This window comes from Micromonospora profundi (genome assembly GCF_011927785.1).
In the GTDB taxonomy this organism is placed as follows: domain Bacteria; phylum Actinomycetota; class Actinomycetes; order Mycobacteriales; family Micromonosporaceae; genus Micromonospora; species Micromonospora profundi.
The window spans coordinates 4766368-4994014 of sequence record NZ_JAATJK010000001.1 but is presented as its reverse complement, the minus strand read 5'-3'; the positions used below and the strand labels follow the sequence as shown (position 1 = coordinate 4994014).

214 protein-coding genes, 4 tRNA genes and 1 other RNA gene (2 of these 219 running past the window's edge) are annotated in these 227647 nt (G+C 70.5%); 136 read left to right on the top strand and 83 right to left on the bottom strand.

What is annotated here, in order from left to right:
* Both adh and F4558_RS21925 read right to left on the bottom strand, forming a co-directional pair.
* Positions 1-669, bottom strand: the 5' portion of a protein-coding gene (gene adh / locus F4558_RS21930; RefSeq protein WP_167945845.1) for an aldehyde dehydrogenase. The gene continues 837 nt to the left of window position 1, outside the view; 669 of the gene's 1506 nt are visible here — the first part of the coding sequence; the start codon lies at positions 667-669; its stop codon lies beyond the left edge, outside the window.
* A 48-nt stretch (positions 670-717) separates the two neighbouring features.
* Positions 718-2019: a GAF domain-containing protein gene (locus F4558_RS21925; RefSeq protein WP_167945843.1), complete on the bottom strand. Its 1302-nt coding sequence runs from the start codon at positions 2017-2019 to the stop codon at positions 718-720.
* Positions 2020-2253: 234 nt separating this feature from the next.
* Here F4558_RS21925 and F4558_RS21920 point away from each other — a divergent pair, with 234 nt between their 5' ends.
* The 6 genes from F4558_RS21920 (at position 2254) to F4558_RS21895 (ending at position 7624) form a co-directional block, all read left to right on the top strand.
* Positions 2254-2919, top strand: coding sequence for a response regulator transcription factor (locus tag F4558_RS21920; RefSeq protein ID WP_167945841.1), 666 nt, complete (start codon positions 2254-2256; stop codon positions 2917-2919).
* A complete protein-coding gene (locus F4558_RS21915; protein ID WP_167945839.1) occupies positions 2916-3980 on the top strand; it encodes a sensor histidine kinase in 1065 nt (354 codons plus the stop codon). Before F4558_RS21920 ends, F4558_RS21915 begins: the two co-directional genes overlap by 4 nt.
* Positions 3981-4080: 100 nt before the next feature.
* On the top strand, positions 4081-5106 hold the full coding sequence (locus F4558_RS21910; RefSeq protein WP_053657338.1) for a threonine ammonia-lyase: 1026 nt from the start codon (positions 4081-4083) through the stop codon (positions 5104-5106).
* Positions 5103-6230, top strand: a complete 1128-nt coding sequence (locus tag F4558_RS21905; RefSeq protein ID WP_053657336.1) for a D-alanine--D-alanine ligase family protein — start codon at positions 5103-5105, stop codon at positions 6228-6230. The genes F4558_RS21910 and F4558_RS21905 overlap by 4 nt, the downstream gene beginning before the upstream one ends.
* Positions 6227-6892 carry a M15 family metallopeptidase gene (locus F4558_RS21900; RefSeq protein ID WP_167945837.1) on the top strand — a complete coding sequence of 222 codons (666 nt, stop codon included), beginning with the start codon at positions 6227-6229 and terminating at the stop codon, positions 6890-6892. Before F4558_RS21905 ends, F4558_RS21900 begins: the two co-directional genes overlap by 4 nt.
* A gap of 57 nt (positions 6893-6949) precedes the next feature.
* Positions 6950-7624 carry an RlpA-like double-psi beta-barrel domain-containing protein gene (locus F4558_RS21895; RefSeq protein WP_167945835.1) on the top strand — a complete coding sequence of 225 codons (675 nt, stop codon included), beginning with the start codon at positions 6950-6952 and terminating at the stop codon, positions 7622-7624.
* 60 nt (positions 7625-7684) lie between these two features.
* Here F4558_RS21895 and gabT read toward each other — a convergent pair whose 3' ends face one another.
* The 3 genes from gabT to F4558_RS21880 all read right to left on the bottom strand — a co-directional run bounded on the left by gabT (position 7685) and on the right by F4558_RS21880 (position 11782).
* On the bottom strand, positions 7685-8956 hold the full coding sequence (gabT, locus tag F4558_RS21890; protein ID WP_167945833.1) for a 4-aminobutyrate--2-oxoglutarate transaminase: 1272 nt from the start codon (positions 8954-8956) through the stop codon (positions 7685-7687).
* Positions 8956-10392: a gamma-aminobutyraldehyde dehydrogenase gene (locus tag F4558_RS21885; RefSeq protein WP_053657329.1), complete on the bottom strand. Its 1437-nt coding sequence runs from the start codon at positions 10390-10392 to the stop codon at positions 8956-8958. The genes gabT and F4558_RS21885 overlap by 1 nt, the downstream gene beginning before the upstream one ends.
* 148 nt (positions 10393-10540) lie before the next feature.
* Entirely contained in the window at positions 10541-11782 is a 1242-nt protein-coding gene (locus F4558_RS21880) for an SUKH-3 domain-containing protein (RefSeq protein ID WP_167945831.1), read from the bottom strand.
* Between the two features lie 79 nt (positions 11783-11861).
* Here F4558_RS21880 and F4558_RS21875 point away from each other — a divergent pair, with 79 nt between their 5' ends.
* The 12 genes from F4558_RS21875 (at position 11862) to ahcY (ending at position 26247) form a co-directional block, all read left to right on the top strand.
* A complete protein-coding gene (locus tag F4558_RS21875) occupies positions 11862-12284 on the top strand; it encodes a YbaB/EbfC family nucleoid-associated protein (protein WP_053657324.1) in 423 nt (140 codons plus the stop codon).
* Positions 12281-12613 (top strand): hypothetical protein, encoded by a 333-nt coding sequence (locus tag F4558_RS21870; RefSeq protein WP_053657322.1) that lies wholly within the window; start codon positions 12281-12283, stop codon positions 12611-12613. Before F4558_RS21875 ends, F4558_RS21870 begins: the two co-directional genes overlap by 4 nt.
* Before the next feature lie 16 nt (positions 12614-12629).
* Positions 12630-16958, top strand: a complete 4329-nt coding sequence (locus F4558_RS21865) for a toxin glutamine deamidase domain-containing protein (RefSeq protein WP_167945829.1) — start codon at positions 12630-12632, stop codon at positions 16956-16958.
* Entirely contained in the window at positions 16958-17398 is a 441-nt protein-coding gene (locus tag F4558_RS21860) for a hypothetical protein (RefSeq protein ID WP_167945828.1), read from the top strand. Before F4558_RS21865 ends, F4558_RS21860 begins: the two co-directional genes overlap by 1 nt.
* An 84-nt stretch (positions 17399-17482) precedes the next feature.
* A complete protein-coding gene (locus tag F4558_RS21855) occupies positions 17483-17842 on the top strand; it encodes a hypothetical protein (RefSeq protein ID WP_167945826.1) in 360 nt (119 codons plus the stop codon).
* A gap of 345 nt (positions 17843-18187) precedes the next feature.
* Positions 18188-19318 (top strand): hypothetical protein, encoded by a 1131-nt coding sequence (locus F4558_RS21850; RefSeq protein WP_245241350.1) that lies wholly within the window; start codon positions 18188-18190, stop codon positions 19316-19318.
* Positions 19319-19387: 69 nt separating this feature from the next.
* Complete coding sequence (locus F4558_RS21845; RefSeq protein WP_167945824.1) at positions 19388-20773, top strand: phosphomannomutase/phosphoglucomutase; 1386 nt, start codon at positions 19388-19390, stop codon at positions 20771-20773.
* A gap of 60 nt (positions 20774-20833) precedes the next feature.
* Positions 20834-21019: a Trm112 family protein gene (locus tag F4558_RS21840; RefSeq protein WP_053657311.1), complete on the top strand. Its 186-nt coding sequence runs from the start codon at positions 20834-20836 to the stop codon at positions 21017-21019.
* Positions 21016-22215 carry an SIS domain-containing protein gene (locus tag F4558_RS21835; RefSeq protein WP_053657309.1) on the top strand — a complete coding sequence of 400 codons (1200 nt, stop codon included), beginning with the start codon at positions 21016-21018 and terminating at the stop codon, positions 22213-22215. The genes F4558_RS21840 and F4558_RS21835 overlap by 4 nt, the downstream gene beginning before the upstream one ends.
* Positions 22216-22264: 49 nt before the next feature.
* Complete coding sequence (locus tag F4558_RS21830; RefSeq protein ID WP_167945823.1) at positions 22265-23272, top strand: cation diffusion facilitator family transporter; 1008 nt, start codon at positions 22265-22267, stop codon at positions 23270-23272.
* A 3-nt stretch (positions 23273-23275) separates the two neighbouring features.
* Complete coding sequence (manA, locus tag F4558_RS21825; RefSeq protein WP_167945821.1) at positions 23276-24439, top strand: mannose-6-phosphate isomerase, class I; 1164 nt, start codon at positions 23276-23278, stop codon at positions 24437-24439.
* A gap of 308 nt (positions 24440-24747) precedes the next feature.
* Positions 24748-26247: an adenosylhomocysteinase gene (gene ahcY / locus F4558_RS21820; protein ID WP_053657303.1), complete on the top strand. Its 1500-nt coding sequence runs from the start codon at positions 24748-24750 to the stop codon at positions 26245-26247.
* Between the two features lie 62 nt (positions 26248-26309).
* Here ahcY and F4558_RS21815 read toward each other — a convergent pair whose 3' ends face one another.
* Positions 26310-26468, bottom strand: coding sequence for a hypothetical protein (locus F4558_RS21815; RefSeq protein WP_167945819.1), 159 nt, complete (start codon positions 26466-26468; stop codon positions 26310-26312).
* A gap of 284 nt (positions 26469-26752) precedes the next feature.
* On the opposite strand from F4558_RS21815, the gene mtrA reads away from it, so the two are divergent.
* From mtrA to hpf, 5 genes are all read left to right on the top strand, one after another.
* Positions 26753-27442: an MtrAB system response regulator MtrA gene (mtrA, locus tag F4558_RS21810; RefSeq protein ID WP_007455837.1), complete on the top strand. Its 690-nt coding sequence runs from the start codon at positions 26753-26755 to the stop codon at positions 27440-27442.
* A 12-nt stretch (positions 27443-27454) separates the two neighbouring features.
* Positions 27455-29206: an MtrAB system histidine kinase MtrB gene (gene mtrB, locus F4558_RS21805; RefSeq protein WP_053657301.1), complete on the top strand. Its 1752-nt coding sequence runs from the start codon at positions 27455-27457 to the stop codon at positions 29204-29206.
* Positions 29207-29244: 38 nt separating this feature from the next.
* Positions 29245-31023 (top strand): LpqB family beta-propeller domain-containing protein, encoded by a 1779-nt coding sequence (locus tag F4558_RS21800; RefSeq protein ID WP_053657367.1) that lies wholly within the window; start codon positions 29245-29247, stop codon positions 31021-31023.
* A gap of 4 nt (positions 31024-31027) precedes the next feature.
* Positions 31028-31732 (top strand): ComF family protein, encoded by a 705-nt coding sequence (locus tag F4558_RS21795; RefSeq protein ID WP_167945817.1) that lies wholly within the window; start codon positions 31028-31030, stop codon positions 31730-31732.
* Positions 31733-31979: 247 nt separating this feature from the next.
* The gene (gene hpf / locus F4558_RS21790; RefSeq protein ID WP_167945815.1) at positions 31980-32624 is read left to right on the top strand and encodes a ribosome hibernation-promoting factor, HPF/YfiA family; all 645 of its coding nucleotides are present in this window, start codon (positions 31980-31982) and stop codon (positions 32622-32624) included.
* Positions 32625-32683: 59 nt separating this feature from the next.
* Here the strand turns inward: hpf and F4558_RS21785 are convergent, their stop codons facing one another.
* Together F4558_RS21785 and F4558_RS21780 are read right to left on the bottom strand one after the other, a co-directional pair.
* A complete protein-coding gene (locus F4558_RS21785; protein ID WP_167945813.1) occupies positions 32684-33796 on the bottom strand; it encodes a GNAT family N-acetyltransferase in 1113 nt (370 codons plus the stop codon).
* Positions 33793-34947, bottom strand: coding sequence for a GNAT family N-acetyltransferase (locus F4558_RS21780; RefSeq protein ID WP_167945811.1), 1155 nt, complete (start codon positions 34945-34947; stop codon positions 33793-33795). The genes F4558_RS21785 and F4558_RS21780 overlap by 4 nt, the downstream gene beginning before the upstream one ends.
* Before the next feature lie 168 nt (positions 34948-35115).
* Between F4558_RS21780 and secA the strand changes: the two genes are divergently transcribed.
* Positions 35116-38043, top strand: a complete 2928-nt coding sequence (secA, locus tag F4558_RS21775; RefSeq protein WP_053657291.1) for a preprotein translocase subunit SecA — start codon at positions 35116-35118, stop codon at positions 38041-38043.
* A 326-nt stretch (positions 38044-38369) separates the two neighbouring features.
* On the opposite strand, the gene F4558_RS21770 is transcribed toward secA, so the two are convergent.
* Together F4558_RS21770 and F4558_RS21765 are read right to left on the bottom strand one after the other, a co-directional pair.
* Complete coding sequence (locus F4558_RS21770; protein ID WP_167945809.1) at positions 38370-38945, bottom strand: Rv3235 family protein; 576 nt, start codon at positions 38943-38945, stop codon at positions 38370-38372.
* A 100-nt stretch (positions 38946-39045) separates the two neighbouring features.
* Positions 39046-39273, bottom strand: a complete 228-nt coding sequence (locus F4558_RS21765; protein WP_053657286.1) for a helix-turn-helix transcriptional regulator — start codon at positions 39271-39273, stop codon at positions 39046-39048.
* 217 nt (positions 39274-39490) lie between these two features.
* On the opposite strand from F4558_RS21765, the gene F4558_RS21760 reads away from it, so the two are divergent.
* The gene (locus F4558_RS21760; protein ID WP_167945807.1) at positions 39491-40000 is read left to right on the top strand and encodes a DUF6912 family protein; all 510 of its coding nucleotides are present in this window, start codon (positions 39491-39493) and stop codon (positions 39998-40000) included.
* A 103-nt stretch (positions 40001-40103) separates the two neighbouring features.
* Here F4558_RS21760 and F4558_RS21755 read toward each other — a convergent pair whose 3' ends face one another.
* A complete protein-coding gene (locus tag F4558_RS21755; protein ID WP_167945805.1) occupies positions 40104-41210 on the bottom strand; it encodes a hypothetical protein in 1107 nt (368 codons plus the stop codon).
* Positions 41211-41565: 355 nt separating this feature from the next.
* On the opposite strand from F4558_RS21755, the gene pruA reads away from it, so the two are divergent.
* The 10 genes from pruA (at position 41566) to F4558_RS21705 (ending at position 50721) form a co-directional block, all read left to right on the top strand.
* Entirely contained in the window at positions 41566-43194 is a 1629-nt protein-coding gene (pruA, locus tag F4558_RS21750; protein ID WP_167945803.1) for an L-glutamate gamma-semialdehyde dehydrogenase, read from the top strand.
* Between the two features lie 175 nt (positions 43195-43369).
* Positions 43370-43885 carry a PadR family transcriptional regulator gene (locus F4558_RS21745; RefSeq protein WP_053657280.1) on the top strand — a complete coding sequence of 172 codons (516 nt, stop codon included), beginning with the start codon at positions 43370-43372 and terminating at the stop codon, positions 43883-43885.
* A 64-nt stretch (positions 43886-43949) separates the two neighbouring features.
* Entirely contained in the window at positions 43950-45071 is a 1122-nt protein-coding gene (gene prfB, locus F4558_RS21740; RefSeq protein ID WP_053657278.1) for a peptide chain release factor 2, read from the top strand.
* A 118-nt stretch (positions 45072-45189) separates the two neighbouring features.
* Positions 45190-45870, top strand: a complete 681-nt coding sequence (gene ftsE, locus F4558_RS21735; RefSeq protein ID WP_007455859.1) for a cell division ATP-binding protein FtsE — start codon at positions 45190-45192, stop codon at positions 45868-45870.
* A gap of 67 nt (positions 45871-45937) precedes the next feature.
* Entirely contained in the window at positions 45938-46813 is an 876-nt protein-coding gene (gene ftsX / locus F4558_RS21730; protein ID WP_053657276.1) for a permease-like cell division protein FtsX, read from the top strand.
* A gap of 148 nt (positions 46814-46961) precedes the next feature.
* Complete coding sequence (gene smpB / locus F4558_RS21725; RefSeq protein ID WP_167945801.1) at positions 46962-47441, top strand: SsrA-binding protein SmpB; 480 nt, start codon at positions 46962-46964, stop codon at positions 47439-47441.
* A 104-nt stretch (positions 47442-47545) separates the two neighbouring features.
* Positions 47546-47920: a transfer-messenger RNA gene (gene ssrA / locus F4558_RS21720) on the top strand.
* 439 nt (positions 47921-48359) lie between these two features.
* Positions 48360-49052, top strand: coding sequence for a hypothetical protein (locus tag F4558_RS21715; protein WP_167945799.1), 693 nt, complete (start codon positions 48360-48362; stop codon positions 49050-49052).
* 151 nt (positions 49053-49203) lie between these two features.
* Positions 49204-49737 (top strand): hypothetical protein, encoded by a 534-nt coding sequence (locus F4558_RS21710; RefSeq protein WP_231640100.1) that lies wholly within the window; start codon positions 49204-49206, stop codon positions 49735-49737.
* Between the two features lie 36 nt (positions 49738-49773).
* A complete protein-coding gene (locus F4558_RS21705) occupies positions 49774-50721 on the top strand; it encodes a hypothetical protein (protein ID WP_167945797.1) in 948 nt (315 codons plus the stop codon).
* A 12-nt stretch (positions 50722-50733) separates the two neighbouring features.
* Here the strand turns inward: F4558_RS21705 and mdlC are convergent, their stop codons facing one another.
* Entirely contained in the window at positions 50734-52329 is a 1596-nt protein-coding gene (mdlC, locus tag F4558_RS21700; RefSeq protein ID WP_053657354.1) for a benzoylformate decarboxylase, read from the bottom strand.
* 270 nt (positions 52330-52599) lie between these two features.
* Between mdlC and F4558_RS21695 the strand changes: the two genes are divergently transcribed.
* Positions 52600-53190 (top strand): YqgE/AlgH family protein, encoded by a 591-nt coding sequence (locus F4558_RS21695; RefSeq protein WP_053657262.1) that lies wholly within the window; start codon positions 52600-52602, stop codon positions 53188-53190.
* Between the two features lie 87 nt (positions 53191-53277).
* Positions 53278-53350: transfer RNA gene (locus F4558_RS21690), tRNA-Ala, on the top strand.
* Between the two features lie 106 nt (positions 53351-53456).
* Here the strand turns inward: F4558_RS21690 and F4558_RS21685 are convergent.
* Positions 53457-53816, bottom strand: coding sequence for a winged helix-turn-helix transcriptional regulator (locus F4558_RS21685; protein ID WP_053657260.1), 360 nt, complete (start codon positions 53814-53816; stop codon positions 53457-53459).
* 92 nt (positions 53817-53908) lie between these two features.
* Here F4558_RS21685 and F4558_RS21680 point away from each other — a divergent pair, with 92 nt between their 5' ends.
* The 3 genes from F4558_RS21680 (at position 53909) to F4558_RS21670 (ending at position 56718) form a co-directional block, all read left to right on the top strand.
* Positions 53909-54808, top strand: a complete 900-nt coding sequence (locus F4558_RS21680) for an LLM class flavin-dependent oxidoreductase (protein WP_167945795.1) — start codon at positions 53909-53911, stop codon at positions 54806-54808.
* Positions 54805-56115 (top strand): FAD-binding oxidoreductase, encoded by a 1311-nt coding sequence (locus F4558_RS21675; protein ID WP_167945793.1) that lies wholly within the window; start codon positions 54805-54807, stop codon positions 56113-56115. Before F4558_RS21680 ends, F4558_RS21675 begins: the two co-directional genes overlap by 4 nt.
* 87 nt (positions 56116-56202) lie before the next feature.
* Entirely contained in the window at positions 56203-56718 is a 516-nt protein-coding gene (locus tag F4558_RS21670) for a quercetin 2,3-dioxygenase (protein WP_053657254.1), read from the top strand.
* 88 nt (positions 56719-56806) lie between these two features.
* On the opposite strand, the gene F4558_RS21665 is transcribed toward F4558_RS21670, so the two are convergent.
* Complete coding sequence (locus tag F4558_RS21665; RefSeq protein ID WP_053657252.1) at positions 56807-56929, bottom strand: ribosomal protein bL36; 123 nt, start codon at positions 56927-56929, stop codon at positions 56807-56809.
* Positions 56930-57066: 137 nt separating this feature from the next.
* Here F4558_RS21665 and F4558_RS21660 point away from each other — a divergent pair, with 137 nt between their 5' ends.
* A complete protein-coding gene (locus F4558_RS21660) occupies positions 57067-57966 on the top strand; it encodes a lytic polysaccharide monooxygenase auxiliary activity family 9 protein (RefSeq protein ID WP_167945791.1) in 900 nt (299 codons plus the stop codon).
* Between the two features lie 28 nt (positions 57967-57994).
* Here the strand turns inward: F4558_RS21660 and mgrA are convergent, their stop codons facing one another.
* Complete coding sequence (gene mgrA / locus F4558_RS21655) at positions 57995-58990, bottom strand: L-glyceraldehyde 3-phosphate reductase (protein ID WP_312877381.1); 996 nt, start codon at positions 58988-58990, stop codon at positions 57995-57997.
* Between the two features lie 70 nt (positions 58991-59060).
* Here mgrA and F4558_RS21650 point away from each other — a divergent pair, with 70 nt between their 5' ends.
* The 5 genes from F4558_RS21650 (at position 59061) to F4558_RS21630 (ending at position 64740) form a co-directional block, all read left to right on the top strand.
* Complete coding sequence (locus tag F4558_RS21650; protein WP_167945787.1) at positions 59061-60041, top strand: aldo/keto reductase; 981 nt, start codon at positions 59061-59063, stop codon at positions 60039-60041.
* Between the two features lie 5 nt (positions 60042-60046).
* Complete coding sequence (locus F4558_RS21645) at positions 60047-60544, top strand: hemerythrin domain-containing protein (protein ID WP_053657350.1); 498 nt, start codon at positions 60047-60049, stop codon at positions 60542-60544.
* Between the two features lie 84 nt (positions 60545-60628).
* Entirely contained in the window at positions 60629-62134 is a 1506-nt protein-coding gene (locus tag F4558_RS21640) for a magnesium chelatase ATPase subunit I (RefSeq protein WP_053657246.1), read from the top strand.
* A 2-nt stretch (positions 62135-62136) separates the two neighbouring features.
* A complete protein-coding gene (locus F4558_RS21635) occupies positions 62137-64089 on the top strand; it encodes a vWA domain-containing protein (RefSeq protein ID WP_167945785.1) in 1953 nt (650 codons plus the stop codon).
* Positions 64090-64272: 183 nt separating this feature from the next.
* Entirely contained in the window at positions 64273-64740 is a 468-nt protein-coding gene (locus F4558_RS21630; RefSeq protein ID WP_167947593.1) for a hypothetical protein, read from the top strand.
* Here F4558_RS21630 and F4558_RS21625 read toward each other — a convergent pair.
* The gene (locus F4558_RS21625; protein ID WP_167945783.1) at positions 64714-65820 is read right to left on the bottom strand and encodes a GlxA family transcriptional regulator; all 1107 of its coding nucleotides are present in this window, start codon (positions 65818-65820) and stop codon (positions 64714-64716) included. The genes F4558_RS21630 and F4558_RS21625 overlap by 27 nt on opposite strands.
* 1 nt (position 65821) lies before the next feature.
* Between F4558_RS21625 and F4558_RS21620 the strand changes: the two genes are divergently transcribed.
* Complete coding sequence (locus F4558_RS21620; protein ID WP_209273354.1) at positions 65822-67177, top strand: MFS transporter; 1356 nt, start codon at positions 65822-65824, stop codon at positions 67175-67177.
* Positions 67178-67187: 10 nt separating this feature from the next.
* Here the strand turns inward: F4558_RS21620 and F4558_RS21615 are convergent, their stop codons facing one another.
* From F4558_RS21615 to F4558_RS21605, 3 genes are read right to left on the bottom strand one after another with little or no spacing between them, the layout of a single operon-like run.
* The gene (locus F4558_RS21615; RefSeq protein ID WP_167945781.1) at positions 67188-67889 is read right to left on the bottom strand and encodes an RICIN domain-containing protein; all 702 of its coding nucleotides are present in this window, start codon (positions 67887-67889) and stop codon (positions 67188-67190) included.
* 45 nt (positions 67890-67934) lie between these two features.
* Entirely contained in the window at positions 67935-68219 is a 285-nt protein-coding gene (locus F4558_RS21610) for a DUF427 domain-containing protein (protein ID WP_053655229.1), read from the bottom strand.
* A 39-nt stretch (positions 68220-68258) separates the two neighbouring features.
* Positions 68259-68729: an aminoacyl-tRNA deacylase gene (locus F4558_RS21605; protein ID WP_209273353.1), complete on the bottom strand. Its 471-nt coding sequence runs from the start codon at positions 68727-68729 to the stop codon at positions 68259-68261.
* A 94-nt stretch (positions 68730-68823) separates the two neighbouring features.
* Here F4558_RS21605 and F4558_RS21600 point away from each other — a divergent pair, with 94 nt between their 5' ends.
* From F4558_RS21600 to F4558_RS21555, 10 genes are all read left to right on the top strand, one after another.
* Entirely contained in the window at positions 68824-70221 is a 1398-nt protein-coding gene (locus F4558_RS21600) for an FAD-binding oxidoreductase (RefSeq protein ID WP_167945777.1), read from the top strand.
* A complete protein-coding gene (locus tag F4558_RS21595) occupies positions 70218-71561 on the top strand; it encodes a class I SAM-dependent methyltransferase (RefSeq protein ID WP_053655223.1) in 1344 nt (447 codons plus the stop codon). The genes F4558_RS21600 and F4558_RS21595 overlap by 4 nt, the downstream gene beginning before the upstream one ends.
* Positions 71562-71662: 101 nt before the next feature.
* Positions 71663-72220, top strand: a complete 558-nt coding sequence (locus F4558_RS21590) for a winged helix-turn-helix domain-containing protein (RefSeq protein ID WP_053655221.1) — start codon at positions 71663-71665, stop codon at positions 72218-72220.
* A complete protein-coding gene (locus F4558_RS21585) occupies positions 72213-73076 on the top strand; it encodes an SRPBCC family protein (protein ID WP_053655219.1) in 864 nt (287 codons plus the stop codon). Before F4558_RS21590 ends, F4558_RS21585 begins: the two co-directional genes overlap by 8 nt.
* Positions 73077-73239: 163 nt before the next feature.
* Positions 73240-73473, top strand: a complete 234-nt coding sequence (locus F4558_RS21580) for a zinc-ribbon domain-containing protein (RefSeq protein ID WP_053655217.1) — start codon at positions 73240-73242, stop codon at positions 73471-73473.
* Positions 73466-73657 carry a hypothetical protein gene (locus F4558_RS21575; protein ID WP_157552446.1) on the top strand — a complete coding sequence of 64 codons (192 nt, stop codon included), beginning with the start codon at positions 73466-73468 and terminating at the stop codon, positions 73655-73657. The genes F4558_RS21580 and F4558_RS21575 overlap by 8 nt, the downstream gene beginning before the upstream one ends.
* Positions 73658-73808: 151 nt before the next feature.
* The gene (locus tag F4558_RS21570; protein ID WP_197281514.1) at positions 73809-76064 is read left to right on the top strand and encodes a putative bifunctional diguanylate cyclase/phosphodiesterase; all 2256 of its coding nucleotides are present in this window, start codon (positions 73809-73811) and stop codon (positions 76062-76064) included.
* A gap of 50 nt (positions 76065-76114) precedes the next feature.
* Positions 76115-76873 (top strand): MerR family transcriptional regulator, encoded by a 759-nt coding sequence (locus tag F4558_RS21565; RefSeq protein ID WP_053655215.1) that lies wholly within the window; start codon positions 76115-76117, stop codon positions 76871-76873.
* A 93-nt stretch (positions 76874-76966) separates the two neighbouring features.
* Positions 76967-77785: a hypothetical protein gene (locus F4558_RS21560; protein WP_053655213.1), complete on the top strand. Its 819-nt coding sequence runs from the start codon at positions 76967-76969 to the stop codon at positions 77783-77785.
* A 108-nt stretch (positions 77786-77893) separates the two neighbouring features.
* Entirely contained in the window at positions 77894-78178 is a 285-nt protein-coding gene (locus F4558_RS21555; RefSeq protein ID WP_053655211.1) for a putative quinol monooxygenase, read from the top strand.
* 90 nt (positions 78179-78268) lie between these two features.
* On the opposite strand, the gene F4558_RS21550 is transcribed toward F4558_RS21555, so the two are convergent.
* On the bottom strand, positions 78269-79822 hold the full coding sequence (locus F4558_RS21550) for a gluconokinase (RefSeq protein ID WP_053655209.1): 1554 nt from the start codon (positions 79820-79822) through the stop codon (positions 78269-78271).
* A 152-nt stretch (positions 79823-79974) separates the two neighbouring features.
* Between F4558_RS21550 and F4558_RS21545 the strand changes: the two genes are divergently transcribed.
* The 5 genes from F4558_RS21545 (at position 79975) to F4558_RS21525 (ending at position 84220) form a co-directional block, all read left to right on the top strand.
* Positions 79975-81132 (top strand): DUF3761 domain-containing protein, encoded by a 1158-nt coding sequence (locus F4558_RS21545; protein WP_053655207.1) that lies wholly within the window; start codon positions 79975-79977, stop codon positions 81130-81132.
* A gap of 45 nt (positions 81133-81177) precedes the next feature.
* Positions 81178-81711 carry a WapI family immunity protein gene (locus F4558_RS21540; protein WP_167945775.1) on the top strand — a complete coding sequence of 178 codons (534 nt, stop codon included), beginning with the start codon at positions 81178-81180 and terminating at the stop codon, positions 81709-81711.
* 48 nt (positions 81712-81759) lie between these two features.
* Entirely contained in the window at positions 81760-83034 is a 1275-nt protein-coding gene (locus F4558_RS21535; protein ID WP_167945773.1) for an RNA polymerase sigma factor, read from the top strand.
* Positions 83035-83144: 110 nt separating this feature from the next.
* On the top strand, positions 83145-83819 hold the full coding sequence (locus F4558_RS21530; RefSeq protein ID WP_053655201.1) for a DUF998 domain-containing protein: 675 nt from the start codon (positions 83145-83147) through the stop codon (positions 83817-83819).
* Between the two features lie 32 nt (positions 83820-83851).
* The gene (locus tag F4558_RS21525) at positions 83852-84220 is read left to right on the top strand and encodes a YciI family protein (protein ID WP_053655200.1); all 369 of its coding nucleotides are present in this window, start codon (positions 83852-83854) and stop codon (positions 84218-84220) included.
* A gap of 73 nt (positions 84221-84293) precedes the next feature.
* Here the strand turns inward: F4558_RS21525 and F4558_RS21520 are convergent, their stop codons facing one another.
* Together F4558_RS21520 and F4558_RS21515 are read right to left on the bottom strand one after the other, a co-directional pair.
* Positions 84294-84986 (bottom strand): hypothetical protein, encoded by a 693-nt coding sequence (locus F4558_RS21520; RefSeq protein ID WP_167945772.1) that lies wholly within the window; start codon positions 84984-84986, stop codon positions 84294-84296.
* Positions 84987-85001: 15 nt separating this feature from the next.
* Positions 85002-87362 carry a fibronectin type III domain-containing protein gene (locus F4558_RS21515; RefSeq protein WP_167945770.1) on the bottom strand — a complete coding sequence of 787 codons (2361 nt, stop codon included), beginning with the start codon at positions 87360-87362 and terminating at the stop codon, positions 85002-85004.
* A 215-nt stretch (positions 87363-87577) separates the two neighbouring features.
* On the opposite strand from F4558_RS21515, the gene F4558_RS21510 reads away from it, so the two are divergent.
* Complete coding sequence (locus F4558_RS21510) at positions 87578-88792, top strand: hypothetical protein (RefSeq protein WP_167945768.1); 1215 nt, start codon at positions 87578-87580, stop codon at positions 88790-88792.
* A gap of 18 nt (positions 88793-88810) precedes the next feature.
* Here the strand turns inward: F4558_RS21510 and F4558_RS21505 are convergent, their stop codons facing one another.
* Positions 88811-89239, bottom strand: coding sequence for a VOC family protein (locus tag F4558_RS21505; RefSeq protein WP_053655181.1), 429 nt, complete (start codon positions 89237-89239; stop codon positions 88811-88813).
* Between the two features lie 210 nt (positions 89240-89449).
* Here F4558_RS21505 and F4558_RS21500 point away from each other — a divergent pair, with 210 nt between their 5' ends.
* Positions 89450-89713: a type II toxin-antitoxin system RelE/ParE family toxin gene (locus F4558_RS21500; protein ID WP_167947591.1), complete on the top strand. Its 264-nt coding sequence runs from the start codon at positions 89450-89452 to the stop codon at positions 89711-89713.
* Positions 89710-90009, top strand: a complete 300-nt coding sequence (locus F4558_RS21495; RefSeq protein ID WP_053655179.1) for a helix-turn-helix domain-containing protein — start codon at positions 89710-89712, stop codon at positions 90007-90009. Before F4558_RS21500 ends, F4558_RS21495 begins: the two co-directional genes overlap by 4 nt.
* 167 nt (positions 90010-90176) lie before the next feature.
* Here the strand turns inward: F4558_RS21495 and F4558_RS21490 are convergent, their stop codons facing one another.
* The 6 genes from F4558_RS21490 to F4558_RS21465 form a co-directional block, all read right to left on the bottom strand.
* Complete coding sequence (locus F4558_RS21490; protein WP_167945766.1) at positions 90177-93116, bottom strand: M20/M25/M40 family metallo-hydrolase; 2940 nt, start codon at positions 93114-93116, stop codon at positions 90177-90179.
* 134 nt (positions 93117-93250) lie between these two features.
* The gene (locus F4558_RS21485) at positions 93251-96334 is read right to left on the bottom strand and encodes a DUF3427 domain-containing protein (protein ID WP_167945764.1); all 3084 of its coding nucleotides are present in this window, start codon (positions 96332-96334) and stop codon (positions 93251-93253) included.
* A 105-nt stretch (positions 96335-96439) separates the two neighbouring features.
* Entirely contained in the window at positions 96440-96976 is a 537-nt protein-coding gene (locus F4558_RS21480; RefSeq protein WP_167945762.1) for a GNAT family N-acetyltransferase, read from the bottom strand.
* Between the two features lie 15 nt (positions 96977-96991).
* Positions 96992-97963: an aminoglycoside phosphotransferase family protein gene (locus F4558_RS21475; RefSeq protein ID WP_245241349.1), complete on the bottom strand. Its 972-nt coding sequence runs from the start codon at positions 97961-97963 to the stop codon at positions 96992-96994.
* Complete coding sequence (locus tag F4558_RS21470) at positions 97960-99423, bottom strand: helix-turn-helix domain-containing protein (RefSeq protein ID WP_167945760.1); 1464 nt, start codon at positions 99421-99423, stop codon at positions 97960-97962. The genes F4558_RS21475 and F4558_RS21470 overlap by 4 nt, the downstream gene beginning before the upstream one ends.
* A gap of 120 nt (positions 99424-99543) precedes the next feature.
* Complete coding sequence (locus tag F4558_RS21465) at positions 99544-100062, bottom strand: flavoprotein (protein ID WP_167945758.1); 519 nt, start codon at positions 100060-100062, stop codon at positions 99544-99546.
* 219 nt (positions 100063-100281) lie between these two features.
* Here F4558_RS21465 and F4558_RS21460 point away from each other — a divergent pair, with 219 nt between their 5' ends.
* The 5 genes from F4558_RS21460 to F4558_RS21440 all read left to right on the top strand — a co-directional run bounded on the left by F4558_RS21460 (position 100282) and on the right by F4558_RS21440 (position 102594).
* Complete coding sequence (locus F4558_RS21460; RefSeq protein ID WP_167945756.1) at positions 100282-100515, top strand: hypothetical protein; 234 nt, start codon at positions 100282-100284, stop codon at positions 100513-100515.
* Positions 100512-100802 carry a globin family protein gene (locus tag F4558_RS21455; RefSeq protein ID WP_167945754.1) on the top strand — a complete coding sequence of 97 codons (291 nt, stop codon included), beginning with the start codon at positions 100512-100514 and terminating at the stop codon, positions 100800-100802. The genes F4558_RS21460 and F4558_RS21455 overlap by 4 nt, the downstream gene beginning before the upstream one ends.
* Positions 100799-101863 carry an FAD-binding oxidoreductase gene (locus F4558_RS32235; RefSeq protein ID WP_167945752.1) on the top strand — a complete coding sequence of 355 codons (1065 nt, stop codon included), beginning with the start codon at positions 100799-100801 and terminating at the stop codon, positions 101861-101863. The genes F4558_RS21455 and F4558_RS32235 overlap by 4 nt, the downstream gene beginning before the upstream one ends.
* Entirely contained in the window at positions 101860-102129 is a 270-nt protein-coding gene (locus F4558_RS21445) for a DivIVA domain-containing protein (protein WP_167945750.1), read from the top strand. The genes F4558_RS32235 and F4558_RS21445 overlap by 4 nt, the downstream gene beginning before the upstream one ends.
* A 78-nt stretch (positions 102130-102207) precedes the next feature.
* The gene (locus F4558_RS21440; RefSeq protein ID WP_167945748.1) at positions 102208-102594 is read left to right on the top strand and encodes a GIY-YIG nuclease family protein; all 387 of its coding nucleotides are present in this window, start codon (positions 102208-102210) and stop codon (positions 102592-102594) included.
* Positions 102595-102657: 63 nt separating this feature from the next.
* Here the strand turns inward: F4558_RS21440 and F4558_RS21435 are convergent, their stop codons facing one another.
* Together F4558_RS21435 and F4558_RS21430 are read right to left on the bottom strand one after the other, a co-directional pair.
* On the bottom strand, positions 102658-103539 hold the full coding sequence (locus F4558_RS21435) for a cellulose binding domain-containing protein (RefSeq protein ID WP_167945746.1): 882 nt from the start codon (positions 103537-103539) through the stop codon (positions 102658-102660).
* Positions 103540-103770: 231 nt separating this feature from the next.
* The gene (locus tag F4558_RS21430; RefSeq protein WP_167945744.1) at positions 103771-104604 is read right to left on the bottom strand and encodes a YwqG family protein; all 834 of its coding nucleotides are present in this window, start codon (positions 104602-104604) and stop codon (positions 103771-103773) included.
* Positions 104605-104744: 140 nt separating this feature from the next.
* On the opposite strand from F4558_RS21430, the gene F4558_RS21425 reads away from it, so the two are divergent.
* Entirely contained in the window at positions 104745-105380 is a 636-nt protein-coding gene (locus F4558_RS21425; protein WP_167945742.1) for an 8-oxoguanine DNA glycosylase OGG fold protein, read from the top strand.
* Positions 105381-105385: 5 nt separating this feature from the next.
* On the opposite strand, the gene F4558_RS21420 is transcribed toward F4558_RS21425, so the two are convergent.
* Complete coding sequence (locus F4558_RS21420) at positions 105386-105754, bottom strand: DUF4180 domain-containing protein (RefSeq protein ID WP_053655169.1); 369 nt, start codon at positions 105752-105754, stop codon at positions 105386-105388.
* Complete coding sequence (locus F4558_RS21415) at positions 105747-106196, bottom strand: helix-turn-helix domain-containing protein (protein ID WP_197281513.1); 450 nt, start codon at positions 106194-106196, stop codon at positions 105747-105749. The genes F4558_RS21420 and F4558_RS21415 overlap by 8 nt, the downstream gene beginning before the upstream one ends.
* 127 nt (positions 106197-106323) lie before the next feature.
* Between F4558_RS21415 and F4558_RS21410 the strand changes: the two genes are divergently transcribed.
* Positions 106324-109605 (top strand): ATP-binding protein, encoded by a 3282-nt coding sequence (locus F4558_RS21410; RefSeq protein ID WP_167945740.1) that lies wholly within the window; start codon positions 106324-106326, stop codon positions 109603-109605.
* A 67-nt stretch (positions 109606-109672) separates the two neighbouring features.
* Here the strand turns inward: F4558_RS21410 and F4558_RS21405 are convergent, their stop codons facing one another.
* Positions 109673-110626 (bottom strand): alpha/beta hydrolase, encoded by a 954-nt coding sequence (locus tag F4558_RS21405; protein ID WP_053655165.1) that lies wholly within the window; start codon positions 110624-110626, stop codon positions 109673-109675.
* Positions 110627-110660: 34 nt separating this feature from the next.
* Positions 110661-110966, bottom strand: coding sequence for a putative quinol monooxygenase (locus F4558_RS21400; protein ID WP_053655164.1), 306 nt, complete (start codon positions 110964-110966; stop codon positions 110661-110663).
* A gap of 148 nt (positions 110967-111114) precedes the next feature.
* Between F4558_RS21400 and F4558_RS21395 the strand changes: the two genes are divergently transcribed.
* Positions 111115-112020 (top strand): AraC family transcriptional regulator, encoded by a 906-nt coding sequence (locus F4558_RS21395; protein ID WP_053655162.1) that lies wholly within the window; start codon positions 111115-111117, stop codon positions 112018-112020.
* 50 nt (positions 112021-112070) lie between these two features.
* On the opposite strand, the gene F4558_RS21390 is transcribed toward F4558_RS21395, so the two are convergent.
* From F4558_RS21390 to F4558_RS21380, 3 genes are read right to left on the bottom strand one after another with little or no spacing between them, the layout of a single operon-like run.
* On the bottom strand, positions 112071-112928 hold the full coding sequence (locus F4558_RS21390) for an ABC transporter permease (protein ID WP_053655159.1): 858 nt from the start codon (positions 112926-112928) through the stop codon (positions 112071-112073).
* A complete protein-coding gene (locus F4558_RS21385) occupies positions 112925-113938 on the bottom strand; it encodes an ATP-binding cassette domain-containing protein (protein WP_167945738.1) in 1014 nt (337 codons plus the stop codon). The genes F4558_RS21390 and F4558_RS21385 overlap by 4 nt, the downstream gene beginning before the upstream one ends.
* Positions 113939-113963: 25 nt before the next feature.
* On the bottom strand, positions 113964-114518 hold the full coding sequence (locus F4558_RS21380; protein ID WP_167945736.1) for an NADPH-dependent FMN reductase: 555 nt from the start codon (positions 114516-114518) through the stop codon (positions 113964-113966).
* A gap of 133 nt (positions 114519-114651) precedes the next feature.
* Here F4558_RS21380 and F4558_RS21375 point away from each other — a divergent pair, with 133 nt between their 5' ends.
* Positions 114652-115167: a GNAT family N-acetyltransferase gene (locus F4558_RS21375; protein ID WP_167945734.1), complete on the top strand. Its 516-nt coding sequence runs from the start codon at positions 114652-114654 to the stop codon at positions 115165-115167.
* A 73-nt stretch (positions 115168-115240) separates the two neighbouring features.
* Here F4558_RS21375 and F4558_RS21370 read toward each other — a convergent pair whose 3' ends face one another.
* From F4558_RS21370 to F4558_RS21345, 6 genes are all read right to left on the bottom strand, one after another.
* Entirely contained in the window at positions 115241-116092 is an 852-nt protein-coding gene (locus F4558_RS21370) for an aldo/keto reductase (RefSeq protein ID WP_167945732.1), read from the bottom strand.
* A 97-nt stretch (positions 116093-116189) separates the two neighbouring features.
* Positions 116190-116729 (bottom strand): DUF1697 domain-containing protein, encoded by a 540-nt coding sequence (locus F4558_RS21365; RefSeq protein WP_167945730.1) that lies wholly within the window; start codon positions 116727-116729, stop codon positions 116190-116192.
* A gap of 74 nt (positions 116730-116803) precedes the next feature.
* Positions 116804-117358 carry an SOUL family heme-binding protein gene (locus tag F4558_RS21360; RefSeq protein WP_167945728.1) on the bottom strand — a complete coding sequence of 185 codons (555 nt, stop codon included), beginning with the start codon at positions 117356-117358 and terminating at the stop codon, positions 116804-116806.
* 32 nt (positions 117359-117390) lie between these two features.
* Entirely contained in the window at positions 117391-118140 is a 750-nt protein-coding gene (locus F4558_RS21355; protein WP_167945726.1) for a YqeB family protein, read from the bottom strand.
* 2 nt (positions 118141-118142) lie between these two features.
* A complete protein-coding gene (locus F4558_RS21350) occupies positions 118143-118940 on the bottom strand; it encodes an ABC transporter permease (protein ID WP_167945724.1) in 798 nt (265 codons plus the stop codon).
* On the bottom strand, positions 118937-119833 hold the full coding sequence (locus F4558_RS21345; RefSeq protein WP_167945722.1) for an ABC transporter ATP-binding protein: 897 nt from the start codon (positions 119831-119833) through the stop codon (positions 118937-118939). Before F4558_RS21345 ends, F4558_RS21350 begins: the two co-directional genes overlap by 4 nt.
* A 132-nt stretch (positions 119834-119965) precedes the next feature.
* On the opposite strand from F4558_RS21345, the gene F4558_RS21340 reads away from it, so the two are divergent.
* From F4558_RS21340 to F4558_RS21330, 3 genes are all read left to right on the top strand, one after another.
* Complete coding sequence (locus F4558_RS21340) at positions 119966-121219, top strand: sensor histidine kinase (RefSeq protein WP_167945720.1); 1254 nt, start codon at positions 119966-119968, stop codon at positions 121217-121219.
* Positions 121198-121941, top strand: a complete 744-nt coding sequence (locus F4558_RS21335) for a response regulator (RefSeq protein WP_167947587.1) — start codon at positions 121198-121200, stop codon at positions 121939-121941. The genes F4558_RS21340 and F4558_RS21335 overlap by 22 nt, the downstream gene beginning before the upstream one ends.
* Before the next feature lie 166 nt (positions 121942-122107).
* Positions 122108-122596, top strand: a complete 489-nt coding sequence (locus F4558_RS21330; RefSeq protein WP_167945718.1) for a hypothetical protein — start codon at positions 122108-122110, stop codon at positions 122594-122596.
* Positions 122597-122693: 97 nt separating this feature from the next.
* On the opposite strand, the gene F4558_RS21325 is transcribed toward F4558_RS21330, so the two are convergent.
* The gene (locus F4558_RS21325; protein WP_167945716.1) at positions 122694-123473 is read right to left on the bottom strand and encodes a D-Ala-D-Ala carboxypeptidase family metallohydrolase; all 780 of its coding nucleotides are present in this window, start codon (positions 123471-123473) and stop codon (positions 122694-122696) included.
* Positions 123474-123777: 304 nt separating this feature from the next.
* Here F4558_RS21325 and F4558_RS21320 point away from each other — a divergent pair, with 304 nt between their 5' ends.
* Both F4558_RS21320 and F4558_RS21315 read left to right on the top strand, forming a co-directional pair.
* On the top strand, positions 123778-124416 hold the full coding sequence (locus F4558_RS21320; RefSeq protein ID WP_167945714.1) for a DUF6642 family protein: 639 nt from the start codon (positions 123778-123780) through the stop codon (positions 124414-124416).
* 44 nt (positions 124417-124460) lie between these two features.
* The gene (locus F4558_RS21315; protein WP_167945712.1) at positions 124461-124925 is read left to right on the top strand and encodes a PPOX class F420-dependent oxidoreductase; all 465 of its coding nucleotides are present in this window, start codon (positions 124461-124463) and stop codon (positions 124923-124925) included.
* 125 nt (positions 124926-125050) lie between these two features.
* Here F4558_RS21315 and F4558_RS21310 read toward each other — a convergent pair whose 3' ends face one another.
* A complete protein-coding gene (locus F4558_RS21310; protein ID WP_167945710.1) occupies positions 125051-126283 on the bottom strand; it encodes a serine hydrolase domain-containing protein in 1233 nt (410 codons plus the stop codon).
* Positions 126284-126377: 94 nt separating this feature from the next.
* On the opposite strand from F4558_RS21310, the gene F4558_RS21305 reads away from it, so the two are divergent.
* The 3 genes from F4558_RS21305 to F4558_RS21295 all read left to right on the top strand — a co-directional run bounded on the left by F4558_RS21305 (position 126378) and on the right by F4558_RS21295 (position 128614).
* Positions 126378-126971, top strand: coding sequence for a pentapeptide repeat-containing protein (locus F4558_RS21305; RefSeq protein WP_053655119.1), 594 nt, complete (start codon positions 126378-126380; stop codon positions 126969-126971).
* A gap of 216 nt (positions 126972-127187) precedes the next feature.
* Positions 127188-128159 carry a hypothetical protein gene (locus F4558_RS21300; RefSeq protein ID WP_197281511.1) on the top strand — a complete coding sequence of 324 codons (972 nt, stop codon included), beginning with the start codon at positions 127188-127190 and terminating at the stop codon, positions 128157-128159.
* 125 nt (positions 128160-128284) lie between these two features.
* The gene (locus F4558_RS21295; protein WP_209273351.1) at positions 128285-128614 is read left to right on the top strand and encodes a hypothetical protein; all 330 of its coding nucleotides are present in this window, start codon (positions 128285-128287) and stop codon (positions 128612-128614) included.
* 32 nt (positions 128615-128646) lie between these two features.
* Here F4558_RS21295 and dacB read toward each other — a convergent pair whose 3' ends face one another.
* Complete coding sequence (dacB, locus tag F4558_RS21290) at positions 128647-130230, bottom strand: D-alanyl-D-alanine carboxypeptidase/D-alanyl-D-alanine endopeptidase (protein WP_167945708.1); 1584 nt, start codon at positions 130228-130230, stop codon at positions 128647-128649.
* A 51-nt stretch (positions 130231-130281) separates the two neighbouring features.
* Positions 130282-131013 carry an MIP/aquaporin family protein gene (locus tag F4558_RS21285; RefSeq protein WP_053655114.1) on the bottom strand — a complete coding sequence of 244 codons (732 nt, stop codon included), beginning with the start codon at positions 131011-131013 and terminating at the stop codon, positions 130282-130284.
* 108 nt (positions 131014-131121) lie between these two features.
* Here F4558_RS21285 and F4558_RS21280 point away from each other — a divergent pair, with 108 nt between their 5' ends.
* Both F4558_RS21280 and F4558_RS21275 read left to right on the top strand, forming a co-directional pair.
* Complete coding sequence (locus F4558_RS21280; protein WP_167945706.1) at positions 131122-132195, top strand: NAD(P)-binding domain-containing protein; 1074 nt, start codon at positions 131122-131124, stop codon at positions 132193-132195.
* 197 nt (positions 132196-132392) lie between these two features.
* Complete coding sequence (locus F4558_RS21275) at positions 132393-132674, top strand: adhesin (protein ID WP_053655111.1); 282 nt, start codon at positions 132393-132395, stop codon at positions 132672-132674.
* Between the two features lie 3 nt (positions 132675-132677).
* Here F4558_RS21275 and F4558_RS21270 read toward each other — a convergent pair whose 3' ends face one another.
* Entirely contained in the window at positions 132678-133736 is a 1059-nt protein-coding gene (locus F4558_RS21270) for a beta family protein (RefSeq protein WP_053655109.1), read from the bottom strand.
* Positions 133737-133827: 91 nt separating this feature from the next.
* Here F4558_RS21270 and F4558_RS21265 point away from each other — a divergent pair, with 91 nt between their 5' ends.
* The 4 genes from F4558_RS21265 to F4558_RS21250 all read left to right on the top strand — a co-directional run bounded on the left by F4558_RS21265 (position 133828) and on the right by F4558_RS21250 (position 138832).
* On the top strand, positions 133828-134721 hold the full coding sequence (locus F4558_RS21265) for a sulfotransferase domain-containing protein (RefSeq protein WP_053655107.1): 894 nt from the start codon (positions 133828-133830) through the stop codon (positions 134719-134721).
* A 263-nt stretch (positions 134722-134984) separates the two neighbouring features.
* Complete coding sequence (locus tag F4558_RS21260; RefSeq protein ID WP_053655106.1) at positions 134985-135374, top strand: cupin domain-containing protein; 390 nt, start codon at positions 134985-134987, stop codon at positions 135372-135374.
* A 28-nt stretch (positions 135375-135402) separates the two neighbouring features.
* A complete protein-coding gene (locus F4558_RS21255) occupies positions 135403-137199 on the top strand; it encodes a glycoside hydrolase family 15 protein (RefSeq protein ID WP_053655104.1) in 1797 nt (598 codons plus the stop codon).
* 256 nt (positions 137200-137455) lie between these two features.
* Entirely contained in the window at positions 137456-138832 is a 1377-nt protein-coding gene (locus F4558_RS21250) for a pectate lyase (protein WP_167945704.1), read from the top strand.
* 49 nt (positions 138833-138881) lie between these two features.
* On the opposite strand, the gene F4558_RS21245 is transcribed toward F4558_RS21250, so the two are convergent.
* A complete protein-coding gene (locus F4558_RS21245; protein ID WP_053655235.1) occupies positions 138882-140072 on the bottom strand; it encodes a threonine synthase in 1191 nt (396 codons plus the stop codon).
* Between the two features lie 14 nt (positions 140073-140086).
* Positions 140087-141136 (bottom strand): DNA polymerase ligase N-terminal domain-containing protein, encoded by a 1050-nt coding sequence (locus F4558_RS21240; RefSeq protein ID WP_053655100.1) that lies wholly within the window; start codon positions 141134-141136, stop codon positions 140087-140089.
* 94 nt (positions 141137-141230) lie between these two features.
* Here F4558_RS21240 and F4558_RS21235 point away from each other — a divergent pair, with 94 nt between their 5' ends.
* The 14 genes from F4558_RS21235 (at position 141231) to F4558_RS21180 (ending at position 161289) form a co-directional block, all read left to right on the top strand.
* Positions 141231-142016, top strand: a complete 786-nt coding sequence (locus F4558_RS21235; protein WP_053655098.1) for an aldo/keto reductase — start codon at positions 141231-141233, stop codon at positions 142014-142016.
* 132 nt (positions 142017-142148) lie between these two features.
* The gene (locus tag F4558_RS21230; protein ID WP_167945702.1) at positions 142149-142301 is read left to right on the top strand and encodes a hypothetical protein; all 153 of its coding nucleotides are present in this window, start codon (positions 142149-142151) and stop codon (positions 142299-142301) included.
* Positions 142301-143266 (top strand): golvesin C-terminal-like domain-containing protein, encoded by a 966-nt coding sequence (locus F4558_RS21225; protein WP_053655096.1) that lies wholly within the window; start codon positions 142301-142303, stop codon positions 143264-143266. Before F4558_RS21230 ends, F4558_RS21225 begins: the two co-directional genes overlap by 1 nt.
* A gap of 272 nt (positions 143267-143538) precedes the next feature.
* Entirely contained in the window at positions 143539-146697 is a 3159-nt protein-coding gene (locus F4558_RS21220; RefSeq protein WP_312877446.1) for a DNRLRE domain-containing protein, read from the top strand.
* 92 nt (positions 146698-146789) lie between these two features.
* Complete coding sequence (locus tag F4558_RS21215) at positions 146790-150263, top strand: LamG-like jellyroll fold domain-containing protein (RefSeq protein ID WP_197281510.1); 3474 nt, start codon at positions 146790-146792, stop codon at positions 150261-150263.
* A gap of 81 nt (positions 150264-150344) precedes the next feature.
* Positions 150345-157142, top strand: coding sequence for a polymorphic toxin-type HINT domain-containing protein (locus F4558_RS21210; protein WP_167945698.1), 6798 nt, complete (start codon positions 150345-150347; stop codon positions 157140-157142).
* A 169-nt stretch (positions 157143-157311) separates the two neighbouring features.
* A complete protein-coding gene (locus F4558_RS21205) occupies positions 157312-157545 on the top strand; it encodes an Imm32 family immunity protein (protein WP_167945696.1) in 234 nt (77 codons plus the stop codon).
* A 153-nt stretch (positions 157546-157698) separates the two neighbouring features.
* Positions 157699-157824, top strand: a complete 126-nt coding sequence (locus F4558_RS31995; protein WP_280845166.1) for a hypothetical protein — start codon at positions 157699-157701, stop codon at positions 157822-157824.
* A gap of 49 nt (positions 157825-157873) precedes the next feature.
* On the top strand, positions 157874-158161 hold the full coding sequence (locus tag F4558_RS21200) for a hypothetical protein (RefSeq protein ID WP_167945694.1): 288 nt from the start codon (positions 157874-157876) through the stop codon (positions 158159-158161).
* A gap of 346 nt (positions 158162-158507) precedes the next feature.
* A complete protein-coding gene (locus tag F4558_RS21195; RefSeq protein ID WP_167945692.1) occupies positions 158508-158999 on the top strand; it encodes a hypothetical protein in 492 nt (163 codons plus the stop codon).
* Positions 159000-159090: 91 nt separating this feature from the next.
* Positions 159091-159477: an Imm32 family immunity protein gene (locus tag F4558_RS21190; protein WP_167945690.1), complete on the top strand. Its 387-nt coding sequence runs from the start codon at positions 159091-159093 to the stop codon at positions 159475-159477.
* Between the two features lie 113 nt (positions 159478-159590).
* Complete coding sequence (locus F4558_RS21185; protein WP_167945688.1) at positions 159591-159905, top strand: Imm32 family immunity protein; 315 nt, start codon at positions 159591-159593, stop codon at positions 159903-159905.
* A 5-nt stretch (positions 159906-159910) separates the two neighbouring features.
* Positions 159911-160345, top strand: a complete 435-nt coding sequence (locus F4558_RS32375; protein WP_376767558.1) for a DUF6896 domain-containing protein — start codon at positions 159911-159913, stop codon at positions 160343-160345.
* Positions 160346-160575: 230 nt separating this feature from the next.
* Positions 160576-161289 carry a hypothetical protein gene (locus F4558_RS21180; protein ID WP_167942855.1) on the top strand — a complete coding sequence of 238 codons (714 nt, stop codon included), beginning with the start codon at positions 160576-160578 and terminating at the stop codon, positions 161287-161289.
* A 316-nt stretch (positions 161290-161605) separates the two neighbouring features.
* On the opposite strand, the gene F4558_RS21175 is transcribed toward F4558_RS21180, so the two are convergent.
* On the bottom strand, positions 161606-162070 hold the full coding sequence (locus F4558_RS21175) for a hypothetical protein (protein WP_053655597.1): 465 nt from the start codon (positions 162068-162070) through the stop codon (positions 161606-161608).
* 7 nt (positions 162071-162077) lie between these two features.
* On the bottom strand, positions 162078-162785 hold the full coding sequence (locus F4558_RS21170; RefSeq protein WP_053655596.1) for a DUF899 family protein: 708 nt from the start codon (positions 162783-162785) through the stop codon (positions 162078-162080).
* Between the two features lie 137 nt (positions 162786-162922).
* Between F4558_RS21170 and F4558_RS21165 the strand changes: the two genes are divergently transcribed.
* The gene (locus tag F4558_RS21165) at positions 162923-163843 is read left to right on the top strand and encodes an RNA polymerase subunit sigma-70 (RefSeq protein ID WP_167945686.1); all 921 of its coding nucleotides are present in this window, start codon (positions 162923-162925) and stop codon (positions 163841-163843) included.
* Between the two features lie 202 nt (positions 163844-164045).
* Here F4558_RS21165 and F4558_RS21160 read toward each other — a convergent pair whose 3' ends face one another.
* Positions 164046-165176, bottom strand: a complete 1131-nt coding sequence (locus F4558_RS21160) for a glycoside hydrolase family 12 protein (RefSeq protein WP_167945684.1) — start codon at positions 165174-165176, stop codon at positions 164046-164048.
* 302 nt (positions 165177-165478) lie between these two features.
* Between F4558_RS21160 and F4558_RS21155 the strand changes: the two genes are divergently transcribed.
* Positions 165479-166591 carry an FAD-dependent monooxygenase gene (locus F4558_RS21155; protein WP_053655593.1) on the top strand — a complete coding sequence of 371 codons (1113 nt, stop codon included), beginning with the start codon at positions 165479-165481 and terminating at the stop codon, positions 166589-166591.
* A 128-nt stretch (positions 166592-166719) separates the two neighbouring features.
* Positions 166720-168480, top strand: coding sequence for an aa3-type cytochrome oxidase subunit I (gene ctaD / locus F4558_RS21150; RefSeq protein ID WP_053655592.1), 1761 nt, complete (start codon positions 166720-166722; stop codon positions 168478-168480).
* Positions 168481-169083: 603 nt separating this feature from the next.
* Here ctaD and F4558_RS21145 read toward each other — a convergent pair.
* The 4 genes from F4558_RS21145 to F4558_RS21130 are packed head-to-tail and all read right to left on the bottom strand — an operon-like array spanning position 169084 to position 174992.
* Positions 169084-170337: an MFS transporter gene (locus tag F4558_RS21145; protein WP_167945682.1), complete on the bottom strand. Its 1254-nt coding sequence runs from the start codon at positions 170335-170337 to the stop codon at positions 169084-169086.
* Positions 170338-170377: 40 nt separating this feature from the next.
* Entirely contained in the window at positions 170378-170959 is a 582-nt protein-coding gene (locus tag F4558_RS21140) for an isochorismatase family protein (RefSeq protein WP_053655589.1), read from the bottom strand.
* A 51-nt stretch (positions 170960-171010) separates the two neighbouring features.
* Entirely contained in the window at positions 171011-172297 is a 1287-nt protein-coding gene (locus F4558_RS21135; RefSeq protein ID WP_053655588.1) for a nicotinate phosphoribosyltransferase, read from the bottom strand.
* Positions 172298-172313: 16 nt separating this feature from the next.
* Positions 172314-174992, bottom strand: a complete 2679-nt coding sequence (locus F4558_RS21130) for a LuxR C-terminal-related transcriptional regulator (protein ID WP_167945680.1) — start codon at positions 174990-174992, stop codon at positions 172314-172316.
* 198 nt (positions 174993-175190) lie between these two features.
* Here F4558_RS21130 and F4558_RS21125 point away from each other — a divergent pair, with 198 nt between their 5' ends.
* The 9 genes from F4558_RS21125 (at position 175191) to rdgB (ending at position 182048) form a co-directional block, all read left to right on the top strand.
* Complete coding sequence (locus F4558_RS21125; RefSeq protein ID WP_167945678.1) at positions 175191-176735, top strand: P-loop NTPase family protein; 1545 nt, start codon at positions 175191-175193, stop codon at positions 176733-176735.
* Positions 176736-176883: 148 nt separating this feature from the next.
* Positions 176884-177174: an ATP-dependent Clp protease adapter ClpS gene (gene clpS / locus F4558_RS21120; protein WP_053655585.1), complete on the top strand. Its 291-nt coding sequence runs from the start codon at positions 176884-176886 to the stop codon at positions 177172-177174.
* Between the two features lie 61 nt (positions 177175-177235).
* Positions 177236-177730 (top strand): DUF2017 domain-containing protein, encoded by a 495-nt coding sequence (locus tag F4558_RS21115; RefSeq protein ID WP_197281524.1) that lies wholly within the window; start codon positions 177236-177238, stop codon positions 177728-177730.
* Between the two features lie 53 nt (positions 177731-177783).
* Positions 177784-178272, top strand: coding sequence for a M67 family metallopeptidase (locus tag F4558_RS21110; RefSeq protein ID WP_053655583.1), 489 nt, complete (start codon positions 177784-177786; stop codon positions 178270-178272).
* A 69-nt stretch (positions 178273-178341) separates the two neighbouring features.
* On the top strand, positions 178342-178671 hold the full coding sequence (locus F4558_RS21105) for a MoaD/ThiS family protein (RefSeq protein ID WP_053655582.1): 330 nt from the start codon (positions 178342-178344) through the stop codon (positions 178669-178671).
* An 11-nt stretch (positions 178672-178682) separates the two neighbouring features.
* Positions 178683-179648, top strand: coding sequence for a PLP-dependent cysteine synthase family protein (locus F4558_RS21100; RefSeq protein WP_053655581.1), 966 nt, complete (start codon positions 178683-178685; stop codon positions 179646-179648).
* A gap of 193 nt (positions 179649-179841) precedes the next feature.
* A complete protein-coding gene (locus tag F4558_RS21095; RefSeq protein WP_053655580.1) occupies positions 179842-180585 on the top strand; it encodes an MBL fold metallo-hydrolase in 744 nt (247 codons plus the stop codon).
* A 67-nt stretch (positions 180586-180652) separates the two neighbouring features.
* Positions 180653-181378 (top strand): ribonuclease PH, encoded by a 726-nt coding sequence (gene rph, locus F4558_RS21090; RefSeq protein WP_053655579.1) that lies wholly within the window; start codon positions 180653-180655, stop codon positions 181376-181378.
* Positions 181379-181430: 52 nt separating this feature from the next.
* A complete protein-coding gene (gene rdgB / locus F4558_RS21085) occupies positions 181431-182048 on the top strand; it encodes an RdgB/HAM1 family non-canonical purine NTP pyrophosphatase (RefSeq protein WP_053655578.1) in 618 nt (205 codons plus the stop codon).
* Between the two features lie 106 nt (positions 182049-182154).
* Here rdgB and hutH read toward each other — a convergent pair whose 3' ends face one another.
* Genes hutH through F4558_RS21055 form a run of 6 tightly spaced genes read right to left on the bottom strand, consistent with a single transcriptional unit; the run spans position 182155 to position 190031 of the window.
* Positions 182155-183693 carry a histidine ammonia-lyase gene (hutH, locus tag F4558_RS21080; RefSeq protein ID WP_053655577.1) on the bottom strand — a complete coding sequence of 513 codons (1539 nt, stop codon included), beginning with the start codon at positions 183691-183693 and terminating at the stop codon, positions 182155-182157.
* Complete coding sequence (gene hutI / locus F4558_RS21075) at positions 183690-184874, bottom strand: imidazolonepropionase (protein WP_053655576.1); 1185 nt, start codon at positions 184872-184874, stop codon at positions 183690-183692. Before hutI ends, hutH begins: the two co-directional genes overlap by 4 nt.
* An 8-nt stretch (positions 184875-184882) precedes the next feature.
* Complete coding sequence (locus F4558_RS21070) at positions 184883-186244, bottom strand: formimidoylglutamate deiminase (RefSeq protein ID WP_167945676.1); 1362 nt, start codon at positions 186242-186244, stop codon at positions 184883-184885.
* A gap of 37 nt (positions 186245-186281) precedes the next feature.
* Positions 186282-187502 (bottom strand): allantoate amidohydrolase, encoded by a 1221-nt coding sequence (locus F4558_RS21065; RefSeq protein WP_167945674.1) that lies wholly within the window; start codon positions 187500-187502, stop codon positions 186282-186284.
* Positions 187503-187513: 11 nt separating this feature from the next.
* Positions 187514-189163, bottom strand: coding sequence for a urocanate hydratase (gene hutU, locus F4558_RS21060; protein ID WP_167945672.1), 1650 nt, complete (start codon positions 189161-189163; stop codon positions 187514-187516).
* Positions 189164-189179: 16 nt separating this feature from the next.
* Positions 189180-190031, bottom strand: a complete 852-nt coding sequence (locus F4558_RS21055) for a MurR/RpiR family transcriptional regulator (RefSeq protein ID WP_167945670.1) — start codon at positions 190029-190031, stop codon at positions 189180-189182.
* A gap of 148 nt (positions 190032-190179) precedes the next feature.
* Here F4558_RS21055 and F4558_RS21050 point away from each other — a divergent pair, with 148 nt between their 5' ends.
* The 6 genes from F4558_RS21050 to F4558_RS21025 are packed head-to-tail and all read left to right on the top strand — an operon-like array spanning position 190180 to position 198014.
* A complete protein-coding gene (locus F4558_RS21050; RefSeq protein ID WP_167945668.1) occupies positions 190180-191559 on the top strand; it encodes a hypothetical protein in 1380 nt (459 codons plus the stop codon).
* Between the two features lie 54 nt (positions 191560-191613).
* Entirely contained in the window at positions 191614-192747 is a 1134-nt protein-coding gene (locus F4558_RS21045; protein ID WP_053655570.1) for a glycosyltransferase, read from the top strand.
* Complete coding sequence (locus tag F4558_RS21040) at positions 192734-193846, top strand: glycosyltransferase (protein WP_082377451.1); 1113 nt, start codon at positions 192734-192736, stop codon at positions 193844-193846. The genes F4558_RS21045 and F4558_RS21040 overlap by 14 nt, the downstream gene beginning before the upstream one ends.
* Before the next feature lie 3 nt (positions 193847-193849).
* The gene (locus F4558_RS21035) at positions 193850-195025 is read left to right on the top strand and encodes a glycosyltransferase (RefSeq protein WP_306272628.1); all 1176 of its coding nucleotides are present in this window, start codon (positions 193850-193852) and stop codon (positions 195023-195025) included.
* Positions 195022-196758 (top strand): O-antigen ligase family protein, encoded by a 1737-nt coding sequence (locus F4558_RS21030; RefSeq protein ID WP_167945666.1) that lies wholly within the window; start codon positions 195022-195024, stop codon positions 196756-196758. The genes F4558_RS21035 and F4558_RS21030 overlap by 4 nt, the downstream gene beginning before the upstream one ends.
* 8 nt (positions 196759-196766) lie before the next feature.
* Positions 196767-198014, top strand: a complete 1248-nt coding sequence (locus F4558_RS21025) for a hypothetical protein (RefSeq protein ID WP_369814797.1) — start codon at positions 196767-196769, stop codon at positions 198012-198014.
* A gap of 7 nt (positions 198015-198021) precedes the next feature.
* Here the strand turns inward: F4558_RS21025 and F4558_RS21020 are convergent, their stop codons facing one another.
* From F4558_RS21020 to F4558_RS21010, 3 genes are all read right to left on the bottom strand, one after another.
* Positions 198022-199404, bottom strand: a complete 1383-nt coding sequence (locus F4558_RS21020; protein ID WP_053655567.1) for a glycosyl hydrolase family 28-related protein — start codon at positions 199402-199404, stop codon at positions 198022-198024.
* Between the two features lie 98 nt (positions 199405-199502).
* Entirely contained in the window at positions 199503-200996 is a 1494-nt protein-coding gene (locus F4558_RS21015; protein WP_082377450.1) for a sugar transferase, read from the bottom strand.
* A gap of 122 nt (positions 200997-201118) precedes the next feature.
* Positions 201119-202201 (bottom strand): LCP family protein, encoded by a 1083-nt coding sequence (locus F4558_RS21010; protein ID WP_082377449.1) that lies wholly within the window; start codon positions 202199-202201, stop codon positions 201119-201121.
* Between the two features lie 119 nt (positions 202202-202320).
* Here F4558_RS21010 and F4558_RS21005 point away from each other — a divergent pair, with 119 nt between their 5' ends.
* The 4 genes from F4558_RS21005 (at position 202321) to F4558_RS20990 (ending at position 205436) form a co-directional block, all read left to right on the top strand.
* Positions 202321-203154, top strand: a complete 834-nt coding sequence (locus F4558_RS21005) for a class I SAM-dependent methyltransferase (RefSeq protein ID WP_053655566.1) — start codon at positions 202321-202323, stop codon at positions 203152-203154.
* A 4-nt stretch (positions 203155-203158) separates the two neighbouring features.
* Positions 203159-203977 carry an MOSC domain-containing protein gene (locus tag F4558_RS21000; RefSeq protein WP_167945664.1) on the top strand — a complete coding sequence of 273 codons (819 nt, stop codon included), beginning with the start codon at positions 203159-203161 and terminating at the stop codon, positions 203975-203977.
* Between the two features lie 62 nt (positions 203978-204039).
* Positions 204040-204372, top strand: a complete 333-nt coding sequence (locus F4558_RS20995) for a hypothetical protein (protein WP_053655565.1) — start codon at positions 204040-204042, stop codon at positions 204370-204372.
* A 53-nt stretch (positions 204373-204425) separates the two neighbouring features.
* Complete coding sequence (locus F4558_RS20990) at positions 204426-205436, top strand: expansin EXLX1 family cellulose-binding protein (protein WP_312877380.1); 1011 nt, start codon at positions 204426-204428, stop codon at positions 205434-205436.
* 59 nt (positions 205437-205495) lie between these two features.
* Here the strand turns inward: F4558_RS20990 and F4558_RS20985 are convergent, their stop codons facing one another.
* From F4558_RS20985 to bcp, 4 genes are all read right to left on the bottom strand, one after another.
* Entirely contained in the window at positions 205496-206023 is a 528-nt protein-coding gene (locus F4558_RS20985; protein ID WP_167945662.1) for a GNAT family N-acetyltransferase, read from the bottom strand.
* 88 nt (positions 206024-206111) lie between these two features.
* Positions 206112-206197, bottom strand: a tRNA-Leu gene (locus F4558_RS20980).
* Positions 206183-207100, bottom strand: coding sequence for an HNH endonuclease signature motif containing protein (locus F4558_RS20975; RefSeq protein WP_167945660.1), 918 nt, complete (start codon positions 207098-207100; stop codon positions 206183-206185). Before F4558_RS20975 ends, F4558_RS20980 begins: the two co-directional genes overlap by 15 nt.
* A 30-nt stretch (positions 207101-207130) precedes the next feature.
* On the bottom strand, positions 207131-207607 hold the full coding sequence (bcp, locus tag F4558_RS20970; RefSeq protein WP_167945658.1) for a thioredoxin-dependent thiol peroxidase: 477 nt from the start codon (positions 207605-207607) through the stop codon (positions 207131-207133).
* 165 nt (positions 207608-207772) lie between these two features.
* On the opposite strand from bcp, the gene F4558_RS20965 reads away from it, so the two are divergent.
* The 4 genes from F4558_RS20965 to F4558_RS20950 are packed head-to-tail and all read left to right on the top strand — an operon-like array spanning position 207773 to position 210485.
* Positions 207773-208489: an energy-coupling factor ABC transporter permease gene (locus tag F4558_RS20965; protein ID WP_053655561.1), complete on the top strand. Its 717-nt coding sequence runs from the start codon at positions 207773-207775 to the stop codon at positions 208487-208489.
* On the top strand, positions 208486-208938 hold the full coding sequence (locus tag F4558_RS20960; protein WP_167945657.1) for a PDGLE domain-containing protein: 453 nt from the start codon (positions 208486-208488) through the stop codon (positions 208936-208938). Before F4558_RS20965 ends, F4558_RS20960 begins: the two co-directional genes overlap by 4 nt.
* A 15-nt stretch (positions 208939-208953) precedes the next feature.
* Positions 208954-209724 (top strand): cobalt ECF transporter T component CbiQ, encoded by a 771-nt coding sequence (gene cbiQ, locus F4558_RS20955; protein WP_053655559.1) that lies wholly within the window; start codon positions 208954-208956, stop codon positions 209722-209724.
* Entirely contained in the window at positions 209721-210485 is a 765-nt protein-coding gene (locus F4558_RS20950) for an energy-coupling factor ABC transporter ATP-binding protein (protein WP_167945655.1), read from the top strand. The genes cbiQ and F4558_RS20950 overlap by 4 nt, the downstream gene beginning before the upstream one ends.
* A gap of 167 nt (positions 210486-210652) precedes the next feature.
* Here the strand turns inward: F4558_RS20950 and F4558_RS20945 are convergent, their stop codons facing one another.
* The 4 genes from F4558_RS20945 to F4558_RS20930 are packed head-to-tail and all read right to left on the bottom strand — an operon-like array spanning position 210653 to position 213572.
* Positions 210653-211729, bottom strand: a complete 1077-nt coding sequence (locus F4558_RS20945; RefSeq protein ID WP_167945653.1) for a hypothetical protein — start codon at positions 211727-211729, stop codon at positions 210653-210655.
* Positions 211726-212442: a DsbA family protein gene (locus tag F4558_RS20940; RefSeq protein ID WP_053655556.1), complete on the bottom strand. Its 717-nt coding sequence runs from the start codon at positions 212440-212442 to the stop codon at positions 211726-211728. The genes F4558_RS20945 and F4558_RS20940 overlap by 4 nt, the downstream gene beginning before the upstream one ends.
* Positions 212435-212962, bottom strand: a complete 528-nt coding sequence (locus F4558_RS20935) for a MauE/DoxX family redox-associated membrane protein (protein WP_167945651.1) — start codon at positions 212960-212962, stop codon at positions 212435-212437. The genes F4558_RS20940 and F4558_RS20935 overlap by 8 nt, the downstream gene beginning before the upstream one ends.
* A gap of 31 nt (positions 212963-212993) precedes the next feature.
* Positions 212994-213572, bottom strand: a complete 579-nt coding sequence (locus tag F4558_RS20930) for a sigma-70 family RNA polymerase sigma factor (protein ID WP_053655554.1) — start codon at positions 213570-213572, stop codon at positions 212994-212996.
* A gap of 202 nt (positions 213573-213774) precedes the next feature.
* On the opposite strand from F4558_RS20930, the gene F4558_RS20925 reads away from it, so the two are divergent.
* From F4558_RS20925 to F4558_RS32370, 3 genes are all read left to right on the top strand, one after another.
* Positions 213775-215439: a copper resistance CopC/CopD family protein gene (locus F4558_RS20925; RefSeq protein ID WP_167945649.1), complete on the top strand. Its 1665-nt coding sequence runs from the start codon at positions 213775-213777 to the stop codon at positions 215437-215439.
* Between the two features lie 17 nt (positions 215440-215456).
* On the top strand, positions 215457-216194 hold the full coding sequence (locus F4558_RS20920; RefSeq protein WP_167945647.1) for a YcnI family copper-binding membrane protein: 738 nt from the start codon (positions 215457-215459) through the stop codon (positions 216192-216194).
* Positions 216195-216349: 155 nt separating this feature from the next.
* The gene (locus tag F4558_RS32370; RefSeq protein ID WP_369814796.1) at positions 216350-217402 is read left to right on the top strand and encodes a hypothetical protein; all 1053 of its coding nucleotides are present in this window, start codon (positions 216350-216352) and stop codon (positions 217400-217402) included.
* 32 nt (positions 217403-217434) lie between these two features.
* On the opposite strand, the gene F4558_RS20910 is transcribed toward F4558_RS32370, so the two are convergent.
* On the bottom strand, positions 217435-218703 hold the full coding sequence (locus F4558_RS20910; protein WP_053655551.1) for a glycosyltransferase family 87 protein: 1269 nt from the start codon (positions 218701-218703) through the stop codon (positions 217435-217437).
* A 67-nt stretch (positions 218704-218770) separates the two neighbouring features.
* Here F4558_RS20910 and orn point away from each other — a divergent pair, with 67 nt between their 5' ends.
* The gene (gene orn, locus F4558_RS20905; protein ID WP_082377447.1) at positions 218771-219367 is read left to right on the top strand and encodes an oligoribonuclease; all 597 of its coding nucleotides are present in this window, start codon (positions 218771-218773) and stop codon (positions 219365-219367) included.
* Between the two features lie 184 nt (positions 219368-219551).
* Positions 219552-219624, top strand: a tRNA-His gene (locus F4558_RS20900).
* A 109-nt stretch (positions 219625-219733) separates the two neighbouring features.
* Here the strand turns inward: F4558_RS20900 and F4558_RS20895 are convergent.
* Together F4558_RS20895 and F4558_RS20890 are read right to left on the bottom strand one after the other, a co-directional pair.
* Entirely contained in the window at positions 219734-221014 is a 1281-nt protein-coding gene (locus F4558_RS20895; RefSeq protein WP_053655599.1) for a L,D-transpeptidase, read from the bottom strand.
* Between the two features lie 248 nt (positions 221015-221262).
* Positions 221263-222537, bottom strand: a complete 1275-nt coding sequence (locus tag F4558_RS20890) for a L,D-transpeptidase (protein WP_053655549.1) — start codon at positions 222535-222537, stop codon at positions 221263-221265.
* 188 nt (positions 222538-222725) lie between these two features.
* Between F4558_RS20890 and F4558_RS20885 the strand changes: the two genes are divergently transcribed.
* Positions 222726-222801: transfer RNA gene (locus F4558_RS20885), tRNA-Lys, on the top strand.
* 56 nt (positions 222802-222857) lie between these two features.
* Here the strand turns inward: F4558_RS20885 and F4558_RS31310 are convergent.
* Both F4558_RS31310 and F4558_RS20875 read right to left on the bottom strand, forming a co-directional pair.
* Complete coding sequence (locus F4558_RS31310) at positions 222858-223172, bottom strand: tyrosine-type recombinase/integrase (RefSeq protein ID WP_312877379.1); 315 nt, start codon at positions 223170-223172, stop codon at positions 222858-222860.
* Positions 223173-223263: 91 nt separating this feature from the next.
* Positions 223264-224256 carry a glycoside hydrolase family 11 protein gene (locus tag F4558_RS20875; protein WP_369814793.1) on the bottom strand — a complete coding sequence of 331 codons (993 nt, stop codon included), beginning with the start codon at positions 224254-224256 and terminating at the stop codon, positions 223264-223266.
* Between the two features lie 628 nt (positions 224257-224884).
* Here F4558_RS20875 and F4558_RS20870 point away from each other — a divergent pair.
* The gene (locus F4558_RS20870) at positions 224885-225718 is read left to right on the top strand and encodes a MerR family transcriptional regulator (protein WP_167945643.1); all 834 of its coding nucleotides are present in this window, start codon (positions 224885-224887) and stop codon (positions 225716-225718) included.
* Positions 225719-225820: 102 nt separating this feature from the next.
* On the opposite strand, the gene F4558_RS20865 is transcribed toward F4558_RS20870, so the two are convergent.
* Complete coding sequence (locus F4558_RS20865; RefSeq protein WP_167945641.1) at positions 225821-226375, bottom strand: HAD domain-containing protein; 555 nt, start codon at positions 226373-226375, stop codon at positions 225821-225823.
* A 119-nt stretch (positions 226376-226494) separates the two neighbouring features.
* On the opposite strand from F4558_RS20865, the gene F4558_RS20860 reads away from it, so the two are divergent.
* A complete protein-coding gene (locus F4558_RS20860) occupies positions 226495-226929 on the top strand; it encodes a DUF2867 domain-containing protein (protein ID WP_312877445.1) in 435 nt (144 codons plus the stop codon).
* Between the two features lie 30 nt (positions 226930-226959).
* Here F4558_RS20860 and F4558_RS20855 read toward each other — a convergent pair whose 3' ends face one another.
* The gene (locus F4558_RS20855) at positions 226960-227448 is read right to left on the bottom strand and encodes a polyketide cyclase (RefSeq protein ID WP_312877378.1); all 489 of its coding nucleotides are present in this window, start codon (positions 227446-227448) and stop codon (positions 226960-226962) included.
* A gap of 10 nt (positions 227449-227458) precedes the next feature.
* A protein-coding gene (locus F4558_RS20850; protein WP_245242178.1) for a class I SAM-dependent methyltransferase crosses the window boundary here: on the bottom strand, positions 227459-227647 show its 3' end. 546 nt of this gene lie beyond the right edge of the window; 189 of the gene's 735 nt are visible here — the last part of the coding sequence; its start codon lies off the right edge, out of view; its stop codon occupies positions 227459-227461.

Sequence of the window (227647 nt, the reverse complement as noted above, 5' to 3'; positions counted from 1 at the left end):
GGCCAGCGGCTTGCCGGCCTCCACGCCGAAGCCGTTGACGATGTTGAGCACGCCCGGCGGCAGCAGGTCCGCCACCAGCGACAGCCAGTAGTGGATGGACGCGGGCGTCTGCTCGGCCGGCTTGAGCACCACGGCGTTGCCGGCGGCGAGCGCGGGCGCCAGCTTCCAGGTGGCCATGAGGATCGGGAAGTTCCACGGGATGATCTGCCCGACCACGCCTAGCGGCTCGTGGAAGTGGTAGGCCACCGTGTCGTCGTCGAGTTCGCCGAGTGACCCCTCCTGCGCGCGGATCGCCCCGGCGAAGTAGCGGAAGTGGTCGATGGCGAGCGGGATGTCGGCGGCGAGGGTCTCCCGGACCGGCTTGCCGTTCTCCCAGCTCTCGGCGATGGCGAGCGATTCCAGGTTGTCCTGCATGCGGTCGGCGATCCGGTTGAGGATCAGCGCCCGCTCGGCCACCGAGGTGCGCCCCCACGCGGCGGCGGCGCCGTGCGCGGCGTCCAGGGCCTTCTCCACGTCGGGGGCGGTGCCCCGGGCGACCTCGGTGAAGGTCTGCCCGGTGACCGGGGTGGGGTTCTCGAAGTAGTCACCACCGTGCGGCTTGACGTACTCGCCGCCGATGAAGTGGTCGTAACGGGACTGCCAGTGGGTGGGCGCGTCGTAGCGCGTCATGGTTACCTCCGCCGTCGTTGTGCGGGTGTGCCGACGGCGACGGTAGTTTCAGGAACGTTGCAGCCACGTTGCGCGCGGAAGGTCGTACTCACCGGAGAGCTGGTCGATGCGGGCCAGCGCGAGGGGCCGGCGTGGCGCGGCCGCCGGCAACGCCCGCGCCAGGGCCTGCCACGCGGCCAGGTCGTCGGCGCCGGCCGGCGTCGCGGTCCAGGCCGCGAGCAGCGCCGGGTCGGCGGCGGCCAGCACTGCCGCGCGGAGCTGACCGTCGATCAGCCGGCGCAGTCGCGTCACTCCCGGCGCGTCCGAGCTGGGCAGCAGGGGCCCGGAGTACGCGTCGAGGGCTCCCACCGGATCGCCCTGGTCCAGCAGTCGGGTGATGGTCATGAAGTCGGCGTGGATGGTGCCGCGCAACCGGTACGGGCGGGAGTCGAGCAACTCGCCGCCGAGCACCCGGCGCAACCGGGACAGCTCGGCGCGCACCGTGACCGGGTGCAGTCGGTCGTCACCGTAGAGGTCGAGGCCGAGTTGTTCGCCGGTACGCCCCTCGGGGTGGTGCAGCAGCAGCACCAGTAGTTCGCTGTGCCGGCGGCCGAGCCGGATCACCCGGCCGTCGACCCGAAGCTCCGCCTCGTCCCGGCCGAGCGCGGTCACCGTGGCGACGCCGGGCTGCGCCGGTCGGTCGACGGCGAGTTGCGCCTCGGCGGCCCGGGCTGTGGCACGGACCAACGCGAGGCTGTGCGGGTTGGCCAGGTGGTCCCCGCCGGTGATGTCGATCGCGCCGAGCAGGCGTCCGGTGGTGGGGTCGTGGATCGGCGCGGCGGCGCAGGTCCAGCGCTGCACGGGGCGGCTGAAATGCTCGGTGGCGAAGATCTGCACGCTGTGGTCGACGGCCAGCGCGGTGCCGGGCGCGTTGGTGCCGGCGTGCGTCTCGTCCCAGCGGGCGCCGGGCACGAAGTTCATGCGCTCGGCATGCCGGAGCACACCCGGATGCCCCTCGACCCAGAGCAGCCGCCCGTACGCATCGCAGACCGCCATCAGGTGCGCGCCGTCCTGGGCGGTGCCGCCGAGCAGGTCACGGAACAGCGGCAGCACACGGGCCAACGGATGGGCGGCCCGGTACGCGGCCAGGGCGTCGTCGGCCAGGTCGACAGGCGGGGTGGCCTCGGGGTCGAGCCGTGCGGAGCGTTCCCAGGAGCGGCGGACCACGTCCCGCACCCGGTGCGGTGCGGCGCCGGTGAGGAAGGCGTCGTGGGCGGTGCCGGTGAGGAAGGCTTCGTGGGCGGCGCCGACCTGCGCGATCCGTTCCGCCGGATCGACACCGAATTCCAGGGCGAGCCACGGGTCAGCCATCGGCGACCTCCTCGGGCCCCATCGTGACGCAGCTCACGCCCGATCGCCAACAGTCGAGGGCGGCGGGACGCACGACGCACACCGCGTGTGACGGGGAGGAAGGCGGCAGCCCCTGGTAGCGGCGGTTTGTCGGTCGGATGACGGCGTGGAGGATGGCTCCGGCGGGTGCTTACAGAACCCTTAACCCTGGCCTGCGACGGTATGCGGGAAGGCGAACCACGGGGGAGCGGAATCGTGCGGGTGTTGGTGGCGGACGACGAGAGGTTGCTGGCGGACACGGTGGCCGAAGGGCTACGGCGGTTCTCGATGGCCGTCGACGTCTGTTACGACGGTGACGGTGCGCTGGAGCGGATCGGCGTGAACCGGTACGACGTGGCGGTGCTGGATCGGGACATGCCCGGCCACACCGGCGACGAGGTGTGCCGCAGCATCGCCGGCACCTCCGTCGGCACCCGGGTGCTGCTGCTCACCGCGGCGGCAGGCATCCGGGACCGGGTGGAGGGTCTCGGCCTCGGCGCGGACGACTACCTCACCAAGCCGTTCGCCTTCGCCGAGTTGGTGGCCCGGGTGCAGGCCCTCGGGCGACGGTCCACCCCGGCGCTTCCGCCGGTACTCGCCCGGGATGGCGTGGTGCTGGATGTGGCCCGGCACCACGCCACCCGGGACGGCCGCTCGTTGGCGCTCAGCCCGAAGGAGTTCGCGGTGCTGCACGTGCTGCTGCGTGCCGGCGGGCAGGTGGTGAGCGCGGAGGAGCTGTTGGAGCAGGCCTGGGACGAGTTCGCCGACCCGTTCACGAACGCCGTACGGGTCACCGTCATGACGCTGCGCAAGAAGCTCGGTGACCCGCCGGTCATCCACACGGTGCCCAAGGCCGGTTATCGCCTCGGCGGGCCGGCGTGAGCTGGACTCCCCGCCGCCGGGTCCTGCTCGTGGGTCTGCTGGCGCTGCTCGCCGGGCCGGTGCTGCCGGCGGTCGGCAACCGGCTGACCGGGCTGCTCTGGAACCGCGGTCTACAGCTCTGCGGCCTGCCGCTGCCCGGTGTGTCGGAGTCCTGTGCCCAGGCGGGCCGGAGCGCGTTCGTGCTTCCCGTGGTGTCGGTGGTGGTCGTGACAGTGGCGGCCCTGTTGGCGCTCTGGTTCGGGGCGTCGTGGTGCCTGCGCCCGGTGCGTAACCTCGCCGAGCCGATCCGGCACCTCGGCCCGCAGAACATGGGCCACCGCATCCGTCCCCGGGGCAACGACGAGCTGGCCCAACTGGCGCGGGCCATCGACGAAATGATGGAACGCGTCTCCGCCGGATACGAGGGTCAGCGGCGGTTCGCCGCGAACGCCTCCCACGAGCTGCGTACCCCGCTCGCCGTGCAGCGGACCCTCATCGAGGTGGGCATGGCCCGGTCGCTCACCCCCGAGCAGTTGGAGCTGCTGACCGGCCAGCTGCTGGAGACCAACGAACGCAACGAGCGGCTCATCGAGGGTCTGCTGGCGCTCAGCGAAAGCGACCAGGGTCTGCGGGCGCGCATCCCGCAGCGGCTCGACCACCTCGTCGACGGGGTGCTCGCCGGCTATCAGGACCGGGCCCGGGAGGCCGGCGTGACAATCGAGAGTCACCTCGCGCCGAGGGTCGTCGTCGGTGAGCGGGTGCTTCTCGAACGCCTTGTCACAAACCTTGTGGAGAACGGGATCAAGTACAACCGGCGCGGTGGCTCGCTGACAGTCACTGTCGGTTCCGCTCCCGCGCTGACAGTTGTCAACACCGGCCAGCCCGTACCGGCGGAGGCTGTCGCCGGCCTCTTCGAGCCGTTCCGTCGGCTCGCCCGGGACCGGACTTCGCACGGCGGCGGCGCTGGTCTCGGCCTGGCCATCGTCCGCTCGATCACCCAGGCACACGACGGCACCATCGCCGCCCGACCCGCCGAGTACGGCGGGCTGCGGGTGGACGTCCACCTACCCGCAGGCAACTGACACCACCCACACCGTTCCGGGAGCCGAGCACCTCGGCATCCCCACCTTCGGCGTGCCCGAAAAACGACCGACGCGGTCCGGGCCGTGACAAAGGAGTTCGATGCCATCCACCGCTGGCCCCGTCCGGGCCGATGTCGAGGACGCCGCCCGCTGGCTCAGCGGCCGGGTGATCCGTACCCCGGTGCTGCGCTCCCCGGCGATCGACCTGCTGGCAGGTAGCCGAGTCCTGCTCAAGGCGGAGAATCTGCAGACCGGCGGCTCGTACAAGATGCGCGGCGCGCTGCGGGCCGTCGGCAGGCTCGCCGCCGCCGGCCACACCGGGGTGATCGCGCAGAGCACCGGCAACCACGCGATAGCTGTGGCGTTGGCGGCCCGCCAGCACGGGCTCGCGGCGACAGTGGTGCTGCCTGTCGACGCGGCGGCGACGAAGGTCGACCGGGCCGGTGCGGCGGGGGCGCGGGTCGTGTTCGCGGGCACCGGCCTCGACGAGCGGGTGGCGATGGCGTACGCGCTCCGCGACCAGACCGGCCACCCGCTCGTCGACGCGTACGACCACGCGGACGTGATCGCCGGGCAGGGCAGCGCCAGCCTGGAGCTGATCGAGCAGGCCGAACGCGCCGGCACCCCGCTCGACGCGCTTGTGGTGCCGGTCGGTGGCGGTGGCGGGGTGGCGGGTGCCTGCCTGGCCGCCGCCGGCACCGGCATCACTGTGTACGGCGTCGAGCCGGTCGGCTGTGACTCGCTGGCGCGCAGCCTGTCCGCAGGCGAGCGGATTCCGGTCCCGCCAGCCGCCACCATCGCCGACGGACTGCGGCCGTCCTGCGTGGGTGAGCTGCCGTTCGCGATCCTGCGGAACGCCCTGCGCGGTGTCGTCCGTGTCGACGACGAGCAGATCGCCGCCGCGTTCCGGCTGCTGCTGATGGAGCTGAAGGTGCTCGTCGAGCCGTCCGGGGCGGCGGGCCTGGCCGGCGCGCTCCGGCTGCGGGAAGAGCGGGCCGGCGGCGCGCTCGGGGAGCGGACGGTAGGCGTGGTGCTGACCGGCGGAAACGTGGAGGCGGAGCTGGCGGCCCGGTTGACGGCGCCCAGGCTCGCGGAGTTGACGACTGTGGAAGGAGCGGCGGCATGAGTGCCCCGATTCGGATCGGAATCCTGTTCGGTGGCCCGTCGGCGGAGCACGAGGTCTCCTGCGCCTCGGCGCTTGGTGTGGTCCGGGCGCTGGCCGGCGGCGGATACCGTACGGTCGCCATCGGCATCACCCGCAGCGGGGGATTCCGCCTGCTGCCCGACGCGCAGCTCGCCGAGTTGCGGGACCGGCCCGCCGCCGAGCGGGCCATCGACGACCGGTTGACAGTGACCGGGCCGGCTGTCGAGCTGCGGTCCGGCCCCCGCCCGGGGACCGTGCAGGTGTGCGCCGGCAACGCCCCCGGCGCGGTGCACGCGGAACTCGACGTGCTCTTCCCCGTCCTGCACGGCCCGTTCGGCGAGGACGGCGTGGTGCAGGGGCTGCTGGAGCAACTGGACGTGCCGTACGTCGGGTGCGGCATCCTCGCCTCCGCCGTAGGCATGAACAAGGTGGCGATGAAGCGGGCTCTGCGGGCCGAGGAAATCCCCGTCACCCCGTACGTCGCCTTCGACGCGCACACCTGGCGGGAGACCGCCGACCCGGAGAAGCTCGTGCTCGGGCTGCGCCGACCCCTGTTCGTCAAGCCCGCAAGCATGGGTTCGTCGATCGGCATCTCCCGGGTCGGCGAGGGCGACGACCTGGCCGCCGCTGTGGAGGAGGCGTTGCGGCACGACAAGCACGTCATCGTCGAGCAGGGGGTCACCGGCCGCGAGTTGGAGTGCGCGGTGCTCGGCGGCTGGCGGCCGGAGGCATCGGCGGTGGGCGAGGTGCGCGTGGCCGGCGGATGGTTCGACTACCAGCAGAAGTACTTCGGCGACAGCGACCCGATGATCGTCCCGGCGGTGCTGCCCGACGAGGTGACCGAGCGAATCCGCGAGTTGTCGCTGCGCGCGTTCGCCGCGATCGGCGGGTGGGGTCTGGCCCGGGTTGACTTCCTCTACGACGAGACGACCGGCGAGCTGTACGTCAACGAGCTCAACACCATGCCCGGCTTCACCGCGCACTCCATGTACCCGAAGGTGTGGGCGGCGACCGGCGTCGGCTACCGCGAGGTCGTGGAGCGGTTGGTGGCGTTGGCGCGTACCCGACATGCGGAACGCCCCGCGACCACCGGGAGTGTCCGATGATCCTGCTCTCCGACCCCCGGGTGGCGGCGGTGCCCGGCGCCGACGACGGCGAGCCCCTGGTGGACCTGCGCGAGTTTCCGGAGCTGCGGCTGGACGGGCGTGCGGCCGACGACACCGGGGCGTACGCCCACCTGCGCGCGGGTGTCGCGGACCGGTTGCTGGCCGCGCAGCGTGCCTTGCCCGCCGGGGTACGCCTGCTCGTCATCGAGGGCTACCGGCCGTATCGGGCGCAGTTGTCCATCTTCACCGGTTACCGCGACGAGCTGCGGCGACGGCATCCGGACTGGCCGGCGCAGCGGCTGTACCGGGAGACCAGCAAGTTCGTCTCGCCGGTCGAGGTGGCCCCGCACACGACTGGCGGCGCGGTGGACCTGACCCTGTGCACAGTCGACGGCGTGGAGCTGGATCTCGGTACGGCCGTCGACGCCACCCCGGAGGACAGCGCCGACGCCTGCTTCACCGACGCACCCGCCATCGGGGCCAACGCCCGCCGACATCGGCAGCTCATTGTGGACGCGCTCGGAGGTGCCGGGCTGGTGAACTACCCGACCGAGTGGTGGCACTGGTCGTACGGGGACCGTTACTGGGCGCTGATGACCGGGGCGCCGCAGACCCGGTACGGGCCGGTGGACCTTGCCGTCGCGGCGACTGCTGAACGGTAGGGCTCTCCCGTCCGTACCCGTCGGTGCAGAACACCACCGAGGACAGGAGTGACGGCGATGAGGGTGCAGCGCAAGCACGTGCTGGCGGCGACCGTGGCGGTGCTCGCCGCGGCCGGTGTGGCGGTGGGGACCGGGTTCGGGTTCGCCGGCACCGCCCCGGCACGGCAGTCCGTCTGCTCCGGGTCGGTCACGTTCTCGGCGGAGACCGGCGCGCCGGCGGCGACAAGTGACCGGTTCCCGGTGGGTACGCGGCTGCGGGTGACCAATCTGGACAACAACCGGACGGCAACGGTGACGGTGAGCGGCCCGTCAGGCAGTTGCGTTCTCCTCAACGCCGCCGCCATGGACCTGGTCCGCGAGCCGGGCAAGAACGTGATCCGCCGCAACGTCGTGGAACGGCTCGACGGCGCCGCGCCGCCAGCCGCCGCGCCGCCAGCCGACACGGTACGGCCCGGGGCGGCGTCTCCCGCCGCGTCCGGACCGGCACCCGGCTCGGTGTGCTCGGGTGCGATCACCTTCTTCGAGGAGGCTGCCGCGCCGGCGGCGACAAGTGACCGGTTCCCGGTGGGTACGCGGCTGCGGGTGACGAACCTGGACAACAACCGGGCGACCACTGTGACGGTGACCGGCCCGTCGGGCAGTTGCGTGCTGCTCAACAGCGCCGCGATGGACCAGATCCGCGAGCCGGGCAAGAACCTGGTCCGCCGGAATACGGTCGCGGTGCTGCGCTGACGCGTTAGGAAGGGCACCTTCTTATGCACCAGGCGTTAAGAAGGTGCCCTTCCTTACACCTCAGGTAAACGCTGCGTCGAGGATGTCGGCTGCCCGGACGAGGTGATCGTCGGAGATCACCAGTGGGGGCAGAAAGCGCAGCACGTTGCCGTACGTGCCGCAGGTCAGGGTGAGCAGGCCGGCGGCGTGGCAGGCGGCCGAGATCGCCGCCGTGGCGACCGGGTCGGGGGTGAGCGTGCCCGGTTGGACCAGCTCGATGGCGAGCATCGCGCCCCGCCCGCGTACCTCGGCGATGCGGGGATCCCGCTCGGCGATGGCCCGTAACCGGGGGACCAGCACCGACTCGATCCGGCGGGCGGCGCCGGCCAGGTCCAGCTCGTGCATGGTGTCGATGGTGGCCAGCGCGGCGGCGCAGGCGATCGGGTTGCCGCCGTACGTGCCGCCGAGCCCACCGACGTGCACCGCGTCCATCAGCTCGGCCCGGCCGGTCACGGCGGCCAGCGGCAGGCCACCGGCGATGCCCTTGGCCAGCGTGACGAGGTCGGGCTCGACGCCCTCGTGTTCGCAGGCGAACCAGTCGCCCGTCCGGCAGAAGCCGGTCTGGATCTCGTCGGCCACGAACACCACACCGGCGGCCGTGGCCCAGGCGCGTAGCGCCGGCAGGAAACCGGGCGCGGGCACCACGAAACCACCCTCACCTTGGATGGGCTCGATCAGCAGCGCGGCGACGTTCTCGGCCCCGACCTGCTTCTCGACCATCTCGAGGGCCCGCGCCGCCGCCTCGGTCCCGGAGAGCCCGCCGTCGCGCAGGGGGTACGACATCGGCACCCGGTAGATCTCCCCGGCGAACGGCCCGAACCGGTGCTTGTACGGCATGTTCTTCGCGGTCAACGCCATGGTCAGGTTGGTCCGGCCGTGGTACGCGTGGTCGAACACCACCACCGCCGGCCGCCCGGTGGCGTGCCGTGCGATCTTGACGGCGTTCTCCACAGCCTCGGCACCGGAGTTGAACAGCGCCGAACGTTTCTCGAAGCCGCCCGGCGTCAACGCGTTGAGCTGCTCGCACACCGTCACGTACGACTCGTACGGCGCGACCATGAAGCAGGTGTGGGTGAACCGCTCGACCTGCGCTCGGACCGCCTCGACGACCTTCGGTGCGGCGTTGCCGACGCTCGTCACAGCGATGCCGGCGGCGAAGTCGATCCACTCCCGCCCGTCGACGTCGGTGAACGTCCCGCCCGCCGCGTGGTCCACGTAGGACGGAATGACGCTGCCGACGCCCCGCGCGACGGCACTGCCGCGCCGCTTGTGCAGATCCTCGGAGGATGTCATCAGCCCTCGATGTTGTGCATGACGTGCTTGATCCGGGTGTAGTCCTCCAGGCTGTAGACCGAGAGGTCCTTGCCGTGCCCGGAGTGCTTGAAGCCGCCGTGCGGCATCTCCGAGACGAACGGGATGTGCGTGTTCACCCAGACGCAGCCGAAGTCCAGCCGTCGGGTCATCCGCATCGCCCGGCCGTGGTCCCGCGTCCACACCGACGCGGACAGGCCGTAGTCGACGCCGTTCGCCCAGCGCACCGCCTCGTCCTCGTCGGTGAAGCGCTGCACGGTGATGACCGGCCCGAACACCTCGTCCTGGATGATCTCGTCGGCCTGGCGCAACCCGGAGACGACTGTCGGCGCGTAGAAGTAGCCGCGCTCGCCCTGCTGGGACCCGCCGGTCTGGATCGCCGCGTGGTCCGGCAGCCGGTCGACGAAGCCGCTGACGCGGGCGAGCTGGTTGGCGTTGTTCAGCGGGCCGTAGAGCACGTCGGCGTCGTCCGGGGCGCCCGTCCTGGTGTTGCGGGCCTGCTCGGCGAGCGCTGCCACGAAGTCGTCGTGGATGCCCGGCCCGGCCAGCACCCGGGTCGCCGCCGTGCAGTCCTGCCCCGCGTTGAAGTAGCCGCCCATCGCGATGGCCTCGGCCGCCGCCGCCACATCGGCGTCGTCGAAGATCACCACCGGGGCCTTGCCGCCCAGCTCCAGGTGGGTGCGCTTCAGGTCGGGTGCCGCCGCGGCGGCGACCTCCATGCCCGCGCGGGTCGAGCCGGTGATCGACACCAGCTGCGGGGTCGGGTGCGACACGAGAGTACGACCGGTGTCTCGATCGCCGCAGACCACGTTGAACACCCCCGGCGGGAAGAACTCGGCGGCGATCTCGGCGAGCAGCAGCGTCGACACCGGCGTGGTGTCCGATGGCTTGAGGACCACAGTGTTGCCGGCGGCGAGCGCCGGGGCGATCTTCCAGACCGCCATCATCAGCGGGTAGTTCCAGGGCGTGACCTGGGCGCACACGCCGATCGGCTCGCGCCGCACGTACGAGGTGTGCCCCGCCAGGTACTCGCCGGCCGACCGGCCCTCCAACAGTCGGGCCGCCCCGGCGAAGAAGCGGAACTGGTCCACAGCGGGCGGCAGTTCCTCGTCGGCGGTGAGCTGGCGCGGCTTGCCGGTGTTGCGGACCTCCGCGTCGACCAGTTCGGCCGCGCGGGCCTCCACGGCGTCGGCGAGCTTGAGCATCGCCCGCTGCCGCTCGGCAGGGGTGACCTCCCGCCAGCTCTCGAAGGCGGTGGCGGCGGCGGTCATCGCCGCGTCCACGTCGGCGGCGCCGGAGACGGGCGCCTGGGCGAACACCTCACCGGTACACGGGTCGATCAGGTCGGCGTACCCGCCGTCGGCCGGTTCGACGTAGGAGCCGTTGACGAAGTTGCGCAGCTGCTGCTGGTCACTCATGGCGGTCTCTCCGAGGGGGCCGGGTGCGGTCTACGGCGGTTATCGCAATCTGCCTGCCATCTTCGCTACTGAATTCGCGGCAGACAAGGCCTGTTGCGACTGTTTCCGTCGACCCGGGGTCACCTCGTGCGGCTGGCCGCCTCGCGCGTCAGTCGGCCTGCCAGGTGCCGTCGTCGCGGACCCGGGCAGGCGCGCGGCCGAGCAGCAGTGTGGTGAACGCGGCGTCGACGGTGTCGCCGAGAAACCACTCGCCTGCCTGGTCCAGCGCGAAGACCCGGCCGCGCTCGTCGACCGCCAGGATGCTGTCCTGCTGCTCGGTGCCGAGCGGAAACAGTCGTACGCCGAGCACCCTGCCGAAGTCGGCGAGGGTGTCGGCGGTGTGCGCCATGGTGTGCGGACGGATGTCGAAGCGGGAGATCCACACCTGCTCGCCCCGGCCGCGGCGAGCGCCGACGAGGCTGGGAAACGTGGTGATCGCCTCCACGGCGGCGGGAAAGACCTCGTGTCGATGGACCTGCCCCGACACGGCGGTGATGTCCCGGACGGCGGCGGCAGCCATGATCTGGTCCCCGATGTGCGGTCGCCACCCGGCGGCGACGAGCGCGTTGGCGACCTCCGGCGGGAAACGCCCCGGATCAGGGTCCGGTGCCGCCGGTGCCAGCCAGGTTTCGATGTAACCCCGTGCCGAATCCGGCAACACGTTCGCGCGCACCAGGAAGGCGAGGCACGAATCGCAGGGCCGGTCGGCGGGGCCACCAGCCGGGTCGCCCGGTTCACGGATCCGGAAGATCTCGAACCGCGCGCCGCCGAGCAGTGCTGCCGCCTCGCCACGACCCATCGGCGCGATGCCCTCGGCGGCTCGTCGGTGGTCGTACTCGTGCAGGACGTCGGAGACCACGATCAGCTCGGCATGTGCCTCGGCGCCACGGACAAGCTCGCCGGGAGGCTGGGCGTCCAGATAGGTGCGGATCAGCGGGTGATGGTTCAGCGGTACGTCGCCCTTGACGCCCTGGGCCGTCCAGATGCGACCATCGACGGTCAGGTGCGCCACTGTGTTCGGGGCGGGGATCCGATGAATCTCCCTGGCCAGCAGGCTCGACGGGTCGACAGTGCGGGGAGCGACAGTGCCGGTGGGTTGGCTGCGGCGGTACATCTCCGCCACCACATCGCTCGGCACCCGGGGCCAGGTGGTGACAGTGCCGGTCTGCTTGTCGATGACTGTCGCCGGCAGGTCGCCGGGGATCGTACGCGCCTCGGTGGGCACGACTGACGTGATGACGTAGCCGAGGTCGAACTCGTCGACCATTGCCGTGCACTCGTGGCCGAGCCGCTGCGAGTCGCGGCGGGCCCAGGTGGCCGCGAGCTGCTCGGCCTGTTGACGGTCGATCACGCATCGAAACTACCGGACCACACGGATCGATGGCAGCCGGTATCGTCTCGCTCTACCGACGGTGACGGGAGGGGCGGCGGTGAGCGAACGCGTGGGCCGGGACGCCAATCGCGAGCTACGAGCCCGATTCGATGACGTGTACGGGCAGTACCAGCAGCTCCGCTCCAATCTGGACCATCTGGCCGCCCGACTCGCCGAGCTGCGGGTGACCAGGCGGTCCAGCGACGGGACGGTGACCGCGACCGTCGGCGCCAGGGGCGAGTTGGTCTCGCTCGACCTGACCCCGGCCATCTACCGCGACCGGGACGCCGCAGCGCTGAGCCGAAAGATCACCGAGACGGTCAGTGCCGCCACGTCCGCCGCCGCTGCCGCCACCCGTGATGTGGTCGCCGAGACCGTACCGGCCGGTTCCGGCTCGGTGGACTTCCTGCGTACCGGGGATTTCGGCGCATTGCTCGGCCGCGCCGACGCGGTCCTCGGCCGCGGTGAGGGGCCGGCATGACCGACGGGCAGCTGTGGCTCGACCCGGCCCGCGCGCGACGGGGCGGGGCCGACCTGGCCTCGTCCGGCGCTGCGGTGACCGCCCGCCGGGCGGCGGAGGGCGGCGAGATCGAAACCGCCAGCGGCGTCCAGCCGTGGGGCCGCGACGACATCGGGGCCGCGTTCGAGCGGAACTACCGAGGCATCGAGCAGACTGTGCTGCGGGCCTGGGCGGGCGTCGGGCACCGGCTCACCGAGTTGGGCTCCGACGTGGTCCGCGCGGTCGACGCGAGCATGCGGACCGACAGCGCCAGCGCCACCCGGCTCGACCGGGTCGCCGACAAGCGCTGACGGTGGGTCGATCCGGATGAGCGTGCTGCCGAGCCCGATCCCGCACCCGCTTGACTACGCACCCTGGGACGTTCCCGGCTGGATCTACGAGACGCTCGACTGGGTGATCGGCGTGCAGTGGCCGGAGGGCGACGAGCGGGCCGTCTGGGCCGTCGCCGACAGGTGGTACGCGGTCGCGTCCGTCCTCGCCGGCCCGCACACCGACGCCGCCGGAGCCGCCGCCGAGGTCCGCAGCGGGTACGGCGGTGTCGGTGCCGTCGACGCCGCCTTCCAGGCGGACTGGCGAGGGCTCGCCGAGGGCGACAATGCGCCACTGCCCGTGCTGCTCGCGGTCAGCACCGACCTCGGCCGCCTCGTCGAGGAGTGCGGCTGTGACATCGAGGGCGCCAAACTCGAAGTCTGGATCGAGCTGGGCATCCTGGTCGTCGAACTGCTCACCGTGGCGGTGGTGGCGGTGCTCACCGCCGGTGCCGCGTCGCCCGCGGCCGGAGCGGCGGTCACCGCCACCCGACTGCTGATCCAACAGATCTGCAAACGCCTGTTGGGCCAGCTGGCCAGCAAATCCCTCAAACACGGGCTCAAGGAGGCCGGCGAGCGCGCGGCCAAGGAGGTCGCCAAGGGCGGCGTACGCGGGCTCGCCAAGCGCGCCACCCGGGAAGGGCTGGAAGAGGCGGCCGAGGAGGCCGGGATCAGCCTCGCCACCCAGGCGTACCAGAACTCGACAGGCCGGGCGCACGGCCTGGACCTGGCCGACCTGAGCACATCGGCCGTCGGAGGGCTCGCCGGTGGCGCGGTAGCACCAGTGGCCGGTTTGGGCCGGCACGCCACCGGCCGCGTGGCGCGGGTCGGCGAGCACCTGGGCCGGGAGATGACCGGCGAGATGTTCGCCGAGACCGCCGCGAGCATCGCCACCGGGCAGGGCCCGATCTCGGCCGAGGACGCGGTACGGGCCGCCGCGTCCGGGGTCACCGGCTCGGTGACCGGGCAGGTCGACCACGCGTTGCAGGCGCGAGTCCAGGCGCAGTCCAATGCCCTGGCCGGCGCGTCCTTCACCGGCCCCTCCCTGCCGCCCGACTTCCCGGTCACCTCTGCGGCAGGGGTTTCCGTGCAGGCGGGGGCGAATGTTGCGGGCCCACCGGCGACTGCGGCGTCCGACCACGCGACGCCGCTGCATGCCGAGCCGTCGACGTACTCGACTGCCGACGGCGCCAGTCTGCCGCAGGCCATCTCGTCGGACCCCAGCCGACCGGCAGCGCCCACAATGGGCGTTCCGTCCGTGGTGGAGGACGGGTCAGCCCGAGCGGTGCTGCCGACCGAGGCCGTCGTGCCCGCCCAGGGCGGGCCGGTCGCTTCCGAACGGTCGGTCGCGGCCGACAACACGCTCTCCTCGACCGGCTCGGCTGGTCTGGTTGGCTCGGTTGGCTTGGATCCACAGCTTTCGTCGGTGGCCGTGGATGCGACGCTTCAGGGCAGCCCGACCGGCCAGTCGCAGGCGGCTACCCCGGGGGCGCTCGCCCCGGCCGGCAACGCTCCGACAGCATGGTCCTCGTCGGCCGGCCCGCCCGCCGCGACGGGCACCATGGTGCCGCCGTTCACACACGCTGCCGTCACCTCTCAGGCCCCTGCCGCGCCGGTAGTCCCCCCGTCGGTTGCCGCCCCGCAGCCCCTCGGCCCGGTGGCGTCGCCGTCCCCGGTCACCGGCCCGGCGGTTGGGGCGCCGAACGGTGCCTTCGCCCACGGCGCGGTTGCGGCGGGAGGCAACACGGTCATTGGCCCGGCGATCGGCCGCCAGCCTGCGCCAGCGGGTGTCCCGATCCGTAGGGCCCTCCCACCGGCCGTCCATCCGGCCCGTGGCCGGGCGTCGGTCCCCGCCGACGTGGCGGCGTTCGGCGATCCGCCGGTGCCCGCGCGGGAAAGCCACGACTGGTACGCCGCCCGGTGGACAGCCGAGGCGGAAGCCGCCGAACGACGGCGCTACCAGAGTCACTACGAGTCACAGCGGGCCGCGTTCGAGAACACCCGCCGACAGGCCGAGGCCGGCCGGCTGCGCCTCCGGGCCGCCGAACACGACCGCAGGGCCATCGAGTACGCCACCTACGCCCGACAGTTGCACCGGACCGGTCATCGGCAGTGGTCCGACGGCTGGCAGCGGGCCGCCAACGACGAGTCCCGGGCGTACGCCGAATGTCGTGACCTGGCCCAGGCGGTGCTGGCCGGCGCCCGGGCGCCCGAGGTCGTGGACCTCACCGACGGCGCGTTCCACCAGGCCAACAAGGATGTCGGCTCGCTCACCCTCGGCGCGGTGGGGACCACCGGCAGATCCGCGCTCACCGGCGATGACGTGCCTCCGCCGATCGACGACTCCCGGCCGTACGGGCAGCCCGGAGGGCTACGTCCTCCACTGGCCCTGCACCAGGTGGACGTCGAACGGCAGATGCCCCGTGAGCGGGATGGCACCGTCATCCGTACCGCCGACCCCCGCCGGGGCGACTGGTTCCGTCTGCTGAACGACGGCGGACCCCGCGCCGACGCCACACGGGGCATCAACTGCCTGGACTGCACCCTTTCGCTGTTCGAGACGTGGGTGCACGGGCGGCCCCGGGTGTCGGCGCCACGGACCTTCGACGGCTACCTCGACGGCGACATCCAACGCCCGATCCGCGGGGAAGCCGGCGGTCCGGGCCGGGTCGAAGACGTGACCGGTGGACGCTTCCAGCAGGTTCTCGCCCCGCCGCCCGGCGGGCGGTTGAACCCCGTGCAGGCGCGACAGGCCGCCGACCGGGGGTACGTCAATCTGCGTGACCAACTGCTGTTGGGCGGCCACGGCAGCTATGCGTTCCTGGTGACCGAATGGGCCACCGGTGGCTCGCACGCCTGGGTGGCGCTCAACCAGAACGGGACAATCCTCTACCTCGACCCGCAGACAGGTGCCATCCGGGACCGGCCGCTCTATCCCGACGTGATCGGCATCGACGCGCTCGTGCTGAGCGGGGACGGCCAGCCGATGCCGCTCGGCGGCCTGCCCCGGGGCCGGTTCAGCGAACGTCCCGACCTGCCGAATCACCCACCGGCGTACGACAACGGCAGCCACGGCGACCCCTACGTCAACCGCATGTACCTGCTCCTGGACGGTCCCGGCTCAGGCCCGTTCCCGGAGGCCGCCGATGCCAGTTTTGGAAGTGCCGGGGACGATCCTTCGACCGGCGGCCCGGCCCGGGCCATCGCCACGGCGGGCAGCCTCGAAGACATCTTCGCGGCCGGAGTGAGTCCGCTCGAGTTCGCCACGGAGATCGACCCACCTACGCTCCGTCGGCTGGTACCGGATCTCGACGAGGCGTCGGCCCGGGATGTGGTGCGGCTGTTCGCCGACGCCCGGGTCCGCGACATGCTCGACCGCACCCGGAGACAGCCGCCCGCGAACGAGCCGGATCTGGCCGAACACCTGACCCGACAGTTGGCACGGCATCCGGATCTGGCGCGCATCATCCTGTCCACACCCGAACTCGCGAACTCGTTGACCGCCCGCCCACTGACGCTCTATCACCTGGCCGGCCATCAGCAGGCCATCGACGTGCTCGACGACGTGCTCGACGACGTCGCCCGGCAGGAGGCGGCAGGTCAGACCGCGTCCCGCCGCGAAGTGCCACAACCAGCGCCAACACCCCTCACAGACGAGCAGCTAAGGATCAGCGCCAGCGTCGAGGTGCGTCGGGGACCGGTCGCGCAGCCAGCATTCGACGACGACCGACGCGGTGATGCCGACTATCGGAGGCGCTACCTCGACGATCTCTATTCGGCGGCAACCGAGGCGCAGGTCGATCTGAATCAGCTCGCGGTGTCCCTCGCCCATGTCGACGGTCGTCGCGTGGCAGAGCCGGGCTGGCGTTCGAAGCCCAAGGACCGGAGCAGGGCCGAAGACAAGGTGCACAGGCACCAGGGCGATGTGTCGAAGCTGCTCGACCTGGCGGCGGCGAAGGTCGAGTTCCGGTGTCTCGACGATCTCTACGCCGTGCTCGGTCGGATCCGCGACCACCCTGACATCGAGATCGTGAGGTACCAGGACCGGTTCCTGTCTCCCGAGGACAGCGGCTACCGGGATGTGCAACTCGTACTCCGTACGCCGAGCGGGCACCTCGCCGAGTTTCGTCTGCACCTGGCTGCGCTCGACGAGATAGCGGTCTGGGAGCATGCGCTCTATGAGGTCCGCCGTGATGTGGACGCGCTGGCCCGAGCCGAGGGGCGGGCGATGACGAGCCGCGAGGCAGCGATCGCAGACGGGATCCTTCGCCGTGAGCAACGGCTGTTCTGGGACGCTTTGCAATCGACCTACGAAGGAAACGATTGATGACCCAAATGCCAGGCCTGGTGCTCCCGTCCTACTACCTCTACCACCAGTCGCCGGTGAAGATCGTGGAGACGCCCGACGGCGGTGCCAGGGTGTGGCGGGTTTCTATCGACACCGGTGGCTGGCAGGAGAAGAACGACCTCTTCACCGAGATAATCTTCGATATCGGAGGGGATATCTTCCGCCGTAACGCGGAGGATTTCGTGCAGGAGGTCGAGGCTTTTCGAGCCCACTACCTCAAGGGGGAAGGCCCCATCTTCGCGCTCTACGAGACGGTGCGTTCGATCGAGAGCCTGGCGGACGCCGAGTCGCGTCGAGAGACGCCACGCGAGCAGGCGTTGATCCGGGGAATCCGGCAGCGGACGTTCGTGATGTTCGAGGAGCAGCTCCGCGCGGCAGGTGACCTCGGTGCGGACCCCTCCATAGCAGCCGCGACGTAGCCCTCACACCGTGTGCTGATCGAGGGCGGGGCGGGCGTTGCGCGCGCTCCGGCGAGGTTCTCTCGCGCTCGTTAACATTGGTACATGGCGAAGTTTGACGCGAAGGGCGGCAGGACCGACGCCTGGGCGTGGCCTGCCGGCATCATGATCGGCCTGGCGATCGGCATCCCCCTGTTCTCGTCGACGGGCGGCGTCGCCATCGGTGTCGCCTTCGGCATCGCCATCGGTACTGCCTTCGCGATCGCCTTTGGCGCCACCACGAAGAAGGCCGACAGCCGTAGCGCCACGAAGAAGGCCGACGGCCGTACCGTCGAGGGCGAGCCGCAGAAATCCGCTGGCCCGGCTGGCTTCGCCACCGATGACGGCCCAGCCGCACCTTCCGACCGGGACAAACTGGACGGCGAAGCTGCCGGTGGTACTGCTGCCGGACCTCGCCTGCCTTGATCGACTCGGTTTCCTTGAAACCGGGGTATCCGGAATCGCCGGACACCCCGATTTCCTGGAACCCGAGTGGATCAAGCCGCGCGCCGCTCACTCTGCGCGCGCCGCGAGCCCCGAGCCCCGAGCCGCGCGCCGCGAGTGCGCGCCGCGCACTCTGCGCGAGCCGCGAGGCGGGAGCCGTGCGCGCGCCCGCGCCGCGCCCTGCGCCGGGCGCGTCGGTCAGCTTTGCGCCCGGGCCCACTCGGCGGCGTCGATGTCCGCAGGGCCGGAGCCGGGCCAAACCGGCAGCGTGGCACGTCGTTGCTGCTGGTCGGTAAACCGTAACGCCGCACACATCTGGACCGCTCTATGACCAGGGGTCAGGAGGGCGCGGTAGTAGCCTGGCCGCGAACCCCACCCGGGGAGAACGGTGAGGTGATCATGTCGGTGCGTCGTCGCGCGGCACGGTTCGCGACGGTCTGTGGTCTGGTGGGCGCCCTGGTGATGCTCGGCGCGTCGCCGGCGCTGGCCGCCGACGACTCGGTCCGCGTGGGCTCGGCCAGCAGCTTCGCCGCCGGGGGGTCGGCGCAGGGGGTGAACGTCGCGGTGCGCAAGCGCTCCGAGGGGTGCGTCCTGCTGCGTACCGCTCTGGGTCTGCGCCTTGAGGGTCTTGAACCGGGTCAGGTGACCGTCCAGGTCAACGCGGGCGGGCGTTGGTTCCCGGTGTCTGTCTCCGGCGGTGGCGGCAGTGTGTCGACCGCGCAGACGTCGCCGGCGAAGCCGACCCTGTGCAAGGGCAAGGGCATCACCGTGCGGTACCGGGTGGCGTTCGCCGCCGGTGCTCCGGGCGGCCGGCTCGCTGTGACCGGTGTGGGTGTCAGCGCGGCCGGCCAGGAGTTGGGTCGGGGTTCCGACACGGCGAAGGTGGCCGGCGCGAAGGTTTCCGCGTCGCCCACGCCGTCGAAGAAGCCGTCGCCCACCCCGAGCCCCACCGAGACGACGCCCGCCGATCCGGTGACTCCGGCGGCGCTGGCCGCCGAGTCCGGTACGCCGAGCACTGTGGCGGCCGCTGCGGAGTCGTCAGGTGGCGGTTCGCTTGTGATGTTCTTCGGTATCGCGATGGTGGCGGTCGGTTTGCTGCTCATCGGGCTGCTGTTCCGTCGCTCGCGGCAGGACCGGGCGCCTGCCGACGAGCCAGTTCAGCTGCCGGGCAACCCCGGCGGTACCACCTACCGGTCCGGGGGCGGCTCGCCGCCCGCGCCGGGTCGGCCGGGCGCGGTGTACGGGCAGCAGCAGTCCGGCGGCTACGGCGTGGTGCCGTCGCCCCGGCCCGCCACCGGCGGGGTGTACGGTGCCCCGCCTGCCGCTCCGACGCCCGATGCGACGCAGCCGATGCCGGGTGCCGGGGGCACTCCGGGTGTTGGGCCGCGCCCCGGCCACACGCCTCCACCTGACGACGGGGGCGATCACACCATGTTCATGCCTCGGCTCCCCGGCTGAGCGGGGCTGAACCGACCCGCTCCGATACGCTCAGGTTTGTTGGAAACCTGCGGCCAAGGAGCGGAACTCGTGTCGGACCTGTCCCAGATCGTGAAGGCGTACGACGTCCGAGGGACGGTGCCGGACCAGTGGGACGAACGGGTCGCCGAGGCGCTCGGGGCCGCTTTCACCCAGCTGCTCAACACCACCGACGAGCCCGGTGACGCCGTGGTCGTCGGGTACGACATGCGGGCCAGTTCGCCGGGCCTGGCCGCCGCCTTCGCCGCGGGGGTCCGTGCTGAGGGTCGCTCGGTGATCGAGATCGGGTTGGCGTCCACTGATCTTCTCTACTTCGCCTCCGGTTCGCTGGATCTGCCTGGTGCGATGTTCACGGCCAGTCACAACCCGGCGCAGTACAACGGCATCAAGATGTGCCGGTCCGGTGCCCGGCCGATCGGCCAGGACAGCGGATTGGCGCAGATCCGGGAGCGGGCGCAGGCACTGCTGGATTCAGGCTCGTCCCGTCCCGCGGGCGAGTCGACCCGGCCCGCCGAGCGGCGTGACCTGCTCCCGGACTACGCGGCGTACCTGCGTAAGTTGGTCGATCTTTCCGGCATTCGGCCGTTGAAGGTGGTGGTGGACGCCGGCAACGGGATGGGCGGCTTCACAGTTCCCACTGTGTTGGGCGACGCCGCCCTGTCGGCCCTGCCGTTGGAGATCGTGCCGCTCTACTTCGAGTTGGACGGCACCTTCCCCAACCACGAGGCGAACCCGCTGGATCCGGCGAACCTGGTCGATCTCCAGCGGGCTGTGGTCGAGCACCGGGCGGACATCGGGTTGGCCTTCGACGGCGACGCCGACAGGTGTTTCGTGGTGGACGAGCGGGGTGAGCCCGTGTCGCCGTCGGCGATCACCGCCCTGGTCGCCGCCCGCGAGTTGGCCAAGCACCCGGGGTCCACGGTGATCCACGGTCTGATCACGTCCAGCGCCGTCGCGGAGATCATCCGCGAGCACGGCGGTGAGCCGGTGGTCGCCCGGGTGGGGCACTCCTTCATCAAGGCGGAGATGGCTCGGACCAATGCCGTCTTCGGTGGCGAGCACTCGGCGCACTACTACTTCCGGGACTTCTGGTTCGCCGACACCGGGATGCTCGCCGCGATGCACACCCTGGCCGCGCTCGGTGAGCAGCCGTTGCCGCTGTCCGTGCTGGCCGGGGAGTACGAGCGCTACATCGCCTCCGGCGAGATCAACTCGACGGTGGCCGACCAGGCCGCGGCGGTGGCCGAGGTCCGTGCCGCGTACCCGGAGGCGACGTCCGACGAGATGGACGGTCTGACGTTGCGTTTTCCCGACGGCGCCTGGTTCAACCTGCGCGCCTCCAACACCGAGCCGTTGCTGCGGCTCAATGTCGAGGCGCCCACCCGCGAGCGGATGGTCTCGCTCCGGGACGACGTGCTCGACCGCGTTCGCCGATAAGATCGCCTGCGCCGGTCGGCACCGCCGCCGGTGACCCCGCACTCGTGGAAGGAGCCAGCCATGGCCCTGGATCCGCAGTTGCTTGAGATCCTCGCCTGCCCGGATACGCACCACGCCCCGCTCACCTACGACGCCGAGGCGCAGACGTTGACCTGCACGGAGTGCGGCCGGATCTTCGACGTCCGCGACGACGTGCCGGTGCTGCTGCTCGACGAGGCACGTGGCGGTCCGGGACAGCCCTCATGATCGACGGTACGGCCGGGGTCAGTGGGCGTCGTGACGCCGACGAGGCCCTGCTCGACAATCCGGACGCGCTTGCCGAACACGACCCGGGCGGCATGCTGCGGCACACCGCGTCGGCGGGTGCCCAGGTTCGGGAGAGCGCGGCGTTGGCGGCCGAGGCGAACCTCGCGGTGCTTGCCGACGACGGGCGGCCACGGGCCGTTGTCGTCGCCGGTATCGGCACCGCCGGGCGGACCGGTGACGTGCTGGCGACTGTGGCCGGGCCGCGTTGCCCGGTCCCGATCATCGGGCACCGCAGCGCTGGCGTACCCGGTTGGGTGGGCGCCGCCGACGTGGTGATCGCGGTGAGCGCGTCGGGTCGCAGCCCGGAGGCGCTCGGTGCGGCCGAGGCCGCGCACCGGCGGGGCGCGCGGCTGGTCGCGGTGGGTGCCCCGGATTCGCAGTTGCAGTCGGTAGCCGAGCGGGCCCGTGCGCCGTTCATTCCGGTGCCCCGGCGTGCTCCGGCGCGGGCGAGTCTGTGGGCGTTGACAGTGCCGGTGCTGCTCGCCGCCCGATCACTCGGGCTGGTGAAGGTCAACGAGGCGGACCTGGCGGAGACCGCGGCCCGGCTCGACGCGGACGCCGACCGCTGCCGCTCGGCCGCGGAGTCGTTCGTCAACCCGGCGAAGTCGCTGGCGTTGGGCCTGGCGGGTTCGATCCCGATCGTCTGGGGTTCGTCTCCGCTGGCCACCGTGGCCGCCCGCCGCTTCGGTGACACCCTGTCGGCGAACGCCCGCTACCCGGTGGTCACCGGGGCGCTCGGCGAGGCCGGTCGGGGACGGGTCGGCCTGCTCGACGGTGTGTTCGGCGGTCTGGCCGAGGGCGAACGGGACATCTTCGCCGACCCGGCGGAGGACGACGACGGCGAGGGCACCCGGCTGCGGCTGGTGCTGCTGCGCGACGGCGGGCTCAACGCCGAGGACGACACCGACGAGCCCCTCGCAGTCGAGGAGCGACGCGCCGACGCGGTGCAGACCCTCGCGGAGCGCCGCGGTGTGCGCTGCGACGTGGTGACGGCCGAGGGCGGATCGGCGCTGGAGCGACTAGCGTCACTGATCGCCGTACCGGATTTCGCATCGATATATCTTGCTCTGGCGCACGGGCTTGACCCGATGGCGGTTCCGGCCATCACCGAGATGAAGGAGCTGTCGAACCAGTGAACGCACGTAGGGCGTCTCAGGTCGCCGCGACGCGAAGCGGAGTGGTGGCGTGAGCGCGACCGGTGGGACGAAGGCAATCGTCGCCGCTCTGCTGGCAAACGTCGGCATCGCTGTCACCAAGTTCATTGCGTTCCTGCTCTCCGGCTCGTCGTCGATGCTCGCCGAGTCGGTTCACTCGGTAGCGGACTCCGGTAACCAGGCCCTGCTGCTGCTCGGCGGTAAGCGTGCGAAGCGGGCAGCCACCCCGGAGCACCCCTTCGGGTACGGCCGGGAGCGCTACATCTACGCGTTCATCGTGTCCATCGTGCTGTTCAGCATCGGTGGCCTGTTCGCCCTCTACGAGGCGTACCACAAGTGGAGCCACGAGGGCGGAATCGAATCCTGGCACTGGCTGCCGGTGGTCGTGCTGGTGGCGGCGATCCTCATGGAGTCGTTCTCCTTCCGGACCGCCATCAAGGAGTCCAACCTCGTCCGGGGCAAGCAGTCCTGGGTGAACTTCGTCCGCCGGGCCAAGGCGCCGGAGCTGCCGGTGGTGCTGCTGGAGGACCTCGGCGCGCTTGTCGGTCTGGTGTTCGCGCTCTTCGGCGTGTCGATGACGCTGATCACCGGCAACGGTCGGTGGGATGCGGCAGGCACCGCGATGATCGGCATCCTGCTTGTGGTCATCGCCATAGTGCTCGCCATCGAGACCAAGAGTCTGCTGCTCGGTGAGGGTGCCGAACAGCAGGATCTGGTCGCCATCGAACGGGCTATCACCGCAGGCCCCGAGGTGGAGCGGATCATCCACATGAAGACGCTCTACCTCGGCCCGGAGGAGCTGATGGTGGCCGCGAAGATCGGCGTACCGTCCTGGGAGAGCGCTCCCGAGCTGGCCCGTGGCATCAACGCCGTGGAGGCGCGGATCCGCGTCGCGGTGCCGATCGCCCGGGTGATCTACCTGGAGCCGGACATCTACAGCGTGGCCGCCGCCGAGGCGGGCACCGGCGCCGCCGCGGACACCGCCGTACCGCAGTCGCAGGATGCGTCGGGCGAGGCGGCCGGGCGACCCGGGGCCTGACAGGTGGAACCGCTGTACGGACCGATCCGCGACTACGCCTGGGGTTCCCGCACGGCCATCGCGACGCTTCAGGGGCGGCCGGTGCCGAGCACCGGCCCGGAGGCGGAGCTGTGGCTGGGTGCCCACCCGGGTGCTCCGGCCAGTGTGGAGCGGGCCGGCCTGCGGGCGAGCCTGTGCGACCTGGTACGTGACGAGCCGGACAGGTGGTTGGGCCAGCGGGTGTCGGCCCGGTTCGGCACCCGGCTTCCGTTCCTGCTCAAGGTGCTCGCCGCCGACGCGCCGTTGAGCCTGCAAGCCCACCCGGACGCCGAGCAGGCCCGGGCGGGCTTCGCGGCGGACGCAGGTCGTCCCGAGGGGGAGCGCAACTACTCCGACCCGCACCACAAGCCGGAGTTGCTGGTGGCGCTCACCCCCTTCGAGGCGCTGTGCGGCTTCCGGCCGCCGGAGGAGTCCGCCGAGGCGCTCGCGGCGTTCGGCGTACCGGTGTTGGCGCCTGTGGTCGAGGCGTTGCGTGCCGGGCCGGAGGGCCTGCGCACGGCGGTGCGGACGCTGCTCGGTTGGCCGCTCGCGGAGCGTGACGGGCTGCTGCGTTCGGTGCTGGCGCCTTCGGTCGACGGCCCGGACGCGGACCTGGCCCGCCGGCTGGCGGCGGCCTATCCGGGTGACCCGGGCGTGCTCGTGGCGCTGCTGCTGCACCACGTGCGCCTGGCGCCGGGGGAGGCGATCTGGATGCCCGCCGGCAACCTGCACGCCTACCTGAGCGGCTGCGGGGTGGAGATCATGGCGGCCAGCGACAACGTGCTGCGCGGTGGCCTGACCCCGAAGCGGGTGGACGTCGATGAGCTGCTGCGCGTGCTGCGGTTCGAGGTGCTCCACGACCCGGTGCGCGGTCCCGAGCCGGTCGGCCCCGGGGTGGACTGGTGGCCGGTGCCGGTGGACGACTTCGCGCTGCACCGGGTACGGGTCGGCGCCACGGTGCCGGAGGTGACGCTGCCGCTGCCCGGTCCCCGTGTGGTGCTGTGCGGTGCGGGCTCGGTCACGGTGGACGACGGGGCAGGTGCGTTGACGCTCGTGTCCGGCCAGGCGGCGATCGGCACTGCGGCCGGCGAGGCGCTGCGGGTCAGTGGCGAGGGTGAGGCGTACGTGGCGACGTCGGGGCTGCGCTGAGCGCTACGGTTCGCCACAAGTCCGACTTTTCCGGAATAGCTTGACGCTGCCCACCCGGAGTGTGACTCTATGGGTACGCAGCGTTATCGCGACGACGGTCCGGCAACGTGCGGGGAACCAAACCGGGGGGATGCACGGGGCGGGCGGAAGTGGGCGGCAGGTCTGTCCATCACCGACCGCCCCGTGCGCTGTCCGCAGACTGTCCCCGGCGACCGCTCCCGTGCGCTGTCCGCAGACTGTCCCCGGCGACCGGTGCCGGCGCGCGTAAGGTGGGGGGTCGGCGTAGACATCGTTCGACAGGAGCATTCATGACCAGCACCCTCCCGGCGTCCGCCAGCGGCGCGCCGACCGAGGCCCGGCCGAGCACGCTCGCCGAGGGCGACTTCAAGGTGGCGGATCTGTCGCTCGCCGAGTTCGGGCGTAAGGAGATCCAGCTCGCCGAGCACGAGATGCCCGGCCTGATGGCGATCCGTCGGGAGTTCGCCGAGGCGCAGCCGCTCGCCGGCGCACGGATCACCGGCTCGCTGCACATGACCATCCAGACCGCCGTCCTGATCGAGACGCTTGTGGCGCTTGGCGCGCAGGTCCGCTGGGCGTCCTGCAACATCTTCTCCACCCAGGACCACGCCGCCGCGGCGATCGTCGTCGGCCCCGACGGCACCCCCGAGGCCCCGGCCGGCGTTCCGGTGTACGCCTGGAAGGGCGAGACGCTGCCGGAGTACTGGTGGTGCACCGAGCAGGTGCTCGCCTGGCCCGACGGGCAGGGCCCGAACATGATCCTCGACGACGGCGGCGACGCCACACTGCTCGTGCACAAGGGCGCCGAGTTCGAGAAGGCCGGTGCCGTTCCGCCGGTCGAATCCGCCGACTCCGAGGAGTACGCGGTCATCCTCGAACTGCTGCACCGTTCGCTGGGCGAGGACAACCAGCGCTGGACCCGGATCGCGTCCGGCATCAAGGGTGTCACCGAGGAGACCACCACCGGCGTGCACCGGCTCTACGAGATGCACCGCGCCGGCACGCTGCTCTTCCCGGCCATCAACGTCAACGACTCGGTCACCAAGAGCAAGTTCGACAACAAGTACGGCTGCCGGCACTCGCTCATCGACGGCATCAACCGGGCCACCGACGTACTGATCGGCGGCAAGATGGCAGTCGTCATGGGCTACGGCGACGTGGGCAAGGGCTGCGCCGAGTCGCTGCGTGGCCAGGGCGCCCGGGTCGTGGTGACCGAGGTCGACCCGATCTGCGCGTTGCAGGCCGCAATGGACGGCTACCAGGTCGCGACCCTGGACGACGTTGTCGAGCAGGCCGACATCTTCATCACCGCCACCGGCTGCTTCGACGTGATCACCAACGAGCACATGGCCCGGATGAAGCACCAGGCCATCGTCGGCAACATCGGCCACTTCGACAACGAGATCGACATGGCCGGCCTGGCCAAGCGCTCCGACGTCGAGCGGATCAACATCAAGCCGCAGGTCGACCTGTGGCGCTTCGCCGACGGGCACGCCATCATCGTGCTCTCCGAGGGACGCCTGCTCAACCTGGGCAACGCCACCGGCCACCCGAGCTTCGTCATGTCGAACTCGTTCGCCAACCAGACGATCGCCCAGATCGAGCTGTTCACCAAGACCGACGACTACCCGATCGGCGTCTACGTACTGCCCAAGCACCTGGACGAGAAGGTGGCCCGTCTGCACCTGGGCGCGCTCGGCGCCAAGCTGAGCACGCTGACCAAGGAGCAGGCCGCGTACCTGGGTGTCTCCCAGGAGGGCCCGTTCAAGCCGGACCACTACCGCTACTGATCGACACCTGAACCGGGTCGGCTGCCACAGCAGCCGGCCCGGTTCGTCGTTTCGTACCCGGGTCAGCCGGGCCGTGAGTTGCGGCGGGTGGGGCGGAACCAGGTCCACACGCACCAGGCCAGCCAGCCGAGCGACACGACGGTGGCGAGCGCCCGCTGGCGTAGCGCGCTGAGCAGCAGCACCACGGCGAGCACCGCCAGCCAGGGCAGGAAAGCCTTCACGGCGGGATCCTCCCACAGTCGGCCGGAGGTGACCGTCGTGCGGCTGCCCGACGAGGGGAAGCACCGTCCGGATCGCGACAGCGTCGACCGGGCCGACGACAGCGGTGGCGCTGGACGGTGTCGACGGGGGATCATGGTGGCGGCCGGGCCGGATTCATCCGCGTGCCGGCCCCGAATCCCGTGGCGCCGCCGCCGCGAGGTTGCGGTGTGTACGCGTCGGCGGCACCATCCGTACCGGGTGACGCCGGTCCCACCGATCTGAACGGGGATGCAATATTAATCCCATGAGAGCCCGGGTACTGGTGGTCGACGACGACCCCGCGCTCGCTGAGATGCTCGGCATCGTGCTGCGCAGCGAGGGTTTCCTGCCCTCGTTCGTGGCCGACGGAGAGCGGGCATTGGCGGCGTTTCGCGACAGTCGACCCGACATCGTCCTTCTCGACCTGATGTTGCCCGGAATGAGTGGTATCGACGTGGCGCGGTCGATCCGGGCCGAGTCGGGCGTGCCGATCGTCATGCTGACTGCCAAGAGCGACACCGTGGATGTTGTCCTCGGCTTGGAGTCCGGCGCCGACGACTACGTGGTGAAGCCGTTCAAGCCCAAGGAGCTGGTGGCCCGGATGCGGGCCCGGCTGCGCCGGGGCGAGGACGTGGCACCGGAGATGCTGACGATCGGGCCGCCCGGCAACCAGATCACCATCGACGTGCCCGCCCACACGGTCAGCCGCAACGACGAGGAGGTGAAGCTGACTCCGCTGGAGTTCGACCTGCTTGTCGCGCTCGCCCGCAAGCCGCGTCAGGTCTTCACCCGCGAGGTGCTGTTGGAGCAGGTGTGGGGCTACCGGCACGCGGCCGACACCCGGCTGGTCAACGTGCACGTCCAGCGGCTGCGGGCCAAGATCGAGCCGGACCCGGAGCGACCGGAAATCATCCTCACCGTGCGGGGCGTGGGCTACAAGGCGGGGACCGGATAGCCTGGTCACACTGTGTCGACCTCCCCGCCCCCGCAGACCACGGATTCTCCCCGGCCCCACGCTGGCCGGGTCCTGTGGCATGCGTTGAGCGGCCGGATCGGCCGGTTGGCGGGCCGGGTGCACCAGACCTGGCGCCGCTCACTCCAGGTGCGGGTGGTGACGATCACGCTCGTCGCGTCCAGCCTGCTGGTCGGCGGGTTCGCCTACCTGATCGCTGACAAGATCACCACGATCCTGCTCGACAACGCCCGCACCGACGTGCGGCAGCGGGTGAACAGTGGCGCCAGCTATGCCGCCAGGCAGGTCTCCCTCTATGGCCAGCCCCAGGAGGCGCAGCTCCAGGAGACGATCGACAACACCGTCAACTACCTGGCCGGCGGCGACCCCCAGCAGACCAGCGGGGTGGTGGTGGCGATCACCGCCGCCGACTACCCGACCATGATCCAGACCCGTACCGCGCCCGCGGCGAACGTCCAGCCGCTGATCAGCAAGGAGCTGCGGGAAGCTGTCGCCAGCGGCCAGGTGGCCAGCCAGATCCGCACCGGCCGGCTCACCGGCGAACCGACCAAATACCTGGTGTACGGCTCTCCGGTGCCCACCCGCTTCGGCCAGATCGAGCTCTACTACCTCGTACCGCTGACCCGGCAGGACACCACGGCGGCCGATGCCCGGGCCACCGTCGTCGGCACCGGCATCGCCCTCGTGGTGCTGCTCGGGCTGCTCGCCGCGCTCGTCACCCGGCTGGTGGTCAATCCGGTACGGGTCGCCGCGCGTACCGCCCAGCGGCTCTCCGCAGGCCTGCTCGACCAGCGGATGGTGGTCAACGGCGAGGACGACCTCGCCCTGCTCGCCGCCTCGTTCAACCAGATGGCGACAAACCTGCAACGGCAGATCCTGCGCCTTGAGGAGATGTCCCGGTTGCAGCGTCGGTTCACCTCGGACGTGTCGCACGAGCTGCGTACCCCGTTGACCACGGTCCGAATGGCCGCCGACCTGATCTTCGCCGAGCGCGACGAGTTCGACCCGGCGGTGGCCCGCAGCGCCGAGCTGCTCCAGGCCGAGCTGGACCGCTTCGAGGAACTGCTCACCGACCTGTTGGAGATCAGCCGGTTCGACGCGGGTTTCGCCATGCTGGACGCCGAACCCACCGATCTGGTGCCTGTGGTGCATCGGGTGGTCGATCGGCTGGCCGGGCTGGCCGAGCGGGTGGGCGTCCCCATCGAGCTTGACCTGCCGGGCACTCCGGTGATCGCCGAGGTCGACCCGCGCCGCGTCGAGCGGGTGTTGCGCAACCTGGTCGGCAATGCCGTCGAGCACGGTGAGGCCCGGCCGGTGCTGATCACCCTGGGCATCGACGACACCGCAGTGGCGATCACCGTCCGTGATCATGGGGTTGGGCTGAAGCTGGGCGAGGAGAAGTTGGTGTTCAACCGGTTCTGGCGGGCGGACCCGTCCCGGGCCCGGCAGACCGGCGGCACCGGGCTGGGCCTGTCGATCAGCCTGGAGGACGCCCGACTGCACGGTGGTTGGCTGGAGGCGTGGGGCGCACCCGGGCAGGGCGCCCAGTTCCGGCTCACGCTGCCGGCCCGTGCCGGTGACCGGCTGACGACCTCTCCGCTGCGCCTGGTGCCCGCCGACGCGGCATTGCCGTTCGGTGGTCCTCGCGACGGCGGCCCGCTGGCCATCGAGGCCGGTACGGGCGGAGTGCTGACTGTCGGCCCGGTGCCGGCAGGGGACGAGCGGCCGGCGGAGGTGCGGTCGTGAGGGTCCGGCCGTTGCTCGGCGCGTTCAGCGCGGCGCTGATGCTCAGCGCCGGGTGCGGCATCCCGACGGAGTCCGACGTGCGGGTGGACGGCAAGGCCGGCACCGCGACCGAGGCCGGGTCGGTAAACGGTCGGCGCAGCGAGCCGCCCTCGCGTACGGCAAGCGGCAGCGACAACGATGCGTTCGTGCGGAACTTCCTGGCCGCCGCCGCGGGCGAGCCGGACCGCGCCTACGAACGTGTCACGCAGTTCCTCGCCCCCGAGCACAAGTCCCGCCTCCAGGTGAAGAAGGGCAGCGAGGTCGCGCTGACGGTGGTCCGGCTGGGGGAGTCGGTCTTCACCCTCAACAGCGACTCGACGACCACCGTCAAGATCGCCGTGCAGCAGATCGGCGTACTCCGGACCAACGGCACCCTGGCGCCGCCGGTGGCGACCGAGACGGAGTACGAGTTCCGGCTGCGCAGCGCGGCGCTCGGCGGCACCGGCAGCGACGAGCGCGCCGGCCTGTACGTCCTGGATCCGCCGAACGTCCTGCTGCTCAGCGACGTGGCGCTCCAGCAGTACTACCAGGACGAGTCGATCTACTTCTGGAGTTCCGACCGCACCCGACTGGTGCCCGACCAGCGCTACCTGCCGCTGGCGGTGCCCGACGAGCGTCGGGTCAACGAGGTGGTGAAGTGGCTGGTCGGCGGCCCGTCGGAATGGCTGCGCCAGGGCGTCGTGGGGCTGCCCGACGGCACCGAGTTGATCAACAATGCCACTGGCGCGAACGACCGGTGGGAGGTCAACCTGGACATGTCCGGTGACGACCAGAACCGGGTCGACCAACTGATCACCCAGCTCGCCTGGTCGCTTGGCGACCTGCCCGGCGAGTTGGAGTTGAAGATCCGTAACAACTCGCAGCCCGTGCAGAACCTGAACGACCGCCGGATCGCCGAGCCGCTCTACCCGGTGACGGAGGGTCCGCAGCGGTTCGGCGTCTACGAGGGCGCCATCCGTCCGCTCGACTTCGTCGGCGAACTCAGCGGCCAGGTCCCGTTGGCGGGCGGGGTCAATCGCAACGTCGTCTCCGCCGGCCTCGCCCGGGCCGCCAACAACCGGATCCTCGCCGCGATGGTGGTGACCGGCGGCAAGGACCGGTACCGGCTCGCGGTGGGCGCCGGCGCCGTGCCGGTTGAGGTCGTCAACCGCAGCACCACGGAGTACGCCTCGATCAGCCGCCCGGTCTGGCTGCGCACTGTCGACTCCCGATCCGCGCAGGGCCTGGTGGTGGCCGACGGTCGCCTCTACCGCTTCGACGAGGCCGCCCGGATGTTCGAGGTGCCGCTCAACCTGCCCTCGGCCGGGGTGACCGCCGTGGCCGCCGCACTGGACGGGCAGCGGATCGCGTTGATCGCCGACGGTCGGCTCTACGTCGCTGTGGTCAACCTCGAGGGTGCCGGCAGTGGGCTGTCCATCGGCCCGCCCCGGGCGTTGACCACCTCGCTGACCGGCCTGACCGCTGTCGACTGGATCAGGGAGGACCGGCTGGTGGTGGCCGGCTCCGCGGGCCAGCCGGCGATCTACGAGATCAGCGCGGACGGCGCCGTGGAAACACCGCTGCGTACCGACGTCGGCGCCAAGGTCACCCATTTGGCGGCGTACCCCACGAACCGCAATGTGCGCGTGCCCAGCGGGGCGTACATGTACGAGGCGAACAGGGTGGCCTACCGCAGCAGCCCGTTCGAGCGGATCGAGCCCGATCGTGTGCGGGACATCGTCGCGCCGCCGGCCGGCGTCCGCCCGAGCAACCCGTCCGCCCCGTTCTTCCTCTACTGACGCCGTGCGCGGGCTCTGGGCGGACCTCGCCGACCTGGTCCTGCCCGCCGACTGCGCGGGTTGCCGGGAGCGCCACCCGGGAATGCGGCACGGGGTCTGCCCTGCATGCGTGACGGCACTGGCCGCCCTGCGCCCCCGATCGGTGCGGCCGACTCCCGCCCCGCCCGGCCTGCCGCCCTGCGCAGCCCTCGGCCCGTACGCCGGTCCGCTGCGCGAGGCACTGCTGGCGTACAAGGAACACGGCCGGCACGGGCTGGCCCGTCCGCTCGGCGCGCTGCTCGCCGAGGTGGTCGCGGCGGCGGTCGGTGGGGTCCGACCGATCGCGCTGGTGCCGGTGCCGGACACCGCGGCGGCGGCCCGGGCCCGCTACGGCGACCACCTGGACCGGTTGGCCCGGCACTGCGCGGCGCGGCTGAGCCAGGGTGGTTGGCCGGTACGGGTGCACCGGCCGCTGCGCGCGATGCCCCGGCCCGACTCGGTGACCCTGGACAGCGCGGGCCGGGCGGCGGTGGCCGAGGCGGCGTTCCGTCCCCGGCCCGGGGCAGTGCGCGGCGGTGTGCCGGGCGACGTACCCGTCGTCGTGGTGCTCGACGACATCGTCACCACAGGTGTCACCCTCGCCGCGGCGGCCCGGGTGCTGGCGACGGCCGGGTGGGCGCCCAGCGTCGCCGCGGTGCTCGCCGCGACCGAGAAGAGACACCATTTGTAACCGACAGTGTTTCCGTTTCACCTGTTGGTGTATGAGCTGCGGAAATTCCTTGGCGGTGTTGGCAACATGGGGTGACTGCCGGGCAAACAAGAGTTAGCGTTTCGTTGTCGGGGGTAGGAAGGTCGTTCCATCCCGCTCCCGGCGGTGAGAGGAGGCGTAGCCGTATTGACCGGTCGACGCCAGCGGGTCTCCCCACGGCGTGCGACCGGGAAACCGGATCGAAGACGGCCGAAACAAGGGAGGTCGCATGGACATCGTGGTCAAGGGCCGCAACGTCGAAGTGCCGGACCATTACCGGGTGCACGTAGCCGAGAAACTCGCAAAGGTCGAACGCTACGACCATAAACTTATTCGCATCGATGTCGAGTTGTTCCACGAGCGCAATCCGCGCCAGGCCGACCACTGCCAGCGGGTGGAGATCACCTGCGTGTCGCGAGGCCCGGTGATCCGGGCCGAGGCCTGCACGAACGACTTCTACAGCGCGCTCGACGCCGCCATCGCGAAGCTCGACACCCGCCTGCGCCGCGCGGCCGACCGCCGCCGCGTCCACCGGGGTCGACACGCGCCGATCTCTGTCGCCGCCGCCACCGCAGGTCTGCCGGTCGCGGACCTGGCGGCCGCTCCGCTGAGCGCGCCGGGTGACGGTGCCCGTGCCGGCACTGCCGTCGCCGAGCGGGTCGAGGAGGAACACGACGACCAGCAGCCGTGGCACATCGCCCGCGAGAAGGTCCACCCGGCTGAGCCGATGACTATCGACGACGCGCTGTTCGAGATGGAACTGGTCGGCCACGACTTCTACCTGTTCCAGGACAAGGAGTCCGGTCGCCCCAGCGTCGTCTACCGACGGCACGCCTACGACTACGGCATCATCTCCCTCGCCACCGACCAGTAACCAGCATTGATCATGGAGTTGTGGTGGGCGCGTCTTCCCCACCACAACTCCATGATCAGTCAGCGCAGTTCGTCCGGCAGGAGCGCGAAGGTCAGATCGTCCAGTCGGGTGCCGGCCAGTCCGGGCAGACGACCCCGTTGCAGTGCCTCGCGCTGGAACCCGACCCGCTCCAACACCCGGTGCGAGGCGGTGTTCTCCGGCACCGTTCCGGCGGTCAGCCGGGCCATGCCGGCCGGCCCGAACGCCCAACCGGCGAGCAGTCGCACCGCCCGCGTGGCGTACCCCCGGCCCCGCCAGTCCGGCAGCAGCGCGTAGCCGATCGACCCCTCACCACTGCCCACGTCCGAAAACGACAGCCCGCAACTGCCCGCCGGCTCCCCGGTGGCCGCGTCGGTGATCAGCAGCCGGGCGATGTCGCCGGTCAACCAGGCGCTCTCCGCCGTCGCGCAGCGCCGCTCGATCGACTCCCGCGCCGGGGGCACCGGCGGCGCCTGGTTCGCCACCACCTCCGGCCGGCTGTGCAGCCGGTACATCAGCTCCGCGTCCTCCGGCCCGAGCCGGCGCAGCGCCACCACCCGGTCGGTTAGCACGCCGCCGGGCAGGTCGGGCAGCAGGCGGGCGGTCGGGCCGGGCGGGTCCTCGGCGAGGCGTACCCATGCCAGCAGATCGTGCCGACCGCCGTCCCGGAACCGGCCGGCGGACCGACGCAGGCCCTCGTACCGGTAGCCGGCGGCCAGCGCGACCCGCTGGCTGGCCGCGTTCTCCGGATCGGTCAGCAGTTCCAGCCGGCTCGTGCCGGCGGCGAACGCGTGCTCGCTCAACGCGCGCGTGGCGGCAGTGGCCACCCCGCGTCCGCGCGCCGACGGCCGTACCCAGTAGCCGATCTCGACCTGGCCCCGGTCAGGCACCGGACAGTTCAGGCCGACCCCGCCGAGCAGCCGGTCGGTGGCCGGGTCCGCGATGGCGTACGCGGCGCCGCCGCCGGTCCAGGCCGCGGGCGCGCCCGCCTCGATCCACCAACGGGCATCGACCTCGGTGTACGGCGCCGGCAGGCTCGTGACGAACCGCTGGCTGATCGGGTCCGCGCAGCCGTCGACCACGTCCGCGACGTCGCCGGCCCGGAACTGCCGCAGCCGCACCCCGTACGCCTCGACGACCTTCTCTCCCGTCACGCCAGGTCCTCGGCGAGCAGCGCGCCCACCCAGGCGTCGACCCGTTCACCCCGGTGCGACACCCCGCCACGGGCGATCCCCTCGAACCCGAAGCCCGCCTTCTCGGCGGCCCGGCGGGAGGCGTTGTTGCCCACGTTCGCCTTCCACTCGATCCGCGCCAGACCCAGCGTGGTGAACCCCCAGGCGCTGAGCGCGAGCAGCGCCGCCGGCAGGTAACCCCGGCCACGGGCCGCCGGGGCGGTCATGAAGCCCACGTCGGCGAGCAGCGGATCAGCGGGGGAGAGGCGAAGGTCGAGCGAGCCGACGTACCTGTCGTCGGGGTCGGCGATGACGAAGCAGGCGGCGTCCCCCCGAGCCCAGGCGGCCTGGCCGAAGCCCTGATAGCCCTGCGCGTCGACGCGCTCGTACGGGTCGGGAACCGTGGTCCAGCGGATGGTCTCCGGGTCCCGGCAGGTGAGCACCACGGCGTCCAGATCCTTCTCCTCCATCGCCCGCAGCCGCAGCTCACCGGCCCCGGCCGTGGCGAAGAGGGTCGGCTGCGGTCGGCCGAACACGGCGGCCCGGCGGGCGACAAGGGTGCCGGGGCCGGCCGGGCCGGTGGATCCGGGCTCGGGCACCTCGCCGGGCAGCAGCGTGCCGATCCAGCCCTCCGAGCCGCCGCCGTCCGATGCCGGCCCGGCCAGCCGCAGCCGGCCGTCGATCCGGAACCCGGCGCGGAGCGCGACAAGCCGGGAGGCGTGGTTGCCCACCTCGGCCTGCCAGATCAGTCGGCGCAGGCCGAGCGTCCCGAACGACCAGCGGGCCACCGCCCGGGTGGCACGGACCATCACGTTCCGCCCGCGCGCCCAGGGGGCCGTCCAGTAGCCGACCTCGCCGGTGCCGTTGCCGTCGATGGAGATCAGCCCGCAGGAGCCGAGCAGTTCCCCGCTGGTCGGGTCGCAGACCGCGAACGGTGCCCCGGTGCCCTCCGCCCAGGCTCGTCCGCTGAGTTCCGTGACGAAGCTGCGCGCGTGCTCCCGTCGGTACGGCCGAGGCACAGTGGTCCAGCGCTGGATGTCGCGGTCCTGGCATGCGCGGTGCACCGCGTCGGCGTCCGCCTCCTGCCAGGGCCGCAGCAGCAACCCGTCCTCGATGATCTCCCGATGGTCCACCCGTGCATCGTGCCGGAACGTTCGCCGACGGCGTAACCGGATATCGTCCTGGCCGCACCCCGTGCGCGACTTATGTCGGGTTCGGCGGGATGGACCGCCGCCACCAGTGACCATTGCGCCCGGGGAGCGCCTACGATGGTTCGAGACCGTCTAGGGGAGCGTTGATCCGTGTCGATTCTGGAAAAGGTCCTTCGCGCAGGCGAGGGCCGTATGGTGCGCCGGCTCAAGGCCATCGCCGCCGCCGTCAACTCGATCGAGGACGACTACGTCAACCTCACCGACGAGGAACTGGCCGGCATGACCGAACAGTTCCGGGAACGGCTGGCCGACGGCGAGACCCTCGACGACCTCCTGCCGGAGGCGTTCGCGGTGGCCCGCGAGGCGTCTGCCCGCGTGCTCGGCCAGCGACCGTACGACGTCCAGGTCATGGGCGGCGCGGCGCTGCACTTCGGCAACATCGCCGAGATGAAGACCGGTGAGGGCAAGACGCTGACCTCGGTCATGGCCGTCTACCTCAACGCGCTCTCCGGCGACGGCGTGCACGTGGTCACGGTCAACGACTACCTCGCCCAGCGCGACGCCGCCTGGATGGGGCGTGTGCACGAGTTCCTGGGTCTGACCGTCGGCGTGGTGCTTCCCAACCGTCCGGCCAGCGAGCACCGGGCCGCGTACGAGTGCGACATCACGTACGGCACCAACAACGAGTTCGGCTTCGACTACCTGCGCGACAACATGGCCTGGTCGCACGACGAGCTGGTCCAGCGCGGGCACAACTTCGCGGTGGTCGACGAGGTCGACTCGATCCTCATCGACGAGGCGCGTACCCCGCTGATCATCTCCGGCCCGGCCGAGCACTCGGCCCGCTGGTACGGCGAGTTCGCCGGAGTGGTGGCCCGGCTCCAGCCCGGCACCGACGGTGAGGGCGACTACGAGGTCGACCACTCCAAGCGCACGATCGCGGTGACCGAGCGCGGTGTCGCCAAGGTGGAGGACCGCCTCGGCATCGACAACCTGTACGAGTCGGTGAACACCCCCCTGGTCGGCTACCTCAACAACGCCATCAAGGCCAAGGAGCTCTACAAGCGCGACAAGGACTACATCGTCAACGACGGTGAGGTCCTGATCGTCGACGAGTTCACCGGTCGCATCCTGCACGGCCGTCGCTACAACGAGGGCATGCACCAGGCGATCGAGGCCAAGGAGGGGGTGGAGATCAAGCAGGAGAACCAGACCCTCGCCACCATCACCCTCCAGAACTACTTCCGCCTCTACAACAAGCTTTCCGGGATGACCGGTACGGCCCAGACCGAGGCCGGCGAGTTCAACAAGGTCTACAAGGTCGGCGTGGTGAGCATCCCGACCCACCGTCCGATGGTTCGGGAGGACCGGCCGGACGTCATCTACAAGACGGAAAAGGCCAAGTTCAACGCCGTCATCGAGGACATTGCCGAGCGGCACCAGATGGGCCAGCCCGTGCTCGTCGGCACCGTCTCGGTGGAAAACTCCGAGATCCTCTCCCAGCTGCTGCGCCGCCGGGGCATCCCGCACAACGTGTTGAACGCCAAGTTCCACGCCCGGGAGGCCGAGATCGTCGCCCAGGCCGGGCGTAAGGGCGCTGTCACAGTGGCCACCAACATGGCCGGTCGTGGGACCGACATTCTGCTCGGCGGCAACCCTGAGTTCCTCGCGGCCAACGAGCTGCGCCAGCGTGGCCTCGACCCGCTGGAGAACGAGGAGGAGTACGCCAAGGCGCTGGAGGAGGTCCTTCCCACGTGGAAGCAGGCCTGCGACGCCGAGGCGGAGGAGGTCGCCGCCGCCGGTGGCCTCTACGTGCTGGGCACCGAGCGGCACGAGTCGCGACGGATCGACAACCAGCTGCGGGGTCGCGCCGGCCGGCAGGGTGACCCGGGCGAGTCCCGCTTCTACCTGTCCCTCCAGGACGAGCTGATGCGACGATTCCGAGCCGGTGCCGTCGAGGCGGTGATGGAGCGCTTCAACATCCCCGAGGACGTGCCCATCGAGTCCAAGATGGTCACCCGCCAGATCAAGAGCGCCCAGGCCCAGATCGAGGGTCAGAACGCCGAGATCCGCAAGAACGTTCTCAAGTACGACGAGGTGCTCAACAAGCAGCGCCAGGTCGTCTACGCCGAGCGCCTGCGGGTGCTCAACGGCGAAGACCTGTCCGAGCAGGTCCGCAACATGATCGACGAGACGATCGAGGCGTACGTTCGGGGCGCCACCTCCGAGGGCTACGGCGAGGACTGGGACCTCGAGCAGCTCTGGTCCAGCCTCAAGCAGCTCTACCCGGTCGGTGTGACGATCGATGAGCTGGAGGAGGAGGCCGGCGGCTCCCGAGCCGGCATGGACGCCGACTTCCTGATCGCCCGCCTCAAGGATGACGCGCACGCCGCGTACGACCGCCGTGAGGAGCAGCTCGGTGCCGAGGGGGTGCGCCAGCTCGAGCGGATGGTGCTGCTCCAGGTGATCGACCGGAAGTGGCGTGAGCACCTCTACGAGATGGACTACCTCCAGGAGGGCATCAACCTCCGGGCGTACGCCCAGCGCGACCCGGTGGTCGAATACCAGCGCGAGGGCTTCGACATGTTCGCCACCATGATGGACGGCATCAAGGAGGAGACTGTCGGTTTCCTCTACAACATGGATGTCCAGGTCGCCGAGCCGGAGACCACCGAGGAGTCCGACGAGGTCAAGCTGCTCGACAAGCCGGTGGAGATTCGGGCCAAGGGCCTCAACCGGGCGCCGCAGCGACAGGGGCTGCAATACTCCGCCCCGACCATCGACGGCGACGCCAGCCCCGGTGCGGTCGCCGTCGAGCAGGAAAGCCAGCAGGCACCTGCCCTCGGCGTGGGCCGCCCGGCGCAGGGTGCCCCGGCGGCACCGGGCCGGACAGCCCCGTCCGCCCCGCAGCGGCCGGGCTCCGGGCTGCGTGGCCCTGCGGTCCCGTCTTCCGCCGCCCGTCGGTCCGCCGCGAGCCAGGCCGAGGGAAGCAACGGTCCGTCCCGCAACGCGCCGTGCCCCTGCGGCTCGGGTCGCAAGTACAAGCGCTGCCACGGCGCCCCCAACGGCGGCAACTGACCGAGAGCAAGCCCGACGGGCCCCAGCCACCAAGGCCGGGGCCCGTCGGCGTGCGCGGCCTGGCCGCCGCCCGCGCCCGCCCCCTGCGCTGGGCCGCCGCATCCAAGATCATCAGGGTTTCCATGAAATCGGGGTGTCCTCCCTTGCTGGACAGCCCGATTTCAAGGAAGCCGAGTGGATCACGCAGCGTCAGCACAGCGCGGTGCATACCGACGCGCGTCGATCAACCCCGGCAACTCGGGCCGGCGAGCTTCGCACACCGGGGGCCCCGCTATGCCGTTCCACCGCCTCGGAGGCCTATCCGGCCGCGCACGTACGAGTCGCTGTCAGAGGACGTGGAGGGCAGTGCAGAGCCAGCGGCCCCGGCGGTGTTCCAGCCGCAGGGCGATAGCCCAGCTCTGACCGCCCGCGCCGGTGAGGACGGCGGCCCCCTCCACGGCGCCTTCCCGAGGCTCACAGACCCGCACGCGGAGCAGTCGCACTGCCGGCCGTGCTGCCCGGCGACGGCTCGACCCGGCCCGGTTGGTGGCGCGGGCCAGTTCGGTGAGCAGGTCACTTGCCTGACTGGGGTCGAGCAGTGGGCGTAGCTGCGCCGGCGACCGGTAGCCGTTGACCACCTCCAGGCAGGTGCCGACGAAGCGGTGCGCGGCCCGGGTCGCCTCGGGGGCGGTTGCCGGTGGCAGTGGGGCACCCGGATGGCTGTCGGGTCGGGTGGGTACCCGGCGCAGGGCAGTGCGGCGCTCCGCCGGCCGGACCGGATCCGGTCGGGCCGCGGCGAACAGATCGAGGGCGAGTTGGCCGTGGGTGGGCCAGTAGGCCTCGTCCGGATAGGGCGGGTCGATGGGCGGGACGGGACGCAGCCGCACCGGTGGTCGGGAGGAACCGGGTCGCCGCTCGCTCATGGCCGCTCCCTTGATCTTGCGTTTGCTTACGTTTGCCTCCGACAAGCTCGATTCTGAGCGATGAAACGGCCCCGGTCAATGGCACGTTGAAGCAAGATGACTACTCCGGGTCGCGGTCGACGAGGGGGTTACCGCGTACCCAGTCGGCGGTTTCGGCGTACTTCTGGGCGATGTACTCCTCCAGCCGGGCGCGCTCGACCCGCCACTGGCCGCGTCCGCCGATCTTGATTGCCGGCAGTTCCCCGCTGCGAACCATGTGGTAGACCTGCGAGTCCGACACGTTCAGCTCGGCGGCCACATCGGACAGCAGCAGGAACCTCGGCTCCACAAAATACTCCCGGTCTTGGTGTCGTTTGCCTCAGTTTGCCATCGACAGGCTCTGCCGCCCAGCGCTGACCGGCGGATGAGGTGTGCCATCCTCCGGCGGACACACCGCCGGGAAACTTCCACCGGCCGTGGGCGGGGTGTATGACGATCACGGCGTGCGGCATGATCTGCGCCCGTGCCGGCAGCCGCCGGTGGAGGACTGAGCAGGGAGACGACCGGTGACCGACGACCTTGTCCGGGTGTACGTGCCGGCGACCGTACCGATGTTGACCCGCCTGCGCGAGCAGGGGCTGACCGCCGCCCGGGCGCACGCCGTGACGCCGGCGCTGCGCGAGTGGTACGCGGAGGGCGACGAGGAGGAACTGGAGTACGTCGCGTTCACCCGGGCCGCCCAGGACGCGCTGCAGCTGCTCCGGGCCGACCCGGCCGCGCCCCGTCGCCGGGTGGTCGTCTCGGTCGACCTGCCCCCGAGCGCGATCGGCCGGGGCGACGGTGAGCTGGGTTCCAGCACGGTGGCGCTGGCCGACGTCGTGCCGGTGGGCGCTGTCGCGGCGCTCCACGTGGACGGCGCCGACGCCGTCGCGGATGTCGCTGCGGCGGCCGACGTGGTGGCCGAGGCCGCCGCTGGCGACCCGGACGCGCAGTTCACCGTCGACGGGGCCGAGGACCACGAGTTGGAGTGGTACGACGTGACGGAGTTGGATCTGCTGCTCCGCGCCATGGACTGAACCAGGCATCCGACGCCTGAGGCGGGCTGGGCGGGCTGTGTCCGACGGGCCAAGCGAGCTGGCCGGAGGCAGCCAGGGACCGCTTGCGCCGCACCCGTACCGGTCAGCGGGCCGGATCGACCCTTGCCGGGTCGGCGTCGACACTGTCCGCGCCGACCTCGTCCGGATCGGTCGGCTCAGCCCGGTCGGTCGGGTCCGTTCCGGCGGCAGGAGTGGCAGCGGGACCGGCGGGGGCGTCCGGCTCGTCGTCGTCGGGGGCCGGGCCGAGCGTGCGGCCGAACGCGATGAGCGCGGTAAGCGCCCCCACGAACAGCACCCAGATGCCGTTGTCCACCCGCGAGGTGCCCAGCGAGGTCTGCGCCACGGCGTCCGCCTCGCTGAGCGCGCTTGCCAGGTCCAGGAGTGACCGGCCGCCGATCCGGATGATCGCCTCGGCGAGCAGCAGGAGCAGCCCCGGCCCGGCGCCGGCGAGCAGGTACGCGGGCCAGCGCAGCGCCGCCGTGTCCGGGTCGCGGCGCAGGGCTCGCCGTCGCGCCCAGGTGAGGTAGCCGAAGGCGAGCAGCCCGGCGAGCAGCCCGGCCAGTAGCGATTCGGTGCGTGACACCCACTTGGCGGCGTCCACCAGTGACTGCTGGGTGTCGCCCGCGCCGAAGAGGTTGAACAGCGGGTCCCGGGCGCGGCTGAACGCGACCACGAAGATCAGCGTGCCCAGGGCGGCGGTCACCACAGCACCGACAGCCGGGGCCGTACGCGCGCCGGCGACCGCGCCACCGATGATCGCGGCGGCAGCGGTGGTGCCGGCGATCACGTTCGTGGTCGAGGTGTCGAAGTAGGTGAGGTTGATGGCCAGCGCGGCGGCCAGCCCGACCACCATTCCGGCGCCGATCGCGCCGACGAACCGCAGGGTGATCGAGTCGCCGTACCGGCGGGACAGCAGGTTGCCGAAGGCCAGGGCAGTGGCGGCCCCGGCCACCAGCGCGGCGGAGATCACGCCGGGCAGGGCGAACGCGGAGAGGCTGATCGCGGTGATGCCCGCCGCGGACGAGGTGATGGCCTCCCGCGTCGACCAGAGCATCGCGGCGAGCCAGCCGAGCGCCACCAGCGCGAGTGCCGCCGCGCCGGGCGCGGGCGCCAGACGGCCGTCGGGGGTGGCGTCGACCGCCGGCTGGTCCGACTCCGCGGTTGGGGCGCGGCCGGGCTGCTTGGTCATCGTCTCCCCTTCGAGGCGGCAGGTCACCGCCATTCAGGGTACGCGGGCCCAGCGCAGTGCCCGTCGACCCCGGGACGGCCCCAGCGGGTCGGACCCTCCGCAGCGCCGTCCGTCGGGCCCGGCGAAACGGGTGTACGGGTCATCGGAGCGAGCCAGGACGGTAAGGAGGGAAGGGGTGCACCGGTCCTTGACACCTGGCGGTGGTGACGGTGAGGTGACCAGGCCCGCATGGAAGAATCGGCGGGAGGTCCCGCCGCTGCCCGGCCACCCCGTGCGGCGTCCGGTGTCCGGCCGTCCGGTCGTCGCCCGTGGGTCCGTTTTCGCCACGCTGTCGAGTTCGCCAACAGGAGCCTTGATGGACGCCGTGTTCTCCGTACCCGAGCCACGCAACGAGCCGGTTCGCAACTACGAGCCGGGCAGCGGAGACCGGGAGCGGCTCCAGCGGAGGCTTACCGAGCTGGCCGCCGAGAAGATCGACCTGCCGATGACCATCGGCGGCGAGCAGCGGATGGCCGGCGGCGACCCGATCAACGTGGTGCAGCCGCACAAGCACGCCCATGTGCTGGGCGTCACCGCGCACGCCACCCACGACGACGCCCGTACCGCGATCAAGGCTGCCAAGGACGCGGCCCCGATGTGGCGGGCGCTGCCGTTCGAGGAGCGGGCCGCGATCTTCCTGCGCGCCGCCGAGCTGCTCGCCGGCCCGTGGCGCGACACGCTCAACGCCGCCACCATGCTCGGCCAGTCGAAGACCGCGATCCAGGCGGAGATCGACGCGGCCTGCGAGTTCATCGACTTCCTCCGGTTCAACGTGCACTTCGCCCGCCGCCTGATCGAGGAGCAGCCGGCCTCCTCGCCCGGGGTCTGGAACCGCTTCGACCACCGCCCGCTGGAGGGCTTCGTCTACGCGGTCACCCCGTTCAACTTCACGGCGATCGCCGGCAACCTGCCCTCGGCACCGGCCCTGCTTGGCAACACGGTGATCTGGAAGCCGGGTCCGACCCAGCAGTTCGCGGCGCACTTCACGATGCGGCTGTTCGAGGCCGCCGGCCTGCCGCCCGGCGTGATCAACATGGTGACCGGCCGCGGCGAGGAGGTCTCCGACGTCGTACTCGCCGACCCGGACCTGGCCGGCATCCACTTCACCGGCTCGACGAAGGTCTTCCAGCAGCTCTGGCGGACCGTCGGCGACAACATCGCCCGGTACCGGGGCTACCCCCGGCTCGTCGGCGAGACCGGCGGCAAGGACTTCGTGGTCGCGCACACAAGCGCCGACGTGGATGCCCTGCACACCGCGCTGATCCGGGGCGCCTACGAGTACCAGGGTCAGAAGTGCTCGGCGGCCTCCCGGGCGTACGTGCCGCGCTCGCTCTGGGAGGGCGGGCTGCGGGACCGCCTGGCCGCCACCACCGACTCGCTGACGTACGGCGACGTGGCCGACTTCGGCAACTTCGGCGGCGCGGTGATCGACGACAAGGCGTTCGCCCGGCACACCGCCGCGCTGGAGCTGATCGCCGGTGACGACTCGTGCCGGGTGCTGGCCGGCGGCACCGCCGACGACTCGGTCGGCTACTTCGTCCGGCCGACGCTCTTCGAGTGCTCCGACGCCGCCCACGAGACCTTCACCACCGAGTACTTCGGGCCGATCCTCGGCGTGCACGTGTTCGACGACGCGCGCTTCGACGAGGTGGTCGCGCAGGCCGAGTCGATCGCCCCGTACGCGCTGACCGGGTCGATCTTCGCCACCGACCGCCGGGTGATCGACGCGGTCGGCGAGCGGATGCGGTACGCGGCCGGCAACTTCTACATCAACGACAAGCCCACCGGGGCTGTCGTCGGGCAGCAGCCGTTCGGTGGCGCCCGGGCCAGCGGCACCAACGACAAGGCGGGCTCCTGGCTCAACCTGGTCCGCTGGCTGTCACCGCGGACGATCAAGGAGACGTTCGTGCCGCCGACCGACCACACGTACCCCCACATGGGGTGACCTGCGGTGACCGCCGGCGGCGTGCGCAGCGCCGCCGGCGGGGCGACCGAGCAGGCCCAATCCATCGATAGTCCTCAACGGACAGTCTGCGACCGACAGTGCACATAGGAAGACGTTCGAGTGGCAAACCGTCAAAACCTGGACGCAGGCAGCGCAAAGTGGCAGCGTAACGGGCATGGCGGAATCTGGAGTCAACCCCACGGCGGCGGCCCTGCTCGGGCTGCTCCACGAGGGTCCCATGACAGGCGGCCAGTTGATGGCCGCCGCAGAGCGCCGGTTGGCGCCGTACTGGTCGATGACCCGCAGTCAGGTCTACCGGGAGTTGCCGGTGCTGGCCGAGCGGGGTTACGTGCGCCTCGGCAAGCCGGGCCCGCGGATGAGTCAGCCGTACGCGCTCACGGCAAGCGGAAAACGGACATTCTCCCGTTGGTTGGCGGAGAACCCGGGGCGGGACACCATCCGCAACCCGGTCGCGCTCCGGATGGCCTTCGGCAACCTGCACTCCGCCAGCCAGCTCAAGAGCCTGTACGCCTCGGCCAACGAATACCACACCGAGGCCCTGGCGCAGGTGCGGGAGCAGGTCAAGAACGCCAAGCGGGACGGCGAGACGTACGACGCCAGCGCGCTGGAGTTCGCCGTCGCCTACCACCGGGCGGCGCTGTCCTGGCTGAAGTCCGCCCCCGCCGGGTGATGATCGGCAGGTTCTCGCATACGGAACGAGCTGCTCCGGCTGCGGCACAGTACGCTTATCTGTCGTGACCGCTGCCGATTACGCCGAACAGCTCAAGGAACTCGACGCGACCCTGCGAAACATCGAGGCCGTCCTCAACCTGGACCGGCTGCACGAGGAAAAGGCCCGCCTGGAGCAGGAGGCGTCCGCCCCTGACCTGTGGGACGACCAGGCCAAGGCGCAGCAGGTGACCTCGCAGCTGTCGTACGTCAACGGCGAGATCAGCAAGCTGGGCAGCCTGCGTTCCCAGCTCGACGACGCCCGCGTACTGCTGGAGCTGGCCGAGGCCGAATCCGACCCGGGCGTGCTGACCGAGGTCGAGGTGGAGATCACCGGGCTCACCAAGGCCATCCAGGAGATGGAGGTCCGCACCCTGCTCTCCGGCGAGTACGACTCGCGGGAGGCGCTGGTCGCCATCCGGGCCGGGGCCGGCGGCGTGGACGCGGCGGACTTCGCCGAGATGCTGCTGCGGATGTACCTGCGCTGGGCGGAGCGGCACGGCTACCCGACCGAGGTCTACGAAACCTCGTACGCCGAGGAGGCGGGCCTGAAGTCGGCCACCTTCGCGGTCAAGGTGCCCTACGCCTACGGCACCCTCAGCGTCGAGTCCGGCACCCACCGGCTGGTCCGGATCAGCCCGTTCGACAACCAGGGCCGCCGGCAGACCAGCTTCGCGGGCGTCGAGGTCCTGCCCGTGACCGAGCAGACCGACCACATCGACATCCCCGAAAACGAGGTACGCGTCGACGTCTACCGCTCCTCCGGGCCCGGTGGGCAGAGCGTCAACACCACCGACTCGGCGGTCCGGCTCACCCACATCCCGACCGGCATCGTGGTGACCTGCCAGAACGAGAAGTCCCAGCTTCAGAACAAGGCATCCGCGCTGCGGGTGCTCCAGGCCCGCCTGTTGGAGCGCAAGCGCCAGGAGGAGCAGGCCAAGCTGGAGGGTCTCAAGGAGAACGCCGCCGGTTCGTGGGGCGACCAGATGCGCTCGTACGTCCTGCACCCGTATCAGATGGTGAAGGATCTCCGAACCGAGCAGGAGACCGGCAATCCGAGCGCGGTCTTCGACGGCGAGCTCGACGGTTTCATCGAAGCCGGTATCCGCTGGCGCAAGCAGCGGCAGTTGACCGGCGACGGTGCGTGACGGCGCGCGGGCGGAGCGCGTCATCGATCTCCAGGTAGAGGCCTGAATCGACGACGCGCGCCGCTTCGGCGGGACGTGGGGCTTGGCTAAGTTGTTACACCGCGTAGACTCACCACCCGTGATTCAGCTTGAGCAAGTGACGAAGACGTACCCGAAGGCGTCCCGGCCTTCGCTCGACAACGTGTCCGTCTCGATCGAGAAGGGCGAGTTCGTCTTCTTCATCGGTCCATCCGGCTCCGGCAAGTCCACGATCATCAAAATGCTGCTGCACGAGGTCACCCCGAACAAGGGGCGCGTCATCGTCAACAGCAAGGACGTCACCTCGATGCGTTCCTGGAAGCGACCCCACTTCCGGCGCTCGATCGGCTGCGTCTTCCAGGACTTCCGGCTTCTGCCGAACCGCACCGCGTACGAGAACGTGGCGTTCGCCCTTGAGGTGATCGGCAAGACCAAGGCGGTTGCCCGCCGGGTCGTGCCGGAGGTGCTGGAGCTGGTCGGTCTCGGTGGCAAGGAGCACCGTTACCCGCACGAGCTCTCCGGTGGTGAGCAGCAGCGTGTCGCCGTCGCCCGGGCGTTCGTGAACCGCCCGCTGATCCTCCTGGCGGACGAGCCGACGGGAAACCTGGACCCGGACACCTCGATCGAGATCATGCGCCTTCTTGACCGGATCAACCGCACCGGCACGACCGTCGTGATGGTCACCCACGACTCCAACATCGTGAACCAGATGCGCCGCCGCGTCATCGAGATCGAGAGCGGCCGCATCGTGCGTGACCAGGCCCGCGGCGTCTACGGGTGAGCCCCCGCTCCACCCCTGCGCAGCCTGACGACGAACACTTCATGCCGGAGACCCGGAGGAAATCCCGATGCGCGTGAAATACGTCCTGTCCGAGGTGCTGGTTGGACTGTGGCGCAACGTGACCATGACCGTCGCGATGATCATCACGATGGCGGTCTCGCTGACCATGCTCGGCGCCAGCGGTCTCATGTACCGCCAGGTTGACGACATGAAGGACCTCTACTACAAGAACATCGAGGTTTCGATCTTCTTGAACCAGGAGGTGAGCGAGCAGCAGCGCACCGACCTGAACGCCCAGCTCGACGGCGACCCCCTGGTCAAGAACGTCATCTACGTCAACAAGGACGAGGCGTACAAGAAGTTCCAGGAGATGTACCAGGACGCTCCGGACCTGGTGAACGCCGTCAAGCCGGACCAGCTGCCCGAGTCGTTCCGCCTCAAGCTGAACAACCCGGAGCAGTACAAGGACATCTACGACAAGTACAAGGACACCGAGGGCGTCGACGAGATCGTCGACCAGAGTCGACTGCTCGACAAGATCTTCGACGTCCTCACCGCGATCCAGAACATCGCCCTGGCCGCCGCGATCGTGATGGCTGTCGCCGCGCTGCTCCTGGTGGCCAACACCATCCAGGTCGCCGCGTACAGCAAGCGACGTGAGGTGGCGGTCATGAAGCTGGTCGGCGCGTCCAACTGGTTCATCCAGGCGCCGTTCGTGCTGGAGGCCGTGGTGGCCGGCCTGATCGGTTCACTGCTCGGCCTGGTGGCCCTTGTCGCGGCGAAGTATCTGCTCTTCGACGGGTCGCTCAGCGCGTTGCAGGGCCTGCTCTCGCCGATCGGTTGGGGCGACATCCTGTTCGTCTTCCCGCTGATGGCCGGCGTCGGTGTCCTGGTCAGCGCCGCCACCGCATGGGTCACCCTCCGCTTCTACCTGCGGGTCTAGGCACCGTACGGGTCCTCCCGTCGTCTCCCGAGGGCCCTCCCGCGCCGGAAATAAACGGCGCGGGAGGGTCCTTGTCATTCAGGTAGCATGATCGGTTGTCCGGGCGAGGTGGCTCGCCACGGACATCGGAGGAGAGGGGGTGGCGCCGATGCCACGGGAAAAGGGGCGCAAGGTGGTCGCCTCCAACAAGAAGGCGCGTCACGACTACTCGATCCTCGACACGTACGAGGCGGGCATGGCGCTCACCGGCACGGAGGTCAAGTCGCTGCGGGCCGGCCGGGCGTCGCTTGTCGACGCGTTCGCGCAGGAGCGCAACGGCGAGTTGTACCTGCACGCGATGCACATTCCGGAGTACACCCAGGGCACCTGGACCAACCACGAGCCCCGGCGTACCCGCAAGCTGCTGCTCAACCGGGGCGAGATCGACAAGCTGCTCGGCAAGACCCGAGAGGGTGGGCTGACAATCGTCCCGTTGCAGGTCTACTTCTCCGACGGGTGGGCCAAGGTGGAGATCGCCCTGGCCAAGGGCAAGAAGTCGTACGACAAGCGGCAGGACCTCGCCAAGCGCGACGCGGACCGGGAGATCGCCCGGATTTCAGGCCGGCGCGGCAAGGGGATGGACGATTAGTTCGTCCCGTTTGTCCGGGTCGACGTGTCGGCCCGGGGCTCGGGATGAAACCCGTTGCGGCAGGCGTTAGTCTTGTCAGTGCCGCCACATCGGCGGCCTGTCGAGGGGGTGACTGGTTTCGACTTCGTACGCAGCGACAGGGGAAGCGAGCCGAGGAAGCCGACGTCGTCTCGAGAATCGGTCGTCGGAAACCAATAAGCGCCAAGAACCAACGCGCTGACTTCGCTCTCGCCGCCTGAGGCGAGTAGTGAGTCTGTCGGCCTGGGAACGCCTTCGTCCCAGTAGCCGGCATCAGCTAGAAGGCTGGCCAATCGGACCCGGTCGCGGGGTCCGTGCGGCGAGATAAATCAGCGACTGGGCCCGTCACACCAACTTGCTCGCGTGAGCGGTGGGGCCGAGTAGAGGCATAGCGAGCTGCGCTCGGAGAAGCCCTGACAAACCGGCGAAGGACCCGGGTTCGATTCCCGGCACCTCCACCACCTCGAACGATGCGCCCCGGCCCACCAGCCGGGGCGCATCGCCGTTTCTGCGCCACCCGGGGCCGAACGCTTCACCGCCACTCCCACGGCGGGCGCCAGTCCCAGGGTGGCAACGCGTGACCGCGAGTTCCCGAGTCGCAACTCGTCGCCGGCGTCGACCGTGTTCGTCGGCGAGCTGGGTCGGACCGGCGTCCCGAAGCGATGATCGACTCGGCTTCCTTGAAACCGGGGCATCCGGAGCGCTGGGGATACCGCGATTTCCTTGAAAGCGAGTCGATCACGCCCGGCCAGCCGCGCGGCAGCCCTGGCAGCGCCGGTAATGCGGCGGCGCGGGCGGCCCGGCGGCGCCGGCCCGGTGGCGTGGCCCGGGGGCGCAGCCCAGGGGTGCCGGAGGGCGGGGCGGGTGCCTGGCGCGGGAGGGTTCGCCTACGCTGCCGCTGTGACGAACCAGGAGCTGCGCCTGTCCGTTGGCGCGTCACCCGGCCAGCGCACCCTCTCGGTGGTGGTCGGCGTTTTCGTCACCGCCGTCGGTGCCGCGTTCGTGCTGCTGCCACTGATCGCCGACGGGCTGCTGCGGCGTCTGACCGGCCCGGGGGACGGGTTCGCCTCCTATGAGGAGGCACGCGATCTGCCGCCGGGGATGCTGCCGCCCTCCCTGCAGGACTCCGGCGGTGAGGACCAGCCGACTCTCGGCCCGCTGGCCGGGCTGTGTGGGCTGCCCTGTGCAGTGCTCGGGGTTTACCTGGTGCTGCGGGTGCTCCGTACGGCCGCCTGGCTGGATGGCAGCCGGCTACGGGTCCGGGGAGCGCTGCACAGCCGTACCGTCGACCTCGCCACAGCGGTCATCGACGCGCGAGGGATGTCGGAACGCGAGACAGGGGACGACATGCGGGCGCGTGGACACCGCCTGCCGGTCGTCATGGCCACCGATCGGGACAGCGGGCACCGGATCATGCTGCCGCTGCGGGGGATGGGGCTGGCCACGCTACCGCCGCCCGAACTGCTGGCACTTGCCGACGCGATCACATCGGGTCGACCCGACGAAGGGCGGGACAGCGAGGGGCGGGACAGCGAGGCGTACGCCGTCGCCGGCGACCTGCGTCGCCTGGCAGAGCACCGGCGGAGGACCTGAACGACCCCCCGGTGGCGCTCACTGAGCCGTCACGGGGTTGGAGTGAACGCTGTGACCAATGGTGCAGATGAGGCCTTCAGGGCATCTGGACAGCGCACGTGAGCGGGTTCACCATCGCGGTATGGGGTAGCAGCGCCGCGCGGGAGGTGCCATGGTCACCGGTCCGGTCCAGCAGCCGTCAGTCACCACCCGGTCAGCCACCGCCCATCCGTGGGCGACCGGGCTCACCCCCGAATCGCACAACGGCAGAGCGGCGTCCCCCGTCGGGTTGCCCGGTCAGCCGCGTTCCGCCGGGCTCGCCGGTGACGTGCACGCCCTCGCCCGGGCCGTCGCCGACGCGACGGTCGAGTCGTGCTGGCGCGAGAACGTGCTGCGCCGGCTGCGTCCGGTCGGCCAGGGTTTCGCCGAGCACGTCCGGGTCACCGAGGGCCCTGCCGGCCTCTACCGGGAGTTGCTCACCCATTCGCCTCGCCTGGACCACAGGGTTCGGCTGCTGACCCTGGAGCATGCCGCGATCGTCGCCACGATGCTCGCCGTGCAGCGGCTCGCAGAGCGGCCCGAGGCAAGCCTCGACGAGTTGCGGCACCGGGCGGGCCACCTGCTGCGGGCGTTGACCCGGCACCGACGGCGGGGCGCCGAGCTGCTCTGGCAGGCGTACCAGACGGATCTCGGGGGTGAGACCTGAGGGAACCGGGGTGCTGGCGGGTGCGTCGAACCCGGCATGCGTCGAGAGGCCGTTCTGCTCGTACTCCCGCTGCTCTTCGGGGTTGGTTGCGCCGCGACCGGCGACGAGCCCGCCGGTGGTCCCGGTGGCCGCGCGGAGGCGTTCGACACGCGGGCCACCGAGGTCGCCGAGGCGTGGCGACCGGGCCCGGACTGGCGCACCGGGTACGTCCCGTTGCAGGGGCCGACAGTGCTGCCCGGCGACCCGCGCTTCACATCGGAGACCGAGGCGGCCTTCCGTGCCGGTTGGTACCGGGCACAGGTCCCCATCCCGTCGGCCGGCGTGGGCGACGGGGAGATCCGTTTCCCGGACGGCCGCTCGGTCGTGCCGTTGGTCAGCGCGGCCGAGGCGTACCGGCAGCTCGACCAGGGTGACCCGCTGCCGTGCCCGGGTCGGCCCAAGCGGCCCGGCCTTCCCAGCCCGGGCGGCCCCACTGTGGAGCCGGGGCCGGACGGTTGGTCCACCAGTTCGTCGCCTACCGCCTGCCTCTCGCTGACAGTCACCGGCGTCACGCTCGGCGCGGTGCCGGTGCGTACCAGTCGGGGTGAGGCTCAGGTCCCGGCCTGGCTGTTCGCTGTCGACGAGTTGGCCACTCCGGTGGCCCGGCTCGCGGTCGCGCCCACGGCGGTCGCCCCGGTCCCCGAGCCCACCGCGCCGGCGGTGCCGCTGGCCGACGGGCTGGTGGCCGCCCAGGACCTGGTGGCGGTCGACGGGGTACGGCTGACCGTGCGGCTCGGTGTCGGCGCGTGCGACACCGGGACCACGCCGCTGGTGCGGGAACGACCGGACGTGGTGGTGGTCGGCGGCGCGGTCACCCGGGCCGCCGGTGAGTGCATCGACATGCTCAAGGTCGAGCCGGTAACCGTAACCCTGGCGGCCCCGCTGGGGGCGCGGCCCGTGCTCGACGTGTTCAGTGGGGCTCCACTGTCGATCGCTCCCCGCTGACCGGGCGCCACTTCAAAGGATCTTGGGTACGTCGGTGCTGATCGGCACCGGCAGCACTGTCGGACGGTCGGCACGCAGGCCGGTGGCGAGCGCCGCGCCGAGCTGGTCGGGGGTTTCCACCACAGCGGTGGCGCAGCCGTAGCCGGCCGCTATCGCCGTGACGTCCAGCCCCGGCAGGTCCAGTCCCGGCACCCCTGGGGTGTCCTTCAGCTCGGCGAACGACTTCAGGATCGCGTACTGCTTGTTGACCGGGACGATGACCACCACGGGCAGCGACAGGCGTGCGGCGGTCCACAGCGCCTGCACCGAGTAGTGGAACGAACCGTCGCCGATCACCGCCACCACCGGGCGTGCACGTCCGGTGTCCCGCTGCGCCAGCGCCACGCCGACCGCCGCCGGCAGGCCGTAGCCGAGGCCGCCGCTGGCCATCGTGAAGTACGACGCCGGACGGGTGATCCGCAGCCGGCGGCGCAGCGCGGACAGGTTCGACGGGGACTCCTGGACCAGGATGCCGTCCTCGGGCCAGTGCGTCGCCAACGCGGCGAACAGGGCGTCGGCGCTCAGCGGCGTGGTGATCTCCGGCGGCGCGGGGGCGCTCCGGGGTGCCGGGGGCGGCCGGTCGGTGCGCGGGACGAGGTCGAGCAGCGCGGTGAGGGTCAGCCCGGGGTCGCCGAGCAGGCTGTCCCCGACCGGGGCGCGGGCGGCCTCGTCCGGGTCGTCCGTGACGTGCAGCAGTCGGGTGCCGGCGGGCAGGTGATCACCGGGCACGTGCGGGTAGTAGCGGAACACCGGGGCGCCGATGACCAGCACCGTGTCGTGCCCGTCCAGTGCCTCGGCCAGGGGTTCGATCGCGAACGGCAGCACGCCACGGAAGTTCGGGTGGTCCTCCGGGAAGACGGCCCGTTCCGGTGCCGGGGCGGACCAGACCGGTGCGGCCAGCCGCTCCGCAAGCGTGACCGCCGTCGACCAACTGTCGGAGCGGTCCACCCCCGGCCCGAACACCAGCACCGGGTTGCGGCTGCCGGCCAGCACCCGGGCGAACTCGGCCAACCGGTGCGGATCCGGCCCGAACCGGGTGGCCACCGACCGCGGGACGGGCGCCGCCTCGGCCTCCTTGGCCCAGTCGTCCATCGGCAGGGAGAGGAAGACCGGCCCGGCCGGTGGCTGAACGGCCGTCGCGTACGCCCGCAGCAGCGCCGCCGGGATGTCCTGCGCGCGGACCGGCTCGTAGCTCCACTTGACGTACGGCTCGGGCAGTTCGACGGCCCGACGGCTTGTCAGCCGGGGTTCGAGCAGCAGCATCTCCCGGGTCTGCTGGCCGGCGGTGACGATCAGCGGTGTCTTGTTGTGCCAGGCGGTGACCAGGTTGCCCATGCCGTTGCCGGTGCCGGGGGCTGTGTGCAGGTTGACGTGCGCGGGCATGCCGGTGACCTGGGCGTACCCGTCGGCCATCGCGACCGCCGTGGCCTCGTGCAGGGCATGGACGTAGTGGAAGTCGGCCGGGAAGTCCCGCAGAAACGGCTCCTCGGTGGAACCGGGATTGCCGAACACGGTGGTCATGCCGAGGCTGCGGAGCACGTCGTACGTCGCGTCCCGGACCGTTGCCATCGCCACCTGCCTCCGTGTCGAATACGCGCAGGGACGATCGTGGTCGCCCTCCCGACCAGCCGAATCTATCGGGATGTGACGGACCTTTCGGGCGTTTCTCCAGCGTCGGTGATGCTGCTCCGATCACCCGCCGGTCAGACCTTATCCAGCACCCGGGACGCAGGCTAAGGTGCCAGGCATGGCGTTGACGGCGCGGCTGATCCCGACACACTGTCCGGATCCGACGGGTGGCGGATCCCGGACCGGGGTCTCGACTGACGGGTAGGTGGGATGCAGGGAGAGGGCCAGGCGATCGGCGGACGGGCAGTGGAGTCGATGACCGGGCGGCTGCTGGTCGCGACTCCGGCCCTCAAGGACCCAAACTTCGACCGTACGGTGGTGCTGCTGGTCGCCCACGAGCCGGGCGGCGCGCTCGGCGTGGTGCTGAACCGTGCCACCGAGGTTCCGGTCGCCGAGGTGTTGGGCGACTGGAGCGACCTGGCCCGCGAACCGGCAGTGCTCTTCGAAGGCGGGCCGGTGCAGCCCGACTCGGCCATCTGCCTGGCCCGGATGCGGCAACCGCTGCGCCGACTCAAGGGCTTCCACCAGGTGTCCGGGGCGGTCGGCACGATCGACCTCTCAGTCGACCCGGAGAAGCTGCGGGAGAGCGTCGGCGGCATCCGGGTCTTCGCCGGCTACTCCGGCTGGGGCAGCGGGCAGTTGGAGCAGGAGATCGCCGACGGGTCCTGGTTCCTGCTGGACGCCCTGCCCGGTGATGCCTTCGTCGACCGCCCCGACGACCTGTGGCCGATGGTGCTGCGCCGGCAGGGCGGCATGATGGCCGCCGTGGCGCACTTCCCGCCGGACGTGGCGCTCAACTGATCCCGGACGGCGGGACCCCCGCGAGATGACCATGCGGGCCGGTCTGTGTATAGTTTCCCAGTGCCCGGGCGACCGGGACGACAGCAAGGGGCCGTGGCGCAGCTGGTAGCGCACCACACTGGCAGTGTGGGGGTCAGGGGTTCGAGTCCCCTCGGCTCCACCCTTGCAAAAGCCCTGGTGGGGGAGCGAATCCCTCGCCAGGGCTTTTCTCGTTCCTGGCCTCTGTGGGCGTCGGTCAGTGCCAGGGCATCCGACCGGCCGCAGGGCTACCGTGCGCGCCGGGCGGAACGCTGGATGCTCCATTTCGTCAGCGGCTGCAGGGCTTGCACCAATGCCCTGCCGTCCGCACTGAGGTCGTACCGGATCTGCACCGGCGTGCTGGGGATCACGGTCCGCTCGATGAGCCCGTTTGCCTCGAGTTCTTTCAGACGCTGCGTCAGCAACCGGTCGGAGATGCCATCGATGGTGGCGCGGTACTCGCCGAAGCGGCGAGCACCTTGGGCGGCGGCGGCCAAGATCGAGCCTGTCCAGCGGCGCCCGACCAGCTCGAGCGCCTCCTCGAAGCTCGGGCAAGTGTCATCGTGGATCGAGCTGCGTTGCGGGCGCAGCGGCTGGGTGTTGGTCATTTCTGCGACCTCCGAGCCTCTTGGCTACTTACCAGAGGTAAGTATCTTACCGGTCGTTTGGCGGGACGTGCCGTCCGCCGCATCGTGGACCCATGACCGACTACGGACGCCCACTCTCCTTCGGGCTGAGCCTGGATCCCTCGGCCGCGTCACTGGACCAGACCCGGCGCCTCGCGCGTTTGGCCGAGGACGTCGGCCTGGACCTCCTCGCGGTGCAGGACCATCCCTACCAGCCGGGGCACCTAGACAGCTGGACTCTGATCAGCAGCCTCTCTGCCGCCACGGAGCGCATCTCCTTCTTCACCGACGTGGCGGACCTGCAACTGCGCCCGCCGACGATGCTCGCCAAGGCCGCCGCCTCGCTGAGCGTGCTCACCGACGGTCGCATCCACCTCGGCGTCGGCGGTGGCGCTTTTGCCGACGCGATCGCCTCAATGGGCGGTGTGCCCCGACGCGGCGGACAGATGGTCACTTTCACGGAGGAGTCACTCATGCTCCTGCGCGCGGCCCTGGCCGCGGACACCGTGCGACTGCAAACCCCCCATCACTCGGTGACCGGCTATCGCGCCGGCCCCCGGCCGCCCAAGCCCGTCGGACTCTGGCTCGGCGCCCAGGGGCCCAAGATGCTGGCGGTCACGGGCAGGTCGGCGGACGGGTGGGTTTCGCCGCTGAACATCTACGTGCCGCCGCAGCAAGTGCTCGCCCGCCAGCAGATCATCGATGAGGCGGCTACGGCTGCCGGACGCGCCCCGGAATCGGTTCGCCGAATCTACAACGTGATCGGTGCCATCGGGCATTTCCGGGGCGCCCAGGGGCTTGTGGGTGACGTGCGCCAATGGGTGGACACGCTCAGCGAGTGGGTGGTCGTCCTCGGCTTCGACACCTTCGTGTTCTGGCCCGTGGCCGACCACGAAAACCAGCTCTCGATCTTTGCCTCCGAGGTTGTCCCGGCGGTCCGCGATCGCGTCGAAGCCCTCAGGAGTACACGATGACCACGCGCCTTGGCACCGTCCCGGCCGGCCTGACCGGCAAAATCGTCACCGAGGGCGATCCTCGCTACAGTCTGCTCCGCTCCACGTACACCACCGTCGGCCGGCCCGCAGCAGTCGTCCTCGCCAAGTCGGCCGATGACGTCGCTGTGGCGCTGCGGCTCGCCCGCGGGCGGAATCTCCCTCTCGCGGTCCGCAGTGGCGGGCACGGCCTGTCCGGAAGCGCCACGAACGACGACGGACTCGTCATCGATCTGAGCGCGATGCGCCGCGTCAACGTCCTCGATCGCCGTACGCGCCTGGTACGGGTGGAGGCGGGCGCCCGCTGGGCGCAGGTCGCGCAGGCACTCGCCCCGCACGGACTGGCTATCAGCTCCGGCGACCACGGCAACGTCGGTGTCGGAGGCCTGGCAACGGCCGGCGGCATCGGATGGCTCGTCCGGCACTACGGACTCACCATCGACCACGTCCGCGCAGTGGAGGTGGTGCTGCCCGACGGCACCCAGGTCCGCGCCGATGCCGCCACCGAGCCCGATCTGTTGTGGGTGATGCGCGGTGCGGGAGCCGGTGCGGGGATCGCGGTGGCCTTCGAGATCGAGGCCATCGAACTGCGCGACGTCGGGTTCGCCCAGCTCGTCATGCGAGTGGACTCTGCGGGCGGCAACCTGCAGCGTTGGGGTGCCGTCATGGCGGCCGCGCCACGTGAACTGACGACGGCGGTGACACTGGCCTCCCAAGGCATCACGCCGGTCGCCTCCATCACCGCCGTCGTGGCCTCGAACAAGCCGGCCACGATCCAACGAGCCCTTCAGCCTCTCCTCGATATCAGGGGAATCACGGTCCAACAGGCTCATATCGTCCCGTACTCGAATATGGTCCCGCCCGCGCATCTGCACCCGAATACCGGCCAGATGCCCACCAACACCACCAACGGACTGTTCGCGGACATCAACCGCGACGCCGCCCGCGCCCTGGTGAAGGCGGTGACGGGCCGCGACCCGGTCCTGATCCAGATGCGCTCACTCGGCGGCGCCGCCAACGACCTTGACCCGGCCGCCACCGCCTACCCACATCGTCACCACAAAGCGCTTGTCATCGCCTCGACGTTCCCACCGTACGGCCGGAAGGCCCTTTCGACCGCTTGGGGCGCCTTCGCACCGCACGTGGACGGCGGATACGTGAACTTCGAGAGCCATCCCGATAGGAGGACATTCGCTCGCGCCTACCCAGGGCCGACCGGTGCCCGGGTCCGCGAGCTGTGGAAGCGCTACGACCCCGATGGCGTCCTGCACCGATCTGCAAAGGCCTGACGAGCTTCCTCCCTGAACCTCCAAGAAAGCCCACGCAACAGGGCGGCACCGGCCGCCCTCCCATGCAAAAAATCCAAGGAGTAGCAGATGAGTTTCCCGTTCCCCGTGCCCGACAAGAACGACCCGCGGTGGACCGCTCGCGGCGGTGTCTTCGTCCGGCGCTCCGAGGGCACCCACAGGTGGCTCGCAGGCGACACCTACACCATCAAGGTCACCGTAGACGACACCAACGGCTCTCTCGGGCTCATCGAAGCCACCGTGCCACCCGGGGCCGGACCGGTCGCACACAGCCACGGCAACGAGGACGAAGCGTTCTACGTGCTGTCGGGCCACCTGGAGTTCCTCAACGGCGATGAACTCCAGGTGGCCGAGGCCGGTGACTTCGTCTTCATCCCCCGCGGCACCCGGCACAGGTTCAAGAACGTGGGCGACACCGACGCCAGAATGCTGGTCATCTTCACCCCGGGCGGACACGAGAAGTTCTTCGTAGATAACGGAGACGAGCCCCAGCCCGGAGAACAGCCACCCCAGTGGGGCCCGGAACGCTACGCCAGGCTCGTGGACGAGTTGCTTGAGCAGAACGTCACCATTCTCCCTGAGTGAGCGTTCGGGTGTGCTCACACATGGCGACGCCCCGACCGGAAACCTCCCGGTCGGGGCGTCTGCGACTCGATGTCCGTTGCGGGGCTGATCAGCCCTGACGGCTCTTCCACTGCGGGTTCGCGCGGTTCACCACGATCACCCGACCGTGCCGGCGGACCACCACCGAACCGGGCTTCTGCTTGAGCGCGCGCAACGAGGTGCGTACCTTCATGTCTGCCTCCTCGGCCTGGGGTCTGGCCTCGATCCGTACCGTCTATCGGAACACCCTGGCCCATGCCGCGATTCCCGCGCCCCCGGCGTCGAACCTTTGCCTCCCCGCGCCCGTACCACTGGCGGGAGGTCAACGTCATGACCGTACGCCGGCTGCTCGTCACGGTGCTGGTCGCCGCCGCGACCGTGCCGCTGGCCGGCACGCCTGCCGCCGCGCACGGCGCCCCGACGGACCCGATCAGCAGGGCGGCGGCATGCGGACCGCAGGGCCGGTACGCGGCCACCAGCGCCTGCCGGGCGGCCGTCGCGGCGGGCGCGGCGGTCCGGGAGTGGGACAACGTGCGGGTGGCCGCGATCAACGGCCGGGACCGGGAGCGGATCCCGGACGGCGAGCTGTGCAGCGGCGGGCTGTCCGCCTACCGAGGGCTGGACCTGCCCCGCACCGACTGGCCGAGCACCGAGCTGACCGCCGGCGCGAAGTTCACCTTCCGGTACCGGACCACAATCGAGCACCGGGGTAGCTTCCGGCTCTACGTCACCAGGCCCGGCTATAACCCGCGAGCGCCACTGACCTGGGCGGATCTGGAGTCGCGCCCGTTTCTGACGGTGACCGACCCGCCGGTGCGGGCAGGTGCGTACCAGTTGGCGGGCCGGTTGCCGGCGGGCCGGAGCGGACGGCACCTGATCTACACGATCTGGCAGAACTCCAACACCCCGGACACCTACTACTCCTGCTCCGACGTGGTGTTCCGGGCGGCGCGCAGCGGCACGGCGAAGAGCGCGCCGGCTGTCCCGCGTACCACGGCGAGTAGGCCGGCCGCCGCCCAGTCGGCGGTGGCGGCGGCGGCCGACCCGGGCGTGCCTGTGGCGTCGGTACGCGACCTCGACGCGCGGTGGCCGGTGCTGGTCGGCGCGGCCACCGTGCTGGTCCTGGCGGTGCTGGTCGGCGTGGGCCGCCGGCGACGCGGAGCCGTCGCCCCGGTCGGGCGGCAGTGCGAGGTACGCAACCACCGTGCCGGGCGGCGCCGGATCTGGTGATCCGGCTCCGCCGCGAACCCCGCGGCGCTCAGCCCAGCAGCCGGTCGACCTCGGCCAGCTCGTCGGCGGTGAAGTCGAGATTGCCCACTGCGGCGACGTTGGTCTCCAACTGCTCGACGCTGCTCGCCCCGATGATCAGGCTGGTCATCCGCGGGTCACGCAGTGCCCAGGCCAGCGCCAACTGGGCCAGCGACTGGCCGCGCCGCTCGGCGACCTCGCCCAACCCCCGGATGGTGGCCATCTTCTCGTCGCTGAGGTCGCTCTCGTTGAGGAACACGCTGGTGCGCACCCGCGAGTCGGCGGGGATGCCACCCAGGTAGCGGTCCGTGAGCAGACCCTGGGCCAGCGGGCTGTACGCGATACAGCCGGCGCCGACCTCCTCCAGGGTGTCGAGCAGGCCGTCGGACTCGGTCCAGCGGTTGAGCATCGAGTACGACGGCTGGTTGATCAGCAGCGGCGTACCCAGCTCACGCAGGATCGCGGCGGCACGCGCGGTCTGCTCGGAGTTGTAGTTCGAGATGCCGACGTAGAGCGCCTTGCCGGAGCGGACGACAGCGTCAAGCGCGCCCATCGTCTCCTCCAGCGGAGTGTCCGGGTCGAACCGGTGCGAGTAGAAGATGTCGACGTAGTCCAGGCCCATCCGGCTCAACGACTGGTCCAGCGACGAGATCAGGTACTTGCGCGAGCCCCACTCGCCGTACGGGCCGGGCCACATGAGATAGCCGGCCTTGCTGGAGATGACCAGCTCGTCCCGGTACGGCCTCAGGTCGGTGGCGAGCATCCGACCGAAGTTCTCCTCCGCCGAACCGGCCGGCGGGCCGTAGTTGTTGGCCAGGTCGAAGTGGGTGACACCCAGGTCGAAGGCGCGCCGGACGATGTCGCGCTGCCGCTGATGCGGGCGGTCCGGACCGAAGTTGTGCCACAGCCCGAGGGAGACGACGGGCAGCCGCAGGCCACTGCGTCCGCTGCGCCGGTAGGTCATGGTGTCGTAGCGGTCATCCGCGGCGAGGTAGGTCACGATCACGAGCGTAGACCCGCCCCCGGGTACGCGAGATGAGGCGTTGGAACCCGGACAACGGGGTAGTTTCGTCACCATGCGGTTCATCCCCCTCGACACCCCCAAGCCGCTTTCCAAGATCGGGTTGGGCACCTGGCAGTTCGGCTCCCGGGAGTGGGGCTACGGCCCCGACTTCGAACAGCGGGCCGCGCAGATCGTCAGGCGCGCCATCGAACTGGGCGTGACAGTCTTCGACTCCGCCGAGGTCTACGGGTTCGGGCGCAGCGAGCGGATCCTCGGCGCGGCACTCGGTGACGACCGGCCGAAGGTCACGATCGCCACCAAGATCTTCCCGGTGCTGCCGGTGGCCGCCGTGGTGCAGCAGCGGGCCGTCGCCTCGGCCGCCCGGCTCGGCGTCAGCACCCTCGACCTCTACCAGGTGCACCAACCCAACCCGGTTGTCGCCGACCACACCACGATGCGCGGCATGCGGACGTTGCAGGACGTCGGGCTGGTCTCCGAAGTCGGCGTCAGCAACTACGGGCTGCGCCGCTGGCAGGCCGCCGAGGCCGCACTCGGCCGGCGGGTGCTCAGCAACCAGGTCCGCTACAGCATGCTGGACCGCGCACCCGAGCAGGACCTGCTGCCGTACGCCCGGCAGGCCGGCCGGGTCGTCATCGCGTACAGCCCGCTGGCCCAGGGCTTCCTGTCCGGCCGGTACGACGCCAAGAACCCGCCTACCGGCGCGATCCGGCGGGCCAACCCGTACTTCCTGCCCGAAAACCTGGAACGCGGCGGCGTTCTGATCGACACACTGCGCCAGGTCGCCGAGGCCCACGACGCCACCCCCAGCCAGATCGCCCTCGCGTACCTGCTGCGCCACCCCAACGTGCTGGCCATCCCCGGCGCGTCCGGCGTGGAGCAGATGGAACGCAACGCCGCAGCAGCCGACATCGACCTCGCCGACGACGAGTACGCGGCGCTTGTCGACGCCGCCAAACGGTTCCGCCCGGTCACCGGGCTCGCCGCGATGCCCCGGATGCTGCGTGCCCGGTTCGCCGGCCCAACGGGAAAGTGAGCACAGTGGACGACATCACCGCACTGATCCTTGACGACCACGCCTCCTTCCGGCGTGGCTTCGCCCGCCTCGACGACGCCCGCGACGAGCAGGAACTGCTCGCCATCTGGGACGCCCTCGCCCTGCACCTGGACATCCACGCCGAGGCAGAGGAGGCGATCCTCTATCCGCACCTGGTCAAGCACGGCGACGACGGGGAAGACGAGACCACCGACGCCATCGGCGACCACAACAAGATCCGGGACGCCATCGCCGAGGCCAAACTGCACCCGGTCGGCTCGAAGCCCTGGTGGGATGCCGTCGGCACGGCCCGCCGGGAGAACAGCGAGCACCTGGCCGAGGAGGAGGACGAGGCGTTGCCCGACTTCCGCAGACACGCCAGCACCGAACTGCGCGCCGAGCTGGGCCAGCGGTGGTTGACCTTCTACGGCGAGCACAAGGCCGGCCGCAATCTGTCGTTCCACGACAAGGACCCGCAGCAGTACGTCGCTGACCACCGCTGAACGTCATGGCGGCGCTACTGTCGGTTCTGCGATCCTTCTTGTCGTTTGCGGTTATTTCAGGGCCTTGAATGAACGTGAGCTAGCGTGGATCGGGTGACTGCGCCTACCCCGGTAATCCCGGTTCCACCGGCCGACCTGCCCGGCACGCTCGGCGCGCTACGGGCGGCCGGTCACCAGTACCGCACCGTCAAGCAGGAACTCCGCGACAACCTCCTCGCCCGGATGCGCTCCGGCGAGACCCGCTTTCCCGGCATCGTCGGATACGACGACACAGTGCTGCCCGAGGTCGAGCGGGCACTGCTCGCCGGCCACGACATGGTCCTGCTCGGCGAACGGGGCCAGGGCAAGACCCGACTGATCCGCGCACTGGGCGCGCTGCTCGACGAGTGGACCCCGGTGATCCCCGGCTCGGTGCTCAACGAGCACCCGATGCGTCCGCTCACCCCCGCGTCCCGCGCCCGGGTCGCCGAGGCCGGCGACGACCAGCCGGTCGGCTGGCTGCACCGCTCGATGCGGTACGGCGAGAAACTCGCCACCCCGGACACCAGCGTCGGCGACCTGATCGGCGACGTCGACCCGATCCGGATCGCCCAGGGGCGCACCCTCGGCGACCCGGAAACCATCCACTTCGGGCTGGTACCCCGTACCAACAGGGGCATCTTCGCCGTCAACGAGCTGCCCGATCTGGCCGAGCGCATCCAGGTGGCCCTGCTCAACGTGCTGGAGGAGCGGGACATCCAGGTCCGCGGCTACCAGCTGCGGCTGCCACTCGACCTGCTCCTGGTGGCCAGCGCCAACCCGGAGGACTACACCAACCGGGGCCGGATCATCACGCCTCTCAAGGACCGGTTCGGCGCGGAGATCCGTACCCACTACCCGGTCGACCTGGAGTTGGAGCTGGCACTGATCCGGCAGGAGGCCGACCTGGTCGCCGAGGTGCCGGAGCACGTGCTGGAGGTGTTGGCCCGTTTCGCCCGCGCGGTGCGGGAGTCGCCGTCGGTCGACCCCCGCTCGGGCGTCTCCGCCCGGTTCGCGATCGCCGCAGCGGAGACCGTCGCCGGTGCCGCGCTGCGCCGCGCCGGTCTGCTGGCCGCCGCCGGCAAGGTGTTAGGAGGGGCCCCCTCTACAACAGAAAGCGATAACAAGGGGCCCTTCCTTGCATCGGAGGCGGCGGTGGCGCGCGTTGGTGACGCGGTGTCGGTGACCAGCACCCTGCGCGGCAAGGTCGAGTTCGAGAGCGGCGAGGAGGGGCGGGAGATCGAGATCCTCGCCCACCTGCTGCGCACCGCGACCGCCGAGACGTTCCGGGGCCGCCTGGCCGGGCTGGACCTGTCCGGGTTCACCGCCCTCGTCGAGGAGGGCGCGGCCATCGAGACCGGTGAACTGGTCGGCTCCGCCGAGGTGCTGCGCCAGGTGGGCACCGTACCCGGGCTGGCCAAGGTCATGGACCGGCTCGGCCTGGGCGACGCGCCCACCCCGGAGGAGGCTGCCGCCGCCGTCGAGTTCGTGCTGGAAGGGCTGCACCTGACCCGCCGGCTCGGCAAGGACGTCACCGACTCGGGGCGCACCGTCTACGGCGGCCGGGACTGACGGTGGCCGGCAACCGGTTCCGGTACGGGCAGTGGCGCGGCGGACCCGACCCGCTCGCGCCCCCGTACGACGTGCAAGAGGCGGTGGACGCGGTCGGCGCCGAGGTGCTGGCCGGCGGCAGCCTGCGCGAGGCGCTGCGCAACCTGCTGCGTCGTGGCCAGCAGGGGCGTGGTGGCCTCGACGACCTGGCGGCCAGGGCGCGACGGTTGCGCCGGGAGGCGCTGCGCCGGGGCGACCTGGACGGCGCCGTGACCCGGGCTCGTGCCCTGCTCGACCAGGCGCTCGCCGCCGAGCGGGACGAGCTGCGGGGCCGCGACGACGACAACGCGCGGTTCGCCGAGGCGGTGCTCGACAACCTGCCCCGGTCCACCGCGCGGGCGGTGGAGGAACTGGCCGGCTACCAGTGGGCCAGCGAGGACGCCCGCCGGTCGTACCAGCAGATCCTCGACCAGCTCCGCGACGACGTCCTCGGTCAGCGGTTCGCGGGGCTGCGTGACGCGGTACGCGCGTCCGCCGATCCGGCCGCGCAGCAGCGGCTGGCCGAGATGATGCGCGACCTCAACGACCTGCTGGCCCGGCACGGTCGCGCGGAGGACACCACCGACGCGTTCGCCGAGTTCATGCGCCGGCACGGCGAGTTCTTCCCGGAGCGGCCGGGAACGGTCGACGAGTTGATCGACGTGCTGGCCCGCCGTTCGGCGGCCGGTGAGCGGCTGATGAACTCGCTCTCCGAGCGGCAGCGCGCCGAGCTGGCCGGTCTGATGCAGCAGTCGCTGGGGGACCGGCTGGCCGGGGAGTTGTCAGCGCTGGACGCGAACCTGCGGGCGCTGCGGCCGGATCTGCGGTGGGGGCGCGGCGAGCGGGTCCGGGGCGAGCAACCACTGGACTACGCCGACGCGGCCGGGGCGCTCGGCGAGATCGGTGAGCTGGACGACCTGCTGGACCAGCTCGACCAGGAGCACCCCGGGGCCACCCTGGACGACGTGGACGTCGACGCGGTCGCCCGTACCCTGGGCCGGGACGCCGCCGACGACGTGCGCCGGCTGCGTGAGCTGGAACGGGAGTTGCGGCGGCAGGGCTGGGTGAGCCGGGACGCGGACGGGCTCACGTTGAGCCCGAAGGCGCTGCGCCGGCTCGGCGGGACCGCACTGCGGCGGGTCTTCGCCGAGCTGACCGCCGGGCCGCGAGGCCAGCACGACCTGCGTTCGGCGGGCGCCGCCGGCGAGGTCAGTGGTGCGTCAAGACCCTGGGAGTACGGCGACGAGCAGCCAATCGACGTCGTACGCACCCTCACGCGGGCGGTCACCCGGGCCGGGCCGAGCGTGCCGGTGCAGCTCGTGGCGGACGACTTCGAGGTGCTGGAGACCGAGAAGCGGGCATCTGCGGCGGTGGTTCTGTGCGTCGACCTGTCGTACTCGATGATCTCGCAGGGTCGTTGGGGGCCGATGAAGCAGACGGCGCTGGCGCTGGCCCACCTCATGGAGACGCGCTTCCCGCAGGACGCGCTGCAGATCGTCGGCTTCGGCCGGGAGGCGATGACGCTCACCCAGCAGGAGTTGGCAGCGGTGGAGCCGGACATGCAGCAGGGCACCAACCTCCAGCACGCGCTGCGGCTGGCCGCCCGGCACCTGCGCCGGCACCCGGACGCCGAGCCGGTGGTGCTTGTGGTCACCGACGGTGAGCCGACAGCGCATCTGGATCCGGACGACGGGGAGGCGCTGTTCCACTGGCCGTCGCTGCCGGAGACGATCGAGGCGACCGTCCGGGAGGTCGACCGGCTCAGCCGCTACGGTGCCACGCTCAACCTGTTCATGCTTGGCGACGACCCGGGTCTGCGCCGCTTCGTCGACGCGGTGGCCCGCCGCAGCCGAGGCCGCATGTTCACCCCAGACACCGACGACCTGGGCGAGTACGTGGTCTCCGACTACCTCCGCTCCCGCCAATCCCGCCGCTAACCCTCCCCTCCCCCCTCCCCCCCTGCCCCCTCCCCCCTGCCCCCTCCCCCCTCCTCCAGCCCCAACCCCAGCCCTCTCCCGTCGATCATGGAGTTGTGGTGGGTGACGAATGGTGCTCGTCTGGGTGAACTGGGCACCACAACTCCATGATCGACGGGGTGGGGCGGGTGGGGTGGGGTTGTGGTGGAGAGTGGCGGGTTGCGGCGGGCCTACGACGGGGTGTTCGCCGAGATCGACGGGGCGACGTTTGGGCCCGCCCCGCAGGGGCGGCTCAGCGCCGAGCAGATCATGGCGCATCTGGTTGCCAACGACGAGCTGATGATCCAGGCCACCGAGGCTTTGCTGGCCGGATCGCCCTACGCGTACTACGACCTGGACGACATGCACCGTCCGCAGCTCGACGCGTTGGTCGCCGAGCAGGGCGGCATGCGTGGCCTGGCCGCGCTGCTGCACGACACCAGTGAACGGCTCTGTGCGCTTATCGATCAGCTCGGCCTGAACGCGGAAACCCCGGTAGCGACCTGCCTGCGGGAAGGCCCCGACCTGGACATCGACGAGCCCCTGCCCTGGTCCCGCACCCTGAACCTGCACGCAAAGGTCCACCTACCAAAACACCAGGCCCAACTACACGCGCTCCGCACCAACCCCTGACTCTCGTCGATCTTGTACTTCCTGCCCGGGCAAAGAGGGCGTAACGGGCAGATCCACGACCGAAAGTGCAAGATCGCGGAGGGAGTGAGGCGGGCGGGGGTGGAAGGTGCGGCGGTAGGTTGTCGGGCTTACTCCTATGCGCTGGTGGAGCTGCTGGCGTAGGGCGGCAGTGGTGTTGAACCCGCTGCGGTGGGCGATCTGGTCGACGGTGAGGTCGGTCGTCTCCAGCAGCAGCCGAGCGTGGTCGGTGCGCTGTTGCAGCAGCCACTGCGCCGGGCTCAGCCCGGTCTCCGACCGGAAGCGCCGGGTGAAGGTGCGCACGCTCATCCGTGCGTGCTCGGCGAGGTCACGCAGGGCGATCGGCTCGTGCAGCCGCTGCCGCACCCACTCGCGCGTATTCGCGGTGCTGGTGTCGGTGACCTTCGGCACCGGCTGCTCGATGTACTGCGCCTGACCGCCGTCGCGCCACGGCGGCATCACGCAGCGGCGGGCCACCCGGTTGGCGGCCTCGCTGCCGTGATCGAGGCGGATGACGTGCAGGCACAGGTCGATGCCGGCGGCCACTCCGGCCGAGGTGAGCACCCGGTCGTCGACGATGAACAGCACGGCCGGGTCGAGGTCCACCCGGCTGTGCAGGCGGCGGAACCGCTGCGCGTACGCCCAGTGGGTGGTGGCCCGGCGCCCGTCGAGCAGGCCGGCGGCAGCCAGCACGAACGCCCCGGTGCAGATCGACATCACCCGTGCGCCCCGGTCGTACGCCGAGCGCAGCGCCTCGGTCACCTCCGGCTGGATGCTGCCGTCGGTCAGCGCGGTGCCTGCGTGGATGCCCGGGACGATCACCGTGTCGGCGGTTTCGAGCAACTCCAGCCCGTGGTCCGGGAGCACCTGGAAGCCGGCGGTGCTGCGTACCGGCAGCCCGCCGGGAGTACACACCCGGACGTCGTAGCGGGACGTGTCGTCGGCTCCCCAGGCGGTGCTGAAGACCTGCGCCGGCGTACCCAGGTCGAGGCCGACCACCTGGTCGAGGGCGAGGACGGCGATCCGGTGCGGGCGTACGCTCATGGCCTGATTATTGCGCATGATGGCTTTCCGGCCACTCGTCGGTGATCGGCACCGCGCCCAGACTGGTGGCGTGAGAAAGAACCGCCGCCTGCATCCCGCCTGGCTGGTCGCGGCCGTCGCCTTCGTGGCGTTGGTCGGCGCGGCCGGGTTCCGGGCCACCCCGTCGGTGCTGCTGCACCCGCTGCACGCGGAGTTCGGCTGGCCGCTGGCGACCATCTCGGCTGCCGTCTCGGTAAACCTGCTGCTCTACGGGCTCACCGCGCCGTTCGCCGCCGCTCTGATGGACCGCTTCGGCATCCGCCGGGTGGTCTCGGTGGCGCTTCTGCTGGTCGCCGCCGGCAGCGGGCTCACCGTCTTCATGACGGCGAGTTGGCAGTTGCTGCTGTGCTGGGGCGTACTCGTCGGGTTGGGCACCGGGTCGATGGCGCTGGCCTTCGTGGCGACCGTCACGGGGCGCTGGTTCGTCCGCCGCCGGGGCCTCGTCACCGGTGTGCTGACCGCGGGCGGGGCGGCCGGGCAGCTGATCTTCCTGCCGCTGATCGCCGTGCTGGTACGCGACCACGGCTGGCGTACGGCAGCACTCGTCGTGGCCGGAGCCGCCCTCGCTGTCGTACCCCTGGTGGTGTGGTTGCTGCGCGAGCACCCGGCGGATCTCGACCTGCCCGCCTACGGCGCGACCGAGGTCGTGGCGGTGCCGCCGCCCAGCGGAGGCGCGGCGAGACGGGCGCTGGGTGCGCTGGCCGTCGCGGCGCGGACCCGGCCGTTCTGGCTGCTGGCCGGCGGCTTCGCGATCTGCGGCGCGACGACGAACGGCCTCGTCGGTACGCATTTCGTGCCGGCCGCGCACGACCACGGCATGGCCGAGACCACGGCGGCCGGGCTGCTCGCCCTGGTCGGGCTCTTCGACATCGTCGGGACGATCGCCTCCGGTTGGCTCACCGACCGGGTGGACAGCCGGCTGCTGCTCGGCGCCTACTACGCGCTGCGCGGTGCGTCGTTGCTGGTGCTGCCGAGCCTGTTCAGCGGCACCGCCCGGCCGAGCATGCTGGTGTTCATCATCTTCTACGGCCTGGACTGGGTGGCGACCGTGCCGCCGACTGTGGCGCTGTGCCGCGAGTACTTCGGCGACGCCGGTGCTGTCGTGTTCGGCTGGGTGTTCGCCGCGCACCAGTTCGGGGCGGCGATCGCCGCGACGGGTGCGGGGCTGGTCCGCGACCGTCTCGGCGACTACGCGATGGCCTGGTACGTGGCGGGCGCGCTGTCGATCGGCGCTGCCGGGCTGTCGTTGCTGCTGCGCCGACGGCCCGGCCGGCCGGTGCCGGAGGCCGTGCTGGCCGCCGCGACCGCTCCGAAGGCGTGGAGCTTCCGGGGCTGAGGCGGACCGCTCAGCCGAGCGTCCACTGCTGGGCGGGTCGACCGTCGCAGGTCCGCTGCCGAACGTCGTCGCCGGCCTCGGCGCCGTCGTCCTCGGGCTGCGCGCACTTGCCGCTGTGCGCCGCCACCAGCAGCACCGGGCCGGTGCCTGTGGCGCTCAGCCGCCACTGCTGGTTGGGCCCGCTGTGGCAGGGGAACTGCATCATCCGTGCGCCGTCGTCCCCACTGCCGCCCTCGACGTCGAGGCACTGCCCGTAGGCGGCATTGGTGAGCGCCACGACATCCGCGGCGGCAGGGTTGACCACCCACTGCTGCTCCGGGCCGCCGCTGCACGCGGCCAGTTGCGCCTCGGCCTTCTCGCCGTCGCCGTCGACACCGAGGCACAACCCGGAGGCGGCCCGCAGCACAGTCGGCCCGGTGGGCGGGCCGGCCGGCGTGGTGGGCGACGGCTCGGCGGAGGGCGTCGGGCTCGGCTCGGCAGCCTCGGTGGTCGGCTCCGGCACGCTTGACGGCGCGCCGACAGTCGCCGGCACCACCGGCTCCTCGTCACCGTCGAACAGGCCGGTGGCGAAGAGCACCCCCACGAGTACGCCGACCAACCCGACCGCCACCGCCAGCCGCAGCAGCGGGTCGCTCAACAGGCCGGAGTGCGGCGCCCGGCGACCGCCGTAGACGGTGCCGGCGGGCTCGGGGCGTTCCTCGGGGGCGGACATGGGGCCATCCTCACCCACGGCGGCGCGCCGGAGCCAACCCGGCGGTCAGTCGACGACCCGGACGTCCTTCCAGAACGCGACCCGGTCGCGCACCATCTCGGCGTCCGGCTTCGGGTCCGGGTAGTACCAGACCGCGTCCTGGCTGGTGCTGCCCTCGTGCTCAAGGGTGTAGTACGAGGCGGTGCCCTTCCACGGGCAGACGGTGTGCGTCGGCGACTCGCGGATCAGGTCGTCGCGCAGGGCGGAGCGGGGGAAGTAGTGGTTGCCCTCCACCAGCACGGTGTCGTCGCTCTCGGCGACGACCAGGTCGTTCCACACGGCTTTCGGCATGCCCCCAACAGTAGGCCGCCGCATCGACGACGGCAGGGGTCAGCGGGTCGGCTGTGGGTCTGTGACGTCGGCCACTGTGGCGTCGAGCATGGCGATCGCGGCATCGGCGTCGACCGCGACTGCGAGACCGCGTTCACCAGCGCCCAGCGTGATCTGCCGACCGCGCAGCCGTTCGTCGGCGATCACCGGCCACGCCGTGCTCGCGCCGAACGGGGTGATGGTGCCGCGCTCGTAGCCGGTCGCCGCCAGCGCGCCCGCCGCGTCCGGCATGGAGAGGCGGTGCACCCCCAGAAGAGCCCGCAGCTTGGGCCAGGAGATGACCCGGTCGCCGGGGGTGAGCACGAACAGGTGGTCGTCCACGCTCCGGCGCACCACGATCGTCTTCACCACGTCCGGGACGGCGACACCGCGGGCGGCGGCGGCCTCCGCCAGGCTGCCGACCGGACCGTGGCTGACCAACCGGTACGGGAGCCCGGCGGAATCCAGGGCGGCGATCGCGGGCGACGGCATGATCGCAACGGTAGCCGTCGGGCCTGTCAGCGGACGGGAAATGACCGCTGGCGACATCCCACGAATGTCGAGGGTGCGGGCGTAAGGTGATCACATGCGCGCGGAGCGTGTGGATCACCCCATTGACCATGATGAAGCGGTGGACACGTTGCGGCGGTCGTACGCCGCAGTGCCCACTGGCGAGCCTGTCCGGCTGGCCAAACGCACCTCCAATCTGTTCCGCCCCCGGTCCGCTCCCCGGACCCCGGGCCTCGACGTGAGCGGTCTCAACCGGGTGCTCTCGGTCGACGCGACCGCTCGGACGGCCGACGTGCAGGGCATGTGCACGTACGAGGATCTTGTCGACGCGACGTTGCCGCACGGGCTGATGCCGCTCGTGGTGCCGCAGTTGCGCACCATCACCCTGGGCGGTGCGGTGACCGGGCTCGGCATCGAGTCGACGTCGTTCCGCAACGGCCTTCCGCACGAGTCGGTGCGGGAGTTGGACATCCTCACCGGCTCCGGCGAGATCGTCACGGCCCGGCCCGACGGGGAGCACGCCGACCTGTTCGCGGCGTTTCCCAACTCGCTGGGCAGCCTCGGGTACGCCACCCGGCTGCGCATCGAACTGCAACCCGTCGGCAGGTACGTGGCGCTGCGCAACGTCCGGTTCACCAGGCTGGAGGCGCTCACCGACGCGATAGCCGAGGTGACCGCCACCCGGTCCTGGGCCGGTGAGCCCGTCGACGCCATGGACGGGGTGATGTTCAGCCCCGGCGAGGCGTACCTGGTGCTCGGCACGTTCACCGACTCGGCCGGCCCGCCCAGCGACTACACCGGCCAGTCGATCTACTACCGGTCGCTGCGTCGGCGCACCCGGGACGTGCTGACCGCGTACGACTATCTCTGGCGCTGGGACACCGACTGGTTCTGGTGTTCGGCGGCGTTCGGCGCGCAGCACCCGGTGCTGCGCCGGCTCTGGCCGGCGCGTTACCGACGCAGCGACGTCTACCACCGGCTGGTCCGGCTGGAGCACCGGCACCAGGTGGCGGCCCGTGTCGACAGGCTGCGCGGCCAGCCGGCCCGGGAACGGGTCGTGCAGGACGTGGAGATCCCGCTGGACCGCACCGCCGACTTCCTGCGCTGGTTCGCGGGCAGTGTGGGGATGACCCCGGTGTGGCTCTGCCCGCTGCGGTTGCGTGAGCCGGCGGGGCCGGGCTCGGCGAGGTCCTGGCCGCTGTATCCCCTCCGGCCGGGGCAGGACTACGTCAACATTGGGTTCTGGGGGAGCGTGCCGATCGCGCCGGGCGCCGCCGACGGCGACGTCAACCGCACGATCGAACGCAGGGTGTCGGAGTTGGGTGGCCACAAGTCGCTCTACTCCGACGCGTACTACGACCGGGAAGCCTTCGATCGCCTCTACGGCGGCGACACGTGGCGCGCGGTGAAGGACCGCTACGACCCGGACCAGCGGCTGACGGGACTGTACGAGAAGGCGGTAGCACGAGCATGAGCCTGACCGACCGAGATCAGGGGGCGGCGAGCGTCCCCGCCACCCCGCCGGCGGGCGGCCGGCCCACGGGTCCGACCGTTGCGGACGTCATCCGCGCGGTCACCGCCGGGCCGCTGCCGGTGCGCATCACCGGGTACGACGGCAGCGCCGTCGGCCCGTCCGATGCCGGCATCACCCTGGCGATCCGTTCCGAGCGGGGGCTGTCGTACCTGCTCACGGCCCCCGGCGACCTGGGCATGGCCAGGGCCTACGTCAGCGGCGACCTGGCGTTGCAGGGAGTGCACCCGGGTGATCCGTACGAGGCGTTGCAGGTGCTCAAGGACGAGCTGCGGTTACGTCCGCCGTCGTTGACCGACGGGCTGGCGTTGGCGCGTGGGCTGGGCTGGGAGCGGCTGATGCCGCCGCCGGCCCCGCCGCAGGAGGCGCTTCCGCGCTGGAAGCGGGTGATGAACGGGCTTGTCCACTCGCGGGTCCGCGACAGCACTGCCATCTCACACCACTACGACGTCTCGAACGCCTTCTACGAGAAGGTTCTCGGCCCGTCGATGACGTACACGTGCGCGGTTTACCGGTCTCCGGACGACACCCTGGAGCAGGCCCAGGCGACGAAGTACGACCTGGTCGCCGGCAAGCTGGGGTTGAAGAAGGGGATGCGGCTGCTGGATGTGGGCTGCGGCTGGGGTGGCATGGTCCGGCACGCGGCGCGCGAGTACGGCGTGAAGGCGCTGGGGGTGACCCTGTCGAAGGCGCAGGCGCAGTGGGCGCAGGCCGCCATCGAGCGGGAGGGGCTGACCGGGCTGGCCGAGGTGCGGCACATGGACTACCGGGACGCGCCGGCGGAGCAGTTCGACGCGGTCTCCTCGATCGGGCTTACCGAGCACATCGGGGTGCGCAACTACCCGGCGTACTTCGGTGCGCTGCGTGACCGGCTGCGGCAGGGCGGGCGGCTGCTCAACCACTGCATCACCCGCGCTGACAATCGGGCGCCGCACCGCTCGGGCGCCTTCATCGACAGGTACGTCTTCCCGGACGGCGAGTTGGCCGGCCCGGGTCGGCTGATCAGTGAGGTGCACGACGCCGGGTTTGAGGTGCATCACGAGGAGAACCTGCGCCAGCACTACGCGCTGACGCTCGCCGCCTGGTGCCGCAATCTGGTGGAGCACTGGGACTTCTGCGTCTCTGAGGTGGGCGCGGGCACGGCACGGGTGTGGGGGCTCTACATGGCCGGGTCGCGGATGGCGTTCGAGCGCAACGGCATCCAGTTGCACCAGGTGCTTGCCACCCACAACGGTCCGGACGGCGTCAACGGCTATCCGCTGCGGCCCGACTGGCTGGCCTGACCGGGGCTTGACCAATCGCCTGAAGCCGCGCCGAGGAAGTCGGCGCGGCTTCTCGCGAAGCGATTGACAAACAGATTTTGTACGTACAAACTGATTTTGTCATGAGAGATGTCCTGTACCTGGAGAAGATCGAGCAGGCCGAGGTCCTGCTCAAGCCGCAGCGCGTCGAGGTGCTGCGGCAACTGGCCGAGCCGCGCACCTGCACGGAGGTCGCGGCCCGCCTCGACCAGACGCCACAGCGCGTCTACTACCACGTCAAGCAGCTCGTCGCGGCCGGCCTGGTCGAGCTGGTCAACGAGCGCAAGGTCCGCGGCATCACCGAGGGCATCTACCAGGCCGCCGCCCGCTCCTACTGGCTCTCACCCCGGCTCGTCGGCCGGATCGGGCTGCGCCGTGCACGCGACGAGCTGAGCCTGGGCTACCTGCTCGACCTGATGGAAGAGGTCCAGGCGGACATCGCCGGCCTCGACCGCGCCGCGCCCGAGCTGCCCTCGATCGGGGTAGCGGGCGAGATCCGGGTGCCCGCGGAGCTCCGCCCGCAGTTCCTGCACGACCTGCAAACCGCACTCCAAGACCTGTTCACCCGCTACGGCGGCAGCGAAGGGGATGCCTTCAAGCTCGCCGTGGCCTGCTATCCGAAAGGCAACGACGATGAGTGAACCGCTGAAGCTGCAGGCCCGCCTCTCCGCGTCCGTCGGGCGCGTCCGCCAGGCAGTGACCGACCCGGCCGAGCTGCGACTCTGGCTGGCCGAACACGCCGAGGTCGAGCTGCCCCGGCGGTACGAATTCTGGGGCCGCTACACACCCGAAGGTGACGCCCCGCATCAACGCCTCCTGCACGCGGACGACGACACGTTGCGCTTCGGCTGGCTGCTCGACGGCGTGGAGACCACCACCGAGTTCCAGTTGACCGCCGAGGGGCCCGACAGCACAGTGCTGACGGTGACGCAGAGCCACTTCGACTTTGCCGAGGCGATGAGCGGCTCCAGCATCCGCGGCGTCCTCCAGACGTACTGGTCGCTGGCCATCGCCAACCTGGCCTCCCACCTGGAGGGTCGGCCGCTGCTGCCGCGCACCGACTTCACCTCCGCCGACCTGCGGGGCGAGCTGGTCATCGCCGCACCCGCCGACAAGGTGTGGGAGTCGCTCACCGAATCCGAGCAGGCCAGCTCCTGGTTCGGCTACCCGATCGGGATCGAGCCGTGGGTCGGCGGCCGGTACGCGATGGGCGGCTTCGAGAACGGGTACGCGGCCAAGATCGTGGACCTGGAGCCGGGTCGCAGGATGTCAGTCGACTGGGGACCGACCGGCGTCACCAGTTGGGAGCTCGCCGAATCCGGCGGCCGCACCACGCTTACCTTCGTGCAGAGCGGCTTCGACGAGGGCAACCCCCCTTACGCGGCCTGGAGTGGGTCGGTGGCCGGGCTGGCCGAGCTGCGCCGCTTCCACGAGGAGACGGCCTGGCAGCCGATCTGGCTCGACACGGAGGTGCCCGGCCTGGAGCCCGCCAACTGAGGGTTCGCCGTGATCGTGCTCGATCCGGGATGTGGGTGGCCTCGTTCGTCCCGAGGGCGCCACATCCTGGATCGAGCACGATCTTGTGCTGCCCCGGACCATGCTCTGCGATCGCCTTGCTCGATCCGGTGACTTTTCGCTGTGGAGTGGGTACTGGCGGGCAATGTTCTTCATCTTCGGTCTGCGGACCAAGGTCGACCGGTCCGGTGTCGTGCAGCAGGTCTGCCGTCACTGCGGCAACCAGGCCGCGCAGGTGATCACCCGCCGGTCGACCAAGTTCTCCCTCTTCTTCATTCCGCTCATCCCGATCCGTACCCGCTACGCGCAGCAGTGCACGTTCTGCGGGGCGCAGTACGAGATCTCCAAGTCCGACGCCGAGCGTCTCCCGGTTGGCTGACCCGTCGATGGAACGCTTCCTCTGCTGGCTGATCCGCCGGCCACCGTCCCCGGCCGGCTCCGAGGTGCACAGCGCCTCGCGCCCGCCCTGCACCCCCGGTCGGCGCAAGCGCCGCCGCGCCCGCCGTCCCCTGGCCGGCACCTCACTGCCCCGCTCACCCTGGAACCGCTCCGCCGGCCGCTGACCGCTGCATGACCTGCGTCGCCGGGGCGTCGCCTCGACCGACGGCGAGACTTTCGGGCCTGGCGGCGTACTCGGGCGGTGGTTAGGCTTTCGGGGTTTGCCGTGGACCGGTCCTCCCGAGGGTGCACGCACGACGACGAGCCGGAGCGACCGTGTCCCGACAGGACGTGCAGCAGGCTGCGAGGGCGTCCAGCCCTGCCGGTGCGTACGTCGCGGCTGCTGTCATTGTTGTGGAGGCGTGCTGGCTGATCGCCGCACTGCCCGGCGCCGCGCTGGTCAGCGACATCGGCGGGATGCTGGTGGCCGCCTGGGCGACGGCCGCGTGCGTCGGAGTGGCCCGTCGTCACCCGGCGCCGCTGCGCCGCTTCTGGATGTTGCTGGCGGCCACCATGGCGCTCGCCGCGTTGGGGCGGGCGCTCTGGACGGCGCAGCGGCTCGTCGGCGACGACCTGCCGCACACGCCACTTGTGGGTGCGATCTTCACCGCCGGCATCTTCACCGGTACGGCAGCGCTGCTCAACTCGCCCTCCGGGCCACGGACGGCGGTGGGTCGAGCACGGACGCTGCTGGACGGGGTCATCGTCGCGTTGGCCCTGGTGCCGATCAGTTGGGTGCTGGTCTTCCGGGGCGTCGCCGCCGCCGAGCTGGCCGATCCGGCGCGCACGCTGGGGTTGCTCTACCCGATCTTCGACCTGATGCAGCTGACCATCCTGGTCGCTGTCGCCGGGCCGGTCCGACCGCTGTGGCGGCCGATGGGAGTGCTCGCGGCGAGCCTCACCATCCGGGTGGTCGCCGACGCCGTTTACGTGTCGCTTGTCGCGCGCGGTGACTACGTCGCCGGTCACCCCATCGACCTGTGCTGGCCGTTGAGCTACCTGTTGATCGGCCTGGCCACCAGGAACCCGCCGCCGCTGGACTGCGACGGCACCGACGAGACCGCCGAGTCGCCGCTGCCACCGTGGTGGCGCGTGGCGTTGCCGTACCTGCCGGTCGGTGGGGCGATCGTCGCGGTGATCCTCGCGCGCAGGCCCAGCGGGCAGATCCCACAGCTGATCTTCCTGACGATGATGGCGCTGCTCGCCGCCCTCGCGGTGCGACAGGGGTTGGCCGCCAACGAGAACCTGCGGCTGGTGGTCCGGCTGCGCCGGCTGGCGTACGCCGACCAGCTCACCAGCCTGCCCAACAGGCTGCTGTTCAACCGGCGGCTGCGCCTGGCGCTGCGCGACGGTCGACCGGTGGCCGTGCTGCTGCTCGACCTGGACGGGTTCAAGCAGGTGAACGACAGATTCGGGCACGCCACCGGTGACACCCTGCTGACCGGCCTGGCGGTGCGGATGCGGGCGGCGGTCGGCGATGACGGGACCATCGCCCGGGTCGGCGGCGACGAGTTCGGCGTGCTTGTCAACGGTGACCGCCCGGTGTCGCCGGAGCGACTCGCCGAACGGCTGCTGGACGCTCTGCGGCCCTCCGACGGCGAGGAGGACGTCGGGGTGCACCCGTCGGCGAGCATCGGCATCGCCGAGTACGGGCCGCAGCACACCTCCCACACCGACCTGCTGCGCGACGCCGACATCGCCATGTACGCGGCCAAGGCGGCGGGCAAGTCCGCGTACCGGACGTGCACTCCGGCGCTGCGCGAGTCGGCCGTCTCGCGGGCCGAGTTGATCGCCGACCTGCGCCGGGCGGTGGGCGAGGGGCAGCTGCACCTGGAGTTCCAGCCCATCGTCGACCTGGCCACCGGCGCGGTCCGCAGCGCGGAGGCGCTGGTGCGCTGGCGGCACCCCCGGCTGGGGGTGCTGTCGCCGGCGAGGTTCCTGCCGCTGGCCGAGGAGACCGGGCTGATCGTGCCGATCGACCGTTGGGTGATCCACGAGGCGTGCCGGGCCGCGGCGACCTGGCGTGACCGGGCACCGGAGGCGACGGTCGCGGTGAACATCTCCGCCGCGCACCTGCACCGGCCGGATCTGATCGCCACTGTCACGGCGGCCACCAGCGCCGCAGGGCTCGCGCCACGGGCGTTGACCCTGGAGCTGACCGAGTCGGCGTTGATCGACGGCACCGATGCGGTGCTGGAGCGGCTGAGTCAGCTCCGGGACCTGGGCATCCGGATCGCCATCGACGATTTCGGCACCGGCTACTCGTCGTTGAGCTATCTGCACCGCATCCCGGCGACCGAGCTGAAGATCGACCGGTCGTTCGTGGCCCGGCTCGGGTCGGACGACCGGGCGCACGCAACGGTGGAGATGGTCACCCGGCTGGCGGGCGCGTTCGACCTGGCGGTGGTCGCCGAGGGGGTGGAGACCGAACGCCAGCACGAGGCGGTCACCGCGATCGGTTGCCCACGAGGGCAGGGCTATCTGTACGGGAGGCCGGACGCCGCCGCCACAGTGGGTCAGAATCGGGCTTGACCCTCACGTAGCGGCAGGCACGAGCCTGGTTTCCGGAAGGGAGGGAAACCATGGCGTACACGGTGGGGCAGGTGGCGCGGGTCGCCGGCGTGACGGTCCGGACGTTGCACCACTACGACGAGATCGGGCTGCTCTCGCCGAGCGGCCGGACGGCGGCTGGCTACCGCCGCTACGACGACGCGGACCTGCAACGGTTGCAGCTCGTCCTGTACTACCGCGAGCTGGGTTTCCCGCTTGAGCAGATCGCGGAGATCATCGATGAACCGGCGGCCGACCCGGCCGCGCACCTGCGGCGGCAGCACGAGCTGCTGACGGTACGGATCAAACGGTTGCAGGAGATGGTCGCGGCGATCGAGTTCGCGATGGAGGCGAGCAAGTTGAACATCCACCTGACTCCCGAGGAGCGCTTCGAGGTCTTCGGGGACTTCAAGCCGGAGGAGCACGAGGCCGAGGCCGAGCGGCGTTGGGGTGGCACCGACGCGTACCGGGAGTCGAACCGGCGTGTGGCGGGCCACAGCAAGGAGGACTGGCTGCGGATCAAGGCGGAGAGCGAGGAGTGGGGTCGGCGGATCGTCGCCGTGCTCGCCTCGGGCGCGCCAGCGGACAGCCCGGAGGCGATGGAGTTGGCCGAGGAGCACCGGCAGGTCATCAGCCGCTGGTTCTACGAGTGCTCGTACGAGGTCCACACGGGGCTGGCCGACATGTACCTTGCCGACGAGCGGTTCACCGCGCACTACGAGAACATCGCTCCCGGCCTGGCGGAGTACCTCAACGAGGCGATCCACGCCAACGCGATCAGCCGCGCGTGAGCCGGTGCGGTCCGGCTAGTCTGGCCGGACCGCACCGCGGTGAGCGTCGATCGGCGACCGGCCGGGCGGGCGCCCCGCTCGGGGGAGATGACAGTGAAGAAGCCCAAGCTGGTCGCCGCCGGCGTCGTCCTCGCCGTGGCGGTGGCCGCCGGGGTGTGGGCCCTGGTCGCCGCCGGTGACGAGCCGGACGCCGGCCGTCCGTCGGCCGGCACGTCGGCCGCTGCGACCAGCCCTTCGACCGGTGCGTCACCCGCGCCGGCCCCGACCGATCCGGTCGGTGTGCTGGCCGCCGCCGCCGCGAAGGTGGACGAGCAGCCGTACAAGCTGACGCTGGGCACCGGCGGGGCGGGCGACGGGGACGCCACGGTGCTCGTCTGGGATCCGAAGGCGCGTCGCGGCCTGGAAACCACGTCGCTGAAGGTGCCCAACGGCGAGGTCAAGATCGAACGGTTGACCACCGGCCCGGACGTCTACGTGCGGGTCAGCGCACCGGACCGGCGGATCCCGGTATGGGACGGCAAGACGTGGTGGCACGTCGGGGCGCCCGGCTCGCCGGCCGCCAACAAGGGCCTGGACAACACCCGGCTGGCCAGCACGCTTACCGCGCCGGCCAAGGCCCGTCAGACCGGCGTCCGGGAGTACGCGGGCACGCTGGACCTGCGCGACAGCGCCGCCGTGCTGGGCAGCGCGGTCGGCGGGGTACTCGGCGATCGGGCCGCCGCTGTGCCGTTCACCGCCACGGTGGACGACCAGGGCCGGCTGGTCCGCTACCGGATCGAGCTGGCCACCGAGCAGTCGAAGACCGCACAGCTCGACCTGACGTACTCGGATTTCGGGCTTCCGGTGGTGGCCGACCCGCCGGCGGCGGACCTGGTGGGGGAGAACCCGCCGGCGAACATCCCCGGCGTGTGAGGTCACCCGCCGGGGCGGCCGGGTCCTCGATAGCGTGATGACTCAGAGGTATCAAAATGACTCACAGGCATCACGCCCAGCAGCACTGCCGGCCCCGGAAGGACCCCAATGCTGATCATCGCAGGAAGCTTGCAGGTGGAGCCGGACGCGCGCGACTCCTATCTGGCCGGTTGTGCCCAGGTCATCGCCCAAGCCCGCGCCACCCCGGGTTGCCTCGACTTCCTGCTCGCGGCCGATCCGCTGGAGCCGGGGCGGATCCATGTCTACGAGCGCTGGGAATCCCCGGAGCAGCTGGAGGCGTTCCGCGACTCCGGGCCGAGCGAGGAGCAGACCGTTGCCATCCTCGACGCCGCCGTGAACCGATACCTGATCTCCGGCGTCGAGGCGCCCTGACCCGGGCGCTCACGACAGCACGGCCGCGCACACGTCACCGTCACGACAGCGCAGCCGCCCACCCGTCACCGTCGCCGGTCGCCTCGACGGCTACATCGGCGGCCCTGCGGGAGTGACGGGCTGGGCGGGTAGGCCGGGCGCCAGCCGGCGCATCGAGGTGAAGGCGGGCACGAGCGCGTCGTACAGCTCGGCGAAGAGCGGCAGCAGCGCCGCGTAGGTGGCGGCGGCGGCCGGGTCGGGGCGGATGGTCTCGTCGATCCGCACCAGGTCGGCGGCCACGTCGATGCTGGGGATCAGCCCCAGCGCCTGCATCCCGAGCAGCGCCGCGCCGAAGCTCGACCCCTCGTGGGCGGCCGGGAAGCGCACCGGTACGCCGAGCACGTCGGCGAGCATCTGCCGCCACAGGCCGCTGTGGGCGAAGCCGCCGCCGGCTCGGATCTCGCCAACCTCGTTGCCCGCGGCGCGCACCGAGCTGAGCACCAGCGCGAGCTGCTGGCAGACGCCCTCCATGGCGGCCCGTACGAGGTGTTCGCGTCGGTGCCCGTGGGTCAGCCCCACGTACGCGCCGCGGGGCAGCGCACTCCAGTGTGGAGCGCGCTCGCTGTGCAGGTACGGCAGCATGATGAGCCCACCGGAGCCGACCGGCGCTCGGGCGGCGATGGCGACGAGTTCAGCCTCTGAGTGCTCACCCAGCTCAGGTGCGAGCGCCGCGCCTGCCCATTTGAGCACGATGCCGCCGTTGTTGATCGCGCCGCCGACCGTCCAGCGAGTCTCGGTGAGCGCGTAGCAGAACACTCCGCCCAACGGGTCGACGCCGGGGCGTTCGACCATGACCCGAATCGCGCCGCTGGTGCCGATCGAGCAGGCCACCATGCCGGGGTGCACCGCGCCCAGGCCGAGGTTCGCCAGCGGCCCGTCACCGGCGCCGACCACCACCGGCGTGCGCTGCGGCAGACCGACCGCGGCGGCGGCCCACGGGGTGAGCCCGGGTAGGACGGCGGTGGTGGCGACCAGTTGCGGCAGTTGCTCCTCGGTGATGCCGGCGATGGTCAGCGCCTCGATGTCCCACTCCAGGTGGTGGATGTCCAGCAGCCCGGTGGCCGAGGCGATGGAGTGGTCGATCACGAGCGTGTCGCAGAGCCGCCCCAGCACCCATTCCTTGATGCCGCCCCAGTGGGCGACCCGTTCGAAGAGCATCGGCTCCTGCTCGGCGTACCAGAGGAGTTTGGGCAGTGGCGACATCGGATGCATCGGTGTGCCGGTGCGGCGGTGCAGCGCCAGCCCGGACGGCACCGCCCGCAACCGTTCGGCCTGCCGTGTGGCGCGCGAGTCGGCCCAGGTCACCGACGGGGTGAGGGCGTTGCCGTCCGGGTCGAGCCCGATAAGGCTGTGCATTGCGGAGCAGAAGGCCAGCCCGGCCACCGGCGTGGACAGTTCGGCCACCACCGAGCGGATCGAGCCGACGACCGCGGCGAGGATGACGTCCGGGTCCTGTTCGGCGTACCCGGGCTGCGGGTCGTTGAGGGGATAGCCGGCCGCGTGGCTGGCGAGCTGCCGCCCGTCGGTGCCGTACGCGACGGCTTTGGTACTGGTGGTGCCGATGTCGACCCCGATCACCACCCCGGGCGCTGTGCCTGGCGGCATGACCTCACCTCCTCCCGTAGCAATATCGCCCTATCGTGTGATTTGGTCCGCCGATCGGATATTTCGTCCAGTCTGGCGTGTCCGGCCGGCGTGTCGGGGCTGTTAAGCCAGTGACACCCCAGATTGGTGGTCTGCGCGGCGAAGGAGTCGGCGTGGCAAAGACTGATTCGACGGGTTCCACTTGGCGGTACCGGTGGGCGCACCGGCAGAACGTGCGGCGGGTCAGCACGTTCCGTGGCGCCGAGGCGGCGTGGCGGCGCCGCGACGACGAGTTACGGCGGCTCCGCGCACTGGCCGCCGACTTCCACGGCTCCGCCGCAGCCGGTGCCGGCCTGCCACTGGAGTTGGGCGACGGCGAGGTGGTGCTGTGGGCCCTCCCCGCCGCGCAACTGGTCGAGGTGCGCCACACGACGGTGCTGCCCGCGCCGGACCTCGCGGTCGCCCCGGCGGCCGGGCCGCTGCGCCCACGCCGCCCGGACGGTGTTCGCGTCATCGACGCCGGCATGGCTGTCATCACGAGTCGCCGGCTGGTGCTGTTGGGCGGGCGGGGCCGGCGCGACTGGGCGTACGGCCGGATGACCGGCCTGGCCCACGACCCGGCGGCGCCGGTCACGCTGATCCAGGTGTTGGACCGGCCGCGGACCTCCGGGTTGATGCTGCCCGCCGACGCGGCGGCGGACTTCCGGTTCAAGCTCACGCTGGCGTTCGCCGACGCGATCGAGCAACGTCCGGCGGTGCTCGCCCAGCTCGACGAGCTGATCGCCGAGCACGACCAGCTCAAACCGTTCCGGCCGGCAGTGGCCACGCCCGCGCAGGCGCGGCTCCTGTCGTTCGTGCCCGGTGGTCGGCGCACTGTCGCTGTGGCGGCCGGCATCGCGTTGCTGGTGCCGGCGGCGCTCATCGACTCGAACCCGTCGGATCCCGTCGGCGGCGCGGAGGTCGCGGTCGCGGCCACCCCGGCGCCTAGTTCCAGTGCCGTGCCCGCGCTGGTCCGCCCGGTACCCGCGCCGCCCGCGAAGGCCAGCACGCCCAAGCCCACGAAGTCGACGAAGTCTCCGCGTCCGTCGTCCAGCCCGTCACGCGACCCGCGCTGCGGCGCCCCGGAAAACCCGCTGGGGTACGACTTCTGCGGCGGCACCCGGATCCGCCGGCCGGCTGCCGAGGTGTGTGACTGGTTCGAGTGCGTGCCGCAGTTCTGGGCCGGTCGGGGCTATCTGGTGCAGTGCCGGGACGGCTCGGTCAGCCTGGCCGGTGGGCGGCCGGGCGCGTGCGCCGAGCACCAGGGTGTACGTCGAACGATCACGAAGTGACCGATTTGGGGCTTGAAGTCTGCTTCGGTCGGCCACAATGATCGAGTGGAGATCCGGTCCGACGATGGCGCCCGGGTGCGGATCCGCCCGGTCGGCTACCAGCCCGGCATCGACCCGCCCGACGACCCCGATCGGGTGTCCCCAGGTTGGCAGGACTGGCTGCTCGTCGAGGTGGACGCCCGCACCGCCGACGGTCAGACCTGGTCTCACCACTACCCGAGCCTCATGGTCGAGGAGGCCCGCGCGCTCGGCAGTTGGCTGTACGGCCAGGCGCGAGCCGCCGCCCAACCGGCCCCGCCACCGGCGGCGGTCCGCTTCACCGAGCCCAACCTGGCGCTGCGGTCGCGGGTGATCCGTCGCCGCCGGTTGGAGCTGATCGTGGAGTTCTCCGCCGAGTCGCTGCCCCCGTGGATGCGCCGCCCGACCACAGCCATCTACCCGTTGATCCTCACGGTCTCCGCGGACGCCCTCACGGTCGCCGCCGCGCAGTGGGACGGGCACTGCGAGGCGTACCCGCCGCGTGCCCCGTCGCGGTTTCCGGCTCGGGGCCCGCTGACCCGTCCGCGTCACGTCGATTGAACGAGCGGTCCTTGTGGAGCCCGATCCGCCCTGCTCTGATGGGCAGTCATGGGGGTTGAGCAGGTACACCGCACAGTGGAGGCGGTGTGGCGAATCGAGGCCGGGCGGGTCGTCGCCGCCCTCGCCGGGCTGGTACGCGATGTCGGCTGGGCCGAGGAACTCGCCCAGGACGCCCTGGTCGCCGCGCTGGAGCAGTGGCCGCGCGACGGCGTACCGGCCAATCCGGGAGCGTGGCTGACCACTGTCGGCAAGCGGCGGGCGATCGACGCGTTGCGACGCCGCAAGCTGCTGGAACGGTCGGTCGAACAGCTCGGGCAGGATCTCGGCGACGACGGGTTCACCCCGAACTTCGACGCGACCTTCGAGGAGCGCATCGACGACGACCTGCTGCGGCTGGTCTTCACGGCCTGCCACCCGGTGCTGTCGCCGCAGGCGCGGGCGGCGCTGACCCTGCGCGTGCTGGGCGGGCTGAAGACCGAGGAGATCGCCAGGGCCTTCCTGGTGTCCGAGACCACTGTCGCGCAGCGGATCACCCGGGCCAAGAAGACCCTCGCCGAGGCCAAGGTGCCGTTCGAGGTGCCCGGCGTGGCCGCCCGCGCCGAGCGGCTCGCCTCCGTGCTGGAGGTCATCTATCTGATCTTCAACGAGGGCTACTCCGCGACGGCCGGCGACGACTGGATGCGCCCGGAACTCTGCGCCGACGCGCTGCGCCTGGCCCGCCTCCTCCAGGAGTTGATGCCCGAGGAGCCGGAGGTGCACGGGCTCGCCGCGCTGCTGGAGATACAGGCGTCGCGTACCGCCGCCCGGGTCGACGCCGACGGCGAGCCGGTCCTGCTGCTGGAACAGGACCGGGGGCGCTGGGACCGGCTGCTGATCCGCCGGGGCCTGGCCGCCCTGGACCGGGCACGGGCGGCGGACGGCCCGCCCGGTCCGTACACCCTCCAGGCGGAGATCGCCGCCTGCCACGCCCGCGCGGCGACCCCGCAGGACACTGAGTGGGCGCGCATCGCCGACGGCTATGCGGAGCTGGCCCGGGTCGTACCGTCGCCGGTCGTGGAGCTGAACCGGGCCGTCGCGGTCTCCTTCGCGCACGGCCCGGCCGCCGGTCTGGAACTGGCTCAGGCGCTGGTGCAGGAGCCGGCGCTGGCCCACTACCACCTGCTGCCAAGCGTCCTCGGTGACCTGCTTGCCAAGCTGGGCCGCCACGACGAGGCGCGTGCCGAGTTCGAACGGGCCGCCGAACTGACGGGCAACGAACGCGAACGCGCCCTGCTGCTCGCCCGTGCCGCCGACTGCGCCCGCGGTGTCGCGCCGAGCCGCTGAAAAATTCTCCGCCCGCCATGTCGTATCCCGGCCCGGCCGCTCGACGCGTCAGTGAAAAGCCGGCCCGGCCGGCACGCGGGACCGGCCACCGGCCGGCGAGAGGAGGACACATGACGACAATGACCAGCACCGGTGGTGCGGGGTCCGCCGTGGCGGGCGTCGACTCCCGGCGTACGGCGACCAGGGCGCTGCTGGTCGGCGGAGCCGCCGCCGGCCCGCTGTTCGGGCTGGTGGCCGCCGCCCAGGTGCTCACCCGCGACGGTTTCGACCTGAGCCGGCAGCCGCTCAGCCTGCTCGCCCTGGGCGATCTGGGCTGGATCCAGATCACCAACTTCGTGGTGACCGGGCTGCTCGCCGTGGCCGGCGCGGTCGGGCTGCGCCGGGCGCTGCGCGGTAAGCCGGGCGGGACGTGGGGACCAGCGCTGATCGGCGTGCACGGCGTCGGTCTGATCATCGGGGGTGTGCTGGTCTCCGACCCCAGCATGGGCTGGCCTGCCGGCGCGCCGGAGGGTGCGCCGGAGGAGATGAGCTGGCACGCCGTCGGCCACGGCGTGGGCGCGATGCTGGCCTTCGGGTCGCTGACCATCGCCTGCCTGGTCTTGGCCCGCACCTCGTGGCGGGCCGGCGAGCGCGGCTGGGCGACCGTCAGCCTCGGCAGCGCACTGGCCGTCGTCGCGATCCTGGCCTGGCCCGACCAGGGCAGCATCAGCGTCCGGATGGCGCTCGCCTGCGTCGTCGTCTTCGGCTGGCTGACCGCGCTCTGCGGTCGAGAGATCACCAACTGACCACTGTTCGTCGACAACGAAAGGATCGATCGATGCGCTACATGATGATGCACAAGCTTGACGAGACCCTGCCGGGGGCGTTCAACCCGAGTCCGGAGTTCCTGACCCGGATGGAGTCCTTCATGAAGGAGGCCGGGCAGTCCGGCATCCTGCTCGCCGCCGAGGGGCTCTGCCCGACCTCCAAGGACGACGCCACCCGGATCACCGTGACCAGCGGCAAGACCACAGTCACCGACGGGCCGTTCACCGAGACCAAGGAACTGATCGCGGGGTTCGCGCTCGTGGACGTGCGCTCACGCGAGGAGGCCGTGGAGTGGGGGCGACGGTTCGCCGACATTTTCGCCGGGACGATCGGTGACGTGGAGGTGGACATCCGCCGGGTCTACGAGAGCCCCGAGTAGGGCTAGCCGGCCTCGCCGCGCCGCCACCCCTTCGTCGGGGTGGCGGCGCGGCGCTGTTGTGGACGGCCAGGGCTTACGCGTCGAGCGACGCCTTGGCGGCGTCGATAGCGTCGAGCAACTCCTCGCTGTGCTCGAAGCCGTCCTCGACGGCAGCCATGTCGACCCCGCATTCGCGCTGCCGCGCCCGCAGCAGCGTCTCCTGAACCGGACTCACCGGGAAGGCCAGCGGGTCGAGCCCTTGGGCCTTGGCCAGGTCGTCAACCAGGAGCCACTTGCGGCCCTCGTCGTAGACGACCACACCGGCGGCGATTCCCCTGGTCCACTGGTCGAACAGCGTGGCCAGGCTGGTGCTGGCACGGACCGACTCCCAGGAGTCTTCGGAGACCGGGTAGCGCCAGATCTCACCCTCGTGCTCGCCCGCGAGGACGAACGTGTAGAGGAGGAAATCGAAGTGGAACAGTGGCAGTTGCTGCCGCCACGGGAACGGCGTGCCGATCGACAGCCCCAGATAGTCCAGCGCCTCCCCGCCCTCCGGCCATGGCATTCGCCATCCGACGTTGGGCAGCACCTGCCGGTCGGGCCAGCGCTGTGAGTGCAACCAGGTGAGCTGCTCCGCCACGTGATCCACGTCGAAGATCCGGTGGACCTGATCCGGCGGTCGCCCGGCCGGCTGCTCGGGCTGCTCGGGCCAGTCGAGGCCGGCAGCCGTCGCCGCGACGCGGTACCCGTGCACCGCGTCGCGCAGCACGCGCATGTCATCGAGCATCAGGAAGCTCCTCGGCTACGGGGCCTTGGGGGTCATGCAGAGGCTAGCCCCGCCCCCGCTGACCTTGAAGGCGAAGCTCGGGCCGCCGGCGTCGACCCACGGCTTCACTGGCAACACGACGAACTTCGTTTCGTTTGTCACCTTGCACTTGCCGTAGAACGAGTTGATGTCTCTGGCCTGCGGCAGCGACTCCGTCGTCGGCACCAGCTTGAGGTCGGCGACCTGACCGGTCAGGTTGACCGCCTGGTCTGTAGCCCAGAACGGGAATTCGTCGCAGGTCTGACCGGGCACCCGCACGTCGCACGCGTTCGGCTTGAACTGTGCGTCGTTGAACCAGCCGTGGTCGTAGCCCTTGGCGCGCGCTGCCTGACCGTTCACGCTGCGCGCCGGGTAGAACCACACCGCCCGCGTCGGCGGCTGCGGGAACCCGCCGTCGCCCATCGCGGCCACGATGTGCTTGCCGGTGTAGATGAGGTCCTCTCCCCGATAGTTCTTGCCGCCGGGGACGTAGACGATGACGTTGTCGTCACATCCGGCTTTGCCCTGGGTGCCACGCTGGGCCGTGCACGCCGCGTCGATGATCCGCTTGAGTCGCGAGTCCTCGCTGGAGTCCCACGCGAAGGCGAGATCACGTTGGTCAGCCACCAGCTTCGTGGTCTTGATGACTTCGGCGTAGACCTTCAGGCTGTTGTACCACTCGCCCTCGTCCAGGCCCCAGTTGTCGAACGTGTCGAAGTCGACGTCGTGCTCGATCGGGTACTCGATGAGGCCGTTGACGCCGATCGTGCTGGGGAACAGGATGGCGAGCAGGACGCCCAGCACGACACCGATGCCGATGCCGGCGGCACCGACGACGATCCACGAGGTGCCGGCGGCGGCGGCCGGAGCAAGCGCCACAACCTCCACCGTCTCCGCGATGGGAGCCAGGAGGGTCGCGCAGGCTCCGCTGGCACACCAGGCGATCGGTGCCGTCGCGCCCGGCACCAGCAGGCGGGCCTGCGGGGTGGCGTCAACCGAGGCGATCACCGGGCCGCGGCCGGTCGGGGCCACCGCGAAGAGCATGTTGGTGATGCTGTCCGCGCAGTCGAGCAGCTTCTCGCCCGACGGGGGCAGGAAGGCGTCGAGGCAGCTGCTGTCCGATGCCCGGTAGCAGCCGAGGAAGACCTCCGTGCTGCCGGCGGGTACCGGCACCGTGGCGCGTGAGCTGGCCGCGATGTAGAAGTCGCCACCGGCGCCCGCGCACTGCGACGCCTCGCTGGCGGTCGTTTGTGTGGTCGCCGCCGACACCTCGTCCACATGGACCATCGTGGTGAAGTCACCGGCGAGTTCCCGGGCCACCGTGCCGTCGGCACGCAGCGCTTCGACCCGGAACGCGTACGACGTGTACTCCTCCAGCGGCTCGATCGGGAGCTTGATGACGCTGTCGGCAGTGCACGGGTTGGCCACGTTGCCGTTGCCGTCCACGCAGAGCTGCTCCACGGAGAACTGGTCGTAGATCTGGCCGTCCAGATAGGCGCGGTAGCTCGTCTCGTTGGCGGGCTGCGGGTGCCAGCTGGCGAGGGCGCCCCCCTCGTCCGGGTCCAGGGTCAGACCGGCATCGACGTCCGGCGGCGGCGGCAACGCGTCCGTCGTGAAGGACGCCGTGGCGGGCGTCGCGGACCGGTTGCCGGCCAAGTCGATTGCGACCACGGAGACGGTGTGGTTGCTGGACGGCTGCAACCCGGTGATCGAGTACGAGCGCGTGCCGACTGTGGTCCGCTGCGCGGTGCCGCCGTCGACGGTGACCTCGTATCCGGCGAGGCCGTAGTTGTCGGTTGCAGCGTTCCAGGTCACCTTGGCGCTGGTCGCCGTGATCGTGCCGACCGTCAGGCCGGGGACGTTGCTCGGCGGGATCAGGTCCACCACGGTGATGTCGCGCAGGATCTTCGCGTACCGGTGGGGCTCACGTTCCGCGCGGGAACAGACCTGGACCGGGCCCAGGTGCGGCGGGCGCATGCTGGTGGTCCACGAGGCAGACCAGTTCGTGACGCCGGGCGGCGGCGGACCGAAGGTGAAGCTGGACGAGGTCGTCTTCTCGATCGAGACGTCCACCATCGTTGCCTGCTTGTGCAGGTAGCCGTTGATGGCGATCTTGCCGTTCGCGTCTACCGCGACCTCGGATCCGGCGGTCGGTCCCTCCAGCCGGATGGAGGCGTGGTTGATGTCCTCCGGTACCGATGGGTCGCTGCACGCCGGAAGTTGCTCCTCGGTCACCGCCGCCGGAGCCGCCTGGGCGGAGGGCGGACTGATCAGGGAGACCGGTAGGACGAGCGCGACGGCCAATGCTGTCGCGCGGAGGGACCTGCTGAAATACCGATGACGTGTGTGGTCGGCCATGCCGCTCCATCCCCCGTAATGGATCAATACGGGCACATTCTTTCATCTTGATCTATATTCGGGCCACCCAATATTGTCCGTGCTTCCGAGGTGCGTGGTCGCGGTACGGCGGCAGTCTTGCCGTTCGCAAAATCTCCTCTTTCGGGAACAAAGGGAAGCATCGATCCTCGGCGCGTTCCCTGTCACGTACATGAGCGGTTGTACCGCGTGTGACCGTGACCTCTGTGGAGTGCCCGACCTGGCGAGCCGCCTGGGCCGAGCGCGAGAACGAGCGGCGCCGGCACACGTACCGCACCGCGATCGGCACCTGGCGACGACGCGGCGAACACCTGACCCGCCTGCGGATCGAGGCCGCCGGGTTCCTCGGGTGCACGCAGCCGCGTACCGGCCTGCCGGTCGACCTCGACGACGACGAACTCGTCTTCCGGATCCTCCCCGTCGCCGACCTGGTCGAGGCCGAGGCGAGGCACGTCCCCGGCCTACCCGCGCCGGGGCCGCTCACCTGCGCCGAAACGGTGAGCGACACAGTGCCGCCGGGCCTGCGCGTCATCGACACCGGCATGGCGGTGGTGACCAGCCACCGCGTGGCCTTCGCCAGCCGCGAACACCGACGCGAATGGCGGTACGCGGAGCTGACCGACCCCGCGCACCATCCCGACGTCCCGGTCACGCTGCTGCCGGACCATGACACTCTGGGTGGGCTGCGCGTCCCGGCCAACGCCGTGGTGAACTTCCGCTTCTATCTCGCCCTCGCCATCGCTGCCGCCGCCGGTGACCGCGCCGACGTCGTCGCCGAGATCGACGCCCTGCTGGCCGGCCACCGTCGCGAACGGCCGACGCCGCCACCGCCGGCGGAGCCGGACGAAGCGCCACTGATCGCGGTACGCCCCGACCGCCGGGCCCTCGCCGCCGCAGCCGTCGCGACTGTGGTCGTCGCGACGCTCGGCCCTGCCGTCGGGCCACCGCAGGCAGGGCCGGCACCGCGGACGGCGTCCGCCGTGGTCGCGGTCGGCCCGCCGCGTGCGGTCGGGCCGGTGACGTTCCAGATGGGTACGACCAACCTGCCAACTCCGGCAGCGCCAACGCGGGTTACCGGTGCTGCGCCGGCCGGGCCGTCGAACCCTGCGCAGCCCGTCCGGCCAGTGGCCCCGTCGCGCACTCCGGCTCCGCCGGCTGCACCGCCCACGGCTGCTGCCCCGCCCGCTGCGCCGGCCATCGCTCCGGTCGCGTCCACCGTACCGGCTCCGCCTACCGCTCCGGCCCCATCCGCGAGTGTTCCGCCGACCCCGCCCACACCATCGCCGTCGCCCACCGCGACGGGGGTGGCCACCACCACGCCGCCGCCGCTCGACCTCACGCTGCTGACGGCCTGCCTGGATCCGCTGTTGCCGCTGGTCGACCGGCTGCTCTGCCCGCCGGCCGAGTCGTAACCCGTTGCTGTTGTCGGGTCAGCCTGTGGCGCCGAAGTCGGGGACGGTGAGGGCGCCGTCCGGGCCGAGCGGGAAGCCCGGGTTCCAGGCGATCTCCCACACGTGACCGTCCGGGTCGGCGAAGCAGCCGGCGTACCCGCCGTAGAACGTCTCCCGCGCCGGCTGGGTAACCTCGGCGCCGGCCTTGACCGCGGCGGCTATCAGCTCGTCGACCTCCGCCCTGGATCGGACGTTCTGGGCCAGGGTCATGGCGCCGGTGCCCGGATCGGTGATGCCCGCGTCCGCGGCGAGCTTGTCGCGGCTCCAGAGGACGAGAGCCAGGCCGCCGGCCTGGAAGAAGACCGTCTCCTCGACCTCCTGGCCACGCCAGCCGAGCTGCTCGTAGAAGGCCTTGGCGCGCGCCACGTCCGTGACCCCGAGAGTGACCAGACTGATTCGCTGTTCCATAGGCAGATCCAATCACTCAGGAAAGGCGGGCGGCCTGGATGCTGGCTCCGCGCTCGGGGCTGAGGTCACGCTAGCGGTGAGGTGTGACGTGGGGTTTCCGTTCCTCCATCACCCGCCTGGGTCGATGTCGCTGACGACACGCACTTGGGGGAGCTTGTCCCAGCCCTCCCAACCCATAGCATCGATGCTATGGGTTGAGCGGCGTTTTACATCGACCTACTGGCCAACCGAGGCGTGCTGCTCGGTGAGCCGCACAGCAGACAACTCGACGGTAAGTTGCGAGAACTCCGGTTCTACCTGGAACGCGAGGCGGTACGAGTGACGTACTGGATAGCCTCCGATCGGAGGATCATCCTGCTCACGGTGTTCCGCAGGACACGGATGCGGGAGGACCGGGAGGTCGAGCGGGCTCGCCGCGCATTTGAGCGGTGCGTGGCGGAGCGGCACATCGTGAACGAGGGGGCAGAGCGATGAGTGATCGCCTGGACTGGATTGATCTGCGCGAGCGGCGAATGTCGGAGCCAGGAGCGGCCGAGACCTACGAGGCCACCCGGATAGCGTTCGAGCTTGGTCAGGAGGTACGTCACCTGCGCGAAGGGCATGGTTGGAGTCAGACCGAGCTGGCGCGGGCTGCCGGCATGACCCAGTCTGCGGTGGCCCGCTTCGAGGCCGGGGGCACCGTACCGACCTTGCCGGTCCTGGAACGCCTTGCGCGAGCCCTGGACCGGAGGCTGGACGTCAGGTTCGCACCGAACGCGGACGCCGCCTGACCGTGCGCCGGCTCCGGTCCGCTCTGACCGGCAGAGGCAAGCCCGGGAGGTCCCCGGAACGCGCACGACGGAGTGGAACCATTACCGATGGCAATGGTTCCACTCCGTTGTCAATGCTCGTACCCCGGTGGCGTTGACCCCGAGTCACGGCGTTCTGCCACCGCGTGTCACACGATGGAGATCGACCGGATCTGGGTGTTGCCCTTGGTGTCGACGTACACCTTGTAGTCGCCGACGGTGTAGGTGCCAGCAGCGTTGTTGTTGATGGTGAACGTGCCCGTCACAGCAGACTCGCTGCCGTCGATACGGGTCTGCTTCACCGTGATGGTCAACTCGTTCGTGTTGCCCTTCAACTTCTTCACCACAGCCGACGGCTTCGCGTCGGTGACCGCGTTGGCCACAGTCACGTAGACCGCGTCGGGTGACGAGAACTCCGCGTTCTTCTGCCCGTCACCGAACTGGAAGAAGCCCCGCTGTTCGATGGCCCCGCGACCCGGGAACGGATCCGGGTTCGACGCCAGGTACGTCGGGTTGACCTTGTACAGGTCCGTCTTGGAGTCCGCGAGCTTTGCCTGCACACCGGTGTACGGCGCGTCGGTGATCGCGAGGTTCACCGACAGGTAGATGGCGTTGGGGTTGGTGGCCGAGATGCGCGACGAGAAGTACTTGTCGGCACTCTGCCCCGCGGGAACGGCCAGCGGCACAACCTGGCCGCCGACGAGAATGTTGAACCGGAAGTCGCCGTAGCCGCCGGCGATGAACTTCGCCCACGCCGCGTCCGACATGTGGCCGGGGCGCTCCACCTTGAACTCGAGCCGCATCGGTGCCACGTACGTGCTGCTCTGGAACTCGGGGTCGGTCAGGGGCAGGTAGACCCCTCCCGGTTCGTGGCCCAGCGCGAAGGCCGCCGCCGTCGGGGCCGAGTTGCCGCGCCCGTTCCACATCGGGATGTTGAACGAGGTGGCGCCGAGCAGGGCCTGGTTGCCCAACTTGTTCGCGCCGACAGCGCCCGACGCATCCTTGTAGGTTCCGATCGTCACGTCGAGCAGGTCGAGGTCCGCCCGGTCGGCGTTCAGCCCTGGCATGTCCGCCCACATGAACTTGGCGCCAGCGGGCCCGGTGTACCGGGCCATCTCCACCATGCCGTCGGCCATGATCTTGGTCATCTGCACTGCCGAGTCGACCTTCATCCGCTCGTTGGCGGTGTGCCACCAGCGCTCGTTGCCTGGGATGACGGCGCCGAAGGCTGTCATCTTGTTGCGGAAGTTGCTGGCCAGGGTGCCACCGGTCGTGCCCTGCGGGTACACCACGTCCCTGAGGGCATAGGGATCCGGGAACTGCTGCGGGCTGCGGTTGATCGAGGCCTGGTAGCTCCCGAACTGAAGGGCCGTCAGCGGGTTGTCGTGAGTGACGTACAACCCGGCGCCGATGGGCGAGCCGAGGTTGCCGATGGTGAACCCCTTCGCCTGGAATGCGGCAGTTGCTGCTGCCGTTGCCTGGCTGGAGTCAGCCGCGGTGACGTGCATGCTGCGCACGTACATCGGCATGCTGAGGTTGCCGGTGGCCTCCGTGTAGAAGCTCGTGGGGGTTTCCGAGTTGATGTTTGCCATGAGGGCGAGGGTCAGGTTCGGCGTGCCGTTGTTCGGGTTGCGCAACAGGTTCGCCGGGATGCCCATGTACTTGCCGATATAGGCTTCGCCCTCGACACCGTCGCGGAAGAACAGATCGGTGATGCCGTCGGCGGCCTTCTTCAACTCCAGGTCGGCGGCCGTGCCTCCCACAGCGCCGAGTCCCTGCGAGATGAGGGACATCCCCCACACGACGGCGTTCTTGCCGTACTGCGGGGTCGGCATCTCCATCGCCACGTCGGTGTTGATCTCCAGGGTGAGCGAGTCACCGGTGATCGTGGTCTGCACCTTGGGCGTGGTGCCGGGAGCAGCCGGGAGCCAACCCTTCGTGGTCGCGGCAGCGGTGATCGCCGACACGAACCGGTCGCGCTCGGCGGAACTGGCGCCCGCCACGTCGAGCGTGAAGATGGCCCGCGAGGCGATCTGCGTGGTGCTGCCGTACGCGATGTCCTTGAGCGTCGGGTCGCCTTCGCGCAGCGTGACGCCGGCCGTGGCAGCCGTCAGCCGGAAGGCCTTGGTGCTGTCCGCCGCCAGGCTCATCGACACCGCCGGGGTCACCGAGCCGGAGTTGCCGACGATGACCGGGAACCGCGAGTCGGAGGTGTACGCAGCAATAGGCATCTCCTCCCGGTTGAGGTTCTTGTAGGCCCAGTTGTCGTAGAAGCTCGGGTTCGAGTTGTACGGGATGGACTGGAAGGCAGCGGTGTTCGCCGCCGTGGGCGTACCGGGACCGCCGTCTTCGTAGATTCCCATGACGATGCGGATGCGACGGTCGAGGGGCAAGCCCGCCTCGAGCAGCGCCTTGGCGGCGAGCAGCGTCGCCAGCGTCGGGCCGCTGTCGTCCTGGATGCCAGCCCCGTAGACCCAGCCGTCCTTGATGTAGGGCGAGTGGTACGCGCCAGGAGTGCCGAGGTTGCCGTCGGCGTCCCGCCACCGCGCCAGCTGGGCAGCTGAAACGGAAGACGTCGGCGAGTCCAGGTGGCTCAACGCCATGATCATTTCTGGGGCGTCCGGGTCACCGATCTCGGCGTAGACGTACTTGTCGGCTTGGCGCTGCACGACCACCGGGAAACCCAGGTCGGTGGCCAGCTTGACCACCCAGGCGAGCTTGGCGACCTTGCGGTCGTACTCGTTCTGGTTGGCTGAGGTGTTGCTGACCGGGAAGGGATACGTCGTCGCGGCCGTGCCGCCTCGGGAGATGGAGTCGTAGCTCGACCCGTCCAGCATCGCTCCGACCAGAGTGAGCGGGTTATAGGTGCCGTCGCCCGCCCGCGCGCTGTTGACGCGCCCAGCCAACGCCTCGACCTCCGCGTGGATGGCGTCGCGCTCGGCGTCGGTCACCGACAGGTCGTAGGTGACGCTCGGCTGGAAGCGCTCCTCGCCGGAGATTGTCGCGGAAGCGTTGGCCGGTGGGGCAATGGTCGCCACGAGGGTCGTGGCGACCAGGACGGAGAAAATCGATTTCCGTCTGTCTTTCATGCAAGCTCCAGTACAGGGGGGATGACGCAGTGGTGACAGCACACACCAGCCGGGCCCCCAGCGGCCGTAACCTGGGATTTCTTGAGGATTACCTGAGAATGGGCTGGACGCTCGGCCGCACTTCAGGTGCGGTACTAGGCGGCGATCGTCCGGGCGGTGGCGTACACGTCGGCGGGGAGGGCGTGGCGCAGCCGCCACAGGATCCGCATGGGCCGGTCTCCGGTGTGCGACTCGTACGTCATGGCGCCGGCGTACAGGTACGGCGGCGCGCCCAGGTCGCCCTCGGCGATCGGGGTTTCCCGCACGAAGAGGTGCACTGTCGAGCCGCCTGAGGTGTAGCGCTGCCCGGTCGCGGAGGCCGACGAGGTGGTGCTCTGCGACTCCCACTGGAACAGCGTGTCGGTGATGGCCCGGTCGGCGTACATGGTGGTGGGGGAGTAGCGCGCCTCCGACTTGACGAGGGTGACGAAGAACAGGTCGGCTCCCGCGTCGGGCAGCCACTTCACGCCTTCGCGCAGTGAGCCCGGGTTGGGCATCCCGAAGGCGGCACATGCCTCGTTGCGGCTGTACCGGGCATGCACCCGCAGTGGCACTTCGCCGGGGCCGGCAGTCGGTGTGACCCGGTGGATCCGGTCCCGCAGCACGTCGGCGACCTGCCGCAGCTCAGCGCAACGCGCCGGTTCCTTCCACAGCCGCGCCAGCCGCTCGTCCCGTGTCGCCGGAGGCGCGGTCGCCCCCCAGAGGCTGAAGTGCAGCATGTCCAGTAGGCGGCTGTTTCCCGCGTACACCTGCTGACCTGGCGCGGGCGGTCCGGCCGCGACGCGGGTCAGCAGCTCAAGTCGGTCGGGGTCGTCGGTGTGCAGCATGCGGCCGATGGCGCGGCCCAGGTCCCGGTCGTCCGGGCCGGGCGCGGAGGTCTCGATGCCGGCGAGTCGGCGTAGTCCGGTCCAGCCGCCAAGTCTGGCGGAGCGGTACACGTCCTCGATCTCCAGGCCGGTCTCCCGCAGGAACGTCGCCAGGTTGACGTCGCCGAGTTGCCGCAGTTCGGCCACCAGGCCGGCCTTCGATGTGGGCAGCGCATTCTTCAGGTTGTCGAGCACCAACTTCTTGGCGACCCGGTCCAACTCAATGTGGCAGCCGCTCGGCAGGCTCGGGAAATCGTCCCGGACCGCCTCTCTGATGGCCCGCCGGCTCACCCGGGTCAGGGCTCGCCACCGCAGGTCGAAGCGGAAGTTGGCGTGCTGCCCGCCGATGAAGTCGAGCACCGTGAGACAGGGCTTGTCATCGTCGAGGCGCAGCCCGCGGCCGAGCTGTTGCAGGAAGATCGTGGCGCTCTCGGTGGGCCGCAGCATCAGGATCGTGTCGACCATCGGCAGGTCGACACCCTCGTTGAACAGGTCCACTGTGAAGAGCACCCGCAGCTTGCCGGCCTTGAAGTCCCGCAACAGCCTGGCCCGGTCGGTGCCCGCCCGCGAGGTCACCGCCGCCGCCTCGACACCGTGCTTCGTGAACCAGTCGGCCATGAACTCGGCGTGCCCGATGCTCACGCAGAACCCAAGTGCCCGCATGCGCCTGACGTCCACCTTGTCGCGGACCGCGCGCAGTACCAACATTGCCCGAGCATCATTGCCGGTGTAGATGGTGTTGAGCTGTGTCGGGTCATAGCCCTGCCCGCGCTTCCAGGTGACGTGCGACAGGTCCACGTCGTCGTGCAACCCGAAATACTGGAAGGGCGCAAGCAACTGCCGCTCCAACGCGTCCCACAGATGCAGCTCAACGGCAGCGCGGCCGTCGAACCACCGGCGCACGTCGCCGCCGTCGGCCCGGTCGGGGGTCGCCGTCAGTCCCAGGAGTACGCGGGGACGCAGCCGCTCCAACAGCCGGGCGTACGTCGGCGCCTCCGCGTGGTGGAACTCGTCCACGATCACCATGTCGTACGCCTCGGGGTCGACCTCGCGGCGATGCAGCGACTGGATGGAGGCGAAGACGTGCTTCCAGCCGTTCGGCTTCTCGCCCGCGACGAGCGTCTCGCCGAAACTGCCGTCCCCCATCACCTGCCGGAACGTCGACAGGCTCTGCCGCAGGATCTGCTCCTGGTGGGCGACGAAGAGCAGTGAGTCTGCTCGTCCCGCCCTGTGTAGCCGGCGGTAGTCGAGGGCGGCGACGACGGTCTTGCCGGTGCCGGTCGCCATCACCACGAGGTTGCGCCAGCGCCCGTGCACCAGCCGCTCGGCGTCCAGGTCGGCAAGAATCTCCGCCTGGTACGGGTACGGGCGCACATCCAGGTTCGAAATCTGGATGGGTGCGTCGTCGCGGCGCTCCCCGCTCAACGCGTGCCGCAGCCGCTCGGCGTCCCTGGTCGCGTCGTACGCCTCGAACGCCGGATCGTTCCAGTAGTCCTCGAACGTCGCCGTGAACGTGTCGATGACGTGCGGCTGCTCCATGTTCGAGATGCGGACGTTCCACTCCACGCCGTCCACAAGTGCGGTCTTCGACAGGTTGGACGAGCCGACGTAAGCAGTGGTGGTGCCGTTGGACCGGCGGAACAGCCACGCCTTGGCGTGCAGCCGGGTGGTCCTGGTTTCGTAGGAGACCTTGATCTCCGCGCCCAACTCGGCGAGGCGGTCCAACGCTCGCTGGTCGGTCGCGCCGAGATAGGTCGTGGTGATCACGCGGACTCGCCCGCCTCTGGCGATCAGCTCGCGGATGGCCGGTTCGACGATGCGCAGGCCGTACCACTTGATGAACGCGCAGAGCAGGTCGACGCTCTCGGCCGACGCCATCTCATGGTTGACCTCGTGACCGATGCGCGGCTGGTGACGGCCGTTGACCAGCAGCGCGCCGGTGGAGAGGGGAGTGGTCGGGCGCTGTGGGAAGGCTGGTAGCGCGGGAGGGGCTGGCGGGGCGGCGATGGCGTGCAGCAGATGCTTGGCGTCGGTTACCTGGTCCTGGTCCGTCGCTGCCTTTGGGCTCAGGGTGGCGATGGCGTCGGCGATGCGGTTCGCCATCTCGACCTGGTGGTGGAGCTTGTCGTCGCCGTTGGGGAGGGATTGCAGGGCGCGGGCGGCCAGGGCGGCGATGTGGCGGGCGAGGGTGTGGTGGGCGTCGGCGGGGTCGAGCTTGTGGTGCTGGATCAGGGCGGGGTCGACGTGTTGGAGGCGGGCGGCCAACTCACGGGTGATCAGGTGCTCGTAGACGCCCCGCTCAAGATCCGTCATCCACGCAACCTAGCGGGCCGAATGTCGATGCACTGCCCGTGCAACGCCGATTCGGTGAGCGAAATCTTCCAGTCCAACGATTCGCACGCGAGCGCGAGCGCAGCCTTACGGGATGCGAACCAAGACGTCAAATGTCAGTGCATCCTCCCAGCCCGGCCGCAGCTCGGTGACCTTACTCCAGCCCCAGGAGCGGTAGGCGGTTTGGGCATCGACGTTGTCGGGGCGAACCAGAAGTGTGGCTCGCGCTTCAGACCGACTCGCCAAGAGGTCATTGTGAAGCGCTGCCGCGATGCCCTGACGTCGCCAATCCGGGTGCACCAACAGCTCGCTGAGCGCGAATGTGCGCTTCCCATCCTCATCGGTGAACCCGTGCGGCGCAGGCTCGTGGATCCCATCCCACCAGCGGGTCTGCGGAGATAGCGGAAAGCCATAGATGTAGCCGACCAAGGACCCGTCGGCCATTGCGGTGACTAGCTCCCACTCAACTCGCTGCATGTGTAGGTCTAGGTGACGCCGGTAGCGGTCTTCGCTGTAGAACTCGCCATCGTCCCGGTAGACCTCCAGGTAGAGGTTCACAAGCTGATCGAGAATCATCTTGGCCTCGTCAGCGCTGTGATGGCGAAGGTGCAAGCCTTCGATCACATACTCACCGCCTCGTTAACGTCGCTCTGCCGGTACACCGCCTCCGAGAGACGCACCGTGCCCTCGTTCCGCCGATGGCGAGGTAGGGACGGCAAGATCGGCAAACGGCCTCCAGCGGGCAGTCGGATCATCTCGTTGTACGGAATGGAGGCGGTTTGAGAACTCGGCGGCAACGCTCGGCGACGTAGCGAGAAGCGGTATGGCGGCTGCGATCATCTTTAGCTCGCGAGCATCCCGTAGGACTGCCCATGACGGGTCGGAAGTGACGTCAGAGCCGTAGGCTGCCGTCAACGCCCGATGCCTTCCAGCCTCTCCGAATCTCGCGTCGCCCACCGCAACCGCTGCTAGGTCGACCTGCCAGGGACCCACGCACGTGGCGTCAAAGTCGCACATGAGCATCCGGTCCGACGACTCTCGGAGCAGGTTGCCGACGTGGGCGTCGCCGTGGACGAGCGTCCGCGTTCCGTGCTCGTTCAAAACTGCGACTTCCGGCTCCAAGCGGTCACACCAGTCAACGAGGAAGTCCCGGTCGGGAGTGCTGAGACCATCGGCGTCGGCCAGCCGTCGCCGCGCGTCGCCAATCGGATCCCAAGCGGGCAGAGGAAAAGGGGGCACGCCGAGGGCATGAAATTCGCGGAGCACCGTGCCGAGATCATCGACCGTCGGAGCAGGTGGATGCGACGGGACGTACCTCCACACCGAAGCGTGCAGGCCTTCGAAGTGGATTGGCTGCTCGACCTCTCGCACCAGGCGGATCGTCGGAGCGTCGATCTCGGCGAACCAACGCCCAAGCTGAACGACCTTCGCCACCCGGTCAAGGAGCTGATGAGTGCGCGCGATCCGGATGACGATTCCATGGCGAGGTAGGGCGAAGACGGCGTTGTTGGTCAACTGAAGCAACCGGGCACCATCAGGGGAGACGTTTAAGACGGAGGCCATCTCGCGCATGGCAGCCGTCATCTTCCCCTCAGAGAACCGCCCGCTCATACTGCTGCCGCAGCCCGAGCCGTTAACACGCGATCGAACTCGGCCACCTCGGGCAGCGCCCGATGCCGAGCGAGATCGCGACGCAGATTGACGACTCGATCGACCACCCGTTTGGAGCTCATCGCCTGCGACTTCTTCACCACCCTGGCACCGACCGCGAGCGCCTGCTCGGGCTCGTCGGCGAGGAACAACGCGCTGCACAGGCCAACCTCGTTCAGCACTGTGCTTCGCACGTTCGCCGGACCGAATGCGGCGATGGCATCCTCAACCCACCGCACCGCTTCGGATGCCTGTCCGCTATCTCGCCGCGCCCTGTCTCGGTAGACACGGCCGTACTGAGCGAACAGCTCGCCCTGGTCGTAGAAGCTCATCCAATTCGGCTCACGCTCGTTCTGGATGCGCTCGAACGCGTCGCTTGCCTTGCCGAGGGTGGTTACTGCGCGCTGGTGATCCCCGAGCGCGGCAATCGAGGCGGCTTCCGCGCCAAAGAGCAGGGCCTCGACTGCCGGGGTTGCGTGCGGCCCGAGCTGCGCATGAGCGAGTTGCAGCGTTACGAGTGCGTCCCGGTTGTGCCGTAGGTGTTGAAGCTGTTTGGCCTGTGAGTACCGAATCATCGCGGCCAGCGGCACGTCCCCGGCCGTCAGCGCGGCCCGCTCGCCGGCCACGAAGTGCCGCTGCGCGTCAGCATGCCGGCCTGCGTCGAGAGCGGTCCACCCCGCCAGATGCCGAGCTGCCGCCACCGCCGCGACGAGGCGCGGGGTAAGCCCGGCTGGGTGCGACCAGTCGAGCATCCGGTATACCGACTCGGCGAACCGGGCCACCTCCCGGTACAACAGGCCGCCGCCGCATTCGTAATCGACGGAACGGTAAAGCTCCAGGACCGCGTTCAGTCGAGCGACATCGGCAGCGCCGACGCGTCGGGGTTGAACGATCTCGGTGCTTCCCAGCAGCCCAGCGCCTGCGGCCACAGCGGCGATGCCGGCCAGCAGCGTCCGCCTACCTTCATCGGGTCCGCCACTTCGAGGCGCGACTGAGGTGCTACTGGCGGCTTGACCGTGCTCATTCGCTCGGTGAGTTCGACCAGGGAGCGCGAACCAAAGGTGCGCCTCGGGGATGTGGAGCACCTGAGCCCAGTGCGCCAGTCGGTCCAGGTGCACCAGCGGCGGCCCGTTCTCCACTCGACTCAACTGCGCCTGCGTGATCCCCAGCCAGCCCGCCACCACGGTCTGCGGCAAGGCGACCCGCCCGTGGTACGGATGGCAGCGGTAAGCCCTGACCATCCGCCCGAGATGCCGTTCTGCCAGCGCCCGCCGGACCGGCTCATGGTCCCAGAAGCTCGCCGGCACCACCGGCGGTGCGCTCAGCCGGTCGCGTTCGGCGGCCTGGCACGGCGTGCACCGTCCGCTGTCGTTGTCCCGGGCCAGCCGTCCGCCGCACCGGGGGCAGTCCGCAGGTGTCACCGGCGGCTCCATCCGTCTCGCCTCATCAAGCCTGTCCATTGAACACGGTGTGTAGAGGTTCGGTATACGCGCGACGCATATCCGAGGCTCGCCGGATCGCGCCGGCAGATGGTCGTCTGCTCAGGGCTGACGTATTGAGCGCAGCGCCTCGATGACCACGGTCCACCGAGCCGGCCCGTGTGCCAGGTCCAGCACCTTCCCGTCAGCGACGTGCACGCCAGCGCCGCGCAGCACTGCCAGATGGCCGGCGTACGCCGGGTGCGCGGCCAACTCCGCCTTGACGTGCGGGACGGCGAGGATCGGTAGACCCGCCCCCAGCGATTCGTTGAGGATGCCGAGCGCCAACGTGTCGTTGATGCCCAGCGCCCACTTCGCGATCGTGTTGAACGTGACCGGTGCGGCCAGCACCGCGTCGGCCGGCGGGTGTGGCTCGGGGTCGCCGGGCATCCGCCACTCCACGCGTACGAGATAGCCGGTCTTGTCTTTCAAGGCCTCTCGGTCGAGCCACGGCGCGGCGGTGGGGCTGACGATCAGGCACACCCGCCATCCGTCGGCGATCAGCAGATCGACCAGCTCGTGGATGTGTTCCGCCGGACCCGCGGCGCAGACGACCAGATACAGCACCGGGCGTTCCGTCATGCCTGCAGTCTGCCCAACCGAGATGGCGCGTAGTCGAGCGCATACCGAGCGCGCATGCTCTCGACGATCACGGGGTCATACCGGCGTACCTGGTCAACCACGAAAGTCGACGCATGGCCCGGGGCGGGTGCTGGCTCCGAAGCTGCGCCGACCCGAACGGCGCAGCTCCGCTCCCGCCCGCCCCGGTGCCGCTTCATCCGTCAACGTCTCGGAGCCGGCATGCCCACAGTGATCGACGACTTCCCGGTCCTCACGCCCGTCACCGACGAGGACCTGTGCATCGCCCTGCGGGCGGTCACCGTCCACGTTCCCGAGAGCTGGCCGCACGGCGAGTTGTGCCGCAGCGAACGCGTCCCGTTCCCCTGCCGGCTCGCCCGCTGGGGGTGGGCGACCCTGGAAGCCGCCGGCTTCAGCGAGGCGCAGCGTCAGCTCGGCCAGGAGCCGACCGCATGACACCAGGAGAGGCGGTCGGCCGGTGGCTGCGGCTCGTCGTGGCGGACGCGGAGCTGTCGCCGTACCTCATCGGGGTTGACCTGGGCCGGCTCGGCGCGCACCTCACTGCGGGCCTGGCGAACGCGCTCGATGGCAGGCCGGCGGCGGTGGACGGCTGGCAGGGCCTGGGGTTGTCGGAGGCGCAGCATCGGAGGGTCGTCGACTACCTGATGGGGGTGCTGTGGGCGGCCGAGTTGCCGGACGACCAGGTCGCCCGGGTGCGGCGGGCGTTCGAGGTGCCCGCGTGAACCTCGCTGACGCGTGGGCGTCGGTCGACGACCGGGCCGCCGGTGACTTCTGGCGCACCATGGAGGATCGGAGTCCCGGGCTGGTTCCCGAACGGGTGGCACCGCTTCTCTTCCACGCGCTGGGTCAGCTCATGCTCGGTAGCGACGACCGGGCGGGCCGGGCGGCGCTGCTGGTGGTGCTCGGCCGCGCGTACCGGTGCTATGACCTGCTCCCACACGCCCTCACCATCGGTGACGCGCTGCTCGCGACGGTGGCCCGGCATGGCCACCCACTATGGACACCGCCACTCGCCTTCGCCGGGGAGCGCGCGGTGGACCGCGCCACGCACGCCGTGCGTCGCGCCGCCGCCCGCGTCGGAGTCGGCCCGGCCTGGTGGCCAGCCCAGGTGATCGGCCACGAACGGCCATCGCCCGGCGTCGCCATTCTGACGGTACGTCCCTGGCGGCGCCTGCCCCACCAGCCCGGCCAGGCCGTCCCGGTCTGCACACCACGCATGCCCGGACGTTGGCGCTGGCTCTCCCCGGCCAACGCCCCACGCGCCGACGGCACCGTCGAAATGCACGTCCGCGCCGTACCCGCCGGCACCGTCTCCCACCACCTCGTTCATGAGGTACGCCCCGGCGAGTTGCTCTGGCTCGGCCCACCCGCCAACACCGGCCTGTGCCTGGATTCGGCGCGTACCCGGGATCTGTTGCTCATCGCCGGTGGCACCGGCCTGGCGCCGCTGCGCGCCCTGGTCGAACACATCGCCGCCGCCCCCGACGGCCGGCAGGTGACGCTCGTCGTCGGCGCCCGCACCTTCACCGACCTGTACGACGCCATCACCCTCGACAAGCTGCAACGCGCCCACGGCTGGCTGACCGTCGTACCGGCGTTCTCGCACGACCCCTGCGCGGAGCCGGCTGAGCAGGGTGACGCCCTCACCGTCGCCCTCCAGCACCACGCTGCCTCGCAGACGGTGTACGCCTGCGGTCCGCCGCTGATGCTCGCCGGTGCGCGGCTACGACTACTCGCCGCCGGAGTGCCGGCCGCCCGCATCCGCCTCCCCGTGACGCTATGACGGTCTACCGCAGTCGGAGGCCGCTGACCGGGCCGCTCACCCCGAGCTGCGTCCGTGACGTGACGCTTCCCCTTACCCGGTACGGGCGGCGGGGCTACCGGCCCGACGACGTGCACGCGCTCCTGGACCGGCTCGCCTATGAGCTGGGAGAGCTGTCGCGTCAACTGCACCAGGTGCACGCCGAGAACGAGCGGATCAAGAACGCCCTACGCGCCTGGCAGACCACCAGCGCCGCACCCCGGGTAGATAGATGCGAGGTGGACTGATCCTCGGAATCGGTGCGCGAGCCGCCTTGCGGACGGAGGGACGATGTATCGGGGAGCGCCTGCCGGTAGCGTGCGGGCATGCCCGACACGATCTTCGACCCACTCGCTGACTTCACACCTGCCCGGCCGTACACGTCGGAGAGTGTTGCTGACGCTCCCCGCGCCCCCGGTGCGCACGTTGTTCTGGAGGGCGGCGTTGTCATCTATGTCGGCCACACCAGCAACCTGCGTCAGCGCCTCCGGCAGCACCTCAGCGGCAACCGGGCTTCATCCGTTCTGCACGAGCAGGTGGGTCAGCTCCTCGACCGTCCCGACAGTGGCGCCTCAGCGGCCGACATCGCCAGCTGGCTCGGGCGCTGCGACGTTCGCTGGCAGGAGACCGACAACCCTGAGGGCGTGAAGGAGGCATTGGTCCTGGCGTTGCGCCCACGCTTCAACCGAAGCGTGCCGAAGGGCCGCCCCTGACACCAATTCGCTGGGACTGAGTCGGTCGAATCCTCCAGTCGTGCCGGAGCGACGACGGGTGCCTCAGGTGTTCGTGTCGCCGAATTCGCGTACGCCGTCGACGTCCAGCGTGATCCGTCCGTTCTCGGTCCACTGGCTGGTGGCGGCGAGCCAACTCGGGTCGTCGCGCTCGTCGATGTCACTCCAACTGTGCCGGTGATGACGTAGCTGGATCGGCCCGGTCGATTCGCCAGGAGCGAGTGCCCCGCCGGTGAAGGTGAGCTCGACCCAGCCGGGGACCGGCGTTCCCGGGATCGGGTAGCCGGGCGGCGTCGGCGTGCCGCTTGGCGGCGGCCCTGGTGGGATGAAGAACTGCACCGTCTGCCGGACCCGGTCGCAGCCCAACGCAGCCCAATCGCAGTTTGTCACCAGCGAGGTGTTTCCGCCCTCGAAGCGCAGGTGGTAGCGCACCCGCACCGTGGACAGATCGAGCGACCCGGTGCCGGTGTTGGTGACCTGAAGGCTGTACTGGATCTGGTTGTTCTTCGGCGACCAGTCGAGGTTGAGGTAGCTGACCGTCGCGCGGCCGCTGGCCGTGCGCACGGTGATGGCGGGCGAGCTGTCGGAGTAGCCGCCGAGCGCGCGGGCGGCAACCGCGATCCGGTACGTCGTACCGGGTGCGAGGTCGGTCAGCGTGATCGTGGTGTCGAGCGTGGTGCCGAGCCAGCGGTACGTGTTGGGGCCCAGGGGCGCCTGCACCTCGTAGTTGATCGGCTGCTCGGCGGCCGGATCCCCGATCCACTTGGAGGGTGTCCAACTGAGGGTGAGCTGGTGTGGTCCGTTGGCCACCACCGTCGGGGCGCCGGGGGTGCTGATGGCCGGGCCGTCGGCACGGGCGGCGTTGACGGCGAGCAGGCTCGCCAGCGCGGCGACGGTGACGGCGGCGGTGACGCGGCGAGCGGACATGGTGCGAACGCTAGGGCGGATTCCCCGCAAATAATAGGTGAGTGTCAATATGTGGGCCTGGGGCTCGCGCCTCGGTCAGGCGACTGCCCACGGTGGCCACCCGTCGGGACGGACAGCCGCCTCGAAACCCGTGATACCTGTGAGTCATCTTGATGACTCACAGGTATCACGCTCGTCAGGACAAAGCCGCCCGGCAACGCCCCAGACCGTTCCATCCGTGCTGGTCCGGCCTCACGGATTCCAGTAGACGAGGACGCTGGCCTGGTCGAAGCGTCGGTCCTTCAGGTCGGCACGCTGGATCACCCAGTGGATGCTCGCGCCGCCTTGCCTGCCGCCGTGGAACTCGGCAAGCAGAACCCAGTCGCCATGGTCGGGGGGCCCGCCACCGAGCATCGACCCGCCGGACCGGCCGGAGGGGTTGGCGCCCAACCATGCGGGGTTGAAACCGTTGCAGTCAGTGCCGTAGCCGCCCAACAGCAGCGGCGTCGTCCAGCCTCCAAAGGAGAACGCGCCATCCGGCACGTCACGCAGGACGTCCTTCCATACGTCGGTCATCTCTTCGAACGGGGGATCTCCCGGTAGCGGCGGAGACCACGGAGGGCCCGGGATCGTCTTGACGTAGGGCAGAGATATGTCGACCGTGAGGTGCAGTTCGCCAGGCGGGATCTCCGTGTAGACCTCGGCGAACTCTTCTTCGTCGGGCGGGAAGTCGGGTGGATATTGCTCTCGCTCCTCGACGGCCACGCCTGCAGGCACGTACCTGACCTCGCCCCAGCCGTTTTCTTCGGGCCAGCCGAACAGCAGCAGTTGGCCGTCGGACGGTAGTGGAAGGTCCGTCACGTCTGCCGGAAGGGCAGCGCAGTCGATGGTGGCGATCAAGGGGAACTCGGGGTCCTCGGCGTCGGCCGGAAGCATCACGGGCCCACGGATGGCGCCCACGACCGGGCCGTCACCTCCCTGTGTCAGAAGGGCAGACGGGCGGGCGAGTTCCAGCCAGCGTTCCACATCGGCAGCGGGAATGCCGCGGCGCAGCGCCTCGGCGCGGACTTGATCGAGGATCTTCACGTTTCGGGGAAGCACGGGAGCACCGTAGATCAACCGTGCGACGACACCGCGATTTGCCGTCGGCGGACGGCATGCGGAAGCGACCGACCATAGCGTCCGAACCACGGATTTCCGCGAGCGCGCGATCTGAGGAGGCGACCATGCAGGCGATCGAGAATGCTGCATTGCCGGGGGAGCGGGCCCCGGTCATCGTGAACGTCGACCGGTGGCGGGCCGGGCTGCCACCGGACGCCTGGCCCGCCACCTTTCCGGCGAACGGCGAGATATGGCGGCGCGACGTCTTCGCGGTGGCCGGCGCGTACCGGGCCGGCTCCGCGAGCGCCTGCCAGCTGCTGACCGCCGTGCTGGTCTGGGGTTACGGGCCGATCGGGTACGGCCCGTGGCGCACCGCCAAGTCGCTCGCTGCCGATCTGGACGGCAAGCGCCTGGCGTACGCGCTTGAGGAGGTTTCCGGGTCGGCGCCGGACGAGGCTGCGCTGTGCACGGCGTACCGACGATTGTCCGACCCTGACCACGCACGCCTGCCGTGGCTGGGGCCGGGCCTGTTCACGAAGGTCCTCTACTTCGTCGGCTATCAGCGCGGCGTGGGTGGTGTGCAGCCCCTGATCCTGGACCGTGTCGTGGCCAGCCGCCTCCCAGCCGAGGCCGGTGTCAGCCGTGACAACGGGTGGTCAACCGAGGAGTGGCTCGTCTATCTGCGGTGGGCAAGTGGGCAGGCCCAGGCAAGAGGAGTTGAGCCGGACGCGGTGGAGATGGCGGTGGTCCACGACGGGTGAGGCGGCTACGCCGCAGCCCGGAGGCGGTCGTCGAGCGCGTCGAGGTCGGGAACGAACCAGACGTGCCCGCCCTGGTTCGACTCATGCACGAGGGCGCGCAGCGCCGAACTCTCCGCGACGTGCGCGGAGATGTCGCCGACGACGGCCAGTCGCAGCCGGTAGTTGACGAACTTCTGCATGACGTCGCCGGCGAAGCGGGTGCCCAGCGAGAAGAAGCGCGCGTCGAGCCGGTTTGCTGGCACGGCGACCACCTGAGCGCCGAGGAAGGCCGCGCCGATCAGGTCCAGTGCGTCCTGTTCGGTGGCGACCAATGGGCCGGCCGGGTCGCAGACCAGCACCTGCACCCCGGCGCGTTCCTGCATCTCGTCAGGCATCGTGGACCTCCCGGTCGAATAGGCCGTTGTCGGCGTTGAGGACGGCGTCGAGCAGGTGCAGCAGCTCGGCGGTGGCGGCGGGGTCGCCCAAGATGATGATCTTCAAGCGGTGTCGATCCTCGTCGTGCACTGTCTGCACCCGTAGCGGGCTGGTCTGGTTGTGGCCGGTGTTGGCGCTGGCCAGCACGAGCGTCCCGAGTCGGTCGGCGGCTGCCCGGTCGACGCCGTCGATCTGCACGATGCTCGACACCTCGGCCGGCCCGGGGGCCACGGCGGGCGGCGTCTGCCCGGTGAGCGCATCGAGGTCGCTTGCGGCGATCCGGTACTGCTTGCCGATCCGCACCGCTCGCAACCGGCCGGCCCGGATGTAGGCGCGCACCGTCCGCACGTGCAGCCCGAGCCGGTCGGCAACCTGCTCCACGGAGTACATGTCGTCCTTCATTGTTCGCTAACCTACCCTAAACTTCAGGTGATCGGGAGTAATAGGGAGTGGTGCTGTCCGCACTGTCCCAGCGGAATGGATTAAGCGAGCGACCGATGTCGGACCGTTCCAGTACGGTCTGGAAACCATGGACGCGCGGCTCGGCGACGCCATCATCGGGCGGGATCATCCCGCGGCCCTGCTGCGCGCCGAACTGGACCGGGCGGCCACCAGCCATGGCGGTCTCGCCCTGATCACCGGCGAGCCGGGCATCGGCAAGACCACCCTTGTCACAGCGGCGGCGCGGGAGGCTCGGCAGCGCGGCGCGCTGGTGCTCGGCGCCGCCTGCTGGGATTCCGACAGCGCTCCCGGTTACTGGCCGTGGGTGCAGGTGCTGCGCGGCCTGCGGCGCTCCGCCGAGGATTGGGCGGTGGCGCGGCAGTCCGCCGAGCCGGCCCTCGCGGCTCTGCTCGGCGAGACCGGCGCCGAAACCGACCAGGCCGGCCGCACCGCCAACTGGGCCGGTATCGACACAGGCGGGGACATCGCGGACCGTGAGGCGTTCGCCCTGTACGACGCGGTGACCGCCGCGCTGGTCGCCGTCTCCCAGCACCGGCCGGTCGTGGTCGTCCTCGACGATCTGCACTGGGCCGACCCGGCATCGCTGCGGCTGCTGGCTTTCGCCGCCCAGCACACCTGGTTCGAACGGCTGCTGCTGATCGGCACCTACCGCGACGCCGAGGTCGAGTCGGGCGACCATCCGTTGCGTCCACTCCTGATGCCTTTGGTCGCCAAGGCCACCACGATCACCCTCAGCGGCCTGACGCGCGACGAGGTGGCCGCGCTGATCACGCGTACCGCCGGGCGGGAGCCCGACGCCGACCTGGTCGACCGGGTGCACGGCCGTACCGGCGGAAATCCGTTCTTCGTCGAGGAGACCGCCCGGCTGTGGCGCGCGGACGGCGGGGCGGGGATGATCCCACCTGGCGTACGGGAGACGGTGCGGCGTCGGCTGGCCCAGTTGCCGGCGGCGGTGGTCGAGGCGCTCACCGTCGCCGCCGTGCTGGGCCGCGAGTTCCACAGGCAGGTGCTGGCAGCCAGCTCGGCGACCCCGGCGGCGCAGGTCGACAGGCTGCTCGACCGGGCGGTGACCGCCCGGCTGGTGGTGGCCCGGGGCGGCGGCCGGTTCGCCTTCGCTCACGACCTGGTCCGGGAGACGCTCTACGACGGGCTCACCGAAGAGGATCGGCAGGCCCGGCACTTCGCGGTGGTCCGGGCGATCGACCTGCCGACCGAGGTGACCGACCGGCTCATCCCGGCCGACGTGGCCCGCCACGCCTACCTGGCCGGTCCTGCGCTCGATCGGGGCCGGGTCACCGAGTTGCTGATCGCCGCCGCGCGGCACGCGTTCTCCCGGCTGGCCATCGACGAAGCGGAGGCGCACTTCGGCCGTGCGCTGGAGGTCGTCGAAGACCCCGCGCAGCGGGTGCGGCTCCTCGTCGAGTTCGGTGGGATGCGCTACCACCACGCTGGCCGCGAGGAGGCCGTGCGGCTTCTCACCGAGGCCGCGACGCTGGCCCGTACGCTCGACGACCGGGTGTTGCTGGCCCGCGTCGCACTCACCGTGCACCGCTCCCGCCAAGTGGATACCGGCCGCTCGATCGAGACGTCCGAGCTGGTGCGGGAGGCGTACCGTCGGCTGATCGGCGAGCCGGACGACAAGGCCCCGGTCAGCACGCTGGTCACCGATCTGATCACCGCGACGGAGACGATCGCCCGTCGGGGCCGCGACGACGAGGCGCTCACCTTCAGCCTGTGGGCCCGCCACGACACCACCTGGGGTCTGGGCACCGCCGCGGCCCGTGCCGCGCTCACCGCCGAGATCCGGGAGGTCGCCCGCCGCTCGGGAGACCGCGAGACCGAGCTGTGGGCCACTTCGCTGCGCTGGGTGGCGCTGCTGGAGCTCGGCGATCCCCGCTTCATGGAGGAGTTCACCACCTTCGTCGCCGCGGGTGAGCAGGGCGAACTGGCCCGTCACCGGATGGCGGCGGCCGTCGACGGCGGGATCATCGCGGCGTTCCGAGGTGACTTCGGCGAGGCCGACAAACGGTTCGGCGCCCTTGTGGAACTCTCCGACCCCGGTCACGCCGAGTTCGCGTTCATGGGCCACCACGTGCTCTGGTCCCGGCTGCTGCTCCAGGGCCGGTTCGACGAGATCGACACGCTGCTGAACGGCCTGGGGCCGACCGACTACCCGTACCGGGAGTTGCTGTTGGCGATCACCGCGGCGGAACGCGGCGACGACGAGGCGGCCGTGCGGCTGACCGGCGATATCGAAACTGCCGGCATCCGGTACCCCCGACCGGTGTCACAGCTGGGGCTACGACTGCGAGCGCAGGCCGCCGCTGCCTCCCGTGATCCGCAGCGCTGTGACGACGCGCGGGCCGTGCTGACCCCCCACAGTGGAGAGTGGATGGTGGGGCTGTTCGGCTGCGACATCAGCGGTCCCGTCGCCCACTGGCTCGCCGTTGTCGACGCCGCGCAGGAACGCTGGGACGACGCTATCGCCGGGTTCACTGCGGCCCGCGACTCCGCCGACCGGCTGGGCTCCCGCCCCTGGTCGCTCATCGCCCGCGCCGGGCTGGCAGACAGTCTTGCCGCCCGCGGCCACGCGGGCGACGCCGCGACCCTGGCCGAGCTGCGCGCCGCCATCGCCCGCGACGCCACAGCCCTCGGCATGCCGCAGGTCCTGCACCGACCCGGCACCCCAGCGCCAGCCACCGCCGCCGCCCACTTCGCCAGCCCCAACCAGGCCGCCACGCCCAACCAAATCGCCACGCCCGCCCAGACCACCTTGCTGAGCCAAGCCGCCGCGCCCGGCCATACCTACGAGTTTCGGCGCGACGGTCTCGTCTGGCAGCTCGCCTACGCGGGCGTCGTCGCCCAGTTGCCCGACGCCAAGGGCCTGCACGACCTGCACCTGCTGTTGAGCCGGCCGGGCGGTGACGTGCCGGCCGTGGAGCTGCTCGACCCGGCCGCCGGGCCGGAGCTGGTCGCGGCCCGGCGGATGGGCGGTGACCCGGTCCTGGACGACGAGGCGAAGGCCCGCTACCGGCGGCACCTGGAGCGCCTCGACGAGGAGATCGACCGGGCCGCCGCGCGCGGAGACGACCGGAAGGTGGCCGCGTTGGACGCCGAGCGCGGCGCGCTGCTCGACGAGCTGCGCGCCGCGGCGGGGCTGGCCGGCCGGAGTCGCCGGCTGGGTGACGAGGCGGAACGGGCCCGCAAGACGGTGACCGCCCGGATCAGGGACACGATGCGCAAACTCGACGAGCGGCACCCAGCGCTGGCCGGTCACCTGCGCGAAGCCGTCTCGACCGGCAGCACCTGCCGCTACCTGCCGTCCGAGACGGTGCCCTGGCGGCTCTGAACACCTCGAGGCGTACCCCGATGGTCTTTCGAAGAGATGGGCGCGTTGCGCAGGCCGCCGGTTCGGCTCAGTCCTTGGGTTGGGGGTTCAGGACTCGGGCGAGCCAATCGGCCTGGGCGCGACGGGCCGCGGCCGAGACGCGCACCTGCGGGAACAGCGCCGAGAACCCGTGGAAGCCGCCGGCCCACACGTGCAACTCGGCCTGACCACCGGCGGCCCAGATCCCTGTCGCGTAGGTGACGTCCTCGTCGCGGAAGACCTCGGCGGTCCCGGCGTCGATGTAGGTGGTCGGCAGGCCGGACAGGTCGTCGGCCAGCGCGGGGGAGACGTACGCGGAGGCGGTGTGCCCGCCGAGGACGCTGCGCCAGCCGAACTCGTTCATCTCCCGGGTCCACACTCCGTCCGGGCCGCTGTACTGACGGCTGGACGTCGTCTCGTTGCGATGGTCGAGCATGGGGCACGACAGCAACTGGGCGGCGATGAGGGGGGTGCCTCGGTCACGTGCCATGAGCGTCACACCGGCGGCCAGGCCGCCTCCGGCACTGGCACCGGCCACGACGATACGGGCCGGGTCGATGCCCAGGTCGGCGGCGTTCTCGGCCACCCAGAGCAGGCCCTGGTAGCAGTCGTCGACGAGGGTTTCGCCCGTTGCCTCCGGGGCCAGCCGGTAGTCCACGGTGATCACGACGGCGCCGAACTGGTCGAGCCATTCCAGTGGGACGTCGATGTTGGAGAACCGGTCGCCCCACATCATGCCGCCGCCGTGGATCCAGTAGACGCAGGGCGCTCCGGCGGCACGGTCGGTGGGGCTGAGGATTGACAGCGGGATCGGAGTGCCGTCAGAGGCGGCAACGGTGACCTCCCGCCGCTGCACCGAGCGGCCGGCCAGGTGGGTTTCGATCGGCGGTTGGGGGAACTGGCGCAGCAGCTCGATCACCTCGGGGCCGAGGGGTGGCATGGACGGCAGGTCGGCCAGGGGGACGAGCAGTTCGGGGTCGATGGTCGGGCGAGGGGTGTTCATCGAGGGTCCTTCCGTTGGTGTCTGGTCGCCGGTTTCAGAAGGTCGCCTTGCCGCCGACCGGCACCGCGTCGGTGTACGTGGACTCGCCGGCCAGCAGCGGCTGGAGCTTCGCGACAAGGGCCTGCGCCTGCTCGCCGCCGAAGAACGCGCTGTGCGCCTCGGCGCTGGTCCAGCCCTCGACGACGTGTACGACGTCAGGGTCGGAGGCCGAGCGGGACACCAGGAAGACGAGGCAGTCGTCGTTGGGCAGCGACGGCGCGTCGAGCAGCAGCTGGATCAGCTCGTCGGCCTTTCCCGGCTGGGCGGTCATCGTGGCCTGGAACCCGTGGCGGACGGTCATGGGTGAAGCTCCTCATCGTCGAGCCGTTCTGGAAAACTGACACTCCAATGGAAGCACCACTACCAGGGGAAACGTTAGAAGAATGCTCGCTGCCACTTGCCTGATCCTCTCGTTTTGGCGAGGATCGGTATCGTGCTTCAATCGGACCGTGAACCTTGACGAGCTGAGGGCGTTGCTGGCCCGCCACGCCCGGCCGGACATGAGCACCGACATCGACGGGGTGCTGATCTCGAAGGTGGAGCAGCAGGCCCCGCCCACCACGTCGATGTCGGGCACCGTGCTGGCCCTCATCGCGCAGGGTGCGAAGCGGATGGCGCTCGGCGACCGGGTGTACGAGTACCGCGCGGGCCAGTACCTTGTGGCGTCGGTCGATCTGCCGGTCACCGGCCGCTTCACCGAGGCCAGCGCGGACGCGCCCGCTCTGGGATTCGGGCTGGTGTTGCAGCCGGCAATGGTCGCGGAGTTGCTGTTGCAGGCGGCGCCGGGCGACCTGCCGCCCCTTGCCGGGCCGACGCCATCGGGGATGGTGGTCAGTGACGCTCCCGACGACCTCGGGGACGCGGTGATCCGACTGCTTCGGCTGCTGGACCGACCCCGGGACGTCACTGTGCTCGCGCCCCTGGTCAAACGGGAGATCCTGTGGCTGCTTCTCACCGGCGAGCAGGGTGCCGCTGTCCGGCAGCTCGGTCTGGCCGACAGCAGCCTCAGCCACATCGCCCGGGCGGTCCGGTGGATCCGTGACCACTACGCCAAGTCGTTCCGGGTGGAGGATCTGGCCCGGCTGTCCGGGATGAGCGTGTCGGCGTTCTACCGCAACTTCCAGGCCGTGACAGCGATGAGCCCGATCCAGTTCCAGAAGCAGATCCGGTTACAGGAGGCACGACTGCTGCTCGCCACGCACCCCAACGACGTCACAGGGGTGGGCATCCGTGTCGGCTACGAGAGCCCGTCGCAGTTCAGCCGCGAATATCGTCGCCAGTTCGGCGCGCCGCCCAGCCAGGACGCCACCCGCCTGCGCGCCGTACCCCGAATCGAGGTGCCAGCGGTCGTCTGACCAAACGGGCGCCGCCACTGTCGTGGCGGCGCCCGTTGGACGGAGCAGGATCAGCGGCGGTTGTAGCGGTACATGGTCAGCGTGCCGAAGACGACCAGGAAGCCAGCGCTCCACGCCAGCAACCACATCGTGCTGGACGGGTCCGACGAGCCGGCCATCGCGGCGCGTACGGCGGCCACCAGTTGCGTGACCGGGTTGACGTTCACGAACGCCTGGAGCCAGCCGGGCATTGTGCTCGGCTCGACGAAGACATTGCTGAGGAACGTCAGCGGGAACAGCACCATCATGCTGACCCCCATCACCGACTTCTCGCTGCGCAGAACCAGGCCGAAGAACGTCCACACCCAGGAGAACGTGAACGAGAAGACCACAAGCAACCCGATCCCGAGGGCCACCCCGGCGACCCCGCCGTCGGGCCGGAAGCCGAGCGCCAACCCGACGCCGAGGATGACCAGGGCGGCGAGGATGTAGCGCAGCACGTCGCCGAAGATCATCCCGACCAGGGCGGCCGGCCGCCACACGGGCAGGGTCCGGAAGCGGTCGAAGATCCCCTTCTCGATGTCGGTGTTGAGGCCGACGCCTGTGTACATGGTGATCATCACGACGCTCGTCACCATGATGCCGGGCAGGAAGAACTGCAGGTAGTCGCGCGGGCTGTCGGCGAGGGCGCCACCGAACAGGTACGTGAACATCAGCACCATGATGATCGGGAACGCGGTCACGTCGAAGAGCTGCTCCGGCACGTGCTTGATCTTCAGCATGGCCCGCCAGCCGAAGGTGAGCGATGCCCCCAGCGCGCTGGGTCGGGGCGGTCGCGCTCCGGGCGCGAGGACCGTTGCCAGCGCCTCGGCGGACGGTACGTAGACCGACGGGGCCCGTTCGGTAGTGGTCGTTGTGGTGTCGCTCATCGGGCTGCCTCCAGCTGGTCGTCCCGCTCGTCGGCGGGCACGGCGGGATGGTCGGTCAGGGCCAGGAAGACCTCGTCCAGGCTGGGCTGACCGAGGGAGAAGTTGTCGACGACGATGCCGGCGCGGGTCAGGTCGCCGAGCGCGCGGGCGGCCTGGGCGCTGGCGTCGAGGTCGGTGCCGGCCTCGCCGACCCGGGCGAGCAGCGCCACCGGGTCGGCTTCGAGCTGCACCGGTACGCCAAGCGCCGCCTGGAGCACCCGTTCCGCCTCGGGCCGCTGCCCGGGGTCCCGTAGCCGCAGGTGGATCGTGCCGGAGCCGACCGACGACTTCAGCTCGCCCGGGGTGCCCTCCGCGATCACCCGGCCGTGGTCGACGACGGCGATCCGCCCGGCGAGTTGGTCCGCCTCGTCGAGGTACTGCGTGGTCAGCAGCACTGTCGTGCCGTGTGCCACCACGGCCCGGACGATCTCCCACACCTGGTTACGGCTGCGCGGGTCGAGACCGGTCGTCGGCTCATCGAGGAAGAGCAGGTCGGGCGTGTTGAGGATGCTTGCGGCGATGTCGAGGCGCCGCCGCATCCCACCGGAGTACTTCTTCACCTGGCGGCCGCTGGCCTCGGTGAGGCCGAACGCGGCGAGCAGGGCTGCGGCACGGTCGCGGGCGGCCGGTTTGCGCAGGCCGAGGAGCCGGGCCAGGAGCACCAGGTTCTCCGTGCCGGTCAGGTCCTCGTCGACCGAGGCGTACTGGCCGGTGAGGCTGACCCGGCTGCGGACCGCGTCGGCCTCGGTGACCACGTCGTGCCCGAAGACCCGCGCCGAGCCGCCGTCGGGCCGCAGCAGCGTTGCGAGCACCCGGACCGCAGTGGTCTTGCCCGCCCCGTTCGGCCCGAGCAGGCCGTAGACGGTTCCGGCGGGCACCTGAAGGTCGACGCCGGCAAGCGCCTTGGTGTCCCCGAACGAGCGGGTGAGCCCTTCGGCCTCGATGGCCAGGCCGGTGGTGCGTCTACTCATGATGGAAACCTTTCGTCGAACGTGTTCAGGAGACGTAGGGCCGTGCAGCCCGGCCGTTCCGAAGCGCCAGGCCCCACCAGCGGAGCTGGTCGAGCAGGGCGCGGATGTCACGGCGTAGCTCGTCGGTGCAGAGTGGCGTCGGCTCACCGGCGAGCAGGTCGAGCCCGACGACGTCGCGCACCGTCATGGCGTGCAGGGCGGTGAAGACGGTGCGCAGTTGGTCGACGGCGTGCAGACCGGTGGACCGGCACCCGTACGACACGAAGCCGACCGGTTTGGCCTGCCACTCGTCGTACGCGTAGTCGATCGCTTGTTTCAGAGGTGCCGGAAAGCTGTGGTTGTACTCGGGGGTGACCACGACGAACGCCTCCGCCCGACCCACCTCGCTGACGAACGCCCGGATGGACGCTGTCGGCTCAGCGGGATAGCTGGCCGGGAAGTCGTACTCGTTGAGGTCAACGACAGTAATGGTGAGGTCGTCGTGCCGCCCGGCCTCATCGATGAACCAGCGCGCGACCCGGTCGCCCACCCGCCCCTCCCGAGTGCTGCCGACGACCACGGCGAGCTTCAACGGTGTCATCGTCACCTCCTCCCATCAACCCCAAGGCGCGAGGCGACGGCGCGCGCCCGCTAGATCGGATCTAGCGGGCGGCGTTTCGGCGCGGGATGTCGGATGCGTCGGCTTGACTGGGGCCGACGAACGGGGGAGTGCGATGGCGCAGGTACGCATCCAACCGTGGCAGGAGGACGACCTCGACCTGCTGCGGCAGCTCAACTCACCGGACACCCGCAGGCACACCGGCGGCCCGGAGACCGACGAGCAGGTGCTCGCCCGGCACGAACGCTACGTGCACTTCGCCGAGGGCGGGCAGGGCTGCATGTTCACGCTCGTCCTGCCGGACGGGGCACCGGTGGGCAGTGTCGGCTACTGGAGCCGCGAGTGGCGCGACCAGCCGGTGTACGAGTTGGGCTGGGCGGTGCTCCCCGCGTACCGGGGGCAGGGGCTGGCGACCGTCGCGGTGCGCGCGGCGGTCGACGTGGTCCGCGCCCGACGGGACCGCCGCTACGCCCATGCCTACCCCTCGGTCGACAATCCCGCCTCGAACGCGGTCTGCCGCAAGGCCGGCTTCACGCTGCTCGGCGAGACGGGCTTCGAATACCCGCCGGGGCGGATGATGCGCGCCAACGACTGGCAGCTCGACCTGACCGCCCCGCCCACAAGAGCGTGATGCCTCAGAGTCATCTTGATGACTCTGAGGCATCACGCTCGCGGGAGCATGTCCCGCCCGGCGGCGGCCGGGATCAGCGGGGGACGTAGTCGAACGTGTCCGGGTGCGAGCCCTGCCGACCGGCCTCACCCTTGTCCAGCTCGGTGATCCGCTCCATCGCGGCGTCGTCAAGCTCGAAGTCGAAGATCTGGAAGTTCTCCTCGATCCGCTTCGGGGTTGTCGACTTCGGGAAGACGATGTCGCCGCGCTGCACGTGCCAGCGGAGCACCACCTGCGCCGGGGTCCGGCCGAGCTGCTCGGCGATGTCGACGACCGTCGGGTCGCCCAGCACCTTGCCCTGCGCGATGGGCGACCACGCCTCGGTGATGATGTTGTGCTCGCGGTCGTACGCGCGGACCTCCTCGTTGCCGAAGTACGGGTGCGCCTCGATCTGGTTGACCGCCGGCACCACGCTCGTCTCGGCGGCCAGCCGCCGCAGGTGCGGCACCTGGAAGTTCGACACGCCGACCGAGCGGGCCCGGCCGTCGCGCTGGAACTCCTCAAGCACCTTCCAGGTGGAGACGAAGTCGCCGTCGTACAGGGTCGGCAGCGGCCAGTGGATGAGGAACAGGTCGATGTAGTCCATCTTCAGGGCGGAGAGCGTGGAGTCGAACGCCTTGCGGGCGTCGTCCGGGCGGTGGAAACCGTTGTTCAGCTTGCTGGTCACGAAGACCTCGCCACGGTCCAGCCCCGACGTGCGCACTGCCTGGCCCACCTCGGCCTCGTTGCCGTACATCTCGGCGGTGTCGATGTGCCGGTAGCCCACCTCCAGCGCCTTGCTCACCGCCTCGACGGTGTCCTTCGGCTTGATCTGGAACACCCCGAAGCCGAGCTGCGGAATGGTGTTGCCGTCGTTCAGGCTGATGTCGGGGATCGTCGTTGCCACTGCGGCTCCTTCGCGTCTTGTGTCGGCTCCTCCATACCCGGGCCGGACACCGATTCACCGCCCGGCGCGGTGGGGGCCATTTCGTGGCCCGCAGCGGTCAGCCGGCGGTCATCTCGGCCAGGGCGCGCACCGACCTCCAGTTGCGGGTGGTGGCCACCACGCCGAGCTTCTTCTCCAGGTAGGTGTTCGTGAACTTCGACCGCCCGTAACCGCCGTCGACGTAGTGCAGGAGGACCTCGCGCCCGGTCACAGTGAACGACACGTTCTCGTTGCCGGGCGCTGTCAACGCGTCCGCTGCGGACTTGTCTGGCGCGGTGCGCAGAAAAGCCACGAGCAGCCTCGTCGGGTCGTCCTCCCGGTCGGCGTACGGGTTGCCGCCGGCCACCGCCGCCAACTCCCGGCCGCTGCGCACCAGCACGGGCACTGTCACCGCCAGCTCGTCGGCGAGCGCCCGCTCGATCCCGGCGGCCAACTTCTCCGCGTCGCGCACGCTGCTGCCGAAGGCCACGTTGCCGCTCTGGAGGTAGGTCTTTGCGTCGTCGTGCCCGAGGTCGGTGACGATCCGGCGCAGGTCGGCCATCGCGAGTCGGACACCGCCGACGTTGACCCCGCGCAGCAGTGCGACGTACCGGGTCATCAGGGCCTCCTCGGGCTGCCGGGGGTTGTCCCGGTCAGCCTAGGTTCACCGACCGACAGCCGATGTCCTCCGGCTCACTCCACGACCGGCAGCACGACCTCGTTGCGGCGCAGAAACCACGGCTTCCACGGTGGGTCGAAGCGCGCGTACCGGATGGCGTCTGTGGGTTGCAGCCCGGCCGAGGTGACCGACCGGCCGAGCATCGTGGCCCGCTGGCTGAACGCCTGCTCCGTCCACCGCCCGGAGAAGCGCATCGCCGCCGCGAGCTGCGCCGGGACCTCGCGGATGCGTACCCGGGCGTCCACCGGCTCGGGCAGTGTGGCGGCCTGGCAGGTGGCCGGCAGGACGAACTGGATCAGGTACGCGCCCGGCCACTCGCCCTCGATCTGCACCACAGGCACTGTCATGGGGATCTTCTGCGAGTCGCTGGCCGCAGGCGTCGCCGTTCCGGTCGACGGACGGGCCCGGTTGGCACCCCCGATGTACGCGGTGAGCGGCCGGAACGCCTCCAACGGCGCCCGGGTGAACGACGACTGGACCCGCATCTCGGCCACCAGGTGGGCCGGGTAGCGGCGCAGCTCGAAGCCGGGGTGGCGGGACACCACCCGGTACGGCTGCTGTTCGGTCATCGGCGTGCTCCCAGGGTCTCCTGGGAATGACGCTACCGTCCCTCCGGTGTCCGCTCGGGTGAAGTCGGCTGCTCCGCCCCGCCGGTGACGGCCCGCCCGGTGAGTCGCCAGTACTGTCGTTCGTCCTCGTCGCGGAGCACCACCCCGAGCGCGCCCAGCTCCCGGCGCAGTTCCCGGGCGTCGTCGTGGCGATCCTTGCCGATCGCCCGCTCGCGTGCCCGCAGTAGTGCGTCCGCCCCGTCGGGCAGGCCGGGCAGGTCGGGCACCCACAGCCGGTACGCCGCCCGGTGCGGGTCGTCGTCGGCCCAGCCCCAGCCGTGCTCCCGGAACGCCGCCGCCAGCCGGCCGGCCGGCAGGTCCGTGGACTCGCGGGCCAGCTCGGCGCCGTCGGCGTCGAGCAGCACGAGGTGCCCGTCGCCGACGAAGACCACACTGGTGTCGACGCGGGCGATCGTGCGGTTCTGGTCGGAGCGGCGCAGCCGGACCTGCGCCGCGTCGACGGTGACGATCAGCCGTTCGGCGGTGCCGACCCCCGCGACGATCAGGCCAGCCAGGACGCCCACCGCTATCGTGCCGGCGGTGGCCTGCGGCTCGGGCAGCCGGTCCAACCACTCGATCAGGGCGCCGAACGGCACCCAGGGCAGCCGCGCGAGCCAGCCCGTCGCTGCCGCGAGGAGCCATCCGGCGCCCGCCCCGAGCAGCGGGAAGCCGCCCCACATGACGGCCAGCTCCAGCGGGCCACCGCTGACCACCGTGTGTGGACGGGTGCCGGCGGCGTCCATGGTCAGGACACCTCCCGGCGGAGCGTCCGGACCAGACCGACGGCAAGTGGGAGAACAAGCCAGACCAACAGGGACACCGCCAACCGCGCCCACTGCCCGCCCGTGACGTCGCTGGTGAACAGCGGCTCCATGGTCCGGCTGGTGTCCAGCCAGTCGGCCGGGCGGTTCAGGGGCCGGACCACTTCGCCGAGCACCGTCCAGATTGTCGGCAGCAGCAGGTAGCCGACGATTGCCAGCGGCGTGTTGAGCAGCATCAGGCCGAAGGCGGCACCCATCAGCACGCTTGCGACCTGGACGATCGTCGCGTGCAGGGCCAACGTCCCAATGTCGGCGGGCCAGGTGCCCGCGCCGCCCGTGGCCGACGCCACAAGCGTCCCGACGGAGGCGACGGCAAGGGTGACCAGCACCGAGGCAAGCGCTGCCAGCACCACCGCGGCCAGCTTCGCGGCCACCACCCGCTCCCGTCGGGGCACCAGCGCGTACGTGGTGAGGGCTGTGCGCTGGGACCACTCGCTGGTGATCGACAGGATGCCCAGCACCGGCAGGAGCACGCTGACCGGCAACAGCGACGGAGCGAAAAGGGTGAAGAAGGTCAGCTCGGCATCCTCGCCGTAGATCAGCAGGAGGGTGACGATCGCGACGACGACCAGCCCGATGGTGATCAGCAGCCAGCGACCGGCCCGGGTGTCGACGAGCTTGCGCAGCTCGACGGTGGTGAGCCGCAGCAGCGACGGCCGGCGTACCGGGGCGTGGTGTCGGGGTGCGACGGCGCCGGCGACGGGCGCGGTGGTGGTGGTCATCGGACGGCCTCCTTGGTGGATTCCCCGGCGGTGAGCGTGAGGAAGAGTTGTTCGAGGCCACCGCCGCCGGCGGGGCGCAGCTCGGCGAGCGCGACGCCGGCGTCGGCCGCGGCCTGGCCGACCACCTCGGCGTCGGCCTGCACGAGCAGGCCGTCGGCACTCTCGGCGGCGGTCAGGTCGGCGGCGTCCAGCGCCCGGCGCAGCGCCGCGCCGTCGCGGGCCCGCACCACAGTTCCGCCGCCGGCCAGCAGCTCGTCCTTGCTGCCCTGGGCCACGATCCGGCCGCCCCCGATAACCACGAGCCGGTCCGCCACCGCTTCCACCTCGCGCAGCAGGTGGGAGGAGAGCAGCACGGTGCCGCCCCGGTCGGCGAAGTCGCGCAGCAGGCCGCGCATCCAGAAGATCCCCTCCGGGTCCAGTCCGTTGGCCGGCTCGTCGAGGATCAACACCCGGGGGTCACCGAGCAGCGCGTGCGCCAGGCCGAGCCGCTGCCGCATGCCCAACGAGTACGCCTTCAGCCGCCGCTTGGCGGCCACCGTGTTCAACCCGACCAGGTCGAGCTTCGCGGCGACCTCACGCCGGTCCAACCCCATCGTGTACGCGGAAAGCGTCAACGCCTCGCGGCCGGTGCGCCCGGCGTGCTGGGCGGAGGCGTCCAGCAGCACCCCGACCTCCCGTCCCGGGTTGGGCAGGTCCCGGTAGAGGTGCCCGGAGACGGTGGCGCGGCCGGCGGTCGGCGCGGTGAGCCCACAGATCATCCGCATGGTGGTGGACTTGCCGGCCCCGTTGGGCCCGAGGAAGCCGGTGACGGTGCCCGGTTCGCACTGGAACGACACGTCGTCCACGGCCGGGTGTGGCCCGTACCGTTTGGTGAGGTTCTCCACGGTGATCATGCGGTTGAGCCTGCCCGCGCCACCCGGCCATCCGCTGCGGCCGGCGGTCGGTGCCGCGCCGACTTTGGTCGACCTGCGGGTCTCGACTTTGGTAGCTGGTTGCCGGCGCCTGTTGCTGCCTAGCATGGGCGCGTGACCAGCATCGCCGTCCCCGAGCACCCGTGGCTGCTGCCAGGGGAGCTGGTGGTGCCGGCCGAGCCGGACCGGGCGCGTCTGCGCCGTACGACCCGCGACTGGGTGGTGGACAGCCTCGCGTTCCTGCTCAGCCTGCTCTGGGTGCTGTACGTCACCGTGGACGCGCTGTCGCCCAATCCGCAGGCGGCGACATCGCTGCCGTACGACTGGATGGTGGGCGCGGACGCGCTGATCGGGCTGGCCTGCTGTGCGCTGCTCTGGCTGCGTCGGCGGTGGCCGCTGGGGTTGGCGGTGGCGACGCTGCCGCTGAACCTGTTCTCGATGGCAGCCTCCATCCCGCTGTTGATCTTCTATTTCACCCTCGTGGTGCACCGGCGGACCGCCGTCGCGGTGGCGGTGACCGGGGTGGGTCTCCTCACCAACCTGGTCTTCAGCTGGACCCGTCCGGATCCGAACATGCCGTACTGGGGCACAGTGACCTGGGGCGTGGTGATCACCCTCGCCGTGCTGGCCTGGGGAATGTTCGTCCGCGCCCGGCGGCAGTTGATCGTGTCGCTGCGCGACCGGGCCGAGCGGGCGGAGGCCGAGCAGCAGCTCCGCGTCGCCCAGGCCCGCCACCTCGAGCGGACCCGGATCGCCCGGGAGATGCACGACGTGCTGGCCCACCGGATCTCCCTGCTCAGCCTGCACGCGGGCGCGTTGGAGTTCCGCCCCGACGCGCCCTCGGACGAGGTGGCCCGGGCGGCCGGAGTGATCCGGGACAGCGCACACGCCGCCCTCCAGGACCTGCGGGAGGTCATCGGCGTGCTCCGGGCCGAAGGTGACAGCGGCAGCGATGCGCCGGAGCCGCCGCAACCCACCCTCGCCGACCTGCCCGCCCTGATCGCCGAGTCGCGGGCGGCCGGGGTGCGGGTGAACGTCAGCGACAGCGTCGTCGACGCGGGGAAGGTTCCGGCGGCGCTGGGCCGGGCCGCGTACCGGATCGTGCAGGAAGGGCTGACGAACGCCCGTAAGCACGCGGCCGGCGCGTCGGTCACCGTGGACGTGGCCGGCGGGCCGGGCACCGGGCTGACCGTGGTGATCTCCAACCGGTGGCCGGTGGGTGGACCCACCGGCGGCGAGTTGCCGGGCGCCGGCACCGGGCTGGTCGGCATCACCGAGCGGGTCACCCTGGCCGGCGGCCGAGTGGCGTACGGGCGCGACGAGGCGGGCGACTTCCGGCTGGCCGCCTGGCTGCCGTGGCCGGCGTGAGCGGGCCGTCCGGCGTCAGCGGGCCGTCCGGCGGGCCTGAGCCGGCCGCCGCTGCGGTGCGGGTCCTGATCGTGGACGACGACGCGCTGGTCCGGGCCGGGCTCTCGATGATCCTCGGCGGCCTACCGGACCTGACAGTGGTGGGCGAGGCGGCCGACGGCAGCGAGGTGCCTGCCGCGGTCGCCGCGTACGCCCCGGATGTGGTGCTGATGGACATCCGGATGCCACGGGTGGACGGGCTGAGCGCCACGGAGGCGCTGCGCGCCCAGCCGCACCCGCCGGAGGTGCTGGTGCTCACCACGTTCGACGCCGACGAGCAGGTACTGCGGGCGCTGCGCGCCGGGGCTGCCGGTTTCCTGCTCAAGGACACCCCGCCGGCCCAGATCGTGCACGCCGTACGCCGGGTGGCTGCCGGTGAGGCGACGCTCTCCCCGACGGTGACCCGGACGTTGATCGACCACGTGACCGCCGCCGCCGTCTCCGGTCCGGTCGGCCGGGACCCGCGCCGGGAGCGGGCGCTGCGGCTGCTGGCCGATCTCAGCGAGCGGGAGCGGCAGGTGGCTGTCGCGCTGGGGCAGGGGCGCACCAACGCGGAGATCGCGGGGGAGCTGTTCATGAGCGTGGCCACTGTGAAGGCGTACGTCTCGCGGCTGTTGACCCGGCTCGACCTCAACAACCGGGTCCAGGTGGCCCTGCTGGTGCACGACGCCGGCCTGGTCTGAGGCGCGTTCCGCCGACCCGCGCACAACGGGATGCGCGTGCTCTCGACCGAGGAACTGCTTACGGCGTACCAGGTTTGAACTTTCGGCCCATGCCGGCCGTACCACTGGCTGAGGATGTCGGTGCGGTGGGTCCGCCGTACCGCTGCCGAACTGCGGGAGGCCTGCCGTGCGAGTTGGTGAGCAGTCGACGGATCCCATCGACCAGGTACTGGGTGAGGTGCCGATGCCGGCGCCGCTGACACCCGAGGACGTCCGGCTCGCGGTCCGGGCGGTGGTCGTGCACACCGCCGAGGAGTGGCCGACCGGGCCGCTGTGCCGCAACGACGGGGCCTCGTACCCCTGCCGCCTGCACCGCTGGGGGCGGCGGGTGCTGGAGGCGCACGGGCTCAACGAGCGGCAGATCGAGGCGCTCATCCGGCACGGCAATCCGTTCGTACACGTGCCCTTTCCGTTCACCGCGACCGGGCCGTCGCCCGCGCGTCCCGCCGCCTCCCGGCCCGCGACGGCCGGATACCCGGCCCCGCCACCAGGTCGTGCCGGTCTGCCGACGCGGCACCAGGCCGCGCGGGTCGCTCCCCCCGGGGTACGACCGACAGTCGCTGGCCGGCCGGTGACTCCCCCCGTCACCGCGCCGCGCTGGCCCCGGGCGAGCTGAGCGGCTCACCCCCCGCCCTGCCCGGGGCGTACACGACGCCGGCCCGGCGCGGAGGGTCCCCACCGCGTGCCGGGCCGGCGTCGCTTCGGCCGTTCACTCAGTTGTTGATCCCGCAGTCGGGGGCGGACCAGCTCGTGGTGTTCGAGCTGCGGTCGCTGTTGTTCTCCCGACGCGAGTCGACGTGGATGTGGTCGTCGTGGTCGGGGTAGCCCGGCCCGTAGATCCCGCTGAAGCCGTGGTTGCGGGCGTTGCGGGCGATCTGGCACAGCGACGACGTCCGAGAGGTGACGTCGGCGGCGTGGCCGTACAGGTGCTGGCTGTCCGACGCGCCGCCGACGCGGTCGTTGCAGGCCCGGTTGCGGAACCCGCTGGACACGTAGAGCGGCTTGTCGCCGAGGCTCTTGCGCAGCGCCTCCAGCTTCCACATCGTGCGCAGCGCGTTCTGCTTGGTCTGGTTCGCCGACAGCGGGCCGCCGGTCCACCCGTTGCCGCCGCACCCGTTGTCCATCTCGCTGAAGCTGAAATGCGCGGGCGTGCAGTCGTTGTCCTGAAGTTGGTACAGCTTGGCGTAGGTCTGCGGTCCGGCGATGCCGTCGGCGCGCAGCCCGTACGCCTGCTGGAACCGCTTGACCGCGGCGGCGGTCTTCGGGCCGTAGCGGCCGTCGTTCTCCACGATGTTCCGGTTGCCAGCCCAGCCGGCGACCCGGATCTGCAACTGGCGGACGTCATCGCCCGATCGGCCCTGGTAGAGGTTGCGGTTCCAGGTGTAGCAGGCGTCCGCGTGCGCCGCTGGCGCGGCGACCACCGTGGCGATCGCTACCCCGGGCAGAGCCAGGGCGAAAGCGACAGCAGCTCGCTTCAAGGTGTTTACGCGCACAGAAGTCCTCCCGATAGGAGAGCGAATGGGGTGGCTCCCGGGACATCGACCGGGACGTCCCGTGATTTCCACCCTCGCACCGATCAGGGCGGTTGGCGGCAATTAACGAGAATTGTCCTCGCGATTTGCCGTTCCTGGGTACTGCCTGGGAATACGCCCATTTGCGAAACAGCCATTCACCCCGGATCACCCCGGGCATACGCCAACCCGACCGAACGTCGCAATCAGTCACAGCCGGGGCGATGTCCCGAGGTCGGTGGTGCCCGGTAACGTCAGCGCGAGCGGCGGACTGGCGGAGGTGCGAGTGGCACGCGGTGGCGTCTTCTGTGTCGAGGGTCAGTGGCACCGCGACCTCAACGACAGGGGTTCCGTGCTGCCGACCCTCGAACTCCTCGAACGGCTCGGCAAGATCCGCTACATCCACAAGGGCGCGGCCACCCGGGACGAGCTGTTCTACTTCCTGGACCGCTGGCTGCTCAAGCAGTACGCCGACCACCGCGTCGGCTTCTTCGCCATGCACGGCGAGCCGAGCCGTCTCTGCCTCACCGACCGGGAGTCGGTGGGGTTGGACGAGGTGGCCGAGCTGATGGCCGGTCGCTGCGACGGCCGCCGACTCTATTTCGGCAGCTGCTCCGTCCTGCGCGCCTCCGACGCGGTGCTGCGCGAGTTCCTGGACGTCACCGGAGCGGCCCTGATCTGCGGTTTTACCCGGGAAGTCGACTGGGTTGAATCGGCGGCCTTCGAAACCGTCCTGCTGGACATATTGGTCAATGGGCAGCGGCACAATGCCGCCGAACTGCGGATGGGCTCGGCGCACTGGGCGCCGCTCGCCTCGTACCTCGGCTTTCGGGTGATCTACGCCAGCGGCCGGGCCTGGCGGCCCGCCGGCCGGCCCCGCGTGCCCACCCAGGCGGTGCCCCGCGCCGCCGCCCGCCCTCGCTGACCCGCCGCCACCGGCCCGCCCCGACCCTGGTAGGAACGGGAGTCATGGCACCCAGCATCGCGACGAACACCCGGGCCGACCGGGACACCCTGCTCGACTTCCTCCGCTCACGGCACCGCGTCGTGCTGATGACCACCCGGGCCGACGGTCGCCCGCAGTCCTCCCCGGTCTCCGCCGGCGTCGACGCCGAGGGCCGGCTTGTCATCTCCACCTACCCCGAGCGAGCCAAGGTGGCGAACATCCGCCGCGACCCCCGGGTGTCGGCCTGCGTGCTCTCCGACGACTGGAACGGGCCCTGGGTGCAGCTCGACGGCACCGCCGAGGTGCTGGACCTGCCCGAGGCGCTGGAGCCGCTCGTCGAGTACTTCCGCAGCATCTCCGGCGAGCACCCGGACTGGGACGACTACCGGGCGGCGATGGTGCGCCAGGGCAAGTCGCTGATCCGGGTCACCATCGACGCCTGGGGTCCGATCGCCACCGGCGGCTTCCCGCCCCGCCTAGCCGACTAATGGCGGGCGAGGCCGCGTTGCCTCCCCGTGATCATGAGGTTGACGGGTCCCAAGGTGATCCACTGGCCCGCCAACCTCATGATCGACGGGGTTGAGCGGTGGCCGGGGGAGGGGCGTCGTTCGGGTCAGTCGGCCAGGGCGGCGTAGACCAGTTGGCGTAGCTGGGAGCGCAGAGGGTACGTGCTCGACGGCAGCAGCTGGGTGAACAGGAGCGCCGTGACCTCCTCGGCCGGGTCCACCCAGAAGGCGGTGCTTGCCACCCCACCCCAGTAGTACTCGCCGACACTGCTCGGCACCCGGCTGGGGATCGGGTCGTCGACCACAGCGAAACCGAGACCGAACCCGATCCCGTCGAGGGTGGTCTCGGCGAAGCCTCCCGTGGACAGGGTGCCCAGATCCTGACCGCCAGGCAGGTGGTTGCGGGTCATGAACCGCACGGTGCGCGGCCCGAGCAGGCGTACGCCGTCCAGCTCGCCGCCGCGCAGCAGCATCTGGGTGAACCGGTGGTAGTCGGCGGCGCTGGAGATCAGACCCCCGCCGCCGGAGTGCAGGACGGGCTTGTGGTGCGCCAGTGAACCGATCCGGTCCTGCCGGACCGCCTGTCCGGTGGTCGGGTCGGGCGCGTACAGCGTGGCCAACCGGTCGGCCCGGTCGCCGTCGACCCACCAATGGGTGTCGGTCATGCCCAACGGACCGAAGATCCGGTCGGCGAAGAACGCGTCGAGGCTCTGCCCGGAGACCACCTCGACCAGCCGGCCGAGCACGTCGGTGGCGACCGAGTAGCCCCAGGCGGTGCCGGGCTGGAAGAGCAGCGGCAGCTCGCCGAACGCCGCGCAGGCGCTGGCCAGGTCGACGTCCGCCGGTGGATACAGGTCGTAGCCTGCGGCCCGGTAGAGCCCGTCGACAACGGAGGTCTGCATGAAGCCGTATGTCAGGCCGGCCGTGTGGGTCAGCAGGTGCCACACCCGGATCGGTTCGACAGCCGGCACCGTGTACGGCTTGAGCACCGAACCCTTCGAGTAGACCCGCAGGTCGGCGAACTCCGGCAGCCAGCGGCTGATCTCGTCGGTCAGCTCGAAGCGGCCCTCCTCCCACAGCATCATGGCCGCGACCGAGGTGACCGGCTTGGTCATCGAGTAGATCCGCCAGAGTGTGTCGGCCTCGACCGGGGCACCCGACTCCCGGTCCCGCAGCCCGTACGTCGAGGAGTGCGCCACCTCGCCGCGCCTGGTGACCACCACCTGCCAGCCGGCGAGCCGCCCGTCGTCGACGTACCTGCCGAAGTGCTCGTCGATCCGCGCGAGCCGCGCCGGGTCGAAGCCGATCTGATCCGGGTCCATGCTCCGAGCCACACTCACGTCGCCGAACCTACTTGGCGGTACCGCAGTACCGGAAGGGGCTACCGGGCGGAGGCGACGTCCTGCCGTCGGCGGGTGGCACTAGCCTGACCGGATGCCGGAGTTGACCGAGGACGTGACCTTCCGCCACGAGGACTGGTACGGCGAGGAGTTCACCGACCGGCATTTCGTCGGCTGCGAGTTCTTCCAGGTCGATCTCACCGAGGCGGTCACGCGGGGCGCTGTCTTCACCGGGTGCACGTTCGGCAACGTGCTGTTCAACGCGTCCCGGCACGTGGATTCGGCATTCACCCGCTGCGTCTTCAAGCGGTGCAACTTCTTCGAGGCGGAGTTCACCGGCTGCAAGCTGGTCGGCAGCACCTTCGTGGAGTGCGACCTTCGTCCGCTGCGGGTCGACGGCGGCGACTGGTCGTTCGTCGCGCTGCCCGGCGCCGACCTGCGCGCCGTCTGGCTGAGTGACGTGCGGATGCGCGAGGTGGACCTGAGCGGCGCCAACCTGACCGGCGCCACCGTGACAGGCGTCGACCTTTCCGGCGCGCAGCTGCAGAAGTGCCGCCTCGGGGGCGCCGACCTGCGGCGCAGCGACCTGACCGCACTCGACCCGACGAGCGTGGAGCGGGCCGGCGCGATCGTGGACCCCGAGCAGGCACTGGTCATCGCACAGGCGCTCGGCTTCCGGATCGGCTGACCGGGCGCGTACCGGTCGGTGCGGCCTCGGAGGTCCGCCAGCCGGTCCCACCCAGGCTGGGCAGGACTTGTCCGATACCGTCCGGTTCCGGACTGGACACGCCCACCCGTCCGGATCTAGCGTGTCGACCACGCCGGTGCAAACGTGAGACGGCCCACAGTGGACGGTGCGATCCGCCGCGGCCGATCGCGGTCGGGCGGCGGAGTGGAGGGGTCGGTGGCGGACGAGGACCGCACGCGGGCGCAGTCCCAGGGCGCGAACGAGCCGACCCACCGGCCGGCGTCGCACCGGGCGCACGCCGTCGACGCCGCGCAGAACCGCAGCGCACTGCGCAGGATCGCCCGCGCCCGGCGGAGGAGGCGGTGGGCCCTGGAGGGCATCGCCGCGCTCGTCTGCCTGATCGTCCTGGGTACGTACCTCGGCACGCGCGCCGCACCGGAGCCCGACGGCGACGCGGGCGGGGGGCCGGGTGGCGCGCCGGCCGGAGCGTCCCGGCCGACAGGCTTTCCCGGCGCCGAGGGACGTACCAACGAGGCTGGTCCGGCGACGCCGGGTCTGCGCCCCCGGGAGCGCCCGCCCTCGCCCGACCCCACCCCCAGCGCGCCCGCTCCGCCGTCCGCCCCGCCGCCCAGGGCGCCAGCGGCGCCGGTGCTGTCGGTGAGCCAGGTGGAGGCGCCCGCCGAGATCGACCTGAGCGCCGTGGGTGCCCGGGACTGGATGCACTGGGGGCTGCGCGGCGGCAACTCGAAGGTCAGCAAGCGCGCCGGCACGGGGGAGATCGTCGACGCCGGCGGCAGGGGCAACCGCGTCGCCTGGGACGGCAACCAGGAGGTGGTCCGCTGGTCCGACGGCACGCCGGAGCGAACCGTCGGCGGCAGCTCGAACGGCGTCTACACCTGCGGTGTCGGCAACGGTTTCAGCCTCGCGGTCGAGGGCAGTGGCGAGCCGCGCACCGTCCACCTGTACGCCGGGACGTGGATGGCGCGCGGTCGGCTCGACGCACGACTGTCCACCGGAGGGCCGATCAGCACCGTGCGACTGGAGGACCCGTACACCAGTCGGAGCGCCCAGTTCACCATCCGGTTCGTCCTGCCCAGGGGCGCCCGGCTGGTGGTGACCTGGACGGTGGAGAAGGTCTTCACCGAGCACTGCGGCAACGTCGGCCTCCAGGCCGTCGCGCTGCGCTGATCGGGCCGGCTGCGCTGATCGGCCGGTCGGGTCCACGAGCTGGGACAGTTTGTCCGTCGCGCTTGGTCGATGGCGTCGTAACTTTCTGCTATCCCGTCCGCCCATCCACTGTGGAGGCAGCGCAGATGAGCAGCAGTACCGCCCACCGCGTCCATCCCGCCGTTTCCCCCGGCGCCGATGAGGTGCCCGGGGAGGTGCTCCGCGACATTCCCCTGCCGCCGTACGTCACGGGCGAGGACGCCCAGTTCGCGGTGCGGGCGGTGGTGGTGCACGCGCCCCGACGGTGGTCCGGCGGAGTGGTGTGCCGCAACGACGCCAGCCCGCACCCGTGCCGGTTGCACCGCTGGGGCACGAGGGTGCTGGCGCTGCGCGGGCTGCGGGCCGCCGAGATCGCCGCGCTCATCGAGCGCGGCGATCCCGCGGCGGTTCCCCCCACACCGGACCGCCCGGCCTGAACGTCGGCGGAGGCACGCGCCCCCGCCGTCGTTCAGCAGGTGATGGGCTTGACCCAGGAGCACTCCACGCCCTCCGGGGTACGCGGCGTGTCCGGCACTGAAGGCGGCGCCACCCGTGCGGTGCTGGTGCCGCCTTCGCGATGACCGGCCAGTGCCACGGCGATCTGATCCTCAAGCGTCTTGACCGACGCCGTCAGATAGTTGTTGAGCAGGATGGAGAACGCCAGCAGGTGACCGTCGGCAGTGGTGACGTAGCCGGACAGGCCGGAAACGCCGGTCAGGCTGCCGGTCTTGGCGTGCACGTTGCCCGCCGCCGGGGTGCCGGCCATCCGGCTGCGCAGCGTGCCGCCGACGAACCGATCAGGCTGCCCGGCGATGGGCAGCGCCGCGTACCAGGTGGCGAACCACGGTTCGGTCCGGACCTCGGCGAGCAGGTCGACGAACTCAGTGGCCGGCACCAGGTTGCGACGCGACAGCCCGGAGCCGTCCCGCTGGCGAAGCGTGCCCGTGTCCATTCCGGTGTCGGCGACGTACTCGCTGATGGCCGTGAGACCGGCGGACCAGGTGCCCGAACCGGACAGCACCCGGCCGATCTCCTTGGTCAACACCTCGGCGTGCCCGTTGTTGGAGAGCTTGAGGAACGGCGTCATCAGCTCGCCCAGGCTCATCGAGTCGTGCCGGGCCACCAGGTGGGCCGTTTCCGGGGTCGGCTGGCCCAGCACGGTCCGGCCGAGCACGCGCACGCCATGCCGGTGCAGGGCGGCCCGGAAGACCTCGGCCGCATAGCCGGTGGGCTCCCAGACGGTCACCCAGTCGCTGGCGGGCTCGTCGCCGACCGCGATCTGGCCGGTCACCACGATCGTGTTGCCGCCGTGTTCGCGTTCGATCGAGATCGAGGTCTCGCCCTCGCTTACCGTCTCGGCGCGGTTGTCGATCCGCACGTACCGGGTGGGTGGGGTGGTGCTCACGACGGGCCTGGCACCGGCCCGGGCGGCCGGCGCGGCGTTCACGATCACGGTGCCCGCGTCGTAGTCGGTGTCCGGCGCGACGGTGAGCGCGGAGACCTGGCCGGCGTAGTAGTACGGCTCGTCGTCCCACGTCCAGTCGGGGCCCAGCCGGGTGTTGTCGTAACGGGTGTCGTCGGCGATCAGGTTGCCGCTGACCACCCGTACGCCGTCGGCGGCGACCTGCGCGGCGAGCGCGTCGTAGTCCGCTGCCAGCATTGTCGGGTCACCGCCGCCGCGCAGGTGGAGATTGCCGGAGAGCAGCCCGCCACGACGCTTACCTGTGGTCTGCACGTCGGTGGTGAACCGGTGCCCGGGGCCGAGCAGTTCCATCGCGGCCGTCGAGGTCAGCAGCTTGGTGTTGGAGGCCGGGATAAGACGTCTGTCGCCGTTGCGGTCGTACAGGGTCTGCCCTGTGCTGGTGTCGACGACGACCACCGACGCCTGGGCGCCGGCCAGCCGGTTGTCGGCGAGGATCGCGTCGATTGTGGCGCGCAGCCGGGTCGTCGCCGGGGTGGGCGACTCGGCGGTGGCGCCGGGCGCGCCAGCGGTGGCCGCGGTGGCGACCAGCGCGAGCAACGCTAGGGCTCGCGGAAAGAGACGGCGATGCATGCGCCGATGCTGCCACGCAGATAATCGCCAGGAAAGAGGCTGGGCCGAAAGTTATTGCCGTTCGGGTTCCGGTGGTCGCCCCACGGACTTGGCGTGCCCGCCCCAGTAGTGCCGCTGCGCGCCCATGGCGAGCGGTGCCACAAGCGCGGCGAGCGCCCCGCCGAGCAGCGGGAAGACGATGAACACCCAGAGTTGGCGCAGGGCCACGCCACCTTCGAAGACGGCCGGGCCGAAGGCGCGAGCCGGATTGACGGCCGCGCCGGTGAGCGTCACGCCGACCAGTTGCGTCGCGGCCAGGGCCAGCCCGATCGCCACTCCGGCGGTGCCCGGGTTCTCGCTGCGACTGGTCACGACCAGGACGACGAGCACGAAGAGGAATGTCAGCACGATCTCCAGGACGGCCGCGCCGCCCCTGTTGATGTGCGCGCCGTACCCGTTCGAGCCCAGCGCTCCGGTCTGGTCCGCCACGTCACCCCAGCGGGTCAGCCCCCAGAGGATGAAGGCGGCCACTGTCGCCCCGGCGAACTGCGCTATCCAGTACGCCACAGCGCCGAGCAGCGAGATCTTTCCGGAGAGCAGCACGCCGAGGGTCACCGCCGGGTTGACGTGGCTGCCGGACAGCGGACCGATCATGTAGACCAGGGCCAGCATGGCGAACCCGAAGGCCAGCGCGACCACCACCACGCCACCCTGGACCCGGGCGGCCACGGCGGCTCCCACGCCGAAGAAGACCAGCAGCAGCGTGCCGAGGAACTCGGCGGCCGCACGGCGGGCATCATCCATTTCCCCAGCCTAGGGGTGATTCAGGCAATTAGGGGCAAAACCGGCTCTGTGACAGGCGTGACGGGCGACCCCGGGCACAGCGAAGGTCATCCCGGCGTTGCACAGCGTGTGGGCAGCCAATCCGTCGACGTCGTGGTGATCGGGGCCGGCCAGGCCGGCCTGAGCGCCGGATACCACCTGCGCCGCACCGGCTTCACCCCGGGAAGCGGCTTCGTCCTCCTCGACGGCGACGACGGGCCGGGCGGCGCCTGGCAGCACCGGTGGCCGACCCTGCGCCTGGACCGGGTGCACGGCTTCCATGACCTGCCCGGGATGCCCTTCCCATCCGCCGACCCGCAGCGCCCGGCCGCCGAGGTGGTCAGCGCCTACTTCGCCCGGTACGAGCGGGCGTTCGGCCTGCCGGTCCGGCGACCGGTACGCGTCCGCGCCGTGCGCTCCCGCCCGGACGGCCGGCTCGACGTCCACAGCGACAACGACACGTGGACGGCGCGGGCGCTGATCAACGCCACAGGCACCTGGACCCGACCGTTCTGGCCGCACTACCCGGGCCGGTCCTCGTTCCGGGGGCAGCAGCTGCACACTGCCGACTACCGGGGGCCCGCGGAGTTCGCCGGCCGTCGTGTCGTGGTGGTGGGCGGCGGTACGTCCGCGGTGCAACTGCTCGCCGAGATCTCCCCGGTCGCGGCCAGCACCACCTGGGTGACCCGCCGCCCACCGCAGTTCACAAGCGGTGAGTTCGGCCCCGAGCTGGGCCGGGCCGCGGTCGCCCGGGTGGAGACCGCGGTACGCGCCGGACGGCCGCCGGGCAGCGTGGTGGGCGTTACAGGTCTGCCGCTCACCCCCGAGATCCGCCGGCTCCAGGAAGACGGCGTTCTCGAACGGCTACCCATCTTCGACCGGATCACGCCCGACGGCGTGACCTGGGCCGACGGGCGGTTCGTCGGGGCCGACGTCATCCTGTGGTGCACGGGCTTCCGCGCCGCGCTGGACCATCTCGCCCCGCTCGGGCTGCGCGCTCCGGGCGGTGGAATCGTCATGGACGGCACCCGTGTCGTCACCGACGACCGGATTCACCTGATCGGTTACGGCCCGTCGGCGAGCACGATCGGCGCCAACCGGGCCGGCCGCGCGGCGGTCAACGAGATTCGCGCGTTGCTCGCACCCGCCCCCGCTCTCGACTGACGTGGCTCTATTTGACGGATCGCCCGACAGCGGGCACCGTGGGCAGGGAAGGGGCCCTCAGCTGCCCCGATCTCGACGCGACGGCGATGCCCGTTCGCCTCTCCTGCCGTCTCCCACGTGTGTCTCGTGCGGGAGGCCGACTGCCCGGTCTGCGCGAAATGCGACCGCGTGCCCATAATCCACGAGGAGTTCCACACATGCTCACCATGACCGACAACGCCGTGCTCGTCATCCGTGACCTTGCCAACCAGCAGGACGTTGCCCAGGACGGCGGGGTGCGGATCGCCGCCGATGCCGACGCCGGGTCGCTCACAGTGGAACTGGTGCCCGAGCCGGAGCAGGGCGACCAGGTGGTCGACAACCAGGGTGCCCGGATCTTCCTCGACGCGGACGCCGTCGAGTTGCTCGGCGACGCCTCGGTGGACGCCACAGTCGACGACGAGGGCATCATCCAGTTCGGCTTCACCGAGCGGCAGTAGCTCCTACCTGGGCGATCGTCCCCGCTGCGGCGGGACCCACCCGGGCGCCGTGTCGTTGTCCGGGCGGGTCAGCGCGGCGAGCACGTGCGCCAGGTGGTGCGACGTGCTCCACGCCGCCCAGTTGGCGGTCGACCCGGCGCCGGCACCTCGGCGGGCCCGGCGCAGCAGCTCGTGGTCGCCCCACGAGAACGCGGCGCCGGTGCTCGGCCAGTGCGGTGCCGCCACCAGCGTGCGGCACAGGTCGGCGAACCGGTCGTCGCCCCGCCCACCTCGCCGCGACCAGCGGTAGACCCACCAGCCGCCGTCAGCTGTGTAGCGCACTGTGGGCAGCCGGTCGCCGGGGTCACCATTGCCAGGTGTGGCCGGACCGACGCCGTAGTCGCCGTAGTCGACCCCGGTGTCGGTCAGTCGCCGCCAGAGCTGCCAGTCCCAGCGGTCCAACCGGACGGGCTCGTCGCTGGGCAGCCGGGACAGGGTGGGCGGCATCCCGCCGGCCGCCACGGTGACCGAGTGCCAGGCGTGGCGGCGGGCCCAGCCCAGCAGCCGCCGTACCCGTGGCTCGGCCACCCGCACGTCTGCCGCGCAGCACACGTCACCTGCGTCCACAAGCAGGTCGCACTGCTCCGGTGCCAGCCCGGTGAACCGCCAGATCCGTTCGACAGCTGTGGTGCTCGCGTCCGGCCCCGCCCGGTCCCGGGCGGCGCGCAGCCGGATCAGCGCCCGCCCGGCGTACTCCCGGGCCGCCGCGCCGTGCGCGACCAGCCGCCTGTCGCTCTCCGCGAGCCCGATCACGGGCATCAGCGGTACGCCCCAACGAACCATTTCCGTGTCGGCCACGTCGGGCAGGTCGGTGACGTCGACGGCCGGCAGCAGACCGGCCGGCAGTCGACGCAGAACGTCCATCGTGGAGCGGTCGGCGACGCTGATCTCCAGGATCGGCGCGAGCAGAGGGGCGGCTGCGGAGTCGACGTGGTTCAACGCCTCCAGTTCGCCGCGTCGGTGGCTGGCGAGGATGGGGCGGTAGACCGGTTGCGCCGCCCGGCCCCCGTGGGCGGGCACCATAATTCAATCTAGCCAGGCATTCGCATGCCTTCCCAACCGTCGACGGGAAAACCCGCTGCCTGACTGTCGGTTCGCCGACTACGCTCGTCCGGTGATCGCGCCAGCCCACCGCTACCGTTCCGAGGACGAGGACAGCGCCCGCTGGGTCGGGTTCCCGTTCCGCGACGGTGACATCGTGATCAGCACCCGGTCCAAGAGCGGCACCACCTGGATGCAGATGATCTGCGCGCTGCTGGTGTTTGGCACCCCGGACCTGCCGGCGCCGCTGACCGAGCTGTCCCCCTGGCTGGACTGGCTGGTCGAGCCTCGCGACGCTGTCTACGGCCGGTTGGCAGCCCAGCCGCACCGACGGTTCATCAAGACGCACACCCCGTTGGACGGGGTGCCACTCGATCCCCGGGTGCACTACGTGGTGGTGGCCCGGCACCCGCTGGACATGGCAGTGTCCCTCTATCACCAGGCCGGCAACCTGGACCGGGCCCGCCTCGCCGAGCTGACCGGTCAGCCTGCCCCGGTCGGGCCACCTCGGAAGCGCCTCCCGGTGGAGCAGTGGCTGCCGAGCTGGGTCGACCGCGAGGTGGACCCCCGTGCCGAGTTGGACTCGCTGCCCGGCGTGCTGTGGCACCTGAGCGACGCCTGGGCCCGCCGGCACGAGCCGAACGTCGAGTTGGTGCACTACGACGATCTCCAGGCCGACCTCGGCGGGCAGATGCGCTTGCTGGCCGACCGGTGGGGCTTCGCGGTGCCCGCCGGGCGCTGGCCCGAGCTTGTGGAGGCTGCCACCTTCGGCCGGATGCGGGAGCGCGCCGACCTCCTCGTTCCGGACACGCGCGGCGTACTGCGGGACCGTGGCGCGTTCTTCCGTCAGGGCCGCTCCGGTCAGGGCCGGGATCTGCTGGACGCGGCCGGCCTGGCCCGCTACCGCGCCCGTACGGCAGCCCTCGCGCCGCCCGACCTGCTCGACTGGCTGCACCGCGACGCCTGACCGACGCGGTCGCGCGGACCGGCCCTGCAGACGAGCGCACGGCGCCGTTCGACACGTGGTCGGAACGTCGCCGCGCTCTGGCCGTCTCCCACCATCGCAGCCGTTTCGGCGGTACGCCAGCGGGGACCTGGCTCGGCCGGCAACTAGCGCCGGTCAGGGTGGTCGATCCCCGTTCCGCACGGATGCAAACCCGCCGGCCGTGGGGAATTCCACCATTTGCCAGTCCCGGCGTGACGAGCCGTCGAACGGGGTATGAGCGGACCATGGAGCATTTCACGATTGCGACAGTCGCCGAGAAGAGCCCGGACTTCCGGCGGGTGCTGTGGACCGGGGACCACACCCAGCTGGTGATCATGACGATCCCGCCGGGTGGGGAGATCGGCGAGGAGGTGCACGAGGGCATCGACCAGATCCTGACCTTCGTCAGCGGCACCGGCGAGGCCCGGGTCGCCGGTGCGAAGCGGGAGGTCGTCGCGGGCGACCTGGTCGTCGTACCGTCCGGCACCAAGCACAACTTCGTCAACACCGGCCCGAACCCGCTCGTGCTCTACACGGTCTACGGCCCGCCGGAGCACGCCGACAAGGCCGTGCACCACACCAAGGAGGAGGCCGACGAGGCCGAGGCCGCCGGCAAGGACGAGCCGCCGGCCTGATCGATCCTCGACCGGGTACCCCCGGCGGGTGGAGCAGCCGCCGATCTCCGATTACGCGTTCCTCTCGGATGCCCGCTCCGGTGCGCTTGTCGGTAAGGACGGATCCGTGGACTGGTGGTGCCCGAGCCGGTTCGACGGAGCGTCCGTGTTTGGCCGGCTGCTCGACCCGAGCGCTGGGCACTTCCGGTTGGCCCCGGCCGGGGCGGGTGGCCCCGGCCACCGGGTGGAGCGGGCGTACCGGCCGGACACGCTTGTGCTGCGGACTGTGCACCACACGCCGCAGGGCAGCGTGGCGGTCACCGACGCGCTGGCCGCCGAGACCGGCGCGCGTGCCCACCAGTTGGGGATGAACTCGCCCGCCGTGCTGGTCCGGGTCGTCGAAGGGCTGTCCGGGCGGGTACGGATGGCGTTGGACTTCGCGCCGCGACCCGAGTACGGCCTGCTCACGCCGTACCTGCACGAACAGCCGGACGGCGGGGTGCTGGCCGGCGCCGGCCCTGTGGTGCTCGTGTTGCGCGCCGGTGACCTACCGCTGCGACCCGACCGGGGCCGGGTGACCCACGAGTTCGAGATCTCCGCCGGGCAGGTGCTCGGAATGGACGTGGCGTTCGGCGAGACGTACGGGGCTCCGCCGGTCCGACTCGACCCGCTGACCGCGCTCGACGAGACGACGCGGGCGTGGGAGGCGTACCGGCAGACGCACTCCTACTCCGGCCGGTACCCCGAACTGGTCCGGCACAGCGCCACGGTGCTGACCGGCCTCACCTACGCCCGCAGCGGCGCGGTCGCCGCGGCGTTGACGACGTCGTTGCCGGAGCAGATCGGCGGCGACCGCAACTACGACTACCGCTTCTCCTGGCTGCGGGACTTCTCGTTGACAATGCGCGCGCTCTGGGTGGCGGCCTGCCCGGACGAGACGTCGCGCCTGTTCGCCTGGGCGGCCCGCTCGATCGGCCGGATCGGCGACGAGCCGGTGCCCGTGCTCTTCGGGCTGGAGGGTGAGCGTGACCTGTCCGAGCATCAGTGCACGCACCTGCGTGGGTACCGCGACAGCTGGCCGGTCCGGATCGGCAACGACGCGTGGCGGCAGCGCCAGCTCGACGTGCCCGGTGAGGTCACCTCGGCGGTGTGGCGGCTGCGTGACTATCTCGGCGCGACCTTCGAGGATGAGTTGGGCGAGATGGTGCTCGGGCTGACCGAGCAGGTCGCCGCGACGTGGCGGCTGCCGGACCGGGGCATGTGGGAGACCCGCGACGAGGAGCGCCACTACCTGTCGTCAAAAGTGCTCTGCTGGCTGGCGATGGACCACGCGGTGCGGCTCGCCGACCGGCTGGGTGACCGGGCCGACCCGGGCCGTTGGGCGGCGGTCCGCGACGACATCCGCGACGCGGTGCTGCGCGAGGGGTGGAACGACCGGATCGGCGCGTTCACAGGCGCGTTCGGCTCGTCGGAGCTGGACGCCTCGGCGCTGATCCTGCCGGTGGCGCATTTTCTGCCGGCCACCGATCCGCGGATGCGGGCGACCATCGAGATGATCGCCCGGGAGCTGGGCTCCGACGACGGCCTGGTCCGGCGGTGGACGACAGACCCCGGCGGCTTCCTGCTGTGCTCGTTCTGGCTGGTGGAGTGCCTCGTGATCGCAGGTGAGCGGAAGCGGGCCACGGAGCTGTTCGAGCGGGTGGTCGGGTTCGCCAACGACGTGGGCCTGTTCAGCGAGCAGATCGACATGGACACCGGGACGCAGCTCGGCAACACGCCCCAGGCGCTGTCGCACGTCGGTCTGATCAACGCTGCCTGGCGGCTGACCGAGCCGGACAGCTACTGATCGAGGCCCGTCTGCGGGCGCAAATCCTGCAACAGACCTGCAAGCGCAATCCATTGACGGTGGTGGTTGGGCAGTCCTAGCCTCAAGGGGGGCGGGAAAGCCCTTTCCCACGGCTTTGATCCCGCTTCACCCGTCCCGGAGCCGGGCCTCCGACGGGGAGAGCACACCGATCCCCCCGCCAGGGCAGCACGTCCTGCCGCACGTCCCCGTACGGACGGTCGAGGGACCACCACCACATGCGCCAAGGAGGACAACTGTGCAGAAGAGACGACTCCCCGGCCGGCGACCACTGCTGCTGGCGGTGGGTGCCGGCGTGACCACCGCGGCCCTCGTCGCGGGCATGACCTCGGCCTTCGCGGCCACTGTCTTCACCGACAACTTCAACGACGGCGACGCCTCCGGCTGGTCCAAGTCGGGTGGCACCTGGGCTGTCGACAGCGCGGGCGTGTTCAACCAGAGCAACGCCGGCAGCGAGTTGGCCCGGCAGTTCGCAGGCGACACCAGTTGGACCAACTACTCCGTGCAGGCCCGGGTCCGCCCGGCGAGCTTCGGCTCGTCCAGTGCCCTGGTCGGGCTGGCCGCCCGGTCCACAAGCAGCACCAAGATGTACCGGCTGGCACTGCTCGGCTCCGGCCGCGCCGAGTTGCAGGCCGTCAACGGAAGCAGCATCACAGCGATCGGCTCCGCGTCGCTGGGCATCAGCACCGGCACCTGGTACACGCTGCGCATCGAGGCCAGCGGCAGCACCATCCGTGGCTTCGTCAACGGCACCCAGATCGCCTCCGGCAGCAACAGCCTGTCCGGTGCGGGTCGGATCGGCCTTGTCACCGCGTACGCCAGCGGCGGCTTCGACGACGTGGCTGTCGACTCGTCCGGCGGTGGCACCCCGACCACCCCGCCGGCCACCACCGCACCTCCGACCAGCGCACCGCCCACCACGCCGGGCCCGACCACAGCGCCGCCCGCGGGCTGGCCGACGCCCACCGGCAGCCAGAAGGTGGACGCGACGATCCCGGTCTCCGGCACCTTCGACGGTGGACTCAAGCGCTACTACGGCATCGGCGACGGTGGGCAGAGCGAGAGCCAGGACCCGATGTTCGAACTGGCCGCCGGGGCCACCCTGCGCAACGTGATCATCGGCGCGCCGGCCGGCGACGGCGTGCACTGCGAGGGCAACTGCACCCTGATCAACGTGTGGTGGGAGGACGTCGGCGAGGACGCCGCCACCTTCCGCGGCGGCACCACCTACACCGTCGACGGCGGTGGCGCCCGGTCCGCCAGCGACAAGGTCTTCCAGCACAACGGCTCGGGCACCGTCTACATCAAGAACTTCCGGGTGGAGAACGCCGGCAAGCTCTACCGGGCCTGCGGCAACTGCTCGACGTCGTACCAGCGACACGTGGTGATCGACAACGTGGTCGTCCGGGACACCGACGCGATCGCCGGCATCAACACCAACTGGGGCGACACCGCCCGCTTCAGCCGGATCACGATCATCGGCGACGCCGACCGGGAGACCTCGATCTGCGTCAAGTACAAGGGCGTGCCGAAGGGCAGCGAGCCGACAAAGATCGGTGAGGGCGCCGACGGCGTCAACTGCTTCTACTCACCGTCCGACATCACCTACCAGTAGCCAGCACGGTGGCACCGGCGCGGCCGCACGGCCCGCCGGTGCCACCAGCTCAGGTCAGCACGGGTACGCCGGAGACGTCCACCGTCTCCGGATACTTCAGACCCGAGCCCGTGTTGAGCACCACCACCCGCTCGTCGGCGCGGATCCAGCCACCGGCGCGCAGGTGCCGTGCCGCCGTCAGGCAGGCCGCCCCCTCCGGGCAGAGCAACAGCCCTTCGCGGGCCGCGAAGTCGCGCAGGTCGGCCAGGATCTCCACGTCGTCGACGGCCACCGCGGTGCCTGCCGACTCCCGCAACGCGGCCAGGATCAACTCGTCGCCCAGGGGTGCCGGCACTGTGATGCCGAACGCCACTGTGCGCGCGTCCTCCCACGGCCGTGCCCGGTCCTCGCCGGCGGCGAACGCCCGCACGATCGGCGCGCAGCCCGTCGACTGCACCGCCACCAGCCGGGGCAGCTTGTCGCCGACCCAGCCCAGCTCCCGGATCTCGTGCAGCGCCTTGTGGATGCCGATCAGCCCGACCCCACCGCCCGTCGGATAGATGATCACGTCCGGGATCTGCCAGCCGAGCTGCTCGACGATCTCGTACCCCATCGTCTTCTTGCCCTCCAGCCGGTAGGGCTCGCGCAGCGTGCCGGCGTCGAAGATCGCCCCGCCCGACTCGGCGATCAGCTCGGCCACCCGCCGGCCGGCGTCGCTGATCAGCCCGTCGACCAACCGCAGATCGGCACCGGCGGCCACGCACTCGCGCCGGCAGATGGTCGGCGCCGCCAGTGGCATCACGATCGTGGCGCCCATCCCGGCCCGCGCCGCGTACGTCGCCCAGGCAGAACCGGCGTTGCCGTTGGTGGGCATCGCGATCCGCTCGACGCCCAGCTCACGCGCCCGGCTGACGCCCACCGCCGCGCCGCGCGCCTTGAACGAGCCGGTCGGGATCAGGCCCTCGTCCTTGACCATCAGGTCCGCGATGCCGATCTCGGCGCCGTACGCCGGGGCGCGCAGCAGCGGCGTCCAGCCCTCGCCGAGCGTGGTGACGTGCCGAGGGTCGCGGACCGGCAGCAGCTCCCGGTAGCGCCACAGGTCGGCCGGGCGCAGACCGAAACGCTCCGGGGCGACCGCCTTCGCCACCGCCGGCAGGTCGTAGCGGGCCAGCAGCGGGGAGCCGCATGCGCAGAGGTTCTGCACCGTGTCGGCGGCGTACTCCAGGCCGCAGCGCGGGCAGTCCAGATGGGTCAGGTACACGTCGCTCCTCGCCATCAGGCCGCGTCGATGCTCTGCCAGCGTCGGCTGCGCCGGCCCGGCTCGTAGACCGAATCCAACCGCTTGGCGATCACACCGGGCAGGCCCTGCTCACGCCCGGTACGTAGCGCCTCGTCGCCGGTGCCGGGGAACCACGCCGGAGTCTGCCAGTGCGTGCCGGTCAAGGCCAGCCCATCGAGGAGTTCCCGGCGTTGCGCGTACGGCACGTCGACGCTGCTCACGCCCTCAAGCCACAGCAGGTCCACGAGCAGGTACTGGGCGCCGGCCGGAACCCGGCTGCCGCTGGCCGGGCGGGCCGGGCGCACCCGACCGGTGCCGTCGATGCGGACCAGCACCCCGTCGAACACCGCCTCGGTGGGCGCCAGCGCCTCGGCCATCGCGCGCAGCCACGGGTAGCCGCCGGTGATGTCCTCGTCGGTCTCGGAGAGCAGCCGCAGCCGCCCGCCGGAGACGTACGCCATGGCCCGCACGCCGTCCCACCGCAGCTCGTAGCCCCAGTCGCCCCGGTCGCGGGGGAGCCTGGTGGCCGGCGTGGCGTGCATGGGGCGGACCAGGTCCGGCATGCTCGTCCAGCCGGACGGCGCGGGGTCGGTGCGCCGGACCATCCAGTCCTTGCCGCCGGTGGCGAAGAGCACGTAGCGGCCGGAGGTCCGATCGCCTGCGAGGGTCACGATCACCTCGTCGTCGCGCCACTTCTCGCGGCGGTAGGTGCCCCGGTCGTGGATGACCATCCGGCCGCCGCCGTACTCGCCGGCGGGGATCTCGCCGGAGAAGTCGAGGTACTCCATCGGGTGGTCCTCGGTGTGCACGGCCAGGTGGTTGCGGCCGGGGTCGCGGGGCAAGCCGCGGGGGACCGCCCAGGACGCCAGCACCCCCTCGTGCTCCAGGCGCAGATCCCAGTGCAGGCTGCGGGCGTGGTGCTGCTGGATGACGAAGCGGCCCTCGCCCTCGCCGGGCTCTGCCGGTGTGGGGCTGCGCGTCGGCACGGGCTCGGGCGTACGGGTCGCGTCCCGCCGTCGCCGGTACTCGTCCAGCCGGTCCTTCACACACGCATTCTCCGACACAGCGGATCGTCGCGCTGCCTGCCGGAGTGTCCGGTTCACTCTGCGGCAGGGGGCGCGGCGGGGTAGAACGGTCCTCATGGACCACACCGACCAGCCCACCGCAATGCTCCCCGGTGACGTGCGGATGCCCCTGCTCGGCTTCGGCACGTGGCAGGCCACCGGCACGGAGGGTTACGAAGCCGTCCTGGCCGCGCTCGACACCGGCTACCGGCACCTCGACACTGCCACCATGTACGGCAACGAGCGGGAAGTCGGCCGGGCGGTGCAGGAGAGCGGGCTGCGTCGGGAGGACATCTTCATCACCACCAAGCTCCCACCGGACCGGGTGGGCCGGGAGAGGGAGACGCTGGAGGCCAGCCTGGAGGCGCTCGGCGTCGACCAGGTGGACCTCTGGTTGATCCACTGGCCCCCGTCGGCCGCCGAGAGCATCCCGATGTGGCGGGAGGTGCTGGCCGCCCGGGACGAGAACCTGACCCGGACGGTAGGGGTGAGCAACTACAGCACCGCGCAGATCGACGAGTTGATCCAGTCGACGGAGGAGAACCCGGCTGTCAACCAGATCCGCTGGGGTCCGATGTTGTACGACCGGCAACGGCACGCCGAGCTGCGGGACCGGGGTGTGGTGCTGGAGGGCTACAGCCCGTTCAAGACCACCGATCTCAGCGACCCGGTGCTGACCCGGATCGCTGGCGCGCACGACGTTTCGCCAGCTCAGGTGGTGTTGCGGTGGCACATCGACCACGAGATCGTGGTGATCCCGAAGTCGGTGACGCCGGAGCGGATCAGCGCCAACTTCGATGTCTTCCACTTCTCGCTGACCGCTGAGGAGATGCGCGACATCGACGCGCTGGCGGGCACCTGATAAGGCGGTTTCCTTCAGCCTGCGTCCGACTGCTGAAAGCTATCGACATAGACGCTCATCGCGGTATAGCGTGCCGGTCATCACGATCGTCGATCCGATCGAGAGCCCGACGTCGTCCGCCGAAGGAGCGCCATGGCCACGTCCCGATCCACCCGTCTGCGCCGCCGCAAAGTGCTCGCCATCCCGGCACTGGTGGCCGCCGCGCTTACCGTCGTCGTCCGGCCCACACCGGCGAGCGCCGCACCGAAGGCCGAGTGCCTGGCCGACCTGCTCGGGGAGTCCTGATGGCCACGATTCCCTGGCTCGTCGACGTGCTGCGCGGTGCCGGGGTCCAGGTCGTCGTCGAGGGAGACTGGCTCAACCGGATGCGGCCGGGCTCCTTCGACCCCATCGGGGTGCTCTGGCACCACACCGCCTCGACCTCCAGCGCCAGCAACCCGCACCCCGCGCTCGGCATCTGCATCAACGGCCGGTCGGATCTGCCCGGCCCGCTCTGCCAGGCGCTCGTCGACTACAACGGCGTCTTCCACGTCATCTCTGCCGGCCGGTGCAACCACGCAGGTGTGAGCGGCGGCAGTGGGCCGATCCCGGCGGGCGACGGCAACACGCTCATGATCGGCTGGGAGATCGACTACAACGGCGTCAACCAGGAGATGACAGCGGCGCAGTACAACGCGTCGATCGCCGCCACCGCCGCCGTGCTCAAGCGACTGGGCCGGGACAGCAGCTACGCCCGGGGCCACCGTGAAACCAGCACCACCGGCAAGATCGACCCGTCCTTCATCGACCTCAATGTGATGCGGGCCGACGTGGCGGCGAAGATGGCCGGCGGTGGCACAGCGTGGTCATCCACGGTGGACAACACTACCGCCGGCAGGTTCACCGCGAGTGCCAACTGGGGCGTCTCGACGTACTCCGGGCAGCGGTACGGCGCCGACTACAGGTACGCGGACCCGGTCGCAGCAAGCGATGTCGCGTGGTACCGGTTCAACGTGCCGGCAACCGCCAGTTACCGCGTCGAAGCCTGGTGGCCGGCGAACGCCGGCTACAACAGCGCCACCCCGTACATCGTCGCCACCAGCAGCGGCAACCGGACGATCACCGTCGACCAGCGGGCCACCGGCGGCCAGTGGCGCAGCCTGGGCACGTTCACGCTGCCCGCTGGCGATGCCAACCGGGTCGGCGTGAGCCGGTGGAGCGGTGCCAGCGGACTGGTCATCGCCGACGCCGTCCGTCTCACCCGACTCTGAACTGGGAGGCCCGCGCCCGCACCCGGCATGGCCGGGCGCGGGCCTTTCGTGTGCGCGTACGACGAAGGGTTTTGAGCAGGAATTACAACAGCGGGTGAGCGCCGAAGGCGAGCTGTCCGCCTTGCCGGTTATGTGATCACGCTTTGTAAAGGTACTTGTGCGTAGAGCGGTCTCATCCCTACAGTCCCCATCAATATCTGAATCACGGGGGAGGGTTTGTGGCACGTCGAAAGACGGCCACCGTTCGCGCATGCCTCGCGGCTGGCGTAGCCGTGCTCACGGCAGCCGCATTAGCGGGCATTCCGGGCGAACCGGCGGAGTATCTTGCCGCCGGTCCGGATGGCGTAACGGGTGGCACAGAGATCAGGTCCGACGAGGCGGTGTCCCTACGGGCCGCCCGCAAGACCGGCAAACCGGTGCAGGTCAAGAGCCTCACCTCCGAAACCACCGAGGTCTATGCCCTGCCCGACGGGCAGTTCAGGGCGGAGCTGTCGCTCGGCCCGACAAGGGTCCGCCGAGGCGACGGTTGGGTCCCGATCGACCTGAACCTTCGGCGAGACCCGGACGGCACCATCCGACCCGCCGCACACCCCTACGACCTCACGATCTCCGGCTCCCAGCCGTCAGGCACCCACGAGCTGGCAGCCGTCGGCAAGGGCGACGACCGGGTGGCGGTCAACTGGGCCGGCGCGCTTCCCGAGCCGCAGCTCAGTGCCGACCGGGCGACGTACGTGGACGCCCTCGCTGGCGTCGACCTCGTCGTCCGGGCCAGCCGCAGCGGCCTGGAGACCCTGTTCGTCGTGAAGAGCCCCGCCGCCCTGAGCCGGGTGGCGAAGCTGTCGCTGCCGGTGACCGGGCGCAACGTCGCGGACGTCCACCGTGGCGTCGGTGGCGACACGACCATCAGGGACAAGACCGGGCGGACCATCGCGACGAGCCCGGCGCTGATGATGTGGGACGCGCGTGTCGATGCCCAGGGCGAGCCCGCCAGCAAGGTGCCGGTCGCCTCGACAGTCGCGAAGGCCGCCGGAGCCGCGGCGGACCACGGATTCGCGCTTACCCTCACACCGGATCAGAAATGGCTCCGCGCCCCGGAGCGGAAGTACCCCATCACGATCGATCCGCAGATCAACCCGCTCTCCACCACGTACGACACGTACGTGCAGGCAAACGAGAGCATCGACCGTGGCAGCGCTGACGACCTGCGTCTCGGCAAGCTCGGCCCCACCGGACCGATAACCCGGTCGTTCGCCCGCTGGGACACCACAGCCCTCGTCGGCAAGCAGATCAACACGGCCACCATCTCGCTGTGGAACTGGTGGTCGGTGCAGTGCGCCGGACGGTCCTGGGAGCTCTGGACGACAGGCGCCATCGCCGACGGCATCGTGTGGAGCAACCAACCGACCTGGACCCACCAGGAGAAGGTGACCACGGCGTCGGCCGGCTTCGACAGCAGCTGTGACGACAACTATGTCGGCGTCTCCGCCACAAGCTTCTTCCAACGGGCGGCCGACGGTGGCGACACCCGCGCCGACATGGGCATACGGGCGACCGACGAGACCGACTCGACGTCCTTCAAGCAGTTCCGGTCCCGCACCTACTCGGTCACCACCACAGTGCCCAAGGCCACCGTCACCTACAACTCGTACCCGACGGTGACCGCCCGTTCGACGGTGCCGGCCTCCACCTGCGCGACAGGCCCCGGCCGTCCCATCGTCAACTCGGTGACCCCGCAGCTCAAGGCCACCGTCGCCGACGCCGACGCGACCGCCATGACCGTCACGTTCGAGTGGTGGGCGATGAACGCCGACGCGGCGATCGGCTCCGACGTCTACACCGGCGTCGCCAACGGCGCCACCGTCGCGACCACGATCCCCGCCGGTGTCTTCGCCGATGGCGGCATCTACCGCTGGCGGGTCAAGGCGTCCGACGGGGTGAGCGGCAGCGACACATGGTCCTCGTTCTGCGAGATGCAGGTCTACACGACGGTGCCGCCCGTGACCGGCTGCACCGCTGGCACGGACAGTGACTTCAACGGCGACGGCGTCGCGGATGTGGCGATCGCCGATCCGGAGGCAGTGGTAAACGGCCAGGTACGCGCCGGTCAGCTGCATGTCAGCTACGGCGGCGGCGCGACGGTGCACACCCTGTACGAGGGAGTCGCCAAGGTGCCCGGCACACCGGAGGCGAGCGACCGCTTCGGCACCGCGATCTCTCCGTACGACGCCAACAACGACGGCTGCACCGACCTCGCCGTGGGCGTTCCCTTCCAGGACGTCAACGGCCTCCAGGACGCCGGCGTGGTGCTCGTGCTGCTCGGCTCACCCGCCGGCCTGGCGCAGGGACCCGCCACGCTGGTCTACCACCAGGACGTCACAAATGTGCCGGACACCGCCGAGGCCCACGACTGGTTCGGCTACGCGGTCGCCGGCAGTCGGACCGCCAGGGGTGTGCCCTACCTCGTCATCGGTGCGCCGGGTGAGGGACTCTCCACCACCGCGCCGGTCAGCGGCATCGTCCACTACATCCGGGGCACCGTGAACGTGGCGATGAGCCAGGGCGCCGGCGTCCCCGGCGCAGCCGAGATCGACGACCGCACCGGGTACGCGGTGGCCGCGTCCAAGCACCACTGGGCTGTCAGCTCTCCGGGCGAGGCGATCGGCACTGCCGAGTTCGCCGGTGCGGTGAACGTCTACAGCCACACGCTCACCAGCGGGCTACCCACGCTCGCCGCCGAACTCAACCAGAACGCGACGTCGGTCTCGGACACCTCCGAGGCAAACGACAACTTCGGCAAGTCGATCGCCATCGCGCCGTACCGGCCAGCCGGAACGGCCGCTGACGCGGCGAGCTCCCTGCTGGTGGTCGGAGTGCCCGGTGAGGACATCGAGCCGGCGCAGTCGGATGCCGGAATGGTGCAGCGCTTCCACATCACCGCCGGCAACACCTACACCGAGGTGGGTCCGGCGATCACCCACAACCCGCAGAACCCGCTCGTGACCGGCGGTGACTACCTGGGCGAGAAGGTCGTTGTGACAAACACGAACCCGTCCGTCGAGAGCACCAACTCGACGATGTTCATGGCGCTGGGGATGCCCGGCAAGGACGGTTCGTCAGGTGACACATCGGTGACCGACTTCGGCCAGGTGTTGGTACTTCCCGCACTTGTCACCTCGATGGGCACGCCGGTGGTGCTCCAACGCAACGGGTCGAGCCTGCCGGGCAGTGTCCGGGCGAGCGAGATCGTCGGCACCTCGTTCGGCGCCACGTCGCAGCGGCTGCTGGTCGGCACCCCGTACGGCACTGACGCCGTCTACGGCTTCACGTGGGCCAGCCTGGCCGGCGGCTCGACGACGCCCAGCCAGACCTGGCAGCCAGGCGTGAACGGGATCCCCGCCAGCGTGAGCACGTTCGGGGCGGCGGTCAACTGATGAAGAGCATGAATTCGCGCAGTACAACGGGGGAGGACCTGGCGGTGGCCGGTCGTACGAGAAAGCGGGGTCGACTCTTCACGCTCGGCCTCATGGCGGGCCTCGCCGGCCTGCTCGCGAGCACCGCCTACGTGGCCGTGCCCGAACCATCCCTGCCGTCCGCGCCGGTGGCCGCAGTGGAAACCGATCCGGTCCGCGACACCGAAGCCGAGGCGCTGATCGCGGCGGCGGACCTCAACCAGCCAGTCGAGGTCCTCGCGCAGCGCGGCGAATACCGGGATGTCTTCGCCCAGCCGGACGGGACGCTGATCGCCAACGAGTACAACCAGGCGGTACGGGTCCTGCAGGGCGACACCTGGGTGCCGGCGAACGCGGCCCTCGTAGCCCAGTCGGACGGGACGATCACGCCGACCGCCGCACTGCTCAACATGCGTCTGTCCGGAGGTGGCACCACGCCCCTCATGGTGATCGAGCGTGACTTCCGGGTCATGACGCTCACCTGGCCGAACGCGCTGCCCACCCCGACCATCAGTGGCGACCAGGCCACCTACCCGGAGGTGTTTCCGGACGTCGACCTGGTGGCCAACGTGACCGTCGAGGGCTTCTCCCACGTCCTGGTGCTGAAGACCCCCGAGGCGGCGAACCTGCCCGAGCTGCGGGACCTCCGGCTCGGGGTGACAGGTGAGGGCCTCGACATCGAAGAGACCGCCGAGGGGGGCGTCGTCGCTCTCGACCCGGCGACCGGCAACCCGGTGATGGAGGCCGACGCCCCGACCATGTGGGACAGCGGCAACCAGGAGGGTGGCGGCGAAGCCCAGCGGGCCTCCGCCGCGACCACCGAGCCAGCGGATCCGAACGACGCCTCGGCGCGGGGCCCGGGGGAGACCTCCCGGGTGGAGCAGGTGGGCCTCGACTACAGCTCCGGCACGCTGAGCCTCACCCCGGACGCCGCGATGCTCGCCGACCCGGCCACCACCTTCCCGGTGTACGTCGACCCGGTGTGGCAGAGCAGCACCAACAGCGCCTGGGCGATGGTCGACAGCGGCTACCCGTCCGAGGAGTACTGGAAGTTCGACACCAAGCGGCACGAGCGCGTCGGTCTCTGCCCGGAGTCCTGCAACAACTCCAAGGTCAAGCGCCTCTTCTACCAGTTGGCCACGCCGTACGCCGGCAAGACCATCCTGGAGGCCAAGTTCCGGGTGACCCTCCAGCACGTCTACAACAGCACTGCCCGTGCGGCTGCTCTCTACCTGATGCCCTCCGGGATCAAGTCCAGTACGAACTGGAGCAACCAGCCCGGCGGATCGAGCTGGTCGGGGGCCACGCACCTCGCGACCAACTCGCCGACAAAGGTGCAGTCGAGCTGCACCTCGACGAACCAGAACACAGAATGGGAAGCCAAACCGGCGGTTCAGCAGGCGGTCAGCAAGGGCTGGAGCAACATCACCCTCGGTCTGCGCTCGGTAAGCGAGACCGCATCCAGCCACACCAAGCGGTTCTGCGACAACGGCGTTCTCTCGGTCCGCTACAACCGCGCCCCGGTGATCGCCAACCAGTCGGAACTCACGATGTCACCCGGTGGTGGCTGCGTGTACGGCACGGGCGCGCCCTACACCGACGTGCCGCCGCGGCTCAACGCCATCCTGCGGGACCCCGACCACTCGTCGGCGCACACCGAGCAGGTGAAGGCCGAGTTCAAGGTCACCTGGACGCCGGCCGGCGGGAGCCTGCAGACCCGCAGCTACGTCACGCCGCTGAAGGCGAGCGGTTCCCTCTTCAACTACTACGTGCCAAGCGACATCGCGCAGAACGTACCGATCTCCTGGGAGGTCCGGGCGAGTGACGGGGTGAGCTGGGGGCCGTGGAGCTCCGAAGGCTCACGCAACGTCTGCCAGTTCTACTACGACAAGACCAGCCCGAGCGCGCCGGACGTGGACTCGCCGGAGTATCTGCCCGGGGATGCCGCCGACACCACAGCGGACTGCCTCGACGACGACCAGTGGCGCGGTTCCATCGGTGTCCAGGGCAGCTTCACCTTCGACTCGGCTGCCACCGACGTGGTCGAGTACGTGTACAACTTCAACGGCGGTGCCTCGACCTCGGTCAAGCCGACCACAAACGGTGGACCGGTGACGATCAGGTGGACGCCCGACAAGGAGGGGCCGCGCCAACTCTTCGTCAAGGCGATTGACATGGCGAAGCGGTCCAGCACCATTGCCACCTGCACCTTCCGGGTGGGTAAGCGCCCGCCGGTTGCGCAGTGGCCGCTGTCGGACATCGCCAGTGCAAGGGCGGCAGACGACCAGATGGGCTCGCACGACGCCAGGATCGGCAGTGGCGTCACGTTCGGCGTACCGGGGTCGCTCGGCACGTGGGACACGGCCGCGACCTTCGACGGCACGTCGAACGCGTACCTCGTCACCGAGAACTCGGTGGTGGGCACCGACCAGAGCTTCTCCATAACGGGCTGGTACCGGGTGGACGACCCCAATCGACGCCAGGTCGCGGTGAGCCAGGACGCCACCGGGGAACCCGGCTTCAGCCTGGGCGTCGAGCAAGGGTCCTGGTTCTTCCGGATGCCCACGAACGACGTCATCAACCTGGGTGAGTGGAAGGTGACGGCGGGTCCGGCGACCACCGCCTGGACGTTCATCACGGCGATCTTCGACGGACCGAACAAGAAGATCTCCCTCCAGGTCGGTTCGGGCACTCCAGCCGTCAAGGACCGGCGTTCGCTGGTCCAGGCCCGAGGTGCTCTGCAGTTCGGCCGCCACACCTTCAAGGGCGGCGGGTACTCCGACTTCTGGAAGGGCGCGATGGCGGACGTCTCCGTGTTCGACCGCCCGGTCGTCGCTGAGGACGTGGCCGGCCTGGAGAAGCACAAGCTTGACCGCAAGGGTTACTGGCAGTTGAGCACCCAGGCCAACAAGTCCAGCCCGAACTACGACGCGGGCGGCGAGGCGTTGCGCCTCGGGCAGGAGAGCAGTCTCGTCCGGGGCAACCCGATCACCGGGATGATGGGCGCCGGTTACCTCCAGTTCCAGGGCCAAGCCGGGCAGTACGCCGAGACGGCCACCCCGCTCATCGACCCGGCGGGCAGTTTCACCATCTCCGCCCGGGTCCGGTTCACGAGCGGCTCGAAGAACCATCCGATGACGGCGATCTCCATCAAGGGCACCAACAACAACAGCGTCGTCGTCCTTCGGGCCAACACCGACGGCCTGTGGGAGATGGCTGCCACCACCGACACCGGCGCCGCGCCGGTGTACGAGGCGACCCAGCACGACCGGGAACCGTCCAGGGTCGGCAAGGGCGACCACATCACCCTTGTCTACAACGGATACAACCGGGAGCTGCTGTTCTACCTCAACGGCCAGGTTCTCGGATTCCAGTTGGAGAAGCCGTTGCCCGCCGTGAGCAACGTCCAGTTCGGCCGGGCCTTCGCCAACGGCAGCGAGCGGGAGAACCTTTCCGGCGCGATAGACGACATCCGGATCTACAACGGCATGGCGGACAAGGTCAAGATCGACCGGACCAGCCTCGTCGTCGAGCAGCCCAACCTCTGACACCACCGGCGTTGGGGCCGTCCCTTCGGGGCGGCCCCGACACCCCGTGCCTTCTTTCCAAACCAACCCTGGGGAGGGTGGATGTTCTCCCGATTTCTGGGCGCGTCCGGCGTGTTGCAGCGCCGGGCGGTGCGACCAGTGTCCTGGGCAATGACTGTCGTGATGACCGCGAGCATCATCCAGGTCGCCAATGCCCCCGCATCGACTGCCGCCGAACGCCAACGCCCGACGGCGACCGACGTCGGCAAGACAGTGCCGAATCGTGCGCCGCTTGGCGTCAAGCCGCGCACGGCAAACCCGGGGGCCGCCCCCGCCACGACGACTCCCGTCACTGTCACCTGGCCGTCGGCCGGAGCCAGTGAGATCGCTGTCCCTGCCCCGACAGGGACGCCGGCGCAGGCCGGCGCGCGTACCGGCGCTTCCGCAACCGACGCGGGACCGGCCGCGACCGGCAAGGCCGGCGGACTCGCCGTGTCGCTGTCGGCTGTTGCCCCGCCAGCGCCGAAGGCCGGCGCCAAGGCGGCAACGCCTCCGGTTCCCGCGCCCACGAAGGTACGTGTCGAGGTTCTCGACCGCGCCGCGTCCGAACGGGCCCGCGTCGACGGTCCGTTGATCAAGTTGAACCGCACCGACGGCCAGCAGGGCGCTGGCGACGTCCGGTTGGGGGTCAGCTACGACGGCCTTGCCGGTGCGTTCGGCGGTGACTTCGGTGCCCGTCTGAAGCTGGTGAAGCTGCCGGAGTGTGCGCTCACCACCCCGGAGAAGGCCGGCTGCGCGATCGAGCCGGTGCCGACCGTCAACGACAGTGCATCCCGCACTGTCTTCGCCACGGTCAGCGCCGCGGCGGCGGGTACGACATTCGCGCTGGCCGCAGCCGAATCCTCCTCGCAGGGCGATTTCGGTGCGACGAAGCTCGCGCCGTCGTCGAAGTGGTCGGTGGCCCCGTCCACCGGCGGCTTCTCCTGGAGCTACCCGATGCGTACGCCCCCGGTTCCGGGTGGCGGCGCTCCGGGCATCACGCTCGCGTACTCGTCGCAGTCCGTCGACGGCCGTACCGCAGCCACAAACAACCAGGGCTCCTGGGTGGGTGAGGGCTTCAACTACGAGCCGGGGCACATCGAACGCCGCTACAAGTCCTGTGCCGAGGACGGGCACGACCAGTACGCCGACCAGTGTTGGGCGTACGACAACGCCACGATCCTGCTCAACGGCAAGTCCACCGAGCTGGTCAAGAGCGGCAGCACCTGGAAGTTCGCCACCGATGACGGCTCGAAGGTGGAGCGGCTCACCGGCGCGGACAACGGCGACAACGACGGTGAGCACTGGAAGGTCACCACTACCGACGGCACGCAGTACTTCTTCGGCCTCAACAAGCTTCCGGGCTGGAGCAGCGGCAAAGAGGTGACCGGGTCGACCTGGACGCTGCCGGTCTACGGCGACGACGCCAACGAGCCGTGCAACAGCACGTCCGGTGGATTCACCGCCTCGCACTGTGACCAGGCGTGGCGCTGGAGCCTCGACTACGTCAAAGACCGCTACGGCAACGTCAGCTCGTACTTCTACACGCCCGAGACGAACTACTACGCCCGCGGCAAGCGCACCGATGCCAACGGCGTGCCGTACCACCGCGGCGGCTACCTCAAGCGGATCGACTACGGCCAGCGGGACAACGCCGTCTACACCACGAACGCCCCGGCGCGCGTGCGGTTCGACGTCAAGGAGCGCTGCCTGCCGAACGGCTCCGTCGACTGCGACCCGCAGGATCTGAACGCGACCACCGCGCCGCACTGGCCCGACGTGCCCTTCGACCGCAACTGCAACAAGGACACCAAGTGCAAGACCGACCAGATCACGCCCACCTTCTGGACCCGGGCCCGGCTCACGGGGATCACCACCGAGATCCGCGAAGGTAGCGGCTGGACGGCCGTCGACAACTGGAAGCTCGACCACCAGCTCCTGGACAACGGGGACGCCTCCCGCACCCTCTGGCTTCACAAGATCACCCACACCGGCATGTACGGCGACGACATCGCCATGCCGTCGGTCGAGCTGGGCAACCTCCAACTGCCCAACCGGGTCGACCGGGACGACGACAACATCGGTCCGCTGGTGCGGCCCCGGCTCGCCACCGTGTGGACGGACACCGGTGCCCAGATCGACGTCAACTACGCGGCACCGGACTGCTCCAAGAGCGCGCTTCCGACCGAGGGCAACAGCACCAAGCGCTGCTACCCGGTGAAGTGGAACCCGTACGGCAGCGGTGATCCGATCACCGACTGGTTCTTCAAGTACGTGGTCGCCGCCGTCATCGAGACCGACCGGACCGGTGGCGCACCGGACATGGTCACCAGGTACGACTACCAGGACGGCGCCGCCTGGCGGAAGTCCGAGCCCGACGGGATCTCCGACCCCAAGGACCTCACCTGGGGTGAGTGGCGCGGCTACGGCAAGGTCGTGGTCACCGTCGGCAACGGTCAGACCCAGACCACCAAGACCGAGTATCGCTATCTGCGCGGTATGCACGGCGACAACATTCCGGGCAGCAGCGACACCCGGGACGTCCGGGTGAAGGACTCCGCCGGCGTCGAGCACATCGACTACGACGAGTTCTCCGGCCACCAGTTGGAGAGCACCGTCTACGACGGCGCTTCGGTGGTCAGCCGGAGCATCGCCACCCCGTGGCGGCACAACACCGCCACCGAGTCGCACAGTTGGGGTGACAAGAAGGCCTGGTTCACGAACACCTCGGTGACCAGGAACTTCGTGGCGCTCGCCGCCGGTGGGTGGCGCGAGACGAAGAACATCTCGAGCTTCGAGACGGACTTCGGCCGCGTCACCAAGACCGAGAACCTCGGCGACGTCGACGTCGCAGGCGACGAGGCGTGCAACACCACCACCTACGCCGACAACCCCAGCCTCCACCTGTACAGCCTGGTGGCACGCACCGAGTCGTTGTCGGTGTCGTGCGGCACCTCGCCGGTGGACCGCAAGACCCAGGTCATCTCCGACACCCGCACCCTCTACGACGGCAAGGCGTTCGGGGTGGCGCCCACGCTTGGCAACCCGACCAAGTCGGAGCGGATGGCAAGCCACAACGGCACCACCGCCACCTACATCACCACCGCGTCGGGAACCTTCGACGCGTACGGTCGGCCGCTCAGCGCCACCGACGCGATGGGCAAGACCACCACCACCGCGTACACCGAGACGAACGGTCTGACCACGAAGGTGGTCGAGACGAACCCGCTCGAGCACGTCACCACAACCGAGTACGCCCCGGCCTGGGGCAGCCCGGTCAAGCAGACCGACCCGAACAACCTGGTCAGCAAATTGCAGTACGACGCGTTGGGCCGGCTGGCCAACGTGTGGATGCCGGACCGCAGCGGCGACAACCCGAGCATCAAGTACAGCTACCTGATCCGCACCGACAAGCCGGTGGCGGTCAAGACGGAGAAGCGGCAGAACGACGGCTCGTACAGCGTCGAGTACAAGCTGCACGACGGTCTGCTGCGGCCCCGCCAGGTGCAGACCGAGGGGCCGAACGGCACCCGGATGATCGCGGACACCTTCTACACAGCGACCGGCAACCTCGACAAGACGTACGCGACCTACAACGCCGCCGGTGCTCCGACGGACGCCATCTTCCCCGCCCGCAACGGTGAGGTCGACGGCCAGACGCTCTACGTCTACGACGGGGCCGACCGGGTCAAGGCGGAGATCTTCGCGGTAGCGGGTAACGAGAAGTGGCGCACCAGCACCACGTACGGCGGTGACCGCGTCTCGGTCGACCCGCCGGAGGGCGGCACCCCCACCACGGCGATCTCCAACGCACTCGGGCAGACGACCCAGCTGTTGCAGTACAAGGGCACCGGGCCGTCGGGTGCCTCGGACAAGACCCTCTACACCTACAACCGCTCCGGCCAGCTCGCGACGGTCACCGACCCCGCCGGCAACGTCTGGAAGCACGAGTACGACCAGCTCGGCCGCAAGGTCAAGTCGATCGACCCGGATGCCGGCACGTCGACGATGACGTACGACAACCTGGACCGGCTCACCAGCACCACGAACGGTGTGCAGCAGACGATCAGCACCACGTACGACGCGATCGGCCGGACCACCGCCAGCTACAAGGGGGCGGCCGAGACCGGCGAACTGCTCAGCAGCTGGACGTACGACCTGGAGATGCTCGGGCAGCTCTCCATGACGAGCCGGTGGATCGACGGGGCGGAGTACGCCACCTACTACACCGGCTACGACGAGCTCTACCGGCCGCACGCCACCTACTACCAGGTGCCCGAGCACGCCGGCGCGGAACTCGCTGGGTTGTACAGCTTCGCGGCCGAGTACAACGAGGACGGCACCGTTCGGGCGACGGGCATGTCCGACGGTGGAGGCTTGCCGTTCGAGAGCATCGCCTACACGTACGACAGCATGGAGCGGTTGACCGCGACCGAGGGCGACGTGCCGTACCTGACGGACGTCGACTACTCGGCGACCAGTGAGGTCATCCAGACCGAGGCGAAGCTCGGCGCCAACAAGGTCTGGTCGACCTACGGGTACGAGCAGGGCTCCAAGCGGCTCACCCACCAGCGGTTGGACCGCAGCGGCGCGCCGGTCATCGACATCGACGCGCAGTACAGCTACGACGCTTCCGGCAACATCACCCGGATCGCCGACACGCCCTCGGGCACCCGGGACGTGCAGTGCTTCTCCTACGACTACCTGCGCCGCATGGAGCGGGCCTGGACGTCGGCGAGCACCGCCACCGACCCGTGTGCCGGAGGCCCGTCGACCACGGGTGTGGGTGGGGTGGCCCCGTACCACCACTCCTACACCTACGACGTGGTGGGCAACCGCAAGACCGAGTCGCAGTTCGCCGCAAACGGCACCTCGCTCAAGGAGCGCGTCTACACCTATCCGACCGCGGGCCAGCCGCAGCCGCACACCCTGAGCAAGATGACCGAGACGACGCCGGCGGGCTCGAAGCTCCACGAGTACGGCTACGACGCGGCGGGCAACACCACGAAGCGGACGAAGGTCGGCGAGGACCAGACCCTGAAGTGGGACGCCGAGGGCAACCTCGAGTCCGTCACCGACGCCACGGGCAAAAAGACCAGTTTCCTGTACGACGTCGACGGCTCCCGGATGCTCCGCAAGGAGCCGACCGCGACGACGCTCTACCTGCCGGGCATGGAGGTCCGGCTCGACCACACCACCAGGGCGACCGACGGCACCCGTTACTACTCCCTGCCGGGCGGCGGCACGATCGTTCGGAAGATCAACGGTCTGCACTACGTCGCCTCCGACCACCACGGCACGGGTCAGGCGACTGTCGACGAGAACGGTGCGATCGTGCACCGGCGCAGCACGCCGTTCGGTGAGTCCCGAGGCACGCCACCAACACCGGGGCAGTGGCCGACGGAGAAGGGCTTCGTCAACGGCAACCAGGACTCGACAACGGGCCTGGTGAACATCGGCGCCCGCGAGTACGACACCGTCACCGGTCGGTTCATCTCCGTCGACCCGATCATCGACGTCAACGACCCGCAGCAGATGCACGGGTACGCGTACGCCAACAACAACCCGATCTCGTACTCCGACCCCGACGGCCTCAAGGCGTGCTCCGACGACGCCTGCGGTCCCGGTGCCGACTACGAGGACATGTACGGCAACTACCACAAGGTCAAGGGACACAACGACGGCTGTGGTGGCTGCTCGAAGGCGTACGACCCGGACGAGCCCACGATCAACGCGTGGAACAACCCCCGGGCCAGCGAAAAGGACCGCCGTGCGGCCGCGGCAGCAGCAGCCGAGAAGGAGCGCCAGGCTCGCATCGCGCGGGCGAAGCAGAAGCTCCTGAACGCGGCCAAGGCCCTCGCGAAGATCCTGATGGACGAGTTGGGCATCACCGATGCCCTGGACTGCTTCCTCAAGGGCGACATGGGCGGCTGTCTCAACACCGCCATCAACGTCGCCACCTCGGCCATCGGTGGAGCAATCGGCAAGCTGGCGGCTAGATACGGCGCTCCATGGAAGTGGAAGAAGTTCGGCAACCTCGTCACGAGAACCAAGGGCCTTCTCGGCGACCTGATCGACGGTGCCAAGGACTTCTTGAAGCTCGGTAAGTGCAACAGTTTCGCCCCAGGAACTCTTGTTCTTATGGCTGACGGCACGCGGAAGCCGATTGAGGACATCCAGCCCGGAGATGTGATCCTGGCCACCGATGCGCTGTCTGGTGGTACTGCCGCCAAGCAGGTGGTGGCAACCATCATCGGATCGGGAGCCAAGAACCTGGTCCGCATCACGGTTGGTGTCGCTGGGCAAGGCGAAGACAGTGCCGGCAGTGTGGTAGCTACGGACGAGCATCCGTTCTGGGTCCCAGATCTGCGCGAATGGGTGGATGCCACAAACCTGTCGGTTGGCCAGTGGCTCCGCACCTCGGCCGGCACTCTTGTTCAAGTCTCCGCAATCGAGCGTTGGACCGCCCAACAAACGGTATACAACCTCACGGTTGACGACATTCACACGTACTATGTGCTCGCCGGCAATACGTCAGTCCTCGTTCACAATACGAACAACGGCATTTCCATGGACGAGGCCTTGGATCTTGCTGCAGCCCACGTTGGCGACAACCCCATGTCGCGCCGCTCGGGCAGCAAAGCTGTTCAGTTTGAGAACGGATACGTCGATGAGAATGGCAACAAGGTACGTAAAATCGCACGGTTCGATGTCAATCCCAACGTTCCACACGTCCAGAAGCTAGGACCCCATCTCAACCTGGAGACGCAGATTAACGGTAGGCCCGTGACGTCGGGACCGCTCAAGGATCCCCATCTTCCGATCGACCCGTCTACGATTAGGTCAGGGGACTACTGCTGATGTCCGGCTGTAAGGGGTGGGAGTGAAGGTTCTATATCACAAGGACACCGGCGAGCTCGAGTTGTCTGGGACAGATCGGGAACTACGGGACTTGGCAGCTCGATTGCGATCAGGCCGGGGTCGTATCCCTTTAGATGTCGGAGGGGATCCGTCGCCCTACGATAAGGCTTTGCCCGCCATTGAGTTCGAGCGCACCGAGGGCAACCTCATGATTTCCTATCTGTCCGATCGTGACGCGTTGCGGATAGAGGGTGGTGCGGAAGAGCTGGAGGTGTTCGCGTCTGTCCTTGAAGAATTTGGGGATGAAGGTGACATCACCGCCCATATTCATGTGGAGCATGTTCCGGGGCATGAATATCTCTCGCCAAGAACCGAACCCCTGGTGATTGCCCTGAATGCGTAGAAATCCAATTGGGGTAACAACACTGAAGTAAGGACGGCAAAGGGGGCGTGACCAGAAGGTCACGCCCCCTTTGCCGCCTGCTGGTATCGCCCCTCCATGGTTCGCCTTTGGAGCGGCGTCGGTTCTCGCGGCGATATGTTCACTGCCCTGTTGATGCAGTTGGAGGAGGCGGCTCGCCTGCTGCGCCATGACCCCGATGACCGCGCAGCTCTCGACGAGCTGGACGACGCGGTCGCAGAGGCGGAGCGCTTCCGCACTATCCTCCTACCTGTCCTGTGACCGACGAGACGACGGATGCGCTGACCCATGTTCTCGGATCCTGCCCGCTATGACCGATGACTTCTTCGAGCTCGCGCTGGTCGCGATGGACAAGTCAGGTGGTGTTTCGGAAAGATGCGACGCCATTTCACGAATGGCTGAGCTTGACTCAGTCAAGGCGAAAGAGATTCTTATAGGTGTCGCGTCATCCTGGGATGAGCCGGGCGAGATTCTGTCGCAAGCGGGAAAGTCGCTGGGGTTGCTCGCAGCTAAGGCGGGCTACTTATCCGAATGGGACCTGCGGGACGTGACGGAGAGCGCGTATGAGGCGTACAACGAATGGTTGACCTTGGAATGAGCCGATAGGTGGTCGAGGGGCGGTGCGACCGAACTGCGGGTCGTACCGTCCCTCGCTCCTTGAGCGAGGGGCGCGCCTCGCCATGCGAAAGAGGGGTCGTTGCGGTGCTGTTCCGCGCCGGCGCTCCCGAGGTGGCCGGATCCCTGACGACTCCTGTTTGGCCGGATGTAGTCGGAAGGCAGGCAGTGCGAGCCGACTTCGGGCTCGCGGCACCTTCTGAAGGACGGGTGCTCTTGACCACGGTCTACGACAGCCGGTGCTGCCGGGAGGCGGCTGCGTAGGGTTGGGAGGCTCCTGCCCGTGCAGCGGCGTTGAGGTGGGTGCCGAGGTCGTGACAGGAGGGTGGGTGGAGATCACTGGGGTGGACACCCTCGTCGTGGTGCCTTTCGACGCGCGACCAGCCGTGACCGCGTTCGTCCGTAGCATGCGGCGACTCTGGCCGTCTGCGCTCATCGGCATCGATGACGGCAAAGAGCCGATGACCATCGACCTCGGCGATGCTGCTGGCTATCCGGCTCGCGGTGAACTGATGTTCGCCCGCGATGCGGCGATGGACGAGCACTGGGAGGAGCACGGGTACCTCCCGATGCCGGATGGGTCCGCGCCAGTGACGCTCATCTACCAGATTCACCACGGCCTGGTGGTAGAGGTAGACGTCGTCGGCGAGGGTCGGCTGGACGACGGCCCGCTGTCAGGATGGACCGGGGTCGAACTGGCTCTGCCAGAGGCAACTGCGCTTACGCTGGTCACTCATGCCGCTCCGGCTGAGGACGCCTTCTGCGCCGCGATCCTGGCACTCTTGCGTGAAACCCTGGGCTACCAGAGGGCAAGTGACTGAACCTGGTCGCGACGTCGGCTGCCAACCTCATGGGCCATGGGTCCGTCGACAGCTCCGCCCGCCGACTGCTGCTGGCTTGCGAAGGAGGAGGATGAATATGCAAGTCCTGCGTTCGGACGCGACAGCTGAAATGGAATTGTCAGGAACTCGGCTGGATTTGCTAAGCCTGGCCCAAGCGCTCCGCTCCGACAGGGAGACACTGCTGCTCAACGCCGAGGCGGACCCTTTTCCAAATAGCGAGGCACCGTCGACGATAGAGTCAACATGTACGTCCGGTGATGTTGTGATATCGCTTTCGACAGATTCTCGCGCCTTGGCATTCTCCGGTGGATCGGGGGAGTTGGAGTCCCTTGCGTCGACCATCGTGGGCTTCGCCGAAGAGGGTGACGATTCCGCCCACCTTCATGTGGAATACGTCCCCGGCCACGAGTACCTGTCGCCGAATTCCGAGCCGCTGGTAATCGCGCTTACGGGTTGAAGGGTGGCGGTCAGCGCCACGTGCGGTACCGGAACTCGATCGGCTGGACGACGCGGCGGTGGGCCCGTGAGCAACCATCACGTCTATTTACCGGAGGAGAAGGAGTGGCACCCGTGTCGGGCCTGCCAGACGTGATCGACCATGACGAGCCGCCGAAGGAGCCCGTCGTCGTCGGAGTCATCCCGTATGACCCTGGCCGTGGCCTGATCAGCGACTGGGACGACGACACCGTCCTGCGAATAGAGGTGCTCGAGACGACGGCGAAGACGATCTTGATCTCGGGCAACGCGGCTGGGCTCACCTCGCTCGCGCGTCACCTGCTCACCCTCGCGCAGCCCAGCGCCCCGGCCGGGTCCCATCTAGACTTCGACGAGTACTGCGGCTGGTTCGAGGAAGGCTCGTTCGGGGTCCGGATCGAACTGGAGTAGCGGAGATGAGTGGGTCCACTTATTGGCGTACGCAGATCGTAGACTTCCTTGAAGCTCTTAGCGCGCTTCGCGCCGCTCTTCTTCAGAGTGGTCCAGACCTGGAAAACCTCGGGCAGTTGGTTGCGGAGGCCAGGAAAGGTGGAATTCAGCGAAGTGGGGTCCTGGGAGGTGTGGAGTATCAGGTCCACGGTCGTGGTGTGTTGACGGTCGACGCAGTCGGCCGTGAGGTGGACGTCGATCTTCTTCCCGATGATTCCGCGGTATTTGATCCATGGCGTTTGTTGCGCTTCTCGAATCAATCTCAAGGAGCGGGGTCGGAGGTCGGCCACTGTGCCGAGCAAGTGTGTCGCGAACTTGTGAGGGAGGGTGTGCTCCGTGAGCCGATACCCGGATGGTTCTGCGCTGCCAATGAGCCGGTCCCGCGGCGATCGCGGCCGTAGCCACGCCTAGTCAGGGAGCGGAGTCGATGAACCATGGCGCCACCGATGGTCCTCAGCACATGCTCAGCCCCGCTGGGCTTGCAGCATGGAGGATTCTTCGAAGCGGACACCGTAGGCATGCCTTTTGGTTGCTGGCGCACCCCCGATCGACGCCGGAACTGATATTTCAAGCATGGGTACTGGCGATGCGCCGCACGTTCTCCCGAGAGGCGTCCGACCAGCGTGTAGCCGTGTACCTGGAAGGCGTAATCAACCGTACGGGCAGGTCGGCGACCGACCTCCAAATCGCTGAGCTGATTGACCTGGCTTTCAATAATTCCTCTTCTGTGAGCCGGAATGTGAAGAGAGGCATCCTGCCGATTCTCGCCGACCTGGTGCAGAGTCAGTTCCCAAGTGGAGAGCAGTGCGCCGAGTTGGTGCGAGCGGCCGAATCGCGGGCCGACCGGCTACGCCGCAAAGCACGCAAGCGGCCGACTGTTGCAGGGCTAGGAAGTGCCCTGCCTACGAGTGGACCCAGGTCGGTGGTCGGGCAGATTCTCAAGGCGCAAGCCTCCTATGACCGAGAACTCCTGTCAGCGCTGCCTGATGAGGAGTCCAGCGAGGCGGCGGCCGAACTCATTGACCAGGCAACCGCTGCCGTGCTTCGGGAGCGATTTCCGTCTCCTTCATCTGTGGAGCTTGTGCCAAAATTCGCGGCCCGGGTAGCGAAGTCGTCCAGCGACGTTCGACTGGACGAAATTCTTGCGGAGGTAGTCGTCCGAGATGCGCTCCTTCCCCAATCAACTATCGAATTGCCGGACGACCTCATGCTGCACGCAAAGATTATGACGTTTGTGCAGGCAGTGGAGGACCTCGGATTGTATTCGCGGGAGATTGATTCAATAATCAGTGCCGCGGAACGTGCGGCCGAGAATGCAGGCGTACGACTGAAGGCTATGCCTTGATCGAGGTCTGTGGCCAGTGAGTGAAGTTTGGGCTTGTCCGCCGAGTTGGACGCCCTGCTTGGGCTGTAAGCGCGAGGTGCGCGGCTGCGTGATGAAAACAGCCTGCTGTTCAACCTCGTTGACGAGGCGCGCTCTGGCCGATGGGACGTGCGTGCCTTCTCCACCGCTTGGCGAATCGAATCCGAGGACGACGTGGTGGTTGGTGCCGACGACGACAGGGATCGCCTCCGACGGGCTGTCGCGGTGTGAACGGCAAGGTTCTTCAGGGCGTTGAGGTCTGTGCCCCGAGCCTCGACACTACGCTTGTTTTTGCTGTTTACCGTCTTCGCGTCTTTCCTTGTAACCGCCAGTGTCGACCCTCGAGGCTGGCAGCAATGGTCACTTCGGCCGTGGCGGCGCGTAGCAACACGAGCGCCGCGTCATGGCCGGTGACGGTGCCGTGGTCCGTCCGGGGCCCGGCGGCCATGTGGCGGGTAGCCATCGACTCGCCGTGTTGATGCATCAGCACGGCGAGCGCCATGAGCACGGCCCCGGCCATACGGTGCCACTCCAGCTCCGGGCCGCGCTCGGTCGGATCGCCGACGACGATTGCCACCGCCAAGGCCAGGAGCAGCAGCGTGCCCGCGTGCTGCACAACCGGTGCGGCGTCGAGGGTCACCGCGACCATGACAGCGACTGTCGCACCCGCAAGCATTCGGGCTCTGCGGGAAGCGCCCGCCTGCGGCACGACGCAGCAGCAGGCTGACACCGCGGCCGACCCGAGCATGATCACCTCGATCATCAGGACGTCATCGCGGTGCGACGCCGGGGCGTGACCATTGCGCGGTGGGGCGGCCGTTGAGACGCCAAGGGTGCCCGGTGACCCGCGGCCAGCCTTCAGGCGAGTTTTCCCAGTTCTCCTGCCGGCCGTACACCGTGAGGTCCAGGGCGTGGTACGTGGTCATCAACGCCTCCACGCCACGCCCGGTGGTCCAGTAGGTCTCGTAGACCTTGTCGCCGTCGCGCAGGTAGCACGCGATGAACCCGAAGTCACGACCGTCGGCCAGAGCCGGGTCGGAGTCTTTCGCCGAATACCAGGGGAACCTGTAGCCCATGAACTCCGCGAACGGGGCACTTTCGTCGTAGGGACCCTGGCAGAACACGGCGTAGGTGACGTCCCGAGCGTGCAGGTAGTCCAGCATCTGCATGTGACAGGTCGAGAAGGTGCACCCCTCACACTGATGCTCGTACGGTTTGCCGTCGTGCCACATGTGGAAGTAGGCGATGAGCATCCGGCGGCCCTCGAACACCTCCACCAGCGGGGTGTCCCCGCCAGGGCCCCGCACCGTCACCGTCGGCATCAAGGTCATCGGCAGCTGACGACGAGCGGCTGCGATCGCGTCTCCTTCACGGGTATGGGCCTTCTCCCGGACCAGCAGTTCGTTGCGCTCGCGCAGCCAGGTCTCCCGGTCGACGACCGGGGGCGCTGCGGCGCTGGACGCGGGGGTTGCCGTCATGGCTATCTCCTTCGTGGAGTGGGGATCGGTCACAGGTACAGACGACCGAGTCGGCGATCGTCATCGGTGACCGATGACGGATGGGGCCCGCGGTCGTCAGTACGGTTGTGAGGACCAGTCAGCCCCGGGGAGATCACATGTCCGACTCGCCTGACGAGCAGGCGGTCTGGCTGCAGCGCGCCTTCGACGAGCACCGGCGTGAGCTACACGTGCACTGCTACCGCCTCGCCGGGAACGTCACCGACGCGGACGACCTGGTGCAGGAGACCTTCCTGCGTGCCTGGCGGGCTCGCGACCGCTTCGAGGGTCGGGCGTCGGCGCGCACCTGGTTCTACCGGATCGCCACGAACGTCTTCCTCGACAGCCGCAAGGCGGCCGGTCACCGGACGGTACCGTACGGTGATCCGCTGGAGTGGTCCACCGAGCTCGGTCCCTATCCCGACGCCCTGCTGGCCGACGATCCGCAGACCGGTCTCGCCGCCCGGGAGACCGTCGAGCTGGCCGTGATCGCAGCGCTCATGTACCTGCCGCCGCGGCAGCGGGCTGCCTTCGTGCTGCGCGACGTCCACGGCTGGACGCCGCAGGAGATCGCCGCCGCGCTCGACACCGCCGTAGCGGCCGTCAACAGCCTCCTCCAGCGGGCCCGCCACACCCTCCGGCGGCGCGCTCCGTCGGACCCGAAGGACTGGCGACGCCCGCAGCTCAGCAGTGAGGACGAAGAGATCCTGCGCCGCTACGCCAACGCGAAGGACCCGGAGACTTTCCGGGCACTGCTCGCCGAGGACGTACGGATCACGATGCCGCCCGAGCCGCCGGTCGTCGGGATCGACGCGGCCGCGGAGTTCCTCGGCCGACCGCTCGACTGGCGTACGTTCCCCACCTCGGCCAACGGGCGCCCGGCACTGATCAACTATCTCCGCCGGCCCGGCAGCCCGCACTACGAGGCGTTGGTCGTCGACGTACTCCGGATCGAGAACGGGAAGATCGTAGAGAGCAACGCCTTCATCGGTGCCCGTCACGTCGCCGCCTTCAGCATGCCCGCCACGCTCGAGCCCTAGACGAGTAAGTCTCAAGCTAAGTGGCCGAGTCTGCGCTGGTAGTGGGTCGTCGGGCTCGGACTTGGGATGTTCGTCGCCAGGTTGACCAGGCGACGGTCAACGCGATGATCTCCGGGTCGGCGTCGGGCTGCTGGGCGGTGGTGGCGGCGAGGATGCGGATGCGGGGTCGCGACTTCAGTCGCGACCCCGCACAGTGGCCGTATCAGGCGCGGGAGCAGGACGTCCCGTTGAGCGAGAAGCTGGTCGGGGACGAGTACGACCCGTTCAGCGTTCCCTGGTAGCCGAAGCTTGCCGTGCCGCCGGGTGCGATCGATCCGTTGTGGCCGGCGTTGCGGGCGGTCACCGAGGACCCGCTCTGGCTGACCGTGGCGTTCCAGGCGTTGGTGACCTGCTGTCCGCTGGGCAGCGTGTAGTTGAGCGTCCAGCCGTTGATCGTGCTGGAGCCGGTGTTGGTGATCTGCACGTCGGCGGTGAAGCCGTTGTTCCACGAGTTCGGCGTGTACTTCACCGCGCAGCCCGAGCTACCGCCCGGCGGCGGGGTCGTGGCCGGAGGCGGGGTGGTGGGGTTGTTGCCGCCGCCGTTGACGTTCGCGGAGAAGGAGGTCACCGCGAGGCCGACGCCGCCCTGCCAGGGCTCGAAGCCGGCCTGGATGCTTGTCAGGTACCAGCTGTTGGTGATGGCGCCCCGGTTGCGGACGTCGTTGATGAACTCCAGCACGCTGAAGTTCAGGCTGGAGATCGCCGACGGCGCGACGTACGAGATGACGTTGTTCGAGCCGTTGCTGCCCTGCCACACCTCCCAGGTCCGGCCGGCGAGGGTGGTGTTGCCGACCCGCGAGCCGATGGGCTGGATCGAACCCTGCCGGTTGAGCCAGATCATGATCTCCATCTGGTTGACGCCGTCGCGCTTGGGCGACGGGTCCAGCCAGATGTCGTACGACGCGTTGTAGGTGGCGCCGCTGACGTACCTGTAGTTGATGCTGCTGGTGGCGCTGCTGATCTGGCTCACCTGGATCGGCAGGTTCGTGCCGGGGGAGCAGTTGGTGTAGTGACAACCGAAGAACACCGAGGGGTACGCCGTGGGCGCGCCGTTCGTGGGGTTGCTGCCGTTCTGCGTCGTGATCTCGAAGCCGGTGCTTGTGACGTTGATGCACTGCTGGGCGGTGGTGCCCCACTTGTTGTTCTGCACCACGTACCGGCCCTGGATGGTGGTGGAGCCGTACTGCTCGCAGATCTGGGTGTCGGCGGAGGCGGTGCCGCCGAGGGCCACGGCGACGAGCGAGCCGCTGAGCAGCAGGCCGGCCGCCAGCAGGGCCCGAAGTGGACGTTTCATGATGCTCCTTGACTGGGGCGCGTGCGGTGCGCCGAACGGGTCGGGGCAGGTGCGGGAGCGCTCCCACGCTCGCTGACACATTTACATGCCTGAAACTCTGGCGCAACCGTTCGCGTCAAACTGGTGAAATGTGAGGATTGCCATCCGCCCGCCGTACGGCCGTCGCCGCACGTCCAGCTGAGCGGCACGCGTCCCCGAGAGGTGGTTCCGGGCGGCCGGTCGGGCTCTGGTGTGCGCCGATTGCGCCGAGTAGCGTGTTGCCTCCAACGCGTGCCGTAACCCCTCCGGAGGCGTACACCACAATGGGTGGCTCTCCCCTGCGCATCCTCGTCGTCGGCGCAGGCATCGCCGGCCTCGCCGTGGCCCGGGCGTTACGCCTGGCGGGCTTCCGGCCCGACGTCACCGACAAACTGCCGCCGGGGGAGTCGACCGCGACAGGCCTCTACCTGCCCGGCAACGCCGCCCGCGCGTTGCGCCGACTCGACCTGCACGACCCGGTCCGCCCGCTCGGACAGGTCATCCACAGGCAGTGCTTCTTCGACGCGACAGGCGCGCCGCTGTGTGAGGTGGATCTCGACACCCTCTGGGCCGGCGTCGGCGAATGCCGGGCGTTGCCCCGGGCGGACCTGCACCGGGTGCTGCTCAGCGGTGCCGGCGGCGCCGTCCGCCACGGCGCCGAGGTCCGCGCCCTGGACCTGCTTCCGGGAGGCGTCGGCGTCACCTTCACCGACAACACCACCACCGAGTACGACCTGGTCATCGGCGCCGACGGGCCGCGTTCCTCGGTCCGGGCGCTGGCCGCGCTCGGCGGGCCGCCCCGCCCCGTCGGGCAGGTGGTCTACCGGGCGGTGCTGCGCGACGGCCCACCCGTCAGTGAGTGGACCGCGCTGCTCGGGCAGCGCTCCGGCCTGTTGTTGGTGCCGATCGGTGAGGGTCGACTGCACTGCTACGCCGACGAGGCCGGCACCAAGACGCCCGCCGACCCGCTGGCCCGGCTCCGCGAACTCTTCGGCGAGTACCGGGGGCCTGTGCCCGAGGTGCTGGAGATGCTGACGCCGGACCAGGTCCACGTCGGGCTCACCGACGAAGTGGAGCTGGGCCGCTGGTACCGGGGACGGGTGCTGCTGGTCGGTGACGCCGCCCACGCCACCGCGCCGACCCTGTCGCAGGGTGCCGCCATGGCACTTGAGGACGCCGTGGTGCTTGCCGAATCACTGTGCGCAGCCAGCAGCGTCGATGCGGCACTTGTGGCGTACGAGAGTCGTCGTCGCCCGCGTACCCGATGGGTGGCCGACCGGACCCGGGACCGCAACCGCACCAGAGACGTCCCGCCGGCGCTGCGCGACCCGCTGCTGCGCGGACGCGGTGGACGGATCTTCGGGGGGCACTACCGGCTACTGATCGGCCCGCTGTAGTCCCGTAGTAGATCGTGTCACGCCACCCCACGCGGCGCTGCGACCTGCCGGGGACTATCCTCCCTACGGATGACGGCCCGCAGATAACCAGCGTGTGCCGAGCGACAACCGAGAACCGGAGGCCACTCGTGACCACCGTCGCACCCAAGCCGGTCGTGACCCGGCCCTGGCCGGTCCGGGAGCCGGTCAAGGGGTCGGCCATCGCGCGGCTGCTGCGAACCACGGACGCGAAGCAAATCGGGATCATGTACATGATCACCGCGTTCGTGTTCTTCATGATCGGTGGCCTGATGGCCCTGGTCATGCGGGCTGAGCTGGCTCGACCCGGGCTGCAGTTCCTCTCGCCCGAGCAGTACAACCAGCTCTTCACGATGCACGGCACGATCATGCTGCTGTTCTTCGCGACGCCGATCGTGTTCGCCTTCGCGAACTACATCGTGCCGATCCAGATCGGCGCGCCCGACGTTTCCTTCCCTCGCCTGAACAGCTTCGCCTACTGGCTGTACCTGTTCGGCGGCACGATGGCGACCGCCGGCTTCATCACCCCGGGCGGTGCCGCAGACTTCGGCTGGTTCGCGTACGCGCCGCTGAGCAGCGTCGAGCACTCGCCCGGCGTCGGCGCCAACATGTGGGTCATGGGTCTGGCCATCTCCGGCCTGGGCACCATCCTCGGCGCGGTGAACATGATCACCACGATCCTCACCCTGCGCGCGCCCGGCATGACCATGTTCCGGATGCCGATCTTCACGTGGAACATCCTGGTCACCAGCCTCCTGGTGATCCTGGTCTTCCCGCTGCTGGCCGCCGCGCTCTTCGCGCTCGCCGCGGACCGCATCCTCGGTGCCCACGTGTACGACCCGGCGACCGGCGGGCCGATGCTCTGGCAGCACCTGTTCTGGTTCTTCGGCCACCCCGAGGTGTACATCGTCGCGCTGCCGTTCTTCGGCATCATCAGCGAGGTCATCCCGGTCTTCTCCCGCAAGCCGATCTTCGGCTACAAGGGCCTGGTCGCCGCGACCATCGCGATCGCCGCGCTCTCCATGAGCGTCTGGGCGCACCACATGTTCGCCACCGGCCAGGTGCTGCTGCCGTTCTTCAGCTTCCTGAGCTACCTGATCGCCGTGCCGACCGGTATGAAGTTCTTCAACTGGATCGGCACCATGTGGCGGGGCCAGATCAGCTTCGAGACGCCCATGCTCTGGGCGGTCGGCTTCCTGGTCACGTTCCTCTTCGGTGGTCTGACCGGTGTGCTGCTGGCGAGCCCGCCGCTGGACTTCCACGTGTCGGACTCGTACTTCGTAGTGGCCCACTTCCACTACGTGCTCTTCGGCACCATCGTGTTCGCGGTCTTCGCCGGCATCTACTTCTGGTTCCCGAAGATGTTCGGCCGGATGCTCGACGAGCGCCTGGGCAAGGTGCACTTCTGGCTCACCATGATCGGTTTCCACACCACGTTCCTGGTGCAGCACTGGCTCGGTAACGAGGGCATGCCCCGCCGGTACGCCGACTACCTGCCCAGCGACGGCTTCACCACGCTGAACATGATCTCGACGGTCGGCGCGTTCATCACCGGTATCTCGACGCTGCCGTTCATCTACAACTGCTGGAAGGCGTACAAGACCGGCCCGGTTGTCGAGGTGAACGACCCCTGGGGTCACGGCAACTCGCTGGAGTGGGCGACCAGCAGCCCGCCGCCGCTGCGCAACTTCGACCGGATGCCCCGGATCCGCTCCGAGCGGCCGGCGTTCGACGAGAAGTTCCCGGAGTTGGCCGCCGGTGGCCAGAGCCTGGCCGGCCCGCCGGAGGGCGGCTCCAAGCCGCTCACCAGCGAGTCCGACGGCGGTGCCAGCTACCGCGAGGACACCGCCAGCGACATCGACCGCAACTGACGCTCAGCTGAGCCGTACGACGGGCGCCGCCCCCGGGACACCGGGAGCGGCGCCCGTCGCCATGTCCGGCCAGCAAGACCCCGCGTCTCGCCCCGCGACCAACAGTGCCGCTGCCGCCGCTGCCGGTGTAGGTGCGGGCGTGCGGTGTCGCTGCAGGCCGTGCCGTGCGGTGCGGTGCGGGTGGACGCGGGCCTATGCGGTGCGGGTGGACGCGGGCCGTGCGGGTGGACGCGGTCCGTGGCGTCGTGGCCTGGCCTGCGTTGTTGGGCCGTGTTGCTGGGCTGTGTTGCTGGACTGCAGCTCCGATCCCGGCGTGGCTTTGTTGTTGTCGTTGGCCTCGGCGGTCGGGTCGGGTCCCTGAGAAGCTGATACCTGTGAGTCATATTGATGACTCACAGGTATCAGTGCGACGAGAGGACAGGCCCACCCCGGGGGGCAGCTTGCCGGAGTGGCGATCGGTGTGCGGTGGCGTGCCGGAGTGGGGATGGGTGCGGCGTGGCGCCGAATCGGGATGGGCGCGTGGCGGCTCCCGGAGTGGCGATCGGTGTGCGGTGGCGCGCCGGAGTGGCGATGGGTGCGGCGGCCGCTTGGTGGCGCGGTGGATTAGCGGTTGGCGGGAGCGAGCTCCGCGTCGGGTTGCGGTAGAGGTGCGGCGCTGGCAGCGGTGTTGTGGCGGCGGCGCAACTCGATCGGGAGCACGACCAATGTGACCAGCGCACCGAGCGCGCCGGTCACCACGAAGCCCCAGAGCGGCGTAGTGGCGTCGATCACCGCGCCGGCTAGCGGTGCGCCGATGGCGATGCCGACGGTGACGGCCGAGCCGTGCAGGCCCATGGCCTCGCCGCGTACCTCGGCGGGGACCAGTCGGCTGACCGCGTCCGAGCCGGCCGCGATGGTCGGCGCGCAGAGAGCCCCGGCCGGGATCAGCGCCAGGCAGAGCAGCCACCAGTGTGCGCCGCCCAGCCCGACGGGAATGGTGCACAGAGCCAGCGCCCCGGTGAGCACCAGCGGCGAGAACGAACGGTGCACGGCTCCGTAGGCGAATCCGCCGGCCAGCGAGGCGACCGCCCAGATGGTCAGCACCGCCCCCGTCCAGCCGACCTCGCCGCTGGCCCGCAGGACGGCGACCACCGCCACGTCAGTGCCGCCGAGCACCAGGGTGGCGGCGGCACTGAGCGCCAGGACGGCGAGCAGTTGGGGCGTCAACCACTCCCGGTGCGGCACCCGGCGTCGCGGTCCGACGGGCTCGGCGGCGCCGCGGATCGGCGGGTTGACAAGCCACAGGGCGATACCGGCGGCGACGATGCCACCGCCGACGAGGTACATGGTGGTCTGTGCCGAGATCGCGGTGACCAGGGCGACCGCCAGCGCTGGGCCGATCATGAAGGACAGCTCGACCGACATGGAGTCCAGCGCGTACGCCGGTCGCCGTTGATCTTCCGGAACCAGCGCGGCGATGGACTGGCGGACGACCGAGAAGATGGGCAGGGCCAGCGACCCGGCCACGAAGGCGGCCGGCAGCAGCAGCGCGTACGGCAGTGACGGCGCCGTGCTCCAGAACACCGCCTCGGCTACCGCCGTCAGCACCAGCACCGGGCGCAGACCGCGACGGTCCACAAGTCGGCCGAGCAGCGGGCCGCCGATCGCCGCGCCCACGGTGATGGCAGCGCCCACCAGGCCCGCCGCCCCGTAGCCCCGGTCGAGGTCGAGAACCACGTGAAAGGTCAGCGTGATCCCGGTCGCTGTGAGCGGGATGCGGGCCAGGACGGCGATCAGCAACAGCGACCGCAGGCCGGGCAGCGCGAGCGCCGCCCGGTAAGGCTTCATGTTCACGTTGGTCCCTACCTCCGGCGACATCCTCGACCGGCGGCGGACCGATGGCCACCCAATTACCGCATCATGCGGCCCTGATCACAGGCTCGCCGTGCAGCGTCACGCCGGCGCCGTCCATGGCCCGCAGGGCCACGTCGGTGGTCGCCGGAGCGACAGCGGCTGTCAACTCCAGCAACACGGTAGTGGCGAAGCCCTCGCGGGCGGCGTCCAGCGCGGTGGCCCGGACGCAGTGGTCGGTGGCGATCCCGACCACGTCCACCCGGTCCACGTCGTGCCGGCGCAGCCAGTCGGCCAGGCACTCGCCGTCGTCGGCGTGCCCCTCGAACCCGGAGTACGCCGCCGCGTGCTCGCCCTTGTGGAAGATCGCCTCGACCCGCCCGGTGGCCAGGTCGGGGTGGAACTCCGAGCCGCTGGTGCCGACCACGCAGTGCCGCGGCCAGGACTCCACGAAATCCGGCGGATCGCCGAAGTGCGCGCCCGGGTCGATGTGGTAGTCCTTCGTGGCGACCACGTGGTCCCACCGCTCCGGCTCGCTGGCGAGCAGCCGGGAGATGCCGGCGGCCACCCCGGCGCCACCCGCGACGGCAAGTGAGCCGCCCTCGCAGAAGTCGTTCTGTACGTCCACGATGATCAGCGCGTTTGCCATCGGGTACCTCTCTTCTCGTGCTCAGGTCTGTGGCGGAGGTCCGGAACGAACTCAGGCGGCGGGTACGACGGTGACCGGGATGGCCGGGTCACCGGCGGACAGCTTCAGCCCCTCCCACGGGATGGAGATGAGGCACTCCCGCAGGTGCGCCCGTGACTCGTCGAGGGTGGGCAGGGTCAGCGGCTCGCCGTCGGCCACGTACGAGCGCTGGAGCATGCGGTCGTTTGCCTGCCGGTCCGGCACGCCCTGCGAGACGATGATCTCCTCGGTGGCGGTGCCGGTCGGCTTGTGCCGGCGGACCGCGACCTTCCGGCCGCCGATTGTCGCCTTGTGCTCGGAGCGCTTCACCACGGGCCGGCCTTCGACCTCGACGAGTTTGTAGACCAGCCCGGCGGTGGGCGCACCTGAGCCGGTGACCACCGCGGTGCCCGCGCCGTACATGTCGACGGGTTCGGCGGCCAGCGCGGCGATGGCGTACTCGTCCAGGTCACCCGAAACGATGATCTTGGTCTCGGTGGCGCCCAGCGAGTCGAGCAGCTCGCGGGACTGTTGGGCGATCACTGCCAGGTCACCCGAGTCGATCCGTACCGCCCGCAGCTCCGGCCCGGCCACCGCGATGGCGTTGCGGATGCCCTGGCTGATGTCGTACGTGTCGACAAGCAGCGTGGTGTCCTTGCCCAGCGTGGCGACCTGCGAGGCGAACGCGGCGCGCTCGTCGTCGTGCAGCAGCGTGAACGCGTGCGCGGCAGTGCCCGCCGTGGGGATTCCGTAGCGGGCGCCGGCGGCGAGGTTGGAGGTGAACCGGAAGCCGGCCAGGTACGCCGACCGCGCCGCGGCCACCGCCGCCTCCTCGTGGGCGCGGCGTGACCCCATCTCGATCAGAGCCCGGCCCCGGGCAGCAGTCACCATCCGGGCCGCCGCTGCCGCCACCGCGCAGTCGTGGTTGAGCACGGACAGCGCCAGCGTCTCCAGCACCACGCACTCGGCGAAGCCGCCGGAGACGGTGAGGATCGGCGAGCCGGGAAAGAACAGCTCACCCTCGGCGTACCCGTCGATGTCGCCGGTGAAGCGGTAGTCGGTGAGCCAGGCCGCCGCCGCGTCGTCGACCACGCCGGTCCGGCGGAGGAAGTCGACCTCGGCCGGGTCGAACCGGAAGTCGCGGATCAGCTCGATCAGCCGGGCGGTGCCGGCGACCACGCCGTAACGGCGGCCGCTCGGCAGCCGACGGCTGAACACCTCGAAGACGCAGCGACGGTCGGCGGTGCCGTCCTTCAGTGCGGCGCTGACCATCGTCAGCTCGTAGTGGTCGGTCAACAGCGCGGGGCGGAGGTTGCTCACCGCCCCAGCCTAAGGTTCAGTCCGCGTCGTCGCCCTCGTGGCCCGGGATCGCCCGCAGAGCGGCCCACAACTCGGCCCGACCGGTCACGCCGAGCTTGGTGTAGATCCGCTGGAGGTGGTTCTCGACAGTGCGGGCCGAAAGGTAGAGGCGCTCCGCAATGGCCTTACTTGTCGCGCCGTGCGCGGCGAGGCGGGCCACCTGCCACTCGCGGTCGGTGAGCACCGGCGCTCCGGCGCGCAGCGCGGGCGTGCGGATCAGGTGGCACCGGCCGAGCAGACCGGCCAGGCGCTCCCGGGCCTCGCCCGCCGCCACCGACTGCTGTTGGCGCAGCAGGTGCAGGGCCTGGGCGGTGGCCTCGGCCGCGTACACGGTCAGCTCCAGCGCGGCGTAGTCGTCGGCGACCGCGAGCAGATCCGTGGGGTCGTTGGTCACCGCAGCCCGGGCGTGCCGGGCCAGCAGCGGCGGAAGCACCCCGTCCACCTGCTCGGAGAGTTCCGCGAGGCGCTGCGCCACAGTGCGCCGGCCACCGTCGCGGCAGGTCGGACCGGTCGGTGCGCCTGCCTGGTCCAGTCGGACCAGGTCGTGCAGGACGTGCACCTCGTGCCCGGCGAAACCGTCCGCCCGCAGCCGGTCGGCCAGGTCGCTGAGCTGCTTGACCGCGCCCGGCAGGTCGCCCGACGCGGCGAGCACCGCGCCCCGGGCCTGCTCCAGCCACGGGTAGAGCACCGCCATGCCCGGTGCGTGGGTGCGGTCGGCCTCGGCCATCGCCTCGGCGGCCTGCGCCGCGTCACCGCGCAACGCCGCCGCCTGCGCGCGCTCGGCCTGGGCCAGACCGGCGTAGACCCGGCTGGTGGCCAGCACCGCGCAGGCACCCAACGAGGTACGCATCGCCGAGTCGCTCTGCCCGCGCAACCGTGCCGCGTACGCCTGGAGGATCGCCAGGTAGCCGGTGCCGAGCCGGAAATCGCCGGCACCCGCCAGGTCGGCGAACTCGTCGGCCACGATCGCGTCGATCCCCACCAGGTCGCCGGTGAGCATCAGCCGGGTGCCCCGGGCCAGTTCCAGGGCCAGCTGCAGGTACGGCATGTCGGTGCGCCAACTGGCCGCCGCCGAGTGCACCTGGGCGATCGCCGCACCGCTGCGGGCCAACTCGCCCTGCGCGGCCTGGACGTGCGCGATGGTGCTGCGGGCCAGCTCACGGGCGGCGACGCTGGCCGCCGGCCGGTCCAGCACACGCTGGCTCAGCCGCACCGCGGTCGTCGTGTCCAGCCGATGCAGGCGCATGATCGCCTCGAAGGCGTGCACACGGGCCCGGTCGGCGGAGTCGCTGAGCTGCTCGACCCGGCTCGCGATCTCCTCCACTGTGGATTCGCGGCTCAATCCCCAGTAGCTGACCATCCCGCGTACGGTCAGCCAACGGCAGAGCCGCCGCTCGTCGTCCGGTTCGAGGGTCACCGCGTCGAGGACGCTGAGCGCCTCCTCCGGCCGGTCGGCGAACATCAGGATGGTGGCCAGCAGTTCCGCCGCGTCCGAGCCGCCGTCAGCGTTCAGCGCGGCGCGTGCCAGCCTGGTCGCCAACGGCACGTCGTAGCGGGTGAACGCCTGCACCGCGGCGTCCACGAGCAGTGTCGGGTCCTGCGCGGTGCCCGAGTCGAGTCGCCACACCGCCACCCGGAGCAGGTCGTCGCGGCGGCGCTTGCCCACGCGCTCCAGCAGCTCGGCGAGGTGTGCCTGGAGCCTGCGGGTGCGGCTGACCGGGCAGCGGCGGCGCATCACCTCGCCGTATAGCGGGTGGGCCAGCCGTACGTTGGTCCGCCGGTCGTGCTGCACGACGGTGATCAGGCCGCGCTCCTCGGCCATCTCCACATCGGACGGGTCGGCAGCCTGGTTGAGCAGGTGCAGACCGAGTGGTTCACCGAAGGCGACAAGCTCGACGACAGTGCGGACGCCGTCGGTGAGCTGCCCGACACGGGTGTCGATCAGGTCGGTGAGGTTGGGCGCCAACTCCAGCCGGCCCGTCCACTTCCAGATCCCGTAGGTGCGCTTCAGCTCCTCGCTGCCGTTGGCGGCGTGCACCAGCTCGCGCAGCAGCAGCGGGTTGCCGGCCGACAGCCGGCCGAGCCGGTCCGCGGAGCCGGCGTCGACCGGGCCGCCCAGGATCGCCGCCAGTAGGCCGGCGGTCTCCGACGGTGGCATCGGGGTCAACTCGACGTGCTCGACCAGGTCGTCGGTCCAGAGTGCGCGGATCGGCAGGGGGACCTGCTCGCCGTCGCGCAGGGTGCCGACGACTGTCGCGTTGTCCGACCGGGCGACCAGGTGCACCAGCGCCGCCGACGGCGGGTCGAGCAGGTGCGCGTCGTCGATGGCGAGCACGATCCGCCGGCCTGCGGCCTGTTGTTGCAGGACGCCGAGCGCCCAGCGCAGGATGCCTGCGGGGGAGAGCCCCTGGGGCTGCTCGGCGGGGAGGACCTGGACCAGCCCGCCGAAGGGCAGCGCGGCAGTGGTGGCGCTGGCGGCGATGGACCAGATCGCGTACCGGTCGGTGGGCAGGGCGTTGACACCTTCGCGCAGCAGCCGGCTCTTGCCGATGCCAGCGCTGCCACTGAAGAAGAGCCCCCGGCCGGCCTCGCCGGTCACCGCCGCCAGCAGGCGGTTGAGTTCGTCGGTCCGCCCGACGAACTTCCATCGACTCATCCGCGCAGCATATCCATCGAATTCCGTCTGCGCTCGCACCGTCACGCAGCGAAGTTGAGTAGTGGCACAATTACCCATGAGTATCCGAAGTGTTCTGCCTGGTCGGGGGGCCGCCCGTAGTCTTCCGGGCATCCGGGTACTGCCACCGGAGTTTCCACGCGACCGGCACGACCGGTCGCCTGCCTCGGGAGGCACCTGATGCAGCAGGGCCCTCTCCCCCCGGTCGACTCGCCGATGGCGATGACCGACCCGACCGGCCAGCCGACCTGTGACCCGTTGCCCGCCCGGGTCGGTGTGACAGGCCCCGCGGCCCAGGAGCCGCTCGGCGTCGTCGCCGTCGGCCCGGCCGGCGCTGACCGGCGCGCGGTCCTCGCCGCCCTGGTCGGGCTCGACCCGGTGATGCTCACCGTGCCGGCGGGCAGTTGGTTGGTGGTGCGCCACGCCAAGGTGCCCACCCGGGCGGCGTTCGTGCCCGGCTACCGCCAGCCGCACTCGTACGGCGCGGACCGTGACGCCGCAGGTCCGGCGCTGGCACGCCCGGCACGTCGGGTCGAGCTGAGCGTGCCCGAGCCGCTGCTGCGGCACTTCACTCTGATCGACACACCCGACACGGGGAGCCTCGGCATCGCGGGCGCTCGGGTGTTGCTCGATGCCGTCGGACGGGCCGGCGCGTTGCTGTTCGTGATCTCCGCCGATCAGGCGTTCACGGCCCCGGAGCTGAACCTGCTCGCCGAGGTGGCCGCATCTCCCGTCGAGGTCGTCTTCGCGGTGACCCCCGGAGCAGCGGGTTGGGCACCGCCGGCCGACAGGACGGCGACGAATCGTGAGGCGGGGTCGACCTCCCCGGCGGGAGACCGCCCCGGGGAGGTCGACTCGACGGCGGTGACGGTGGAGGCGCACCGGGCGGCACTGTTGGCCGCCGTGCCCTCCCTGGCCGGGGCGCGGTGGTTCCCGGTCGGCGGCGCGGACCCCGCCGACCTGCGTCGGGCGTTGGTGGGCTGGTCGGCAGGTGAAGGACTGCACCGGGCCAGCAACGACCCGCCGATGTTGCCCGGCCAGCACGACCGGGTGACGGCGGTCGCCGACCCGGGGGACTGGTCCGAGCGGCTCGACCGGCAGACCCGTTCCTGCGCACAGCGGATCCGCCAGCATCTCGCCCTGGAGTTGGCGAACGTCCACCTGCGGGCGGTCCAGGAGATCGTCTTCGGGGTCGGCTGCGCCGGACTGCCGGACCTGCTGGACCGCGAGATGGCCGCCCTGTCGCTGCTGGCCACCGCGCAGTGCGATCACGCGGTGCGGCGCATCCTGGGCGACGCCGCCACCCAGGTGCTCGGCGCGCCGCCGGCCGAGGGCGTACGCCGCCGGATCGCCACGGCCGTGCAGTACGGCCTGGCAGACCACCGGCAGGGCCGTGACCTGGACCCGGTCCTGCTGATCACCAGTACGGCCGGGGTGGCCAAGCTGACCGGAGCCGAGGCCATTGACGCGCTGGCCGGCTATCCGACGGCGTACCGCGACGAGGTGCTTCCACCTGTCGCCGTGGCACTCTCCGGTGGTTGCTGGCAGCAGTGGCGTACCCCTGGCAACGACGACCAGAGCGCGGCGCGACGGTGGTCCCAGCGGGCGTTGCGGGAGGTCGAGCTGGAACTTTCCCGGGAGGTCTCCCGACGGTTCGAGGTGATCCGCCTCTCGCTGGGTGGGGTGCTCTCCGATGCCATCGAACACGGCATCCTGCTCGCCTGACGGCCTCGCAGCCCGCTGTCGCGGACGTCCACCGTGCCTCGTTTCCGACGGCGGCCGGGGCGGCCCAGGGGTGGTCGAGATGGGCGATCCGCGACGAGCCGGCGTTCCGGTTCCTCGGTTCCGGGAAACCGGTGGCACGATGGGGGGCATGGCGGCTCCGCAGGTTGCACCGGTCGAGACGCCGGCCACCGTCGAGGTGCCGGCGGCCGACGGGCAATGGGTGACGATCGTGTGGGACGACCCGGTCAACCTGATGACGTATGTGACCTGGGTCTTCCAAAAGCTGTTCGGCTACAGCCGGGAGAGGGCGGAGCAGCTCATGCTTGATGTGCACCACAAGGGGCGTGCCGTGGTCTCCACGGGCGCCCGGGAGCGGATGGAGCACGACGCGTCGCAGTTGCACGCGTACGGGCTGTGGGCGACGGTGGACCGCTCGTGAGCGCGAGGAGTGAGCCGGAGTTGCGAGCCCTGCAGTCGCGAACGGGATCAGCGTCGTGAGCATGTTCCGGCGGCAGGCTGGCCGCTATGTCGCCACCTTCGCGGTCGACGAGGCGCGGGTGCTGCGCAAGGTGGCCTCCGAGGTGGTCGGTCTACTCACCGACGGTTTCGACCACACCGACCCGGTAGTGGGTCGGCTCTTCCCGGCGGTCTATCCGAAGGACGCGCCGGGCACCGCCGAGTTCCGCCGCTACACCGAGGGTGACCTGAAGACCGCCAAGATCGACCAGGCAGGGGCCATCCTGGCCGCGCTGCCCGACGAGGCGGGCGGCGAGGTGCGGTTGGACGCCGAGGCGGCGGAGGCGTGGCTGCGGGCGTTGAACGACGCGCGGCTCGCGATGGGCGTCCGGCTGGAGATCAAGGACGGCACGGACCTGGGCGAGGAGCTGGACGACGCGGTGGCCGAGGACCCGGCGTCCAGCCGGGTGTTCCAACTGTCGGTCTACGCGTACCTGGGATATCTACAGGAGTCGCTGCTCAACGCCTTGATCGACTAAGCGTGAGCGGCACCACTTCAGGCCGCGGCCCAGCACGGGCTAGGCTGGTGGACGTGCTGAGCATCGAGCGGTCGATCATCGACGCGATCGTCGCCCACGCGCGCCGGGACCACCCCGACGAGGCGTGCGGCGTCGTCGCTGGTGCCGTCGGCAGCGACACCCCGTCCCGGCACATCCCGATGGAAAACGCCGCGCGGTCGATGACCTTCTACGAGTTCGACTCGATGGAGCAGTTGCGGGTGTGGCGGGAGATGGACGACCGGGACGAGGAGCCCGTGGTCATCTACCACTCGCACACCGCCACCGAGGCGTACCCGTCCCGCACGGATGTCTCCTTCGCCGGTGAGCCGGGGGCCCACTACCTGCTCGTCTCGACCCGTGAGCCCGACTCGGAGGAGATCCGGTCGTTCCGGATCGTCGACGGCGTGGTGACCGAGGAGCCGGTCCGCATCGTGGAGGCGGGGGTCGACCCGCACGCCGTGCAGTCCTACATGTTCGGGCAGAGCCCGGCGACTGTCGACTACGAGTGTTCCGGCCGCTGATCCGTCAGCGTCCGCACCCGTTGTCCTTCCTGTCACCGTTGGCACACCTGAATTGAGGAGCACGACATCATGGCTATCGAGGTTCGCATCCCCACCATCCTGCGCAGCTACACCGGCGGCGCGAAGGTCGTCGAAGGTTCCGGCGACACCCTTGGCGACCTGCTCGTCGACCTGGACTCCCGGCACGCCGGGCTGCGCAGCCGGCTGATCACCGACGCCGGTGCGCTGCACCGCTTCGTGAACGTCTACGTCAACGACGAGGACGTCCGCTTCCTCGGTGCGCTGGAGGCCAAGCTCGCCGACGGCGACAGCGTGACCATCCTGCCGGCCGTGGCCGGCGGCGCGTTCGGCTTCGCGGCGGCTGCCGCGATCAGCCAGCACGCCGTCGCTGCTCGCTGAGGTCTGCCGTCATGGCGCGGTACGACAGCCTGCTCGACGCCTGCGGGGGCACACCGCTCGTCGGTCTGCCCCGGCTCTCCCCGACGGTTCCCGATGGCGCGCCTCCGGTGCGGCTCTGGGCCAAGCTGGAGGACCGGAACCCGACCGGCAGCATCAAGGACCGCGCGGCCCTGTTCATGGTCCGCGCGGCCGAGGAGGCCGGTCGGCTGCGCACGGGCGACACGATCCTGGAGCCGACAAGCGGCAACACCGGCATCTCGCTGGCCATGGTTGCCAAGCTGCGGGGCTACCGGCTGGTCTGCGTGATGCCGGAGAACGTCTCCACCGAGCGGGTCCAACTGCTCCGCATGTACGGCGCCGAGATCATCTTTTCGCCGGCGGCGGGCGGCTCCAACCAGGCTGTCGCGACCGCCAAGCAGATCTCCGCCGAGCATCCCGACTGGGTGATGCTCTACCAGTACGGCAACGAGGCGAACGCGCGGGCGCACTACGAGACGACCGGGCCGGAGCTGCTGCACGACCTGCCCACCATCACGCATTTCGTGGCCGGGCTGGGCACCACGGGCACGCTGATGGGCACCGGTCGTTATCTGCGGGAGAAGGTCGACGGCATCCAGATCGTCGCCGCCGAACCGCGCTACGGCGAGCTGGTCTACGGGCTGCGCAACATCGACGAAGGGTACGTCCCGGAGCTGTACGACGCCTCTGTGCTGTCGCGGCGGTTCTCGGTGGGCACCCGGGACGCGGTGTTGCGCACCCGCCAGCTCGTCGACGTGGAGGGCATCTTCGCCGGCTTCTCCACGGGCGCCATCCTGCACGCCGCGCTCGCGGTGGCGCACGAGGCGGTCCGTGACGGCCGCCGCGCCGACGTGGCCTTCGTGGTGTGCGACGGCGGCTGGAAATACCTGTCCACCGGCGCGTACGGCGGCACGCTCGCCGATGCCGAGGACGCCCTGGAGGGGCAGCTCTGGGCGTGACCGCGAGGGTCCGCCCGCACGCTACCCCGCCGCACTGTGAGTAGGTGTCACGTTCGTGACAAGTTCGAGCGGATGATTCTGGTGGTCGGGCACCCCGGCGTAGGCTGCGCAGCGTGGCGCACGTGTCAGTAGGGATCATGGCCGGGAGCGCCGCCGGCACAGTTACTACTGACAGTGACAGCGAGAAGACCCGATGCGACTGACTGTCCTGGGGTGCGCCGGCAGCTTCCCCGGCCCCGAGTCCCCGTGCTCGGCATACCTCGTCGAGGCCGACGGCTTCCGACTCCTCGTCGACTTCGGTTCCGGGTCGCTGTCCAGTCTCCAGCGGTACGCGGGGCTGCACACCCCCGACGCGATCCTGCTGACCCACCTGCACTGCGACCACATCCTCGACGCAGTGACGTACGTGGTGGTCCGCCGCTACGCCCCGGAGGGCCCCTATCCGGCCCTGCCGGTGTACGCGCCCGCCGGCGCACCCGACCGGCTCAGCGCCGCGTACCACGACGACGGCACTGTGGAGGACGTCTACCAGTTCTACGCGCTGGAGCCGGGCACCTTCCCGATCGGCCCGTTCACCGTCACCGTCGACCGGGTCAACCATCCCGTGGAGACGTACGGGGTGCGGCTGGAGCACGGCGGTCGCTCGCTGTGCTACTCGTCCGACACCGCGCCCTGCGACGAACTGCTGCGGCTGGCCCAGAACGCCGACGTGTTCCTCTGCGAGGCGAGCTTCCTCGACGGCGTCGACAATCCGCCGGATCTGCACCTGACCGGTCGGGAGGCCGGCGAGACGGCCACGAAGGCCGCTGTGGGTCGGCTGCTGCTCACGCATCTGGTGGCGGCGTGGGGCAGCGAGGCGCACACGCTGGAGTCGGCCACCTCCGCGTACACCGGGCCGGTCGAGGTGGTCCGGGCCGGCGCCAGCTACGACATCTGACTCCCGCCGGGGGCGACGCCGGGGCACCCCGGGGGAGATGGATCGCCGCACCGCATAGGGTGCAGGCATGGCGCGACCTGACGGGCGAGGGCCCGATCAACTTCGACCGGTGACTCTGACCCGGGGCTGGAGCACCCATCCGGAGGGCTCGGTGCTCGTCGAGTTCGGCGGCACCCGGGTGCTCTGCACGGCGAGCGTCACCGAGGGGGTGCCCCGCTGGCGCAAGGGTTCCGGGCTCGGCTGGGTGACCGCCGAGTACGCGATGCTGCCCCGGGCCACGAACACCCGCTCCGACCGGGAGAGCGTCAAGGGCCGCGTCGGCGGCCGGACGCACGAGATCTCCCGGCTGATCGGGCGGAGCCTGCGCGCCTGCATCGATCTGAAGGCGCTCGGCGAGAACTCGGTGGTCCTCGACTGTGACGTGCTCCAGGCCGACGGTGGCACCCGGACGGCGGCCATCACCGGCGCGTACGTGGCGCTGCACGACGCCGTGGGGTGGCTCGCCGCCCGCAAGGCGCTGGCCGGCAAGCCGGAGAAGGTGATGCACCGCTCGGTGGCCGCGGTCAGCGTGGGGATCATCGCCGGTGAGGCGCGGCTGGACCTCTGCTACGAGGAGGACGTGGCCGCCGAGGTGGACATGAACGTGGTCTGCACCGGCGCAGGTGACTTCGTCGAGGTGCAGGGCACCGGTGAGGCGGGCGTGTTCGCCCGCGACCAGCTCGACAGCCTGCTCGACCTGGCCGTCGCGGGCTGCGCGGACCTGGCCGAGGCCCAGCGGAAGGCGCTCGCGTGAGCGCGAGGAGTGAGCTTGCGAGCCCCGCAGTCGCGAACGAAGGTGACTCAGCATGAACAAGGTCCTGCTTGCCACGCGTAACCAGAAGAAGCTTGTGGAGCTTCAGCGGATCCTGGACGGCGCGTTGGGCGCGCACCGGATCGCCCTGCTCGGGCTCGACGACGTACCGGAATATCCGGAGCTGCCGGAGACCGGCCTGACGTTCGGTGAGAACGCGCTGATCAAGGCCCGGGAGGGCTGCCGGCGTACGGAGTTGCCGACGATCGCCGACGATTCGGGGCTCGCGGTGGATGCGTTGAACGGGATGCCTGGCGTGTTCAGCGCCCGCTGGTCGGGCAAGCACGGCGACGACCGGGCGAACCTCCAGTTGGTGCTGGACCAGATCGCCGACGTGCCGGACGAGCAGCGGGCCGCGTCCTTCGTGTGCACCGTGGCGCTGGTGCTGCCTGGCGGCAAGGAGCACCTTGTCGACGGCCGGCAGTCCGGGCGGGTCCTGCGGGCGCCGCGCGGTGACGGCGGGTTCGGCTACGACCCGATCTTCCTGGGCGACGGACTGGAGCGCACCAACGCCGAGCTGACCCCGCAGGAGAAGGACGCGGTCAGCCACCGCGGCAAGGCTCTGCGCGAGCTGGCGAAGCTGGTGGCGAAGGTGCTGCCGCCCGCCGCCTGACCGGCAGCCGCCGCCCGCCGCCTGACCCGCAGCGGATGACAGCGAACCGTGAAATGTGCTGTCGTCCGCCGCCTGACCCGCGGCGGACGACAGCGGCCTGCGAAGGTCAGCCCAGTGGGCCGACCTCCCGTTCGATTGCGGCACGCAGCTCCGGGCCGGCCAGCACCGCGCGGGCGGCCTCCAGTACCGGGGCGAGGAACACGTCCGGGCCGGGCTCGCCGGCCGCGCCGCCGAGCGCGGCCACGGCGGCCCGGCCGGCCGGCGACGGCACCAGCGGCGCCCGCAGTTGCAGCCCGCGTACGCCGGCCAGCAACTCGACGGCCAGCAGGCTGGTGAGGTTGTCAAGCACGGTGCGTAGCTTCTTTGTCGCCGCCCAGCCCATCGAGACGTGGTCCTCCTGCATGCCGCTCGTGGGCAGCGAGTCCACCGACGCGGGGGCCGCCAGCCGCCGGTTCTCGGCGACGATGCCGGCAGCCGTGTACTGGGCGATCATCAGCCCGGAGTTCACGCCGGCGTCGGGGGAGAGGAACGCCGGCAGTTCCCGCGAGCGGGTGACGTCCAGCAGCCTGTCCACCCGCCGCTCGGCGATCGCGCCAACCTCTGCGGCGGCGATGGCCAGGAAGTCCGCAGCGAAGCCGAGGGGCGCTCCGTGGAAGTTGCCTGTCGACTCGACACGACCGTCCGGCAGCACCACCGGGTTGTCCACGACGGACACCAGCTCCCGGGCGGCGACGGTGCGGACGAAGTCCAGCGTGTCGCGGGCCGCGCCGGCCACCTGCGGGGCGCAGCGCATCGAGTACGCGTCCTGCACCGCGTGTGCCAGGTCGTCGCGGTGCGAGTCCATCACCCGGGAGTCTTGGAGCAGGCGGTGGATGTTCGCGGCCGACGCGGCCTGACCGGGGTGCGGCCGGATGGCGTGTAGCTCCGGCAGGAACGGCCGCTCCGAACCGAGCATCGCCTCGATGGCCAGCGCGGCCGTCACGTCCGCCATGGCGAACAGGTGCGCCGCGTCGTGGATGGCAAGCAGCAGCATCCCGAGCATGCCGTCGGTGCCGTTGATCAGCGCCAGCCCTTCCTTGGCGGCAAGCTCGATCGGCTTGAGCCCGGCGGCGGTAAGCGCCTCTGCCGCGTCCTGCCGTTCACCGGCCGGGCCGAGCACCCAGCCCTCGCCGAGCAGCACGAGCGCGCAGTGCGCCAGCGGTGCCAGGTCACCGGACGCGCCAAGCGAGCCGTGTTCGGGCACCCACGGGGTGATGTCGTGGTTGAGCAGGTCGACGAGCGCCTCGGCGATCAGCGGGCGGACCCCGGAGCGGCCCAGGGCCAGCGAGCGTACGCGCAGCAGCATCATGGCGCGGACGACCTCACGCGGCATCGGGGCGCCCACCCCGGCGGCGTGGGAGCGGATCAGCGCGTGCTGAAGCTCGGCACGCCGCTCCGGCGCGACGAACGTGTTGGCCAGCGCGCCGAAGCCGGTGGAGACGCCGTACACGGGCCTTCCCGCGGCTTCGATGCCGTCCACGATCGCGCGGCTGGTCGCCATCGCGTCCCGGGTGGCCGGGTCGAGGACGGCAGTGGCGGTGCCGCGGGCCACGGCCAGGACGTCGTCGGCGGAGATTCCGGTGGGGTGGATGGTCACGGTCGTCATTGCGGCACTCCGTTGAGCAGGACCTGGCGGATCAGTGGGACACCCGGCCGGTAGGCCAGGTGCAGGTACGAGGGCGCGTCCAGGACGACCAGGTCGGCCCGGGCGCCGGCGGTGAGCACACCCACGTCGTCGCGGCGCAGCGCCCGAGCCCCGCCGGCGGTAGCGGCCCAGACGGCCTCCGCCGGGGTCATGCCCATCTCGCGGACCGCGAGGGCCACACAGAACGGCATCGACGAGGTGTACGACGTGCCGGGGTTGCAGTCGGTGGCAAGCGCGACTGTGACACCGGCGTCGAGCAGCCGGCGGGCGTCCGGGTAGGGCGAGCGGGTGGAGAACTCGGCACCGGGCAGCAGGGTCGCCACAGTGCGGGTCCCGGACCCGTCGTCGCTGGCGGTGCCGGCCAGCGCTGCCACGTCGTCGTCGCTGAGGTGGGTGCAGTGGTCGACGCTGGCCGCGCCCAGCTCCACCCCGAGCTGGACACCGGGGCCGGGGCCGAGCTGGTTGGCGTGCACCCGTACGCCAAGCCCGGCGGCCTGCCCGCAGGCGAGGATGGCGCGGGCGTGGTCGACGTCGAAGGCGCCCCGCTCGCAGAACACGTCGATCCACTTCGCGTGCGGTGCGGCGGCGGCAAGCATCGGCCCGCAGACCAGCCCGACATAGTCGTCGGGACGGTCGGCGTACTCGGCGGGCACCACATGAGCGCCGAGGAACGTGGTCTCGGTGCTGGTCTCGGCGGCGATCCGCAGCGAGCGTGCCTCGTCGGCGACCGTCAGCCCGTACCCACTCTTGATCTCCATGGTGGTGGTGCCCTGGCGCAGCGCCTCCCCGCGTAGCCGGCGCACTGTGGCCCGCAGGTCGTCGTCGCTGGCGGCGCGGGTCGCGCCGACTGTGGTCCGGATGCCACCGCCGGTGTAGCGTTCGCCGGCCATCCGCGCGGCGAACTCGGCGGCCCGGTCACCGGCGAACACCAGGTGCGCGTGGCTGTCCACGAAACCGGGCAGCACTGCCGCCCCGCCGGCGTCGATCCGCCGGTCGGCGGCCGGCGCGTACGCGGCAGGCCCGACCCAGGCCACCCGGCCCGCCTCGATCAGCACTGCCGCCCTGCGGCGGATGCCCAGCGGACCCTCGCCGACGCCGTTGGTGACCAGCTCCCCGATGTTGTCGACAAGCAGGCTGCTCATGCTCGCGCTCACGCCGGGGTCACCGCCTCGATCGACGCCGACAGCTCGGCCGGTACGTCGACGGTGAGGTGCCTGCCCTCGGCCACCACCACCCGGCCGTCCACAAGCACCTGGTCGACGTCCGCGGCGGACGCCGCGAAGAACACGCCCGCCGGCGGCACCCCTGCCGTGCGGGCGCTGTCGAGTCGTACCGTCACCAGGTCGGCGCGGGCGCCGACGGCGATCCGCCCGGCGTCGGCCCAGCCCAGCGCGGCATGGCCGGTGGCGGTGGCCGCCGCCAGCAGCTCGGCGGAGGTGAAGTGGCCGCGGCGGCGGGTGCGCAGCCGTTCGTCAAGCTCCACGGCGCGCGCCTCCTCGAACAGGTCGACCACCGCGTGGCTGTCGCTGCCCAGGCTGAGCCGGAGCCCCGCATCGGCCATCTGCCGGGCCGGGCCGATCCCGTCGGCGAGGTCCCGTTCGGTGGTGGGGCAGAGGCACACCCCGGTCCGGTTGTCGCCGAGCAGCGTCAGGTCAGCGCCGGTCGGGTGGGTGACGTGTACGGCGGTGGTGTCCGGCCCGAGCACGCCGTGCTCGGCGAGCAGCGCGGTGGGTGTGCGCCCGTGCACGACCCGGCACTCGTCGTTCTCGGCGTACTGCTCCGACAGGTGTACGTGCAGCGGAGCGTGCCGGCTTCGCGCCCAGTCGGCGACAGTGCGCAGCTGGTCGGCGGGGACCGCCCGCACCGAGTGCACGGCCGCGCCGACGCGGGCGTGGGAGTCAGTCGGCTGGAACGCCGAGGCCCGCTCGGCCCACCGGACGGCGTCACCGTCACCGAAGCGGCGCTGCGGTCCGGCGAGCGGCTGACCACTCACTGTGGAGGTCAGGTAGCAGGTGTCCAGCAGGGTCAACCGGATGCCGGCGTGCGCGGCGGCCTCGACAAGTGCCGCGCCCATCTCGTTCGGGTCGTCGTAGGCGCCGCCGTCGGGCCGGTGGTGCAGGTAGTGGAACTCCCCGACGCAGGTGATCCCGGCCAGGGCCATCTCGGCGTAGACCGCGCGGGCCAGCGCCAGGTAGGTGTCCGGGTCGAGCCGGTCGGCGACGGCGTACATCCGGTCGCGCCAGCTCCAGAAGTCACCCCGGCTGCCGTGGGTACGCCCACGCAGGGCGCGGTGGAAGGCGTGCGAGTGCACATTGGACAGGCCGGGCACTGTCAACCCGGGCAGCCGGGTGGCGTCCCGCAGCACCTCCACCCCGGCCTCCGGCCCGGTGGACCCCTGCAGCGGTGTGACGGCGGTGATCCGGCCGTCCTCGACCTCGATGAGCACCTCGGGCGTGGGCTCGGAGTCCTCGGGCAGCCAGGCGTACTCGGCGAGCCAACGAGAGGTGGTCATACTCCTCGCCTCCTGCGGAGCTGAATCGTCTGCGTTGTCAGCGGCATGTCAGCTCCTCCAACACGGCGGCCAGCGCCCGTACCCCGGCGGCGCAGTCGGCGTCGGTGGCCGCCTCTGCGGGGGAGTGCGACACCCCGCTCGGGTTGCGCACGAACAGCATCGCGGTGGGCAGATGCGCGGCCAGCACACCCGCGTCGTGCCCCGCGCCGGTGGGCAGCACCGGCGCGTCGAGCAGCGTGGCCAGCCGTCTGGCCAGTCCACGGTCGAAGGCGACAAGCGCTGTGGCCGACTCCTCGGTGACCGTCACCTCCGTACCGTCGCGGCGGGCACGCTCGGCGAGCTTGCCCCGTACGGCCTCGACCAGGTCGGTGAGGGTCTGCGGGTCGGCGGCGCGGGCGTCCAGCCAGCCGGTCACCTTCGACGGGATGGCGTTCGTGGCGTTCGGTTCGACGGCGACCCTGCCGACAGTGGCGTGCGCGCCGCGCAACCGGGCCTCCTTGTTGGCCGCCAGCACAGTGAACGCGTAGGTGAGCATCGGGTCGCGGCGGTCGGCCATCCGTGTCGTACCCGCGTGGTTGCCCTCGCCTGTCACGTCGAAGCGCCAGCGGCCGTGCGGCCAGATGGCGCTGGCCACCGCTACCGGCGCGTCCGCCTCGGCGAGCGCGCGGCCCTGCTCGACGTGTAGCTCCACGAACGCGCCGAACCGGCCCAGCAGCTCCGGGCGGGCGCCCGCCGGCCGGTCGCCGAGCGCCTCGGCGAAGCTCACCCCGGCCGCGTCGCGCAGCCCGGCCGCGCGATCGACAGGCATTGCGCCGGTGAGCAGACGCGACCCCAGGCACGGTACGCCGAAGCGCGCCCCCTCCTCCTCCACGAACGCGGCCAGCACCAGTGGCCGGATCGGGGTGACGCCGGCGGCGCGCAGCTCGTCCACGGCGAGGAAGGCGCTGACGATGCCGAGCGGCCCGTCGTACGCCCCACCGTGCGGCACCGAGTCGAAGTGGCTGCCGGTCAGCACCGCGTCGGCGGCCTCCGGGTCGCCCCAGTGCGCGAACAGGTTGCCGTTGCCGTCCTCGGTGACCGGCATCCCTCGCTGCTGCGCCTGTGCACGGAACCAGGCCCGCAGCTCCCGCTCCGGCTCGGTCAGCGCGTAGCGCAGGTAACCGCCGCTGTCGGCGTCCCGCCCGATCGGGGCGAGCTCGTCCCACAGGGTGCGGAACTTGTTAGGAAGGGCCCCTTCTACAACAAAATCCGATAACAAGGTGTCCTTCCTTACTGCTCGGTCATCGGGACGCGGATGTCGGTGCGGTCGGCTACCTCGCGGGCGCCTTCGTATCCGGCGTCCACGTGCCGGATGACGCCCATCGCGGGGTCGTTGGTGAGCACCCGCTCGATCTTCTGCCCCGCGAGCGCGGTGCCGTCGGCCACGCAGACCTGCCCGGCGTGGATGGACCGCCCGATGCCGACCCCGCCGCCGTGATGGATGGACACCCAGGAAGCCCCGCTTGCCGTGTTGACGAGCGCGTTGAGCAGCGGCCAGTCGGCTATCGCGTCGGAGCCGTCGGCCATCGCCTCGGTCTCCCGGTACGGGCTGGCCACACTGCCCGCGTCCAGGTGGTCCCGACCGATGACCACCGGGGCGGAGAGTTCACCGGAGGCGACCATCTCGTTGAACCGCACGCCGGCCCGGTCGCGCTCGCCGTAGCCGAGCCAGCAGATCCGCGCCGGCAGACCCTGGAACGCGACACGTTCGCCGGCCAGCCGGATCCACCGTGCCAGGGACTCGTTCTCCGGGAACAGCTCCAGGATCGCCCGGTCGGTGGCGGCGATGTCGGCCGGGTCGCCGGACAGCGCCGCCCACCGGAACGGACCCCTACCTTCGCAGAACAACGGCCTGATGTACGCGGGCACGAAGCCCGGAAAGTCGAAGGCGCGCGGGTAGCCGGCGAGCTGCGCCTCACCACGGATCGAGTTGCCGTAGTCGAAGACCTCGGCGCCGGCGTCGAGGAAGCCGACCATCGCCTCGACGTGCCGCGCCATCGACGCCCGCGCCCGGTCGGTGAACTCGGCGGGCTTCGCCGTCGCGTAGTCGCGGGCATCGGCCAGATCCACTCCCACCGGCAGGTACGACAGCGGGTCGTGGGCGCTTGTCTGGTCGGTCACGATGTCGATCTCGACGCCCCGGCTGAGCAGCTCGGGGAAGACCTCGGCGGCGTTGCCCACCACGCCCACGGAGAGCGCGCGCCGGTCCCGCTTCGCGGCCAGCGCCCGCTGCACCGCGTCGTCCAGCGAGTCGGCGACCTCGTCCAGGTAGCGGTCGTGCACCCGGCGGTCGAGGCGGGTGCGGTCCACGTCCACGATCAGGCAGACGCCGCCGTTCATGGTGACCGCGAGGGGCTGCGCCCCGCCCATCCCGCCGCAGCCTGCGGTGAGCGTCAGCGCGCCCGCGAGGGTGCTCCCGAATCTCTTGGCGGCCACCGCGGCGAACGTCTCGTAGGTGCCCTGGAGGATGCCCTGGGTGCCGATGTAGATCCACGAGCCGGCGGTCATCTGCCCGTACATGGTGAGGCCGAGGTGTTCGAGCCGACGGAACTCGGGCCAGGTCGCCCAGTCGCCGACCAGGTTCGAGTTGGCCAGCAGCACCCGGGGCGCCCACTCGTGGGTGCGCAGCACGCCCACCGGACGGCCCGACTGCACGAGCATCGTCTCGTCCTCGCGCAGGTCGGTGAGCGTGCGTACCAGCGCGTGGTAGGAGGGCCAGTCCCGCGCCGCCTTGCCGGTGCCGCCGTACACCACGAGGTCGTCGGGGCGTTCGGCCACCTCGGGGTCGAGATTGTTCATGAGCATCCGCAGTGCGGCCTCCTGCTGCCACCCACGGGCGGTCAGCTGACTGCCCCGTGCGGCACGGATCGGCTCTGTCATCTCTGGTCTCCTCCGGTCATCCGAGGAACAACTGACGGCGGGCCGCCGAGGCTTCGAACGCTTCCAGCCGGCGCTGCGTGTCGGCCGGCGCGGCGTCGCAGATCGCCTGCAACAGCACCATGGCCAGGGTCATCGGGGCGGTGTGCAGGTCGAAGACGAGTTGGGCGCCGACGGCGGCGGGCAGCACCACGTCGGCGTGCTCGGTGGCGGGGCTGACCGGCGAGTCGGTGATCGCCACGACGGTCAGGCCGGTGGCCCGCGCGTCGCGCAGCGCGTCAAGGGTCTCGCGGGGGTAGCGGGGCAGCACGAAGGCCAGCACCGCCGAAGCGCCGGCCTCGGCGGCCTGTTCGAGGCGGTCGGTCAGCAGGCTGCCGCCGTCGTCGAGGACCCGCACGTCCGGGTGCACCTTGGCGGCGAAGTAGGCGAAGTACGCGGCAAGCGGTGCGGCGGCACGCAGGCCGAGCACCGGCAGTGGGCGGCTGGCCGCGAGCAGCCTGCCGGTCTCGGCGATCCGGTCCCGGTCGGCGAGTTGACCGGCCAGCCGGTCCAGGTTGCCCATCTCGGCGCGTACCGCCTGCTGGAGTTCGTTTCCGGCGTCCGCCGGACCACCGGGTCTGGCAGTGGTGAGGCCTCGCAGCCGGCGGCGCAGCGCCGGGTAGCCGTCGTGGCCGAGCGCGACGGCGAACCGGGTCACCGACGGCTGGCTGACCCCGGCCAGCTCGGCGACCTCCGCCGCGGACAGGTACGCCACCGCCGGGCCGTGCTGTACGAGACAGTGCGCGATGCGGCGCTGGGTCGGGGTGAGCCGCACCCCGTCGAACAGGTCGAGCACCTGCTCCACCGGCGCCTCGACCCCTGTCTCATTCACACCGCGACTCTATGCATGAAAACTTTCAGAGGGCAAGGGGCGGCTGGGCTGCCCGCCGGGGCCCCGACCTGTCGCACCGCCGACCGGCGGGACGCTGCGATGGCACCACCTCTGTAGGATCCGCACGGCGGTCGAGCGGAGGAGTGGCATGCAGCCGGAGAACCCGTACAGGTACACCCACATGTTGGGCGCCTGCCAGGTTGGCAAGGCGTGGGCCGCAGTCGACGGGCAGGGCCAGTTCGCCACGGTGGCCGTGCTCGACGGCGTCGCCGCGTCCGACGAGCGCTGGCGGGTGGCCTTCGGCAACGCCGCGAACGCGCTGGCGCAGGCCGCCGGCGGTCACCGATACGCGCACGCCAACCTGACCGCCGCCCACCCGTGGGTGGCCTACCGGGCCGAGGAGGGGAACGCGCCGCAGCGCCTCTTCCAGAGCCTCGGCATGGCCTACCAGCCAGTGCCCGACCTGCCGGTCTCCGCGCCACCCATGTCGGCGCCGCCCACCTCGGCGGCACCTGCCTCAGCACCGCCTGCCTCGGCACCGCCGGTTTCCGGTGTGCCGCAGCAGGCCAGCGGAGCGCCGGTCTCCGGTGCGCCCGAGCTGGTGGCGCACATGCCGCAACTTCCCTGGGCGGTGCACACCAACCCGGTCTCCGGGCAGCCGGTGTCCAGCCCGTCGCAGCCCGTCTCGGGTGCGCCCGGCTCACCCGTACCGTCGCAGAGCCCCGCACCCGCGACCCACAGCCCGGCACCGGCGACCCAGAGCCCGGCCCCTGTGACCTACGGTCCCGCGACCTACAGCTCGGCATCCGCGTCCGCGACCGCATCCGACGGCCTGCCGCCGCAGTCGCCCTCGCAGGATCCGTTCGGCGGTACGGGTCGGCGGATCGCGCCCGTGCAGCGGCCCCCGCAGCGGCCCAAGTGGCTCCTCGCTGTCGCCGCCGTGGTGCTCGTCCTGGCCGCCGGCACCGCCGGGTTCTTCGTCGGCGGCGTCAACCGATCCGACGACGAGCCCGAAGCGCCGGCGCCGAACGCCTCGCTCGCACCGTTCGAGGCGACGCAGTTCTCCATCAACAAGACCAAGTTCGACGGCGACCTCGCGCCGCTTGCAGAGCCCTGGCTGGCCGCCGCGGGAGGGTGCGCCGTCGACACCGAGGTCGGCGGTCCGCCGCTGCCGGCCGACGAGCGACGCCACGTCTTCTGCCGGTACGGCGGAGCCTCCGTGCACTTCGCGCTGTACCCCGCGAAGGCGGAGAAGGACGCGGCGCGTGCGTACCGTCAGCAGCTCAACCTGGCCGGCGGCGCGCTGGCGCCGGGGCTGCGCGAGGCCACCCGGACGACGGGCGGCGTGACCGGCGCACCCGGCAGCTACGTCGAGTACGCCTTCAAGGGCGGAGACGGCCGGACCGTGTGCGGCGTGTGGTGGGACCGCGACGACGTCAACGGCGCCTTCTACGTCGAAACCCTGTGCGAGGCCGGCATCGCGGGCAACTGGGACGCGCTGCGGGACCTGTGGCGCCGCAACAGCTGACACCGGCACCGGAGGTACGCCCGGCGAGCCGACCGTTGACATGAGTGAGGAACGATGACCTCGTTGGACAACGTCCAGCCGACCGTGCCGCCCCCGGCGTCGACGCCGCTGCTCGCCGACCGCTCCGTGGCGGTCGTCCACGAGTGGTTCGGCGCCACAGGCGGATCGGAGAACGTGTTCCTCGCCATCGCGGACCTTGTGCCGCACGCGCGCCGCATCGTGCTCTGGGCGGACCGGGACGTCGAGGTGGACCGCCTCGGTCTGCACGAGACGTGGCTGGCCAAGACGCCGTTGCGCCGCAGCAAGGCCCTCGCGCTGCCCCTCATGCCCCTGGCCTGGCGGACAGTCGGCGACGAGCGCTACGACGTGGTCATCTCGTCCAGCCACGCGTTCGCCCACACCGTGCGGCTCGGCCCGCCGGAACGGACCCGGCACCTGAGCTACGTGCACTCGCCGGCACGCTATGTCTGGAGCCCTGACTTCGACGGTCGGGGCTCGGGCGCGCTGCTCAGCGGCCCCCGCAAGGCGCTCCAGTCTGTCGACGTCCGGCTCAGCCGGCACGTGCAGGCGTACGCCGCGAACTCCCGCGAGGTGCAGGCGCGGATCCAGCGGTTCTGGAAGCGTGACGCCGTCGTGATCCACCCGCCCGTCGACGTCGAGTACTTCGCCGAGGCCCCGGTCCAACCCGCCCGTGACTACCTGCTGGGTGTGGGGCGCTGGATCCCGTACAAGAACTTCGACCTGATGATCGAGATCGCCGCCGAGTCGGGACTGCCCCTTGTCGTGGCCGGTTCCGGGCCGGAGGAGGCGAGGCTGCGCCGGCTCGCCGCCACCGTCGGGGTGCCGGTGACCTTCGAGGTGCGGCCCTCCCGGGAGCGGCTGCGGGAGCTTTACGCGGGCGCCCGCGCGCTGCTGTTCCCGGCACACGAGGACTTCGGCATCATCCCGGTGGAGGCGCAGGCGTGCGGAACTCCGGTGATCGGTCTGAACACCGGCGGCCTGCTGGAGACTGTCGTCAACGGCGAGACGGGCTTCCTGATCGGCTCGATGCGACCGGCCGACCACGCCGCCGCCGTACGCCGTGTCGGCGAACTCGACGCGGCGCGCATCCGCAAACACGCGATGGCCTTCTCACCGCAGCGGTTCCAGCACGAGATGGGCGAGTGGATCGCGCATGAGACCCGCTGACACCATCGTCGACTGCAGCGGTGTCGGTCCGGGCGGCATCACCCGCGTCCTCACCGAGGTCGTGCGGCACTGGCCGGCCGGGCAGCGGCTGCGGCTCGTCGCCGTACCCCCGACGTGGGAGGTGCCCGCCGGGGCCGCCGCCGAGGTGGCGGTGGTCAGCCGGCAGGCCGGCGACCGGGCCCGGGCCGTCGCGTCCGCCACCACGACCCTGCGTCGGGTCACCGGTGAGGCCCGGCAGGAGCCGGCGGGTGCGCAGGTGCTCTCCCTGAGCCCATCGGTCGCCATGGTCGGCAGCCAACTGCCGGTCACCACGGTCGTCCACGATCTCGCCTTCCGGCTCTGGCCGCACGACCTGTCGACGTCGGTGCGGCAGTACCGGCGGGCCAGCTACGCGACGGCGATCAACAGGTCCCGGCAGTTGCTCTGCGTCAGCGCCCGTACCCGCCACGACCTCCTGGGGCTCTACGGCGTGCCGGAGAACCGGGCCACCGTCTGGTATCCGGGCAGCGACGTGGACGTCGTACCCGGTGCGCTTCCGCCGGAACTCGCGGCCCGCACCGGCGGGGTGCGCCAGTACCTCCTGGTCGCCGGCCACGCGGCCCACAAGGGGGTCGAGCTGGCCGTCGAGGCTCTGGCCGACCTTCCCGACCTGGTGCTCGCGGTGCTCACCGGCGGTCAGCGCATCGACCGGTTCACCGACGCCGTGGCGGCGTCCCCGGCGGCCGACCGGGTGGTGCTGCTCGACAGGCTCTCCGACGCCGACTACGCGGCGGCCGTCGCCAACGCCGCCGCGTTCCTGATGCCGAGTCACTTCGAGGGGTACGGGCTGCCGGCCGCCGAGGCGCTCCGGTTGGGCACACCCACAGTCATCTCACCGGACCCCGCCCTGCTCGAGGCGACCGACGGTCGGGCCGAACGGATGACGACCTGGACGGCGGCGGCGCTGGTCCGGGCGGTGGGCGAGGCCGTGGGAGGTCCTCGACCGAGGGCGGGTGCCGCCGGGCGTTCCTGGCGCGACGCGACCGCTCACCTGGCGCACCTGCTCGACGCCGACCAGGACGGTCGTGCCCTGTCCCAGACGACCGGAAAGCAGGCCTGAGCAGTGCGGATCGCCATGGTCCACTCGTCGTTCGCGATCCGCGGCGGCGCGGAGCAGTACGTGCGGGACCTCTCCGCCGCGCTCGTCGACCGCGGTCACGAGGTGCAGGTGTTCAGCCGCCCGTCGCCGCACAGCCTGCCCACCGACGCGCCCGTCGACACGAGGATCTCGGCCCGCCTGGGCGGCGCCGACCCGCGGCTCGGCAAGGTCCTCACCCATCTCGGTGACCTGGCCGACCCGACCGGCCTGCGCCTGAACGCCCTGCGCGACTTCGCCCCGGACGTGGTGCACGTGCACAACTGGCAGGGCCTGGGCGTCCTGCCGCTGGCCCGGATCGCCAGAACGTGGCCGACCTGCCACACGGTCCACGACTACGCCGTAGCCGACCCGAACAACAGTCTCGCCAACCAGGGCAGGTCAGACCTGACCGACCGCCTGCTGCGAGCCCGGTCGGCGTGGCTGGTCCGGCAACTGCGCGGGGTCTCGCTGCTGTGGCCGGCCGCGCGTACCCGGGACATCGCCCAGCGGCACCTTCCGCAGGGGTCCACGCTGGGCGGGACTGTCGTACCGCTCGCCGTGCCGGAGACCGGCGGCCCGGTGTCCTGGCCGGCCGGCAACCCTGCGGTGTTCCTGTTCCTCGGTGCGCTCAGTGAGCACAAGGGCATCGACCTGCTGCTGGCCGCGTGGCGGGAGGTGGCCGGCCAGGACGGCGCCACACTGCTCATCGGCGGTGACGGCCCACGCCGGGCCGACGTCGAGGCGGCGGCGCGTAAACTGCCCGGGCTCGAATACCTGGGCTTCCTCGACACGGCGGGCAAGCAGGCAGCGATGGCGCGGGCCGGCTGGCTCGTCTTCCCCAGCCAGTGGGCCGAGAACTTCCCGATCTCGTGCGTCGAGGCGCTGCGGGCCGGCCGTCCGATCATCTCCAGCGAGGTGGCCCGGCCGCCGATGGCATCGGACGAATCCCTGCGGATCTTCCGGACGCGCGCGGAGTTGACCGAGACCATGCGTCGGGCCGCCAGCATGCCGCCTGCCGACTACGACACGATCGCGGCTGCCGCGGCCCGGGACGGGCGCGAGCTGAACTGGGACCGGCACGTCGACGCTGTTGTCGACGCTTACACCGCGCTGCGCGCGGACGACGCGGGACGGCGACGAGTCCCGGCAACAAGACGATGACGGCCGGTCGGCGCGCGGTGCGGTCGCCGGGCCCGATCCGCTGGCGTACGGTGCGGGTCCTGCTCGGCGCGGTTGCCGCCGTGCCGGTGGCCACAGTGGTGTGCCTGCTCGCCGGTGCCCCGCCGCTCCTGCCGGCCTTCGTCGTCGTGTTCGCCGCGCTCGCGGTGTTTCCACTGCCGGGCCTCGCGTACGTCCTCGTCGTGCTGAACGCGCCGTTGGGTCTGCGCCTCGCCGGCGTGGAGGGGATTGTCGGTGACGCCTTCGGTGGTCGCGAGTACGCCCTCGGGTTGTCCGCAGCGGCGATAGCCGGCGTGCACGCCCTGCGCTGCGTGCTGCGTGGTGGCTGGAGCCGCCGGCAGGTCGTCGGCGTCGGCGTGGGCCTTCTGGTGCTGGGCGTCTGGAGCCTGATCGGCATCGCGCACCACGGGCCGGGGCAGACCCTGTCCGGGCTCCGGCTCACAGTGCTGCCGTTCCTTCTCCTGCTGGCCCTGCTGGGCCTTGGCGCGCCAGGGATGACCCGGATCGTGACAGTCGCCGCCTGGCTGCTGATGGCCAACGGCGTCGCCACCGTCGCAGAGCTGATCATCGGGCCGCAGCAGCTCGTCCAGTGGGGTTTCGAAGATGGCCGGGCGATCCGCTACATCGGCGACACGTTCCGGGCTCCCGGCCTCACCGAGGTCAACGCCGAGCTGGGCATCCTCGCCGGCGCGTTCCTGCTCGGGTACGTGGCGCTCTGGCTGACCTCCGGCGCCCGGCCCACCCGCTGGTCGTGGCACGTCGGCGCGGTCTCGGCGGTTGTCTGCCTCGCGCTCAGCACGTCCCGTTCCGGTGCGCTGCTCGTCGTCGGCGGGGTCATCGCCGCCGCCGTGGGCAACCGTTCCGGCGGCGCCGCCGCTCGTCGCCGCGCCCGCCTCGTCGGGCTCGGTGTCGTGGCGTGCGTGACTGTCGGTTTCGTGGCCGTCGGCGCGACCGGTGCGCGCAGCCTCTTCCAGCGTTTCGAGGTGTGGTCGGGGTTGCTCGACGGTGACCTTCCGCTCTGGGGCCGTGGCATCGGTGCCGCCGGAGCGGCGACGGTGTCGCGAGCCGCCTCCGGCGGGCAGGTCTTCGTCGACAACTACTTCGTCAGCGTCGCCCTCCAGTACGGGCTGCCGATGATGGTGGTGCTGATCGCCGGGATCGGATACCTGCTCGTCCGACTCTGGCGGTACGCCTCAACGCTCCCGTCCGCCGTTTCCCATCTCGCCGTCCTGACCGGCCTCTCGGCTGCGTTCCTCGTCATCGAAGCCTGGGAGTACACGGGCGCGACGATGTGTCTCGCGGTCTTCGTCGCGTACGGGAACCACCTGGACCCGCTGCCGCCGGCGCCCGTTGCGCCCGCCGTCGACGTGCGACAGGCGTCGGCGGTCCCGCCCGTCGCGCACCCGCCGGCTCGACCGCCCGAGCGACGGCGGCCTGTCGACGCGGAGACCGTGGTGCTGCCCCGGGTGGAGGCGGAGACGGTGGTGTTGCCCCGGGTGGAACCGCAGAGGGTCGCGCGGCAGCCCGTCGACGCCGACACCGTGATCCTCCCGCCGCAGCGCTCCGCACGCAGGGGCGATGACCCGCAGCGTTCCGCGGCACCGCGCCACCAGCAACCGCCTCCGTCGTACGGCCGCAGGGACGACGACAGCACCGCTGTCCTGCCGGTGACCCGCCCGGAACACCGGCACCCCGACGACAACCGGAGGTGGTGATCGTGCGCATGCTCTCCACCACGGTGCTGCGTCTGCAACGGTCGCAGATCTCCGTGCAGGCGCTCACCCGGCTGTCAAGCGTGGCGCTGTTCCTCTACGCGTCGTGGGCCGACAACGACCGGCTGGCACTCGTCGCACTGCTCGGCACCCTGCTCGCCATCCCGTACACGCTGATGGAGGCGCTTGTCGGCCGGCCGCTGTCGGCGGGAGTCGTCCCCGACGACTGGCGTCTGGAGAGCTGGGCTCGACGTGTGTCCGCCCTGGTGGCGCTGCCGGTCGCCGCCGTGGCCTTCCTGTCGGTCTCCGTTGCGCTGCCGGACAGCAGCATCACCGACCGGTTGTGCGTGGTCGCCCCGGTGCTCCTCCAACTGCCGGTGGAGGCGATGTTCTGGGCCTGCGCGCGTACCCGATCCCCGGGCAGCGCCAACCTCATCCCTCAGCTCACCGCCCTCGGGACCCTGGTGAGCGGTGTGCTCCTCCTCTCTGCCGACGTGCGGGTGGACATCGCCGCCGTGCCCGCGCAGCTCGCCGTGCTGGCCTGGGTGACGCTGCGATCCCGGGTCGCCTCGGTCGGCACGATCCGGCCAGGTGCCCGGCAGAGCCTGTCGGTCGGCTCGGTCTACTGCGTGGCGGCTCTTGCCGATCTGGCGTACACGATCGCGTTGCCGTCGGTGGCGGGCGCCGCAGCGGGGCAGACAGCAGTGGTGGTGCTGCGGGCGCTGGATCTCGTATTCGGCCCGTTCCACGTGGTGCTCTCGGCCAGCACCCGCGAGGACATCGTGGCCGGCCGGACGGCACGCTGGCGCACAGTGACCCGCGGGTTGACCCTCGTGGCGTGGCTCGGCGTGTCGGTGGTGGTCCTCGCCAGCGAACAGGTACGCCGGTTGCTCGCCCCCGACCTGGCCGCCGTGGGCGCCGCGGCGATCGCTGGCTACTGCCTCTACAAGCTGCTGCTCGCGGTCTCCACCTGGCTGTCCGTCCGCCACATGACCTGGGCCCGTCCGCGTCGCTACCTGGCCTCCGCCATCGGATCGCGGATCATCGCGTTCGCAGGGGTTGCCGTGGCGCTCGTCTGGGCGGCCGACGTGTCCGACCTCGTGCTCCAACTGTTGCTCTGCGAGGCGCTTGTGGTGGTGTGGTTCCTCGGGCGGATGCGACAGACACCGGCCGAGTCGACGTCGGCGGACGCGCGCCCACCCGGGCACGTCGGCGCGCACCGGGCGACACGAGCGACGGCATCCTCGGCCCCGGTCTGACGTACGGTCAGGGTTCGGTGGCCATGACCTGGACGGCGCCGCTCGGAAAGATCGCGCACAGTTGGGTCCGGCCGTTGACCTCGCGGGCGAAGACACGCACGCTCCCACCCGACGGACGGTCGGGGGTGGGCTGCGACCGCAGGTCGAACGCGGGACGTACGACGAGGTTGCGGTCGGCGTCGCCGAGCCCCTGCACGATCTCCACCTGGGTCGACGACGCCGGGTTGCCGATCCAGCCGCGACCGGTGCCCGCGATGCGGCCGCCGCCGTCCGCGAGGGCACCCGGCTGGAACATGCTGACCCGGACGTTTGACAGGCCACGGTCGGCGCCGAAGTCGACGGCGGCGGTCCCACAGTTGACGACCCTGCTGTCGACGACGCATCCGGACGGCTCGTCCGGCTGCGTTCCGGGCGCGAACTGCACGCCGATCTCCGGGTTCGGGTGCGACTCGTTGTAGCCCAGGACGAACCCGCCCACCCAGCGGCAGTCGCTGCGCGAGATGCGTACGCCCACACCGCCGTTCAGGTCGGCGTAGCAGTTGACGCAGCCGACGCTCGTTGCCGCGAGGTCGAACGCCACGTCCTGCCGGATGCCCCACGCGTGGCAGTTCACCATCTGCGTACCCGTCGAGTCGCCGGCGACCCGGAACCCCGCGCCCGCGTTCTCGAAGGCCACGCAGTTGAGGAACATCGAGTCGTGCGGGCCCTGGAAGGCGATGCCGTGCCCGTCGTTGTCGTGTGCCCGTACGGCGGTGAGCCGGGCCTCCATCTGGTGCGAGGGCGCGGCCAGAGCTGCGGTCGGACCCCACTCGCTGAAGATGCCGTCGTTGCGGCAGTTGAAGATGATCACCTCGGTGATCTCGTAGCCGTACCCGTACACCCGCAGCCCGTAGCCGCCGGCAGGGTTCTGCTCCTTGTTGCCGTCGAGGGTGAGGTCGCGGATGCTGAACAGGGTGATGCCCGCGTCGGAGCGGGTGCCCGTCAGACGGGCGAAGCCCTCCGACTCGAGGATCGCCGAGTTCGCGCCCGCCCGCAGCCGCAGGACTGTCGCATCGCCGCCGGAGCCGCGCAGGTGCACCCGGGATCGCAGTGTCAGACGCCGCGTCAGGTAGACGCCGGGCGGCAGGAACACGATCCCACCGGTGGGGCGTACGGCGTCGATCGCAGCCTGGAGCGCGTCGGTGTCGTCGGCAGCGCCGTCGCCCGTCGCACCGTGGTCGCGGACGTTCACCACCCGGCCGTCACCCAGGGACGAGAGCCCGTTGGCGGCCGCCGCACCGCCCAGAGCCGCAGTGCCCACGCCCGCAGCGACAGCACCGCCCCGGAACAACGCCGAGCGACGGCTGACAGCCCGACCACCCGGTCGGTCCGCGCTGTCCTCGTGGGCCATGAGTCCGTTCCCTCCCCGTGACACCGTGGACGGACGATGATCCCACGCCACGCCGTCGCGTCCGAAGCCGGTGCTGCGGCCGGGCGGGGTTCCGCTCGTCAGCGACCGCCGGCCCGGAACACCTCCGCCACGGTCCGTAGCAGCACCTTGACGTCCAGCCAGGGCGACCAGTTCTCGATGTAGTAGTTGTCGAACCGGGCGCGGTCGGAGATCGGCGTGTCCCCGCGCAGGCCGCTGACCTGCGCGAGCCCGGTGAGACCCACGGGCACCCGGTGCCGCATCGCGTACGTCGGGTATTCCGCCGAGAACTTCTCCACAAAGTACGGACGTTCCGGCCGCGGACCCACCACGCTCATGTCACCGCGCACGATGTTCCACAACTGGGGAAGCTCGTCCAGGGAGGTACGTCGCAGCAGCCGCCCCACCGGGCCGACCCGCTTGTCGTGGGCGATCGACCAGTTCGTCTGCGACTCGTGCTCGTTGACCGGGCGCATCGACCGGAACTTGATGACCTGGAAGGGATTGCCGTGCCTGCCGATCCGCTCCTGGTGGAAGAAGATGCCGCCGCGGCCGCCGCTCTCCAGCAGCACGGCGATGGCGCAGAGCAGCATCACCGGGCTGAGCACCACCAGGGACAGCGACGCGAAGGCCACGTCGAACGCGCGCTTGAGCGCCCACCGCGGGCCGGAGAGCGTGGTGTCGCCGATCTTCACGATCGGGATGGCGCCGATGTGGTCCGGGTTACCCGCTGCCGAGCGGGAGCCCCACAACCGGGGAACGGCCCACAGGTCGCAGGCTGCGCTGAGCGGCCGGCGGAGCACCTCCATCACCGTCGACTCGGAGCTGGCCGGGTCCGCGAGGATCAGCACGTCGCAGCGCTGGAGACGGACCAGGTACTCCAGGTCGTCGAGGCTGCCGGCGAGCTGGATCCCGGCGCCACGCGGCACTGTGTCGACACAGCCAACGTAGCGGAGCCCGTACTGGGGGTAACGGCGTAGCAGGCGGGCCAGTTCGACTCCGATCGGCCCACCTCCGATCACTATCGCGTTGTGCTCCACCCAGCGCCGTCGCCGGGCCGTCATGACGAGGGTCCGGGTCAGTGCCCGACCCAGGATGACGAGCACGACGGATAGTGCGACGCCGTGCATGAAGCCCGCCAGGTACGTGGCGGAGTCGTGCCGGGTCGCGGCGATGATCGCGATGATGGAGGCGGAGGCCAGCAGGCGCCCGCTCAGGCTCGGCAGCTCGTCGAGGATGCTCAGATGCCGCCGTGGCCGGTACAGGCCGCCAACCGCGAAGATCACCACGGTCACGCAGGCCATGGCCAGGGTGCCGCGCCAGTAGCGTTGGTCGTTGACCAGCAGCGGCGCCAGGAGAGCGGCCAGATCGACCGGTACGGCGAGCATCCACGCGCGCAGCGGGTTCGTGCGTTTCGACGTACGCGAACTGGCGTACGGCAGGACCGTTGTGGTATCGAGATCCGGTTTCTGGTCGACGGCCGTCGGGCCCTGATGTTTGTCGACGTGGTCCGCCGAGAGCGCGCGTTCAGGCGCGTTCTCAGCGAGCTTTGTCGATGTCGATTCGCTCGACATCAATGTGTGTCCCTCCCCGTGGTGCCACGGCGACACGAATGTCTGCCGGGGCGAAGGCAGAATATGACCACATCGCATCAGTCAACAGGGCCGTTTGGATGAATCCAACTGCGCCCTGTCGGTCAGGAGCTGGGCTGGTTTGCGGTGATCTCGTCGACCGAGTCGCGTCGTACCGCGTCGAACAGCGTGCGGGCCTTCGCGACATCGGCGAGCACCACGCTCTCGGTGCCCATCATGCCGGTGCCCTTTGTGGGGCAGGTGTAGAAGCCGAGCTGGCCGCTGCGCAGGTGCCGCAACTCCATCGCCAGATCCACCAGCGACATCGACTCGTCCACCGCGACGGCGTTGGCGGTGGCCCGGACGAACGAGTTCAACTTCCCGGGGTTGGCCAAGGTGCCACCGGAGGCCGCCTTGTCGAGGATCGCCTTGATGACCTGCTGCTGGTGCTTGATCCGGCTGAAGTCGCCGTCCGCGAAGGCGTACCGCTCGCGGGCGTAGTCGAGCGCGGCCGCGCCGTCGAACGTCTGGGTGCCGGCCTTGAACGTCCGTCGGCTGTCCGGGTTCAGCGAGTGCGTCGAGGTGAACCCCTTCTCCACAGTGATGTCGATGCCACCGAGCGCGTCGACGATCTCCTTGAAACCGGCGAAGTCCACCATCGTCACGTGGTCGATGCGTACGCCTGTGAACTTCTCCACCGTCTGCACCATCAACGGAATGCCACCCCACGCGAACGATGCGTTGATCTTCGCGTCCCGACCGCCCCGGCCCTCCTTCGAGCGCGGCACCGGCACCCACGTGTCCCGGGGAATCGAGATGAGCTGCGCGCTGGACCGGTCTTTCGGCAGGTGCGCGAGGATGATGGTGTCGGTGCGGGAACCGCCGGTGTTCTCCGGGTCACGCGTGTCACTGCCGAGGATGAGGATGTTCATCGCGCCCTTGGCCTTCTCGGCCACCTGCGGTCGTTCGGCCTCGGGCACGTTGCCGAACGCGTCGACGCGCTCGATCCCCGAATTGATGGAACGGAAGTAGAGCCCTCCGGCGACCATGCCGCTGCCGGCGAGCAACGCCAGGACCACGAAGGTGATCAGAACGACCTTCCGCCACCGGCGACGGCGCTTCGGCGGCGCCTCCGTCGTGGGTTCCGATGGTGACTGCGCCGCGATGAACTCCGTCTCGGGCTCCGCGTACTCCTGGCGATACTGCATAGGCGCGATGCTACTGATTTCGCGTTACGACCTGGTACCCCTGTCACTGCCAGCGCGGTCCGCATGACGACTGAATAGTTTTCCGACACACGGTGGCGCGAACCTGGTATGAACCAGCCGTGGACGCAACGAAGCTCCGACGGGCCATCGCCCGCACGCCCCTCGCCCCGGTCGCCGCGTTCCCCAAGCGGCTCGCCCGTGTCGCCCGCCACGACGCCAAGGTGCTGCGCGTCTCGGCCCGGTGGCTTGTCACCTCCCGTGAACATCACAACTACACGTACGAGTTGACCAAGCTGAGCCGCAACCACCTGGCCTGGTTCGTGAGCGTGGTCTGTGACCGACCGGTCACTCAGGTCCGCGAATGGCTCGGCGAGATCGAGTCCGATCAGGTGCTGCGTCAGCACATCGAGCGGACCACCGCGGGCGCCGCCCGACGCGGCCTGGCCGACCGGCAGGTCCGCTACGCCCGCCGGATCGGCTGGTACGCCATCGTCCGAGCCACCCGCCCCACGCACATCGTCGAGACGGGCGTCGACAAGGGACTCGGCACCTGCGTGCTGGCCGCCGCCCTGCTGCGCAACGCCCAGGAGGGCCACCCGGGCCGCGTCACCTCGCTGGACATCAACCCCGAAGCTGGCTACCTGGCCCGCAGCGAACCCTGGTCCGACGTCGTCGACCTGGTCATCGGCGACTCGATCGCCTCGATCGGCGCGCTGGACCGCCCCGTCGACCTGTTCCTGCACGACAGCGACCACAGCCGCGCCCACGAGAAGCGCGAGTTCGACGCGATCGAACCGAAGCTCGCACCCGGCGCGATCCTGCTCACCGACAACGTCACAAGCACCAATGTGCTCGCCGAGCACGCCGAACGCACCGGCCGCCGGTTCCTCGCCTACCGGGAGAGCCCCGCCAACCACTGGTACCCCGGCGACGGCATCGGCGTGGCATGGTAGCCGGGTGCGGTTGACCTCGATCCACACGTACCCCGTCAAGGGCTGTCACCGCCTCGACCACGACGGCGCGCTCGTGCAGCCCTGGGGCCTGGCCGGCGACCGGCGCTGGATGGTGGTCGACGCCGCCGGCGTCGGCGTCACCCAACGAGAGACCACCCGGCTGGTCGGCCTGCGCGCCACAGTGCGCCCAGGCGGCCTGACGCTGCGCGCCGACGGGCAGCCCGACCTCGACGTGCCAGAGCCGACAGGCGGCGACCCGGTACCGGTCCGCACCTTCCGTCACCGCAAGATCCCGGTGCCCGCGCTACCCGCCGGCCCGGCGGCCGACGCCTGGCTCGGCGAACTGCTCCACCGGCCCGTCCGGCTCGTCTGGCTGGCCCGACCGGCCCGGCACCTCGCCGTCGACGAACGCGACCACGACACCGGCGACCAGGTCAGCTTCGCCGACGCCTACCCGCTGCTGCTTGCCAACTCCGCCTCCCTCGACGCCCTCAACGGATGGCTCGCCGAGGCCGGCGAGCAGGCGGTGCCAATGGCCCGGTTCCGGCCCAACCTGGTGGTCGACGGAGCGCCGGCGTGGGCCGAGGACGACTGGGCCGGCCGATCGCTGCGCATCGGTGACCTGCTGTTGCGCGCCGCCGGGCCGTGCGACCGCTGCGTGGTCACCACCACAGACCAGGAAACCGGGGTACGCACGAAGGAACCCCTGCGCACCCTCGGCCGCCACCGCAACATCAGGCAGAAGCTCCTCTTCGGACTGCACCTGGTGCCTGTCGACAGCGGCCCCCTGCACGTCGGCGATCCCATCGTCATCGAACCCTGACCGGCCAGGTATTGCCGCGCCTGCGGCCCCGATCGATGATTGTCGAATCTGGAGGTGACGCCATGGTGGCCCTGCATCAGCCCCGGGTGGCATGGGAAGCGGCCCGGGTGCTCGTCGGCGCGACACGCGACGGAGACCTGTTCGACTGGCTCAGCGTTCAGGTAGGTGACCTGCTCGGGCCGACCTGCCAGGAGTCGCTCGAACGGACCCGCGACCAACTCCGGCACGACCCCGACGGCACCCGCGCGTCGGTCGAGACCGGGCTGTGGCGGGCCCGCCTGGAAGACGTCCTGCGGACCCGGCCGGGCCTGGCGGGCGAGTTGCAGAGCCTGGCCACGCTGACCGCCGGCCTCCAGAAGGAACGCGCCGGTCACCGTCCGTCGATGCTGTCTTAGCTTTCGCTTAGCCGGCTTGTTCGCCCGCCCGCGGGTCCGGCAGCATCGCCGACGTGACCGACGGAAGCGCTCCCGGCGGCGTCGGCAGCACCGACGTCGACATCGAACTCGACCTGGACCGTGCCCCGGACAACCCGCCGACATCCACGCCCGGCCCGCTGCCCTGGCTCGTCGCCACCGGCGTCACAGTGCTCGCGGCGGCGCTCGGGCTCACCCTCGCCCTGCGCTCCGGCTCCACCCCCGCCTGCGCCGCCGGCCGGACCCTCGCCGCCGCACCACCCACCGGCACCGCCACCCACAGCGGCAAAGCGACCTTCTACGACTCCAACGGTGGGGGAGGCAACTGCTCGAACCCGGCCGCCCCAGCCAACCGGCTCTACGTGGCGCTCGGCCCGAGCGAGTACGCCGCCGGTGCCGCCTGCGGCGGCTTCCTCGACGTCACCGGCCCGAAGGGCACCGTCCGCGTCCTGATCATGGATCAGTGCCCGGAGTGCGAGACCGGGCACCTCGACCTCTCCCGGGAGGCGTTCGCCCGCATCGCCGACCCGGTCCAGGGCCTCGTCCCGATCACCTACCGTGCCGTGGTCAACCCGCCGCTGCCCGGCCCGCTCACCTTCCGGATCAAGGAAGGCGCGTCGCGGTTCTGGTTCGCCATCCGGATCGGCAACCACGGCAACCCGCTGCGCGCCGTCGAGGTGCGCCAGGGCACGACAGGCCCGTGGCGGGCGACCGCCCGGGAGGACTACAACTACTGGCTGCTGGCCTCCGGTGCCGGTCCCGGCCCGTTCAGCGTGCGGGTCAGCGACGTGTACGGACACCAGGTCACCGTCTCCGGCATCCGAATGACACCCGGCCAGGTGCAGACCAGCGTCGTGCGGATGTACGAGCCCGGCACCGCGCGCGCGACAGCGCGACCGCCCGCGTCGGCCCGCCCGGCCACCACCCGACCAGCGGCCACGCCGACACCCGCGCGTCGGCCGGCGGAGGTGGCGCAGGCGAACGCCTCGGTCGCCGGAACGCCCTCCACCCGCCCGACAAGGCCCACCGCCCGCTGGTGTGGCTGAGCGGTCAGTCGGCTGGGCGGGGTGTGGCTGACCGACTGACGGTCGGGGTGGCTGAGCGGTCAGTCGGTCGGGGTCAGGTCGAGCCACATGAGGATCTCGTCCCGGTCGTCTCCTGGCGCCACCCGCAGCGCGCCCGGCAACCGGCCGATCTCCCGGTAACCGAGACGGCGGTAGAACCTGTCCAGACCCAGTCCGTCACGCACCGTCACGTGCAGCGCCTCGTGGCCCAACTCCCGCCCCAGCCGCGCGGCCTCACGCATCAGCGCCGACCCGTAGCCCGTGCCCTGAGTGTCCGGGTGGACCATCACCCGCTTCAGCACGCACCAGTGCGCCTTGAGCGGGAACCGGTTGTCGCAGAAGACAAGCACCGCCACGAGTCGGTCGCCGTCGTACCCGGCCAGCAGCCGGTCCGGCCCGTCGGCGATGCCGGCGAAGGTCGGGTCGGCGATCGTACGGACGTCGGTGGCGGTGACCGGCGGCACGAAGCCGACCGCGCCACCGGCGTTTGTGACGTCCACCCAGAGGGCGACGATCTCGTCGCGTAGCCGTGGGGACAGGTCGGGGTCGAGGACGAAACGCAGACTCACGGCGCCAATCCTGGCTGGTCAGTCGCACGATCGGCCCGGGGTTGTGACCCGGCCGACAGCGTGCGCAGCCCGTGAACGCGCTGGCAGATGGTGCGGGAGAGGGGATTCGAACCCCCACATCCTTTCGGATACAGGTTCCTAAGACCTGCGCGGCTGCCGTTACGCCACTCCCGCCAACGTGCTGATTCTAAAGCGTCTGGCTTCGACGGTGTTGAGCCCAGCCTCTCTGAGGATGGCCGAGATCGAGCCGTGACTCAGCGTGCATTGTCCGTCGGGCAGGTCGCGGAGGATCTCCGACAGTCGTTTCGGCCCGACGTCCGGATTCGCCAGCGCGTGTTCTATCACCGTGTCGCGGTGTGCCAGCGAACGCCAGCGGCGATTCAGTCGCGGTGTCAGCAGGCCCTCCTGCTCAAGTGCCCGCCGCATTTTGTGCAGGGACGCCGGGTGACAGCCTAGGTGCTGGGCCGCTGCCAGGGCCGTGATCTGCTGCGCGTCGATCCGGGCGAACAGCTCGACGAGTTCCGCCCGCGACGTCGGGCGACGATGGGAACCGGCCGTCTCGGGGGAGGAATCCTCGCCACCGGCCGCCGCGCGCACGGGAACGGTGAGATCGTCAGCTCGTTTGCCCCGGCCGGCGTAGGTCGCGGTCTGGCTGTGACAGTTCGGACAGAGCAGCCGCAGGTTCGGTGGCCGGTTGTCAAGGAAGTCGCCGTTGATGTGGTCGACGTGCAGGGTCAGCGGCGCGCCCCGCCAGACCGGCCCGGTCCCGCACTCTTCGCACTCCTCGGGCACGCCGAGTGTGCTCAGGGCCCACTTCAATCGCGTCCCCGGCGTCCGGCGGGAGCCCTCGGGCAGCTCGACCAGGAGCTGTGACGATGTGGTGCGCCGCACGCCTCGCAGGCCCGTGTTGCCGGTGAAGTGCGACGTGTCGATGCCGAAGCGCTTGAGCTGGCGGCTGATGTGCGCGTGCGAGCCGCCGCTGACGCGTACGCCGAGCAGCCGCATCACCTCCGTGATGTTGCGCGCGGCGGCGGCTGCCTCGGCGAGCGCCTCGGGCGTGTACTTGTATCGGACCACTGACGCACGGTAGCGGCCCGGTGTGACAGGTCAGTCCAGGCCGAGGTCGCGGCGCAGCTTGGCGACGTGCCCGGTGGCCTTGACGTTGTAGAGCGCGCGTTCGATCTTGCCGTCGGCGTCGATGACGAAGGTCGAGCGGATCACCCCGGTCACGGTCTTGCCGTACAGCTGCTTCTCGCCGTACGCCCCGTACGCGGTGAGCACTGCCTTGTCCTCGTCCGACACGAGCGGGAAGGTGATGGCGTCGCGCTCGCGGAACTTCGCGAGCTTCGCCGGCTTGTCGGGGGAGATGCCGACCACCTCGTAGCCGGCGGCCTGGAGGGAGGCGAGTGAATCGCGGAAGTCGCAGGCCTGCTTGGTGCAGCCGGGGGTCATGGCGGCCGGGTAGGCGTACAGGACCACATTGCGGCCGCGCAGCTCGGCAAGGGAGAGCTGGTCGCCGGTGTCGGTGGGGAGGGTGAACTCGGGCGCGGGGTCACCGGGGGAGAGGCGGTCGGGCGCGGTCATGGCCTGACCCTACCGCCGGGAGATGCGTCGTTGTCAGCACCGCCTCGCGGGCGCTGATGGTGATGAGGGCCATCCATTGTTGCCAAACTATGGCAACAGCAAGTCCCGGGAAATAGGCTGACCTACGCCGGCCCGGATCGGGCCCGCTGACGCGTGGGAGGTCGCGTGGAAACACTGGCGATGCACATCTCGAACGGGATCATCGACGGTCCGGTGGCAGCGATCTTCGCGGCGCTGGCGCTCGGCGCGCTCACCGTCTGCGTCCTGCGCGGTCGGCGGGATCTGGACGACCGGCTCGCCCCGATGGCGGGCCTGGTGGCGGCGTTCATCTTCGCCGTGCAGATGCTCAACTTTCCGATCTTCACGGCCGGGGTGAGTGGTCACCTGCTCGGTGGCGCGCTCGCCGCGATGCTTGTCGGGCCGTGGGTCGGTGCGCTCTGTGTGGCGGTGGTACTCGTCGTACAGGCATTGATCTTCGGTGACGGCGGCGTGGCGATGCTCGGCCTCAACATCACGAACATGGCGCTGCTCGGCACCGCCGCGGCGTACCTGCTGATCTCGGTGCTGCTGCGGGTGCTGCCGCGGACGCGCGCCGGCCTTGCCGTGACGGCGTTCGTCGCGGCGCTCGTCAGCGTGGTGGTGGCGTCGCAGGGCTTCGTCCTCCAGTACTGGCTGGGCGGCACCACCGATCTGGGCGGCAACCTCGCCGGCCTGGCCGGCACGATGGCCGGCGTCCACCTGCTGATCGGCATCGGCGAGGGCCTGATCACCGCGACCACCGTGCTGACAGTGGCGAAGGTGCGGCCCGACCTGGTCTACGCGCTGCGCTCGTTGCGCACCCCCGTCGCCCCCACCGTCCCGGTCGTCGGAGGTGTTCGATGAAGAACCGAACTTGGGCGTTTCTGGCCGGCGGCCTGCTGGTCGCCCTGCTGTTGGCCGGGGTCGTGAGCAACTACGCCTCGTCGCATCCGGACGGGTTGGACTCCTCCCTGCTCAAGGGCTGCACCGTCGACGCCGACGACAACATCGTCGGCGGCAGCTGCCCGGCGCAGCAGGCCCGGGACCACGAGCTTGGCGACAGCCCGTTCGCCGACTACGGCGTGCGGGGCGTGGAGAACAGCTTCGTCTCGACGGGCCTGTCCGGGGTGCTCGGGGTGCTTGTGACGTTCGCGATCGGCGCTGGTGGCTTCTGGCTGCTGCGCCGCCGGGGCACCGCGCAGCCCGCGGGCCACACGCCGGCTGCGGGCACCACGCCGGCCACCGGCGCGGCGTCGGCTACAGACGACGCGGCAGCCGACGACGGTCGGCAGCGCGCCGGCACCGCCGGCTGATCAGGGGGTACGCGGATGGGCGCCGGTCACGGGCACGTGCTGTACCGCGAGTCGGACTCGCCTGTGCACCGGCTCCCGCCCGAGGTCAAGATCGCGGCGATGGTGGTCTTCACGATCGCCGTTGTGGCCACCCCACGCGAGGCGTTCTGGGCGTTCGGCGCGTACGCCCTGCTGGTAGTGGTGGTGGCGGCGCTGGCCCGGGTGGGTCCGGGCTGGCTGCTCAGCCGGGCGTTGATCGAGTTGCCGTTCGTGCTGTTCGCCGTGGCGCTGCCGTTCCTCGGTGCCGGCGAGCGGGTCGAGGTGCTGGGGCTGCGGTTGTCCGAGGACGGGCTGTACGGGGCGTGGAACATCCTGGCCAAGGGCACCTTGGGTGTCCTCGTCTCGCTGTTGCTGGCCGCGACCACCACCACCCGGGACCTGATCGTCGGGTTGGACCGGCTGCACTGTCCGCAGGTGCTCACGCAGATCGCCACGTTCATGCTGCGCTACCTGGACGTGCTCGTCGGTGAGGCGCGGCGGATGCGGGTGGCCCGCATCTCGCGGGGTGACGACCCACGTTTCCTGTGGCAGTTGCGCGGGTTCGCCGCCGGGATCGGGGCGTTGTTCCTGCGCGCGTTCGAACGTGGTGAGCGGGTCTACCTGGCGATGCTGTCCCGGGGGTACACGGGGCGGATGCCCGCCGTGTGGCAGGGCGAGGGTGCGGCGACCGCCGGCCAGTGGCTTGTCGCGGCGACGGTGCCGGTGGTGGCGGCCTCCATCGCCGCCGCCGCCGTCGTGCTGACATGATCGGAGTCGTGCAGACCGCTGTCTCGCTGGACGTTCGTGGCGTCCGGTACGCGTACCCGGATGGGCATGTGGCCCTGCACGGCGTGGACCTGACTGTGCCGCGCGGCGATCGGGTGGCGCTGTTGGGACCCAACGGCGCCGGCAAGACGACGTTGGTGCTGCACCTCAACGGCATCCTCACCCCGACGCAGGGCAGCGTGAGCGTCGGCGGGCTGACCGTCACTCCGGACCGGGCCACCCTGTCCGAGGTGCGCCGCCGGGTGGGCATCGTCTTCCAGGACCCGGACGACCAGCTCTTCCTGCCGACGGTGGCGGAGGATGTGGCGTTCGGGCCGGCCAATCTGGGCCTGCGCGGGGCTGAGTTGACAGCCCGGGTGGACGAGGCGCTCGCGGCCGTCGGGATGAGCGAGCACCGGGACCGGACGCCGCAGCACCTGTCGTTCGGGCAGCGCCGCCGTGTGGCGGTGGCGACAGTGCTCGCCATGCACCCGGAGATCCTGGTGCTGGATGAGCCGTCGTCGAACCTGGATCCGGCCGCCCGGCGGGAACTGGCCGAGATCCTGCGGGGCCTCCCGGTGACCCTGCTGATGGTCACCCACGACCTGCCCTACGCGGCGGAACTGTGCGAACGCTCGGTGATCCTGGACGGTGGCCGGATAGTCGCCGACGCCCCAACCGTGGACCTGCTGACCGACCCGGCCCTGCTGGCCCGCCACCGCCTGGAACTCCCCCACGGCTTCACCCCCACCCCGCGCCCCTAGCGCCCCTCACTCCCACCCCTCACGCCCGCGCCCCACCCCGCTCCCGCGATCTTGCACTCTGTGTCGCCGGTATGAGGCTTTCGCGGCGAATGCGGCGGCAGCAACTGCAAGATCGCGGGGCGGTGAGGTGCGGGGGCGGCACGGGCGGGGCGGTGCCGGGCGTGGCGCTAGGTGCGGGTTGGGGTTGGGGTCCGGGAGGCTGCGTGTAGGCGGAGGACGCCGGCGGCGGTCGCGCCGGCTCCTGTGACCAGCACGACTGCCACCAGCACGCGAGCGATCTCGGGCGGCCAGGGCACCGGGGCGACGGACCGGGCGAACACCGCTGCGTTGCCCACCCCGGCAAAGAGGGCCAGGCAGGCTCCGGCAAGCGCCACCGCGAAGTCGGCGGCCGGGCGGCGGGCCAGCGCGTACGCGCCTGCGGCGAGCGCGCCGAGGCCGGTGAGCAGCGACCACAACTGCCCGCCCAGCAGCCCGAGGAGCACGCCACCCACGCCCTGGGCGCCGGCGTCCAGTTCTCGCCCCACCGGGTAGACCACGGCGACGGTGCCGCCGACGATCAGCAGCACGCCCAGCGCGGCAAGAGCCCGCGTGCCGGCCGGCGCGGCGGCGGCGAGCAGGCCGAGCGCCCCCACCGCGAGCGCCCCCACGATCGTCACCGTCCACCAGGTGTACGCGTCCGGCGGCGGCACCCAGTCCAGCGTGCCGCTGATCCGCGCCGGCTCGGCGCCGTCGCGTAGCGGGATCGTCCAGTCCCGGACGCGGTGCTCGCGGTCGGGCGCGGCGCGTACGGCGGCCGGTGGTGCCGACTCCTGCCAGAGCGCCCGCTGGTCGTGCCAGCGCACTGTGCTGCCGCCGTCGACGCGGCGCCAGGACGGCGGGGCGGCCGGGTCCGCGTCTGCGGGAAGGGTGGTGTCCCCGGCGAGGGTGCGGTTGAGGTACGTGGCGGGGGAGCGGGTGTTCTCGTAGACGCCGTCGGGGCCGACCCGCAGGTACGGCTCACCGGAGTAGCCGATCACCTCGATCGGGCGGCCGGTGCGGTTTGTCAGCTCCAGTCGGGCGCCCGCCTCGATGACCCGTACCTCCAGGCCGGGCCGGGCAGGCGTGACGTCTGTGACGCGGGTGCGGTAGTCGCTGCCGTCCGGGGCGTCCGCGCCGTGCGCGGCGGCGGGCGCCGCCGTCAGCAAGGTCACTGCGCAGGCGGCGGTGGCGACCAGGCCGGCGCGGGCCAGCAGGGTACGGATCACTTGCCGGCCGCCGCCACGGCTGCGGTGAGGCCCTGCGGGCTGCGGTCGGCGAGCGGCTGGCCGTTGATCAGGATGGTCGGTGTGCTGGTGATGTTGTCGCGGCTGGCCTCCTCGGTGACGTGCTCGGTCCACGTCTTGTACGTGCCCTCCTTGACGCAGTCGCCGAACGAGGCCCGGTCGAGGCCCACGGAGGTGCCGATGTCGATCAGTTCGTCGTCGCTGAGCCCGGCGCCGCCCTCCGCTGGCTGCTTGGCGTAGAGCGCCTTGGCGTACTCGTGGAACTTGCCGCCGGCGGCGGCGCAGCCGGAGGCGGCCGACGAGCGGGTGGAGTACGCGGTGGTGGAGAAGCGGTTGAGGTAGGCGACGGGGTGGTAGACCACCTTCGCCTTGTTCTCGGCGGCCAACTGTTCCAGGGTGGGCCCGCTGGTCTGCTCGAACTGGTTGCAGGCCGGGCAGAGGAAGTCCTCGTAGACGTCGATGGTCACCGGGCCGCCGCCGGTGACGATGCCGGTGCCGTCGGCGTTGGCGCCGGGCGGGGTGGTGAAGTCGTCGGACCGTTGGCTGGACCAGGCTGCCCAGCCGATCAGGCCGGCGATGATCAGCACCGCGACGGCGGCGGCGGAGACCCAGATGGTGCGGCGACGTCGACGCTCACGGGCCAGTTGCTGGCGGACCACACGGGCCGCGTCCCGCTGCCCCTTGCGACTACTCATCCTCGTCCTCCACGGCCGGTTCGGCGGACAGCCACCCGTCCACCGAGACGGGCGTACGCGGCCAGATCAGCAGAAATCCGGCCAGTACCAAGAATCCCAGGTCCCGCAGGATCTCCGGGAGGTAACTGGGTGCCTGTCCCTCGGCGAGCTGCCCACCGCTGCCGAAGCAGCCGCAGTCGATGGCCAGACCCCGCGACCACGCCGACGCGATGCCCGCGATGAAGACCAGCAGCAGCACGGCGGAGATCGTCGCGCTGAGCCGGGTGGCCAGCCCGAGCAGCAGCAGCACGCCCAGGGCCAGCTCGACGAAGGGCAGTGCGGCGCCGATCACTGTCGCCACGTCGTACGGCATCACCTGGTAGGCGTTCACGGCCCGGCCGGAGGCGGCCAGGTCGCCGACCTTCGACGCGCCGGCCACCAACCAGACTGCGGCGAGGCCGAGCCGGACCGCGAGGCCGAGCCACTGCCGCACGAGTGACCAGCGGTCGGCCGGGGTGGTGGTGGGTGCTGTCACGGTCATTTGTCGTTCCGTCTCCGCCGGAAGTTCCGGCTCAGCCGGCGAGGGCGTCGCCGACCGCCTGGACGAGTTCGTCTCGGGCCCGGGCGACCCGGGAGCGGATGGTGCCCACTGGCACACCTTCGACGGCGGCGGCCTCGGCGTACGACAGGCCGTGCAGTTGGGTGAGCACGAACGCCGCGCGTCGCTCGGGGCTCAACCGGCGCACGAGGTCGGTGGCCCCGAGTTGCCCGGCCGGGTCCGGATGCGGGTGGTCGGTGTGCGCGTTGCCGGCCAGGCGTTCGTCGAGCCGGCGGCGGCGGACGACGGTGCGGAGGTGGTCGGCGCAGGCCCGCCGGGCGATGCCGAGCAGCCAGGTGCGGGCGGTGGAGCGACCCTCGAACGCCGGCAGGGCCCGGAATGCCCGCAGGTACGTCTCCTGGGTGAGGTCGTCGGCGCTGTCCGGGCTCACCAGGGCGGCGGCGAAGCGCCAGACCTCGGCCTGGGTCAGCCGGACGAACGCGGCCTGGGCCGCCGGGTCGCCGTGGCGGGCGGTCAGCGCCCACTCGGTGGCCTCGTCCCGGACGACGTCACCGGCCGGACCGACACCGAAGTCACGCGCGACGGGGCTCACGACAAACCAGGTTACGCGGCACCCGGCGTAGTGCCAGGGTCCTTCGACCCATGGATGGTCTGCGACACGTCGGGAACTTTTTCCCTCCGGACGCCGACTACCTGCGCATGACACGCGATTCCGTACGCGCGGCGCTGGTGGCTGAGCACAGTTGAGCCACCTGCCTGCCTCGGGTCGCCGATCACCCGGTCCGTCGGCGACCATGACCGTCATGACTGTCGCCCCCCGCCGCTGGATCGCCCGGCTGACTGCCGCCGCCGGCCTCCTGGTCACCGTCGTCACCCTGTTGATCGTGCCCGCCAGTCCGGCCAGCGCCCACGCGGTGCTGTCCCGCACCAGCCCGGCCGCCTCGTCGGTGGTGCCCAGCGGGCCGGCCGAGGTGGTGCTCACGTTCAGCGAGGCGGTCCGCAAGGTTCCCGGCAAGATCCGGGTCGTCGCGCCGGACGGCTCCCGGGCCGACAGGGGTGAGCCGTCCTTCGACGGCGGTGTGGTGACGATCCCGGTGGACCCGAGCGGTGAGCGCGGCACCTACCTGGTGAGTTTCCGGGTGATCTCCGCCGACAGCCACCCGGTCTCCGGCGCCTTCACCTACTCGGTGGGCGCGCCGTCGGCGGCGCCTGTCGACGCCGGGGACGACAGCCGCGCCGACCCGGTGGTGAGCACCGCCGTGAAGGTGGCCCGGTTCCTCGGCTACGCCGGTCTGGTGCTGCTGGTCGGGCCGGTGCTGGTGCTCGCCGCGCTGTGGCCGAGCCGGCTGTCCCGGCGGGGGCCGTCGCGGCTGGCGTGGACCGGTCTCGGTCTGGTCGCCGTGGCCACCGTCGCCGACCTGTGGTTGCAGGTGCCCTACACCGCTGGCGGTGGGCTGTTCGAGGTGACCGGTGAGGGGTTCTCCAGTGTGTTGGGCAGCACATTCGGTGCCGCTCACCTGGTGCGGCTCGGTCTGCTCGCGGCGTCGGCGTTCCTGCTGCGGCCGCTGCTGGCCCGACCGGTCGGCCGGGCCGATGCGATCATCCTGGCGGTGCTGGGCGGGGCAGCCCTGTTGACCTGGCCGCTGGCCGGGCACGCGGCGGCCTCACCGGCGCCGGCGGTCTCCGTGGTGGTCGACGCTGTGCACCTGGGCAGCATGGCGGTCTGGCTGGGCGGCCTGCTGATGCTCGTCGTCTTCCTGCTGCGGCAGGCCGACGAGCGGGAGTTGGGCGCAATCCTGCCGATCTGGTCGCGCTGGGCGGCGCTCGCCGTTTCGGCGCTGCTGCTGGGCGGCATCGTCCAGGCGCTGATCGAGGTCGGCAACCTGGAGGCCCTGTTCGCCACCACGTACGGGCGGCTGCTGCTGGCCAAGGTCGGGCTGTTCGCTGTGGTGATCGCCGTGGCCGCGTACTCCCGGCAGTTGGTGCGCCGACGCACGGCGGCGCAGCGACCGGTGCCGGTGCGTCGGGCCGTCCTGGTGGAGCTGGTAGTGACGGTCGTGGTGCTGGGCCTGTCGGCGACCCTTGTGCAGACCACGCCCGCCCGTACTGCCGTCGCCGAGCCGTCCGGCACCCAGGCCGGGTTCTTCACGGCCACGCTGTCCAGCTCGCTGTTCACCCTCCAGGTCGAGCTGGACCCGGCCGAGCGGGGCAACAACTCGATGCACCTGTACGCGTACACCAAGGACAACCGTCCGCAGCCGGTTGTGGAGTGGCGGGCGACCGCGGCGCTGCCTTCGGCGGGCGTCGAGCCGATCGAGGTCCCGCTGCTGCCGCTGACGGACAACCACGCCTACGGCGACATCAACATGCCGGCCGCCGGCGACTGGCAACTGAAGATCACCGTCCGTACGTCCGACATCGACCAGGCCACGGTGACCGCCACCGTGCCCATCCGTTAGAGAGGTCCACCAAGCCCATGACCCGTCTCCGGCGTACCGCAACCGCCGCTGCCGCCCTGGCGCTCACCGCCGCCGCCACCGCCGTGTTCGGCTTCGCCGGGTCGGCGTCCGCCCACGTCACTGTGAACCCGAAGGACGCCACCCAGGGCGGCTACGCCCGGGTGGCGTTCCGGGTGCCGAACGAGAGCGACACCGCGTCGACCACCAAGCTGGAGGTCGTGCTGCCGGAGAACGCGCCGGTCGGGTCGGTGTCGACGATGCCGGTGCCCGGCTGGACGGTGGCGACCGAGAAGCGCAAGGTGGACCCGCCGATCGAGGTGCACGGCAGCCAGCTCACCGAGGCCGTTTCCAAGATCACTTGGACGGCGACCGGTGATGCGGGGGTGAAGCCCGGCCAGTTCCAGGAGTTCCCGGTCTCGATGGGCCCGCTGCCCAAGGTCGAGTCGATGGTCTTCAAGACGCTCCAGACCTACTCGGACGGCAACGTGTCGCGGTGGATCGACGAGCCGCAGCCGGGCGGCGAGGAGCCGGACAGCCCGGCGCCGGTGCTCACCCTCACCCCGGCGGCGTCAGCGTCGGCCTCTGCTTCGGCCGCGCCCGCCGCGGCGGCCGTCGCATCCGACGATGACGACGACGAGGGCGAGGGCGCCGCGATCGGCCTCGGCGTCGCCGGTCTCGTCGCAGGCCTCGCCGGCCTGGTGCTCGGCGGCCTGGCGTTCGTCCGGACCCGCCGGGAGCCTGCTGCCCGGTCCTGACCCGTCGCTCACCCGCTGGCCCGCCGGAGTTCCCTTCCGGCGGGCCAGCGCGTTCCTGACGGACCGGAACCGGCCGTGCCGTGGATATCCGCTGATCAGGCGGCCTACGTCGGTAAGGTCGGCCGGGTATCTGGCTACGGAGGGGGACGGTGCGAATGCGTTTCGTGCGGGGGATCGCCGGAGTGCTGCTGTTGGTCATCGGGATTCCGGCGCTCCTCGTCGGTGGTGGGCTCTGGCTGGTGACCCGGCACGCCGATCCCGGCGGAGCCTTCACGGCCCGGTTCGAGACGGTCCGCACACCCGGGCACGCCGTCGTCGTCGGCGACCTCGACCGGCTGCTGCGGCAGGAGGTGCCGTTCGCCCGTACCGCCCAGACCCGACTGCGGGTGGACGCGCGTACCCCCGGCGGCCCGGCGTTCATCGGCCTGGCACCCACGGCGGAGGTGCGTCGCTGGCTGGAGCCGGTGCCGCACGCCACGGTCCGCCGCGTCGCGCTGGCCCGGGGTCCGCTGCCGGTCCGACTGGACCCGGCCGGTCCGTCCGTCGCACCGGCGGCCGCCGAGACGGCCAGCCCGTTGGGCCGCCCCTTCTGGGTACGCGAGGGGATCGGCTCGCTGGAGTGGGCCGCCGGCGACCTGGCCGGTGAGCCGATGAGTCTTGTGGTGATGCGCCCGGACGGCGGTGCCGACCTCGCCCTGGACCTGCGGGCGGAGTTGCGGGCGACCTGGACCGGCCCGGCGACGTGGGGTCTGCTCGCCCTCGGGGTGCTGCTGGTGGTGGGCGCGGTGCTGCTCCTGCTGCGACCGCAGCGCCCCCGCGAGGTGGTCTTCGTCGTCGAACCGGACCAGGTGCCGGTGCTGGCCGGCCGGCTCGGGGTCACCTCGCTGAGCGGCCTCGGCGTCCGGGATCCCGGGGCCGCGGCGCCGATGCCTGCGGTGCGGCAGCTCGCTCCGGTCGGCTCGGGGGAGCGACCCCGCTCGGCCATCGGCGCCGAGCCCGCCCGCCGACCGGCCACGCTCGGCGACCTGGACGAGGCGTCCGGGCAGCCCCGCCCGCCCGAGGTGACGTTGAGCCTGGCCTGGCCACCCGCGGCGGCGGAGCCGACGGCCCAGCCGGTGGTGGTGGACGAAACGGCGAGCGGCCCTCCGCGCTGCCGACGCGGAGGGCCGCTCTCACCGGGGGATCGGTGCTACCCGAGCGACGCTTGAGGTAGATGAGACCAGATTAGCCGTGATCGTGGCTACCGGGGAACTCTGTCCATTTGATGCGATTTTTCGGTGATCCGGCTCGATCGGATCGGCAGGGCTGCCAGCAGGAGCAGGCAGAGCAGCACGTAGCTGTTCTGCGTGACGAAATCCACCGGATCATGGGTGCGGACCGGGTCCGTGCCCCATTTCTGGAAGGTCACCACCCCGTAGGTGATCACAGCGGTGGTGCCCAGCGCGAGCGCGGCCGACCACCAGCGCCGACGTGACTCGTCCGGCCGGTCGGCGCTGAGCGCCACGTCGACGAGCAGCACCATCGCCGGCACGAACCAGTAGATGTGGTGGGTCCAGGTGATCGGGCTGACCAGGGCGCCCACCAACCCGGTAAGGGTCAGACCCGTCAGCAGGTCACCGGCGCGCGCGGCGCGGGCTGCCCGCCACAGCCCGTAGCCGACCACCACGGCCACCAGCAGCAGCCACAGCACCCGGTCGGGTTTCTCCGGCGCGGTGAACCGACTGAGCAGGCCGAACAGCGACTGGTTGCCGACGTAGTCGGTGCGGCCCACGCGCTCGGTGTCCCACAACTCCTGGGTCCAGAACCGCCACGAGTCGCTCGGGGCGATGGCCGCCGCGAGCAGCGTCGCCGCCGCCGCGGTCGCGCTCGCCACCACTGCGGCCCGCCACCTCCGGGTGGCCAGCAGGTACACGATGAAGATGCCCGGGAAGAGCTTGAGCGCCGTCGCCAGCCCCACCCCGACCCCGGCCCAGCGCCGCGCCTGCGGAACGGCGAACAGCAGGTCGCCCAGGATCAGCACGACGAGCAGCATGTTGATCTGCCCGAAGGTGATCGTCTCGCGGGTGCTCTCCACGGCCAGCACCAGCAGCACAGCCACGACCAGTGTGAACGTCCGTGGCAGGCCGTGCCGGGCGATCACCGGCAGCACCAGCCACCGCGTGGTCAGCACCACCGCCAGAACTGTGAACACCGTGAAGATCGTCACGGTGACGCCGAGCCGCAGCAGACCGAACGGCCACAGCAACAATGCGCTGAACGGCGGATAGGTGAAGTACAGCGCGCCCTGCACCCGGTCCGGCTGGACGTAGTCGTAGAGCGGATGGCCCGTCGTCCACCAGTCCATCGCCGACATGTAGATCTTCAGGTCGAAGAAGTTGTGCACCAGGCCGGGCAGGTAGAGCGCCGGCAGCACGGCCAGCAGCGCCACAACCGCGACCAGCCGGCGCACCGCACGACCGCCGGGATCGTCGTCGGTGACGGCGGGTGGCGCTATCGGATCGGCTGGCACTTGAGAAACCCTAGCGGTCCGCCCGGCCGAGAGCCCGCAGCCGCGGGGTGTGGGCTGCGCGTAGGCTGTGCCGGTGGCTGATCTCCTCGTCTGGATCGACTGTGAGATGACCGGGTTGGACCTCGGCAGGGACAAACTGATCGAGGTTGCGGCACTGGTCACCGATCCCGACCTCAACGTGCTGGGTGACGGTGTCGACGTGGTGATCCACGCCGACGAGGCCGCGTTGGAGGCGATGCCGGAGATCGTCCAGACGATGCACGCCAAATCCGGCCTCACCGAGGAGGTCCGCCGCTCGGCTGTCACCCTCGCCGAGGCCGAGGACCTGGTGCTGGAGTACGTCAGGAGCTTCGTCAAGGACCCGCGTACCGCGCCGCTGTGTGGCAACTCGATCGCCACCGACCGTGGCTTCATCGCCCGGGACATGCCCCGCCTCGACGCGCACCTGCACTACCGCATGATCGACGTCTCGTCGATCAAGGAGCTGTGCCGCCGCTGGTACCCACGGGTCTACTTCGGCCAGCCGCAGAAGGGCCTGGCGCACCGGGCGCTCGCGGACATCCGGGAGAGCATCCGGGAGTTGGAGTACTACCGGCGCACGATCTTCGTCCCGCTGCCCGGCCCCGACGTCGACACGGCGAAGGCGATCGCCGCCGAGCTCTAACCGACGGGCGAAGGAAGGGCACCTTGTTAACGCCTGGTGTATAGGAAGGGGCCCTTCCTAACACCGGGGGTGTCTGTGACTGCCACACGGGGGAGCGGGCAACCCGGTGGACGTGGGTGGTTGGAGTGTGGCTATTATTGGTCCGCACCCCGCCCGGGGCGATCGACCGGGCGACGGCAGCATGGTGGCTGTAGCTCAGTTGGCAGAGCACCGGGTTGTGGTCCCGGTTGTCGTGGGTTCAATTCCCATCAGTCACCCAGCTAGCTTCACTGCTCAGGCCCCCTCCCACGAGGGGGCCTGAGTCGTTCCAGGGGACGGCGCACACGGGAGCCCTCTCCGTGGAGAGAAGGCTCCCGTCGCTGTCGATCAGGGCGTGGGCGTCGGGGCGGTGGCGCCGTCCGGGGTCGGTGAGGTGTCCGGGTCGGCCGGCGGCTCGTACGGTAGGGCACTGCCCTTGACGTACTGCTCCCAGCTCATGTTCCAGTCCGTCCAGCCGTTGCCGTTCTGGAGCTTGCGCTCGGTGCCCTTGACCGTGATGGGGTCACCGACCTGGGTGTTCTTGAACAGCCACTCGCCGTTGGCCATCGACACGTTCACGCAGCCGTGCGACACGTTGACACTGCCTTGCTGGCCCTCGGACCAGGGCGCCGCGTGGATGAACTCGCCACCCCAGGTGAGCCGCTGCGCGAAGTCAATCTTGGTGCGGTAGCCCTCCTCGGGTCCGAGCTCCTCGAACGTGTCGAAGACCGTCTTGCGCAGCTTCTCGATCACCACCATCGTCCCGCTGGACGAAGGGGTGCTCTTCTTGCCGAGGCTCACCGGAATTGTCTTGATCACGGAGCCGTTGCGGGTCACCGTCATGCGCTTCGTCTTGTTGTCGACCGTCATGATCACCGACGGGCCGATCTTGATGTCCACGTTGAGGTCGGCGCGGCCGTACCAGCCCTCACCCAGCGGCAGGCCGCCGGCCTGGATCCGGTAGGAGACCTTGCTGTCGGCCTTCCAGAACTCCTTCGGCCGGTAGCGGATCTCGGTGGGGCTGACCCAGTGCCAGATGCCCTCCTGGGCCGGCGTGGAGGTCACCGTCATGCGGCGCTGCACGTCGTCGCGGTAGTCCTCCGGGATGCCCCGGCTGAACTTCACGATCAGCGGCATCCCGACACCGACCACCTGGTTGTCGCCGAGGAAGCTGCTCACGCGTACCTGATTGGTGGGCTTGGCCATCGTGGTGAACGTGCTGGTCGCGGTGGCCGGGCGGCCGTCGTCGCCGGTGGCGGTGACAGTGGCGGTGTAGCTCGTGCCGTACGCCAGGGCGCCCGTCGGAAGCCAGGTCTTGCCGTCGGCGGACAGCGCGCCCTCGACGGCCTTGCCGGCCGCGTCCTTCAGCTCGACGGCGGTCTCCACGGCGTCCTTCGTGGTGAAGGTGATGCCTGTCGACGCGGGCACGTCCTTCGCGTCGGCCGCCGGTTCGCTGATCGTCGCCGCCGCCTTCGGTGCTGCGCTCTCGCCGCCGCCCTGCCACGAGGACGGCTTGCCGCCGCCGTCGGTGCACGCGGAGGTCAAGGCCAGCGCCGCGGCGAGAAGCCCCGCCGCGAACACGCGGCGTCGCCCACCGGGCCGGTTCAGCTGGTGCTGGCTAGCTCGCATGATGTCCTCACAGTCGTGGTCCCTGCCCCATCGTCTCTTACTGACGCGCCAGCGCAGGCCCCGGTTGCCGAGGGTGAACCCGAACACGCCGATGAATGTCGGATTCTTGCTATTATCGGCGATTCGTGAGCCTGGCTCGTCTCCGCGTCGGGACGAGGGCCGCCGCCGGCGCCGTCGCGCCACGGGCAGATGCAAGGGTACGCGCCGACCCCCGCCTCGGGCGGGGGCCGGCGCGGAACATCGGTCGCTCAGAGAGCCGGACCCGAACCACCCTCGGGTACCGGCAGCGCGCTGCCCTTGACGAAGTCCGACCAGCTCAGGCTCCACGCCGTCCAGCCGTTGCCGGCGGCGAGCTTGCGCTCAGTGCCCTTCACCGTGATCGGATCACCGACCCGCGTCCTCTCGAACAACCAGCGGGCGTTCGCCGTCGACACGTTCACGCAGCCGTGCGAGACGTTCTGCCGCCCCTGCACGTGCTCCGACCAGGGCGCGGCGTGGATGTACTCGCCGCCCCAGGTGAGCCGCTGGGCGAACTCGATGTCGGTGACATAACGGTTCGCCGGGTTCGGGTCGTCGCGGGTGTCGAAGACAGTGGCCGCCTTCTTCTCCATCACGACCATCGTGCCGCTCGACGACGGGGTGCTCTTCTTGCCCAGGCTCACCGGGATGGTGCGTACGACAGTGCCGTTCTCGTACACGGTCATCTTCTTGGTGGCGTTGTCGACCTTCATCACGAACGACCGGCCGATCTTCGCCGTGGCCTTGCGGTCGATGTCGCCGTACCTGCCGTTGCTGAGCGGCATGCCGGCAAGCGCGATCCGCACGGTGATGGTGGTGCCCGGCTTCCAGTACTCAGGCGCGCGGTAGTACGCCTGCGTGCCGTTGGCGACCCAGTGCCACGCCCCCGGCTGCGGCGGGTCGGTGTGGACGAACATCCGCTTCTGCACCGCCGCCCGGTCCTTCTTCGGGATGCCCGGGTGGAACTCGGTGACCACCGGCATGGCCACCCCGTAGCTCTTGTCGTCGAAGAGGTACAGGCCCGACCCGATCGTCGACTTCGGCTTGGCCATCGTGGTGAACGTGCTGGTGCCCTGGCTGGTCGTGCCGTCCGACCCGCTCGCCGTCACCGTGGCGGTGTAGCTGGTGCCGTACTTCAACGGAGCGTTCGGCACCCACGCCGAACCGTCAGTACGCAGCTTGCCCTCCACCGCCTTGCCGTCGGCGGCGGCCAGGGTCACCGAGGACACCTTGCCGCCGTCCGGGACCTTGGCGCTGATCTCCGTGCTCACGGGCCTGTTCTTCGTGCCGTTGGCCGGGCTCAACGTCAGCGCCGGCCCGCTCGGCGTCGCCGGCTTCGACGGCTCGGCCGTGCCCGGAGCGGCGCTGGCGCTCGGCTCCGTGCTCGCCTGGGCCCCGCCAACGAATTCCGGCTTCTTCTGCTCGTCGCCGCACCCGGTCAGTGCCAGCGACGCCGCCAGGGTCAGAGCGCCCACCACCGCCCCGGCTCGCGTGAACCGTGCCATCCCCACCTCTGTTCTCGCGTACCTGGCGGACATCGTGCCGTATCAGCGCCTACGCCCACGCACCTGTCTCAGTAGCGCTGGAGTATTTGTGGGCCTTTGTCCAGTAAGCTCGACCGAAGGGGGGACCCGGGTAACCGGATTGGAGCCCGGCTCAGCGGGGTGCTAATCTTCTCTCCGTTGCCGAACGAGCGCCGCTAGCTCAACTGGCAGAGCAGCGGACTCTTAATCCGCGGGTTCGGGGTTCGAGTCCCTGGCGGCGCACCAGCGAGAAGAGATCAGGCCCGGTCCGGTTGGACTGGGCCTGATCCCTTTTCTGAGCCCTACGCATAACCAAGCTTGTCCGTGGTCGAGCGCTGCGCCTGGCGGGTCACCTCCACGTAGATCAGCTTGGTGATGGCCGGGGAGCTGTGCCCGGGCACGTCTTGAATCCGCTCGATCGGCACGCCCTGTTCGTAGAGGAGCGTCGCGCACGAGTGGCGCAGGTCATGGAAGCGGACCCGACGAAGCCCGGCCAGCGCCAAGAGCCGGACGAGGTGCCGGTTCAGGTTCCGCGGCTCGCTGAGGTATCGATGCCAGTAGTGAAGACCAGGTCGAAGTCCTGCACCGGTCGCCCGTGACCTTCCGTTCAGCCTCACGCGAAACCCGGGGGGTCGTGTCCTGAACGCGACGACGGGTGGCGTGCCGGCACCGGCCGGCACGCCACCCGCAAGGGTCGGTGGGTCGGGGTCAGCTGGTCCGGCAGGAGACCGTCGGCCAGGTCCAGTTGTTGTTGGCCATGATCGTGATGCCGAAGTTGTTGCCGTTGCCGTTCGGCCTGGCGGTGACGGTGCCCGTGGTGCCGCTGACCGAGGCGTTCCAGCTGTTCTGGATGCTCTGGCCGCCGTTGAGCCCGAGGCTGACCACCCAGTTGTTGGTGCCGCTGACCGCCACGTTCAGGTTGAACCGGTCACCCCACCGCTCGGCAGCCGACAGCACTGCGGTGCAGTTGCCGTTCGCGGGCGGGGTGGTCGGACCGGTGGTCGGCCCGGTGGTGGGGTTGCCCCCGCCGCCTTCCCAGACGTTGATGTCCGAGCTGCCCTGGCTCTGGTAGCCCTCGGTCGCCATGACCTGGTAGGCGTGGTTGCTGCCCAGGTTCAGGCCGGCGCGGGCCCAGGCGTCGAAGTGGTTGGCGGTGGTGATGGTGCCACTCGAACGCTTCTGCTGACGGACGCTCCAGTACTGGTAGAACGTCTGGTTGCCGTCGATCGACGGGGCGTTGACCCGCTGGCTGCGGAGGATGTCGTAGGTGCCGCCGTCAGTGGTGACCGTACCCAGCCGCTGGGCGCCGCTGCTCGGGTTGTAGCTGCCGAAGTTCTCCACCACGTAGTACTCGATGAGCGGGTTCCGCGTCCATCCGTACAGGGCGAGGTAGGTGTTGTTGTTGCCCGGGTTGTAGTTGCCCGAGTAACTGACCGTCCGTCGGCTGCCGGTGGCCCAGCCCTTGCCGCCGACCCAGTTGTTGGTGCTCCTGTCCCAACTGCTGCTGTACCGGCCGTCGGCGCGCAACGTCATGCTGGCGTTGCCGCTGTCCTTCCAGAACGAGAAGTAGTAGCCGTTGTGTGTGCCGGTGAGGTTCGAGGTGAGGGTCCGGTCGGCCTCGGCGTGCGCGTTGGGGCTGGCGATGAACGTGCCGGTGACAGCGAGCGCCGCAGCGCACGCGGCGCTGAGGAGCAGCCGCATGCGACTGCTCTTTCGCGGCCTGGTCGAGGTGTCCTTCATGTACGTGTTCCTCCTCGTGACAGCTGGTGGTGGCCAGCGCCGCGATGTGACCCCGCGGGCTGTCGGTGGCCAGGTGCGGCAGCCGGTGTTCGGCGTATCACCCCGTGGTAGGTGGACGGCCCTCCTGTGCGACCGAGACGGGTCGCGGTGAATCGAGATCATTGAGGGGCGTCGATGGCAATCGTATGGCCCCGATTCTGAGCCCGTCAACAATTTCCGAAATATTACCGGAACATTTTCTTGGTGACGTGGTGTCTCAGGTAGCTCCAACTGGCTGCTAGCCTTGCTCATCCTGCCAGGCATGGTCAGCCGTTGTCCCGGGTGGGAGCGGTGGCCCGCAGCCAAGCCACCGAAACTTCCAGTCCGGGCCGGGCCTTGGCCGTGCCAGCGAGGGGCGGCGCTCTCTGCACCGGACCTGTCGCTCAGCCCGCCGCCAATCAGTTGGAGATCGGCAAGTCCGGCAGGTACCTCTGACGTGACAGCGATAAATGTCCTGACCAGGCGTTCCTGCCTGGTCAGGACATTTGCATTCGTGGTCGAAGACGAGCGCGCTTGCCCTTGTGGTTACTGGAGAGGGCAGTCTGGGGTCATGTTGTCGATCAGCGAGTTCAGCCAGATGTGCCACCTGTCACCTCAGGCGTTGCGCTTCTACCACGCCGAAGGGCTGCTCGTGCCCGCCGGAATCGACGAACGGACCGGCCACCGCTCGTACGCCTTCGACCAGGTGGAACGCGCCATGCTGATCACGTTGCTGCGGGACACCGGAATGAGCGTGAAGCTCGTCCGGCGGGCCCTCGACGAACCGGACCAGGCGGTCGCCCTGCTCGACCGGCACAGCGACGAGGTCGACCGGCAACGCCGGGCCCAGGCCGAGGCGATCACGGCCGCCCGCGCCGTCTTCGAGGCACAGCCCGAGCCGCAGCTACGGCACGTACCTGCCACGACCGTGGTGGGGCGGCTCGTTCCCGGCACGCCCCTGGGCCGGGACGCGCAGGAATGGGATCGGGCGGAGGACATCCTCCTGGCGGCGGCGACCGAACTGGTCACCACTGTGACGCAGGCCGGCGTCACCTGCCTGGGCGGGCCTTGGCGGACCCTGGCGCTGGAGACGCAGGAACAGGACCGGAAGGTGCTCGACGGCGTCGGACCCTTCTGGATCGTCAAGGTAGCGGTGGCGGGCACCTCGGAGACGCTGCCGAGCCTGCCCGCCGACCTGATAGTGCAGACGTGCGACGCCCACGAGGAGTTGTCGATCCTCATGCCCGGCCGTAACACAATGGCCAAGTACTGCACGGTGGTGCTGCGCCTGCTCGACGCTCCTCCGCTTGACGGCGACCGGTTCGTCAACCTTGCCCGCCTGCGTCAGGAAGTCCGGCCCGATGGCGTACTGAGCAGCGCGCCGGTCGAACGACGGCCAGCGTGACCCACCGGGCACGCCTCGGTCAACCGCGCAGGCGCGATGCCGCGTCGCTGCTGTTCCGAGGTACGGGGAAGGCGCCGCCCGAGGGTCCGCAGCAATACCTCCTCACCCTGACGAGGCCGGCCGCACGTCGCGGCGATCCTTGACCCCGCCCAGGATCTGCATGAGCCAGTTCTCGATGACGGTGAAGTCCCGCTCGGTCAGCCCGCGACGTGGATCGACCCGATGCAGTAGGGCCGCACCGAGGTGATGAGCCGACACCCAGTCCTGATCGGCGTGGGTGATCTCGTCGTCAACCCAGACGAAGGCGCGTCCCTGCGCCCACTCGACCAGCCCAGGGGTCTTCCAGTGCAGGTGCCTCACCTCGTCGGAGTCGGGCCAGTCCACGACCGGCAGAGGTGGTAGCCCGAGCAGCGGCGCGAGCACGTCGTTCGCATCGTTCATCCAGGTCGTCGCCCACACCAGGTCACATGGCAGGGCCTCCAGTCGTCGCCCGTGTTCCGGGTTGACCTTGTGCAGCAGGGGATGGGCATCGGCCGGTGGGACCGGTGCATCGCTGACACGCGGAATGCCCGGCTGAGCCGCTGTGGGTGTTCCGAACGGGATGAGGGTGCCGTCCACGTCAAGCAACAGCAACGGACGCGGCGCGGGGTCGGACATGACCCAAGAGGCTAGACCTCGCACCGCCGCCGACCACATCCGCGCGCTTGCCCAGGTGCAACACCCTGCACGGCGCCGTGGCCCGTCGTGGTGACTCAGGCGGTGAGTAGCCGGACGGTCTGGTCGACCTGGCCGACGCCTACTCGCTGCGGGTGCCACCCGGCACCACCACCGATCCGAATGACTGGGCGGCTGCGGTCTTCCGCAATCCTCCCCGCGTTGTGGTCGCGCTGCTGCGTCTGCGGAACCGGCTGGTCACCACGATCGGCGTCGAGCGAAGCGACGCTTCGGACTTCGACACCATCGCCCGCACCGACAATGAAGTGCTGCTCGGCACCGACGCCGGCCACCTGACCTTCCGAGCCAGCGTTCTGGTCCAGCCGGACCTCGGCGGCACGACGATCACCGTGGCCACCCTGGCGGCGGCCCGTTCCCGGGCCGGCCGCGCCTACCTTGCCGCCGTACGCCTCGTACACCCGCTGGTGGTCAGGGCGATGCTGCGCCACGCCGGCCGCACCGCCGTCGCCCCTTGGCGGTCTACCGGCCGCGCCTGAGGCGACAGTGCCGCCGGACGGCGTACCCGGTCAGTGGTCCGGGTGTGCGTCCTGCTCGGCGAGCCGCTTGAGGGTCAGCAACTGCCGGCGGGCCATCACCAGATCCCCGAGACACAGCCCGAGGGCGAGCACCCGGTTCGTCCGCATGACGACCTTGAGCAGCAGGCGCGTGGTGTTCGCCGCGTCCGGCACCACGACGTACGACAGGACCGCGCCCATGATCTCGCCGGTCAGGTGGTGTCCCGGCGCGACGGCGAGGATCCGGCCCCGCCTGCGTCCACCGGCGGTGGTGAACGCCTCGCCCACCACCGGCTCGGGAAGCGCCGCCAACCGTTGCGGTGAGCGCCGGCCGAGATTGTCGATCCAGTCGTACGCGTACGGCGCGAGCCGGATCTGGGAGACCCACTGCCACACCGCGGCCGGTGGGGCGTCCACGCTCACCCCGCGCCAGGCTCGCAAGGTGGGTACGGGGACGAAGTCGTCACACGGGTAGCGGCGAAGCGTCTCGTCGTCGGACACGCCCCACCGGTCACCGAGCATCGGCCCGGCCCAACACCAGCGTCGTGCGCAGGTCCAGCACGACGCTGCCGCCGAAGTCGTCCACCAGCCGGTCGAGGGCGTCGATCCCGCGCCGCTGCTGCTCCGGGGTCCGGGACAGGTACGGCCCGAACGTGCGCACCAACGCCAGGTACCGCGCCTTGTCCAGCCGTAGCTCCCG

Bases quoted from the DNA above. Each gene is read 5' to 3' on its own strand.
- clpS (WP_053655585.1), top strand. From the start codon at position 176,884: ATGGCGGCTCCGCAGGTTGCACCGGTCGAGACGCCGGCCACCGTCGAG.
- F4558_RS21870 (WP_053657322.1), top strand. From the start codon at position 12,281: ATGACCGACGGGCAGCTGTGGCTCGACCCGGCCCGCGCGCGACGGGGC.
- F4558_RS31995 (WP_280845166.1), top strand. From the start codon at position 157,699: ATGCAGTTGGAGGAGGCGGCTCGCCTGCTGCGCCATGACCCCGATGAC.
- F4558_RS20960 (WP_167945657.1), top strand. From the start codon at position 208,486: ATGAAGAACCGAACTTGGGCGTTTCTGGCCGGCGGCCTGCTGGTCGCC.
- F4558_RS21415 (WP_197281513.1), bottom strand. From the start codon at position 106,196: ATGAAGGACGACATGTACTCCGTGGAGCAGGTTGCCGACCGGCTCGGG.
- F4558_RS20890 (WP_053655549.1), bottom strand. From the start codon at position 222,537: ATGGCACGGTTCACGCGAGCCGGGGCGGTGGTGGGCGCTCTGACCCTG.
- F4558_RS21745 (WP_053657280.1), top strand. From the start codon at position 43,370: ATGGCGGAATCTGGAGTCAACCCCACGGCGGCGGCCCTGCTCGGGCTG.
- F4558_RS21465 (WP_167945758.1), bottom strand. From the start codon at position 100,062: ATGACGGAACGCCCGGTGCTGTATCTGGTCGTCTGCGCCGCGGGTCCG.
- F4558_RS21885 (WP_053657329.1), bottom strand. From the start codon at position 10,392: ATGAGTGACCAGCAGCAGCTGCGCAACTTCGTCAACGGCTCCTACGTC.
- F4558_RS21405 (WP_053655165.1), bottom strand. From the start codon at position 110,626: ATGAACACCCCTCGCCCGACCATCGACCCCGAACTGCTCGTCCCCCTG.
- F4558_RS20865 (WP_167945641.1), bottom strand. From the start codon at position 226,375: ATGTCCGACCCCGCGCCGCGTCCGTTGCTGTTGCTTGACGTGGACGGC.
- hutI (WP_053655576.1), bottom strand. From the start codon at position 184,874: ATGAGCAGCCTGCTTGTCGACAACATCGGGGAGCTGGTCACCAACGGC.
- F4558_RS21095 (WP_053655580.1), top strand. From the start codon at position 179,842: ATGCGACTGACTGTCCTGGGGTGCGCCGGCAGCTTCCCCGGCCCCGAG.
- F4558_RS21535 (WP_167945773.1), top strand. From the start codon at position 81,760: ATGGGGGTTGAGCAGGTACACCGCACAGTGGAGGCGGTGTGGCGAATC.
- ftsX (WP_053657276.1), top strand. From the start codon at position 45,938: ATGCGCGTGAAATACGTCCTGTCCGAGGTGCTGGTTGGACTGTGGCGC.
- F4558_RS20875 (WP_369814793.1), bottom strand. From the start codon at position 224,256: ATGCGGCTGCTCCTCAGCGCCGCGTGCGCTGCGGCGCTCGCTGTCACC.
- mdlC (WP_053657354.1), bottom strand. From the start codon at position 52,329: ATGGCAACGGTCCGGGACGCGACGTACGACGTGCTCCGCAGCCTCGGC.
- F4558_RS20920 (WP_167945647.1), top strand. From the start codon at position 215,457: ATGACCCGTCTCCGGCGTACCGCAACCGCCGCTGCCGCCCTGGCGCTC.
- mtrA (WP_007455837.1), top strand. From the start codon at position 26,753: ATGAGAGCCCGGGTACTGGTGGTCGACGACGACCCCGCGCTCGCTGAG.
- F4558_RS21650 (WP_167945787.1), top strand. From the start codon at position 59,061: ATGCGGTTCATCCCCCTCGACACCCCCAAGCCGCTTTCCAAGATCGGG.
- F4558_RS20940 (WP_053655556.1), bottom strand. From the start codon at position 212,442: ATGAGTAGTCGCAAGGGGCAGCGGGACGCGGCCCGTGTGGTCCGCCAG.
- F4558_RS21270 (WP_053655109.1), bottom strand. From the start codon at position 133,736: ATGGTGCCCGCCCACGGGGGCCGGGCGGCGCAACCGGTCTACCGCCCC.
- F4558_RS21660 (WP_167945791.1), top strand. From the start codon at position 57,067: ATGACCGTACGCCGGCTGCTCGTCACGGTGCTGGTCGCCGCCGCGACC.
- F4558_RS21900 (WP_167945837.1), top strand. From the start codon at position 6,227: ATGATCCTGCTCTCCGACCCCCGGGTGGCGGCGGTGCCCGGCGCCGAC.
- F4558_RS21100 (WP_053655581.1), top strand. From the start codon at position 178,683: ATGGCGCGGTACGACAGCCTGCTCGACGCCTGCGGGGGCACACCGCTC.
- F4558_RS21445 (WP_167945750.1), top strand. From the start codon at position 101,860: ATGACGGTCTACCGCAGTCGGAGGCCGCTGACCGGGCCGCTCACCCCG.
- F4558_RS21315 (WP_167945712.1), top strand. From the start codon at position 124,461: ATGGCACCCAGCATCGCGACGAACACCCGGGCCGACCGGGACACCCTG.
- F4558_RS21840 (WP_053657311.1), top strand. From the start codon at position 20,834: ATGGCCCTGGATCCGCAGTTGCTTGAGATCCTCGCCTGCCCGGATACG.
- F4558_RS21105 (WP_053655582.1), top strand. From the start codon at position 178,342: ATGGCTATCGAGGTTCGCATCCCCACCATCCTGCGCAGCTACACCGGC.
- smpB (WP_167945801.1), top strand. From the start codon at position 46,962: ATGCCACGGGAAAAGGGGCGCAAGGTGGTCGCCTCCAACAAGAAGGCG.
- F4558_RS20995 (WP_053655565.1), top strand. From the start codon at position 204,040: ATGGTGGCCCTGCATCAGCCCCGGGTGGCATGGGAAGCGGCCCGGGTG.
- F4558_RS21140 (WP_053655589.1), bottom strand. From the start codon at position 170,959: ATGGCAAACGCGCTGATCATCGTGGACGTACAGAACGACTTCTGCGAG.
- F4558_RS21425 (WP_167945742.1), top strand. From the start codon at position 104,745: ATGCAGGCGATCGAGAATGCTGCATTGCCGGGGGAGCGGGCCCCGGTC.
- F4558_RS21390 (WP_053655159.1), bottom strand. From the start codon at position 112,928: ATGAGCGACACCACAACGACCACTACCGAACGGGCCCCGTCGGTCTAC.
- F4558_RS21595 (WP_053655223.1), top strand. From the start codon at position 70,218: ATGAGCCTGACCGACCGAGATCAGGGGGCGGCGAGCGTCCCCGCCACC.
- bcp (WP_167945658.1), bottom strand. From the start codon at position 207,607: ATGACCGCGCCCGACCGCCTCTCCCCCGGTGACCCCGCGCCCGAGTTC.
- F4558_RS21905 (WP_053657336.1), top strand. From the start codon at position 5,103: ATGAGTGCCCCGATTCGGATCGGAATCCTGTTCGGTGGCCCGTCGGCG.
- F4558_RS21580 (WP_053655217.1), top strand. From the start codon at position 73,240: ATGTTCTTCATCTTCGGTCTGCGGACCAAGGTCGACCGGTCCGGTGTC.
- F4558_RS21125 (WP_167945678.1), top strand. From the start codon at position 175,191: ATGCAGCAGGGCCCTCTCCCCCCGGTCGACTCGCCGATGGCGATGACC.
- hutU (WP_167945672.1), bottom strand. From the start codon at position 189,163: ATGACAGAGCCGATCCGTGCCGCACGGGGCAGTCAGCTGACCGCCCGT.
- F4558_RS21175 (WP_053655597.1), bottom strand. From the start codon at position 162,070: ATGATCGAGGTGATCATGCTCGGGTCGGCCGCGGTGTCAGCCTGCTGC.
- F4558_RS21485 (WP_167945764.1), bottom strand. From the start codon at position 96,334: ATGACGGATCTTGAGCGGGGCGTCTACGAGCACCTGATCACCCGTGAG.
- F4558_RS21755 (WP_167945805.1), bottom strand. From the start codon at position 41,210: ATGACCAAGCAGCCCGGCCGCGCCCCAACCGCGGAGTCGGACCAGCCG.
- F4558_RS21665 (WP_053657252.1), bottom strand. From the start codon at position 56,929: ATGAAGGTACGCACCTCGTTGCGCGCGCTCAAGCAGAAGCCCGGTTCG.
- F4558_RS21345 (WP_167945722.1), bottom strand. From the start codon at position 119,833: ATGATCACCGTGGAGAACCTCACCAAACGGTACGGGCCACACCCGGCC.
- F4558_RS21695 (WP_053657262.1), top strand. From the start codon at position 52,600: ATGCAGGGAGAGGGCCAGGCGATCGGCGGACGGGCAGTGGAGTCGATG.
- F4558_RS20870 (WP_167945643.1), top strand. From the start codon at position 224,885: ATGTTGTCGATCAGCGAGTTCAGCCAGATGTGCCACCTGTCACCTCAG.
- F4558_RS20925 (WP_167945649.1), top strand. From the start codon at position 213,775: ATGACCGTCATGACTGTCGCCCCCCGCCGCTGGATCGCCCGGCTGACT.
- F4558_RS32370 (WP_369814796.1), top strand. From the start codon at position 216,350: ATGCGTTTCGTGCGGGGGATCGCCGGAGTGCTGCTGTTGGTCATCGGG.
- F4558_RS21605 (WP_209273353.1), bottom strand. From the start codon at position 68,729: ATGCCGTCGCCCGCGATCGCCGCCCTGGATTCCGCCGGGCTCCCGTAC.
- F4558_RS21010 (WP_082377449.1), bottom strand. From the start codon at position 202,201: ATGCAGTATCGCCAGGAGTACGCGGAGCCCGAGACGGAGTTCATCGCG.
- F4558_RS21165 (WP_167945686.1), top strand. From the start codon at position 162,923: ATGTCCGACTCGCCTGACGAGCAGGCGGTCTGGCTGCAGCGCGCCTTC.
- F4558_RS21305 (WP_053655119.1), top strand. From the start codon at position 126,378: ATGCCGGAGTTGACCGAGGACGTGACCTTCCGCCACGAGGACTGGTAC.
- F4558_RS21670 (WP_053657254.1), top strand. From the start codon at position 56,203: ATGAGTTTCCCGTTCCCCGTGCCCGACAAGAACGACCCGCGGTGGACC.
- F4558_RS21170 (WP_053655596.1), bottom strand. From the start codon at position 162,785: ATGACGGCAACCCCCGCGTCCAGCGCCGCAGCGCCCCCGGTCGTCGAC.
- F4558_RS21530 (WP_053655201.1), top strand. From the start codon at position 83,145: ATGACGACAATGACCAGCACCGGTGGTGCGGGGTCCGCCGTGGCGGGC.
- F4558_RS21865 (WP_167945829.1), top strand. From the start codon at position 12,630: ATGAGCGTGCTGCCGAGCCCGATCCCGCACCCGCTTGACTACGCACCC.
- F4558_RS21350 (WP_167945724.1), bottom strand. From the start codon at position 118,940: ATGACCACCACCACCGCGCCCGTCGCCGGCGCCGTCGCACCCCGACAC.
- F4558_RS21625 (WP_167945783.1), bottom strand. From the start codon at position 65,820: ATGCGCAATAATCAGGCCATGAGCGTACGCCCGCACCGGATCGCCGTC.
- F4558_RS21260 (WP_053655106.1), top strand. From the start codon at position 134,985: ATGGAGCATTTCACGATTGCGACAGTCGCCGAGAAGAGCCCGGACTTC.
- F4558_RS21025 (WP_369814797.1), top strand. From the start codon at position 196,767: ATGCTCTCCACCACGGTGCTGCGTCTGCAACGGTCGCAGATCTCCGTG.
- F4558_RS21710 (WP_231640100.1), top strand. From the start codon at position 49,204: ATGGTCACCGGTCCGGTCCAGCAGCCGTCAGTCACCACCCGGTCAGCC.
- F4558_RS21155 (WP_053655593.1), top strand. From the start codon at position 165,479: ATGGGTGGCTCTCCCCTGCGCATCCTCGTCGTCGGCGCAGGCATCGCC.
- F4558_RS21215 (WP_197281510.1), top strand. From the start codon at position 146,790: ATGGCGGGCCTCGCCGGCCTGCTCGCGAGCACCGCCTACGTGGCCGTG.
- F4558_RS21620 (WP_209273354.1), top strand. From the start codon at position 65,822: ATGGCTTTCCGGCCACTCGTCGGTGATCGGCACCGCGCCCAGACTGGT.
- F4558_RS21130 (WP_167945680.1), bottom strand. From the start codon at position 174,992: ATGAGTCGATGGAAGTTCGTCGGGCGGACCGACGAACTCAACCGCCTG.
- F4558_RS21040 (WP_082377451.1), top strand. From the start codon at position 192,734: ATGAGACCCGCTGACACCATCGTCGACTGCAGCGGTGTCGGTCCGGGC.
- F4558_RS21285 (WP_053655114.1), bottom strand. From the start codon at position 131,013: ATGGATGATGCCCGCCGTGCGGCCGCCGAGTTCCTCGGCACGCTGCTG.
- F4558_RS21705 (WP_167945797.1), top strand. From the start codon at position 49,774: ATGCGTCGAGAGGCCGTTCTGCTCGTACTCCCGCTGCTCTTCGGGGTT.
- F4558_RS21420 (WP_053655169.1), bottom strand. From the start codon at position 105,754: ATGCCTGACGAGATGCAGGAACGCGCCGGGGTGCAGGTGCTGGTCTGC.
- F4558_RS21615 (WP_167945781.1), bottom strand. From the start codon at position 67,889: ATGTCCGCCCCCGAGGAACGCCCCGAGCCCGCCGGCACCGTCTACGGC.
- F4558_RS21550 (WP_053655209.1), bottom strand. From the start codon at position 79,822: ATGCCGCCAGGCACAGCGCCCGGGGTGGTGATCGGGGTCGACATCGGC.
- F4558_RS21030 (WP_167945666.1), top strand. From the start codon at position 195,022: ATGACGGCCGGTCGGCGCGCGGTGCGGTCGCCGGGCCCGATCCGCTGG.
- F4558_RS21770 (WP_167945809.1), bottom strand. From the start codon at position 38,945: ATGAGCGAGCGGCGACCCGGTTCCTCCCGACCACCGGTGCGGCTGCGT.
- F4558_RS21050 (WP_167945668.1), top strand. From the start codon at position 190,180: ATGCAGCCGGAGAACCCGTACAGGTACACCCACATGTTGGGCGCCTGC.
- F4558_RS21210 (WP_167945698.1), top strand. From the start codon at position 150,345: ATGTTCTCCCGATTTCTGGGCGCGTCCGGCGTGTTGCAGCGCCGGGCG.
- F4558_RS21495 (WP_053655179.1), top strand. From the start codon at position 89,710: ATGAGTGATCGCCTGGACTGGATTGATCTGCGCGAGCGGCGAATGTCG.
- F4558_RS21295 (WP_209273351.1), top strand. From the start codon at position 128,285: ATGAGCAGCAGTACCGCCCACCGCGTCCATCCCGCCGTTTCCCCCGGC.
- F4558_RS20935 (WP_167945651.1), bottom strand. From the start codon at position 212,962: ATGACCGTGACAGCACCCACCACCACCCCGGCCGACCGCTGGTCACTC.
- F4558_RS21555 (WP_053655211.1), top strand. From the start codon at position 77,894: ATGCTGATCATCGCAGGAAGCTTGCAGGTGGAGCCGGACGCGCGCGAC.
- F4558_RS21145 (WP_167945682.1), bottom strand. From the start codon at position 170,337: ATGTCGCCGGAGGTAGGGACCAACGTGAACATGAAGCCTTACCGGGCG.
- rdgB (WP_053655578.1), top strand. From the start codon at position 181,431: ATGAACAAGGTCCTGCTTGCCACGCGTAACCAGAAGAAGCTTGTGGAG.
- ahcY (WP_053657303.1), top strand. From the start codon at position 24,748: ATGACCAGCACCCTCCCGGCGTCCGCCAGCGGCGCGCCGACCGAGGCC.
- F4558_RS21455 (WP_167945754.1), top strand. From the start codon at position 100,512: ATGACACCAGGAGAGGCGGTCGGCCGGTGGCTGCGGCTCGTCGTGGCG.
- F4558_RS21070 (WP_167945676.1), bottom strand. From the start codon at position 186,244: ATGACCACCTCTCGTTGGCTCGCCGAGTACGCCTGGCTGCCCGAGGAC.
- F4558_RS21835 (WP_053657309.1), top strand. From the start codon at position 21,016: ATGATCGACGGTACGGCCGGGGTCAGTGGGCGTCGTGACGCCGACGAG.
- F4558_RS21525 (WP_053655200.1), top strand. From the start codon at position 83,852: ATGCGCTACATGATGATGCACAAGCTTGACGAGACCCTGCCGGGGGCG.
- F4558_RS21685 (WP_053657260.1), bottom strand. From the start codon at position 53,816: ATGACCAACACCCAGCCGCTGCGCCCGCAACGCAGCTCGATCCACGAT.
- F4558_RS21520 (WP_167945772.1), bottom strand. From the start codon at position 84,986: ATGCTCGATGACATGCGCGTGCTGCGCGACGCGGTGCACGGGTACCGC.
- F4558_RS21015 (WP_082377450.1), bottom strand. From the start codon at position 200,996: ATGTCGAGCGAATCGACATCGACAAAGCTCGCTGAGAACGCGCCTGAA.
- F4558_RS21230 (WP_167945702.1), top strand. From the start codon at position 142,149: ATGGCCACGTCCCGATCCACCCGTCTGCGCCGCCGCAAAGTGCTCGCC.
- F4558_RS21160 (WP_167945684.1), bottom strand. From the start codon at position 165,176: ATGAAACGTCCACTTCGGGCCCTGCTGGCGGCCGGCCTGCTGCTCAGC.
- F4558_RS20895 (WP_053655599.1), bottom strand. From the start codon at position 221,014: ATGCGAGCTAGCCAGCACCAGCTGAACCGGCCCGGTGGGCGACGCCGC.
- F4558_RS21610 (WP_053655229.1), bottom strand. From the start codon at position 68,219: ATGCCGAAAGCCGTGTGGAACGACCTGGTCGTCGCCGAGAGCGACGAC.
- hutH (WP_053655577.1), bottom strand. From the start codon at position 183,693: ATGACGACCGTGACCATCCACCCCACCGGAATCTCCGCCGACGACGTC.
- F4558_RS21925 (WP_167945843.1), bottom strand. From the start codon at position 2,019: ATGGCTGACCCGTGGCTCGCCCTGGAATTCGGTGTCGATCCGGCGGAA.
- F4558_RS21600 (WP_167945777.1), top strand. From the start codon at position 68,824: ATGCGCGCGGAGCGTGTGGATCACCCCATTGACCATGATGAAGCGGTG.
- F4558_RS21475 (WP_245241349.1), bottom strand. From the start codon at position 97,963: ATGAGCGGGCGGTTCTCTGAGGGGAAGATGACGGCTGCCATGCGCGAG.
- F4558_RS21440 (WP_167945748.1), top strand. From the start codon at position 102,208: ATGCCCGACACGATCTTCGACCCACTCGCTGACTTCACACCTGCCCGG.
- F4558_RS21375 (WP_167945734.1), top strand. From the start codon at position 114,652: ATGGCGCAGGTACGCATCCAACCGTGGCAGGAGGACGACCTCGACCTG.
- F4558_RS21380 (WP_167945736.1), bottom strand. From the start codon at position 114,518: ATGACACCGTTGAAGCTCGCCGTGGTCGTCGGCAGCACTCGGGAGGGG.
- gabT (WP_167945833.1), bottom strand. From the start codon at position 8,956: ATGACATCCTCCGAGGATCTGCACAAGCGGCGCGGCAGTGCCGTCGCG.
- F4558_RS32375 (WP_376767558.1), top strand. From the start codon at position 159,911: ATGAGTGGGTCCACTTATTGGCGTACGCAGATCGTAGACTTCCTTGAA.
- F4558_RS21460 (WP_167945756.1), top strand. From the start codon at position 100,282: ATGCCCACAGTGATCGACGACTTCCCGGTCCTCACGCCCGTCACCGAC.
- F4558_RS21585 (WP_053655219.1), top strand. From the start codon at position 72,213: ATGAGTGAACCGCTGAAGCTGCAGGCCCGCCTCTCCGCGTCCGTCGGG.
- F4558_RS21490 (WP_167945766.1), bottom strand. From the start codon at position 93,116: ATGAAAGACAGACGGAAATCGATTTTCTCCGTCCTGGTCGCCACGACC.
- F4558_RS21895 (WP_167945835.1), top strand. From the start codon at position 6,950: ATGAGGGTGCAGCGCAAGCACGTGCTGGCGGCGACCGTGGCGGTGCTC.
- pruA (WP_167945803.1), top strand. From the start codon at position 41,566: ATGGACGCCGTGTTCTCCGTACCCGAGCCACGCAACGAGCCGGTTCGC.
- F4558_RS21200 (WP_167945694.1), top strand. From the start codon at position 157,874: ATGACCGATGACTTCTTCGAGCTCGCGCTGGTCGCGATGGACAAGTCA.
- F4558_RS21565 (WP_053655215.1), top strand. From the start codon at position 76,115: ATGGCGTACACGGTGGGGCAGGTGGCGCGGGTCGCCGGCGTGACGGTC.
- F4558_RS21590 (WP_053655221.1), top strand. From the start codon at position 71,663: ATGAGAGATGTCCTGTACCTGGAGAAGATCGAGCAGGCCGAGGTCCTG.
- F4558_RS21400 (WP_053655164.1), bottom strand. From the start codon at position 110,966: ATGACCGTCCGCCACGGGTTCCAGGCCACGATGACCGCCCAGCCGGGA.
- rph (WP_053655579.1), top strand. From the start codon at position 180,653: ATGGCGCGACCTGACGGGCGAGGGCCCGATCAACTTCGACCGGTGACT.
- F4558_RS21360 (WP_167945728.1), bottom strand. From the start codon at position 117,358: ATGACCGAACAGCAGCCGTACCGGGTGGTGTCCCGCCACCCCGGCTTC.
- F4558_RS21275 (WP_053655111.1), top strand. From the start codon at position 132,393: ATGCTCACCATGACCGACAACGCCGTGCTCGTCATCCGTGACCTTGCC.
- F4558_RS21410 (WP_167945740.1), top strand. From the start codon at position 106,324: ATGGACGCGCGGCTCGGCGACGCCATCATCGGGCGGGATCATCCCGCG.
- F4558_RS21190 (WP_167945690.1), top strand. From the start codon at position 159,091: ATGAATATGCAAGTCCTGCGTTCGGACGCGACAGCTGAAATGGAATTG.
- dacB (WP_167945708.1), bottom strand. From the start codon at position 130,230: ATGCATCGCCGTCTCTTTCCGCGAGCCCTAGCGTTGCTCGCGCTGGTC.
- F4558_RS21235 (WP_053655098.1), top strand. From the start codon at position 141,231: ATGGACCACACCGACCAGCCCACCGCAATGCTCCCCGGTGACGTGCGG.
- F4558_RS21020 (WP_053655567.1), bottom strand. From the start codon at position 199,404: ATGGCCCACGAGGACAGCGCGGACCGACCGGGTGGTCGGGCTGTCAGC.
- F4558_RS21675 (WP_167945793.1), top strand. From the start codon at position 54,805: ATGACCACGCGCCTTGGCACCGTCCCGGCCGGCCTGACCGGCAAAATC.
- F4558_RS21515 (WP_167945770.1), bottom strand. From the start codon at position 87,362: ATGGCCGACCACACACGTCATCGGTATTTCAGCAGGTCCCTCCGCGCG.
- F4558_RS21355 (WP_167945726.1), bottom strand. From the start codon at position 118,140: ATGGACGCCGCCGGCACCCGTCCACACACGGTGGTCAGCGGTGGCCCG.
- hpf (WP_167945815.1), top strand. From the start codon at position 31,980: ATGGACATCGTGGTCAAGGGCCGCAACGTCGAAGTGCCGGACCATTAC.
- F4558_RS21505 (WP_053655181.1), bottom strand. From the start codon at position 89,239: ATGGAACAGCGAATCAGTCTGGTCACTCTCGGGGTCACGGACGTGGCG.
- F4558_RS21115 (WP_197281524.1), top strand. From the start codon at position 177,236: ATGTTCCGGCGGCAGGCTGGCCGCTATGTCGCCACCTTCGCGGTCGAC.
- F4558_RS21680 (WP_167945795.1), top strand. From the start codon at position 53,909: ATGACCGACTACGGACGCCCACTCTCCTTCGGGCTGAGCCTGGATCCC.
- F4558_RS21860 (WP_167945828.1), top strand. From the start codon at position 16,958: ATGACCCAAATGCCAGGCCTGGTGCTCCCGTCCTACTACCTCTACCAC.
- F4558_RS21855 (WP_167945826.1), top strand. From the start codon at position 17,483: ATGGCGAAGTTTGACGCGAAGGGCGGCAGGACCGACGCCTGGGCGTGG.
- F4558_RS21365 (WP_167945730.1), bottom strand. From the start codon at position 116,729: ATGACCCGGTACGTCGCACTGCTGCGCGGGGTCAACGTCGGCGGTGTC.
- F4558_RS21850 (WP_245241350.1), top strand. From the start codon at position 18,188: ATGACCAGGGGTCAGGAGGGCGCGGTAGTAGCCTGGCCGCGAACCCCA.
- F4558_RS21385 (WP_167945738.1), bottom strand. From the start codon at position 113,938: ATGAGTAGACGCACCACCGGCCTGGCCATCGAGGCCGAAGGGCTCACC.
- F4558_RS21435 (WP_167945746.1), bottom strand. From the start codon at position 103,539: ATGTCCGCTCGCCGCGTCACCGCCGCCGTCACCGTCGCCGCGCTGGCG.
- F4558_RS21800 (WP_053657367.1), top strand. From the start codon at position 29,245: ATGCTCAGCGCCGGGTGCGGCATCCCGACGGAGTCCGACGTGCGGGTG.
- F4558_RS20950 (WP_167945655.1), top strand. From the start codon at position 209,721: ATGATCGGAGTCGTGCAGACCGCTGTCTCGCTGGACGTTCGTGGCGTC.
- cbiQ (WP_053655559.1), top strand. From the start codon at position 208,954: ATGGGCGCCGGTCACGGGCACGTGCTGTACCGCGAGTCGGACTCGCCT.
- F4558_RS21910 (WP_053657338.1), top strand. From the start codon at position 4,081: ATGCCATCCACCGCTGGCCCCGTCCGGGCCGATGTCGAGGACGCCGCC.
- F4558_RS21045 (WP_053655570.1), top strand. From the start codon at position 191,614: ATGACCTCGTTGGACAACGTCCAGCCGACCGTGCCGCCCCCGGCGTCG.
- F4558_RS21225 (WP_053655096.1), top strand. From the start codon at position 142,301: ATGGCCACGATTCCCTGGCTCGTCGACGTGCTGCGCGGTGCCGGGGTC.